Origin of the sequence: Leptolyngbya sp. NK1-12, assembly GCF_032598965.1 — a bacterium.
Lineage (GTDB): Bacteria > Cyanobacteriota > Cyanobacteriia > Elainellales > Elainellaceae > Elainella.
On record NZ_CP053586.1, the window covers coordinates 2922961 to 3153646 of the forward strand.

A 230686-nucleotide genomic window follows, 5' to 3' on the forward strand; every position below is an offset into this window, starting at 1 on the left:
GAGCTAAAGGTCTTTATAGCTATCGAACCACAAAAGCTCCAGTCCCGCTAGAGCAGTCCTACCCAATCAGGCTGGTCATGCCGAAAAAGCAGCTCCTACGAACTACACCACTAGGCCTCTAAACTGGTTTAACCGCGGAAACTGCAAAACCGTGCTTTGTCAACTCCTGATTGCGAGACAGGGTGTTCTCAACCCGATCCACGAACATGACGCCATTCAGGTGGTCAATCTCATGCTGAATCACCCGTGCCAGTAGGCCATCTGCTTTGATCTTCTGGGGTCGGCCTTGCTCATCTTTGAAGGAAACTTCGATTTCCTCAGGGCGGGTCACGTCCAAGAACACCTGTGGCACACTCAAGCAGCCTTCCTGGATCACACAAGTTTTCTGGCTGGTCTTTGTAACCACCGGATTGATCAAAACCAGAGCCGGGACTTCCGGCTTGTCCAGTTCACAGTCCACAACAATGATCTGCTTATTGACACCAACCTGGGGCGCAGCTAGGCCAATGCCATCTTCGCTGTACATGGTTTGCAGCATCTGACGAGCTAAACGTCGGATCTCGTCGTCGATTTTAGTGACTCGCTTAGCAGGCTGACGCAGCACTCGATCCCCTAGATAGTGCAGTTGTAAAGGGGGGTTGGCCAATTTCTTCTTTTCCACCAGAACTTGAGCAGTCATGACCTTAGTGACTCGCCGATAATTGTAGATTTCTGTTGAATTTTGTATCCTTCTCCATCATAGTGAATCATACCCGTTCCATCCAAAAAACTACTGAAACACCAAAAGGCAAGAGTTAGATTCAGCTGATCCAAGTCTTGCCTAAGCTAGTGTCTAGTGTTCAGATTTGTGGTTTGTCGCTTAGCGCCTAAGATTTATGATTGACTCAGGTTTCATGATTGCTTGAGGTTTACAGTTGCCTATAGTTCTCTGCGGTCTTTAAGCTTGGGTCGCTTGGCGGCGGCGGCTACTTGCAGCTAACAAACCAACTGTCACCAATCCCGCCATCAGCGACGGTTCGGGAACATCTTTTAATTCACCAGCCAGCACCATGCCATCATTGCCGCACTCTGCAAACAGACTGGCCATGAATTTGCCATTGGGCAACAGCTTTTTATCGACGCTAAACCCAAAGGTGTAGGTGCCCTTGACATTAAACTGGGCGAAATTTAACCCCAATTTGCTGAAATCAGCAATTTTCTCGATTGCGCCTAGGAAACTGCCCGATGCCATTGAGGTAAAGGCAGCCTTGCTGCTGTCAAAATACTGAGTGTCAGCGGCTAGATCACCATAGGACGCATGGCCTTTAAGCTGTTTGTTGACCGTGTTGGTGTGCTGCTGAAGGCTACTGTAGCCGACATTGCGAGTTGTGACACTGGTTGCAGTAACTGATTCATAGAGGCCCAGCTTTGGGTCTTCTACTTTTTTCTTTTTGCCACTGCCGCTGACAAAGCGGGTGTCGTTCGTCTGATCAAACCGGATGCCGTACAGCTTGCCGTTAGCTTTATCAAAACTGGTTGTATCAGCAAAATTTAAGAACAAATCGCCGTAGCTGATTTTGCCGTTCAACGCACTTTTGTACTGATAGCCATCGAGCGACAAGTTAGAGTTGAACGCGAAGTAAAGCTTATCGCGCGTCTGCTTGTAGGCCATGCCATAAAACTCAAACTGGCTCTTGTCTCCAATCACCGACGCTTCTGTTCCGTCCCTAAAAGAGTCGATGGAGTATTTCCAACTAGCGGCTTGAGCTTGTTGTCCAGTGGTTAACAAACAAAGGGTAGAAAAAGCAGTAGTGCTGAGGATCACTTTCCAGGTGAGACCGAGCTGCATAATCAAGAACTCCAGATTTGTAAAGTTAAATTTAAGTAGTTGGTTCGCTGCTACTTTCTATGCTGCTCAAGGTGGCTAAAAAACCTCCTCGGTGGTTCAACTCAAAAAATGATGAATTTTGTATGAGCTGGTCAGCCTAGATTGATAAAGGAATGATTGGAAAACGCTGAACGCTACCTAATCAGCCAATAGAAACGACTCAAATAGATCCGCAATTTACCGGGGCACCGAATAGGCTGAGGCTTTTCCGCTGGGTAAGACTTGGCAGCAATTGAGCCATTTGGTTGAGCCAGTTTTTCCAACGATTTGCCCGAACAAGATTATAATTCCAGGCAGATTGACTGCCGGCATTCTGGTTGAGTGTCGAATGTTTCGATTCGCGTGTCGCTAAGAGCTGAGGAGTTGCAGGCGTGCTGCAAGTTTTAACCAAATCGGACTATCTTCTCCGCGAAACCCTGATTGGGCTAAAACGAGGCGGATGGATGAACTGGGCGGCGGTAAGCACCGTAACGGTTTTACTGTTTTTGTTCGGCATTAGCCTGCAGGCATCTTGGCAATTGGAAGGTCTGCTGACGCAATTTGGCAGTCAATTAGAAGTGTCAGTTTACCTGGATACGGGCATTCAGGCCGCAGATTTGGGCTCTAGTGTAGAGGCCATGCCGGAAGTAGCCTCCGTCACAACTGTTACTAAAGAAGCCGCTTGGTCAGCCCTGTTACGAGACATGGGGCTAGCAGATATTCAAGGCGCTACCGAGCAGTTAAACGGAAATCCGCTTGTCGATGAATTAAAGGTAAAGGCCAAGGATGCAGAAGCCGTTCCATCTCTAGCGCAGAAACTCCAGGCAATACAGGGGGTTGACCAAGTACTGTATGTCGATGAGGCAGTGCAGCGGATCAGTCAACTGAATCAAGGCTTGAATTGGCTCAGTTTCGGAATGATTGTCGTTCTCTCGCTGACTGCGATTGCCGTGATTACTACCACGATTCGCCTGATTGTGATGGCTCGGCGGCACGAGATTGAGGTAATGCAGCTTGTGGGGGCTACGACAACCTGGATCTACCTGCCGTTTATTTTGCAGGGCTTGGTTTTGGGAATTGTCGGCGCATTTATTGCCTGGGGGCTGATCACTGGCGTGCAGCAGTTTATTGCTAGCCTGTTGGCTCAGCAGTCAGAATTCATCCAGTTTCTCAAAATCACTATGCGGCTCAGTTCTCAGCAGAGTTGGCTCCTGCCGCTGTCACTCCTGGGGTTAGGTTGTTCGGTGGGGCTGCTGGGCAGCTTGTTTGCTGTGCGTAAGTTTGCGGTTCGGTAGAAGATGGGCCGCTTTCTACAAAAACGAACAGTTGCATTGTAGAGCTTGCCGCAGCAATCGCTGATAGTCTCGTTGGGAGATGATGAAAGCGCCAAACCGCTCCAGGTGAGGGTTGGTCATTTGGGCATCAAACAAAATAAACTGACGCGCCCGCAGCCGTTCCACCAGTTTTACCATTGCCACCTTCGATCCATCTGGGATCCGATAAAACATAGATTCGCCAATAAACGCTCCGCCGATCACGATTCCCAAAATGCCGCCTGCCAATTCGTCGCCCTGCCAAACTTCAAAGCTATGTGCCCAACCTGCTTGATGCAGTTCCCAGTAGATTGCTTTGAGTTCATCAGAAATCCAGGTCGTTTCACGGTTGGCACAGCCTTCTACAACAGCACAAAAATCGCGGCTGATCGCAGTTGTAAACCGCTCTTGGTTCAGCACGCGCTGCAACGACCGGGGATAGCGAAACCGATTGTCCAGCGGAATAAGCGCTCGCTCTCGGCTGGAATACCAGGCTAGACCTGCACCCGGTTCATTCGCCATTAAGAAGTAGCCCTGGGCATAGCCGCGAATAATTTCCTCAATGTCGTATTGATTTCTAGTCACAAACTTCTAGTCACGAATGGCTGTGCTCTGTTTTATGCTGATTACCATAGCAATAACGGCTGACGCGATCTCGCTAAGTTGCTGTGATTTCACTTGTGGCAGGGCTGACCTGCATCTTCAGCCCTTTGAACTCGATTCTGATATTTTTCCGACGGAGTGTCGTCTATGGCAGAACCGATTCAATCAATTACTTTACCGGCGGCTCAAAATCCCCAACAGGAAGGAGAGTGGCTGCAGGCAGCTTTGCATCAGTGGCTAGACCAGGAATTTATTCCAGAAGCGATTAATCAAACCATTGCTGCTAGAGCTGCCCAAGTCTTCGTTCGGCAACGCATGGAGGGAGAAAATGACCTCGGATCCCTGGTGATTGCTATCGTCACTGAAATGCAGGCATTTGACTTTTCTAAAAGCTTTTTTAGCGAATTCGCCGTTGCCAATGCCGTCAGTGATTTATTGCTCAATAGCTTGGGTGTAGATCGCTGTTGTGGCCAGTAGTTACCACCAGTAGTTAGTAGTTACCACCAGTAGTTATCAGTTAGTTAGCGCACAATCAGCCAGTCAGTTCAGGTTTAGTCCAAACCAGCAGACTGCGCTAATAACTGAACGAATGGCGGAGTTAATTGTATAGACTAGTTGTATCGTTAACAACAGTTAAAAAAGCTGGCTTAATGTTCTTTTCAAGCAGCAGGTATTCCCTGTTCTGCTACTATGAGCTAGAAGCGCTGAAACACAGGAGCTGTATGCCACTTGCAATCACGCCAGAAGCAACTCGATTTCAACAGGAGGTTAAGCTAGGGCGAGTTTTAATTGTTGAGGATGAAGAGCTAATTCGAGAAACAATTGCGCTGGCACTAGCTGAAGAAGGCTACGAAGTGTTTACGGCTGAGGATGGCCGCAAAGGGCTGGAATTCATTTCAAAGATTGGTGAACCAAGCCAGGCAGAAGCTATCACGTTTGATCTAGTTATACTAGACTTGATGCTGCCCTATGTCAATGGGTTGGATCTGTGTCGCCTAGTCCGCCATGAAGGCAGCAATGTTCCCATCCTGATGCTAAGCGCCAAGGGAACTGAAACGGATCGGGTAGTGGGATTAGAGGTGGGGGCAGACGATTACTTGACCAAACCTTTTGGCATGCGAGAATTGATTGCTCGCTGTCGGGCGTTGCTACGGCGGCATCGGCGTTCTCAGCTTCAGGTTCAGGAGGCAGCATTGCGGTTTCACGAGATTGTGCTGTATCCGCAGGAGTGTCGTGTCACGATTCGCGGCGAAGAAGTCAACCTATCACCCAAAGAGTTTCGGATTCTAGAGCTGTTTATGTCCCATCCGCGTCGGGTTTGGTCGCGGGAACAGTTAATTGAGCGAATTTGGGGACCCGACTTTATGGGCGACAGCAAAACGGTCGATGTGCATATCCGCTGGCTGCGCGAAAAATTGGAACTCGACCCGAGTCGTCCAGAATATTTACTGACTGTAAGAGGCTTTGGCTACCGATTCGGTTAAGACATCCTAGGATTCAGCTAAGGTGGTAAGTGTACTGCTTCTCTTCAAGGGCTTTTGCTCACCTAGGCTAACCTTATCCGAGCGCAAATGACATTGTGGCAGTCCTAGACTTTCTCCTTGGATTACTGGTCGGACTACTGCTACTGGGGTGGCAGCAAATCCGTTCGAATGTCCGCCTCAAGAAAGTGTTGCGTAAGCTACAGTCCAGCGCTGACCATTCACCGTTTCCGCTGACATCTCAGCTGTCCCTCGCGGTTTCCCAGCACCGCAAAGAGCAACTCCAACTCCAGCAACAGCTCGAGGTGTTGCAGCAAATCCTTCAAGTTGCGCCCATCGGCTATCTCCAAGTCGATGATGAAAATCGCTTGCTCTGGTGTAACTTGCAGGCCCGCAACATTCTGGGAATTTCGCCAGAGGCCAGTTGGCCAAAGCCGCGTTTACTTCTGGAGCTGGTGCGCTCCTATGAGCTAGATGATTTGATCGAGCAAGCGCGGAATGCGGGCCAACCTTGCCATAGTAATTGGACGTTTTATCCAACCAGTGCCGATCCATCCGATCTATCGCGGCAACCTGCCATCACCCTGCAAGGTTACGGTCTGCCATTACCCGATAACCAGGTCGGTGTTTTTCTGGAAAACCGTCAGGAAGTGATGGCTTTGATGCGACAGCGGGACCAATGGACTTCGGACCTAGCCCATGAACTGAAAACTCCGCTAACTTCAATTCGTCTTGTGGCAGAGACGCTACAAATTCGCCTGGATCCGAGTCTGAGAACTTGGGTGGACCGGCTGATCAACGAAACGATCCGCCTCAGCAATCTCGTCCAAGACCTGCTGGACCTGAACCAGATGCAGCGCGCTTCCCTGCAACTGTCCCAACTTAAAACAATCGATCTGGTCAGTTTGATTCATGCGGTTTGGAGCAGCCTGGAGCCGCTGGCTCGGCGGAAGCAATTGCGGCTGGACTATTCTGGCCCTGAACGTCTGATGATGCAGCTGGATGAACCCCGCATCCACCGGTTGTTGATTAACCTGCTTGACAACAGCATCAAGTACAGCCCTGTCGAGCATTTGATTCAAGTCAAAGTCAGTGTTGACACTACTCAAACTACCACCTTTGCCGGAGTCCCCTTGGTTTGTTTGGAGGTGATTGATTCTGGCCCTGGGTTTCCTGAAAAAGCACTGCCTTATGTATTTGAACGGTTCTACCGCGCCGATCCATCTCGCTCACGGGTGTTGCCTGCGGATAGCTCCGAGCTGGATCGAGAGAGTTCACTCAGAACTGGCATGACCAACGGCACAGTCCAAATGCAATATGATGGACATCTACAAGGCGGCAGTGGACTGGGACTCGCCATCGTGCGGCAAATTGTGGAAGCCCATCAAGGATCGGTCAGCGCCAGCAATCATCCGGAAACCGGCGGGGCTTGGCTTCAGGTGCGGCTTCCATGGCACTCTCCGAATGGCTGATCCCATCAGCATTCCAATCAACGCCGTTTAATCAACCGCTCTAATCAAAAAAGCCAGATCCAACCTGGACCAGAAACTAAAGGCCCAGAAACTAAATCTGCACTCCAATTCAGTAGGCTAGAAAAGGGCATCCTGAAGACCACCATTGCTTGTAATATTTGTACATAAATCTTTTTTAGCCTCCTTACTTTGTCAGAGCTAGTCTCAATTTTTGGAGTTGTAACCGGGTGGTTTGTTGCAAGGGAGCATACGCCGAAAATTGTTGAGGAACCGCAACCTCTGTTTTTGCTTCTGGTCCAATATGACTGAACGATTGCAGAAAATTTTGTCGCAGTGGGGAATTGCTTCTCGCCGTCAGGCCGAGCAGATGATTCTGGATGGACGTGTACGCTTAAACGGAGCTGTAGGGCAGCTAGGTCAAAAAGCGGATCCGCAGGTTGACTCCATCGAAGTGGATGGGAAACTAATTCAGCTCAACGCTCGTCCCCAAACCACGTACCTACTGCTACATAAACCGGCAGGAGTTGTTTCCACCTGTCATGATCCCCAAGGTCGTCCCACAGTGCTGAATCTACTGCCTGCGGCAATGCGGCAATTAGGATTACACCCAGTTGGGCGATTGGATGCGGCTTCTACTGGAGCACTGCTTCTAACCAATGATGGAGAAGTAACGGCTTGCCTCACCCATCCTCGCCACTCTATTGCCAAAATCTATCGAGTTCGGGTCCAGGGCCATCCTTCAGAGGCGGTGTTACGACAGTGGCGGCAGGGAGTTCTCCTAGAAGGCCGTTTGACCCGACCAGCCGAGGTGCGAGTGTTGCAAACAAACCACCAGGCAACCCTGCTAGAAATTCGGCTAAAAGAAGGCAGAAATCGCCAAATTCGTCGGGTGGCAGAGCAACTTGGGTTTCCTGTGATGCAGCTCCATCGAGTGGCGATTGGTACGATCCAGCTTGGCAAGTTAGAAACTGGCCAATATCGGGCACTGTATCCAGATGAGGTAGCGTTTTTGCAAAGCGAAGTACAACAGGCTAAGCAGCAGGGCTTGTCCGCAAAAGAGGTTGCCAAACAAAACGAGGTTACCAAACAAAGGGTTGCACCGATGTAAGCTGTAGGTCAAAGTAAATCCTGATGCTATTCCAGTCAAAATCTAATTTCGTGTTCTGCGTTTTGGTCTGTTGTTGAATTGTCGGATGTTGAATTATTGGATTGTTTAATTTTTGCCCTTTAATGACTTGGTGAGTGAGTGATATGAAGACTATGGCCAGAGATGTTTCCCACCTCCAGCAAGAGCAGGTTGAGCGGCTGATGCAGATTGGTGCTTATCTCCGGCATGTCCGAGAAGAGGGTGGGCTATCTCTGGAAGATGTGGCAGCCCGCACGCTGATTCAGCCCCGGCTGCTAAAAGCTATTGAAGAGGGCAAATTGCACCAATTACCCGAACCGGTTTATGTGCAGGGCTTTATTCGCCGCTATGCCGAGGCTATGGGCCTAGATGGAGTAGAATTTGCTGAAGCTTTTCCAGCCGAAAAGAGTTTGCAGATTGCTTCATCTTCCTGGAAAGATTCCCCTGCGGCTCAGTTGCGGCCCTTGCATTTGTATATTGCCTACATTGTGCTGATCATGGCCTCCGTCAGCCTCTTGTCTTACATTGTGGGACGTTCGGCCCCTGCTCCCAGTTCAGTCAATGTCCGCCCGGGAAATAGCTCTTCCACCCAGGCCATTGTTCCCACCACGTCTCCAGCGACTAATTCATCGAATCCGCAAGGCGCTGCTACAGGAAGCCTCACGCCTCGCAGCATGGCAAATCGCACCCGGAATGCTGCTTCTGATAAACCCGTCCGCGTCGATGTCAAACTGACCGCGCAGTCATGGCTGGAAGTTGAGACCGATGGGGAGGTGAAACTGGCAGAGGTGCTACCTGAAGGCACCGAACGGACCTGGACCGCCGATAAACAAGTCCGCATCCGAGCGGGCAATGCAGGCGGTGTGACGATAGCCCACAATGGTGGCAAAGCTGAGCAGATGGGAGCACCCGGTGCAGTCGAGGAGAAAACATTTGCTTCGACGCAAACCAGCTCTAGTGCCTCCTCAACCGAAAGTACAGCAGAGAGCCAGTCAACTGAGCAAAATTAAGCAGAAAGAAGGCAGAAAGTCAAAAGGGGAAAGCCTTCCCCCCAACTGTTGTTATTGTTGTGCCTATTGCTAGCCCTTTGATCTGGACTCCTCTGGCGTAATGGTGACCTGAAGCTTCTCGGTGCCGCGAATCACGATTAGGGTTGAGCGTAGCCCCACTCGTTCTCCAGTCAGGCGGCGGTGCAGGTCATCAATGCTGGCAATCGGTTCGTCATCTAATCCGACAATTACATCTCCTTGGATCAAACCCGCTTGGTTAGCTGGGCTTCCCAGTTCCGTAGACAGAACCAACACGCCCGTTTCTACCGGCAGATCATGGTAGCGCACTAACCGACGATGAAGCGGTACATTTTGACCGCTGACGCCAATATACCCCCGCCGGATCCGGCCCTCCATAATCAGTGCTGCTGTGACAAACTTGGCTGTGTTGATCGCAGTTGCGAAGCAGATCCCTTGAGCCGGTAGGATAATTGCCGTGTTCACTCCAATTACTTCACCGTTGGATGCTACCAGCGGCCCACCAGAGTTACCGGGGTTCAGTGCCGCGTCGGTTTGAATCACGTCATTGAGCAGGCGACCTGAACGGGCACGCAAGGATCGGCCTAAGGCACTCACAACCCCCGCTGTCACAGTGGCCTGAAAGCCGTAGGGGTTACCGATTGCTACCACCAACTGCCCCACCCGGATCGCTTGAGAATCGCCGAGCTTAGCTGGAACCAAATTGGCAGCATGAATCCGAATCACCGCTAAATCGGTATCTGGATCGTCCCCAATTAACTCAGCCGTGCCTTTGCGCCCATCGGCCAGGGTCACTTCGATCCGGCTAGCACCATGCACGACATGGCTGTTAGTCAGGATGTAGCCATCGGGCGTAATGAGGAAGCCAGACCCATTCCCCTGCGCTTCTGAGGCGACTGCATGGCGACGGCGCTGAGGCTGGTACACCTCAATATTCACCACCGACGGACCCACCTGTTCCGCCACGCGAATCACAGCCTGAGAATAGGCATCTAGGAGCGCATCATCGCTAACGGAGTGAGGCACAGAAGCCGCTGTCGTTTCAAAGTTTTCATTTGAGATCAGTGTGAGGTGCGACATGGATGTGGCTCCCTGTTTGCGTTTATAGATTCATAGAGTTGTTCATCCATTTTCCAAGCTAGATTTGATTTTGTGGTCCAGCAGTACGGAGATCGCGGTGGTAGGGACGGCTATCACGACATCAGGCCATCTCAGACAGTTTAGGCAGTTCAGGCAAAAGGGCAGCAAAAAACAAGAGAGAATGGAAAGACTCTGTATCTACTGCTGCATTTGAAATCTATGCCAATTGTTCACGAGATTTTTGAGCTGAAAACAGAACCTGGCATCGGCATCTACAACGTCACACCTCGAATCCAAGATTTTCTCAGCCAAACCGGCATCCAAAATGGGCAAATCCTGGTGTTTTCGCGCCATACAACAACTGCATTGGCGATCAATGAATATGAACCCCGCCTGCTCGAAGACATAAAAGCCTATCTGAAGAAACTGGCTCCCACTTCAGAACCTTACTTACACAATGATCTGCACCTGCGAGAGAACATTCCTGAGGATGAGCCGATGAACGCGCATTCCCACTTAATGGCAATGACCCTGAGCACGAATGAAACTATTCCAGTTATCCAGGGTAAGCTGGCGCTAGGAACCTACCAGGCGGTACTGTTTTTTGAGCTAGATGGCCCGCGGCAACGCACGCTCTTGATCCAGGTTTCGGGCATGTAGGCTAGCCGTGTTGCAAATGATCGTTAGCTCTTTAGCAAATCATTTGCCTGTTTTACAAATGGCCGATTTGACTCATTAAAAAACCCGGTCCTAAACCGGGCCTTTGCTGGGTTCACCTTACAAAACTAGTCTTCCAGGACGCGATTAATGCGGCGTTCTAGTTGGTCTAGATCCAATCCACCCTCATCGCGACTGATCCGACGCACGGTCGAATTCACCTTCGATAGGTCTTCCAGTAAATCCTGCAAAATTTCTTGCTGCTGACGGGCTTGCGTTACTTCACGCGGCTCTTGCACCAGATCCCGAACGATTGTATCTTCAGCACGAGATGCCACTAAGGGATTAGCTTGCCCCTGCACATAGACAAACGTGCGTCGTCCTGGTCCTCGCTCCTCTTCCACCGGAATTAAGGCGGTCACTTGGTCAGAGCGAACATATTTGCCGAACCCCAAATGGACCAACATGGACGATTGAATTTTCATTGATATGGGTCTTGCTCTATACACTCAACTTCTAGTTTAAATTGAGCAAGAACCTCTGAACGCTATAAACAGAGCGGATCTCACGCCACTATCAGTACGGATATACCCTTCCTCATCTCCCCTCGTTCGGCGAGGCTCACGGGCCGCATCTCCCATCCCCTTGCACCTCCTTATAGACTAGATAAGGACGTTTAGTTTCTTTACAACCGTGTCTAACAGCCCCTCTTCTGGCGCCACCAATAGTGCAATTGATCGTGCAATCAATCATACAACCGATGCTGCTACCCTGCATGCGCTGCAACGCCTGATCAACGTGGTGGCGCAACTGCGTTCTCCAGAGGGCGGCTGTCCCTGGGATTTGGAGCAAACGCCACAGACGCTAATTCCCTATGTGCTGGAAGAAGCCTACGAAGTGGTGGACGCGATTCGGCAGGGCCATCCAGACGCGATTGCCGATGAATTGGGCGATCTGTTGCTGCAAGTAGTGCTACAGGCCCAAATTGCCAAAGAATATCAGCAGTTTGACCTAGCTGCAGTGGCTAACAATATTACCGAGAAGCTGATTCGCCGCCACCCCCATGTGTTTGGGGACGTACAGGTGCAAGACAGCGAAGAAGTGCACCGCAATTGGGAGCAAATTAAAGCCCAAGAAGAGCAGGCCAAAACCGATGCCCGACTGACACCCCGCCTCAGCCGCTACGCTCGCTCGCTGCCACCCTTGACTGCTGCCATGAAGATCTCCCGCAAAGCTGCTGGTGTCGGCTTCGAGTGGGATAACGTGGAGGGCGTTTGGGAAAAATTCCACGAAGAGTTGGGCGAATTTGAACAGGCGCTAAAGGCAGAGACCAAGGCTGAACAGGAAGCTGAACTCGGCGATTTGCTGTTTACCATCGTCAATTTGGCCCGCTGGTATGACCTTGACCCAGAAGCTGCCCTGCAGGGCACTAATCAGCGGTTCATCGACCGATTTGCTCAGGTAGAGCAAGCTTTGGGCGGACGTTCAATCACAGAATTCTCAATCGAAGAGTTGGAGCAATTCTGGCAACAGGCAAAGGCGAAATTGAAGCAAGACAGCTAACAATCGCGATTCTCCACTGTTTCATCCGGCATTCGGGTTTTGCAGAGTTTGGCAGAGCTGAGATCGATACCACTGAGGTTGGCTCCACTCAAGTCGGCGCGGCGCAGATTGACACCGCTAAAGTTGGCTCCACTTAAATCGGCATGACTTAGGTTGGCCTTAGCTAGATTGGTGCCAAACATGGTTGTGCCGCTGAGATTGGCGTGGCTGAGATTGGCTTCTCCCAGGTAGGCATTGCTCAGATTGGCGTTCGACAAATCTGCGTGGCTGAGGTCGGCATTACTGAGGTTGGCGTCCTGCAAATCGGTTTTCTGCAACTTGGCGCGATTCAGGTTAGCCCTGGGTAAATTGGCCCGAAACAGGTTGGCTTCGGTGAGGGTGACGCTATCCAAATCGGCTCCACCTAAGTGAGCGCGGCGCAGATCGGCCGAGGGGAGGTGAGCGCGGCTGAGATTGGTGTCTCCCAGGTCGGTATCCCGCAAATTGGCATCGCTGAGATCGGCTCTGGCCAGGTTGGTTTCACTCAAATCCGCGCCAATCAGGTTTGCCTGCCGCAAGCTAGAATCACCCAAATAGGCTCGACTCAAATCCGCGCCACTCAAGTTGGCTTCGTCCAGATTCACTTGATTCAAAATTGCTTCGTCTAGGTTGGCATCACTTAGGTTTGCTCGCTTGAGGTGGGCCTCGCTCAGAATAGCCCGCAGCAAATTAGCCGATTGCAGGTTCGCATTTTCCAAGCGGGTTCGGCGCAGAGTGACATCTTCTAGCTCCGCTTGCTCCAAATCCGCCTTGTCCAGGTCGGTTCCATCCAGGTCACAGTTCGAGCAGACTTTCGTTTCTAGTAAGCGATTGACGCGATCGGCTTTGGCCATGTGTCCTGAAACGATCCAGCCCGCAAAGCTGGCTAGAAAGCCAAAAAACAGCGCCAGAATGCTAAAGGCTCTGATATCTCGTCGGTCGAGTTTGTACCCGCTCAGGAACGCCATGATTGCCTTAGTGAAAGGATGAGGAAATGGTGAAATGACTGGGCTGCCACCACCCTTAGTTCAAAGTTCTAGTCTAGCGTTCCGTTAGCCGCCCCAAACCTTTTGCAACACCTGTTCTGGTGAAATATCGGCAAGTTTGCCGGTCGCGGATTGCAGGCCAAGAAATTTGTCGGCTTTAGGCAGTGCTTTTGCTGGATCGGTGGAGCCAAACAGCACCAGGGTATAAACTTGCAGCGCCACGGCCAGATGCATCGGTACGCCTTCGGTGCAAAGCATCAGGTTGGCTCCGGCAATCATCGCTGCCAATTTGCCCAGATCGCCCGGTTTGGTGACTTTTAGCCCAGGGCAGGTTTGAGACAAACCTATCACGACATCTTGATTCTCTTCAGTCTGAACCACCACAACCGGCAGTTCCGGCTGCTTTTGCTGAAAATCTTGAATAATTTGCCGCCAGTTTTCTAACGAGTATCCTGTCGGGCTATCAGGGCAAATCAACACATAACCATTGATGCCCAAACGTTTACGCTCGGCTTCGGCCCAGTCTTGATCAGCCTTGGGAATCCGCAATGACAGCTCCGGACAGGGGCCAGTAATTGCCAATCCTTGCAGCAGATCGTGATAGACATAGGGCAGATATTGATCCGCCTTGAAGGGCACCGCATTGGTCAAAAACAGTTTGCTCGTGCCGCTAGCATAGCCGACCCGCGTCGGAATACCCGTCAGCCATAGTAGAAGATTCGTACCGCTGCTGCGATCCGCCGAGAGAACAGCTTCATAGTCTCGGTCGCGCAATACCCCCAGCAGGTTGGCCCAATCCGCTGGACTATTACGATCCTGAAAGTCAAACAGCAACACGTCATTGACCGACTTGGAAACTCGATAGGCCGCCTTAGCTCGTGGCTCTACCACCACGTCAATCTCAGATTTGGGATAGCGCTGTTTCAGGTGATCCAACGTAGGAAAAAATAGGATTTGTTCACCAATTCCGCCAGGGACAAGAGCTACTACTTGCATAAGACTAGGCTGAAGGATCCAACAGGTGGTTAAGGGAAATGTTTCTTTTTATCAAAGGCCATTGCCTCGATTAACTTAGCAGGTCAGCGATTCTCATTCAACTATCCCGCGAACAGTATTGGGAAATGATAGGGGAGATGGAGGTGGGGGAGATGAAGGAGGTGGGGGAGATGAAGGAGGTGGGGGAGATGAAGGAGGTGGGGGAGATGAAGGAGGTGGGGGAGATGGAGAAGTAGTTTGCTCTTCCTTCATTGTTCAAGTCCCAGGGGCACGCTACATGTTGGCATCCGCGAACCAAGTGCAACCCACTTAGCCAATCCGTTGACGAAGTTAATCCAAAGGACTTAGCACTTACACCTTCCCCATCTCCCCCATCCCCCTCAGGCGGTATGATCAAAAGCTGAACCAACTGAGATCACCCCCATGCTGGAGAATACTGCCCGTCACGACTGGACGACTGCTGAAATTGTTGAAATTTTGCAACAGCCGCTGCTGGATTTGATCTATCGGGCACAGACGGTGCATCGGCAGCATAACCCTGGCAATGAGATTCAGTTGGCAACGCTGCTCAGTGTCAAAACAGGAGGGTGTGCGGAGGATTGTGCCTATTGCCCTCAGTCGGCTCATTACCAAACAAACGTACAGCCGCAGCCGGTGATGGATGTGGAAGCGGTGTTGACGTCGGCGCAGCGGGCGAAGGAGTTGGGCGCGACTCGATTTTGTATGGGCTGGGCTTGGCGGGAGATCCGCGAAGGCAAGGCATTTGAAGAGATGCTGGCAATGGTGCGGGGGGTGCGCTCTTTGGGGCTGGAAGCCTGTGTGACGGCAGGCATGCTGAACGATGCGCAGGCACAGCGCTTAGCCGAGGCAGGACTCACAGCCTATAACCATAATCTTGACACCAGCCCGGAATATTACGACCAGATTATTACCAGCCGCACCTATGGGGACCGCCTGAAGACGCTGGATTGTGTGCGCCGATCTGGAATTACCGTGTGCTGTGGCGGCATCATTGGTCTGGGCGAAACCGTCATTGACCGTGCCCGCATGCTGGAGATTTTGGCAACCATGCAGCCTCATCCCGAAAGTGTGCCAATTAACGCTCTGACCGCCGTTGAAGGAACGCCATTGCAAAACCAGCAGCCCGTTGATTCATTCGATTTGGTGCGGATGTGCGCCACCGCTCGGATTTTGATGCCCAGGGCCAAGATTCGCCTCAGCGCCGGACGTAGTCGCCTCAGTCGGGAAGCTCAGGTGCTTTGCTTCATGGCTGGAGTCAATTCGATTTTCTACGGCGAAATGCTGCTAACCACCAGTAACCCAGAGCGAGATGCAGACAATCAGCTATTAGAGACAATTGGAGCCGTTGCCCTCCAGCCGTTTGCTGAGGCACATTAGTGGTTGAGGCACATTAGCATTCCCAAGTTTCTTTCAATCGGCTGCCTGCACTAGGCTGCCTGCACTAGGCTGACTGCATCATCGGACTAGTGTGCCGGTGCACCAAGAACCAGTTGCCGTCTTCGTATTCAAAAATGTTGGTCACCATCGTCTGCACTTCCATCCGCCGCTCCGGCACCACCTGCACCAGGTTTTCCACTAGCACCACATAGGCGACATTGCCAATCACTTCAGTGGCGATCACATCTGCGGCTACTTCGAGCTGCTTGGTGTTTCTAAAGATTTGATCCCAGGAGAAGCGAATCTGCTCCCATCCGCGTAGAGCCGACCGTCCGGGGTGAATGCAGGTGACCTTAGGAGCCTTCGACCAAACTAGGCTCAAGGCATCGATGTCTAGTCGCTCAAAGGCTTGATAAAAGGCTTGATTGGTTGCCAATACATCTTGAGCAGTGGTCATAGAAAACCTCCGAGTTTAGCGGTCTAGATTGTAGCGCTTCAATTTAAGTTTTGAGGTTTAGGTTTTGAGGTTTAAGTTTTAAGCTGGAAGCCCAACTCAAAACTCAAACTTTCTACTTCGCCTCCATCCAGTTCTGCCCAGTTCGCACTTCTACCAACAGCGGCACTGTAAGCTCTACCGCAGATTCCATTGTGGTTTTGATCTGCGGCTGTAGTTCTTGCCATTCGTCGGGGTGGATTTCAAACACGAGTTCATCGTGGACTTGCAGCAATAGGTGAGCGCGGCGACCTTTAAGAATCTCGTGCAGCTTCACCATGGCAATCTTGATAATGTCAGCGCTGGAGCCTTGAATTGGGGCGTTGGCAGCGGCGCGCAAAAGCTGGGCGTCGTATTGGTCACGCAATTTCAGTTTGGTTAGCTCAATGTGGCTGGGATCGGTGCCGCGCAATCGCTTCAGGCTATCGCTGGCAAAGTTGAAGTAACGCCTGCGGCCCTTGATGGTGGTGACATAGCCACGGGCAATCGCTTCTTGCTGCATCTGCTGCAAATAGGCAAACACACGGGAATATTCGCGGTTGAATCGCTCGATGAAGACTTTGGCATCGGCGGTTTTGAACCCAGACTCGCGGGCAAAGCGCTGCGCTCCCATGCCGTAGATGACGCCAAAGTTGATCACCTTTGCTAACCGGCGTTCCTCGGGACTAATCTCGTCTTTTTGAAACAGCAAGCGAGCCGTCAGGGTGTGAATATCTTGGTTATTTTGGTAGGTTTCCAGCAGGACCGGCTCCTGACTCAGATGGGCCAGAATCCGCAGTTCAATTTGGGAATAATCGGCGGCCACCATCAGCCAGCCGGCTTCGGGGATAAAGGCAGCGCGGATTTGACGACTAAAAGCAGTCCGAATTGGAATATTTTGCAGATTGGGATTCGAGGACGATAAACGTCCGGTTGAGGTAATTGCTTGGTTGAAGTCAGTGTGAACTCGCTTAGTATCTGAACGGACTAGAGCAGGTAACGCATCCACATAGGTTGACTTTAATTTTGCTAGAGTGCGATATTCTACAATTGCATCTACAACAGGATGATCGCCTTGCAGTTTTTCCAGCGTGGCGGCGTCGGTAGAATAGCCGGTTTTGGTTTTGCGCGATTTTTTGCGGTCCAGGCCCAGCTTATTAAACAGCAATTCGCTGAGCTGTTTGGGAGAACCGAGGCTAAAGGTTTCACCTGCTGCGGCGTAAGCTCGCTGCTCGATGTTAACCAAATCTTGCTCTAGCTTCTGCGAGAACTGGCGTAGATACTCCTGGTCAATGCGAATACCGTGGTACTCCATTTCGGCTAGCACGGGTTCCAGCGGCTGCTCCACCTCTAACAGCAATCGATGCAGCTGAGGGAATTGCTCTAGCTCGGCTCGCAGTTTGGGCACGAGCTGAAACACTAGATAGGCATCCATGCCGCAGTATTCTGCAACTGAGGGGATATCTAAATCAGCGATACTTTTGCCCTTTGCCACTAAATCGGTGTAGCTCTGAGAGAGCAAATCCAGATAGCGCAAGCCCAAATCACTTAGGTTATGGCTGGTTTCAGGATTGAGCACATAGCTGGCTAGCATCGTATCAAACACGACGCCCTTCAGCTCAATGCCTTGCCGCCGCAGCACCAACCGGTCATATTTGGCGTTTTGCAGCGCCTTGGGATACTGGGCGCTTTCCCAAATGGGCCGCAGCGAGTCCAGCACTAGAGCTTTGTCAAGATTGCCGCCAGCCTGGTGCCCGACTGGAATATAGGCCATATCAGCCAAACCGGCTCCCCAACAGCAGCCAATTCCAACCAGCTCAGCGTCGAGCGGATCCAGCGAAGTGGTTTCGGTATCCCAGGCAACGGGAGTGGCAGCATCGGTATGGGCGAGGAGGCGATCCACCAGCTGTTGCAGCTTTGCTGCCGTGTCAATAATGTGGGGCTGAATCGCGGCCTGACTGACGCGCTGACTGGTTTCGGTTTCTTCGGCGCTAAAGAACCAGAGGTCGTCGGATTCGGCTAGGTCCTGCTTGGCTTGAGGTTTGCTGCCCGATTTGCCCTTGCTAGAAGCTGCAGATTCCGATTCGGGAACGGCTGGAACTTCTCCGCCTAGCGTGTGCTGAATTTGGTTGATTTTGCTTAAAAACGAGCGGAACTCTAGTTTTTCTAGCAGCGGCACCAGTTTCTCATCGTCAAATCCTTGCAGTTTGCATTGCTCTAAGCTGATATCCAGCGGTACATCTAGATGAATCTGGGCCATATATTGGGACCGACAGGCATCGGCTTTGCCAGCTTCCAGCTTTTGCCGCACGGCTCCTTTCATCTCGTCCAGCGAGGCATACACCTTTTCTAGCGAACCGTAGGTGTTGAGCAGGGTGACAGCCGTTTTGTCACCAATCCCCTTGACGCCAGGAATGTTATCGGACGAGTCGCCGCAGAGGGCTTTGTAGTCCACCACCTGGGAGGGCAAAATGCCCATTTTGTCTTTGACTTGCTCTACTCCGAACTCTTTGGGGGGCGGGGTGCCCCGGCCAAAGGTGGTACTGAGGTAGAGGACGGTTGTCTGCGCCTCTGGATCAATCAGCTGAAACAAATCCCGATCGCCGGAAAGAATCTTCACTCGCCAGCCCGCGCCATTGGCTCGTCGCGCCAGGGTACCAATAATGTCATCGGCTTCATAGCCCGCTGCCGTCACCACCGGCAGATTCATTGCTACCAACAGTTCCTGCAGGTTCTGGATATCGGGGATAAAGTCTTCTGGAGTTTCGGGCCTGCCCGCCTTGTAGGTTTCGTCGGCCTCATGGCGAAAGGTCGGTTCGCCCATGTCAAAGGCCACGACCAGATACTGAGGTTTCTCGGCCTCTAGGGTATCCAGCAGCGCTTTAAGAAACCCATAGGAGACACTCGTGGGAATGCCGGTGGAGGTTCGCAGGCCGCCATCTCGTCCTTTGGCGTAGGCAAAATAGGCCCGAAAGGCGAGCGAGTGACCGTCGATCAAGAGCAGTTTGGGTTGATCAGCAGGCATAGGCATGGCAGGCGCGAAACCATTCGAGTGAGTATACAGCAGTTTGAGCTGGCCGATTGAACAAGGACTCTATACTAGAACATCTGTCCTACTTCTGGTATAGCGGCAAATCTACTGCTTCAACAATCGTCAGTATAGTCCGGCCTCAGCAATTGATGGCCTGTACCTGCTGGTCGAATGATATGCTATGCCTCGATAATCACCCGCAGGTTGCCTCGCTTGCGCGTGACCCGACAGGCCGTTGTGCTACCCGAACGCTCAAAGTCCAGATCCAACACGGTTTCGCCGATCCGCAGGTTATGCAGCGACAACTGGCTGACCGATGGCGGTAGGGTTGGATCTACGACTCGCAGGCAGTTGCTGGGTGCATCTGGTTTCAGGTTGACCATGATTTGCAGAAACTGGAAGATGGCTCCCGTTGCCCAAGCCTGAGGCGAGCAGGCCACCGGATAGCGGACGGGGCTGCTGTCGGGCATACGCTCGAAGCCGCAGAACAGTTCGGGCGGACGCTGGTAGGGCTGCTGGAGAGTCATATCAATAATGCCCTGGGCGACTTCCAACGCCTGATCCACCAGGTCCAACGAGCGGAGTCCAGCCGCAATCATGGCGTTATCGTGGGGCCAGACCGAACCAATGTGGTAGCCCATTGGGTTGTAGGCGGGCGATAGGCTGCTCAAGGTGCGAATTCCCCAGCCGTTGAACATGTCGGGTGCCCGTAAGCGCTCAGCTACACTGCGGGCTTTTTCCGGATAGAGAATGCCCAGTTCCAAACAATGACCCGGATTGGAGCCAATCCCATCCACCGGTCTGCCATCGCCATCCAGTGCCATGGCGCAGTAGCCCTGATCTTCCACCCAAAAGTCGCGGTTAAAGCGAACCTGCAAATCTTTGGCTTCTTCTTGCCAGCGATCCGCTAAATCGAGCCGTTTCTTGAGGCGGGCGATTTCGCTGAGGCGCATCTTAGCGGCATAGACATAGCCCTGCACTTCGCTGAGGGCAATCGCTCCTTCAGCTAGTTCACCTTTGCGGTTGACAATACAGTCCTCTGAATCCTTCCAGCCCTGATTGCGCAGTCCTTTGCTGGATTTGCGGTAGTAGGTGAGGTAGCCAGTTTGGCGGCAGTTGCGATCGATCCAGTCCATCGCAGCCAAGGCATTGTCCCAGAGGTGCTCCAGGGTTTCGCGGTCGTGGGTCCAGGCATAGTAGTCGGCGTAAAGCATAATCCACAGCGCCGTGGCATCTACCGTGCCGTAGTAGGGGGTATGGGGGACCTCGCCGCAGCGAGCCATTTCGCCTAGGCGCAGCTCATGCAGAATTTTACCGGGTTGTTCTTCGCGCCATTCGTCATCGACTTTACCCTGGTAGTGAGCCAAACTCATCAGGGTTTGCCGAGCAATCCGCGGATCAAGAATCAGGGTTTGGGCTGCAGAAATAATTGAGTCACGTCCAAACAGGGTAGAAAACCAGGGAATGCCAGCTGCCAGGACTTTATCTTTACTGTCTCTGCCAAAGGTCTGCCGCAGCAGATAAATATCTTGCTCGGCCCGTTCGATCACTTCATTGAAGGCGCGGTTGTCAGAGCGGATTTGCGTTACTGAAGCGCACCAGTCCTGCTTCTCCATCGACTCAGCCGCAATGGCTTGCCGCAAGGTCATAGGGGCACTCACCATTGAGGCAGGGCGACTGTTGATCATCGGCTGTAAGCGATAGCCTAACTGCTGAGTTTCGTGGGACTCTAGCTCTAGCTCCCAAATGGCCGTAAACCCATCGAAGCGGTCGGGCTGCCGGTAGGAGAACTGAATCCGCGATTCGACCAGTGCTCCATCTAAACCTTGGTAGGCTAACGACAGCTCTCCGGTTTGCAGCATTAGTTCTTGCATCGAGCTGTTCATATCTTCACCGGGCTTGATCTGCCGCATCAAACGGCCTTGGTGTTCGCGGGTAAAGCCACGGATCTGAAACAAATCGGCAAAGTCTGCGGCAAACGATAGGCTGATTTCAAACTTGACCGGCTCGCGGCTGTAGTTGGTGATGGTCAGTTCCTCGAATAGACCGCCATTGAGGACAATTTCGCGCTGTATCCCAATCACCTCGGCCAACAGCCGATTTTCGATATAGGGATTGGCGCAAAGCACCGAAAGGGCAAATCCTTTTTGGGCTGTGCTGCTCAACAGAACCGGAGTGCGCTTTTCAATTTGCAAATCGAGCAAACTCAGGAAACGGGTGTCACGACAGAAAAGCCCCAAACTGCTGTTGCTGTCTTCCTCAAGACAGCCATTGATGTTCCCCAAGGTATCGGTGATCAAAAACAGATCATCATCCTTTAAAGTGAGGGTAGGTTGGAACCGTCCGGGAGTAGTACAGGCTTGTGGTAGGCTCAACTGCTCAGCCGGAACGAAGGTGCGTCCATCTAGTTCGACAATATCAGGCATAATTTAGAACCAGCACGTAAATAGGGCAACATAAACCTAAAACAGGGCAGGGGGAACGCAAAACTCCGTATTTGCAAGATTTACGAACGGTTCAGGAGATTTGCACAACGATTCCCCTACCCAAAAGCCTGGTAAGGCTAGATGATTGACAGAAATCGCTCTTTAAAATTTTACTTGCTCTATTTGGGCTGCTAAGTAATTCTCCAAATTAATCAAAATATTTTGAGCTACTTAAATTGTTTGTTAATTTAATCTACGCTCAATCAAAAAATTAGGTCAGGTTGCGGATCAACAGATGAAATTCCTAGGCGAAATTTCTAGACACTTCAAAGCGTGCAGAAGCTGTGCCACTGCAAACCAATCTCGCTTACGCAGATACGCATCCAACTGTATTCAAGCCAGAAGGGCGAACTGTTGCCCGCCCCTCCAGATCACGGTTAGATTACGGCTTGGTTTAGATTACGGGTTCAGAGGTTAGCTTCGAGCGTTGCAGTTTGCCGTTTTGGGCAAACCTTTTTTCCATCAATTGGTAATAAACCGCCTCGTAGCCTTCTACCATGCGGATGTGGCTAAAGTTTTGTTCCACATGCTCACGGCAGGCTTTCCGGTCGATGTCTCCAATTCGGTCTAGAGCGGCTATACATTCATCCATCGAGTGGCACAAAAAGCCGGTTTTGCCATGGGCAATTAGCTCAGGGGCAGAGCCGCGAGCCATAGCAATCACGGGCGTACCGCAAACCATTGACTCAGGCATGACCAGCCCAAACGGTTCCTCCCAGGTCAGCAAGCACAGGGTTGCTACAGCCCGCCCCATAATCTCGCTCTTTTGGGCATGGTTGGCTTCACCGACATAGACGATTTGCTTGCCGTCAATCAACGGCTTGACCTCGCTTTCATAGAAGGCTTGATCGGCTCGATCTACCTTGCCTGCCATGATTAAGCGCCAGCCGGTGCGTTTTGCCAGCTCAATCGCCAAATGGGGACCCTTTTCCGGCGAAATTCGCCCAAAGAAAGCCAGATAAGGAGGCTCATCTGGCTGCGGATGAAATTCATAAGTGGCTGGATCAATTCCGTTATAGACCGTAGCAACATAATTCAGTCCCAGATCGTTTCGTCGCTGCGAATCAGAGATACTCACAAAGTTTTGGTGTCGGTTCTGGGCAAACAGCTCTGCTGCTGTCGGGGTAAGGATTCCGTGGATGGTATGCACCACCGGGGTTTTGAGAAGATTGCCGTAGGGCAAAGCAGAAGCATCAACATGGAAGTGAATCACATCAAACTGATCAGCCTGCTGCACTACGCGCGTTAGCTGCATCAAATCATAGAGCTGATATTCAACCGGGGTGACACCTGCAAGACGCATCGGTTGGGGTGCGCCGGGTTCTAGTTTTGCTAGCGTTTTTGAATCGGCTGTAGCAAACAGGGTAACGTCATGACCACGCCGAGTTAATTCATTCGCTAAATGAGCGACCACGAGTTCAGTTCCTCCATAGGCCGGAGGAGGTACTCGCTCCCATAAGGGTGCAACTTGAGCAATTCGCATAACAAGTCTCCTAAATTGCTAATTGTTAAGCGTGCGTTCAATTAACCAATGGATTCTGCCAGCTAGAATGCTTGGCAATCGAGCGAATCCACACAGCTCAGCTCGCATGTCAAGTATTGACATGAAGTTTAACCAATTTTCACAATATGTCAATTCTGCTTGCATCCTTCCCAGGTACTGATTCCCCCACCTCTTGCAGTAGATGCTGAACTGAACTGAACTAATTGGAGCTGACACGCTTCATTTATTCTTTACGCTCCTCGTTGATTCTCCATTGCCGATAGCTAGGCGGTTTACTGGTCGGATCACCACAACGTCTGGTGAAATTCTTTCGATTGCGAGAAAATAGCAATATGGTGCCCAGGAGAATGCGATGAACGTGAAGTCTGGACGATTCAAGCTAAGCAGCGTGACGCCTTCTCTGAGCCTGTTGGTGGTCTCAGTATTGTTGCTACTGATGGCACCCCGCCTTAGCAGTTGGGTGATGCAACGGCTAGGGAAATCGGCTCAGCCTGCCGATCCCAAGTTTGAGTTGGCGTATGACACCATTCGCGAACTGGGAAACACGGCTCCAGGCTATGGGGGTTTGGGTGGGTTTAATAGCTATGGCATCACGCAACTGGAGTATGACCGCTGGCGGCAACTCAACGGTAAACCGATTCGGGATCTGGTTGAGATCGAAAACCAGGAAGTAAGGGCTATCTACCAAATGCACTGGCATGATGGGGATTGCGGTCGCCACCTATCGCCTTTGGATGTCACCTGTTTGGATAGTGCGGTTAGTTTCGGTGTACCTCAGACCAAGCAACTATTGGCGAATTTACCGACCGATCCTACAGAGGCAGCCCTAGAAGTAGTGAGCCGGCGAGAGCGATTGCGGCGTAGTCAGCTCCGGCCTCCGCTGACGCCTGGAAAACAGTTGGCGCTTCGAGACGGCTTGAGGCGGGACCGGATACTGGCTGATTTAGTGGCCGATCTGCCGACGCAGGTTATACCATCGCCTATGCCTGAGGCGGTCTCACCGCTTCCTGCAGCCGCCCTTTCGGCCGAGCAAATTTACAGCAAAATCAAACCCGTGACGGTCGAAGTGTGGAACAGCAGCCATCAGGGGATCGCTTCAACCGCAGCGGGGATCATCCTATCGCCAGATGGTTTGATTCTGACCAACCATCATGTAGTGGAGCGGAATCCGTCTCCAAGCGTCAAGTTAGCTGATGGACGTCAGTTTCGAGGCACTGTGACTTCATTTGATCCGGAACTGGATCTGGCCCTGATTCAACTCAAGCGAGTCAACGGCCTACCCATAACGCCGTTTGCAACCAGTACAGCTCAGGTCAAAGTGGGGGATCGGGTTTATGCGATTGGTTCGCCGCGGGGAGAGAGTTGGAAAATGAGCAGTTCCCAGGTGATTGAGTTAAACAGCACCTGTGCCAATGGTACGTCTCCGCTGCGCTGCATTCGCACACCAGACGGCTTTCTACAACCGGGCAATAGTGGCGGTCCGCTGATCGATGGATCGGGTCAAGTAATTGGTGTGAATCGAGCGGTGCAGCAATCAACCGGCGAAGGCGTTAGTATTCCAATTGAAACCATTCAAGATTTTCTAGCCCAGCGCATGGGACAGCCCCATTTGATTGACCCACTGCCAAGGCGGTCACGACGCTGGTTTTAAGAAACAACATTTGATCCTTTTGTATTTGATCCTTTTGTTGTCATCTTACGTTTCTGATGTCATACCAGGAATATCTCTAATTTTGCTATAGCAATCATTCTCTTCAGCTAAGTCGGATGATTGATCAATGCGGGTTTTTACCAAAATAAAGGCCCCCAGAGATTGGAGGCACTTGATCAACGTTATCTAGCTGCTCATTTGTCCAGTCAGCGACTGCTAGAGCTTGGTTCCGCACTCTGGGCAAAACTTGTTGTCAGGTTCATTCTCAGTACCGCAGTTGCTGCATAGAATCGGGCCAGCACTTTCCTCCCGCTCAGGTGGTTTGGGCAAACCTACCATTTGGGCATTGCTCTTACCAGGAGCGACCATCGGGTAACAGTTTTCATCGCGCTTCACCCGTACATCGAGGAGAAACGGACCGTCGTGAGCCAGCATCTCTGCGATCGCATCTTGTAACTGATTGCGGTGCTTAATGATCATTCCCTTCAAGCCAAACGCTTGGGCCAGTAGCTCAAAGTTGGGCATTCCGGGCTGCATATCTGAAGAGGAATACCGCTCTCCATAGAAAGCCTGCTGCCACTGCCGCACCATGCCCTGCCAGCCGTTGTTAATGATCACAGTTTTAACATTAATCCCGTACTGAGCCAGGGTTCCCAACTCCTGACAGTTCATTTGGAAACTAGCATCACCGCTGATACAAATTACCTCCTGATCGGGAAGGGCTACCTTCGCACCCATTGCGGCAGGCATTCCGTAGCCCATCGTACCCAGTCCCGCACTAGAGATCCAACGCCGCGGCCCCATCTTGAGGAACTGGGCGGCCCACATTTGGTGCTGGCCCACATCAGTGGTGTAGAAGGCATGGGGAGCTTGACGACCAATCTCCACAATCACTTCTTGAGGCGAAATTTCGTCAGCATAGGTCGGCACGGTCAGCGGATAATCATTCCGCCAGCGCTCGATCCGGTGCAGCCATTCCTGAGTTTGTTCCAAATTGGCGGGTTTGCCGTCTTCCGCATCGCGCTGCAGTAAGTCCAACAGCACCTGCCGCACATCGCCCACAATTGGCACTTCCGGTACCCGGTTTTTACCAACCTCAGCGGGATCGATATCAATGTGGATCACCTTGGCCCGTGAAGCAAATTCGTCCAGCTTGCCTGTTACCCGATCGTCAAACCGAGCGCCAACCGCAATCAGCAGATCGCACTCTGTCACGGCAAAGTTAGCATAGGCAGTGCCATGCATTCCCAGCATGCCAACCGAGAGGGGATGGTGTTCATCAAACACTCCTAATCCCATCAGCGTAGTCGTCACAGGAATGTTATACCGTTCGGCTAGCTCGTGAATTTCGGCATGAGCACCCGATGCAATTGCGCCGCCGCCGACGTAGAGCAAGGGACGCTGCGCTTCTCGAATCAGCTTCAGAGCCTGGATAATTTGGCGAGGGTTGCCCTTCACGGTGGGGCGATATCCGGGCAACTTAACACTGCCGGGTTCTATCGGAACATACTCAAACTCTTCCAGCCCCACATCCTTAGGAATATCGATCAGCACTGGGCCAGGACGTCCCGTGGCGGCAATGTGAAATGCTTCTGCCACAATTCGCGCCATATCGCGGGGATCACGCACAACATAGGAATGCTTCACAATCGGTAGAGTGATCCCGTAGATGTCGGTTTCCTGAAAGGCATCGCTGCCAATCGCGGCACGACCCACCTGCCCCGTGATCACCACGAGCGGAATCGAGTCCATCTGGGCAGTAGCGATCCCAGTCACCAAATTGGTGGCACCCGGACCGGATGTACCGAAGCAAACCCCGACCTTACCCGTGGCGCGAGCATAACCATCAGCAGCATGGGCAGCGCCTTGTTCATGCCGGACTAGAATATGCTGTAAGTGTCCGGCAGCTTCACTGCGGTAAAGTTCGTCATAGATCGGCAAAATAGCGCCGCCTGGGTAGCCAAAAATGTGCTTGACTCCGTGGCGTCTAAGGCTATCCATCAGAGCAAAGGCACCAGTGGCCCGCACAGGAACAGTAGCTTGGTGAGAAATCGCTTGAGTAATTGCGGAAATCTGGGGAGGCGCGGGGAGGACTTTACGCATATTTAATTCTGTATCTGCTGATGCACAAAGCTAGGAATAATGTCTTAGTCTAGTGCTGAAATGGTAAACCTGTCGAGGCTTTGATCGAAATCGCCACCCTATGACAAAGTGAGCTGAATCGACCACAGCAACGATTCTATCAGTCTGCCCGCTAGAAAATGGTAGCTCTTAAAAAAGCACTATAAAGTCAGCGTTTTTTGACGAAATCTTGTACTCAAATCGCGGCTTGGGCGGTTCGGGGTTTAAACTGCCAACTCTGCCACTCTTCCTAGGCTCCCTTCAGATTCCTCCAGATTGTCCTCAGCGAAACCGAAATTTTTCTGATTTCATGTGCATCTCGCCCATCTGAGCTTGTAGCATGAATATAAATTGTGCCGACATCGATGAGTGATCTCGATAGCTACTATAAAGTTCTTGGCCTGGAACCTGGCGCGTCTCTCGAAGAGGTGAACCAGGCCTATCGCGATTTAGCGTTTGTTTGGCACCCGGATCGCCTGCCAAAGGACAATCCACGCCTGCAAGAAATCGCCCATCAAAAATTGAAGGAACTGAACCAAGCCCGCGATCGGTTGCGTTCTCATCGGGCCAATCAGTCGTCCAAACCTACTCAAGGCAAGTCGCCTGCGGACCAGCCCCGTCCACCCCGTCCTGACCCACGAACGGCTCCTCCTCGTTACCATACTTACCAGACACCGCCACGCCACTACAGCTACTACCAGTCTGCTGCTGGCCAATCTGCCGGTAAGAGCAACACCGCCAATGGTAACCCAAACCACTCAAACGCTAAGGGCAGCCGCTCAGACAGCAGCAATAGTCGCTCAGACAGTAGCAATAGCAGTACTAGTAGCAGTACTGGTAACAGCAGTGGTACCAGTAGCCACAGCACTAGCAACCACAGCACTAGCAACCACAGCACTAGCAACCACAGCACTAGCAACCACAGCCATCATGGCTCACCTAAATGGCGCGACTGGTATCAACCGTCCTCATCGTCGCCGCCCCCGCCTCGTCCCCAACCACCCGACTTAAGTGGTACCGATTGGAGTGGCGCTGATCTGCGCGAGAAGGATCTGTCTGGCCGCAATCTCAGCCGGGCCAATCTACGCAATGCCAATCTTAGCGATGCCTTCCTGCACCGAATTAACTTCTCTGAAGCCGATCTTAGCGGAGCCAACCTGTTCCGAGCCAACTTGCTGGAAGCTAACTTGAGTAACGCAAACCTTCAAGGTGCAAACTTGATTGGGGCCGATTTGAGTGGCGCAGACCTACGGGGGGCCAACTTGACTGGAGCACGAATTGGCGTTTCGGATCGCCTGATGGTGAAACTGACCGGAGCCAAATTGACTGGAATGGTGATGCCAGATGGCTCAATTCATGCCTAGTCCTGCTTAGGTCCGTTGATCTGCTTACGTACTGAAATCAAGCCTAAAATCAATCAAATCTCTGCGGAAATTACCGGAAAACCAAAAATTGTTGTAAAAATTTTAACAATAGATACTTGCTTGTTACCCCCGTGATTCGCTAAGCTCAAGGGTAGTTTAGCCTTAGGCAAATCGCTCGACAGAGTGTCAATCCAGCATTTGAGCGAACGCCCGAAGGGGAACAGCTTGATTCTCTTCTAGCCCCATCTGCAAGCTGTTTCCGTATCACAAAGCTCTTTGTAGTATCAGTAACAGTTTTTTGCCTTTGATTTTTGTGATAGGGTAATGTATATTTTCACAATTACCTCATAAAACCTCATCGATTCTTTACGTGTTTCCCCGCACACCCTAGTTGGCTGAAGTGCCCTCAATGCTGCCAATCTCGGTTGCAATTCAGTATTGCTCCATCGAGTTTTCAGCAGTAATTCAGCAGGCAAAAGGTTTGAATCAGGGTATTTGAATCAGGGTATTTGAATCAGGGTAGAAGTCAGCAGGCAAATGAGCGTGGGTTTCCAGCAAATGGTGTCAAAGGCGGAGCACAGAGCCAATTCTGCATTCGGTGATCTAACGATGGAGCGTAATCTGTTAATCAGGCAATCTACCACATCTTCTTTGTTTCAGACGATTCCTCCTGAGCGGGTAGGGTTACAGGGTGAATATGACCATCATGGTCTAGCGAAACGGGTTTCGTTAGCGTTCAGGCAAAACTTCTCATCTGATGAGATCAGTAATTTGCGCGTCACTCAACGGGGAGCTGTTGTACTGTTGGTTGGCAAAATTCCCAATCAACGCCTGTTCATTCGTTTGGTGAATGTGGCGATGGCTACAGCTGGCACTGCAGATGTTGAAGTCAATGGAATCAGCGTTGGCTACAGCTTGAAAAACTACTTGGAGGTGAAGCCGTCCCAGGATACGCTAGCAAGGTTGCAAAAGCTAGTTAGTTCCTGACTTGTGCTTGACTATCTTCTCATGCGGTTAGACAATCTCAAACTCTAAGCCATAGGTTTCTGACAGACTGCATGTTTGATGGTCGGTAATATTGGTATCGGCCAGTTCTAGATTATAAAAATCCACTGATTCCTGTTCGAACAAAGGGCCTGCGTGCCAGGTACCCACTTCTAACTTGATGAAGCAGTTTCCCGGAATCCGGAAGGCCGCGATTGTCACCGGGTCAGGGCAACCTGCCTCGCCGGGGGGCGCAACTGCAATTAGCCACTCTTGTCCAGCAAGAGCGCCAAGGCATTGCGTGCAGCGTTGATGGCGTGTAATTCGCGAAAACGACCGACCTCGATAGTGGAGTCGCATGATATAGAAGCGGGGTGTTCCTTCGCTTAAATGAAGCTGGGCGTCTTCCTGATCAAAGCCCTTGCCATCGGGCGCGGCAAAGATCACCTGCCCATAGGGACGAAAGTTTTCGGGCGTGATGGCTTGAGCAGGCAACTGGTGAATCGTGACAGGTTGATGCATCGCAACTCCACGGGCTAGGCTTACAGTCCAAACCGTTTAACTGTTGTCTAACTGTTTAAGATCAAACAGCCATTTTTTGATTCTATCCCTGATTGCGAGTTGCTCAGTTTCTAACCCCACACTCTGACCCCACTCCGATCCCACTACCCTTTTGCCATTGCTGGTCGTCAGCCCGATAGGTGGATTGAGCGCTCACTCTGTTGCTGCCATGATTAACTCCGTTATCGTTAGTTAGCATTATCCAAGCGCAAGCTGGCTGTCTTGCTAGCAGAAGAACTAGAAAGTGCAGCCATCACAACTTTGAACTGAACTATTTGTCGGCCAAAATAGATCGTTTGGTTGAGGTTGAAAACCAACGAATAAATAGCTTTTCAAGCTCGATCCAAACAAAGATCAGAGAACTAAATCCAACGCAGATCAGCAGTTCTGTTCCTGTCAGATAGTGAGTATTGAAGAAAGCTCTTAATGGTTCGACATAAATCAGCAGAATTTGCAGAATGCTGGTCACAACTACGGCAATTAATACAAATGGATTAGAAAATGGATTGACCTCTATCATCAAACGATTGCTGGAACGGATGGCAAATGCATGACCCATCTGAGCAAGACAAAGTGTTGTAAACACCATTGTTTGCCATCGTTCTCGATCTAAGCCATTTCCTTGCACCTGTTCGGTATAGCTATAGGCCCACACCATCAAGATAATAGTCACAATGGCCAAGATCAAACCAATCCGCAGCATATAAGATCCTAAACCACGGGCAAAGATACTTTCCTGAGGGTCTTTGGGAGGTTGCTGCATCACGGAAGCTCGACCTGGTTCAACCGCCAAGGCTAGAGCTGGGAGGCCATCAGTGACAAGATTCATCCAAAGAATTTGGAGTGGCGAAAGGGGAACACCGCCTAAGCCCAACATGGGAGCCGCAGCGATGGTTAGGACTTCGCCAATGTTGCTGCCCAAAATGTATTTGATGAAACGGCGAATATTGGTGTATACAACGCGCCCTTCTTCAACCGCAGACACAATCGTGGCAAAGTTATCGTCCAGCAACACCATATCGCTGGCTTCTTTGCTAACATCGGTGCCGGTAATGCCCATTGCAACTCCAATATCTGCTTGCTTCAAGGCAGGTGCATCGTTCACACCATCTCCGGTCATAGCAACGATGTGGCCCTGATGTTGCAGCGCTCGCACAATTCGCAGCTTATGCTCGGGCGATACACGTGCATAAACGCTGATGTTTCGAACTGTTTCCTCTAAGTCTTGGTCTGATAAGCGTTCTAGCTGTTGTCCGGTAATGACAGAACTACCTGTGGCAATCCCCAAGTCTTCCGCAATTGCTTGAGCGGTAAGCTGGTGATCTCCCGTAATCATGATGGGACGAATGCCTGCCATCCGGCATTTGGCAACGGCTTCACGCACTTCTGAACGAGGCGCATCCAACATGCCCACCAAGCCCAACCAAACTAACCCGGCTTCTGACTGGTCTTCTGACCCTTCGGGCGGTAATTGCTCCAGAAATTTGTAAGCAAACCCTAACACCCGCAAACCTTTAGCCGCAAGCTGATTATTACAGTCCAAAATCGTGCGTTGCTGGTCTGATGTTAGAGGTTCCACTTGATTGTCAATCTGGATGTGCGTGCACCGCTCCAGGGTTAATTCTGGTGAGCCTTTTGTAAACATGGTGTAGGGCGGTAAATCACTGGCTGAGTGCTGCACCATGACGCTCATGCGTTTGCGTTCCGAGGAGAAAGGGAACTCTGCCACACGCGGACAAGCTTGCTCGGCTTGGTTTTGTTGCCAACCCGCTTTTCCAGCCAACACCAGCAGCGCGCCTTCGGTAGGATCGCCCAAAATTGCCCAGTCGCCGTTTTCTTTTTGCAGAATTGCGTCATTGCATAGCACACAAGCCCAAAGCAGTTTTTGTAGTTCTGGATCTCGACTGGCTGCAATCGCCTGACCATTGTGTTGAAACTCGCCGATTGGCGTATAGCCTTCGCCAGTAATTCTCAGGGTGTGACTAGCCGTTTCAACCGCTTGGACCACCATTTTGTTTTGGGTCAGTGTACCGGTTTTATCCGAGCAAATTGTGGTGACCGATCCCAGTGTTTCAACCGCCTGAAGTTTACGAATTAGGGCTTGGCGTCGCACCATTCGCTGAGTACCCAACGCCAGCGTGACGGTAATCACCGCTGGTAATCCCTCTGGCACTACCGCCACGGCCATGCTGAGAGATACTTCGACTAGCTCTGCAAATAGGTTAGGTCGATACAGTGTGCCGCCAATGACGATAATGCCAACCAAAATTAAAGAGCCGGTAACCAGCACGTTTCCCAACTGGCTCATGCGCTTTTGCAGCGGGGTAGGCTCGGCTTCCACGCCTTGCAGGGCAGTCGCAATCTTGCCCAGTTCGGTGTCCATGCCGGTATGCGTCACCAAAACCGTTGCCCGTCCTTGCACAACCTCGGTACCGGAAAACACTAGATTAATTCGGTCGCCTAGAGGCACATCTTCGGGTAGGCTCGCTTCAGCTTGTTTGCTGACGGCATGGGATTCTCCGGTGAGGGCAGACTCACGGACCTGCAAGTTGGCTGCTTCCAAGATCCGACCATCGGCTGGCACTTTCACTCCCGCTTCTAACAGGATTAAATCTCCAGGTACGAGATCCTTTGAGTCTAATTCCAGCGTTTTGCCAGCTCGAACTACGCGCACTTTAGAAGATGCAAGGTTCTTCAAGGCCGATAGTGCTTTCTCGGCTCCACTTTCCTGCACGTATCCCAAAATGCCGTTGAGCAATACAATCACCAAAATTGCTGTTGCATCTTTGGGAAAAACAAATGCATCCGAGGCCATTGATTCTCGAATATCTAAAATAGCCGATACAATTGCCACGCCGATTAGCATAATCAGCATGATGTTTTTGAACTGATCAACAAAGATAGTCAATGGCGATCGTCCGCCTATCTCTACCAATTCATTTGCACCATACTTGACTAAGCGATCTGCAACCTGCTGAGAACTCAAACCAGCAACCGCATCAGATTGCAGCAACTCGACAGTTCGTTCAGTAGACAGGGTATGCCAAATTGACGGTTGTGTTGATAAGGGAGCAGATGGAGTTGGAGATACCATAGATCAGGCTCTATAAAAACTGTAAGATAGGCAGCACTAGTTCGTAGTGTAGTCTAGGCTAGTTTAGCACTATTTGTTAGTGCTGTCCTGGTAATGTCATACTAGTGAGCAAGCTAACGTGTTCTTGTTTTAAGTTGGTTTTTAATCAGCTTTTAGTTCATGACAGATCAACTGTTTGTTTCTCAGCGCTTAATCGGTCGTGAGGCTGAACTTCTTCAAATTAGACAGATTTTGGCAAAGGATGAGGATTTTTTGCTGGTCGGTGTTCCTGGCATTGGTCGGCGAACCTTAATCCGGGTCGCGGCTCAGCAGGTTGGAGCCAAAGTATTAGAAATTGATTGCCTCAGAACTACCAGCGCAAGTCGGTTCTTGCGATTGTTGGCCGATAGTATTTTGGAGGGTTTTTCAACACCCGAAGAACTTGTGTTTATTCAACAATGGAGTACGCAACAGCCTCTGGTATTGGAACAATCACTATCACAACGTCCGCAGCTTGTATGGCATTTGTCAGCGGCAAAAGAATGGATGTTGTTTCAAAGTTTGCTCGCGCTGCCTCAATCAATGGCTGAATGGCTTGGCTGTCGTGTCGTAATTGTATTTCTCAATTTTCCTCACATTCGCTCATGGGATCGAACTGGCAAATGGGAAGAGTATTTGCGACAAGAGATTCAGCAGCAAAGCCGAGTCAGCTATGTACTAGTATCGACGGTCATAGAATCTTGGGTTCAACAGCATAATCTCCATACTATTGCTCTAGCGCCATTGTCTGATTCCACTATTCAGTCTTGGATTGTTGCTGAAATGGCTGATCAAGGGCTTGAGTTTGATGCTGATAGTCAGGCTCTCGATTTATTTATCAGTATTGTGCAAGGTCACACTGGAGATGCCATTCGCCTCGCTCGGCGCATTTGGTTTGATCGCCGTTTTTATGCCTGTTCCTTACCTGATTGGACAACTGCCTCTAAATCTGAGCTTAACTCGGTGATTAATCCATTGATTGAAGCTCATCATGTGCACCGCAGTGCCTTAGCGTTAGTTGAAGATCTTGCCACCACGTTCGAGTCTCTGATTCTGCTTTTGCCTCCTAGTCAGGTTCGCGTGCTTGAGAGTTTGGCACTGGATCCCACTGATAAACCACAATCACGAGACTACATTCAAAAGCATCAACTCACACGAGGTGGAGGACTTCAGGGCGCGCTGGCGGGTTTAGAGCAAAAAGGTCTGCTGTATGGACCACAGTACGGTTACCGTGTAGCCTTACCATTTCTGTCATTCTGGTTGAAACAGCGGTTGCTGTAGGTGATTCAAGCACCAGTTCAAACCTTCGAACCTATTTATCGTGCTACAACTTGATCGAGCATTGCGGCGGCTGCCGGTGGATCAAGGGGATGGGAGAAGAAAAAGCCCTGTCCTAACTCGCATTTCAGCAATTTTAACTGTGCCATCTGCCGATCGGTTTCAACGCCTTCAGCCACTACGTTCATGCCCAGATTCCAAGCCAGTGAGATCACCATCCGAGTAATTTCTAGTTTTTCTAGATCCTGATCGGCACTGTGGATGAAGGACTGATCGATCTTGAGTGTATCGATGGGAAACCGATGCAAATAGCTGAGACAGGAATAACCAGTACCAAAATCATCCATTGCTAACTGCACCCCGACTGCCTTTAACTCCTGCATCATGGCGGCGGCAGCATCCGCGTTTGTCATAATCACACTTTCGGTAATTTCCAACTTGAGCCGATTTGGTTCCAGCCCGGTCTCCTGCAAAATGGCTTTGACCTGTTCGACCAAGTTGGGCTGAGAAAACTGTTTGCCAGAAAGATTCACGCTCATTGTCACATCGCTTTCCAAACAGAACCGCTGTTGCCAACGACACATCTGCCGGCAGGCTTCCCGCAACACCCACCAGCCAATCGAGATGATCAGTCCAGTTTCCTCAGCCACCGAGAGAAACTCCATCGGCAGCAGCAGTCCCCGTTGCGGATGTTGCCAGCGCAGTAGAGCCTCAAAGCCCATGAGTCGCTGATTGTGCAAGGCCAAAATCGGCTGATAGAACAACCGTAGCTCCTGACGCTCGATCGCTCGGCGCAGATCGGCTTCTAGATGCAGTAGGGTGACGGCCTGTTCGTGCATATGGGGCGTAAAAATGGTGTAGCAACCCCGCCCCGCCGCCTTCGAGCGGTACATCGCCGTATCAGCATCGCGGAGTAGCTCTTCTTTCGTGCGATAGCGATCGGTGTCGAGCACAACTCCAATACTGCCGTTAACAAACACTTCTTGACCAGCCAACAGAAAGGGTGCTTTGAACTCTTCGCGAATCCGTTCCACCAGCGTGATGGCATCCTGGCTCTCCTGAATATCTTCCAGCAGAATTGCAAATTCATCACCACCGAGCCGAGCGCAAGTATCGCTGGCCCGCAAACAGCGCTTCAGACGCTCTGCCGCTGCTACCAAAAGCTGATCGCCCACCAAATGCCCCAGACTATCGTTGATGACCTTAAACCGATCCAGATCGAGAAACAGCACGGCAAACGAAGCACGACGGCAACGGCTCGCCCGCGCAATGGCGCGATCCAAGCGATCGGTAAACAGAGCGCGATTGGCTAAGCCAGTCAGCTCATCGTGGAGCGTGTTGTGGAGGAGCTGCTCTTCGGCCAGCTTGCGAGCCGTGACGTCAGTTTGGGAACCGGCGATGCGGTAGACATTTCCGGCACTATCGCGCACGGCTAAACCGCGACTGAGGATCCAGCAATAGGTGCCATTCTTCTGGCGCAGGCGAAATTCACTCTCAAAATGGGCGGTCAAGCCTTCGCGGTGATGGCGAATTTCCAACTGGACGCGCTCGTAGTCGTCAGGGTGAATGCGGTCAAACCATTCGTTGGGATTAGAACCAATCTCGGTATCGGCATAGCCCAGCATCGATTTCCAGCGGCTGGAAAAGTAAATTTCATTGGTGCGCAGATCCCAGTCCCACAGACCGTCATTGGCACCGCTAGCAGCCAGAGCATAGCGTTCCTCGCTTTCGCGCAGAGCCGCCTCAATCCGCTGCCGTTCCACAATTTCTTTTTCCAATACCTGTTTTGCCGTTTCGGCGGCTTCTGCTCGCGCCAAGGCAGCTTCAGCCTGGGCCATCACCGCTTCTACCCGGTGCCGATCAATCGCGGCGGTTAACAGACTGGCTACCGCCTTGAGAAATACCACATCATCGTTCGAGAAGGCTCGCTGAGTCTTACTGTGGGCACTAATCATGCCAAAGGGCTGCTCAAAGTTGGCCACCAAAACGCTGATGCTGCTGATTACGCCATGCTGTTGCAGAAAGTTTAAACCGCGAAAGCGCTGCTCAGTGGAGAGATTATGGATCACCACAGGCTCGTTGGTGCGTAAGGTATAGTCGATAGTCGAGTCGGTTGTGACGGGGGTGACTTTCTGAGGCAACGATTGCGGCTCCCAACCAGCGCTGGCCCGAACCTGGAAGCCACTACAGTCTGGTAATAGCTCTGAAATATCGACGTAATCTACTTGCAGCGTGCGGGCCACCAGTTGGGCAACTTTATCCAGCAGTTCGGCCAGGTCAATTTCCTCTAGAGCCTGCTGTCCCAATTCCGCCAAGGCTTCCTGCTGTTGGGAGCGGCGTTGGACTGCCTCTAGCATGCGGTTAAATTCCCGCGCCACACTGAGAATTTCATCTCGCCCAGGCTCCAGATTGGCTCTGGGTACGCGAACCGTGGTGTCTCCTTCAGCAACTTGCAAAGCGGCATGGCTCAAGTGTTTGATTCGGCGCAGCACTGCCCAATACAAAATCAGCATCAACGCGCCACTCTGAGCCGAAATTCCCAACGCGGACGTGAGTACAATCGTGCGAGTTGCGGCATTGATGGCATCGTCGCGGGGTTGTAACGAGCTGTAGATCACGATACTAGCCAGAACCTGGCCGTTGGCTCGTAGCGGCACAATCGTTTCTAGTTCGGCGTTAGCAGTTTCAGTCATTTGGGCCGAGCCGTCCGTTAGAAGCGGCAGAATCGCTTTAGTTTGAATCGACGAGTGACGGAGTTCTTGCAGATCGGAGGAGGCCCACAGCAGCGGCTGCTCGTCTACGATTCGGTAGATGTGAATGTCGAGAATGGTTGAATCTTGGCGCTTCAGCTCCTGCAGAAATTGGCTGGTGGTGGCTCGGTCCTCTAGATTGCGCCTGTAGCGGGCACTAAACTCGGCTTGAATCACATTGGCGAGCTGTCGAGCTTGGGTTCTGTAGCTGCGGTCAATTTGCTTGCGGCTGGAGGCAATCGTGTTAGCACTGAGTACTGTTGCTGTCAGTATGGTTATGGCAACTAATGGAATGCCAATTTTGTCTGCCAGCGGAAGTTGACGTTCCACCCAAGACAGTATCTGATTCAGTACACACAATCTTCTCATTCCGATATCTGTAAATCCCTGACGGCCACCTAGTCATCCCTGCCCCATGCCACCCAAACCATTGAGCGCGTGGCGGATTCAGCACGGTCAATGTGCTCAAACATTGTCAAGAGTTCCCAGATTTAGCTGCCAGCGTCGATTAATGGCCCTAGCAGCAGAAAAATAGCCTAGAGAATTTACGGTTGATCGGGTTTCTAGGTTTACTCGTATTCCACTGACACCACAAGTGACATCACTAGACTCCCTGAACCTTTTGTGAGCATTCGATGAAATCTGTTCCAATTGCCAAAGCTTGCGGTATACAGGTGAGCGTGCAGAAATTTTGTCGATAAAGTTTATTGATGTAAGGAGTATGAACTACGCTGAAATAGCCGCTTGGTCCAAACCCGCAGCCCAGCTAAGCGCCCACATTACTACAGCTCTAGCTGCAACCTTGACTACTTCCTTGATTCTGGCCCCAAACGTTGCCTTAGCCGTACCGTTAGCCAGCGAAGCCCAACTCAATGCCTGTACGAATGCTGTGATCTTTCGGTTGAACGGTGTACCGCGCTCGGCGATCACAACCACGGCTGGCTCTTTAGCCGCAGATGGCACTGGGCGTGTCAACTGGTCAACTACGAATGGCGGATCGGGAATCTGCTGGGTTGATTCAACCAATCAGGTGCTCGAGGTTGAAGTCGCAGTCCATGCCGGAATTACCCAAACGCCAAGACCAATCACGCGCCCCGTTATGACAAGCGTCACGGCTGGGACCCCCCTACAGGTGGCAACGAATGGCGGCAATCTGAATGTCCGCAGTGGTCCGGGTGGTGAGATTGTGGGCAGCGTAGCCGATGGGTCCACCGTCGTCTTAACCGGCAAAACGAGTGACGAATGGGTAGAAATCGAAGGTGGCGGCTGGGTTTCCCAACATCATTTGGCTAGCGCGAATGCTAGTGCGGCTACACCCTCCAATTTCGAAGCGGCTGCACCCACAGTCAGTCCTGGAACAGCAGCACGCAAAGCCGAAGTTATGGCTAGCGGTGGAGTCAATATTCGTAATAGTCCCAATGGTGAGATTATTGCCTCGCTTTCCCAAGGCACAACTGTATTTCTAACTGGACAGGTGGAAAATGGTTGGGCAGAACTGGAGGACGGAGGCTGGGTGGTGCAGGACTATCTTCAGTATCGGTAGTATCGGTAGAGCCTTCAGTATCGGTAGAGCGAAGCAAGAGCAGGAGTCAGAATGTTTCTTGGCTCAGGTGTGGTCAGAGTTCATCGGTTAATGCGCCGCCGACCATTTTCTTAGAGGATGTTTTAACAGTCGCTATTGCGACCCGAACCGCCCCCTACATCCCCCATTGATGGGGGACTTTGAACCAGAAATACGGGATCGGAAGTCCCCCACTAGTGGGGGATTCAGGGGGCGATGCAGTCCTTCTGATACTTTTCAAACACCCTCTTAAACCTACATAGAAGAACCTGCATAGAAAAAGGAGTGTAAGGACTCCGTCCCTACCAAGAGGCTGCGCCCCCTTAACCCCATTTATTTTATGCAGCCTCAGAAAGAATTGGCATCACCACCTGATCTCACTACTGTTGAGAACTGCCCGATAGTTTTCAACAGATTGAGCAGGAAACTTGAACTGAAAAACTGATAGTAAATCGGCTGATCTTTCAATCGGTTTCTAATAGTATCAATTCTGACTCATTCAAATATCAGAAAAACTCTATAGAGACTCTATACCAAACAAATTAAAGCAAACAGAAACATTGCCCAAGCCAAACAAGGCTTGAGTTGACCCTGCAATTTTTAGCCAAAACGGAATTCCCAAATCCAAAATTGGACTCAGGAAAATGGAGCTTCTTATACAAGCTGAGCAGACACTCTCGTAAATGTCAAGAAATGTAAACAAACATCTCTGATTTTTTATCAATTTGTGTCAGATAGACGGTTTCGTTCGCAGGTGATCCTGATTTTCTGGTAAAAACGCTTATGTAACGTTTTGCGTTCAGCCAGCAGCAAGACGGGGAGTGGAGCTACAAGACCCTGCGATTTTTGTGCTGAATTTGGCTGCTGGGAGCAACTTGGCTGCTGAAAGTAACTAAGACAATCAGCCTGAGCGCGACCGCTTTTGAGAAGGAGCCTAACCGCATGTTCACTCACGTCAAGCCCACGATCAGGCATATCGTGCCCGACGATCTCCGGGGCCGATCGCTGATCAAGGTGGTCTATGTCGTGCTAGAGCCGCAATATCAAAGTTCACTGTCGGCGGCAGTTCGTTCAATCAACCAAAATAATCCCAATTTAGCGATCGAAATTAGCGGCTATCTGCTAGAGGAGTTGCGCAGCCCTGAGAACTATGAAGCCTTTCAGCAGGATGTAGCCGAGGCCAATGTCTTCATTGCTTCGCTGATCTTTATCGAGGAGCTGGCCGAAAAGGTAGTTGCTGCCGTTGCCCCCCATCGCGAGCGGTTGGATGTGGCTGTGGTGTTCCCCTCGATGCCAGAGGTGATGCGCCTCAACAAAATGGGCAGCTTCTCGATGGCGCAGCTCGGCCAGTCCAAGAGTGCAATTGCCCAGTTCATGCGCAAACGCAAGGAGAAATCTGGATCTTCGTTCCAAGATGGCATGCTGAAGCTGCTGCAAACTCTGCCCAAGGTGCTGAAGTATCTGCCCATCGACAAGGCGCAAGATGCCCGCAACTTCATGCTCAGCTTCCAGTATTGGCTGGGAGGTTCGGCAGAAAACCTGGAAAACTTTTTGCTGATGCTGGCGGACAAGTATGTCTGCAAAGGCGACAAGGTCAAGAGCGATGCGCCGCTGCAATACCGCGATCCGGTCACATACCCTGATATCGGCATCTGGCACCCACTGGCCCCACAGATGTTTGAGGACCTGAAGGAGTATCTCAACTGGTTCAACTCACGCCAGGATGTGCCCAACGATGTCAAGGATATGCTGGCTCCCTGCGTTGGTCTGGTCCTACAGCGGACCCACCTAGTCACCGGCGACGATGCCCACTATGTGGCGATGGTGCAAGAGCTTGAGTCGATGGGAGCTAAGGTGATTCCGGTATTCGCCGGCGGGTTGGATTTCTCCAAGCCTGTAGATGCCTTCTTCTATGACCCGATTACAAAGCACGCGATTGTGGATGTAGTGGTTTCGCTGACCGGGTTTGCGCTGGTGGGCGGTCCGGCGCGGCAGGATCATCCCAAAGCCGTGGATGCCCTGAAGCGACTAAATCGGCCCTATATGGTGGCGCTGCCGCTGGTGTTCCAAACCACGGAAGAATGGCAAGACAGCGACCTGGGACTGCATCCGATCCAGGTGGCGCTGCAAATTGCCATCCCCGAACTAGACGGTGCGATTGAGCCAATTATTTTATCGGGACGGGACGGCACCACGGGTAAGGCCATCGCTCTGCAAGACCGGATCGAAGCGATTGCCCAGCGGGCCATGAAATGGGCCAACCTGCGCCGTAAGCCGAAGCTGCACAAGAAAGTGGCGATCACCGTATTCAGCTTCCCGCCGGATAAGGGCAATGTTGGGACGGCGGCTTATCTGGATGTGTTCGGCTCTATCTATGAAGTCGTCAAGGCGTTGCAGTATAACGGCTACGACGTTCAGGGCTTGCCGGATTCGCCCGAAGCGCTGATGCAGGAAGTGATCCACGACGCCCAGGCTCAGTACAGCAGCCCGGAGCTGAATATTGCCTACCGCATGTCGGTGCCGGAATACGAGCAGCTCACGCCCTATCACCATCGTCTAGAGGAATCCTGGGGTCCAGCTCCCGGCCACCTCAATACCGATGGCCAAAACCTGCTGGTGTTTGGCAAAGAGTTCGGCAATGTGTTTATTGGCGTGCAGCCTACCTTTGGTTACGAAGGCGACCCAATGCGGCTGCTGTTCTCCCGTTCGGCTAGTCCCCATCATGGTTTTGCTGCCTACTACACCTACCTGGAGCATATCTGGCAGGCCGATGCGGTATTGCACTTTGGCACCCACGGTTCGCTGGAGTTTATGCCCGGCAAGCAAATGGGCATGTCCGGCGATTGCTATCCCGATAGCTTGATTGGTACGATTCCCAACCTGTACTACTACGCCGCCAACAACCCATCCGAAGCGACGATTGCCAAGCGCCGCAGCTATGCCGAAACGATCAGCTATTTGACGCCTCCCGCCGAAAATGCTGGACTCTACAAGGGCTTGAAAGAGCTAAGCGAACTGATCGCCTCTTATCAAACCCTGAAGGACTCCGGACGAGCTGTGCCGATTGTCAACGCCATCATCGACAAGTGCCGCCTGGTCAACCTAGACAAGGACATTGCCCTACCCGAAGGCGACGATGCCTCCAACCTCACGGCTGAGGAGCGGGATATGCTGGTGGGCAAGGTTTACATCAAGCTGATGGAGATCGAATCGCGGCTGTTGCCCTGCGGGCTGCATGTGATCGGTAAGGCTCCCACCGCCGAAGAGGCGATCGCCACGCTGGTGAATATCGCCGGCATCGATCGGCCCGAAGACGAAATCCAAAGCTTGCCACGCATTATCGCCAATAGCCTGGGACGCGACATTGACGAGATCTACCGCAACAGTGACCGAGGTGTGCTGGCGGATGTGCAGTTGCTCTACGAGATCAACCAGGCATCTCGCGCAGCCATTACAGCGATGGTGAAAGAGCAAACCGATGCCGATGGTCGCGTCTCGAAAGTTACCAAGCTCAATTTCTTTAATCTGGGTCGCAAAGAACCCTGGATCGAAGCCTTGATCGAGGCGGGCTATCCCAAAGTCGATCCGGAGGCGATCAAGCCATTGTTCGAGTATCTGGAGTTCTGCCTCAAGCAGGTGACGGCCGACAACGAGCTGGGAGCCTTGGTAAAAGCCCTGGAAGGCGAATACATCCTGCCTGGACCCGGCGGTGACCCGATTCGCAACCCGGATGTACTGCCAACCGGGAAAAACATCCATGCCCTCGATCCGCAGTCAATCCCGACTAGCGCGGCGGTACAGGCGGCTCAGATTGTGGTGGATCGCTTGCTGGCCCGTGAGCGTAGCGAAAATGGTGGCCACTATCCAGAAACGATTTCCTTTGTGCTCTGGGGCACCGACAACATCAAAACCTACGGCGAGTCGCTGGCCCAGGTGATGCTGCTGGTGGGCGTGCGCCCAGTTCCGGATGCGCTAGGTCGGGTCAATAAACTGGAGCTGATTCCGCTGAACGAACTGGGTCGTCCTCGCATCGATGTAGTGGTCAACTGTTCCGGCGTGTTCCGCGATTTGTTTGTGAATCAGATGAACCTGCTCGACCGGGCGATCAAAATGGCTGCCGAAGCCGACGAACCGCTAGAGCTGAACTTTGTTCGCAAACATGCCCTCAAGCAGGCCGAGGAAATGGGGATCAATCTGCGGCAGGCGGCGACCCGCGTCTTCTCGAATGCGTCTGGCTCCTATGCGGCTAACGTCAACCTGGCGGTGGAAAACAGCACCTGGGAAAGCGAAACCGAGCTTCAGGAAATGTATCTGACGCGCAAATCCTTTGCCTTCAATTCAGACAATCCCGGCATGATGGATCAGGCGCGTGGCGTCTTTGAGGCTGCTCTGAAGACGGTCGATGTGACGTTCCAAAACCTGGATTCGTCGGAAATCTCGCTGACGGATGTGTCTCACTATTTTGATTCGGACCCGACCAAGGTGGTGGCTACCCTGCGCGGTGATGGCAAACAGCCTGCCTCCTACATTGCCGATACCACCACGGCCAATGCCCAGGTGCGTACCTTGTCGGAAACCGTGCGGCTGGATGCTCGCACCAAGCTGCTGAATCCCAAATGGTATGAGGGCATGCTGTCCCACGGCTACGAAGGCGTGCGGGAACTGTCCAAGCGGCTGGTCAATACAATGGGCTGGTCGGCCACCGCCGGTGCGGTAGACAACTGGATCTACGAAGACACCAATGCCACCTTCATCCAGGATGAAGCGATGCGCAATCGCCTGATGAACCTGAACCCCCACTCGTTCCGCAAGGTGGTGAGTACGCTGCTGGAAGTGAATGGCCGTGGCTATTGGGAAACTAGCGAAGAGAATCTGGAACTGCTGCGTCAGCTTTACCAGGAAGTTGAAGATCGCATCGAAGGGATTGAGTAGTCAACTTCGCTAAAAGTCTAGTTTCCAGAAGCAGCCAAGAGCCATTTGCTATTCTTGGCTGTTTTTGTGTAGGGGCGGGAGGTGTAATACGGTTTAGAGAGTTCAGTAACGTAGAGTTATATCAAATCCGGTTGATCCGCCAGCGTAGAGACGTTTCGCCGAAACGTCTGGACAATATAGCGTTTTGCCATTGGCGTAGCCTTTCCGCAGGAAATAACGCCTGTACAACGCGGCATTTAAATTAAATTTAGGGCGTTTAGTCGGATTTGATGTTAGGTCCAACCTGACGAATGCGAACAGGAGACAGTCATCGTGCGAAGTGAACGTGAGAAAATGCTGGCGGGGGAGTTGTACAACCCACTCGATTCGGAACTAGTTCGTGCCCGCAACCGAGCACGAGACCTATGCCAGGATCTAAACGCCACCCGTGAGCAACAACAGGAGGAGCGGCGGCACATTTTGCGGGAGCTTTTTGGTGCTGGAGGGGAGGACGTGTGGATGCAGCCACCGTTTTTCTGTGATTACGGAACCAATATCTTCCTTGGCAAGAGGTGCTTCTTTAACTTCAACTGTGTTGTGCTGGATGTCTGCCGAGTCACTATTGGGGACTACACGCTCTTCGGTCCGGCGGTGCAGATCTACACGGCCACCCACCCGTTTGAGGCAGAACTGCGTCGTAGTCAGGAGTTTGCAAAGCCGATCGAGATCGGGTCTGATGTCTGGGTCGGGGGTGGGGCTATTATTTGTCCGGGGGTGAGAATCGGCTCCCGCTCGGTGATTGGGGCCGGGAGCGTAGTGACGCGAGACATCCCCGCTGATGTGTTTGCGGCCGGCAACCCCTGTCGAGTAATCCGCCCTATCAGCGAGGAGGATCAGCCTCGAACAAGCACAGGAGGCACGGCATCAACTACCGCGTAGGTGAGTGTTAGTAGGTGAGTATTAGCAAGTGACTTTGACATCCTCTTCCCGCTCAACCACATACTGCACTCTGGAGAAAACGGTTGCTGGTGTTTTATGTTCACTATGTTGCGAAAATCACCTTCTTTAATTAGCAAACAAAAACAGCTTTTATAGCTAAATTCAGCATTTTTTCGGCTATGTTGCGGTGTTGGTGAATTCAATTTCTAAGTAGATTAAAGTAGAAAGAGTAGCAAAAGCAACAATCTTTCGAGCTTTGTCCTGCATCTACAGAACGAACTAGAACCATGAATTTAGTTGATTTCCACTGCGGTTGGTTAATTGAAATTGTGCCTATGGCGACAGGATATCAAGCAATTTGTTACTCGCCTTGCCGTCAGCGCTTCGTCTCAAACTCGCAAGCTTCTGAGCTTGATGCATTCTACGCCGCCAAGCAGGAAATTGACTATCAATTAGCTTGCCGTTCCCTCACTCAAGCCTTACAAACACTTTATGAAGCAAGTTGCCTTCATCCAGACGACTGGAAACGCCTGCAACAATCCCTCACCTGCACTGTTAAGACCGAATCAAGACCGAATAGACCAAGACCGAATAGAAAGGAAACTACTGAAGAATGGTTTTAGACACAATCCGCGTCTTTTTGCGGTCGGCCTCTGACAGCTCTTCGCCTTCTTGCAGGCGGGTGGCGTTGTCTTGTAAGACGGTGGCCGCATTGTAGTCTCCCATCTGGAGTGCCGTTTTTGCAGCGGATTGCAGCATTGTAGCTGCTCCACTCCGGTCGCCCTGAATTAGCTTCATTTCGGCGATTTGAGTTTGGCGGTATTTGGCAAGCGCTAAAACATGCTGCTGCACCTGCGGATTGGCGGCGGGCTGATACAGCGATAGCACATGGGCAAAGGCTTGAACTGACTCCGACAGCAGGTTTTCGCTACCAATCACCGGATCGTCATAGCGAACCTGTAGCGTGGCAATTGGCTGCTCTCCTTCGGGCAGTTGGCTGATATAGAGGTTGGCTAGCACCACCCGCGGCACTTCGGTCATCAGATCACCTAGGCGCACTACATACTGGTTTCCTTCCTCTACGGCGGCCAACTCCACAGTTTCCGGCACCACTTGGGCAATCGGCTTCAGTTCGGCCAAGCGTACTTGAGGCGAGAGGGTGAGCAGCAGATGGGCATTGGTCAGACCTACGGACTGAATGCGGTTGAACAAACGGCTGAACTCGCTCACTGCTTCTTCTGGATGCTGGATATAGGAGAGGGTGCCGCCTGCTGCATCGGCAATTTGCTCCAACACATCCTGATTCCAGTGGTTGCCAAAGCCGAGGGTGCTGAGGGTGAGGTTATAGCCAGCCGCCAACTGGGCCAGCTTCAGACAGCGCTCGTTGCTACCATGCTCGTTTTCGCCATCCGTGAGCAGAAACGCCTGCGAAATCGTGTCCTTCTTGCCTTTAGCTAATTCTTCAATCCCCAGCCGCATCCCTTCATCAATCGCGGTGCCGCCGCTGGCCTTCAGCTTATTGATTTCAACCTTGACCTCTGCCGGATTCTCGATCACCTGATTTGGCACTAACACTTTGGCTTTGTGGTCGAATACTACAATCGACAGGCGGTCTCCCGGCGATAAACTATCCACGATGCGGTGAGCGGCTTGCTTCACAGTTTCGAGCGGACGCCCGTTCATGGAGCCACTGTGATCCAAAATCAGGCATAAGTTTAGAGGAGCAGTGCGACCATTTGGCTCGGCCAAGGCCGAAAGCGAAATTGCCAACTGCCGCTGACTCATGGTTTGTGCAGCATCTAAATTGACATCACTGAGGGCAGCTTCTAGACCAACTTTCATGGCATCTTCTGGGGAAAAGGGTGGGAGGGAAGCGAGGTTTGAGTTTTGGTAGCGTAGTCTACGCAGAACGCAGGTTTTAAGTTCTGAGTTTTGAGTTTTAAAGGGCAGTGACGTAGCCTTTGTACAGCCCACCGGTTTGGATGTTAAGTCTGCAGACGGCGCTATCGACAGATCAACAACTTCAAACAGTCTTGTTCCGATTACGGAAGATTCGGATATCCCTACTTCTATCAGAACCAATCATAATTTGAGCGATTAAATCGCAAAACTGCGGAAATGTTTGACTTTCGTGGAGTAAAGCGCAGGTTTTTTCTGGTGATTCTGCCAGCCCAGCAACGGTGCAGCAGAAATGCCTTTTGGCTTAGTATGTAAGAAATATTGCCGTCCGGGCGCTGTACGTTATGGAAATTAAAGCGATGCAAAGTGCATACTATGGCGATGCTTACTATCGGACACCCCCTCCCGATTTGGCATCCTTGCTATTAAAAGAACGCATTGTTTACTTGGGAGGTCCGCTGCACTCCCTCGATGAATACCGCAGAGATCCAAGACAGGATTTTACGCGACTGATCATCGCTCAATTGTTGTATCTGCAATTTGATGACCCGGAGAAGCCAATCTATTTCTATATCAATTCCACGGGTACGTCCTGGGGCGGTCAAACGATTGGCTTTGAAACTGAGGCCTTTGCCGTTTGCGACACGCTGAGCTACATCAAGCCGCCGGTACATACGATTTGTATTGGTCAGGCGATTGGAGCTGCTGCCATGATTCTATCGGCAGGAACAAAGGGCTTCCGGGCCAGTTTGCCCCACGCCACGATCGTGTTGAATCAGCCGCGTTCCGGCGCAAGAGGCCAAGCCACCGATATCCAAATTCGTGCCAAAGAGGTGTTGGCAAACCGCACGGCGATCTTAGACATTCTCTCCAAAAATACCGGGCAACCAATCGACAAAATCGCTAAAGATACTGACCGCACCTTCTACATGACTCCGGAAGAAGCAAAAGAGTATGGACTAATCGACCGGATTTTGGAAAGCACCAAACAGCTTCCGAAACAAATCCCTGCCCTGACCTAACTCGTCTTGACAAACTTGTCTTGACCTCCGCTATTCGCTCTATCCCAAGCAGAATTTATGCAAGTTCCGTATCGCTTTCCTGGTAGTCAGTATGTGCAGTGGGTTGATATCTACACCCGCATGGCCTATGAGCGGATTATCTTCCTAGACGAAGCAATCGATGACAGTACTGCCAATTCGGTTGTTGCCCTATTGCTGTATCTCGATTCTGACGACCAAACCAAGCCCATCTACTTTTACATCAACTCGCCTGGTGAGTTTGTTTCGGAAGGGATGCAGTCCACCTCAATGGCGGCAACGATGGCGATCTATGACACGATGCAGCATATCAGGTCACCGGTCCACACCATCTGTTTAGGGCTAGCCTATGGCACGGCGGCCTTGTTGCTGTCGTCTGGTACTAAGGGATTTCGGGCTAGTTTGCCCAATGCGGAAATTGTGTTGGCTCCCCAATACGGTCGCACCGGCGGACAGGCCACCGATGTGCAAATCGACGCTCGCAAAATTGTCGCGGATCGCAAGCTATTGGTGGATACCTTAGCAGCCAATACGGGCCGCTCACCGGAGCAGATCACCACCGATATTGACCGTCGGTTTTATCTCACTGCCGAGCAAGCCAAAGGCTATGGCCTGATCGACCGGGTGCTGGAGGGGAGTAAATCCCTGCCCAAGCCAGTGGCTGCCTCCTAGCCCTTCAATGGGTTTTTTGATTGTTGACTTCAACGATTGGCTTTGGCCCTCGTGGCAAATGCCAAGTTTCTTAACCTTCATTTTTAGGATTGACCTATGCCTATTGGTGTTCCAAAAGTTCCCTATCGCCTCCCAGGCAGTTCCTATGAGCAGTGGATCGATATCTATCAGCGTCTGAGCCTGGAGCGCATTATTTTTCTGAGTCAAGAGGTGGATGACGGCATTGCTAACGCCATCGTGGCCTCAATGCTCTATCTGGACTCGGAAGATGCTACCAAACCTATCTATTTGTACATCAACTCTCCGGGTGGTTCCGTTACGGCAGGCATGGCAATTTATGACACCATGCAGCACATCAAGTCAGAAGTGGTAACGATTTGCGTTGGGCTAGCTGCTTCGATGGGCGCGTTCCTGCTCACGGCTGGCACCCCCGGTAAGCGATTGGCCCTACCCCATGCCCGCATCATGATTCACCAACCCCTGGGCGGCACCGGACGCCAACAGGCCACTGATATTGAGATTGAGGCCAGACAAATTCTGCGGGTGCGGCAAAAGCTGAATGAGCTGATGGCCTTCCACACTGGCAAAACGATTGAGCAAATTCAGAAAGATACCGACCGTGACTACTTTATGTCAGCGGAAGAAGCCAAGGAATATGGTCTAATTGACCGGGTAATTGTCGATCAAGGTAGTCAAAATTAGGGACAAAATTAGCGTTAAACCGGCTTTTTGTTGCTATTTTGCACCTGAGTCCTTTCAATTTATAGGAGCAAGTGGCAGAATTTGTGTAACTCTGCCATTTTTATTGCAATGGATCTTGCGGGTTATTATCGACTGTTGGGCTTGAGAACGGGGGCTTCCTATGAGGATATCAAAGCCGCTTATCGGCGTTTGGCGCGGCAGTATCATCCAGATTCCAATCCCACTAATCAACAGCAAGCCCAAGAAAAATTTATTCGGCTCACAGAAGCCTACAAAGCGCTGATTAGTGTGGTGCGCCCTGCGCCAGAAAGTGCGGCACCGGCCAAAGCCGAATCCAACCGCACTCAGCCAACCTACAGTCGCGACCGGGTATCCTCCAAATCCTCGCAAGTCCAACCCCCAGTTAAGCCACAAGTCAAAGTCACTAAGAAATCGCCCCCGATTCAAACTGAGAATTTGTCTCAGACCGATCAGAAGCTGAAGTCTCAGTCCTATGAACAACTTCAGCAGCTCTTGAAGCAACAGCGGTTTCCCCGCGCCATTGCTCTAATCGAAGGGTTGGCTCAGCGCCTACCGAACGATGTAGAGGTGCGCCAGTGGCAGGCTATTACCTATCAGCGATTTGGGCGTTATTTAGTGAATACACGCCAATCTGAGAAGGCTAGAGTTTATTTGAAAAAGGCACTCCGCACCGATCCGCATAATAAATCCCTCTGGTATGAGGTAGAGCGAGAGTTTCGTCGGATTGAGCAAATTGAGATTTATTGAAAGTGCAGAAGAAGAAATACGCAAGAAAAACCCCCAGCTTGCGACCGGGGGTATGAATCAGGGTGCATCTACCATTCACTTAATCTGGGGAAAAATTACGTTTCAGGAATTACTCGCAGTTTTCGTATCATCCTTTACTAATACTTCAGATAGAGGCGCTTTGCTTCACGAAATTGTTGCAAATGTTGCTAAAAGCCATCCAAATTTTAGTGGAAATTACTGATCCCCCTAGACTGATTGACTGGAAAGCAGCCAGTCAATGAAAGATGAACGTTGAAACAATAGATGATTGGAGTGCGGCGAATGCCCGCCTCAGATTTTGCCTTAGATTTTGCCTCAGATAAGAGGCGTGTACTACAGCTATGCTACTTAGAGCCTATCCGAAACCCCGGAGGGTTTTGAATTTCAAAAACTCGTCAGAGTTTACTGACTTGTAGTCAGAGAAATCGGATAGGTAGCTAAGGACTCCCCTCACTCACTGTTGAGGCACATAGCCCGACAGGGTTGGTGCATAGGTGCCAAGCTTAGCCCCATTCGAGTTGTACAGTTCAATCGGGACCTGAGTGGCATCGCTAATGTTCGCTAGAGCACGCAGCAGCCCGTTGACCTGATTCACGGTGGCGGGTGGAAATCCAGGGCTGCCCTGCTGCCGAGCGCTGTTGATCAAACCTTCTACCGTCCGATCGTAGGCTGAGGTAAACTGGATGCGCACAGCTTCGGGAGACAGGGTATAGGTGCAAATTTGAGGATTACCTGCACAGGCTTGGTCAAAATTGGGTTTAGCGGTTTGAATCACCGATGAACGCCGAGAGTTGCCTTGGGCTTGCTGCAAGGTTTGCGTATAGGTATCGATCAGGGGTTGTGCCTGACCATAGTACACCGAGTCAGACGGAACCTGGCGGGCATAATCGAGGGCATCCTGCCAGTAAGTTACCGCTTGAGACCACTGGTTTTGCTGCTCTAATCTCCGGGCCTGTTCTGCATAGCTAATTGCCTGTGTATAGGCATCGGCGGCTGTTTGTTCTTGAGCTTGGCGGGTCGTGGCTTCAGTGAGTCTGGGTTGATAAATGGCTAGCAGTTGGATAGCCTCATTGTAAGCATTGGTACCTTCAGGAATTTGTTTTAACTGGTCAATGGCAGTTGTCCAAGTTGCCACCGTTTCTTGCCAGTTCTCAGCAGATTTGGCTGCTTCGGCTCTGGCTGATGCCATTTCCCCAGCTTGACGAGCGGCAGCAATTCGATCTTGGGCCTGTTGTTCAATTCCAACCCGCTGGTTAACATTTGCCAGGTTGGCTCGATACTCCTCTAGCTTCCGTTGGACTAACGAATAGAGGGGATTATCTGGTGAAATTTCCTCCAATTGTTCAATTACCTCTCGCCACAGCCACTGAATTTCTCGCCACTCCTGTAAAGGATGGGGGGGATTTTGACTTCTTTGAGCCGCTGTATTGGCTTTTTCTAAAGCTTCCACCACTTGCCCCAACAAAACCGATTGCTCCTCATAACGCTTGAGTAACCCCTGCGCAGATTGGTAATGAGGCGACCACATAGGGATTGTGCCTAGTAGATAGCTGGCTTCATTTAGCTTCTTGTGGGCTTCTACCACCTCTAGGGCAGATTCGGTTGTTTGCGCCGTCTCTACGGCTTCTTGACTGAGTTGCTGTGCCCGTTGGAGCTGCTCACAACTGCCGACCACACAGGGCCGACTCAACCCGTATACACCGCCCACTAACAGAAATGAGCCGATCGCACTCCCCAGCACAATATTCGAGGCCGACCATTGAAACCGCTGTTTTTCTTCAGCACCATCGGCTGTAGTGGCGACCGAGGCACTGTAGGCATTGGTATCTGTAAGTGGGTCTGCAACCAGAGTTGGAGAGGCAGCCGCAGCACTCGTTGGGTTGATAGAGCTAATCGGGTCAATGGCGTAAGTGTCAGTAGCGTCAACAGTATTGACAGTATCAACAGTGTTAACAGGACTAGCAGCATCAACAGTCTGGACAGCGTCCACACTGTCAGCTGTGTCAACTGTGTCCACACTATTAACTGTGTCAATCGTATTAATGTCATCTAACTCAAAGTCATCATCAGGCAGCAGGTCTGATTCGGTTAAAATCGCATTGTCTGACAGCGCGTCAATGGCATCAATTTCAGCAGCATCGGTTTCGGCAGCATCAATTTCAGCAGTATCAATTTCAGCAGTACCAATTTCAGCAGCATCGACTTCAACGATGGTTTCTGCAACAGGTTCCGCAACAACACTTTCGCCAACCCTATTGTCGGGACTGAGCGCCAGATCGGGATCGGGTAATAGGGCAGGACCTGTTAAAGGCTGATCGGCTACAGGCGCAGCAATTGAATCTGCGATTGGAGATGCAACAGACTCTGGTGCTTCAACTGATTCAAGCACACTACGCAATGCGGCATCGGCTGAATCAGCGTCAAGATTTAGTGATTCAGCCTGCTCTAATGATTGTGTATCCTCAAATAGATTGGTGAACGCTGTCGCTGCTAACCCTTCATCTTTTTTTTTATCCCCTGTATCGGTTGAAGTATCCAATTCTGGAGCTAAATCTGCCACAGCAGACTCTTGCCAAGACAAATTACCAGCTTCGTTTGCTTCAGTTAGATCAGTTGCCGTGGAGGTTACACTAATTGATTCAGCAGATTCTACTGGGGTAATACCGATTTTCCGCAGAATTTCATCTAGCTCATCATCAGCTAATAGCGATTCAATGTTTGTTGGCGTATCTAAATCTGGTTCAGGTAAGTTTTCACCTATCTCAACAGGCTTATCTTCTGTGGAGACAGAGATATTACCAAGAATATTAATAATCCTATCTGAAAGTGATTTGACAACCAGATCAAGATCAGTTAACGGATTGCTGTCTTGCGGCTCGGCAACTAGTTCACTAGGTTCACTAGATCCACTAACTTCTGGATGCACTGGGTCAGGCTCTGAGTCTTCTCTGAGCAATGTTGCATCATTTGGAAAGTCTGACGATTCGGTTACTGTATCAAGCCCTGACTCTGGAGTAATGTTGGCTGGGATTGTATTGTCTATAGCAGCAGGTGAAGTAGTATCAGGCGAAACCGTCCTAGTCTCATCTTCTGGCTCTGTTCTCTCTAGCTCTATTGCTGGCTCGGCATTTGGTGGCTCGGCACTAGTGAGGACAACTGGTTCTGATAGGTCCATTGCTGAACTGAGCCAGGGATCGGGAATTGTAAATTCGGCAGTCGGAGCATCGATAGATACATCTGAATCTTCTAGCGGAGGCGTCAAGTCGATCGTAGTGATCGGTTCTGCAATATTCTCGATGCTTGCAGAACTTGGTAGATCAGGACTAGCCCTATCTAGCAACGCGGCGTCTGGAATTTCATCCAAGCCAGCCGTTTCGCCTTCTGATTCTTCTGATTCTGCAGCAAGGATTGGTGGCTCAGCTTGCGGCATTTCAATCGCGGCTGACTCAAGTTGGCTCAGTTCAATCGAAGGTTCGGTTTGGGGGTCGCTAATTAGCGTTGGTGCAACGTTTGGCTCATCGATTGGTGCCGGTTCAATTGGTGCCGGTTCAATTGGTGCTGCTTCAGCCTGTAGTTCGGTCTGTGGCTCAATCGGGGACACATCGACTGAAAGTGCATCCACCGTTGGCTCGATTAACGGCTCGATGATTTCAGGCGGCTCGACAGTGAATTCAGTGAATTCAGTGAATTCGTTTTGTGATGCTGCTGTGATCGAGTCATTAATTGCCGGAGCTTCAATGAACCGAGATTCAACAGATTGAGATTCGTTGGACGGAGCATCGACCGGCGGAAATTCGATGAAAGTCGATCGATTAAGGGGCGAGTCAGTCAGGTTTGGTTCAGTTAGGAACGGTTCAAAAATGGATGGCTCGCTACTGAGTGGTTCAATGACTAGTGGCTCATCGCTAGCAACCTGCTCAGGATTGACGGCCTCTATCGATACATCGATTGATTCGCCGCTTGGCTCGACACTTGGTTCAAGACTTGGCTCAAGACTGGGTTCAAGGCTTGGTTCAACACTCGGCTCGACTGGAACTGCGGCTACATTTATGGCATCGGCTGCGTCCACTGGCTCCGCATCCAGCAGCGCTGCGGATTCCTCTGCGGGAGTGGCTTCCAGATTCGCTGTATCGGCTGCATCCACAGCTAGCCTCTCGTGCTCTCCAGTCAATGAATCCGTCAGCAAAACCGGAGCAACTGCCTGAGAAACGGATTGAGAAACCGCTGTCTCTAAAACGGTCTCAGGAGGCTCTGCTGGGGTTTCCTCTGGGAGTTCTGCTGGGGTTTCTTCAGCGACTTCTTCAGCGACTGCCAGTTCAGCCTCAACTGTTTCGAGAACTGTTTCGAGCGGGTCTGCTTCGACCGAAGCTGGTTGATCAACTAGCCCATGGGCTGGTTCATTGATCGGATCCTCGGATGGATCAGGTGGGATGATAACTATTTCTGGAGGCGGCTGGATAGTCGGTTCCGTAGCTACAGGTTCAATGATTGGTTCTACGACGCTTTCCGTAGCCAACGACTCGCTGGAGAACAAAGTAGACGCTGGCTCAACCACTGGGTTGCTCGGTGCTTCAAACGTTCCTCTGATAATTCGCGGTGCTGCTGCCTCAGGTTCGCTCAGCTCAAAGCGGAATTTGCGCGATGCATACGGCTGCTGATAGCCAGCAATTCGTAGAAATAGTTGTACTGGTAACTGCTTAGAACCCTGCAAATCCGATTCAGTGCGCAGCAAATCTGGCAGCAGTGCCTTAACTGCTAGCTCCAAATCGCACAACGTCTGCTCTGGCTCTGGTTCAATATGGAGCAAATGTTCTGCCAGCACTAGCAAAGCTTTATCGCGTGTCGCACAGCGGATTTGTAGCGGTTGAGCTTGTAGTCGCTGCTGCAACGCCTGCTGCAAGTTCTGAGTCAAAGACGACCATTCCCGTTGCTGCGTAACAGATTTTCTTAACCCCATGCGCTGATTCCGATCTGAAGAACGCTGTTTAACCATACGGTCGTGATACAGGTCGATCCGGTCAGTCAAGCCCCTGAAGAACTGGATTGATTGGTTCCATACCAGTATGGCTCGCGGTCGTTGCTTTTTGGCAGAAGCTGATGAATTTTGGGTTAAGTTTTGATTTTGAGTTAGCGCATTTACCCAATTTTGCCTAGGCAAGATTTCACACCGTCAAGATTTCACAACAGCCCTTGCGATTCACCTACGGCAACTCGTTACAATGGGGAAGGTTCTACTGCGACGTTGGTGACTGCCAATAATGTTTTATGATCTATGCCTTTTAAGTAAGGGAACCTAATTATCCTGGTGGCAGTAGACCGGGCTTGTACCCGGAAACTTTAAACCAGTGGTTAAGGTACCCACCTGGAGTTTTCCAGGTCAAAAACTGAGGTAAGACGGCGTTGTGGGGAACCCTCATCATGTCATTGCGAGTGTTCTATTCCCTTGTCTAGGTCAGGCGAGGGAGTTTTTGTTTGAGAGTTTTAAGTTCTCAGGTTTGAGTTCTCAGGTTTGAGTTGAGGACAGCAAGGATAACGGAGTTGGCGGCTTGGTTCACTACTCAAGCCGTAGTGTTTATTTGCACTCCATTCACTGCTTAAAGGCAGCTCAACCAAAACCCTAACTCAAACTTAAAGCTTAAAACTCCCGAAGCTTCCTCTTTGCAAATCTCAACAATTTTAGATACAATTGACTGCAATAAGCGTAGTCGTTATGAGTTTACTTAGACCTATGACAAACCCAGCGGTAGAAAATCTGGTCATCATTGGTTCTGGTCCGGCGGGTTACACGGCTGCAATCTATGCGGCCAGAGCAAATTTGAAGCCTTTTGTGTTTGAAGGGTTCCAAGCAGGTGGCCTACCGGGTGGGCAGTTGATGACCACAACTGAGGTGGAAAATTTCCCCGGTTTTCCAGATGGAATTATGGGACCTGAGTTGATGGATCGAATGAAGGCTCAGGCGTTGCGCTGGGGGGCTGAACTTGTGACCGAAGATGTCACCTCGGTAGATTTCAGCCAGCGTCCGTTTGTGATTCGCTCTGAAGAACGGGAAGTGCGGGCGCATAGCGTAATCATTGCCACCGGCGCAACAGCAAAGCGGCTTGGTTTACCTTGCGAAAACCAGTTTTGGAGTCGCGGTATTTCGGCCTGTGCGATTTGTGATGGCGCTACGCCCATTTTCCGAGGCGCTGAGATTGTGGTGATTGGCGGCGGTGACTCGGCGGCTGAGGAAGCGGTGTATCTAACCAAATACGGCGATCATGTCCACCTGCTGGTGCGGGGTGACAGAATGCGAGCCAGTAAAGCCATGCAGGACCGGGTGTTGAAGAATCCTAGAATCACCGTGCACTGGGACACGGAAGCGCTGGATGTATACGGCGAAGAGGGCTGGATGCAGGGCGTCAAGGTCCGCAACAACAAAACTCAGGAAGAAAGCCAAATTCCGGCAAAGGGCTTGTTCTATGCAATTGGCCATACGCCAAATACAAGCCTATTTAAGGGCCAGATCGAGCTAGATGATGTGGGCTATATCGTTACCCGCAACGGTGTAGAAACTAATATCGAAGGGGTCTATGCCGCCGGGGATGTGCAGGATCACGAGTTTCGTCAGGGTATCACGGCAGCTGGATCGGGCTGTATGGCGGCAATGCTGGCTGAGCGGTGGTTGGCGATCAACGAACTCGCGCAAGAGTTTCATCAAACCAACTCTGAAAAACCAGCGGCTGAACCAACTCCCCACAAAACCGAAGCGGAAGAAGCGGCAGAGTTTGATATTGCCCGCACCCGTCATGTGGGCGGCTACGCGCTGCGCAAGCTCTACCACGAAAGCGATCGTCTGATCATGGTGAAGTATGCCTCGCCTACCTGCGGCCCTTGCCATACGCTGAAGCCAATTCTCAGCAAGATTGTGGATGAGTTTGATGGCCAAATCCACTATGTGGAAATCGACATTGAACAGGATCCCGATATCGCTGAATCGGCAGGCGTGGTTGGCACTCCCACGATACAGTTCTTTAAAGACAAAGGGCTGGTGGGCGAAATGAAGGGCGTTAAGCCGAAGAGCCAATACCGCGAAATGATCGAGAAGCATCTGACGGCTGTTGCGGTCTAGATTGAATGATTTAATTTCGCTATCAACTTTTCGCTGACTAATCAGAGACTGGGGGCATGGCAAACCATGTCCTTTTTTTTCAAGGCTTGTTCTATTGATTTGGTCTTCCATCCAACATCCCAAGCGCGGCAATGGTTTTGTGGTTGGGCACACTTGAATCAACATCTCAGTCGAGCAGAAGCGCAGTAACCATGCAACAGCCTATCAAGGCCATCATCGCGGTGCTATTTCTCTCATCCAACCCAACTGTATTGCTCCAAACTGTAAATCCTTGGCAGGTAGCTGCTGATCAAACCAGGTGGATCCAGGCACAAGCATCTATTTTGGCTGGAGAGCCGATTGAAGAAGAGTACACGACTCGTTTACTTGACCTATCGGGTCGGGAAGTCGCTCGGTTTGCGGGAAAGTTTGACCAATTTAGCCCAGATGGAGCGCGATTATTAACGGCAAGTTCTAAGATTCAGGTGGCTTACCTGTTTGATCGCTCTGGTAGAAAACTTTTGCAATTTAACCGCAACATAGCAGAATTTAGTCCAGACGGGCGGCTATTAGCCGTAGTGGATGGCGGCACCAACTATTTGTATGACGCATCGGGACGAGAACTTGCTCAGCTACCTGGCCGCTTTCTTGGAGCACCTATATTCAGTCCAGATAGTCAGCGGATCGTGAGTTTTGCTGAGGATAGCACCTATTTATTAAATGCTGCGGGCCAGCAAATTGCTCAGATTCAAGGACCGTTTCGCAAGGTTTTGTTGGGGAATGGCTTTAGTCCAGACTCTCAGCAGTTCGTGATGTGCCAGAGACTTGAGCCTTGCTTCTTGTTTAACGCATCAGGGCAACTGCTTACTCAGTTAGAAGGAGAATTTATCGGGTTTAGTCCAGATGGGCAGAAATTGATTACATCAGACGGCGATTCAAATAATCCAATTCTGAATCTATACAATCGCTCAGGTCAAAAGATTGCTCAACTACCAGGAGCTTATTCGATTTTTAGCCCAGTTTTTAGTCCAGATGGGCAACTGTTCTTGGTAAGCAATGAAATAGTTGGAGATACCAGCTACTTGTACAATTCATCCGGTGAAGCAGTTGCTCAACTGCGAGGAGCAGATGGGAAATTCAGCTCTAGTGGCAAGTTTTTAGTCACTGTGTCCAACAAAACTGTCTATTTGTACAACATTGCGGGAAATGAAATCGCTCAGGTACCAGGAGAACAGGCGGCCTTTCTTCCAGGTAGCGAAACGTTTGTGACATTTATTTGGAGAGTGGGTGGAATTCAATCATTTGTCTCATTGGGTGGGGAGAGCCGATTGTTTGAGTCGGCTACTGGGAGCCTGGTTCTACTGCAAGGAGAGCTGAATTCGCTTGAGGTGATGCTGTTTGGTACGGACATAATCCCTTCCACTTTATCCAACGGACCTTACAAAATCGAACTCTCCTTTGTCAGTTCAGATGGGCAGTGTTTAGTCACGACTGATTCTGAGGCCAGTTATCTTTATGATGCAGCGGGCAATCAGCTAGCTCAATTGCCAGGAGTTTTCCAGAAATTCAGTCCCAATGGGCAGTATTTTGTGACTACGATTGACGATACGATCTATTTGTTTGATCGCTCAGGCACTAAACGCTTGGAAATTGCAGGAGAATTCAGAAGTTTTAGTCCCGATGGTCAACATTTGGTGATTACGACCCAAAATTCTGTTCATTGAACGCGGTTGATTTGGGCATAGAGCGGGTCTTTTCGAGCAGAGCGCCAATGCAATACTCCGTCTTCATAAAGCAGCAACGATTTCAGCTCAGTTTGGTTGCAACGTTACTCAGCAGCCCTGTTCTCAGCAGCATGGCTCCAGTTTTGGCCTTGCCGCCGCCGCAGGATCAGCCTGAAGAGGTGTTGCGGACCGAAATTATTCTAGAAGCCCGCTCACCAATTGATGGGGAACCAATGACGGCTGCCGAATATGCTGAGCTACAGGCCCAGCTCGAAGCCGAAGCCCGCCAAGTGGGCGTGGTGCCGCCCCGGTTTCGGGAGATTGTTACCCTATTGCGGATTCGCAAAGTGCTGCGGACTATTCTGCCATTTCTGCCTTAGCCGACTCCAAGTCTGGTTTGGCCGACTCTAAGGAATGGGGCAGTAAGGGATCGGGCAGAGTGTCGGTTAAAAACTGATCGGAACGAGACGACATGCCAAATTCAGACAGTTGAATTTTCACAGACGGCATTCCATCCGGATACGGCAAAGACTCCAGCGCTGCCAACTGAGCCTCTGTGAGATGACGCTGCACCATGTCGCGGGTTCTGGCAATGCTCTCTGCCAAGGCAATGCCTTCTTGGGTCAAGAGTCCAATCACCTGCTGAGGCTGATCGCGCCGCACCACCGGCACCTGCTGCAAGCCACGAGTTGTCATGCGGTTGACGGCTTCACTCAATAGCTCATCCGGATAGGCATGAACTAGCTTGGTCGTGCAGAGGGTCTTAATTGGCTGCTGAAGCAGCGCCTGCGCTTCTGAATCAGACTTGGCTCGCCGGAGGGTTCGGTTCACATCTTGCAGGGTCAGAATCCCAATCAACTGCCCAGTTTCATCGAGGACTAAAGCGCCGTGAACGCGGTGCACCATCAGGTATTGACTCGCGGTCAGCAGCGCCAAGTTACCCACTAAAGTTAGCGGGACGGTCTGCATTGCTTCGGCTACGACCACGGTTGATGTCGGCACTTCCTCGGTGCTGATTGCTTCCACTTCCGGCTGGGGCGAATTGTCGATCACAATTTGCGGATGCAGGTATTCCACTAACCAGATGCTCAACCCCACCGCCGCCATCAGGGGCAAAACAATGCGGTAGTCGTGCGTCAGCTCAAACAGCAGCAAAATGGCCGTCAAGGGCGCACGCACACTTCCGGCTAGGACAGCGGCCATTCCTACCATCGCGTAGGCGGGCGGAGAGGCCATGTAGTTGTGCAGCATCGGCAGTGCCAGTGCCAGTACCTTGCCATAGACCGAACCCAGCGAAGCGCCCAGAAACAGGGCTGGAGCAAACACCCCGCCCACAAAGCCACTGCCAAAGCTAATTGCCGTCATGATCAGCTTGACCACCAGTAGCGCAATCACGAGCTGGAGCGGAAACTGCACATCTTGCAGCATTGACTCCACCGTTTCGTAGCCTACCCCCAAAATTTGAGGTAACTTCAGCGCCACCAGGCCCAGACAAACCCCACCAATCACCGGATGGAGCGGCTGCGGGATTTGGCCTAACCACTGCAAACCAGCTACCTTGCCCTGAAAGCAGAGCTGGGACAACCGCAAGGCTCGCACGTACAGCAGTGATACCAGACTAGCCAGCAGGCCCAAACCCACATATAGCGGCAGTTCCATCAGGCTCCGCACTTCATAAGCAGGCAGTGCAAACGCTGGTTGAGACCCCAAGCCAATTTGGGCAATCCAGGCCGATACCACAGCCGCCAACAGCACCACGCTTGCCGTAGAAGCCACGAAGGTAGTGCCCAAAATCACTTCCAGCGCAAAAAACACGCCCGCAATCGGAGCATTGAACCCCGCTGCCAAGCCTGCCGCCGCTCCTGCACTCAGCAATAGCTTGCGCCGCTCTTGCGATACCTTAAGCACCTGCCCCAGCAATAGACTAAAATAGGCGCCAATTTCCACACTTGGCCCCTCGGGGCCTAGCGACGCCCCACTGCCCAACGAGATCGATGCCGTCACCATTTTGGTTACCGGATTGAGCAGCAGCACGTCCCGACTGCCCTGCACCACTTCAATTAAAGTTGTTAATCCGGGGCCAAAGTCCTTGATCCACCACCGCAACAGTCCAATGACCAGTCCCCCCAGTAGCGGAATCAGCGCTAGCGTCCAATGGCCCCAAGTGGAAAAAAAGCTCGAAACCTCGCCAAACATTAACCCATGTATCAGGTGAATCAGCGAGCGAAACAGCACCACCCCCACCCCCGCGCCCACTCCCACCAGCACGGCCAGCAACAGCACTAGGGTTTCCGGTGTTGGCTGTACCTGGGTTAAAAACGCATTCAGACGGGTCGGTAAATTGTCCGACGTTACCCCTGACGGTGCCCCTGACATTGATGCTGCTGACGGTTCAGCGTAAGTACTTCCCTGATGGTGCGAGGGCGGTTGCATGGTGGATAGAAGGCAGTGGAATTAAGTTTTAAGCAGCAAGGGGAGAATGACGCTACAAGACAGGACACGCCCTCAAGCAACGGCTAACTATAGCCAAAGAACCATAGCCAAAGTGACAATGGCTAGATGACTGCCCTCAGCCCATCTTGTTGGAATCCTACCCAATTCTATTGTGCGGGATACAGCCCTGAATGAGCCGAGAAATTAAGAGGTTTGGCAGAAATTCTCTCAGCAGCAATCCCTGGGTTGCTCCTGTAGGCTAGGGCGTTTCTGTGTTACCCTAGGAGGGTTGTCAAAATCTCCGCACATCCAGGATTTCGGGTGCTTTTGAATAGTTTTGAATTTTGAGTGTTGAGTTTTGAATTAATACAGCCTGACTAATTCACTTCAAAACTCAAAACTGAGAACTCAAAACTAATAGCAAAGTACGCCTGGGTGGAGGATTAACCCGAAAGGAGCTTAAAAGCATATGCCAGTTGTTTCGTTGGCTCAATTGTTAGAGTCGGGCGTCCATTTTGGGCACCAGACGCGCCGTTGGAATCCCAAGATGGCCCCATACATTTATACGGCTCGCAACGGGGTTCACATTATTGACCTGGTGCAGACGGCCCAGCTGATGGAAGAAGCCTATGCCTATCTGCGCAATGCATCCGAGCAAGGCAAGCGCGTTTTGTTTGTGGGCACCAAGCGGCAGGCCGCAGGCATTATCGCTCAAGAGGCCCAGCGCTGCGGTTCGTTCTATGTCAACCAGCGTTGGCTAGGCGGCATGCTGACCAACTGGGCGACGATCAAAACTCGTGTGGACCGGTTGAAGGAGTTGGAGCGACGCCAGGAGACCGGAGCGCTGGATCTGCTGCCCAAGAAAGAAGCGGCGATGCTGCGACGGGAGTTAGAGAAGCTGCAAAAGTACCTGGGTGGTATTCGCGGCATGCGCAAGGTGCCTGACATTGTGATCATCGTCGATCAGCGGCGGGAGTACAACGCGGTGCAAGAATGCCAGAAGCTGAATATTCCGATCGTCTCTTTGCTGGACACTAACTGTGATCCTGATACGGTTGATATTCCAATTCCGGCCAACGATGATGCGATCCGCTCGATTAAACTAATTGTGGGACGGTTGGCAGATGCGATCTACGAAGGTCGCCACGGCCAGCTCGACGCGGAAGACGACTATGAAGAGTACGAAGAGGTCGCCGAAGAAGAATTCGAGTACGACGAAAGCGAATTTAGCGAAGATGACGAAGAGACGGAAGAATAGGCTTAATTAGTTTTGAGTTTTGAGTTTTAAGTTTTGAGTTGGTTGAAATGGGTTTCCTGATTCATCAACTCAACACTCGATACTCAGGACTCAAAAAGTGTCTTCCTCGTCCTCAAGTTTGAATCTTTCACCCTCCAACTCAACACTCAAAACTTAGAACTTAGAACTTGGAACTATGGCGGATATACCAGCGAAGCTAGTGAAGGAACTGCGGGACAAAACCAACGCAGGATTTGCCGATTGTAAGAAAGCGCTTGAAGCAACCGACGGAGACATTGAGAAAGCTGTTGAATGGCTACGCCAAAAGGGAATTACCTCCGCCGAGAAAAAAGCTGGAAAAATTACGGCTGAAGGCTTGGTGGGTAGCTATATCCACACGGGCGGACGGGTCGGTGTTCTGGTAGAAGTTAACTGCCAGACTGACTTTGTGGCACGCAACGAAGCTTTCCAAGCGCTCGTCAAAGACATCGCTATGCAGATTGCAGCCTGCCCGAATGTGGAATATGTCACAGTAGATGATATTCCACCCGATGTGGTTGAAAAAGAGAAAGCGATCGAAATGGGCCGGGATGACTTGGGCAACAAGCCCGACAATGTTCGGGAGAAAATTGTCGCAGGTCGGATCGAGAAGCGCCTGAAGGAGCTTTCGCTGCTAGAGCAACCCTACATCAAAGACCAAAGCATTACCGTTGCCGATCTGGTGAAGCAACGGATTGCCAGCCTGGGTGAAAACATCCGGGTACGCCGCTTTGTTCGCTTTGTCATGGGTGAGGGCATTGAGAAGGAAGAGAGCGATTTTGCTGCTGAGGTGACGGCCCAAATGGGTGTAGCGGAAGCGCCTGCCGCCGCTGCATCGACTGAAGCTGCTGCTCCAGCTGAAGCACCGGCATCAGAAGCTGAGCCGGCAGCTGAGTCGGCTCCAGTCGAAGATAAAGCTCCAGCCGCCCCGGCTCCGAAAGAAGCTACGGCCAAAGGTAAATCTGACAAGAAGAAGAAAAAGAAATAGAAATAGCCGCACTTCGCTCAACTAGGCTAATGGGTTAGTAATGGGTAATGGATGATTGGCAGGCAACCTCTGACCGATGATCTGTTACCCATTCTTACTATCGCCAGGTTCGTACAATAGATCCGAAGATAGGAAAAGGTTGATATGGTCCGAGCAGTAGAACAAATTGAGCGGGAACTTGCTGCTTTAGATCAAACAGTAGCGGCAATAGCCCAGGCGTTTCATACTACCTATCAGCAGTATCTGGCGGCCCTTGGCAAAGCCACGCGGCAACAGTTGGTTTTGGCTGGCTATCACATTTGCACCCATGCCTATCCAGACCAGTTCCTAGAACTTTCGCTTAATCAACGGCAGGAGTTACAGCAGACGCTGCAACAGCTAGCCAAGCAGGGGCAAACCGAATTGTTGGAGTGCTTGAAACCGATTACTGCAGGCCCAAACTCAGAAGGTATTTCAGAGGCATCAGATGTGGACAGTGCCCTTGTGGAAACTATTTTTGAGGAAAGCGAGGGCACTATTAGTCAGCTCAGTATAGGGTCTGATAGTTTGCAGCTAGAGATAACAGAAACCGCTGAATCAGAAACCGCTGAATCAGAAACCGTCGAATCGGAACCAACCGTGGCTCCATCGCCATCCTCAGAATCTCAGACTCAAGCTGACCATTGGCCTCAAAACGAAGCGAACTCCATTGTTTCAGCAGATGCTCCACCCGATGTTGAGATTGAAGAACCAATCGACAAACCAATTGAAAGACCAATTGAAGGACCAGTAGACGCACAAAGCGACGCCAGCCTGGTACACCCTGATGTTGGTATGGATCCAGATGCCAACAACGCTACTACGACGGACCAGGTCACTGATAGCGCAATCGATGGACCAATTGATGGACCAATTGATGATTCAAGCGACCGTTCAAGCGACCCTCCAACCCCAGACCAACGTGACCGCCCGCTGCATCCCAAAGATATTGCCCGTTGGCAGACGCGGATTGAAGCCCAAATTACTGAAATCTTGCAAAATCTATCCCACACGACTAATCGGGTGTTACAGCAGGCTGACATTCTGCCAAATCGCTTGCCAGAACCCGTTCTGGAAGTCGCAGCCAAGGCTGACTTATCGTCCGAAACGGCCAACAGCCCCCCCAATTTGCTCAATCTGCTAATTGAGGCCAGTAGTGAGGATGAAGACAAACCTGTAATGACACCAATTGTGGCGATTCGGCTGCGGCTGTCTGAAATTGAATTCAGCGATGCTGCAACGGCGGCTGTGCGCTCAAAGCTGCGTCAGCTAATGGGCCAACTGGTCAAACTAGAACGCGACTATCAGCGTAAGCAAAAGGAACGGGCCGTGGCTCAAGCCGAATCTGCTTGGCGAGCGAGCTGGTTTGAAGCGGCACCATAGCGGCACCATAGCGGCACTATACCGTTTTTGCCAATCTTCGTTAGGATCTTGCTTACCCTGAGGCGTGGCTCGCTGCCCTCTGGTGTTTCCAGATCTCTACTATGATCTCTCGTGATCTCTGATTTCTAGTCATGCTCGACTGGTTGCGACTTCAAAAAGCACTTTCCGTAGAGGCAGAACGTGGCTTCAATGATCTGATAGGCAGCCAGTACCGATTCAGTGAATTCCTCAACCTTAGCCTGAATCAGCCGCTGCCAACCCTACCGCGAACCGAGCGCCAACGCCTGAAGCAGATGGCCGACGAATTTTCTCGCTATGCCGACCTCAGCTTTGCCCAACGACAGCATCTGGTGGCTGAAACGCGCCGAGTCCTCTACAGCACACGTCGTTTGCTAGAAGAGCAGGCGGTTGGTCAGCAAGGGGGAGCAAAGGAGCAGGAGGATGGCAAAAACGAGGGCCAATCCTCTGCGCTGGAGAAGCGGCTGCGACCCAAAGTGACGCCTAAAACCACCGCTTTGATAGAAAAAAACAGCCGAGTCGCGGTCAAACTCGATCAGGCCGTCACCTATTTGCCGGGCATTGGAGCCAAAAATAGCGAAAAGCTGGCGAAGCTGGGCCTATACACCGTCCGGGATCTGCTCTACTACTATCCGCGCGACCATATCGATTATGCTCGTCAGGTGACGATTCGAGATCTGGTAGCTGGAGCCACCGTGACGATTGTGGCCAAGGTGAAACGCTGCACCTGCTTTCCCAGTTCCCGCAACAGCAAACTGACGATTTTTGAACTGTTAGTGCGAGACCACACCGGGCAAATTAAGCTGAGCCGGTTCTTTGCTGGCACTCGCTACCAAAATCGCGGTTGGCAAGAGCAACAGAAAAAGCTCTACCCAGTCGGAGCCGTGGTTGCCGCCTCTGGGTTAGTGAAGCAAGACAAGTATGGTGTCACCTTAGAAGAGGCGCAGATCGAAGTTATTGACCACTCGGATGCCTCGATTGATTCGCTGAAGGTGGGGCGAGTCGTGCCGGTGTACACCCTGACTGAAGGCGTAGGAGCCGATCTTGTCCGCAAGGCTGTGGTGGCGGCTCTACCAGCTGTGCAGCAAATCCAGGAGCCATTGCCAGAACCACTGCGGCAAAAATATACCCTTACCAACCTGCAAGACGCGATCGCCCATATCCACTTCCCGCCCGATTCAGCAGCGCTGGATGCGGCTCGGCGGCGGCTCGTGTTCGATGAGTTTTTCTACTTGCAGCTCGGTTTACTGAAGCGACGGATGGCCCAGCGGCAGGCCCAAACTAGCGCCACCTTAGCTCCTACCGGCGAGTTGATCGACCAGTTTTATCAAGTATTGCCCTTCCAGCTTACAGATGCCCAGCAGCGCGTAGTCAATGATATTCTGCACGACTTGCAGCAGCCAGTGCCGATGAATCGACTAGTGCAGGGTGATGTGGGGTCAGGTAAAACCGTGGTAGCAGTAATTGCAATTCTGGCTGCGATTCAGTCGGGTTATCAGGCGGCGCTGATGGCTCCTACAGAAGTGTTGGCCGAACAGCACTATCGCAAGCTGGTGAGCTGGTTTAATCTGCTGCATCTGCCGGTGGAGTTGCTGACTGGCTCGACTCGGATGGCCAAACGGCGGCAAATTTTGGGTCAGCTTCAAACCGGAGAACTGCCGCTGCTTGTGGGTACCCATGCCCTGATCGAAGATCCGGTTCAGTTCCAGAAGCTCGGTTTGGTGGTGATCGACGAACAGCATCGGTTTGGCGTGCAGCAGCGGGCGCGCTTACAGCAGAAAGGCGACTATCCCCATGTGCTGACCATGACCGCAACGCCAATTCCCCGCACGCTGGCCCTAACCCTGCATGGTGATTTGGATGTTAGCCAAATCGATGAACTGCCTCCCGGACGCCAGCCAATCCAAACCACGATGCTGACCGGACGCGACCGTTCCCATGCCTACGACCTGATCCGGCGCGAGGTCGCCCAAGGCCGGCAGGTGTATGTAGTGCTGCCGTTGGTGGAAGAATCGGAAAAACTAGACCTAAAATCAGCCATTGATGAATACCAGCATCTGCAAACGGATATTTTTCCTGACTTCCAAGTTGGATTACTGCATGGCCGCATGACCTCGGCGGAAAAAGATGACGCGATTACCCGATTTCGCGACAATGAAACCCAAATTCTGGTCTCTACTACCGTGGTGGAGGTGGGGGTGGATGTTCCCAACGCGACGGTGATGCTAATTGAGCATGCGGAACGGTTTGGCTTATCGCAGTTGCACCAGTTGCGGGGCCGAGTGGGGCGGGGTACTGCCCAATCATTCTGTTTGCTCATGAACCACTCAAAAGCTGAAACAGCCAAACAGCGACTGAAGGTACTCGAGCAATCGCAGGATGGTTTCTTTATTGCCGAAATGGATTTGCGCTTTCGTGGACCCGGTGAGGTGTTGGGCACGCGCCAGTCTGGTTTGCCCGATTTTGCCCTCGCCAGCCTCGTGGAGGATCAGGAGGTGCTGACCCTGGCTAGAGAAGCAGCCGAACGAGTCATCGAGCTGGATCCGACCCTCAGCAAATGGGTTCTAATGCAAAAAGAATTGGAGTACCGCTATCAAAAGCTAATGGGCGGCACCATTCTGACCTGACCCCAGTACTACCGATTACGAATCAATTCACGAACTAATCCAACGCCATACTATCGCCCAATCTGCCGCACCTTGCCATCAGTCTTGCCAGAGTGCAATTCCCCCCAGCAAGCCAGTGACGTTAGGCGTAATTTTGACGTTGGGGGGCAGCACAAAATCAATTCGCTTGGTGTTACCCCCGCCCAGGTAAAGATGGTCGTAGTTAAAAATGCGCTCTAATAGATCAATTGCCCTCTCCAAACGGCGATTCCAGCGCTTTTTGCCAACCGCATCCAGTGTGGCTCGCCCCAACTGCTGCTCGTAGGTTTCGCCTTTGCGGAAGGGGTGGTGGCCCAACTCCAGATTTGGAATCAGCTTTCCATTCAAGAACATGGCTGAGCCAATGCCTGTGCCCAGCGTCAAAACCAGCTCAACCCCATCGCCAGAAATTGCACCTAAACCCTGAATATCGGCATCATTGGCCACCCGCACCGGCTTTCCGAGCTGCTGTTCCAAAATCGCTCCCAAATCAAACCCCACCCAGTCGGGGTGAAGATTAACTGCCGTTTCGGTAATGCCTTTACGCACTACACCAGGGAATCCTACCGAAACTCGGTCAAAGGTCTTCCCGGCGGTTAAACCTTGAATCGCGTGGAGTACGGCATCTGGAGTTGGAATAGCTGGCGTCTCGACGCGGTCTCGTTCGGTGAGGGGATTGCCCTGGTCGTCAAGCACCATAACTTTGATGCCGCTCCCGCCAATGTCTACTGCTAACGTGTGCAACGGTTTGATTTCTCCCATGATCGAAGTGTGATTCAGATATAGACGGTCTATCCTGCGGGCATGCGGTCAGTCATCCTGGAGAACCAGTTTGAACCAGCATTTCAGCAAATGGATTCCAATCATATCGGATGCTGTTGGGAGAAGCGGCAAAATTTAAGCTGAATTAAGTAATCCTGCGCTAAAAATCTTTACGCAGGGTTTCTCCAGCTAAGCTCTGGTTTGCAGCCCTTCTTAGCAAACGCTGATAAATACTCACACCCCGCCAATTGAGGAAAACAACCGCTTGCTAGGAAGCAGTAGCACCAACTAGTGTGGGAGTTGACGCTGTGGGTTTGAGCTGCCCAATTGTCACTTGGTCAACATCTACATCCTTGACGCCTGCAACCTGCTTTACGACTTCAACCACCTGCTGCAGTTGAGCTGCACTGGTAACTTTGCCCAGCAGCGTGATCCGATTGCCATGCTGAATTATGCAAAGAGTTTTGATGTTTTGTACCTGCGGATGCTGATCAAGTGCCTGAGCCACCCGTTTGGCTAATCCCTGAGGATCATATTCTCCGTTCAACCCCACATACTCTAACGGATATGCCGGTTGAGATTCTTTGGGTTGTGGTAGCCAATCGGCTGGGTTGCTGACTGAATTTAGACTAAGGGCATAGCTGCTAACGGCGGCTTCGGGTTGGAAGCTGCTTTGATGCATTAAAGAAAAAACGCGCTGTAACCAACTCATGAAAGATTACCTCCTAATGCTCTCTCGATGAACGGTAGACAACTGAATTGTTAATCTTCGAGATTGTTAATTTGAGTGTTAATTTGAGGCAGATGCTAAATTCTTACTCTAATCCAAACATCGCCTCAGCCATACCGTGAGTCTTTTGCTCTAGACGTTAATTTGCTGTAAAAGTTTCAACAAATTTGATAGGGAACTGCTCCAAGAGCGAACAGATAAGTCTGGTGAATCAGAGACACTGAAGCAATTACTCATGTTAGTAGTCAAATCAGTGATTAAACTATGGCGAAAGTATTGATTATGGATCCAATCATAATTTGAACGATCAGATTTGAACTATGAGTCGAAGGGGATAAATTGCAATTCAAACAATTCGAACAATTCAAACTATGATGAATTGATAAGAGCTGTAGCATAAAAACTCTATAACATATCCATTAATCCCTTTTAATACCCTATTTTGCACCGAGAGTTGGTGATTATCGTTACGAAATTGTTACTAACCAGTAGATTTGGATGTGACAGTTTAACAAGACAGTTCAACAAGCTCAAAAAGGCTTAGTCGCTTGTATTTGGTCTATTACCAGGTAACGGTTTCAGCTAACTGCGGCTAATTGAACTATCCAATCTGACTGCTTTATTGTGGCGGCTTTGTTGAGAGCTAGCCTCCCACTAAAGCGAGAAATACCATACAGAAATACCATACAGAAAAACCGAAATAAAAAAAGAGGGAACGCCAAACAGCATCCCCCCGTATTGATCCCCTAAAGCTAAAGACTAATCTTTATAGATTCTGTTCAGCATTGTAACGACAAACCCACATGTTCACGGCTCCAACTCAAGGTAGATCTTCGCAGATTTAGTTGGTCAAGTCTGTTCCTGGGGTCATTGTAGACAAGCAGAACAGAGGGCAGAAATTTGAGGTTTAGCGAGCCTCGGTGCCCTGGTTTGGATCACCCTCAACGCGAGGATTATCGGTCCCAGGTGCATCGGGGGCTGACGATCTCACCTCTTCTGAAGCTCCCTGACCTGTGCGACGCAGAGCTGGCTCGAGGGGGGTTTGCTTGCCACCAGATGCCGTTGGAGTCGTTTTTCCAGCTTTGGCAGAGGGCGGCGCAACTTCTTCCAGTTCGCTCATCGCAAAGTTGTTGGTGTTGATGCCCGAATAGCTGACTTTGTTGAAGCGGACCACAACAGGATACTTGATGCCACTTTGGTCTACAGAAGCAACAACTCCCGTATCTTGGTACCAGTAGGACTCTTTCCGCAGGACTTTTACCGTAGAGCCGCGTTGAATCATAAATGCCTTCCTCTGTTTCTGGAAATGGTTTAGTGGAAATAATCTTATATTCTAGAACTACTCTGGTCCGGCACAGTATAAATCCTTCTTTAGGCGTATTTATATCTACAGACGTATTCTGAAAAACTTATCATAGCGAAATTCATTGTTGCATTGAGCGCTACAACATTGCTTAGTAGATTGAATCAAACGTTACAGATCTCTCACCTGAGCTAGAGGAACCAAAGGTCAGGAACCCGTTACTCTGAGGATGCATTCACAGCGCATTCTTTAACCGCTAGCGTTTTTGCGAAGAAATTCTTGATCGGGCCACAATTTTGGCGAGATTAACGTTGAAATAGATTTGATGGAGTATCTATATGAGCCATTCTGTTTTTGATCGAATCAGCAATTTGAAGCGTGTTCGATTGGGTCGCGTTGCTGTCGTTATTGCTGCTAGCTTCATCCTGATGTTGGGTACGGCATGTAATCCCAGTTCACCCAGTGTTTCTGGTACAGGTTCTTACCAGGAAGGCAGGCAGCCTCAGACTGAGCTTTATCGCACGATTCAACCCAATGAAGGTGGCATGAACACCTACAGCGATACAGACCCGAGATACAATACTAAAGGACTGAAATCCGAAATAAAGGCGCGAGTCGATCAGGCTGATCGCAATATTCAGAAAGTCAACAGCCCAGAAGAATTTGCTGAAGACTATCGCAAGGGTACGCCGCTAGGTGAGAGAGTTCGCAACATTACCGATAACGTTGGTCAAGCTGCTAAAGAAACCAGCGAAGATTTTGCTGAGGGAACTCAACGTGGAATGCGTAATTTGAAGCAAAACGTTAATAAGGCCGCTCAAGGTACCCAGGATACGATTGATGAGGCCCGCAGCAATGCCGCAGATTTTGGTAAGGACGCTTCCCGGACCACACAACGCACTGCTAATCAGCTCAAGGGCAACTTGGACAACGCTCGGCAAGATGTTGAGCAAAACGTAAATCAAATGAAGCGTGGCATGTCGTATGATGCTCGTCAAGCTGGCGATCGGATGAGCAGCAGTGTAGACGTTTCGGAAGGTAAACAGTCTACTCCTCGCCTCAACGCTGGTGATCTAATCGAGCGAGCTAAGGAAACCTTCAGCACTGCAACTCAAAATGTAGCTGACTAGTAAGTAGGTGGGGGCAATTATTGAGAAGATGCATTTCGACTCCGCTCAATGCGCAACGTTTCGGGAAGCAGAGGGTTGAGCGGAGTCGAGACCCGGCATTGTGGAGCGAAGATTAATTTAGCCTACCTACTTAGTCAACAGTTGAGTTAATTAACATGAATTGAATCTAGAAAAGGTGGGTTATGGACTGACCCGCCTTATTTGTTTAAGCCACATGCTTGAAGCTGGAGTCCTTGAGGTGGTACGAGGGCGACTACATGGGGAACAGGACGCGGCTCATAGCTCATTTGCGATTTACCTTGAAAAACCAGCGAAGCGCTAGCTCCAGAATCCAACATCACCGCCTCGCGCAATCCGGCTTGACTAAGCGCCATTCCCAGACTGACCGAATCCACATAATCGCCAGATACTCCTATAACCGGACGTCCTGCCTGATCAATGCCCCAGAAGGCGCGGTCGCGAGCGGCATCAAAATCAAATAAATTGCCGAAGCTTGCGGCTGACTGTGGTTCCCCATCTTTGACTAACCAGGCCGCTGCCACAAAGGCATCGGTCAATCCAGCCAGCTCGGCTTTTACGCCTGCTAGGGTATTATGCCGATTTGGGTCGAAGGGAATGTACTTTACCTGAGTTGGGTTAATCAGCACGAGAGGCCGGTTAGCAATGCGGCGAATTTCTTTGCTTTGTCCTGGTACAAACCGGCCTGTGTTTTGGCTGAAGACAGGACCCACCATCACGTTAGAATTGAGCGCTTCGAGCGAGAAAAAACCGCCATCAACGGCGGCCAGAGCGTTTGTCTTAGCGATAATTTCACCGACTTGGTAGCGACTGTCGGCATGAAGGGTCACAGGTCTACCTCCGGTTGCTAAAATCAGCGGCACCTGATCGATTGTGACTCGGTTCAGTTGAACAGCCGCATCAAAGCGGAAGGCATTTTCCGGCAGGGGCATCAGACCACCGTCTGCTTGCTCGATTACGGTTTCTAGCCTGCTCTGACCAATCCGTTCAATGCTCAGTAAAGAATCTGATGCGCCCGCAAACTGATCGATTTCGTCGTTCATCGTCAGAGCCGCTTCATAGCCGGCCAATCCGGCCCATTGCTGAACCCGTTTGTCGTATTTGCCTTCTGGATAGACAAAATAGTTGATCGGAATCCCCAACTCGGTTTCCAGAATTCGCTTGGACTCGACGATTTCCCAGCGCAGTTCCTGGTCTGATAGTTCCCGCAGGTCAGACGGATGGCTGACGCTGTGAGAGGCAATCGTCACCAGCGGATCTGCCGCCATTTGCCGTAGCTGCGACCAAGTCAAGCTAGAGCGTCCAATTTTTTTGCCGACTTTGTTGGTGTAGATACCAAACACAGCCGGATAATCATATTGTTTCAACAGTGTATAAACGTGAGTGTAGTGTCCCTCATAGCCATCGTCAAAACTCAGCAGAATCGGCTTAGGGGGAAGCGGCAGCCCGGTCCGTAGATGTGTGACTAACTGGTCGAGGCTGATCGGCGTTAAGCCATTTTTTTGAATCAACTGCAGGTCCGCTTCCAACTCTGGAGGCGTCACATCAAAGAACACCTGCTTAGTTGGCAAAATATCGTGATACATAATCACAGGAACTCTGGCTAATCTGGCCGCTGCATGAATACCAGGAAAGGCCGGAGCGGATGCCTGAACCGCAAGCACTGTTGCTAAGTCCGTTAGGGTCATGCCCGTTTGGTTCGTGGGTTGACTTGGGTGAGTTGAGCCATTCGAATTAGCCAGACTTGTCGGGTCGGAGGCAGTTGACGGGCGCGAATTGGGAATTGGGCCGGAATTGGAGCGAGTGGAGCGGTTGATTGAACGACTAGTTCTAGTATCGGGGCTACGACAAACGGCAGGCTTTGAATTGTTTGTATGATGGCCAGCGGTCGGCAGTGCTTGCTGTTCTGCCAGTTTTTCTACGGGCCTGACTGGCTTTTCGACTGACTTTTCTCTTTCGGCCTCCTCTCTTTCGACCTCCTCGATGGCTGATTCAGCAGCCAATGGCCTAGCTTCAGATGAGTTGAGTCGCAACTGCTGGGTTAGACTCCTGGCTAAGTCATGGCTCTGGAGCAAATTCTGCGATACCAGAGGAATAAGAGACTTCAACCAGGGCACAGCGGGTACCGCTAGAACCGTGACAAGCAAACTGAAACGAATCAAACGATAGGAGTTTGACCCAGGATAATCGAATTTTCCGAGCTTCCCACACCACGTCAACCGGAACCACTTCATGTTCGTTAGCTGGTTTAGCAGCAAAAACTTCCGCTGCTAGATTTAGCGGATTTTGAAGCACTTGTCAGGTGCTACAAACTACATTCCAGCTAATATTTTTGAAAATAGGCTAATTCAGCAAATTGGGGGCCAAGAACGCTCGCCCCCTGTATAAAAAAATTGGTTTGCTGATCTTATCCTACTCGTACCGATTTTGTAATACGTGGTCCTGTAACACGATGTGCTGATCGGAGTTACAGTCTACGCCTACTTACTCTTCATCGGGCTTGTTCACCTCTTTTGCCATTTCCCGGAAGGCGTTTGGATCGCCAGCTGAGGTGCTAGATTCCGACGAAACTTCTGCGGCAGCTTGGCTTCCTGCTTCAGTGCGGTCAATGTCAGCTACGTCGAACTGCTTTGAACGTTCATAGTCAGCAGAAACATCCACATTGGGTGCCTGTTCTTCCCCTTCCTTAATCTCTTCAACAAGCTGTTGAGCATCGTAGTTGGCGGTGGTTACATCACCGGTGGTATTTACGTCTGACATCATGGCCTCCTATCGCCTGTTGGCTACATCAATAAGTTGTAATCGACACAATCTTATGCGGCCTGTTCCGCTTCTTCTATCGCCCTCAAGAGAGATTCCCGCTCGATAAACAGTTGGAGTTTTTAGGTGTCAAACGCTAGAGAAACTCTGCCCCTGGAATGGTTTTCTGCAAAAAACAATTTGATTAACTGTGAAGGCAAACGGTGATTAGTCAGGAGAATTAGCGATGACTTTAGCAGATGATTCCACTTCAGAATTACTCACAGGCGATACTCAAAAGTTATTCGAATCTTACAACAAGCTAGGTACTGACGACAAACTAACGTTACTTTATCTGCTGTATGAGGCAATGGGAGACGAAATTACCCCTGCTGCACCCACTGCCGCCGATCCAAATTTGGCTCCCGTACTGCTAGGTGATTTCTATTCTCTTCCTCAGGATGAGCAGCTTGCCGTGATGCGTCAAATCGTAAATGGGGAAGACACCGAGTACTCCCGCGCTTATGGTGCCCTGACGCCCAATAACCAGCTTCTTGTCTGGTATGCCTGGGCACAGGGAATGGGGGATACGGTCGTAGATATGCCGTCTGATTATCAAACTCCGCAGGCTATTAATAATGTTCTGAATCAGATTGAGCAGCTAGAGTTTCAACAGCAAATTTCGATTCTGCGGGAAGTTGCTAATCAGATGGGTTATAGCGATGTCCAACCCATTCCATCCCAAGCCGAAACTGGTAAAACAGCTAGCTTGTAAATCCTGCTATCCAAATATAGCGATAGTCAGTTTGGTTAGGACATTTTTGTGGGGGCGCGGAGCGCCCCCACAAAAATGTCCGTGTCCTAACTTATGTGCTAAAGCTATAAAATTCACCAAACACTCTCAAAGACGTTCCACTACAGTAGCTGGACTATAGCGGTCGGCCTCTAATTGGAGCGTCTTTTGAATTGTGATCTTTAGTCTGATCTTTAGTCGCAAGTTGAAAGTGTGAATTGAATGATTAAACGATTGATTCACGCTGATTTCACAGTATCGTGCTCACGACTTAGCCTTGCAACAAGGACTGCCCACCATCGATCCAGATTTCTGTTCCGGTAATATGGCTGGCTGCATCTGACGCTAAAAATGCCACAAGCTGAGCCACCTGATCCGGGCTGCCCATTTGCCCTTCCGAAAGGGGAATCGCGCCTTCCGGAAACTCAACACGCGGGCGGATCTCGTCTAGATCATACTTGCGGGTTGTTTCAATAATGTTGGTGGCAATCGCGCCGGGACAAATCACATTGATACGGACATGATATTTCGCTAACTCTAGCGCTACCATTTTGGTAAAGGCAACTTGGGCTGCTTTGGAGCAGGCATAGGCAGTAGCCCCAGTGTTGCTAAACATGCGAGTGCCATTCACAGAAGATGTAACAATAATTGAACCACCTTGCTGCTTCAAATAGGGAACTGCATATTTTACAGTTAGAAAGGTACCCGTTAGATTAACATTCAGAACTGCATTCCAATCATCTAACTCTAGTTCGTCTACAGGTGCCCACACCCCATTAATTCCAGCATTTGCAAACACAATATCGAGCTTGCCCCATTTGTCTATCATATGCTCGACGGCTTGCTGCATGGCACCAGCTTGAGACACATCAGCCGCAATCGGAATTGCTCCACTCCACTGTTGTAGTTGGCTGGCAGCTTGTTCTAACCCTTCTGCATCAAGGTCGATGAGACCTACATTGGCTCCCTGCTGCGTGAACAGCTTGGCGGCTGCAAAACCAATCCCAGAGTTACCCCCTGTAATGAGTGCTACTTTTCCGGCTAGTTGCATAATGTCACTTTGCCTCCACCCACTTCGTTTCCATTTAAAGAGAAGCTCTAGCCAAGCAGAATCGCTCGCAGGAGAGAGGCCGCCAGTTTAGGAAGGCATTCTCTGGATAGAGATTGCAACTGCTAGCAGGACTGGTATGGTAAAGCCAGGATAACGCCAGATATCTCGTCTAGAGCTAGTAGAGGAAATCTCATGCCAGAGTTTTTGGGACAAATGCCGACCATTGCACCCGCGTGGACATCGATCAGCCGAATTCAGGATGTTGCGGTTGATCAGCAGGTGATTCATCTAACCGTTGTTAGCTCAGATACTAGCTTAGATGGAAAAACAGACACAATACCAGCTCGAATGCAGCTCAGTTTGTTAGCTCCTAACCTGATTCGCGTCCGATTTAGCCCCACCGGGACTTTCTTGCCGCGCCGCTCTTGGGCTGTCACGACTGACGATGCCCACTGGGCGACTTTCCCCTACGAGCTTCAGGACGGTTCTGAGAAGCTAGAAATTATCACCGAAAAGATGCGCCTCCGTCTGGACAAATCAACGGCAAAGCTCACCTGTTTTGACCAACAGCAGCGCCCGTTTGCCCAAGATGTTGATCTGGGGATTGCGTGGCGACAGGAAACGATTGCCTGTTGGAAGCAAATTGAATCCGATGAACATTTTTACGGCTTTGGGGAACGGACTGGCCTGCTGGATAAACTCGGCCAACGCCTGACCAATTGGACCACCGATTCGCTCGATTACCATGCCCTCACCGATGAAATGTATCAGGCGATTCCCTTTTTTATGGCGCTGCGGCCCCAGCTCGGCTACGGCATCTTTTTCAACACGACTTTCTGGAGCTGTTTTGATATGGGCGCAGAGCAACCGGGCATCTGGCGGATGGAAACCCACAGCAGCGAGCTTGATTACTACATTGTCTATGGCCCAGAACCTGCGGCAATTCTCGAAACCTACACGGTTCTGACCGGACGGATGCCGCTGCCGCCTCAATGGGCGATTGGCTATCATCAATGCCGTTGGAGCTATCGTTCCGAGCAAGAAGTTAGAGCATTAGCGGCTGAATTTCGTCAACGTTCTATTCCCTGTGATGTGATCCATCTCGATATCGATTACATGCATGGATTTCGTGTATTTACCTGGAATCCAGAGCGCTTTCCCGATCCAGCTCAGTTGCTCCAGGATCTCAAGCAAGAGGGATTTAAGGTTGTGACTATTATTGATCCGGGTGTCAAGTTTGAACCGGATACCAACTATGCCGTGTTAGAAACCGGGTTACAGCACAATTATTTTGTGCGGCATCGAGACGGCAAAATTTTTCATGGCTATGTCTGGCCGGATCGCGCTGTATTTCCCGACTTTATGCGGGCTGACGTGCGGCAGTGGTGGAGCGAATCCCATCGTGCCTTAACCGATGCGGGGGTCGCCGGAGTCTGGAACGATATGAACGAACCAGCCCTCAACGATCGGCCCTTTGGTGATCCGGGGGTGAAAATTCCGTTGCCGCTGGATGCGCCGCAAGGAACCGGAGCCGACCAAACCACCCATGCAGAAACACATAACTTATACGGCATGATGATGGCCCGTGCCGCTGCCGAAGCGCTAGAACAACAGCGGCCAAACCAACGCTCGTTTGTGTTGACCCGTTCGGGCTATGCTGGAATTCAACGCTGGTCAGCCGTGTGGACCGGAGACAATCACTCGCGCTGGGAATATCTGGAAATGTCGCTACCAATGCTGTGTAATTTGGGACTATCGGGTGTGGCCTTTGTGGGAGCTGATATTGGCGGGTTTGCTGGCAATGCTACCGCAGAGCTGTTTGCCCGCTGGATTCAGGTCGGGATGCTCTATCCGCTGATGCGTGCCCATTCGATTATCAACAGTATGCAGCATGAGCCGTGGGTGTTCGGCGCACAGGTCGAGCAGATTTGTCGCCAATATATCGAACTGCGTTACCAGCTTTTACCCTATTTCTATACCCTGTTCTGGCAAGCTGCATCTACAGGAGCGCCCATTTTGCGTCCCTTGCTCTATGAGTTTCCCAATGATTTACAAACCAGCCAAATGTATGACCAGGTGATGTTAGGCAGCTCGCTGATGGCAGCTCCAATTCTGCGTCCGGGCGTCACTCACCGAGCGGTTTACTTACCAGAAGGCACCTGGTTTGACTGGTGGACAGGCGAAGAATTGCCGGGGAGAACGTCCATTTTGGCTGAAGCTCCCTTAGAGAAAATGCCCCTTTATGTCAAAGCTGGAGCTATTATTCCGCTAGCGCCGGTACAGCAGCATGTCCAAGCTGCGCCAGTTAGTCAGTTGCGCATCAAGGTCTGGCCAGGAACGAGGGAGTGGACGCTATACGAAGACGATGGCGAAAGTTTTGACTATCGAACTGGTGCCTGGGCTACTACGACCTATAGAGTTCGGACTGAAAATGCCCAAACAATTGTTGAACTTGATCCGCGAATCGGACAGTGGCAACCAGGTGAACGCACCGTCACTGTAGAGGTGGTTGGTATGGGAGAACAGCGGTTTAAGGATAACGGTACAGCCCAGACACTAGTATTTGATATTTAAATGCCGCGTTGTACGGGCGTTTCGGCGAAACGCCTCTACGCGAACTCTGGCTGATCAACTGGATTTGATATTACCTCACTAACACAGTCATATATTTGCCTTCAAAAGGGGCAGGAATCAGAGGTGTAAATCGGGCACGGTCACTGGCAATCTGCTTGACGGTAAACTCGTTCATCTGGTGAATCACCTGGTCCCGTGTGCCGATAATCCAGATCTGCACTCGCTCGTCACAAGGGGTCTTCAACAGTGCGTTGAACTCCGTGGTCATCGTTTGTAACCTCGCTGATGAAGTTGGAAGAAATGGCTTAAGGCAGTTTGCCCTAACTACTGGGGGACATCAGCGAGGCTGCTCATTGATCTTGTACAATCAACACAGCCTCACCTCCTGCCTGTTACAGGAAGTTAGGTTAGCTGGTCCACGGGTGGTGCTAACACTCTGGATCAGCGCCCTGAGCCTTAAGCCAGGGGTCTGGTTGCCCTAGGGCGGAGCGAACCAGTATTGGACAGGATAGAACAAAAGATGGTCAAACACAAGCGTATGGCAGCATATTGTCATCAATTGTTGAACTTGACTCAAGGTAGGTCTGCTGGATGCAACAGGAAGCGTGTTTGAGCTGGATGATGTTGGGGACTTGCTGCAGAATTTCTTGACTTTGCTTTCGTCGTTCTCTTGTGCTACTTACCGTAATTGATACACTGCACACCGAGAGCGGAAATGGAAAAGATGTTGAAAGTTTCCGTATAATCGCCTGAATCAGGAGTACTATGCAGAGAAGTTTCCATCTCACCTGCTGTATAGCGAAATAGCCCGAAATGTTTCGGTATATCTGCCCTGACAGGGTGATTAGACGGAAACTTTCAGGCTAACTACTAGTTAGCATTCCACGTGCTGGCGCACCTTCAGGGTGAAAGAAATTAGATTCGTGGATGAGTATTTATGCTTACTGAAAATCTAATTTCTTAGGAGCGCCTCACTAGGGCAGGTTTGCCCTGTGCACGAATGGAAGAAACAAGTCTGTACTCGATTTATTGTAGAGACAATCCTGAGTTAGGAAACCGAGCGGTCAATAGTATCATCAAGGGTCTGATTAGGAGCGTGGTTGTGGGGCGTACTGGCAATGAGATTGGTGAAGGTGGCAAAGCCTATCCCGTTTGAGAGATTAGCTGTTCAGCCCGCCCCAACTTGGGAGGTTAATCGTAATGAGGAGCGTTATGAAAAATACCTCGTCCATCGCAAAGCGTAAGTTAGCTCAATCTCCAGCCTTGCCTGCCCAGCTGGCTCATCTTGAGCAACTCAATCTGCATGCAGCGGGAATTGATGTGGGTTCTGCTGAGCATTGGGTTTGTGTCCCTGCTGGAAGAGCCGAAGTCAATGTCCGTGCCTTTGGTTGCTTTACCCCAGACTTACAAGCGATGGCAGCATGGTTGCAGGGGTGTGGGGTGACAACAGTCGCAATGGAATCAACAGGAGTCTACTGGATTCCAGTCTTTCAGATTCTGGAGTCCAGCGGGTTGGAGGTCAAACTGGTGAATGCACACCATCTCAAAACGGTGCCTGGACGTAAGAGCGATGTGCTTGATTGTCAATGGCTCCAGAAATTGCACACCTATGGTCTGTTAGCTGGCTCATTCCGTCCTGAGGAGCAAGTATGTGTGCTGCGAAGCTATGTACGTCAACGAGAACGACTGATTCAAAGTGCGGCTGTGCATATTCAACGGATGCAACATGCCTTGATTCAGATGAATCTGCATCTGCACAAGGTGATTAGCGACATTACTGGCTTAACGGGGATGTCCATCATTCGAGCAATTGTTGCAGGAGAGCATGACCCTCAAACCTTAGCTGCCCTCAAGCACTCGCGTATCCGCAGTAGCCATGACGAAATTGCCAAAGCGCTCAGCGGTAATTATCGAGCAGAATTGGTGTTTGTTTTGCAACAGGAGTTAACGCTTTACGATCTGCATCAACAGCAGATTGCTGCTTGTGATGAGCAGATCGAGCAGTGCCTGTTGAAGTTTGATGCAAAAACTGAGCAAGCACCACCAGAGGCAAAGAACAAGCGGCGTAAGACCACTCAAAATGCTCCTGCCTTTGATTTGCGTGGGCAGCTATATCGAATCAGCGGCATCGATTTTACTCAGATTCCTGGGCGTGATGCGTTGAGCGTCCAGACGATTCTCTCTGAGGTGGGCTTAGAGTCCAATCGCTTTGCCAGTGTCAAACACTTTTGTTCCTGGTTGGGATTATGTCCTGGGACGCGCATTACTGGGGGAAAGTCGCTGAGTTCTCAGACACGAGTAGTGGTGAATCGAGCAGCGAATGCTTTTCGTTTAGCGGCTCAAGCTGTTAGCCATAGTCGCTCAGCCTTAGGGGCATTTTATCGACGCCTGCGGTCTCGTTTAGGCGCACCTAAGGCAATCACAGCAACGGCTCACAAGATTGCTCGTCTGTTCTACAAGCTATGGTCTGAGGGCGGAACCTATGCTGACCCTGGAGAAAACTATTATGAGCAGCAATACCGGGAACGCCTGGTTAAACACCTGAAGAAAACAGCTCAGTCTCTCGGTTTTGAAGTTGTGCCCCACTCCTCCACTGAAAGTGTTTCTTGAGAGCCTGCTTGTTCGGCGTTATCGTGAGAAACATATGCAACCAACCACCGCAGAGTTGCTGCTGGAAAAGAAAATTGAGCTTCTTAGTACCATCGCAAACACGTCAATGCTTTGGTGGGTGTCAGCAGTAGTTTTTTGTGCAAGTCTGCTAGGTACTATTTGGGCACGGAAGACTGAAGTAAAATCCTTACCTTTTAGAAAGTCTCTTGGCTTTCTACTATATTTTTTCTTTACTTCAATTGTTCTTTATGGTGCGCTTGTTACAGTTGTCACTGCTCTAGAATTTCGTAATGTCAAATTTTTTCTAAGAGAGCTTAATGCGCCATCTAACTTGTTTGATGCTGATTACATCTGGTCGCTTGTTGGAATGCCTATTGGTACAAGTAGCTTCATACTCTTCCTGTTAGTGTGGCACTTTCTTTGGCAGTCTGTTCAACGTAATAGAACCTAATGTGCCTCTGCGAACAGGTATAGCTTCAGTGTAGTTCTAAGCAGTGTAAGTCAGGGTTATTTAACAGCTCTTGAATTGCTTCTGCTCCAGCACGAATTAGAGCTTCGACGTGGTTAGTAGGTGCGTTTCCGCATCGAAGCCATACAATTTTAGGTGGGGAGCCATACAAACGACTTCTCTCGGCAAAGTCTGCATCCTGAGTCAGGATACAAAAGTCGTTCGTTCTAGCAAATTCCCATATTTCGGTATCAGTTTTTTCTGCCAATCCATGAAACTGAACGTGACTAGAATCAGGGAAAATATCTGCCAATCGAGTTACTAACTTTCGACTCAAATTCTGGTCAAAAAGCAACTTCAAGCAGCACCTACTGAAGCAACGAGACGATGTTCACGATCCGCAGCAAACTCCAAACAAGCCCTGATGTCGGCTTCTGTCAGTTCGGGAAAATCATCTAGAATTTCAGCATGGGACATACCAGTCGCCAGCCATCCTAAAACATCGTAAACAGTGATACGCATCCGGCGAATACAAGGTTTGCCGCCACGCTTATCTGGCTCAATGGTGATGATGTCACGATAACTCATTGTGGGTATAGACTCTTAGTACATCCTCAGTCTAGAGCAGGCTAACACTGCGCTGCAACGGACGGAACAAAGATTTTGGTAGTGTTGCAAAGGTTGTCTGCCGCCGTTAAGCTGTGTAGTTAGGCAGAGCAGCACGTAGGGCAAGACCAATGACACAAATTGACTACGACAGCATTGCTGAGCTTTATGATACCTATGTTTCTGCAAACTTTGACTTCGATTTCTTTATCCACTTGAAGGCAAGCGAACGCATTGCCGCCGGATGAGAATTGCCCTTGGCTCGCTGCATGCGATAATACGCCTGCGCCCAAGCACAATGATGCCGACTCTGGTTTGCCCATTCCACAAACGTCTGTTGCAAGAAAATTGGACAACTCCACCGCCAATGCACCCAGTTCTTCTTGCCACTACGCTCGGTCACTGGAGCAATGCCTGCATACTGCAACAAGCCTTGAGCAGTGGTAAAACGAGAACGCTCCTCGCCAAACGCCAACAGCAATCGAGGGGCAAGATGCTCCCCTGCTCCTGGTAGTGCTGCAAATAAATCAGCATCCGGCATCTGTGCAAACAACTGCTCAATCGTCTGATTAAGTTGTTCAATCCTCAGCAACAAGGTTCGTAACTGTAATGCTAATGCTTTGCCAATCATCTGCGATGGCTCAATGATACCTCAATCGTTCGTCAACGGTGTTGAAGATTTAATCTTTTCTATTTGTCTAGCATTCGTTTTTGTGTACCTGCAGCGATGCGTGGGGATAGTAGCCCTTGAGCACATCCGTGATGCGGTTAATTAAACGCGCTCCATCCTCAACAAACTTGCGCCGCCATTCGACCAGTTTGTGCAACTCTCTCATCTGAGGACTACCCGGTGTCCACGCTGTCAGTTTATCTCGATGTTTGAGCAGCAATCAGGGCAACTTTGTGAGCTTCAAATCGCTGCCCCAGTTGAGCAACCTAGGCATGGATAGTTTCTGGAGTATGAGCCACCACACTCAACTCAACTGCAGTGCTATCGGCTGCTTGCAGGGCAATGTCGTGTTTTTTGTCTGACCAATCAACCCCAATCAAGGCCGCGAAGGCATAGACATATCCCTCCTCTTCAAACGGTGCCAGAATCAGACTCTGTTCAACGTGAGGTGAAGCGAAGCCATTATGGAGGACATGAGCCGTCGCTCCCTGTTGGCGAAGCCTGTGCGAAGCACGTAGAGTTCGTCGATTGACTTCAAGCGGTTTAGGTGGGTGCGGCGTTGTGTTACTAGGCATCAAACTGCCACCCGTTGAAAAGTCGTCACCCACTTCTCCATCATCCCTGTCTTGAGTTCATCACTCATCTAACAGTTCTGTCACCCCATAAACACAGTGGAGCGGACGGTACAGAGTCTTCACGCTTCGTTCTAGTCCTCTTGCCGCCGCTCAACTTTGATGTTGTACAGCAGACAAAATTTAATACTGGATTTAGGTTAAACACTGTTCAGCAGGGTCTAGTTTTTATATTTTTCTTAAACCTCCCTTGAATTGAATTGTTAATTTTAAAGTAAAATTCTTCATGTTAAGATGACTTGAAACTATTATAGTCATTGAGGTCTATTGTCATTGGGTCGAGCAAGAACAATCAACAGTAAATGCCCTTTGCTTCAAACCAAAATACTAGATTATGTTAGGTAAGTTCTTCCCTCGCCAGTATGGTAGGTTTCTTTTCCGTATTTTAATTGTCTTATCCTTCATTAGCGCAGTTTTTCTTACTTCTGCCTTACCCGTCATTTCCCAATCCGCGGACACCGTGGAAATTGCTGCGGCTTTGTCTTTGACTGGTGATTCGTACACATTTGGACAGGGTAGTTTGGAGGGAATTCAACTGGCGATTGAAGAAGCAAATGCTAGTAGAATCAAACCGCGAATTAAGCTCACAACTTACGATGATAAGAGTAGTGAAATAGAAGCAAAGAACGTTGCCAATAAAATTGCAAATAGCCAAGCAGCCCTGGTTTTAGGTCCTGCAATTAGCACCATTTCCCTGGCAGAAGGTCCAATTTTCGCCCAGGCGGGTATTGCATCCTTAACAACAACAGCAACAGCAGATTCGATCACACAAAACCCCACAACTTTTCGCGTTATTTTTAAGAATAGTGACCAGGGAGAACTTCTAGCAACTTACCTCTACCGGGTTCTGGAGAAACGACAGGCATCGGTGCTAGTTGTCGATAGTAGCTATGGGCGATCGCTAGAAGAAGGATTTAAGCGAACGGCAACGAAACTGGGCATTAACGCTCAATACTATCAATTCAACCCAGATAGTGAAGTTGAGAAGATCGCCCAAAAGATTGCGGCTGAAAATCCCAATGTTCCTGTCGTTTTTCTAACATTGGATGGTGAAGGCTCACGGCTGCTCAAAACCTTACACAAGTTGGGTGTGAAAGGTCCGTTTCTGGGTGGTGATGCCTTTGGTGACGAGAGTTTTAGCCAGCGACTGAAGGATGAACCAGAGGAAAAACAGCAACCTGGTTATTTTACAGACGGGTTGTATGGGCTTTCCCCGATGATTTTGGACTCTGCTAACGCTGAAATTTTGACCTTTGCCGAACGCTTTCGGAAACGATTTAACCGTGACCCAGTGTGGTTTTCGGTGGCGGGTTACGATGCGGCGCGACTGGCGATTGCCACCCTACGAACTGTCACCGCTGAGCCAGGAACAGGGGGAGATCTTAAAGAAACACGGGCGGCAGTTCTTGACTACCTGCGATCCTTGAATTCCCCTGCAAAGGCAGTTCCCGGATTGCTAAATCCCTTCTGGTTTGATGCATCGCAAGGACGACAGCAAGCCATTCGAGTCGGGCAATTTTTCAAAAATCGGTTTGAATCTGCCTCCTTACAAATTGTTCCAGTCAACATTCCAGATACCACTGAAATTGCTTCTGGTGCAGTCTTTAATTTGAACGACAATCGCTATGCCCGACTACAACGGGTGGTTTACACAGGCGTATTTCTTAATGATGTTTCCTACGTTGATCCAGCAAAATCCAGCTTTCGTGCCGATTTCTATCTCTGGCTCCGGTTTGCGGAAGATGCTGGACCGGGCAGCGCTGACCCAACCGATCTGATTTTTCCAACCGTGGTTGATCAGAGTAAATTCAAGTTCAAGAATAACGAACCCGCAGAGCAACGAACGATGGTAGGTGGCAACCAATATCGGTTGTGGCGGGTTCAGGGTGAGTTTAGCAATGTTTATGATTTACACCTCTTTCCCTTCGACCGCCAAACGTTGTCACTCTCGTTTTCTAACGCCCGTGCCCCCATGGAGCAGATTGTCTATGTGTTAGACAAGCGCACAGCCAGCCAGGTTTTGCAAGCCTCGCCCCAGCAAATTGGAGCGACCCCCTCTCCGCCACCTGCCGCCAACCCCCTAGCGATCGCAGCACCGGAAGCGTTTCGCAATCTGTCGCAGTGGGAGCCGTTAAGTGCACGATCGCGGCGGGAAAACCTGGTCACGGCTTCTTCCCTGGGAGACCCAACCCGGCTCGGGGTGGAGAGCCAACGGGAGTTATCTGGCTTTTTAGTCACGATCGAACTACAGCGACGCACGATTGCCACCCTAACCAAATCGCTACTACCACTTGTGTTGATGACCTTGATTATGTACGCTTCGCTGCACTTTCCCATTGCACTGGTGAAAGAAAAGGTTACTGTTGCTGTTACCGCCGCCCTGTCTGGTGCCGTTCTGCTCACATCCATTAACAATCAACTCGGTAGTGTTGGTTATACCATAGCAGTGGAATACATCTTCTACATATTCTTCTGTCTAAGCTTGCTTTGTATTGTAGCGGTGCTGGCGGCGGAGCGTCTGAGGGCAATTGATCGCAAAGAAGCTGCTCACCGGGTAACAGTCTCGACAAGAATTCTGTTTTTGATTACCGTGTTCTTCTCCGTTATCGCTACCCTATTGCTGTATTTTCAGCGATAAATTCACATTGCTAGGAGAGGTTCTAATGTCAGGCATCATTGCTGAGACCAATGAGCATGAGAAGACGCTTTGGGTACGACAGGTAGGAACGCTGTGATGGGCAGAATGTTGTCCAACAATTCTGCTGCACCGGAACAGGTCTTAGTTACTAGTGGAATGCGTAAATTGTCTGCATCCGGTGCGTCGGAACGTTAGCTGGCTTAGGTTTCTGGTGCAGACCGCTCTTAAATGTTATCTTTGGGGGTCAATATCAAAAGCGCTTCAAAGTCTATCAAAATTAAGCTTTTTTCATCACAAGAATTCGTTCAAATTTAGTTGTACAAGTTTTTCGACGGGAACGTCGTTCGTCAGGGATAAGGTCATCATAAATAGTCTCTACTGCAAGTCTTTGGTTAGTTACATCACCTGCCAAGTTTGCCAGGATTTCAGCGGTACGCTTTGTTTGCCCCTCTCGCTCAACATCCCCTAAAACAAGCACACAGTAACAACCTGGTTTGAGAACGCGCTCCATTTCCTTCAGACAAACTGCCATCTGCGATAAATAAACCTTGCTACTGGATGTTAGAGACGCATCTAGCTCTTTCCAGTTTTCAAAACCTAGAAACCAAAGCCTTAATCTATTGTCACGGGCATAGTCCAATGCGCCAAAATATGGTGGACTACGTCTGGCGCGGTTTCAAAGGAAATTGTGCTTTCGCGTTCTGGATATTTTGGGCAAGGGCGCGTAGCAGTTCCACAAAGGATATCTTTGAAGAAAACCACATCTACCAACTTTTGACGCCTTACTAGTTCATTAGTCACACGATTGATAATTGAGTGAGAACCATTTGCTGGTTGATTGACAATTGCTCCATCTAGATGGCACCAAATTCCAAACTCTCTAGCCCACAGAGGGCGTTCAGAAATATTAATGCTGTTACCTTCACCACCTTTGACCTCAATGGCAGCAAAGTAATCAGGATTGCGTTCTAATGCAACTGTAAAGTCATATCGACCTACATTACTACTTTGGTTATAGTCGGCTATCCAATGTTGCTGGAGTAAGCTATCCAAAACTCCATTGACTAAACCCTCACGGCTTGCAGTTGAGGAAGCAATAAATGTACCTCGAATACTTTCGATTGCTGACCGGAACACCAAACCGCTCTTGTAGTCAGCAGGCTGTATTTGATGCTGTAGGAGAACATCAGGGTGCAGCACGTCCAGATTTGTCAGCAGGTTGATTGTGGGTTGCACCTGCCTTGGGTTGCACCTGCCTGGTTATTCGCTCCTCATGCCTACAAGGAAGTGCCAATCAGTTTTTCTCCATCGAACAAGAGTATCACGATTATAGTACTCTACTGGATATGTGGTGTAGTTTGTGCATGTTGGTACCACGGGTAGCGGAATTGCTGCCACCTAACATATTCCTTGAGGCGGACAATCGATCACCCAAGCTTAAATAGAGGGGACAAACATTGAGAAGGTGGTTGGGATCATCCTCAACACTCGTGCCGCATCTCGGATGTCGCTGCCGTTGACTGCCATGTCACTAATTTGTTGTTTCACCTGACTCAAGTAACCTCGGTAGGAATAGTCCACGATAAACAGGCGAGTCGAAATCCTTTATTCTGTCCTCCACCGCTTCCACAGGTTTAGAACCCTACCTGATTCACAACTACCCAGTGAGCGTTAGCGGGGCAGCGCCGGAGGTGCCGAAGGCAGAGGGGTCGTTCCTGTAAATCAACCAGAGTTGGATAAGCTGATTGTCCAACTCGGTCAATTGAAATGGCAGCCCAACTGACCTGGCAGCAAGAGCACCTCAATAAAACAACAAAATGTCGCTGGCTTACGGCACAATCAGCACCGGACAGGGCGACAGGTTGATCACCCGATTCGTGACGCTTTCTGCCACACCTTCATCGGTGAGGCCCAGACCCCGGCAGCCCATGATGATCAGGTCGGCGTTCAGTTCGTCGGCCACATCGCAGATGATAAAGGCGGGTTTGCCTTCCCGTTCCACAATTTCGGCCTCAATCCCTTGCTCGCGGAAGAGAGCTTTGGCATCGGCCAGCAGTTCGGCAATGGCGTCCGGCGAAGTCATCGTGCGCTCGGCGGCGGAGGTGGGTGGCGTTTCCTGCGGCGATTCCACCACCGATAGAATGATCAATTTGCTCTGATAGGTTTTGACCACATTGGCAACCGTATCAACCGCCTCACGCGATTCTCGGCTCTGGTCGATTGGAAACAGCACAGTCTTAAACATGGCATGCCTCACCAACAAACAAGGCTAGAAACATCGAGTTTTACCCACAAATGAAGCTGAACAAATCAGTCCTGTTAATACCTTATCGTTGATTTTTGCCCCTCATGCCTGATCCTTCATGCTTTCTTAGCGTGCTGAGCTACAGATTTTTCTGAAAATCTCTGTAAGGAATAGCCGCAGCCGATTCCAAGAATGATCCCTCTTCCCATACAATAACCAATAGGTAAAAAGACTCATCCAGGGGGTTCTTGTGGCAAAAAAATCTGTAGCAAATTTGTCGGCAGCCGATCTATCCGGTAAGCGAGTCCTCGTGCGCGTAGACTTCAACGTACCGCTAGACGAGCAGGGCAACATTACGGATGACACGCGCATCCGGGCTGCCTTACCGACGATTCAGGATCTCACCTCTAAGGGCGCTAAGGTGATTTTGACCAGTCACTTTGGTCGTCCCAAAGGCAAGGTGGTAGACAGCATGCGGCTGACGCCCGTCGCAAACCGTTTGTCGGAACTGCTGGGCCAGCCGGTAATCAAAACCGATGACTGCATTGGCGATCAGGTCGCGAGTGCAGTGGCGGGAATGCAAAACGGTCAGGTAGCGCTGCTGGAAAACGTGCGCTTCTATGCCGAAGAAGAAGCCAATGACCCTGAATTTGCTAAAAAGCTGGCGTCCGTGGCCGATCTCTATGTCAACGATGCGTTTGGTACGGCTCACCGCGCCCATGCTTCTACAGAAGGCGTCACCCACTACCTGAAGCCCTCCGTAGCGGGCTACCTGATTGAAAAAGAACTGCAGTATTTGCAGAGTGCGATTGAAAATCCCCAGCGTCCGTTGGCGGCGATTATTGGCGGCTCGAAAGTCTCCAGCAAAATTACTGTGATCGAAACGCTGCTGGAGAAAGTAGACAAGCTGCTGATCGGTGGCGGCATGATCTTTACCTTCTACAAGGCACGGGGTCTGAGCGTCGGCAACTCGCTGGTGGAAGATGAATTTCTCGATCTGGCCAAATCGCTGGAAATTAAGGCGAAGGAAAAGGGCGTGGAACTGCTGCTGCCTACCGATGTGGTGCTGGCCGATAAGTTCGACAAAGACGCCAATACCCAAACCGTCAGCGTGGAGGCGATTCCCGATGGCTGGATGGGCTTGGATATCGGTCCCGATTCGGTGAAGGTGTTCCAAAACGCGCTGGCCAACTGCAAAACCGTAATCTGGAACGGTCCGATGGGCGTGTTCGAGTTTGACAAATTCGCCAAAGGCACCGAAGCCATTGCCCGCACCCTGGCTGACCTGACCAAGACCGGCACAACTACGATCATCGGTGGCGGTGATTCGGTGGCAGCTGTAGAGAAGGTGGGCGTTGCCGACCAGATGAGCCACATCTCGACCGGCGGTGGAGCTAGCCTGGAACTGCTAGAAGGCAAAGTGCTGCCCGGTATTGCGGCTTTGGACGAGGCTTAGGGTGGTTCTGTAGGAGTACAATTGATGCTGCCGGTGTTCTAGTCCTTGCTGCCCCCTAAATCCCCCACGAGTGGGGGACTTTGAATCCGCTTGTTCTCTCCTTCCATTAGCATTGCCTCCGGTTTGTAGAACGACTCGCTCGTTTGATGGGGAAAGTCGGAAGTCCCCCACTCGTGGGGATTTAGAGGGCTGAGAGGACTTGTGTGTACACCGTAGGTTGCTAAGGGGGAACCGAACCGAAAGTGCTTGAAGACCCTCTTTAAATCATTTAAAAGTCCCCCTTTTTAAGGGGGATTTAGGGGGATCAGCCCTGCCATCCTGATAACGAATGCTTTATCCTAGTCAGAATCTGGGAGTTTAAGAGAAGTTTGCCTCATGGTATTTATCCGACTCAATGAACACCTCACAGTGAACACGGAATATATTGTCAAGGTGAAGTGGAAAGTCAGCGGCGATGATGATGAACTGTCGGCGTCGGTATTCCTGACGGGCAACGACAAAAACGAAGTGGTCGCGGTCAAAGGAGAGCCGGCCTACAAGCTGTGGGACATCTTCCATGCCAACGAGGAATATCCCCACGGTCAGCTCCACGATAAGCGCGATGTGCTGCCTTCATCGGTAACGCGACGGCTGCGACGAGAATGGTAGCTTGTTTCTGAGGCCAATCTAGATAAAACAACAATCTAGATAAAGCAAAAGGACTGAGCCGCGTTGCCCAGTCCGCTTTTTTGTTTAGCTCCTTATCTCTGTATAAGTATAAAAAGCTCGTAGAGGCGAAATGCCTGACCTTATGCCACCGGAGCTGGTGTAGGCAATTCCGACAGCGTGCTGACATTTACCAACGCTAGCGTCGGGCAGGTGCGCTTAATAATGCCAGTCAATACCTTGCCGGGTCCAACTTCAACGACTCGCTCGATGCCCGCTTCAGGCATTTGCAAGCTAATCTCGCGCCAGCGAACCGAACCTGTCATTTGGCGATTGAGGCGGTCCTTCAGCACTTCGGCATCAGTGGCTGGCGTTGGATCTACATTCGAGAGCACGGGCACGCGGGCTGCACGAAACTCGACCTGATCCAGCACTTCCTGAAATTCGGCGGCAGCTCCGGCCATCAGAGGCGAATGAAACGCACCGCTGACATTGAGCTTTACGGCTCGCTTGGCTTTGACATTGGCGAGAATCGCATCCACGGCTTCGATAGAGCCAGAGATCACTACCTGACCGGCGTTGTTGTCGTTAGCTAGCACCACATCCGGGGTTTGGGCAATTTGCTGCTCCAACTGCTCGCGGTCGAATCCTAGCAAAGCAGCCATGACGCCTTCCGAAGCGGCATCCATCAGCTCGGCCCGTCGCTTGACGAGTCGCAGTCCCGACTCGAAGTCAAACACGCCCGCCACGTAAAGGGCTACATATTCGCCCAGGCTATGGCCTGCCACCAAATCCGGCTGCTCGCCGCGGTCCCGCATCAAGTCGGCCAAAATGCTTTCGATCACATAGAGGCAGGGCTGGGTGTAAAGCGTTCTCGATACTTTATCGTCCAGGTTTTGACAGATTTCCGGCACCGACCAGCCCAAAATTTGCTCGGCTTGCTGGAACTTGGCTTGCGCAGCGGCAAGACTATACAAATCCGCTCCCATCCCAATCGCCTGCGAACCTTGTCCTGGAAAAACCCATGCTGTTTTTGTCATGAATCCATTCACTCCTAACGTTTCACCCTGTGTGTTGATCTTGCGTCTGTGTTGATTTTGCGTCTGTTATCGGTGGAAGGCATCGGCCTTTCGGTCCTATCTAGAACACTCGTCAAAGCTTTGGAGTTCCAAAACCAAGCGGTTTCCGCATAGATAACTAGCGCCTAGCCCCACTTAAAAATGGCTGCGCCCCAGGTCAAACCCGCACCGAAACCGGCTGCCGCAATCACATCACCGGGTTTTACGTGACCTGCACGCACCACCTCATCCAGCGCCAAGGGAATCGACGCCGCTGAGGTATTTCCATATTTTCCCATGTTACTGATCACTTTATGAGCAGGAATACCTAGTCTTTCTGCCACCGCATCCAAAATTCGTTGATTCGCCTGATGCAGCAGCAGCCAGTCTATCTGCTCAACCGTAAGCTGGGAGCGAAATAGCGCCTTTTCAATCACCTCTGGGACTTTCTTCACGGCAAACCGATACACTTCCTGCCCGTTCATCTGGATTGGTTGGAAGCTACCTTGACCGACGCGGATGTCATTCACCAGTTCCCGTGGCTGAGGCTGAAAGGCGAGTGTCAGACATTCATTACGGCTGCCGTCGCTGCGAATCTCAAATCCCAAAAACCGATCCGACTCAGCCGCCTGCATCACCATCGCGCCAGCCCCATCGCCAAACAGCACGCAGGTGCGCCGGTCGCTCCAATCCACCCAGCGAGACAGCACATCTGCGCCAACCAAGAGAATGGTTTGGTAGGTGCCGGTCCGGATAAACTGGGAGGCCGTCACCATGGCAAAGATGAAGCCAGAACAGGCGGCGGTCAGGTCAAAGGCGGCGGCTTTCGTGGCACCCAGGTCGGCTTGGATCTGGCTGGCGCTGCCAAACAAATCATCGGCAGTTGAGGTCGCCAGGATGATCAAATCCAGCTCGGTGGCGACCAGTCCGGCCATATCGAGGGCATTTTGGGCAGCCTGGGTGGCGAGGGTGCGGAGTGATTCGGTGGGGGCAGCCAAGCGCCGCTGACGGATGCCGGTACGGGAGGCGATCCACTCATCCGAGGTTTCAACGAGTTGGCTCATGCCGGTGTTGTCTAACCAAGCAGCGGGAACAGCAGAGCCGCACCCGGTCATGGCGATGCCGATTCCTGATTCCTGTAACATTATTCTCCGTCGCTGGCGGTGGCTTCGATTTTTTGGTATTGGGCTTGAATTCGATCGGACACGCGATTGTCAACCGCATCTTTCGCCAGCCGCACCGCATTGAAGATGGTGGGAGCCTGCGAACTGCCATGTCCAACAATGCAAATGCCATTCACGCCCAGCAGCAGCCCGCCGCCATGCTCGGCATGATCCACCCGTTGCTTGATCCGTCTCAGGTTGGGTTTCAACAGCAGCGTGCCCAGGCGACCACGCCAGCCTTGCGGCAACTCTTCCCGCAGAATGTTGAGCAGCACCTCGCCCACGGCTTCGGCAAACTTGAGCAGCACATTCCCGGCAAAGCCGTCACAGACCACGACATCAAACTTACCCGACAGCACATCTCGCCCTTCGGCATTGCCAATAAACGAGATGCGCGGATTCTCTTCTAAAAGCTGGTAGGTGCGTAGCGCCAGCTCATTTCCCTTCGAGGATTCTTCACCGATGTTGAGCAGCCCGACTTTGGGATTTTCGGTACCCAGCACATACTGGGAGTAGATCGCGCCCATCACCGCAAACTGGTCTAAAAACTTGGGACGGCAATCGACATTCGCGCCCACATCCAGAATCAGCACGGGCTTCGCCATGATGGTGGGCAACACGGCTCCAATCGCCGGACGGTCAATTCCAGGAATCCGCCCTAGCCGTAACAGTGCTGCCGCCATTGCCGCGCCTGAATGCCCTGCCGACACCACCGCATCGGCCCGACCCTGCTTAACCAAATCCATCGCGACGTTAATCGAAGCTTTTGGCTTACGACGCAAGGCACTCAACGGCTCCTCATGCATTTCCACCAAGCCTTCGGCGGGCACAATTTCCAGCCGGTGCAGCGCATTATGCTGTTTCAGAATGGCTTCGATGGGCTGGGGGTCGCCGACCAGAAGGACCTGTACCCCAAGTTCTGCCTGTGCTCTTATCGCGCCAACAACAATTTCAGCGGGAGCGTAATCTCCCCCCATTGCATCAATTGCAATCCGTGCCTGAGTCGATCCCATTGATCAAAGTGATAGAAACCTCACAAATTTTATCAGATGGATTCTACCCATAGACGGAGAGAATGACCGGAAAACCGAATTATTCCGTTTCGCCGGGAGGCACAATCCGCTGAAACAGATAGCCAGTGCCGCGTGCCGTCAAGATCAGCTCTGGATTGCTGGGATCATCTTCGAGTTTGGCCCGCAGGCGAGAAATATGGACATCCACCACCCGCGTATCCACATGACGCTCAGGCGTGTAGCCCCACACCTCTTGCAAAATTTCGGAGCGCGAGAAGGGTTCACCGGACCGACCCACCAGCAGCTCTAGCAGGCTAAACTCCATGCCGGTCAACCGAATCCGCTCGTCGCCCTTGTAGACTTGGCGTTTGTTAGTATCAATGCGGATGTTGTTGATGTGGATGACGCCCGAACTGGGGATGCCAGAGGTGCCCACCTTCTCCACTCGACGCAATACTGAACGAATCCGCGCTTCCAGTTCCTTGGGCGAAAACGGCTTCACCACATAGTCATCCGCGCCCAGCTCTAAACCCGTAATCCGGTCGGCCACATCGCCCAGTGCCGTCAGCATAATAATCGGCACATCGGATTCTTTGCGGAGTTCCTGGCAGACCCCATAGCCGTCCAACTTCGGCATCATTACATCCAGCACCACCAGATCGGGGTTGGCATTGCGGAAGGTTTCCAGGGCCTCTTCCCCATCGGCAGCTGTGACGACATCGTACCCAATCATGGAAAGGCGGGTTTCCAAAATGCGGCGAATACTGGCTTCATCGTCAACTACCAGAATCTTTTCTTTGTGATTTTCCAATTTAGTTTACACTCCTTAAACTTGATATTTCTTAGTTAATTTTCGTCACTTTATCATTAAAGATATTAGCTCACCTGAATCAAATTAGAACGCTGAACTCCCTATTATAGCTACATTTCAATGTTTCTTAAGATTCCTCCGACCGAATGGATTTCACATAAATCTAAACCAATCTCTTAATCTAGCGGAACCAATTGTCACATGCCCAAACAACGCTCGCTCTATGTTTGCAATCAATGCGGAGCAGAATCGCCGCAGTTTTTTGGCAAATGCCCATCCTGTGGCGCTTGGAATTCGATGGTGGAACAGATCGTCACGGCAACCCCTGCCGGTCGGGTCACTCCCCTAGCCGCCGCTCGGTCTGCCAGTTCGTCCCGCACCCCCAAACCCGCCCCCCAGCCCATTGCTGCCCTCACCCTCAACCAAATCTCCGACCATCCCCAAACCCGCCTCACCTCTGGCTACACCGAACTCGACCGCGTCCTTGGCGGTGGCATCGTCCCCGGTTCCTTGGTCCTGATCGGCGGCGATCCAGGCATCGGTAAATCCACCCTGCTGCTCCAAGTCGCCAACCAACTCGCCACCCGCTATCGCATCCTCTATGTTTGCGCCGAAGAGTCGGGCCAGCAGGTGAAGTTGCGCTCGCAGCGGCTGGGGATTGGTGGAGGAGATAGGGGAGATAGGGGAGGTGGGGAAGATGAGGGAGATGGGGGAGATAGGGACGGTAAGCCGAGCAAGGTGAATCGGAGGAACAAAAATGTTCAACCATCCGACTCGCTTTCCACTTCCCCACCTTCCCCATCTTCCCCATCTTCCCCACCTCCCTCACCCGACCCCACCCTCTACCTCCTGCCCGAAACCGACTTAGAAACCATCCTGCGCGAGTTAGAGGCGCTGCGTCCGCAGGTGGCGGTAATCGATAGTATTCAGGCGCTTTATTTCGCGGCGTTGAATTCGGCTCCGGGGTCGGTGGCGCAGGTGCGGGAATGTACGTCGGCGCTGATGCAGGTAGCCAAGCGGGAGCACATTACCTTATTCATCGTCGGGCATGTGACCAAAGAGGGGGCGATTGCGGGACCGAAGGTGCTAGAGCATTTGGTGGATACGGTGCTCTACTTTGAGGGTGATCGGTTTGCCAGCCACCGACTGCTGCGGTCGGTGAAGAATCGGTTTGGGGCGACGCATGAGTTGGGCGTGTTTGAGATGGCGGATGGCGGCCTAGAGGAGGTGCGCAATCCCTCGGAGCTATTTTTGGGCAATCGGGATGAGGAAACTCCGGGTACGGCAACGATTGTGGCCTGTGAGGGGACGCGCCCGCTGGTGGTGGAACTGCAAGCTTTGGTCAGCCCCACGAGTTATCCGTCGCCACGACGGTCTACAACTGGGATCGAATACAACCGGCTGCTGCAAATTTTGGCGGTGCTGGAGAAGCGGGTTGGGATTCCGCTATCGAAGCTGGATGCCTATGTGGCGGCGTCGGGCGGTTTGAATGTGGCGGAACCGGCGGCAGATTTGGGTGTGGCCTTAGCAGTGGCGGCGAGTTTCCGCGATCGGGTGGTGGACCCCTCGATGGTGTTGATCGGCGAAGTGGGGTTGGGGGGACAGGTGCGTCCGGTGTCGCAAATGGAACTGCGGTTAAAGGAAGCGGCAAAACTCGGCTTTAAACGAGCGATTGTCCCTGCCAGCCAGGCGATTACCAGTTCTGACTTGGAGATTATTCCAGTGGCACGGGTGATGGATGCAATTGCGATTGGATTGGTGGGTGGACGCACGAACGATCACGAATCCTAAGGAGAATCTGCCAGGAACTATCACCAACTATCACCAATGGTTAGTTGACAGTTAGCTTCTGCACAAATGCTGCATAGTCTGAGGATTGAATACCCTGCTGTAGAACTGCCAATACTGCTCGCATATCGCCTTCTAGTAATTTTTGAACCGCCAAGCAAAGTCCTGGAAATACACGACTCCGCATGATGCCATCCGCATCAACCGGCAGATCAAAATATTCACCGTTTTCCAAATAGAACCAGCTTAGTGTTTGGTCAAGTACTTGCCAGACAATATACTCCTGCACATTATTGCGTCGATAGGCTTGTTTCTTAGCATGGAGGTCAATAGCGGCGCTACTAGCTGCAATTTCGACAATTAGTTCGGGTGCTCCTTCGAGATAGTCATCATCACTTAGTCGCGACTGACCACCTGCTGCTTCGCTGATCAAGAGAATTGCATCGGGCTGAGGGGCGTTATCGTGATCCAATCGTATAGTTGGTTCAATTGCTAAATCTACATGGGGAGTCATCGCTTCATAAGTGCCTAACCAGGTCATAATCCAACCATGAGGTTGACCATGGCTTTTAAAACGCAGAGCAGCGGGCATGTAGACAATTCCTTCAATCAATTCAGCTTTCTTCAAATTGGGCATGGCATTGTAGCGCCGCTCAAATTCATGACGACTCAAGCGATCGCCATTTTCTAGAGGAGGAATTGCTAACACTTGTGATGGTGTCTTAACCATGGCAGTTGAATACAGGTTTCCTACAGATAGGATCAGAAATGCCCTAGATGACTTAATAGCTATCGTAACGTTAAAGCCAAAGCAGGTAAATCTAAAAATGACTTCGGTGTGGGACCACAATTCAAGGCTAACCAAGGCTAAATTTGAGATCGACTAAACTTGCTTCCAAACCGATCACACTCATCCAGCAGTTGATTCAGTTCCGCTGCAACCGTCCAGGGATTGCGGCCTTTAAACGCGGCAGCAATCACAGCTTCATAGGGATTTCTACCAGTTCGTTTAACGGCGGCAATTGCATCTTGTTTGGAGAAGCCCCGTCCAGCCACCAACCAAGCAGCTAAAACATGTCCCGTGCGTCCAATGCCGCCAGAGCAGTGAACTACAACCTTCTCGTGCTTCTGATTGGCAGCGAATAGAAACGGTAAGATTTGCTGAATCAGAATGTTTGAGTTTGCAAGCTGGAAATCTTCGATTGGCGTCCAACAAACTTGGTCGCAGCCAAAGGTCTGTCGGTAAACGTCCAGCAGATTGGCATAGGGAGCCAGTTGCGATTCAGGCAGTAAACAGCAAATTCGCTTGATGCCTTGATGCTGCATAAATTCAACCCATTCGTTAACTTGCTCGTTGCGATATCCCGGTCGAGCTGCGCCAAACACAATCGGTTCGTTCTCTGAAGCTGGAGCAAATTTGTACATAGCACATCGAGTTTAGATTGCATTGGTTTTATCCGGCATTTTCTTCATTTATTCCACCGCTTGCGAAGCAGGTTCCTAGAAACTTACCAGTCCATGATTTTAGAAGAGCCACAAAGTTCAGTAAGTCAGCCTGTCAAAGAAGCTTTTTTAGCTATGCGACGAGCAGCAGAAGCGGAAATGGAGGCTGATTGAGCACAAGGTAGCAAGGCAAATCAGTATGTAACAACCGCTTGACTCGGATTGCCCGATTTGGGCATTGTGATTGACTAAGGTTGCAAATTTTGCCTAGCAGCCCGGATTCCCAAAAATCTAGCGTCGCCCATTGCTGTTTGCCCCAGCGAATAGGCGACTGACCCCCTCGACTGTATACCGCAGTCTGGGAGGCTAACGGAGTATTTTAACACTCTCTCCGGCCCCCCTGCTTGGCGCTGCATTTTAAGGGGGTGGCTAGGTTTTTGGGTTTTCTTCCCAGCTACATACTAAGGAGTGTTGATTATGGCAGACGAGTTTCTGTCCGATTTCGGCTTCGATCCCAATTATCCTGAGTCTCCACCAAGCTATGCATCTGGAGACCGGGAACGACTGAAGCTGATTCTGATTGGTTCGGCTGAAGGCATTCGCGAAATGATTCACAAAATGCATCAGCGCGGTCTGCCGGAGGCGGGTTCCTGGAGTCGGTTGTTGCCGGTGCCCAATTCAGACGAAGTGATGAGTGTGTTGATGCTCTACCGTAGGCGCGGTGAATAGCAGTCAGCATGATTGGGATGTGAATAGGGGAATGGTGCGATCGTTCCTCTATCTTTGATACCAATCGTCTGCTATAGCGGGTCGCTTTGTGTCCACAGTAACCACATAGCAGAGATAACTATTTGTAACAAGAATGACAATTCACTACTGATCTTCATCGAATCTGATATAAGATTATGGATGCAAAATATGGATTGATGGCAATTCTAAGCTTCATTCTCCGTTCACCTCAAAAGAGAGGGAAGTATGGCCATAGCTTCCATAAAAGTTCGTAGAACGATTGTCTGACAATTTTTTGAATAGTTAGTCAACAAATATCTCAAGATTCTGCGAGATGATCTCTCTAACGTAGGAAATACGTAGGGGCTATCGACGTTGCTTCTATGACTAGATGACAGGTGTGAATATAGGGGTTGAATCGAGATTACCAAGACTATAAAAGCTCTGATGCTTTCAATTTGGATGTTCTAATGCTTTTTGGAGGTGTTTATGAAACGGTTGATTTTGATTACTCTGGCGATGATTGCCTTGTCTACGCTGATACCAAGCTTGACTCCATCGGCTGATGCGCTTAACAAGCGGTTTAGGGAGGCTCACGAACGGGTGATGAATCGCTAAGCAGAAGGCATTGCTGAATCACGAAGTAGTTGAGTTTTGGCTCTAGCCTTGATTTTGCACGAAACTTCAGCTCTTCAAGCTCCGATTCAGCAATGTCTTCCTGGTTTGTAAAAGCAGCCGTGAAAGCAGCCTCAGATCAAAGAAAAAGCGAGACTTGCGGTGGAGTTTGCTGTAGGCTGGTAGAATCATTGGGCGCGAATTCGGGCGTGCACCGCGGAGGACATTAGCGGAGGACATTGGATGAGACGACAGCAACTGACTCCCAAGCAACAATCCAGCGTCGCTCGCCAGCCCCAACGCGCTACTGCTCCCGCTAAATTGGCTACGCATCTCCAGCTTCAAGCTGAGCTGGGCCACCAGCCTGTCAACCAATCGCTGCACCCCCAGCAATCGTCTGACTTGCCAAAACCGCTGTTTCGCGGACTGTCTCAGGCGTTGGGGGCGGAGCTATCCTCGTCGGGCAGTCTGGTTCAGGCCAAGCTGACCGTCGGTCAAGCAGATGATCGGTATGAGCAGGAGGCGGATCAGGTTGCCAAGCAAGTCATGCGCCAAGTTCATGCACCTGTTGGCTCATCCACTGAGGCAGGCCAATCACCGCAGGCCCAGGCAGAAAATCACTCGGTGCAGCGCCAGTCAGATATGAGTGGGACCACCCTTGCTCCTAACGTAGAAGCTTCGATTCAGCAAGCGCGAGGCGGAGGGCAATCGTTACCGCACTCGTTGCGAGACAAGTTTGAGCCAGCGATGGGGGCCGATTTTAGCCAGGTGAGAGTGCATACGGATGGTGATTCTGATCAACTGAATAGGATGGTGCAGGCACGGGCATTTACCACTGGGCAAGATGTATTTTTTCGGCAGGGCGCGTATGATCCGGGTAGCCATCGTGGACAAGAATTGATCGCCCATGAATTGACCCATGTGATACAGCAAAATCGGGAGGTAACGCAGCATCAGGCGGCCAGCAATCGTCCCATCTCAACCGGCATGGGGCAGAAAAATTCGATTCAACGGGTAATTGGCGGTGTAGGAGCATCACTTCAGTTTGATCCGGTTTTGTACATTCAGAAACTGATGAAAGATGATAAAAAGCCGATAAAAGATAGGTATGAGCAAGCGTTGGATACTGCTAATGAACATTATGAAAATACTGGGAATGTAAAGTTTGCTCGTCTTGCGGCAGAGTGTGCAGTTCAGCTAAAACAATATAGTTTGGCTGCAAAATTCTACAAGGCGGCGTACAAACAGGAACGGCAGCCGGATGATGCGCTAAAAGCAGCTAGAAATTATAAAGAAGCAAAAGACCTGCGTAAAGCTGATATCTGGTATCGGGTCGTTCGTCGGGGGCATTGGGAAAACCGAGGCGAGGGGAAATATGGTGCCCTTCCTACCGCAGAGGGAATCAAACGCGTTGATCACGCGATCCCGGCAACTCCGGCGATGGTTGAGGAGGCCAATAGACATCTAGGGCGTTTGGGATATGGCGAAACGTTCAAGTATCAAGAGTTTTTGAAGCTAGAAGGCAGGATGCATCAGGGACAATCGCTCTATGAAGGCGATCAGAAATACAAAAAGGAAGAAAAATCAGCACCCGATGGAAAGACCATCGCAGCCGGACTAGTTGCTGCCTGGGACGACGATATTACTCAAGGACGGCTTACTAATGCAGGGTTGCAACAGAAATTACGGGATTTAGATATAGACAGAAACCAAATGGGGAGCTACATTGTTCGTTACAACAGAAGCAATCCTGAACGAGCTGCACTCGAACTCAAACCTGGAAATGGTGGAATCACCCAGGGTACTCCACCGACACTTTTCTCAACTAACAATATGCACAGTGTGGCATCGGGCGCTAAATACGCCATCTTCGCTATGAGCCGTAGCGGTAGAATTTATGCAACCAACCATCGCATCTCGCGGGTGCATCACACCAGTCCACTGGCGGGAGGCGATGTGGCTGCTGCCGGAGAAATGGTGGTGCAAAATGGGGTGTTGCTCTGCATCACAAACAAGAGCGGACATTATGCACCGAATGAAAGACACTTAGTACAGGTGCTGCAAGAAGTTCAAAGTCGATTCAAAGTGAATCTTGCCACTGTGCAGTTAAAGTTCTTCGATGCCAGTAAATCAGTGTTTTGGCCGGGGGGAGCTGCTCAATTTCTGCAAGATGTGCAAAGGGGCACCTTTGCAAACCAGCTCCAGCAACTTCAACAGGCAAAGGCTACGAATAATAATGTAGATCCCAATCGTTGGAGTCCTCCTTAGGACTGGTCAAGAAATAAGTGTTATACTTCGAGCATCGTTGCTACAGAGCCGTTTGCCGGTCTCGATCCCCTGCTTCTCGATCAGGTCGATCAGGGCGCGATTGATAGTGAACTCCCATCGTGACCGGATAGCCATAGGCTTCTGGGTTGAGCAGTTGCCCTTTCTCAAAATTGCCGTTGCCTTTTTCGGTTTCGATGGGTTGGCGTAATTGTTGCATTACTGGATCGTCTCGATCGGCCATGACCAGATAGCTCACTTCTGCATTCGCTGCTCCATACACGGTAAAGGCGGTGCAGGTGTCGTTCCATTCGTAGCTGGTGAGGAACGGGGTGCTGCCAATTGAGGTGAGGCTGACGGTGGCGGCTTGTTCGTGGGTGAGGGCGGCAAAGTAGGACGGTAGTTGGACGATCGCCCTGCCTTCTCCATCCAGTTTGACCTGGCCGCGATAGAGACAGAGCGCCTCTGGCGATTCGACAAAACTGTGGCGCAGGGTTTTGTTTAGCGGATCAAGCGGATGGTCGATCAGGAAACTGCCGCCTGCTTTCGTCAGGGTTCCCTCGATATGGACATTGCCTTGAAAATAGCCAGCGTAAGAGTTACTGCCCGGAGCACCGAAAGCTACCGCGTAAATTCCATAACAGTTTTGTGTACCGTTGGTTGCCTCTGCATAAATGCCATAGACATCTGTCGTTCTGGGCGAACCTTCTGCCGCCGTATATACACCATAGGAACGCAGTGACTGAGCATAGGGGCGCAGTGACTGCTCGTTTCCTGTGACTTCAAAGCGTCCTCCAGTGGCACTGGTGGTTGCTGTTCCTCCACTTGCCACTCCAACCACCCCGTAGGTGTCATCCCCATCAATTGCCAGTCCACAAACACCATATTGTCTTCCAATTCCCCCCTTGCCACTGATTATCCCTACCATTCCGCAGGGAGCACTCCCAATCTGCCTGCGGATATCAACTTCATTGCCTGTTGCACCGACCACACCGTAGGATTGAGGGAGCAAACTACTTGTCTGGAAGAAACCGCCATATCGTCTATCTCCTCCATCCGCTCGACTCCATATCCCAAAGCGATCCCCTGTGCCACCTGCTTGTGCGAACGCTAAAACGCCAGCTCGCATACCGTTGCCATTACTGCCTGATACTCGGCCTACTACCCCAACGCGATCCCCTGTGCCACCCGCCTCTGCAAACGCTTCAATGCCAGTTCGTGTGCCGTTGCCATCACCGGTTGCTACAGTATAAATGCCATAGTATTCGCTATTTGCGGCATCCGAAGCTTTTGCATGAGCGATGAAGTAGCCTCCGGCATTAAAGCTTCCATCTTCAGCGATTCCCTGCACGCCATAGTGACTCCCTGCTGTTCCGCCGCTGACCCGACCGGACACTCCAAATTTTTTGTCAGCGTTGCTACTGTCATTGACTATTCCCAGCACGCCAAACGGAATCGTTGCCGGGTTGTTTGGATCAGGTGAAGCAAAGGGCGCAAAGGAAATCCGAGTTGGATCAAATTCGCCTACGGTGCCCACAACCCCACAGGATAACTGGCGTTCGACCTTGGCGATTTGGAATAGTCCGCCCAAGCGGTTGGCCCCGTCGCTGGCTGTACTAACGATGCCATAGCGGGTGCCGTCACTGCCGCCTTTTACATTGGCAGAAAGGGCGGTGGGACTGTTGTGAACAGTATGGGTCAGGTCAAGGTCGAGGCTAAGCGCCTCCTGAAGCAAGGCTCCGGCAGAGCGGCTGCGAACGCTGTAGTCGATACTGGCCTCTGGATTGGTTTCACTCAGGTTAATCCGAGCCAGAACAATCACCGAACCATCATCTGGCGGTAGAGCAGCAGTATCTGCGATGGTTGGCCGTTCGGTGGTGCGAGTAAACTTATCGCCGATGACGCCCTGTCCACTGTAACGATCGATGTCCTCATAGACTTGATTAAAGGCGAGGGTGAGATAAACCGCAGTGGCCTGCGATTGGGTCAAGGTGTAAGGTGTGTTCTCTGCTAGCACCAGTTCGTGACCGTCGTTGTCCAGCGCGACTCCGGCACTGACCGTGACCTGATTGCCAGCACGACTCACTTGTAAGCCGTTTCCCGCAATTCCCCAGGAATGCAGCTCGCGGTTGTGTAAGTACCGCATCTGGCGGTGATACTGCTGCTCATCCTGAAAGTCTTGCTCAACTAGAAACTGATTGGTGAAGTAGTTAGGGCGTTTAATATCCGTCATTGACTTAACTCCTGGCACGGCAGTTATACGGGAAGAAGAATATGTGAAGAATAATCAACATAAAAACTTGAATTTTAATCAAATCATTGCTGAACTAGCCAGAGGATTGCGGTACAAAACCCAGCAGCGTATCGACACCAACCGTAGAATAAACGCCGATTTGCATACTCGGAAAAATAATATCTAGACTGTAATCAGTATGGGCCGGTTTTTCCAGATCGATAATATTCTTAGCAATGTCGCGTTGACGCGCCAACTGTCGTCCTTGAGAATCGACCTGTTCTCGCGATAGGGCAATTGTGACGCGAAAATGGTGCGGTGTGCCGCCGCGCAACTGCATCTCTCTGCTGCCAATCACCGAATTGACGCCAATCTGGAGAATTGGTGGTTCAAACTCAACAATTGTAGGTGCGCCAATCGTAAAGGTTTGCAGCAGGCTCTGAAGGTTGGCTTTGGTGCCGCGAAACTGATAGCGCGAGATCGCATTGGCAATAAACTGGCGCTGTTGTTCTAGCTTCAAGTCGGCGCGCAGGCTGAGGGCAACCCAATCGGCTAACCAGGGCAGAAATTCTGGGGGCGTGGTTTCGGCATCAAACAGGTGATGGAGTCGGGCAATCGACTCTTCCAAGCCTTGGTTGGTTCGCTCAGGTAGTGGGTTAGTCTCGGCGTTGGGGTTGGGAAAGGGAACACCATCCGGTCGCCCCAGCAAAATCTTTTCAAACGCCAGCAGAAACTGGCCCACCAGCGGATCGGTGCGGTAAAGTGTGGGCAAATAGTCAAGCAGTTGGTTTGGCAGATTCGGCAGACTCGGCAAATTAGGTGGCATGGCTAACCCTGGGGAAACAATGGTTGAATTGGCGATTGCACAGTAATTGTGTGCAGATCAATGTTGGGGGCGTTGATCAATTCTTCGGGAAAGAGGGTGACGGCAATGAGCTGGCGGGGCGTGGTAGAGGAATAAACTAGGCGCTGCGTATCTGCAACGATTAACTCATCCTGACCGTTGGTTGGAGTAACATAATCCACACCGAGTACTTGATCCAGCAATGCATAAATCTCAGAGATATAAACGCTACGTCCGAACGGCCAGCCGGTTTTCTGGGAGCCGCCAGTAAGAGGGTCGAAGAAAGCTTGCAATGCCTGCTCAGCCCGTTGGCGCGTCTCGTCTTCCTGGGCATCCCGTTGCAGCACCAGGGTCAGCCGGACTCCGACATCCAGATAGTAGGGATTCACCACATGAACTTGCGTCGTCAGTAAGCGCCGGGATTCTAGCGTCTGCCAAACCGTCTGATTCAGATCAGAATTGGGCTGATAGGGAGTATGACGGGGAACCACAATCACACTGACATGACCGGGTTGATCGACGGCACGAGTAGCCGGATTGGCGAGTTCTAAATTGCGGCGCGGTAAACAATGGGCGCGGGCAATCGCGTCTGGTGCAGCGGCAATCGCTAGGGCTTCAAAGTCCTGGTTTGTCACGACTCGATAGGGCGAGCGTAATCTCTGTACCGCTTGTTGCACTGCTTGCTGAAGTATGTCTGGTTGTTTCACCCAGTCAATACCATACTGTGTTACCTGTGTTGTTTCCCATTCCGGTCCGTTGATTAGCTTCAAAAATGTCCCCATCAGTTCTGGGGTAATTTGATTTTGTCGATACAGCAGCATTTCTGTGAGGTAGGCAAATAATTCGATCAGCGTGATGCCCGGATCGGAGGGATTGCGATCGGTCCAGTTTGGGGCATAGGTCGGAATCTGGCTGAAGGCTTCTGCCACCAGATCGTCGTAGGTGCGATCGTCGAGGTTGGGGAGTTGGAGGGGCATGGGTGGGGGGTAGGGGTGGGGGGTAGGGGGTGAGGGGTAGGGGGTGAGGGGTGAGGGGGTGAAGGAGTAGGGGGTGGGGTGGGGAGATGGAGGGGTGATTGTTGGGTGGGTTTGGGTTGAATTAAGAGCTGAATATTACTAACCCGAGCGCTTTATAGTCAACACCCTCACCGCTCGGCTGATTTTTCTGGCCCCATGGGGGCAGTGCGCTTGCATCGAAGCCCCTCACCCCCTACCCCCTCACCCCTCACCCCCCACCCCTCACCGAAACACTATTCACCATTTACTGCTCTCCTTAGTAAGTTGAGGGTGTGGTGGCCGGAGTAGACGAGGAAGCGATCGGTTTGTTTGGCTCCGGGGGAATCGTCTAGGAGGGTCATTTGCAGGGAGCGGATATGATCGACGCCGGGGATGGATGCGAGTAGGGCGTACAGGTCAGAGGGGTGGGGTTTGCGGCCAAAGTTCCAGCCTTGGCCGTCGCTGCCGCCGATGAGCGGATGCAGAAATTGCGTCAGAGCCTGATCGAGGGCTTGTTCGACGGTGCTGGCTTGGTCCAGGGACATTAAACTAATATCGGCTGTCACATTCACTCCAACGTAGAGCGGTCCGACGACAATAACCTCTGCGGTGGCGATGGCATGGTTCTGGAGATAGGTTTGCACCCGATTAATTAGTTCTAGACTGGGAATCGGTTTAGCCTCAGTTGATCGGGGCACAATAATTACGCTGACGGTTCCGGGGAGGACAGTACCGCGCCCTAGCGGGTCGAGCGCCAAATTGTGCAGAGGGACACAGCGGCTGCGGGCAACGGCAGGAGAAGCCAATCTAGCCAGATCTTCGTAATCTTCTAGCGTGACGGCTCGGTTGCGGTGACGCAGCGTGCAGGGCAGCCGCTCTAGGAGGGACTCTAGGGATTCGGCGTCGGCTCCGCCGGTAGCGGGAACCGGATTCACGGCTTTGTCTACGGAAGGGATGCTGGTTTGCAGTTGCGTAATCACGCCGGCAGGCTGATTTCCTGCCTTGCCGCCACCAGTTTGGTAGCGGGCCATGCGCAGATTGCCAACCCCAATCGGCGGAATCAAGCCATTTATGCCATTGCCAAAGCGGATTTCGCCAGTTAGGTGGTCGAGTACATAATGCCGGTCGCGGGGACCAGAGCCGTAAAAGTCGGGCACTTCATGCCAGTGCACCCAAATGGGTTCTGGGGTGACGGGAATCGTTGGGGCAGGGGGAATGGCATCGTCGCCTTCTGCGGCGATTAGTTGCTCTCGTTCTAGGACCGACGGCCATTCTGGTTCTTGTACCTCTAGTTGTTGTCCCAGCAAGACGGGCGTTTGAGTAGTGCGAAAAATTTGATTCTCGCTGCCGTCACTGGAGCCAAGAATTTCCTGCCGAATTGTGACGGTTTGCGTTGCTATGGTGGTGTTGAGCAACAGACGCTGCAAACGCGGTTCAAACAAATAGTCGCCGCTGTCCCAAATCACGCGCAATCGATATTCTGCCGAAATACCTTGGGCAGCTATATCGGACGGAGGCAGGAATTCCACTAGGCCAGAGCGAGTGAATGCCTGAGTGTCGTCTTGAACGATTAGTTTAGTCCACTCGCTGCGATTGCTCCAGTACTGCCACATTAACTGCGGCGGAGATGACCAGGAAGAATGATCTGGTGATTGTCCGTATTGAACTTCAGTTAGTTGAAAATATAAACTAATGGGTTGATTCGGGAACCGCTCAACAGAACTCCCGAAGCCCAAATAAAATACAGGTTTGGCAATACTGTGAACCTGAAATGGCGCAAACGAGGTAATGGATTGATTCGCTTCAGTGGTGACGGTTTGATAGGTCAAGTCTGCGTAGGTGATGATGGCTTCTGGCTGGGCAGTATGGGTGACTTGATAGCTGACCCGGATAGAGCGGATCAGCGGCGGAGCATAGGTTGCGGGTGTGAAGATCAATCTATCGCCTGATTGCTCAAAGCTGATGTCCTCGCCATAGTTGCCAGAAGCAATTCGGACGCGAATCCAGAAGTTTAAAACTCCATTCACGGTCGTAGCTGTAATCGTCAATGGCAGTGTCAATATTACTTTGCCGGCTGTGTTATCCGCTACCCGATCGGTGAATGCCTGGGTTGTGTCGCTGAAGTCCTGACTGAGAGATTCCCAATTCTTTCCATTCCAGCATTCCCACACTAGTCTCAATGCTGGATCGGTGGAAGCGGTGGTGCGAGAGCGAAGCGATGAACTAAAGCTGGCAGTATGGGGGTTGCTAATATCAATCTCTAGTGTAATCGTGGCTCCGGGCTGGGAAAATGCTGTCTGGCTAGCCAGGTAAAGTGTATCGCCCAACTGCGGTCGTTCACCAAAGGGGAAAAAATCCTGACTCAGATCGAGCGGGATTTGATTGGTGAAAGCTGCATCGAGCGGGAGATTCGTTTCTGCTAATTCCACCTGCATGGTCACGGCTTGAATCACCGGCAGTTGACGATCGCGGACCCGATCCGATCGCGCTTGGGATGCAGTAGTAATCGGGGTGAGCAAGCGACAGCGCAACCAGCGATTTTCGATGGCATTGACTGAAGTAAGGGGTACAGCGGTTAGATTGGTGAATTGCAGCACATGGCTGCCGGTTTCGGTCAAACTGCGGGTTTCGTCCTTGCTCGCAGACAGGCTAATCCCATTCGCGCCATCCCAAATTTGCCAGTCTAACTGAGGCTGACGGTGTAGTCGCTCTGAAGTATCGCCAAAACCCTGCTCCAAGTTCAGCGTCAAGGTCAGGGTTTTAATAGCCGGAAAGCTCAATAACTGACGATGCCCAAGATAAAAACTGCGTTCGATCGGCTGATTGCCTTGAAACAGCGGCACATTGGTGGCTAACTGCAATTCTGCTTGTGATGCTGGCAACTGCTGATAGTATCCCTGCTCCAAATTAAACACTAGGATCGAGCGCAACTGAACTGGAGACAGGATTAAATTGCGCTCGGTTTCAAAGATAACCGGCTCCGCTTGTGCGGCTGTCGGCGGTGCTGCTACCTGAGTTCCCGCCGGAACGATTGCAGTCACGGTTGTACCAGTTGCTAACGAAAAGGTAATCGGAACACGGGCCGGTTGGGGAGGTAGACGCGATGCGCCCAGCAAATCCCAAAAGGCGAGAAGGGCGCGATCGGGCACCTGATTCAGCCGCTGGATAATCAGTTCGGCGAATCGGGCGAAAATCTGCACCAGCGCGGCATTGATACTGGAAGCTGGAACATTTGTCTGAGTAATTGCGATTGAATCAAGGATTTGACTAGAAACAGAATCAGGAACATATTCGGCCATCAGTAACTGAATCTGTTGTACAATGACCTGTGCATTCCGGGGATCAATCTTGGCGGCAGGTTTGATCATCAGAGGGCACTCCGTTCTAGATAGAAGGGATAGACTAGGTTGAAGACATTATTAGTGGCTCGCACCTGATAATCAATCCGAATCAACAGCAATCCGGTGGAGGGATCGGAGCCTGAATCGATCTGGACATCCAGCACATCAATTCGGGGTTCAAATTGTAGTAATGCTTCTTGTACCGCGAGAGAAACTTGGCCTAGCGTTAAGTCTGCATAGGGTTCAAACACTAGATCGTAAATGCCACAGCCAAACTCTGGCCGCATGACGCGCTCGCCTTTGGCAGTGCTGAGAATCACCCAAATCGACTGATGCACGCTCTCTTCATAGTAGGCTTGCTGAAAATTTCCTGCTTCGTCCCATTGCAGAGGAAACTTCAACCCAACGCCTAAAAACGGCTTCGCCATATCGCGCTCCTGTTGTCTAAGAGGGTGTTTTAAAAGTCGCCGATGCAACCCGAACCGCCCCCTACATCCCCCATTCTGTTCGTTGCCGCACTCGAAGCCCCCGTTCGGCTGAGCTCACGTCGAAGCCTAAATCCCCCATCAATGGGGGACTTTGAACCGAAATACGGGATCGGAAGTCCCCCACTCGTGGGGGGTTGGGGGGCAATGCAACACGTTTGATCCGTTTCAAACATCCTCTAAAACTCCTTGTCTAAAAATGTTCATTGAGCTTTTACCCTGAGTTGGGTGATCAACACATTCAAGGGTGTTCCTGTAGGCAAACAAATGGCTTGACTCGTTTGCAACAATACCGGCTGTCCCATCACCTTGACGCGGACCGCTCCGGTCAGCCAGTTAGCGGTAACGCACGGTCCTAGATTGGTGGGAGGATTACTACAGCCTGCGATTGTGTAGGGAATGGGCTGGGTCACAACCGGCTGCCCCATGACTTTAACGCGGGGATTGGGAGCGGCGGGTTGCCCCTGTCCGCCATGTACGCAAGCCACCGTTGCTCCTAAGTGCAAAACATATGCCGGCATCAGGTCACCTCCAGCGCACCATCATTGATTTTGACGCCAGCCAAACACTTGATGCCCAGCCCAGCATTCGCTTCGAGATTCAGGTTGGTGGCGGCTTTAATCTGACATCTTTGCTGCGCTTCAACTGAGAAGTTTTGGCAGGTAATTGCAACATCACCCTTGCTTGTTGCAATTTCAATCTTTCCTTTAGCTTCGATTTTTATACCCTGATCGACTTGAATGGTCATTGTATTCTTGGCGGAATCAATCACAATCTGGTTCTTCTTCGTCTTATCGCAAATTGTAATTTTCTCCTGGTCAGGAGTGTCATCTAGAGTAATCGTATGGCCGCTACGTGATTTAATCATGCGAATGTTATTTTTCCCATCTTCATTTGTGACAGGTGGACGGTCGGTTTTGCTCCATAGCGCGCCCAAGATATACGGATCGTGGACATTCCCTTGATTAAACGCAACTAACACCTCATCACCCACCTCTGGCAGAAAATACAATCCCCGCTCTTTACCGGCCATTGGCGTAGCAATGCGTGCCCAAGCGCTTTCATCCTTGTCACTAAGCCAGGGAAACCTGACCTTGACGCGGCCCAATCCACCCGAAACTTGATCCGAATCTTTGTTGTTCGTTACGACTCCGATGACGACGCCATAGATGCGGCCAACTATCGCCTCACGGACCTCTGAATCGCTGACCAAATCAAAAAAATTCATAGGGCATTCCTCTGTGCGGTGAAACGGGTCTGGTATCCTGCCTGGGCATGATAACGATGCGTGGTGGCTGTCACGTAGTACAAACCGCTAAAGTGTTCGCCGACTCCTGCAATCTCGATCACAGCTCCGGCGCGGACAGCGGGATTGCCTTGACAAACACCTTCGGCTTCGATCAGCGTCAGGGCGAGGCGGTTGTAGGTGGCGGCAGCAACTTGAGCAGCAGCGGCACTAGTGGTAACGGCTCGGTCGGTTTGGCATTCAACCGCCGTTGCAAACCGATTCCCCAAGTCTTTGCCGGTTTTTGTGCCTCCCATCTTGGTGCCACTGCTTGTCGCTTGCCCGACCACGGGTGCTTTTTGTTGGATGTCCCAACCTTTCACCAAAACTTGATCGACCTGTCGCATTACAGAGAGCCGAGGGTAAAACTCGGATAAATGACTTGGCCAGACTAATTTCACGGTCGTGGGCGCGGCATTGGCAACCGGACGAAAAATCAGGGTTTTATGCTCCACCAACATTTCATAGTGAATTTGTTTGGCGCGTTCCTGCAAAAATTCCAGATCCGTTTGATTGGCTTGCAAAACGTACTCATGTTCAACTTCAGTATCTGTTACGTTAGCGGCTAATCCGGCTTCGGTGGCAATCTGGGTGACAATGGCGCTGTCTTTCTGGTTCAGGAAGGTGCGGGTTTGTTTGCCTCGTTGCAGCCGATGGCGACGGTCATAGCCGCGAATCATTAGACTGGGGGTGCGATTCCAAACAAACTCTGGCTCGAATCCGGTGATTTCTGCCTGAATCAACGTACTGAATGAAGTATCTGGATACCTTAGTTGAATTTCAACTTCATCTGCAATCGCAAACGGGGAATTGCGCTCTAACCAGGGCAGAAAGCTGCCATCTTCTCCCATCCCAGCCAACTCTAGGGTAAACATACTCGGAATTTGAATTGTTTGATCCACGCTGATGCTGATCAGGTCAAGCTCATCTTGTTCAGAGATGATTCTGCTGTTGATTTTGATTTGAACCATTGGAGGGTAGATTGTCTGAAGTCGGGGCATAGGCTATCTCCTCAATTATCTCCTCAACGCAATTTTGGAATGGTTAGTCGCTGTCCTATCTCTAGCTGGCGTGGATTGATGATTTGATTGGCAGCGGCAATTACGCGCCACTGTTTTGGATCTCGATAAAATTCAGCAGCAATGCTGCTGAGGCTATCCTTTTGCTTGATCTGATAGGTGGTGAGTTCGGGGTCGGTTTTGCGTTTATCTTGCTCTGGCTCGATAAATTCTAAAAACGACACCGTTAGCGTGGCCCGAACTGGCTTGCCGTTGGATTTGAATAGCGTGAAGGTTTGCGTCAGGCTAGTGACCACGCCCAGAAATGGAAAATCCGAGTTGGTCGGGGCTTGGCCCCAGGAAACCTGGCAAACCGGCGGCTGTCCCTGATCCCGCTCGATCCGAGTCAGGGCAACGACTTTGTCGGTCTCTTGTCGCACATCGGCCAGCCGCGAATTCTGAGTGACATCAAAGAACAGTTCTAACGTGAGCTGACGGCTGCCGCCTCCCCCAAACGTTAACGGCGGGGCATTGAGCTGGCGATCGGTGGCGACTTTGCCGCTGGTAGACGTGATCGGCGGACTCCAGGTGACAGACTTAGAAATCGAGTAGGAATCCGGGTTAAATAGCACCGTGATCTCTGCCAATTTGGAGGGCGGTCGGGGCTTAATTCGCAGTTTTTCTAAGCTCATCGCCCGATCCCCCGACGTTCACGTTCAACGGCAAGCTGACGGGCTAAAATGCGGCTCACCTGTTCTGCTAGTTCAGCGATATTGATCACCGGCGCATTGCTCTCTAATGGGTCGAATATGGACACTCCATGAGGCACAGCTCGATTAGCAGACCGGGCTGAACTGAGAGGAGCCTGGATCTCATCCTCATCCAAACGAGCAATTTGTCCGGGATGGGACTGGGGCGTAATCGCCAGCGGCAGAGGTAGGGGGGCAGCAGGGGATGCCATTGACTGTGATTGAGGGAAATCGCTCGAATCTAACGCATCCCAAAGGTGGATGTGATTCCGATGCGCGGGCAATGGGGCTGCCTCTTCTGGCTGAGTTTGAATCCATTCGATTGAAGAGGGGACTGACGGAATAATCTGCGGCGGAACAGTCTGCAACGGAATAATCTGCGACGGAATAATCTGCGATTGAACCATTTGCAGTGGCGGGGAAGGATGAACCGCTTGTCGCTGTATCTTCGCAGCCTCCAGCGTAGCCCGATGATTAATCCGCAACACTGGAGGAGTGTTTGTTGCTAGTTTTGTGGCATCTGGAACAGTGATGGAATCAGAAAAAGAACTCATTATGGAATCAGATTCGGGACGAGATCTCGAACCAGTTTGGGAAGAAGTTACAGTTCTCCCAGATCCAGGCGAAAGCATTACATTTCCGATTGAACTGGAAGGTGATACTCTAAGCGGTGTATGCAACATCGATGGCAATCGAGTAGGCGAAGATGACGACGGAGAGACTTGAGTGTATGCAGGAGACAAAGAGGATAGAGTAGAGGTTTGAATCTGAGCATCAGCGTCAGCCGATCGCTGTACTCTAGCGCTGCCAATGCTATTACCTTTAACATTACCCTCGATAGGGGAAGTAACAGTAAAATTACCTCTGGCATTATCTTTGGCGTCGCTTTTAATTGAACGAGCGACGTTGTCAGGAGCGACGCTGTCAGGAGCAGCGATTGAGCGAACGCTTTGAATGTTAGAGTGGCTCCTTTGTAGCTGATGGGATGAAGAATGACTCAGAGCTGGTGATGTGGCAGGAGCAGCAGGAAGAGTCCTATCGTTTCGTTTATGCTTAAATTCTGTCGTTTCTATTTGGTTTTCTATTTGATTTTCTACTTGGTTTTCTGTTACAGGTCGCAAATGGTAATGCTTGTTATTCGTTTGGCTGACAATTCTTGCATCTTCATGACTTGCATATCTCATCACCAGATCAGACGCAGATTCGGTGCGTTGGCGTTGAAATCGAGCAGTCCTGGCGGGCACCATTCCAGAACTATAGCGCGATCCTATTTGTCCAGGTAATTCCAATCGCTGTATCAACCGGGATACGGTGGCCTGGGTAGCAGGATAGTGGGAATGGGGCAAGTCAGTACGAATTACCCCAGGTGAGCTATGCAATCGGCGCTGTAATCGTCTGACCAAAGCAGTTGGAGGCGGCTCCGGAGTGGGAGAGTCTGCGGATGGGGCAGCGGATGGGGCAATTGGGGATTCCATGAATAGTTTTCACTTCAGTGCTGTTCAGCTTGTTTGAGTGTTCAATCGCTGATTGATTTTGGCGATCTCTTCAACCCAGCGGCGGCGTTCCCGATGTTCCATCTGCAAAATGGATTCATAGCTCCAATGCAAGTGATATCCAAGATAGGCTACCTCCTCATGCAGACGATCAAGGGGGTAGCCTAAAATTCCCCCGCCAGATCCAGCTCCACGGCAAAGCTTTGTTGACAGTGGGGACAGGTAACGGGTAACGAGCGAATGCCACTGCCGTTGATGCGATTGTAGAGGTCTTGCAAATAAGCCAGATCTGAGGCAAACAAGCCTTCAATCACTTTGGGATTGATCGCTTCTACTGTTCCCAATCGCACAATCACCCGCGATAGTAGAATCACAATCAAATAGGCAGAATTGGACTGTACGCGCGGATCTTTTAACGGCAGAATTTCATCGGCGGTGGTGGCTAACCGCATTGTACCTTCTCGATGTAAGGTGCCGGTCGCATCGATATAGCCGGTGGGTAAGGTGAATTCGTACTCGGTTTGGATCAGGGTGTTCATCATGGCTTACACTCGCTCAATCCGCTCACAGCTCACCGTGAGACTATCAATGGACACATCATTGCCTTTAGCACTCAAGTCAGGCGCATCATACTTGCTGGGCCAAGCGTTGAAAAAATTCCAGCGCACTTTTTCCTGTCCCAAATCATCGAGCAAAATGATGGAACCATTTTTACGTTGAATTTGTCCGTTGACGGCAGCGAGATGCCAGTCGTACAGTTCTCGCGAATCCGTTACGCCCCATTTCAGCATGATATCGGGATAGCTGACTTTACCCGGCAGTTTGCGTACCGTGGTCGGGTCGCCGCCTTCCCGATATTCCACCACCTCAATGCTGGAACCAAACCCACTGCATTCCGAAAAACCCGCCTGCACAATTCCATCAATTTCTACCAGAAACCGATGATTGCGATAGGGATCAACCCGTTTTCCTGTTGCCATAGCGATCTCCCTGCATTAAGTTTTGAAATACTTGTCGAAAGTTGCACCCCAACCGTCATTCTTACGCTCATTCTTGAACACTCATTCTTGAACGCTGGGGCCACCTGGCTGTTGAATAATGCGGAATACGATGAATTCGGCTGGTGTGACCGGATAAACAACCACTTCGATCACGAGCTGCCCTAGAGCACGCAGATCGGGTGGATTGAGTTCTTCATCGACTCGTACCTGAAACGCTTGCTTCGCCGTTGCCCCAAATAAGGCCCCATCGGTCCAAACTCGTGTCAAAAACTCTGTCACCTGACGTTTCACCTTTTGCCACAGCTCCAGTCCGTTTGGCTCAAATACAGCAAACTGCGTGCCTTCTTGAATCGATTCCTCGATGAACAGCATTAGCCGTCGGACATTGATATAGCGCCACTGCGGCTTTTGGGAAAGCGTGCGGGCACCCCAGACAACGACTCCTCGTCCGGCCACTGATTTCAGAACATTAATTCCCTGTTCATTCAACGGACCTTGTTCATCGTCAGTGAGGCGCTGTTCTAGGGCAAGCGCACCCCGAATCGTTTCATTAGCAGGCGCTTTGAACACACCCCGACTGCCGTCTGTGCGGGCATATACTCCAGCCAGATGACCGGAAGGTGGAACCGTGAGCCGTCCTGCCCCCAGCGGATTCGTAATCTCAATCCAGGGGTAGTAAAGTGCCGCATAGCCTCCATCCGAACCGATGCCGCTGCGCTGTTTGCCAATGCCAGACGATGCCGTTGCATCAGGAATCAAACCATAGCCTGGATCGAGAATCGCGAATCGATCCTGCATTTTTTCGCAATGGGCAATCATCGCTTTTTGCACATCCTGATCGGTACGGTCAGGAATACAGAGGATATTCACATCATCAATCCGTTCCAGCGTGCGGATCGCGGCGATGTAGTCGGCTGAAGTGAGCTGGCTCAGATCATCGGATTGACCGGCGGGTGCATTCAGCTTGGTTTTGGCTTGGACCGCAGGGCGATTCTGCGGCGGCGCAGTGGCGTTTGGTGGATCGGCCAGAGTGACATCGACCAGCTTCGACTGAACCAGATTGGCAAAATAGCGAGAGTGATTGCTATCCATTGAGAGGTTCTCAAAGGCGGTCTCAGTTCCATCCACAGCCGTTACCACTAGCGTAAACCCCAAGGTTCTCACATGCACCGGGTTTTCTGCTGGAGAAGTGTAATCTTGCTGTAGCCCGGTGGTCAGGGTAATTGATTTCTCGGTTGCATTTACAGACTGTACTTTTCGCGTTTCGGAATTATTTCCCTGGCTAATCTGCACGGTTGTATTAGCTTCAATCCCCGTTACGCTTTGAACTGGAATCGCTGTTGTTCTTGCGGTCAAGGAATTTCCGGTCACGGTTGTATCCGAGAGGACAGCATCTTTGACTTCAACTTGAATATCCGTTGCCTGCGCCCCCTCCTGTTTTGCTATCACAACTAATATAGGTTTGGCACTGGTGGCTCGGTCATTGAGAGTGAGAGAAGCTCTGACCGCTTTGCTGACTCGAACAAAGTAGAAGCTAGCCCCGCCGTTGTCTAAAAAGCCGCGAATCGCGTGGGTGACATAGACGGGTGGAGCCGTGATGTAGCCGCCGAACATAGTCTGAAATTGGGTCCAATTTGTTAGGAACACCGGAGTGTTAATCGGCCCTTGCTCGGCTGGTCCAATAAAGGCGGCGGTACTGGTGCCAACCCCCGCAATTGGTCCCGGAACATCAATTTCCTGGATATACACACCGGGCGCTTTGTTGATTGCGTCAAAGGGGGCCATAACAGTTTGCTCCTTATTTGAGGAAGATAGCTAGTGAACTGAGTCTTTTACATGAGATACATGAGACCGAATTTAGTTAGAATTTTGCTTGCTTAACGTGATTTGATACAGTTGCGATCGTCCAGGAATATCAATTGTTTCAGTTTTTGGCTCAAACCCAACGGCAACAATACGCAGCGTATGTGATCCGGGCGGAACGCGCAAAAACGAATAGTATCCTTCCGAGTTAGTATAGGTCCGCAGCCCAGCATCAACCAAGTCTACCACAGCATTCTCAATACCGTTATCTGCTGTATCTACTATTTGTCCACCGATCTGGACTAAAGTGTCTGTTTCTGCTGCGCTGTTCATACTAAATCTAGTCGAACGAGTAGTGACCACTGGAGCCGTGATCTGACTAAACACAGGCGGAATGCTGATCGTTGCCATGACTGTAATCGAGGGACGCAATTTGTTTCCCAATGCAGTCCAAAATTCGGCCGGATTTTGCATTCCTTCTAATTGAGCGGAGATTAGAGGCAGAGGCGGAACCTGATCCTCTAGCGGTGTATCTTTCAGAAAAGCGGCTGGAATCGTAGAATATCCGCTCAGAACTTGTAAGACCTGACTGAGTAGCTGCTGTTCAATTAAAGCCGCTTCATCGCCGGTATCGCTGCCAGCCCAGGCCGTGATCAGATAGGAACAATTGACGCGCAGGGCAGGACGACGAATAATGGCTTGTCCATTCTGACGGGCGATTGTTGGTTCGTTGCTGCGTAGCTCTACATTTTCATTAACCGCATAGAGGAACAAATTGACCATCTTTTGACCTGGTGTGAAGCTTTCACTAGGGCGAACAAAAGAAAAATGAGCCTCCATCAACTCGCTAGGGGGATACGCTGCTGGAAATTCTGTAGACCAATGCTGTGAATCTTCCAGAATTCTCCTAAGAACTTCGCTGAGGGCACGAATCATAACTTAGTCTTGGTAATTTAGATCCCGTATCTAGTGATTTCCATGACAATCTTTATCCCCTACATAGCTACTGTGTACACACAAGTCCTCTCAACCCCTTAACTCCCGCATAAATGGGAGCTTTCGCACCTAATTTGGTCCGAATCATGGAAAAAATTGGTCAATGTTACTCAGATCCCCCAGAATAGGGGTTATAGCCCTGCGGGCATCCCAGAAAAGAGGGCTGAACCGATTCAACTTGGTGTATACCGTAACCTATATAGGGGGTATCATCATCGATTTGTTTGATTTAGCGAATACAGATACAGCCCAAAATCAGATCAATCCAAACTTGAGCATAAGAATAAACCTTTGAGCAGGATGGACAACGGAATATCGATGACATACTAATACATAGACACTCACACAGAGAATGATTCTTATTCCCTGTGTTTAACTCAAGCTAAGGCAAAAGGAATATTTCCTTTCATCGCATTATCGCTTTGAATATACATAGTGAAAATAGCTTTAACATAAAAATCAACCAAATGTTGTAAATCGTCTTGATCTAGATTCAGTAGATCGAAAATGAATTCGTTTGGATCACTACACTTGGGTTTGTTCGCGCAGCCTGTGCATAGTAGACCAATTTTTCCCATGCTTTAGACTAAATCAGGTTTGGAAGTCCCCCATTTATGGGGATTAGGAGGCTAAAACTCCTCGAATCCTAACCAATTCGATTTGTGTGTACACCGTAGCCTTCATAAGGGGTTAGGGGGGATCTCAACATGATTTGCAATCTACTGAGATTAAGTAATTCACCCTGATTAAACAACAAATAGAGTGTAGGTATCTTGCCCTAAGCGAGACGTTTGTATGCATTATAGGCTTTGAAAATAATTGAGTTGATTTACTAAATTCGATTCTGAAACTTAAGTCATCTTCCATTCCGTCTCCGACAAACTCTTACCCATTTTTTGGTACTCTCGACGAGCCGCATGGAAGAGGTGATGCATTGTGACAGCACTGTCGGTCTCGGCGGCTAAAAACGCGGCGGCTAGCGCGATATTTTTGATGTTGCCTCCGTTTAATTTAAGCTGACGAGCTAGAAAGTCCAAATCTACCTCTGGAGCGAGCGGCACTTGAGCGGCCCAAACCGTTTGCCAAATGCAACGACGGCTACTCTCATCGGGAGCCGGGAAATGCACAATAAACGATAGGCGGCGGGTAAACGCCTCATCTAAATTCTGCCGTAGATTGGTGGTTAAAATCGCAATTCCTTCATATGCTTCCATTTTTTGCAGTAGATAGCTGACTTCAATGTTGGCAAAGCGATCGTGGGCATCCCGAATTTCGGACCGTTTTCCAAATAAAGCATCGGCTTCGTCAAACAATAAGATCGCATTGGCCGCTTCCGCTGCTCGAAAGATGCGATCCAGGTTCTTCTCAGTTTCACCAATGTATTTACTTACCACCTGCGACAGATCAATTCTGTAAAGCTCCAACTGTAATTCGTTGGCGATCACGCCTGCGGCCATGGTTTTACCCGTTCCGGGCGGGCCAGAAAATAACACGTTAATTCCCTGGCCTGCGAATGATTTCTGGTCAAATCCCCAGTCTCGATAAACTCGATAGCGATACTTGAATTGATTACAGATCTCTCGCAATTGGCTGAGAGAATCAATTGGCAAAACAATCTCGGTCCAGTTGGCCCGTGCTCCTACGGTCTGTGCCAAAGCCGACAGGTGGTGATGCAACTGTGAATGCACTGCGGTTAACACATCCTGAAGCGTCGGCTGTGCATGAATCGATGAATCGGAATTCAATGCAGCATTCCATTCCACCTGATGGCAGGCGGTAGTCACGGCATCGGCAATTTGGGTGGGGCCAAGCTGAAACCGATTGCTCAAAAGCTGCACATCCGCATCGTTCAGATTCACTCCAACTGCTGTCAGTGCTGCCTGCCAGTAAACTCGGCGCTCCAATGGCTCAGGGCAAGCAAATGATACAGGCAAAACGCCCCTAGCCGTTTCCTGTAGGCTGCCCCAGGGTTTGGTACCCGATAGAATCACAATGCCTTTTGCCTCCGTAAGCGCTGCTAAAAAGCGGTGATAGCTGAACTCTAAGTCAGGGCTTTGCAGTCCATCTATTTCGATATAAAGCAAGGCATCTTGCAGCCAAACTGCTTGCAGCAGAATCGATAAACGAGATTCAAAACGGTCTCTTGGCTCCAGCATTCCTGCAATATGGGCGAGGATTAAGGGTTGCTTCAGGTTCTGAGCGATGGCAATTGCTGCCTGTTGTTTTTCTGGCTCCTGCGTGCCTTCAAAGTAGAAACAGAGGTATTGATTCGTTTGCCGTGCAGCAATTTGTCTCAAGCAAGACTCTACGATAGTTCTCCTAACCAGCGGCATTTCTTTAGCTGGGTTTGGCTCAATCCACTCACAGAACGAGCCGAGCCGCGAGTCTAATCCAGTTTGGCCCAACAGAAACCGAACGATTTGATCATCGAGCTTGAGAAAATGTGATAACAGCGAAGGTTCAACTTGGTAGGGATCGGGCAATACTCGTACTATACCCGCTCGCACTAATGGCGCATTCGCTGCAAAATACTGCCGGCGTTCTAATTTCAAGGTAGCTGAGGCACAGAGTAGATTCAGTGCTAGATCGACACAAGGCCGGCGATATCGTCCATCGTTTTGTAAATAGGCATAAATTTGCTCATAGCGACGATCCAGTTCAGGAGCCAGCGCCAGCACGATCACATCTAGCTCGAACCCAGTTAAGCCTAGTTGCTGTTGCAGCCAGTGCCAGCGGGGGCATTGTTGAGCGATCTGAAGGGCGGCCTCAGGTTGTTCTTGATCAATTGCCAGCAGAGGTCTTCCTGATTCATGCTGTAACCATTGCTCTACCTGTTCAATAGGTAATTCTTGATAAAAATCAGCTGCTGTATTAGTTACTGTATTAGTTGCTGTATTAGTTGCTGTGTTGGATGAAGCGATCGTTTCGGCTGTGGCTATAGCCTGTTCAAGCAATCGATCTAAACGCTGTAGCATTGGCAATAGGCTATTGAGCCATGAATCACTGATCTTTACTGGCATGGGTTAACCTCATTGTTCATGGCTATTGCCCTAAAGTTAAATGTAAATTTCAATTAATTGATCAATTACTGATCAATTATTGTCCAATATTTGTTCGTTATCAATCAGATTTGTGACTAAAGCTCTTTCCCAAATTATTTCAATAAGCAACTTAAACCTGCTGCAACTGCTGTTGCCGTTCTCGCAATAACTGCATCACTTCACCATCAACTCAATCAAGCCTTACAAACCTAGCAGTAAACTTATCAATGATTCGGCAAGACTGCTGCCTATGCTTCGGTCGATTAGCGATCAATTCAGATTCAACTAAATGCGATTAGAGAATTTATAGCGGCGAAATATAGCAAATTTTGGCCCAAAATATCAATTGTAAAGAAATACAAATTCAGGCGATTGATCGCCCTATTTTCAGTTGGAATGGGCAACCTTTCTCGATATGATGAATAACCGCAGGGCACATTCACGTAGCCACATTAATGATGACAAGTGCATAGCGAATGTGAACTGCAAATGGGTATAGAGCCAACAAAAATCAATCCGTCAATAATTCAGTCAACAGCAAACCGCGTTTTAAGAAAATGGTACAGAATCAGGAACAGAATCAGAAAACCGTCGTAATTACGGGTGCTTCATCGGGAGTAGGTTTATACGCCGCGAAAGCGCTCACGAAGCGGGGCTGGCATGTGGTCATGGCCTGCCGAAATTTGGAAAAGGCAGAAAAGGCCGCTCAGTCAGTGGGAATGCCTGCGGGCAGCTATACGATCATGCACATCGATTTGGGTTCCCTGGCTAGTGTGCGGCAGTTTGTCAATTCCTTTCGGGCTAGCGGTAAATCGCTCGATGCATTAGTTTGCAATGCCGCCGTGTATATGCCGTTACTGAAAGAGCCGTTGCGCAGTCCAGAAGGTTATGAGCTGAGCGTGGCTACCAATCACTTCGGCCATTTTCTGCTGTGCAACCTGCTGCTGGAAGATTTGCAAAAATCCCCTGCACCGGACAAACGACTGGTAATTTTAGGCACGGTAACGGCCAATTCTAAAGAACTGGGCGGCAAGATTCCAATTCCGGCTCCAGCCGATCTGGGTGATTTGAAAGGGCTAGAGGCTGGATTCAAAGCGCCGATTTCGATGATCGATGGCAAAAAGTTTAAGCCTGGTAAAGCCTATAAAGACAGCAAGCTCTGCAATATGATTACGGTGCGGGAACTGCATCGCCGCTATCACGATTCCACTGGGATTGTGTTTAGCTCGATCTATCCGGGATGCGTGGCCGATACGCCTCTATTCCGCAACAGCTATCCCCTGTTCCAGAAAGTCTTTCCCTGGTTCCAAAAGAATATTACCGGCGGCTATGTTTCGCAGGAGTTGGCCGGTGAGCGAGTGGCTCAGGTAGTGGCCGATCCGCAATTTAAAAAGTCGGGCGTGCACTGGAGCTGGGGCAACCGGCAGAAGCAGGGACGGCAATCCTTTGTGCAGGAGCTATCGGAAAAAGCCACCGACGACAAAAAAGCCGAGCGCATGTGGGAACTGAGCGCCAAGCTGGTGGGGATTGCCTAAACGAAATTGCCTAAGCCAGCATCTACCGCATATTTTGCTTGCGTTCAGCTTTCGGATCTCGACTACCGGCGGCGGCCAGTTCAGCATCGAGCAGGGTTTGCCCGGTCGCCGCTAGATACACGTCATCTAAACTAGGACGGGATTGGGAGATGCCGAAGGTGGGCAGTCCGGCGGCCTTGAGGGCTTCCTGAATCGAAATCAGCGCTTCACTTTGGGGCGTCACGACTAAATTCAGCGAATTGCCCTGGGCTGAGTTGATAATCACTTCCTGCACAAACGGCATTGCTTGCAGCATTGCTTTGGCGCTTTCGGCTTCCTCGACGGGCGTAAACTCGCGAATCCGCAGCGTCACCCGATCGCCACCCACCCGGTCCTTCAGTTCCGAAGGAGTGCCGCATGCAATTACCACACCTTTGTCAATAATCGCGACTCGATCCGCCAGGGCGTCGATTTCTTCTAGGTAATGGCTGGTGAGTAGTACGGTTGTGCCGCTCGCTCGCAACTGCCGCAGAAAGTCCCAGACGATCCGACGGCTTTCGATGTCGAGTCCCACGGTGGGTTCATCGAGCACGAGCACGTCAGGTTGATGTAACAAACCCGCTGCCAAATCCAGCCGCTTCCTGAGACCGCCCGAATAGGTGCCCGTGCGTTTGTCGGCCCAGTCTTGCAGTCCTAACAGAGCAATCGTGCGTTCGATTTCGGCTTTGGCCGTGGCAGCCGGTAGGTGATAAATCGCCGCTTGTAGTTGTAGCAACTCGCGTCCGGTCAGAACTTTGTCCGGCGCTACCTCCTGCGCTACATAACCCAGCTTTTGCCGCACCAGTTTGGGATAGTCGAGCACTGAAATGCCTGATACTTCGATGCGACCGGCATCAGGAGTAGCTAGCGTACAAAGGCAGCGGAGCGTGGTGGTTTTACCGGCTCCATTGGGTCCCAGTAGACCAAAAATCTCGCCCGGTTCCACCTGAAGCGAAACATCCTTGACTGCTTCTACCGCACCGTAGCGTTTTTGGAGCTTTTCAATCAAAACCGCAGGAGTCATAGCTGCACTCACCTTGACCGTTCCAGAATCAATCGTTACATTCCTCAACTTTCATTGTAAGTTTGACTGGCCGGTTTGAGCGCTGCCTGAGTGCTAAGTAGAGCCAACTTCTGAATCAAAATCGTTAGAAATCAGGGAGCCAACAAAAGCCGCCGCCAGACTACCTTTAGGGCTTCTTGTTCGGCGGTACTCAAGGGTGGCAAGTTATTCTGCCACTCCAAGAAAAAGTTTTCGTCCGCGGTTCGTCGCAGCCCTAGCCTAGTTTCAGCCTCAGTAAGGCTTTGTATCGCATCTGTGGCTGCAACTATTTTGGCCATTATTTCGCTTTTGGCTTAACCCACGGCTTGCTTGATATTTGAATTCATTATAGGAGGTCGCTCTTTGACAAAAACCGCCGTGCCGCTCATGGTCTGGCAAATGATCGTCTAGTGCAGGTTCAGATGATCGGTATCCAGTCTGTAGTCAGCCATTTTGGCGAACTCTGCTACCAAGTCGGAGTGCTGATCGCCAAATCTAAGCCAAATTGGGGCAAACGACAATCGAAAGACAGCCGAGATCGGCTGAACCTGCTCTAGCTGATTAACTAATCGCTTAACTGATCGGCAAATGACTCAGCACGACGGTCAAATTATCGCTGAGGCTGGCAATCAGTTGTCGCGTCGCGGGTAGGCTGTCAATCACCATCCCTGCCGATAGCAGCATCATATACAGGATGGAATACTTGAACAGCGAGCGGGCCACCTGTTGATCCGACGGGGTTTGCAGCAGTGCCCAGGCTTTTGCAATAAATACGGCTCCCAGTCCCAAAGCAATCACCGCATAAACGGCTCCCAGCTCGTGCAGCGGGTATACCATCAGCAGCGTCACCGGAATCAGCAGCAGCGTATAGAGCCAAATCTGCTTCGCGGTCGGTTCATCGCCAGCAATCACCGGCAGCATCGGCACCCCAACCTTGGCGTAGTCCTGTTGGATCATCATTGCCAGTGCCCAAAAGTGGGGCGGCGTCCAGAGAAAGATAATCAAGAAATACAGCCAAGCGGCCCAGTTGAGTTCGCCCGTCACGGCGGCCCAGCCCACAAGGGGAGGAATCGCGCCTGCCGCACCACCAATCACGATATTTTGGGTGCTGTGGCGTTTCAGCCAGTGGGTGTAGACCAGCACATAGGTGACAATCCCCGACATGGCTAGCACCGCACTGAGCAGATTGGCAAACACCGTCAGCAGCGTAAAGGAAAGCACCGCCAGGGCAATGGCAAAGAGCAGTGCGTCGCGGGGTTGAATCCGACCAGAGGGCAGAGGACGATGGCGCGTCCGCTCCATTTCGTAATCGATATCGCGGTCATAGAGGCAGTTAATGGTATTGGCTGATGCGGCGGCCAGCGCACCGCTAATCAAGGTGATTAATAAAAGCAGCGGATCGACCTGGCCTTTGCCGGCAATCCACATGCTGCCTGCCGTCGTCACCAGCAGCAGAATAATAATCCGCGGCTTGGTGAGCTGCCAGTAGCTTTGGATCACCTGCCAAACGGTTTGGTGGTGGCGGGGGGCGTCAGTCCAAATTGTTTCGTGCATTCGAGTCTCTTCCTAATTTGTTGCTAGAGAGGCGCAGTTGGGCGCTAGACGAGAAAACGGAAATCAGGTATTTCTTTGGCTTTAGAGCTTTGGCTTTAGGGCTTTGGCCTCAAGGAGCGGTGGCCTGTGGCGCAGGATCTGCGACTGGAGTGTGGCTGCTCATCCAGCGTTCGCGCTAGCGACATGATCGCGCAGAGACAGAACCGTAAAGCAAACGAGCGTTCCCAACAGGGCGGCTCCGATGGCTTGGTGACTCACGGTCAGCAGTTCAACCTGTAGATGAAGTCGGAATGTTGCCAAACCTAGCAGCACTTGCAGCAGCAGCAGGCCACCAATCAGGTGAGCGAGTTGACGCAGTTGCGGTTGCAGGGCTGGGGTCCGCCGTGCCAGAATCACTACTGCCAGGGTGGCAATGCTAGCCGGAACCACGCCGATCAGGTGGGTATTCATGACGCTACAGAGTTGGGAAACCAGCAGACATTGGTGTAGCGCCCACCGCGAGCCAACCAAGCCGCCGGAAAGACTTTGCAGGTAGATCAAGCTAGCCGCAGTGAGGCTAACCCAGGGCAAGCGGCCTGCGGTACCCGTCGGACGGTAGGGCAGCAGCAGTGTGCCCATCACCAACAGGGTGGCAAAAAAGAGCAGAGCTGTACCCAAGTGAGCGGTGACGATGTCAAACCGCAGCAGTTCAGTAACGGTGAGGCCGCCCAGCACGCCTTGAAACAGGATGAGTCCCAATGCCAATAGCGCCATCCAGGGAGTCCAAGCCGGTAAGACGCGACGATGCCACCAGGTCAAACCCACTAGCCCAATGGTGGTGATGCCAATCAGGGCCGCATCGAGGCGATGGAACCACTCCAGGAATACCTGTAGGTTCATCTGCTGTCCTGGAAACAGGGTGCCATAGCAGAGCGGCCAGTCGGGGCAAGCCAAGCCAGCATTCATCACTCGCGTGGCGCTGCCAATCGCCATCAATAGAAACGTAGCAATGGCAATTTTCCAGATTAGCCGCCGGACCTGCGTTTGGGGCGGTGTTTTGGATTCAATATTGGTATTGGACTCAATATCAGATCGATCATCCAACTGTTGCTGAATTGGTAAATCTAAATTCAAACCTACGTCTGAATGCACACTCGAATTCGTCATTCCTGTCTCCTCATCGCATCCGGATCAGTAGCACATGATGCAAAACGCTGTTCAAATTTGTTTGAATCAGAGCAGTTAATCTGCCCTAGGCAGAGGAGATGATTTCAGTCACTAAGTAATTCAACTTAATTAAAACTAAGATCAGGGTGTTGTCGCCGCCCGAAGGGCGACAACACCCCCTTTGGGTTTCATGTTTAATTATGTTGTTCTACTTAATGATGATTGTTCTAATCAGCCGAAATGATCTCTTGCCACTACTCTAGTGACGCTCTTCCAAAAATCGAAAAGCTTTTGGGATTTCTTTGGATTGTTCGTGTTTCAGCGAGTACTCTCGATCTCAATGAACGTAAAATCTCTATCTTTTTGCTTATGCTCTGTAGCGATAGCTACATAAGCTTTTTGCGATCCCAAAGAAAACCTTAAAGATGTTTGTAGTTGCCTAACTTTTCCCGTCCAACTGTTCTAGTCTAACGCTGTAACTCAAAAGGGTGATCTAACGTAGTGATAGACCACTGCTACCAGACTATGGAGTTTATAGATTGCTGCCGGTATAAATCGGTCCTTACCCTTAACGTCCCCTCGCCCACGGAGAGAACTCAATCCTGATGAAGTTCGGTTCAAAGCTCGCCCTAACCTGTAAGAAGCGGTTTGCAAAGGATTTTGTCTTCTGAATCCGCCCTCCCTTTCGGGGATGCCCGCAGGGCTATAATCTCCCACCAGTAGGGGACTTTGAACAGCGATGGTTTGGGGAAGTCTCCCAGAATAGGAATTTGGGGGCTTGTCAAACGGATTCTAAAAATCAAGCTGTAAGGATAAAACTTCTTACATCTTTGTGAAGTTTGGGTTTGCTTGCCGAATTATTCCTTCACCATAAGGGAGATAGTGAACTTGCAAAAATTTGCTCTTCCCAACTGCTCTCCCAGTTTTCCGTTCTTCTGAGTCAACCTTCTGAGTCAATCAAGAGTCAATCCACTAGTAGCCGTATTAGCCGTGAATATTCCAAATAGTATTTTGACGATGCTGGCAGGAATTGCCCTCACCCTAGTCAGCCTTTGGTACGGGCAAAATCATGGTTTAGCTCCCGTACAGGCGTCCGCCGATGCTGTCTTGGTCGATGATTTGTTCAACACCATGATGACCGTCGGCATGGGCATCTTTTTGCTGGTAGAAGGCGTGCTGATTATTTGCATGTTCAAATTTCGGCGTAAACCGGGCGACGATACCGATGGTCCTCCAATTGCTGGCAACATCCCGCTCGAAATTTTGTGGACTGCGATCCCAGTCGTGATTGTGCTGGTGATCGGAGTGTACAGCTTTGAAATTTACCGCATTGAGGGCGGCTTTGACCCAGAAGCGGCTGAACAGTCGCCGGTCCAAGTGTCGCCAGTCCAAGTGGCCATGCTGCCGGATGCTGAAATGAGTGCCCCCCTTCTACCGCCAGCCGGCCAGCCAGTCAGCCACAAACCGATGCACAATCACATGGCGCTTGGGGTAGGCGGTATGCCGGATCAGATGAAAGACCCCGATCTGACCGTGAATGTGATGGGCCTGCAATACGCTTGGATTTTTACCTATCAGGATACGGGCGTTACCGCTGGCGAACTGCACTTACCTGCCGATAAGGATGTGAAGCTGGTGATTAAGGCGCAGGATGTGCTGCACGCCTTCTGGCTGCCCCAGTTTCGGCTGAAGCAGGATGCGATTCCTGGTCAAGATGCCGAGCTTCGCTTTACCCCCACCCGCGTCGGTGAGTACCCAATTATCTGCGCCGAACTCTGCGGTCCCTATCACGGCGCAATGGCCAGCAAGCTCTATGTGCAGCCAGCCGATGAATTTGATCAGTGGTTGCAGCAGCAAATCGCCAGCCAGCCCAATTCGGATCAAACCGTTGCTGCCAAGCCAGCCGCAGACCGCACGGATGCTGACTATTTGGCTACCTTTGCTGCTCACAATCCAGTGGATGCGGCAGCCTTAGAGCAACTGCATCCCCATTCCATGCAGCACTCAATGTCTGAGCAAGCGGCCCAATCCCTCCAGCCAGCGGCTTGATGCTCCGTTCCTCGAACCCTGACGATGCTGCCCTATCTGGTAGCGGAACCATTCCACCGTCTGTTGCAATTCGTTATGACTCAAACAGAAGCACCCACAACCAAGCTACCCTCTGGCCACCATCCTGCGCAGGAACGCAAGTGGCAGGACTATTTCACCTTCAACACCGATCACAAAGTGATTGGGATTCAGTACCTCGTTACCTCCTTTGTCTTCTTTGCAATTGGGGGCCTGATGGCGGACGTGATCCGCACCGAGCTGCGAACCCCCGCCTCGGATGTGGTCAGCCCCGAACTGTATAACCAACTGCTCACCCTGCACGGCACGATCATGATCTTTCTCTGGATCATTCCGGCAGGGGCAGGGCTGGCCAATTACCTGATTCCCCTGATGATTGGGGCACGGGACATGGCCTTTCCCAAAATGAATGCCTTGGCCTTTTGGATGCTGCCACCAGCCGGGGTGTTACTCGCTCTCAGCATTCTGGTCGATGCGCCCCAAGCTGGTTGGACCTCCTATCCACCCCTCAGCCTGATGACGGGCAAAGTCGGTGAAGGCATCTGGATTTTTTCGTTGCTGGTGCTCGGAACTTCCTCGATTCTGGGGGCAATCAATTTCTTTACCACCATCATCAAGATGCGCGTCCCCAGCATGGACCTCAACAGCATGCCGTTGTTTTGCTGGTCGATGCTAGCCACCTCGGCTCTGATTTTGATTGGGACGCCGGTATTGGCCGGTGCGCTAATTCTGCTGGCCTTTGATTTGCTGGTGGGAACGGCCTTTTTCAACCCCACGGGAGGCGGCGATCCGGTGGTGTATCAGCATATGTTCTGGTTCTATTCCCATCCGGCGGTATACATCATGATTCTGCCGCTGTTTGGGGCAATTTCCGAAATTATTCCGGTGCATGCGCGCAAACCAATCTTTGGCTATTTGGCAATTGCCTACTCCAGTCTGGCGATTTCGTTCCTGGGTCTAATCGTCTGGGCGCACCACATGTTTACCAGCGGCACCCCAGCTTGGCTGCGGATGTTCTTTATGATTACCACGATGGTGATTGCCGTACCGACGGGGATCAAGGTATTTAGCTGGTTGGCGACTATGTGGGGTGGCAAAATTGCCCTCAATAGCGCTATGCTGTTTGCCATGGGTTTTGTCGGTGAATTTGTGATCGGCGGCATTAGCGGCGTCATGGTAGCGTCTGTACCGTTTGATATTCACGTTCATGACACCTACTTTATTGTGGCACACCTACACTATGTCTTGTTTGGTGGCAGTGTGTTTGGCATCTACGCCGCCATATACCACTGGTTCCCCAAAATGACCGGACGAATGATGAATGAGCCGTTGGGTATCGTTCACTTTATCCTTACCCTGATTGGCATGAACCTCACCTTTATGCCGATGCACGCGCTGGGAATGCAGGGCATGAATCGTCGCGTCGCCCTCTACGATCCGCAGTTTCAGCCGCTGAACGAACTCTGCACAATCGGAGCCTATATCCTGGCCGTTTCGACGGTGCCTTTCTTGATCAATGCCGTTTGGAGCTGGATCAAGGGAGCCAAAGCCGGTGACAATCCCTGGAATGCCCTCACCCTAGAATGGCAGACTACTTCCCCGCCGGAGATCGAAAACTTCGAGACCCTGCCGGTTCTGGCCTGGGGGCCTTACGACTACGGCCTCGAGCGCATTCCTGAGGACATCGAGCCGCCGCTGACCTCGCCCGAACTTCAGCCCGATACCTCAGCCCTTTCCTGAGGGGAGTTTTGAGTTTTAAGTGTTGAGTTTTGAGTTTTAAGTTATCAAGTTCTCAGTTGCCCTGCTGTCCTATGAACTGCCAGCCCAATCCACTCAAAACTCAAAACTCAAAACTCAAAACTCAAAACTCAAAACTTGCCGTTACTACTATTTTTTGAAGGCTTATGCAAGGTTCCACTGTCGATTCTGCCAAGGCTGCGTTGAACTATCACGGTACGGTTGCAGGTGCAGAGCACGAAGCCCATCCCGACCATCGCATTTTCGGTGTGATTGTGTTCCTGGCCGCGGAGAGCATGATTTTTCTGGGGCTGTTCATGGCCTACCTGACGTTTCGCGCCGTCTACCCGACTTGGCCGCCTGAAGGCACCCCCGAACGCGAACTGCTGCTGCCCGGAATTAACACCCTGATTCTGATCGGCAGTAGTTTTGTCATCCACCAGGCCGATACGGCAATCAAGCAGAACGATGTGGGTGGCTTGCGCAAGTGGTTTGGGATCACCGCCGCCATGGGAGCCATCTTCCTGGTCGGTCAGATCTATGAGTATCACAATCTAGAATTTGGCCTCACCACCAACCTCTATGCCAGCACCTTCTACGTCCTGACGGGCTTCCACGGTCTGCACGTGTTTTTGGGACTATGCCTGATTCTGGCGGTGTTGTGGCGAGCACGTCGCAAAGACCACTACTCCAGCGAGCACCATTTTGGCGTCGAAGCGGCCGAACTCTACTGGCACTTTGTCGATGTGGTGTGGATCATCCTGTTTATTCTGCTGTATCTGCTCTGAGATAATTATCTGACCTAAAGCGGCTGGGGCAAAGGCTCTGGCCCTTTGGAGTCAGATCACAGCAATTCGATTTGCCTTTAATTCAGTCTTTAAGCATTAATTCTTAAAAACAATTAGCAGCCTAGTGGGAGCCGCTCAAATGGGAACTTCAGTCGATGTCAACAGCGAAAACTTTATGGCCGAGGTGGCAGAAAAATCGTTTGAGAAGCCGGTTTTGGTGGATTTCTTTGCCCAGTGGTGCGGCCCCTGTCAGCTCTTGAAGCCAATGTTAGAAAAGCTGGTACAGGAACATGATGTGGTGCTAGCCAAGGTTGACATCGACCGCAGCCCCGATCTAGCCAACACCTATCGAGTGGAAGGTGTGCCGGATGTGCGGGTGGTGATGCAGGGCAAGATGTACAGCGGCTTCGTCGGCGTTTTACCCGAACCGCAACTCAAGGATTTTGTCACCCAGCTCAGCGCTTTCTATGCCCAGTTGGGTAGCAAGTCGGAACTTGAACTTAGTCTCGAATCCGTACAGCAGCAGATTGCCGAGGGCAACATTCCCGCCGCCAAGGAGCAACTGGCCCAACTGCGCCAGCAGTATCCTGACAATGCGGCTATCGCCGTTTTTAGCGCCAGTTTTTTGATCAGCCTGGATGAACTGGGTGAGGCAGAACGAGTGCTGGCTCCCATCTCGGAAGGCATGGAGGGGTTTCCTCAGGCAGAAGCCCTGCGCAACCTGATCTACCTGAAGCTGGACAGTGCCAAGCCCTACACTCATGAACTAGACGAGCCGTTCTTTCAGGCGGTACAAGCCACGCTAGCCGCCAATTATGAAACCGCTCTGCAAGGCTTTCTGCAAATTCTCAACCAAGACCGCAAGTATCGCGAGGATGGTGCCCGCAAGGCGATGCTAATGATTTTTGACCTGCTGGGCGATGAGCATCCGCTCACTAAGGAGTACCGCAGAAAGCTGACCTCTGCTTTGTACTAAGGCTTTAACTAAGGTTCTAACAGATCAATCTAATCAATCAGAAATCAGTCAGAAACTCTGTAACATCAATGTTGTTAGCCTACAATCTTAGTTTCTGAGTTGGCCTGAGAATGCAGCTCGCAGTAAGTTAGCAATATGAGTTTTGATTTCTCTACTGCCTCAGATGCAATCGCGAACCCGTTAAGCTACTTTTCTGATCGAGGCGAAGATTACGAAAAGTATCGCCCGATTTATCCATCTGCCGCGATCGACACAATTTTGTTGGGTTTAGGTTCTCCAATTCAGGTTGTGGCTGCTGATGTTGGAGCCGGAACAGGGATTGGAGCAAGGTTGTTGGCAGATCGAGGTGTTCAGGTTGTGGCGATCGAACCCAACGAAGAAATGAGAACGGCAGCGACTCCCCATGAAAGAGTAGAGTTTGTGGCTGGAACTGCTGAGCAGATTCCGCTGAAGAATGCATCGGTCGATTTAGTCACCTCGTTTCAAGCCTTCCATCCAATATGGTCAGTCGAGATGCAAAGGATCTGCATCCGGTAAGCGCGACCGTTAGCAGCGGGCAAAATGTCTGCACTTTTGTCTACTTTGGGTGAATACCTCACCTCGGACTTAGGTACCCCGACCCTAGGAAAGCACCCGCAACACGCTGGGAATACTGGCAATCGTTTCAAAGGTGCGAATTTCGTCAAGCGCCTGCCGGAAATTGCCTTCTCGCACATCATGGGTAATCACCACGATTTCTGCCAGCTCATCCCGCATGCCGATCTGCACCACCGACTCGATGCTGACGTTGTAGTTGCCAAAGCAGGTGCCCAACTTGCCAATCACGCCCGGACTGTCTTTGGCCAGAAACCGCACATAGAAGCGCGTCACCAGTTCGGCCATCGGCGCAATCGCACAATAGTCTTGATGGGAACAGGCCAACAGCGGATCCAGCAATGGTGTGCCATCGGCTCGCATCACCGCTTCTCGCCCCACTTTCAAGATCGCCGCAATATTGAGAATGTCTGCCACCACCGCACTAGCCGTTGGACCCGAACCCGCTCCCGGCCCGAAGAACATCACCTGCCCAACCGGGTCACCCTCGATCAGAATTGCGTTAAACACGCCATTGACGCTGGCCAGCGGGTGGGTTTTGGGGACGAACGTTGGGTGAACCCGCACCTGAAGCGCATCGGAATCGGGTCCCTCGTCGCGTTTAGCAGTGGCTAACAGCTTGATCACAAATCCTAGCCGGTCGGCGTAGGTGATATCGGCAGCGCTGATTTTGCGAATCCCTTCGCAGTGCACTTCCGGCAGCTTGATGCGTCCCCCAAACGCCAGCGACGCCAAGATGGCAATTTTATCCGCCGCATCGAGGCCATCGACATCAGCAGTCGGGTCGGCTTCGGCATAGCCCAGGCGCTGGGCATCGGCCAGAACGGCGTCGAAATCGCTGCCCTCGGTCTGCATCCGGGTGAGGATGTAGTTGGTTGTGCCGTTAACGATGCCGGTCAGGGCACGAATTCGGTTAGCGCAAAGCGATTGTTTTAACGGCTCGATTACCGGAATCCCGCCCGCGACAGCAGCTTCCAGCAGCACATACACTCCGGCCTGATTCGCGGCAGTAAAAATCTCGTCGCCATAGCGGGCGATCGCAGCCTTGTTGGCCGTAACCACATGTTTGCCATGCTCAATTGCCTTCAGCATCAGCGAGCGAGCTGGTTCCAACCCACCGATTACCTCAACCACGATATCGACCGCTGGATCCGTGACAATCGATTCCAGATCCGTTGTGATCAGTCCAGGCGGCAGGGTGACGCTGCGGGGTTTATCGAGCGAGCGCACGCCAACCCGATGGATCTCAATCTCCTGCAGCAAGGGGTGGCGTTGGGTTGGATTCAGAAGAATTTCTACCGTTCCGGTGCCAACTGTACCTAGTCCCAGCAGACCAATCTTAAAAGCCACAGTTCCAACTCACTCTTCGATGGTTCTTCCCAATTGTAGGTGGGCAGGGCAGCTTGGTGAACCTCCGGCTGGATTTGATGGCTAACTAGGGGCAAACGATGCTTCAGCAAATCCTCTGAACCAGAACAGGACTTTACAAATTGTTTATGAAGGTGCTTGAAAATGAAGTAATCTTTACCTGTACTTCAAAATCTCTTGATGGTTCTACGGGCCGAGTATCGGCTTAATGCCATAGAATGTGACTATCACTGTGACAGCACCTAGACTGCTAACTACGCAGTTTCTCCTTTAATTTCTCTACCAAGCCCCCACTCATCCCCTCAAACATAGGCTTTTTAATCGAAGCTTTAATGGGGTAGGCAGTCGCCAACAAGTCTGAGTTGATACCTGCGAGTTAACACTGAGTGTCTATATTGTATTTTCACTGTGTATGCCTGGAGTACTCCCTGCAAGACTTGAGTTAGTTGCCCTGAAGACCACCAGGCAGTCCAGGAGTTAAGTTGAGATGGATAGCGAAAAGCAGCAGTGCTACCAGGTTGCCCTCCCTGAAGCTTCTCACCCCATCGACTCGGTCAAGGTAACGGCTGCCCAGACGGAGCCGCTGCACTCGCTGATGTCATCCACAGAATCGATAAATACTGCCTCTGGGGATGCTGAAGCCAATTTACCAGCCGTGATTGAGAGTGGGGAACCCGAAGACCTTCTAGAGTACATCCGCGGCGGCCAAGTTTGGCTGGTCAACAGCCGGCAGCGGAACGGCGTCATTCTTTGTAAACCATTTCATACCGAGTTTGCTGGCCCTGGAGCTGCGGTGGGTGGCTACCTCGACCTCGACTGTCAGCGGGTGATTCCAATGGGCAGACTGTCGTTGGTGCGTCCCACCTCCCATCAGGAGCGCCAAAACGCCTATCTGATTCGCCGCCAGTGGATTAAGCTAACCCAGCAAGTCACGGACAAGTCAGCTCCCCTACAGCGGGCACAGATGATTTTGAACCAGTTTGAAACCTACTTCGACAAAGAGACGATTGCCCGCATTCCCGATGAAGCCTTTGCCTTGATGGTCGGTGTGCTGCCCTACACGATTCGTATGGCCCGTCGCCCACCCGGTAAACTCACAGTCCGAGTCAGGGGCTGATTTTAGGTTTTGAGTTTTGAGTTTTGAGTTTTGAGTTTTGAGTTACTAGCCAGCGCGCCCCAGTAACCAATACTTTGCGTCCACCCTCTACCCTTACTAAAAATCCAGATCTGCTCGCTTAGGCAACTATCTCTTCTAGACTGATAAGGGAGTCTGCTTTGCTAACTTTGCTCCTTTCAGGAAAATTTTGTCATGACCAATAGTAGCTTTCCGATTGACCTTGGTGCCTATCAACCGCTCAAGCTCGATCCCACCAATCCCACCCTCAGCGATCAGCAGCGGGCAGCCTTAAAAGCCAATATCCAGCTTTGCCGGGATGCCATTGTGTTCTTTACGGCAACCGGGGCAGCTAGGGGTGTGGGTGGTCACACCGGCGGCCCCTACGACACGGTTCCCGAAGTGGTAATTCTGGATGCCTTGTTCCGCAACGCGCCGGATCAGTTTGTGCCAATCTTTTTTGATGAAGCCGGACACCGAGTCGGAACGCAATACCTGATGGCAGCTTTAGCGGGCGATTTGCCTGCCGAACAGTTGATGCACTATCGCATGGCCGACTCAAAACTGCCCGGACACCCGGAACTGGGACTCACTCCCGGCGTCAAGTTCAGCTCCGGTCGATTGGGACATATGTGGCCCTATGTCAACGGAGTCGCGATGGCCAATCCTGGCAAAACTGTGTTCTGTCTAGGCTCAGATGGCTCGCAGCAAGAAGGCAACGACGCCGAAGCGGCTCGCCTCGCGGTGGCCCAGCACCTGAATGTTAAGCTGATCATCGATGACAATGATGTGACGATTGCTGGTCATCCCTCCAAATACCTGCCTGGTTTTAGCGTCGCCAAGACGTTGGAAGGTCACGGCCTCAAGGTGCTCACCGGCGATGGGGAAGATATTGACGGCCTTTATGCCCGCATCTGCGAAGCTGTGACTACGCCCGGACCAATTGCGGTGATCAACAAGCGTCCCATGTGCCCCGGCATCGAAGGGCTGGAAGGCTCGAACCACGGTCATGACGTGATTTCGGTGAAGCTGGCGCTGCAATATCTGGAGAAACGCGGCCACACGGCAGCCGTCGAGTATCTCAACCAGATCGAAAAGCCCAAGCAGACTTACACTTTCATTGGCTCTGGCGATAAGTGGGACTCCAACCGCAACGTATTCGGGGATGCCGTTGTCGCCATCCTTGGCAGAATGAGCGAGGCAGAGCGCAAAGCCAACGTCATGGTGATCGACAGTGATTTAGAAGGTTCCTGTGGCCTGAAGAAAATTCATGACGCCCATCCCGAAGTGTTCATTCCCTCTGGAATTATGGAGCGGGGCAATTTGTCGGCAGCCGCAGGTTTTGGCATGGAGCAAGGCAAACAAGGCATTTTCGCTACCTTCGCCGCCTTTTTGGAGATGTGTATCTCTGAAATTACAATGGCGCGGTTGAACTACTCCAACCTGCTCTGCCACTTCTCCCACTCCGGCATCGATGACATGGCTGACAACACCTGTCACTTTGGCCTCAACAACTTCTTTGCCGACAATGGCCTCGATGATGGTTACGAAACCCGCCTCTACTTCCCGGCTGATGCTGGCCAAATGAAAGCCTGCGTCGAAGCGGTATTTAACGATCCGGGGCTGCGGTTTATTTTCTCGACCCGTTCCAAAACGCCAAATATCCTGGACGCGAATGGCAACAGTCTCTACGGCGAAGGCTACACCTTCACACCGGGCAAAGACGAGGTGATCCGGGAAGGCAATGCAGGCTATATTGTTGCTTTTGGCGATGCCCTCTATCGTGCCCTCGACGCAGTAGAACGCCTGAAGCAACAAGGCATGGATGTTGGCCTGATCAACAAACCGACCTTGAATGTGGTGGACGAAGAAATGATGGCCAAGATTGGCAAGTCGTCCTTTGTCCTGACCGTAGAAGCCTTTAACCGCAAGACGGGTCTGGGTAGCCGCTTTGGATCCTGGTTGCTGGAGCGGGGCTATACGCCCAAGTTTGCTTATCTGGGAACCCACGAAGAAGGTTGCGGCGGTCTGTGGGAGCAGTACCCACATCAGGGACTGGATCCAGATGGCATCATTGCTCAAGTGAAACAGCTAGCAGGCTAAGTTTCGCTGAGATGGACCGTTGAGATTGGTTTAGAGGCTCTGCTTACGGGTAGGGCCTTTTGTTTGATTCGGCTATTCATCTTCTACAATTGCTGTGCATCATCTAAAATCGCATAAAATCGCAGCCAATATCGATGAAATGGAATGGATAGGACAACTTTGAGATTGCTGAACTGTGCAAGAACTTGGGATTTGGATAGTTCCAAACCATTTGGCGTATCATTTGGCGTACCGCCATATAAGTAGAACAACATAATTAAACATGAACCCCAAAGGAGGTGTTGTCGCCGATCTTGGTTTTAATTAAGTTGAATTACTTAATACAATTGAACTACAATCAGCCAATTAAACTACAATCAACTGCAACAACTTCAAACTGAGGTGTGACATGGACTTTGAGGCAACAGTTTTCGGGACTGGATTGGGACTCGGTCTGCTGGTGGCTTTAGGCATCTGGCTCAACAAGTGGCGAGTGAATTCTTCACTGCGCAAAGAATTAGACAATATGAAAAAGCATCTCCAGACCCAGCTCAGCATCAATGCCAAGGGCTACGAAGAGATGCAGCAAGAGCTGAAGCGACTGAAGCAAGAAAACGAGAATTTGCGCATCACAGTGGCTACCCTCTCCAACAAGCCAGGCAGAACCGAACTTAGAACCCTGCAAACCTGGGATAAGGCGGTGCGGATCATGACCGTCAACTCACCCGGATTTGCGCCTGCCTGGGAGATGGCGCTTGCCGAAGCCAGTAAGGAAGTCCAGGAAATTGACACGGGCGTTAAAGCTCTGGTACGGCGAGTTTTTCCAATGTTGCCTCAAGAGTTGAGCAGTGCCCATTCCGATGAAGTCAACAGCAATAATTAAGCAAAATCCCAGCCTTCGTTGCTCAACCCTTCTCGCTCAGCAGGGCTTCTATCTCGCAGCTAAATGGCCAGCTGTCAGGAAACTCGACGGCTGGATAGTCTTGTCGAGCGTCAGTTAGATGTTGGATTTTTTGCAGTCGTGGTCTGCGTCATGGCCGATCCTCAATGACCCTCCAAAGACTGCCAAAATTCCCGACTCAGCAGGGCTTCTACTTTACGGCTAAACGGCCAGTGATCGGGAAACTGGACTTGGGGGTAATTGGCCCGAACATCAATCAGGGCATCTTGCCAGCACTGATCAAACACCTCTGCCAAATAGTTTTTGAGGCTGGGAGATTGCTTTAGCAAAGAGCGCAACTGCCGGCGCTGTTCCCGAATCGTATTCTCCCAACCTCGGTAATTGTGGGGCTTGCGGACGTAGATTCGCTTCAACAGATGAGCCATTAAAACCACCAGGCGATTTTCCAGTTCGCGTCGATCGCGTCCAGCCAAACCCTCAATCTCCTCGATCAGATGCTCCAGGTCCAATTCCGCCAATTGCTGCGCCTTGAGTTGGGCAACAGTTGCTTCGCACCAAGCGACAAAATCCTGATCGTATAAGCTGAGGTCAGGCATCGTTTGAGCCATTTTCAGTTCTGCCAGAGCTACTTCCCACGCTATCACACCCGGTTAGAGGCATTAGAGACTGTTTGTAAATGAATTTTAAGAGGCTAGAATCGACTTCACATCTGATCCTCTCTAACCCTCCTTAAATAAGGAGCCGAGTCAAATCTCTGAAGTCCCCCTTAAAAAGGGGGATTTAGGGGGATCTCAAGCTTTGTTTACAAACAAGCTCTTAAAATTGCAATCAATGAAGAAAATCATTGCTCTAGTTTTAGGACTGGTTCTGGCCTTCATCCTGCCCTCACCTGCTACAGCCGCCTTGTGCCGCACTGTTGAAAGACAGACTATCTGCATTCTGGAAATTAAGCGCAGTGCTAAAAACTATTGGGAATACCGGGCTGCCGTGAAAGTGAACGATGAGGAGCGCCCAATCGAAATCTACAACTGCCGCGATCGGATCCGCGTCAGACAGGACGGTATAACCGTACCGTTTCAGTCCAATGGAGCTGGCGAGCTGATTTGTCGGATGCTCAATCGTGCCCGCCAGTCATAAACGGATGGCTTTATTGCTTCGCAAGCTGGCTGAGTAGTGCTAGCGCCTCTTGTGTTTGCTGCTGGTTTTGCTCTTCCTGCTGACGAGCTTCAGCCTCGGCTCTTTGAGCTGCTTCTTCTAGCAATTCCTTCACCAGATCCACAGGCGGCAACATGGTTGAGTAGTGTTCGCGCAGCCAATAGTGAGCGGCAGATAGCACCGTGGTCAGCTTATCACCGCGTTCTAACCGGACTCGTTTCTTTTTCACCACCTGACACAGTTCCAGGTACAAATGCTTGATCAACCCCGGTTCGGTTCTCAGCTCTCGGCTGTTGGGGATATCTGAGCTAGCGAGCATCGCCTCCAAACGAGCATTGGCACTGCGGGTCCATTGCTTGAGGATTTCGATTTCCAGCTCGGTTTCGTCAATCATCTTGCGCTTGGCCTTGAACATGCGGCTGCGGTGGGGCAATTCCCTCATTTCTTGCTTCAGGCGTGCCCGCACCAGATATAAGTCATGAATTCTGCGGTTTGCTTCTTTCAGGGATTTTGGCAAAACCACGTCGATTTCGACGCCACGAATGTTGAATAGCATAGGTTTGATTGAGGTTTGTAGAGATTAAACGAATCCCAAAACCTAGCCTCTCTTTGGTCGAAGCAAAAACAGGGGGCTATGCAGTGATGTAAAATCCACCTTAGCCTCCCATGCTGCTGAACTCAGCCGAGGGGGTCAGCCGCCTTGGAGCTGCCGGATACAGCCTGGGGCGGCGCTAGATTTTGGACGAACTAGACCAAATGAATCAGATCAATGAATCAGATCAACAACTGAACGAACTGAATTTACTGAACTTAATAAAGGTTGCTTCGGATTTTTGAAACAACTTAAACAGAGAGATTACTCGCATCGTGTCTCTTTAGTCAACTATTTTGCAGAAACTGTAGCGTTTCAACAAATTTGTGGAGCAGGAGTCAGGCTTCCCAGAGCGTCAGCCGGCGGGAGTCAGGAGCATGAATGACCAGTGCATGGAATTTGTGGCTAGACCAACAAAGTCCGCCTACGCAGACTCGTGAAGATCGGGACTGTCGGTCTGCGAAGACACGCTTTGTCTAGTTGTCTATGGAGCTGCGAATTCCATTCACCAAATGGTCTGGGAAAACACCCATTGGCTCATGCCCGTACAGGAATTAAAAAACTATTCTGCCTCCTGCCTCCTGTCTCCTACCTTCCTACCCCAACTGCGACGGCAAAACGAAATATTTCTGCCAAGCCTCCACTGTTTCATCGGGCAGCCTGGAGTAGGACCATTCGATATGGGCACAGAGTCCTTCTAGGTCGGGGAATAGTGTCGAGGCGTTGATGCCCAATCGGTCGAGTTCAAACCGGATCTGGGCGAAGCAGGCAGGAGGGATTGTTATCTTGGTCAAACGAGGCAGGTGAGCTGGAGAGCTATTTAGACCTAAAAATTGTGCTTGGGCCGGATCAAATGGATGAATTGTGAACCAACCGAGCTGTGCTCCAATTCGAGCACTGACGATCTTCGGCTTAATCAACAAAATTCGATCAACCTGAAACGGACTAGTTTGCTGGGAAACCGTGGCATAATCCTCACGATCGGGTTGGTAAAGCCAAATCACACCGGCTTGATCTGAGGCAGGTCTGTTGACGGCAAACCACAGAGCCGCCAGTGGGTTGACGCTCCAGTCGAGCAAACGAGTTGCTAAGCCATGATGCTGCATCACCGCCAGCCATTCCCAGTCGTTTTCGGGTAGTTGTTCTAGACAGGGAATGCTCCGCAGTTTGAAGTCCTCCAGCATCGCCTGCTCGGCTTCTAGAATCGGCAAGTAGGTCAGCAGCCGCGCGATTTTGGGCAGCAGTGGCAAGTCTCTTCTTTGGCCGCGATATAGAGACCGTTTTCCCCGGTTGATTGCTCCAATCGTGGTGATCAATTCGGCAGTCGTGTTGACAGTAACTTCTTGCATAGATGGGCTGGCATAGACTTGAAAGGGGGCAAGACAAGGGGTAGCTCAGCTCATTATTTCTAGTGGTCAGAGCCTACAAGCCCAAGGAAACGGTGGCGGCAAGATGCCCGCACTCTATTAATTAAGTTGAATTCCTTCTATAGATGAACGACTGATTACGACCGAGATTCTCGTCTAAAGCTCCGCTATTAGTGAGACTATTAATGGGACTATAGATCATTGTTGCCTTAGGTTATAAACTAAAAAAAGGGCAATAGGTATAGTTACTTACTTTTTTGCTCGGTAAGTTATTGTACGACGCTCAATCTTCTGTCCATCCAAGCGTTAGCCGTTGTTGAGTAGAGAAAGTCATGGCTGTTGCGACAACCCAATCCCTCGAAGAACTTTGTATTAATTCCATCCGATTCCTGGCGATCGATGCCGTTGAGAAAGCCAAGTCCGGACATCCAGGACTGCCGATGGGTGCTGCTCCAATGGCGTTTGTGCTCTGGGATCAATTCATGCGGTTTAATCCCAAAAATCCCTATTGGTTCAACCGCGATCGGTTTGTGCTGTCGGCAGGTCACGGCTGTATGTTGCAGTATGCCCTGATGTATTTGACGGGTTACGACAGTGTGACGATCGACGAAATCAAGAACTTCCGTCAGTGGGGGTCCAAAACGCCCGGACATCCGGAAAACTTTGAAACGCCCGGTGTGGAAGTCACGACTGGGCCGCTGGGTCAGGGCATTGCCAATGCAGTCGGCTTAGCGATTGCAGAAGCTCATTTGGCTGCTAAGTTCAATAAGCCAGACCTCACCCTGGTCGATCACTACACCTATGTGATTGTGGGCGATGGCTGCAACATGGAAGGCATTTCCGGCGAAGCCTGCTCGCTGGCCGGTCACCTGGGATTGGGTAAGCTGATTGCCCTCTACGACGACAACCATATTTCGATCGACGGTTCTACCGATATCGCCTTCACCGAAGATGTCTCCAAGCGATTCGAGGCTTACGGCTGGCATGTGCTGCATGTGGAAAACGGCAACACCGATCTGGCTGCCATTGCTAAGGCGATCGCAGAAGCCAAGTCCGTCACCGACAAGCCAACCATGATCAAGGTGACAACCACGATTGGCTACGGTTCGCCGAACAAGCAAAACACGGCAGGCGTCCATGGTGCGGCCCTCGGTGGCGATGAAGTTAAACTCACCCGCGAAAACCTGGGCTGGAATTATGAGCCGTTTGTGGTGCCCGATGATGCCCTTAGCCACATGCGGCAAGCAATTGAGCGGGGTGCCAGTGCCGAAGCCGAATGGAACGAAATCTGGGCGCAGTACAAGACCAAATATGCCGAAGATGCCACCTTGTTCGAGCGGATGATCAGCGGCAAGCTGCCCGACGGCTGGGATAAGGTGCTGCCTACCTACAAGCCTGAAGACAAAGCGCTGGCAAGCCGTAAGCATTCGGAAATCTGCCTCAACAAGATTGCGGAAGTATTGCCGGAACTGATTGGCGGTTCGGCTGACCTGACCCATTCCAACCTGACTGAATTGGAATGCTCTGGCAGCTTCCAAAAAGGCGGCTACGAAAACCGTAATCTTCACTTTGGCGTGCGCGAACATGGCATGGGTGCGATCTGTAACGGCATTGCCCTGCATAGCTCTGGGCTGATTCCCTACGGCGCGACCTTCCTGATCTTTACCGACTACATGCGGAACGCGATTCGCTTGTCGGCCCTGTCCCATGCGGGCGTGATCTGGGTGATGACCCACGACTCGGTGGCGCTTGGCGAAGATGGTCCCACCCACCAGCCGGTAGAAACAATTGCGTCGCTGCGAGCGATTCCTCAGCTAACCGTGATTCGTCCGGCAGACGGAACCGAAACTTCTGGCGCCTACAAAGTGGCGATCGAAAACGCGAAGCGAAACCGTCCGACGCTGCTGGCCCTCTCGCGGCAGAACCTGCCCAACTTGGCCGGTAGCTCGATTGCTGGCGTCGAAAAGGGAGCCTATACGGTGGTGGATTGCGACGGCACGCCGGAGCTGATTCTGATCGGCACGGGTTCTGAGGTGAATCTCTGCGTCCAGACGGCTGAAAAACTGACGGCAGAAGGTCGCAAGGTGCGGGTAGTCTCCATGCCCTCTTGGGAACTGTTTGAGGCGCAAGATGCGGCTTACAAAGAGTCGGTGTTGCCCAAAGCAGTGAAAAAGCGGCTGTCGGTCGAGGCTGGCATCAGCATGGGCTGGTGCAAGTATGTCGGCAGCGAAGGCGACTCGGTCAGCATTGATCGGTTTGGCGCGTCGGCTCCGGGCGGTACCTGCATGGAGAAGTTTGGCTTTACGGTTGATAACGTATTGAGCAAAGCCAAGGCACTTCTTGGGTAAGGGCGGCCAACGCCTTCTCAGTTGACTCAGTTTTACTGAATCTTAATCTTTAGCTCTCCAATCGGAGGGCTTTTTTACTGCTTTTTGTTCAAGGATTGTGCTTGCTTGTGCTATAAATCACACGAATTGCAGCCAATTATCACCTTCTGCCCGGCTCGAATCAGCGATATTATCTGACATAAGCCACCCTCGTGAACTCTGTACATGTCAATTCAGATCTGCCTGCTAGACTCTGCCCTTTCAGAACTGTTTGCCCAAGCAACAGAATCCGGGCATCTGACATTGGCAGACCGCTATGGGCTATTGGCCGCCCTGCTTCAGGCCGAGTCCCTGACCGACGAGGAACGCTCGGTGATTGATCGGATGCTTTATGCCATTGTGCGGGGACGACTGCGAGCTGTGGATGATATTTCAGTCGTGCAGCCCCAACCTTCGCTATCAACAAAAAATTAGCAAACTCACAGAAGTGCTCATAGAGGGAATGTAAAAGCAACTCATAAAATAGAGTTACAAATTACCAAAGTTCTATGACTGAACTTGTTACGCTGGAGCTTCCAGAGGCATTAGCACAGCAGGCTAAGGATATTGCAGCGCTGACCCACCGAAGCTTAGAAGATGTTCTAATCGAGTGGATCGACCGCGCTGTTGCAGAGCTGCCGGTCGAATCTTTACCGGACGAACAGGTGCTTAGCCTATGCGATCTTCAAATGCCAGCCGATCAGGAAGCAAGCCTCAGCGATCTCTTAGCTCGGCATCGGGAAGGGCAACTGTCTCAAGCTGAAACTCAGCAGCTAGACGAGCTAATGCGAATTTATCGCTGTGGGTTAGTTCGCAAAGCTCGTGCTCTACAAGTTGCTGTAAATCGAGGCTTGCGGCCTCCCTTAGCCTCATAGCGATGGCGAAAACTTACATTTCTGTTGAGGTTGAACGTCGTATTCGGGCCTCTGCTCAAAATCGGTGTGGCTATTGCCTGAGTCCTCAGCACCTCGTCATGGCAAGGCTTGGTCAGAGATTTTCGATAGTCTGAAGATGGTTTGCGAATTATTGGGAAAACGGCAATTGGACGAGCAACAGTTGTCGCGCTTCATTTGAGTGATGATCCAGATGCTTTGGAGGTGCGAAGTTATTGGGTCATGGCGGGTTGGCATCCGCCGGAAATCTCGTAACCTTGTTAGGGAGAGTTAGGGAGAAGATTTTTGGGCTTTTACCACTAATCACCCGCAATATGGACAAATAACTCCCGTAAATGACTGTGATCGCGGTGCTCCCAAACATAGATGCCTTGCCAAGTCCCCAACACTAACCGTCCGTTGGCGATGGGGATTTGCTCAGAAGTATGGGTTAATACTGTGCGGATATGAGCGGGCATATCGTCTGGTCCCTCGGTGCTGTGGATGTAGTGATAGCCATCGGGAACCAGCTTTGCCAAGAAATTGCTCAGATCAGCCAATACATCCGGGTCGGCGTTTTCTTGGATGATCAAACTAGCCGAGGTGTGGCGCAAAAACAGGTGACACAGCCCGGTTTGGATACCCGACTCTGCTACCACTGCCGCCACTTTAGACGTGACCTTGTGCAATTTTTTGCCTTGAGTTTGGACTTTGATAATTTGCTGGTATTGAGCCATTGATTAATCGTCAGTCGGTTCTTCAGCCGGAGTCTGGTCTTCAACCAGTTTATCGTCTGACTCCAGCCAAGGAGAGTCGTAATGATTCCACGGCAGAATTGGGATGTTGGGCAGCTTGCGCGTCAGGACCGTGATATTCCGCAAGTCCGGCTTGGGAAGTTTGATCCGCAGATTAGTTTCAGAAAAACGAGCTGAGCTAAGACTCATAGATTAAACCTAGAAATTGGATTGAGAGCCAACTCAAAACTAAACACTCAAAACTCAAAACTCTTTAAAAACTCCTGCCAAAAGGCTGCTCAGAATGTGTAGCAACACAATCACAACCACCGTCCAAAGCGCGTAGCTAGCCAACAGTAAGGCTTGGGTAATATCATCTAACCGTTGCTTATTAGCATTATAGACCTCGATTAAATTGGTCAACATTTGCAGCCGGTATTGATCAGGCGGTAGAGCCAGATAGCGCTCCAGCGTTTCCCGGTCGTCTAGGTTGGGTGTAATCAAGGTCTGGCGCGGCAACAGGGCATAGATCAGCAAGCTAAAGCTGAGCAAAAAACCACTTAGCTCGATCAGGCTGAACCAACTCCAGGTGAAAATTAGGCGTGAAATTGCCAAGATGGTCAAGAGGGCCGTGTTGACCACAAACAAAATATTGAGCTGAGTCAAAGAAAATTGCCGCAACTGCTGCTGTTGCTCCAGGACGGCACGGGCATCCCGAATCGCTAGATCCAATGTGGCTATATCCGGGAATTTTGCTTCATTATTGGCCATTGCGCCATCGAGAGATGCAACAGTTCGGTCCCAACTTCCTTAACCTATTTAACTCTGACTAAAGGAATGGGATACAAGCCCTGTCCTTCAGGACGACTTTTGAATAAACTGGACAGCGTTTATCCAAAGTTCGATAATAGGAGTATGCTAAACCTCACTCATGCTTCGTTTCAAAGGATGTAAGCAAGATAGTTGGGGCATTTTGTAAATAGTTCGCTCTTTTTCTTCTGGTTCATTTCGTGGGAAATGGCAGAAATATTACGGGTGTAGATGTTGCTCAATTCCCTGTTGGAAACCTAAAAATTAGTGTTCTTAAAACTCTTCTAGACGTTTTTACTCTCTTGATACAGGACTACCAAAAGAATATATTAGAGTTCGGCAGGATTGGGAGTTCTAGGAATTTTGACAAAACTTATCAAAATCAATCATGGATAAAATTGATCGTCTTCTTGCTAATTACTAGGGTTTTACAGAAGAAGAGCTTGATTTCATCATCAACTATGACATTAAAGTACCGCATGGGACGCGATACTGATAACGAGAAGTAAACTACCTAGACGTAAAGGTTAAAATGATTGCCGGTGTTACCTCTAAAGTAGGTGTCCCGACACTATCTTAAGCAGAGAGATGAAGATGTTTGAGATATGAGAATTAATTGGACCACGGTTTTGTCTGTGGGCTTGATGACATTGATGTCAGTTCGTGTTAGTGCGTTTCCTTCGCTTATTCCAGGACAAAGTCCTCAGGAGGCAATGGAATTGTGGCAGAGCAACATTGTTTACGATTCTTCTACGAAAACCTATTACGTTAAACAAGGAGAGGGACTTTGTTCTTTGCGGCAAGTTAATTTTGAGCTACCAACCGCTCAAGCATCTCCGCCAGGATTTGTCACTTCCATTGAAACGTTGGAAGGCTCATGCAATTTTCCTCCTACTAGAGTCTTAAATTTTATCCATCCTGAATCAACGGTCACAGCGCGTGCAACGGTAAGAACAACAACCGAAAAATATTCTGAGCGGTCGTCTTCTGATACTGCATACCTTGAGCAATTGTTTGAAATGGTTTTACCAGATAGACCTAGAGCAGTTGCAAATTGCGCAGTGTCCTTGAGTGTTCAGTTGCCTACCGGCAGGAGGCTTAGCGTGACCGACAGTTTCTACGGTTCAATCAGCACTTCTGGAGAAAGATCCTCGTGTGAGGGACGATTTGATCACATCATCATTCCAAGACGGTCTTAATGAATCACGATTCCAAGACGGTCTTAATGAATCACGCAAGACGCTGCACGCACACGGACAAAAAGGAACTATCCGATCGGGTTTATAAGTGTCCTGAATGCGGGTATGAGACAAATCGAGATATTGCTGCGGCGCAAGTCGTCAGGCAACGTCGCTATAGAGCGGTGGGGCACATCGCAGTGAATTTTGGGGAGGGCAAGTAGCATGAGCTATCCCAATGAACCAAGACTTCCTGCCCTTCAGAGCGGCGGAGTTGTCAATCAACTGTGAAAATAGTCAACCACAGCACGGGCGATCGCTTCATTGCCGTCTTTGGCAACGGGTTTATCGGTGCGAGGTGGTTGGACTGGCTCATGCAGAAACTGCCAGTCGCCGTGAAAGAATTCGTCTGGGGTGAGAATCTGGTGTGGATTGTGATCTTGCATCCCATTCAGCAGAATCGGCGCTTCGGCAAAACCATCGCGAGTCACGGAAACGATTGGCACATCCAAGCGACAGGCTTCGGCAAAGGTACTAAATCCCGGCTTCGACATCACCCGGCCACAGAGCGGCATAAAGTCTACCGGACGATAAGCATGGTCCTGAATTTTGCACAGATTGGCCAGATCCGGCGCGTTGCGGTCGAAGGTAATAAACTGCCAATCCGGGAATTTGGCCAGATTGTGATAGGGAATTTGGTCTAGACCCAAGCCCCCAAAGGTCATTAAAACGGTCCGCTCTGGTGGTGCTGTCAGGTTGAACTGAGTGCGTAGATCTGTTAGCGAAAAATGGGGTGAGCCGCCAGTCAAGCCCACATCGGTGATTGTAGGAAAGGCGCTCATCGGTTCGTGGAAGGGCAGCCGGAAGAGCTGATCGCACTGGCCAAAGCGGGCCGCAATCCAGTCCGCGATCTCGATAAACTCACCGCCCCAAGCTCGATAGATAAAATCCCAGCCAAAATTGCTGATCATCCAGCAGGGCACTCCGGCCGCGTGGGCAATTGCCGTGGCAATTGGAGGAATATCGGCCAGCACCAAACTCATCCGATTCTGGCGAATGAAATTTGCTTCCCCAGCCACGAGCTGCCTTTCTTGGGCTTGCAGTTGCTTCAGCTTATCCAGCGTAGCGGCTCGGTCCATTGCCAAACTGTCGCTCTGAATCACTCCAATGTCTAACACCGCGTGGCGATGAATAAAATCTGTGCGCAAATAGGACTCTAGCAGCCAACGGGGGGACGTAGTCACTAGCGCAATTAATACATCGGGACAGAGGCGCTTCACGTCTGCCACAACCGAGGCCATCCGGGTAGCATGACCGAAACCATGATTGGTAATTGCAACGTACAGAAAAGGTTGAGGCATAGAAGCATGAAAGGAGATCCAATACTAAAAAACCCCAGGCATAATGCTGGGGGCAAAATAATCAGGGTGCATCTACCCCTCCTTTATACCAAGTTTTACTGAGCAAAATTAGGGCATCTTGGTACTCCTCACCGGAACTTGATGCGAGCGTTAAAAGTTATTATGGTCTTGCGGATCGCCACTTGCGGGAAACGACCAGTTGATCAACTCCTTATCGGGACACTCGACGCCCTCTTCCACCCCATAGGGATGCATGGCGCAAACCAGGAAATTCCCACCATACTGCTGACCGTGATAATTGCGACAGCCGATACAAGCCGGATGCTGGTTCAGCCAAGGCTCAACTGTGTGGGTTACAGGTTCCACGGCCCGGTCAATCGTTGCCTCGATGCCCCAAATCGCCTGCACGACTGGATCAAGCCACTGTCCGATCTGCTCATCGAGCTGCTCTAGCTTCGGGGCCAATACTTCATCAATTTGATTAAGGGTGTCCTCTACGTCGTCTGCGACCTCTTCCGACAGGTCAAGCAGCGCATCGGTAGCTTCTGCCAAGTCGCGCCCTACTGCTTCAAACAGCTGACCCACTTCCGCCGCAATGGTTTCAAAGGCTTTAAACCAGTCTTGTTGCCAGTTTTCCATAGTTCATATTAAGTGTTAAGTTTTGAGTTTTGAGTTTTGAGTTTTGAGTTGACTTGTTACCGGTCTTCCCAATGGTTGTAAGGTTTGGGGTTGTAAGGGTTGGTGGCGTAGCACGTAATTTAAGCAGGTTGTCTAGGTTTGGGGGGAAAGGCAATAAACGCAGAACGAGAACCAGCGTAGCTCTCAGCGTTAAGTCTGTACACAAACTCAACTCAAGACTTAAAACACTGCTATGCAGAAGTAAGCTACAAAACTTAAAACTACTTTTTTAGTCCTGCTTCAGCCGTCGCAGTTCTTCTTGTAAATTGGCAACTTGCTGCCGCAGATCATCTACCTGCGATTGAGGAGCTTCAGATCGAGGAGTGGAGGCCGACTCGTCCTCGACATCTTCTACCAAAATTTCGATTCTACGAGGTTCAGAAGGCCGGTCGGCTTCAGATGAGGGCGGCACCTGCTGTGCTCGGCTTACCATCTCATCCACCATGCGTTTTGCTTCTTCGGTGGTCATTTCGCCGCGAGCCACCATTTCATCAGCGATCTTCTGGGCTTGCACCTTTAGTTCTGACAAGGTGACGCCTGCCTTCTCTGCTGCATAGGAGGCAGCCCCTACACCTAAATAAAATGCCTTTTGTACGATATCTCCAAAACCAGGCATCGCGTTTTTCACTCCTTTATGCCATCAGACCCTTTTAATATGGAGCCATGTCTCTAGGATAGGAGGAAACTTATTAATAGTGTTGAGTGTTGAGGTTTGAGTTTTGAGTTGTAGCTAGGTTTGCTTAGCCATGTTGAAGGGTGACTTAGCCTGTATGAAGCTGGTGATAGTTTTGAGTTTTGAGTTTTGAGTTTTGAGTTTTGAGTTGTAGAAGCTTGGTTTACTCAGCCGCGTGACACAGCCTGTATGAAGCAGGGAGCAGGATTTGAATCTCAGAAGGCATTCAAAACTGAACACTCAAAACTCAAAACTTAGCACTTAAAATCCTGTCACCAACCAACTCAAAACTCAAAACTCAAAACTCAACATTTAAAAAAAGTGACCCGGAGATCACGCCTGTCACAAGCATCCCGTATTGCTGCTACCTTCCGGTCCTGACAAGGTTTGGGCGTTGTGACCGCATGAGTCCGAGTCTTTTTAAGCATAACATCATTCGTTGTCATTCATAGAAGGCCGAAGGCGGAACTAGAGGCTGGGCAGGTGAACAATTGAACGTTGGTGCTTTACATGCCGGCTGTTTGATATCGACTCGTTGCATACCAGTAAATTCCTGTAAGTGCTAGCTCTCACGCAATGGCTGTGCTTTCGCTTCTCTTGCTTCTCTGGGGAAGTAGAGTTCTAGACGACGAACTATCAAATATTAAAAAAAATGAAAATTTCTCACCCGTGGGGTAGAGCCTAGGATCAATAAAAAACCGCCATTTTGTTCCTCAGGATGCATTCGTTAATCAGATTCAACCAGTATTCTAGAGCTACATTTGGGAAATCAACGAACCCACGGTAGGCTTCAAAACATGTGACAGCTTCATGAACAAATGTTACAATTTTGAGAAAATCATCAATCCGCGGGGGATGAAAACTGAGTTTCAGCTTAACGAAAGTTTGGCTGGTGGCAGCCGAGCAATGCACTAATTAACTGTAAAGTCTCGCTGTCGCTGTTGGCTTAGCAGTATAAAGTGTGACATTTTAGTCAGTAATACTTTTTGTTGGAGTGGGGTTTACACACCATAGGCGGAGCTGAGGGAGTCTCAGTCTACAGAACTAGTTACAGAACTAGGAAGTCCAGTGATTAGGTTTAAACGCTTGTTGTATTTATTACTAGGTCCAATAACGTTTTTAGGGTTCTGACTTGATTTTGATTCCTGGACTTGGTGCCTGGAAACATGGGTTGCCACTTCTCAAAATAGTACAAATGTTCTAAACTTCTCTTCTATACTTTGGATTTGGCGCTATGAATACGACTTCAACTTCCCCTGATATGGTGCGCGCTTATCTAAGAGAAATCGGACGAGTGCCGTTACTGAGCCATGAGCAGGAAATTCTCTTTGGTAAGCAGGTGCAGCGCCTTGCAGCCCTCAATGAGCTTAAGGAAGAGTTCATTGCCAAGGTTGGGCGGGAACCAGATTTAGAGGAATGGTCTCAACAAGCCAAGATTTCGGTAGCAGAATTGCAGCAGATTGTGGCTGAAGGTGAATTCGCTAAGCGCAAGATGGTTGAAGCCAATTTGCGTTTGGTAGTTTCGGTGGCGAAAAAGTATATCAAGCGCAATGTTGATCTGTTGGATCTGATCCAAGAAGGCACGATTGGCATGCAGAGAGGCGTCGAGAAATTTGATCCAACCAAGGGTTATCGGTTTTCGACCTACGCCTACTGGTGGATTCGACAAGCCATTACCCGTGCCATTGCTGAGAAAGGACGCACGATTCGTCTACCGATCCACATCACCGAGAAGTTGAACAAGATTAAGAAAGCGCAGCGGCAGTTAGCACAAAAGTTAGGACGGGCGGCTACGGCATCTGAGCTGGCAGCAGAATTAGATCTAACAACTAAACAGGTGCGGGAATACTTGGAGCGAGCACGCCAGCCTCTGTCCCTGGATCTGCGAGTAGGAGATAATCAAGACACCGAACTGGGCGAGCTACTGGAGGATACAGGTCCTTCTCCAGAAGACTTTGCTTCTCAGTCAGCCCTTAGAGGTGAGTTGGAGCAACTCTTAGCCGATTTAACTCCTCAGCAGCGGGAAGTGTTGTCGCTTCGGTTTGGATTAGAAGACGGTCAGTCGTTGACCTTGGCTAAGATTGGTGATCGGCTCAATATCAGCCGGGAGCGTGTACGCCAAATTGAGCGGGAGGCGCTGACTAAACTGCGCAAGCGACGAGCTGATATTCGGGAGTATCTAGCAAGCTGAATTCGACCGTTGGGCCTGAACTCAACGACCAAATCACATAGCTATCGTTTCTTAGCCGCCTTCCAAGTGCCCCCATAGACATAATGGGGGTTATTTTCTTTTAAGACAGGCAAACAGGCGGAGCAGAGAAAAATCCATTGATTCGATGCATCAACTCGGGCGCGAAACAGCTGAGCTGCCGCTACCTGACAGTGGGCACAGAGTTTGGTGCGAGTAGGTCGCATTGGTGCTGAAAGCTCAAATCAAGCTACACGATCAAGCTACAACTGAGGCTTCGGGACGGGCGAAAATCATGCGCCCAGCCGAAGTTTGCAGCGCGCCAGTCACCACAACCGAAACTTCGTCACCGATATACTGCCCGCCTTCTTCAACAACTACCATCGTGCCGTCATCCAGATAGCCCACACCTTGGGCGGGTTCCTTGCCCTGCTTCAGAATTTTGAGATCAATTAAGTCACCTGGCAAATAGGCTGGTCGTAGCGCTTGGGCTAAATCATTCACATTGAGCACGATGACCTTTTGCAGGCTGGCGACCTTATTCAGGTTGTAGTCATTGGTCAGCAGCGTGGCGTTGATCTCTTGGGCCAACTTCACCAGCTTGGCATCGACAGTGGCGATGTCGTCATAATCAGCCGGGTGAATGGTGATTCGTTCGGGAAATGCCTCTTGGATTTGATTCAAAATATCTAAACCGCGCCGCCCGCGAGCACGCTTTTGGTCGTTTGAGGCGTCAGCAATGCGCTGGAGTTCTTGCAACACAAACTGGGGCACGAGAATTTGGCCTTCCAGAAACCCGGTGCGCAGCAGGTCTTCGATCCGCCCATCAATAATACAGCTGGTATCGAGAATTTTAGTGGCTGCGGGTTTGAGCATTCCTTCAGCCAACAGCATGGTTTCCACGCTGTTTGGGTTGATCAGCCGCAGTAGTGCCCGCCCGTGTGTATCGGCTAAATTGACGCCCGAAAAGGCAAACATGACACTGCCCAACACCGCCGCCAAGGGCTTAATAAAAGCAAACTCTCGCGGAATCGGCAGCAAAAAGATGGGGGCCAGCATCAGGTTGGCAACCAGCAAACCCAGGACTAGACCTACAGAGCGGCTCAGCAGCACATCGACCGGCATTTCTCGCACGCGCCGTTCAAGCCGATGGTAGGCGGTTTGGGCAACCAACCCCAGCACCAAGCCAATCAACGCGCCGAAGCCACCCGTGACGGAACTCAATCCCTCAAGGTTGGTGACTTGGTCCAGCACATCAGCAGGCAGTAAATCCACGCTGTAAAAGCCAATTCCTGCCCCTGCTATGATGAATGAAAAGATAATAATGGCATCAAGCATGATTCGAACCCACGTTGGAAGGGGCAATTAATTCTGGCTCAAGTTCTCTAGTGAGAGTTAAACCAGCTAATCGAGGTGAGACATTCAATTGAGTGCCGAGCCAGACTCTACCCCGTGGGAATAAGGCAATGGGAATAAGGCAATCAGTAGCCTATAGATCAAAGCTTATAGATAAGGATAAAAACGGTATAACCGAGGCGTAAAGCCTAACTCAGCAGCTTGATCAGCTCAGCCTCATTATATCGCTCCCTTACCGGATGCGGTTTGTCTGATTTGGTTCGGCAAACCGGGCGGGAGATAGGGCAATCTTTCCTATGGTTTCTACACAGATTAATTCAGCGACGGTTTCCAGCCCCATGCCTACGGCAGCCTACCTTCATATTCCTTTTTGTCGGCGGCGCTGCTACTACTGTGACTTTCCAATTTCGGTGGTAGGTGATCGTCCACCCTTGGCAAAGCAATCAAGCTCAGCCGATGGTTTTGGCACAATCGCCGAATATGTAGAGATTCTTTGTCAGGAAATTCGCGCCACGGCTGCTCTGGGACCACCGCTGCAAACAATATTTTTGGGAGGCGGCACTCCGTCTCTGCTCACCGTACCTCAGCTAGAGCAGGTGCTAGATACCTTACAGCAGCAGTTTGGCATCGCCACGCATGCCGAAATTTCGATGGAAATCGATCCAGACACCGTGGATCAACCTCGATTGCGGGGGTATCAAGCGGCAGGGATCAATCGGATCAGCTTAGGGGTGCAGGCGTTTCAGTCAGAGTTGCTGGCGGCTTGCGGGCGGACCCATACCCCGACTGATATTGAGGCAGCTGTTGAGCTAATTGATCAGATAGGTCTGATCAATTTCAGCTTCGATCTGATCTCTGGATTACCGCACCAAACCCTGGAGCATTGGCAGCAGTCCCTAGAGGCCGCCATCGCCCTACAGCCCCAGCACATCTCGGTTTATGACTTAACCGTTGAAGCGGGTACAGCCTTTGATCGCTGGTATCAACCGGGAGTCCAGCCCCTACCAACCGAGAAAATGACCGCTCAGATGTATCGCATAGCGCAGCAGACGTTGACCAAAGCTGGCTATCAGCACTACGAAGTATCGAACTATGCCAAACCAGGCTTTCAGTGCTGCCACAATCGCGTTTATTGGGAGAACCGGCCCTACTACGGCTTTGGGATGGGAGCAGCTAGCTATACCCAGGGTCAGCGCTTTACCCGTCCCCGCAAACGCCGCGAGTACTACCAATGGGTGCAGGGCTACAAGACTCAGGGCAGGATTGACGCCCTAGTGACTCCGCCTCAGGAAGCCCTCCTTGATACGCTAATGTTGGGGTTGCGCTTAGCAGAAGGCTTGAGTTTGAAAACCTTGGCGCTCCAATTCGGTGAGCAGGTCGTAGAGCAGATTTTAATGACCGTAGTGCCCTACATCCAATCGGGTTGGGTTGAACTGGTAGATGCACAAGGCTTATCCAGTTCGGATTTATCAATAGCCACCACTCGAGTTGGGGATTTGCGCATGCGGCTCACCGATCCAGAAGGATTTCTATTCTCCAATCGAGTACTGGCCGAGTTATTTAACCGCCTAGCTGAACCTGTGAGTAGTAAGTAACTTTGGATACAGAAAGTTAACGGTATCCTCACATCTTTTTTCAGTTCTCAAAACACTTCTGACGCAGATTTGGTAGTCTAACTTTAATAAGTCTTAAGAAATAGGGTAAAGCAGCGTGGACATTCAAATTGGCAGGGGTAAGTCTGCTCGTAGAGCATATGGAATCGACGAAATTGCGCTGGTTCCAGGACCACGCACGTTAGATCCAAGTTTGGCCGATACTCGCTGGCAAATTGGCAACATTGAGCGAGAAATTCCAATTATTGCCAGTGCAATGGATGGGGTAGTTGATGTCAAGATGGCAGTTGCCCTTGCTCAGTTGGGCGCTCTCGGCGTCCTCAACCTGGAGGGTATTCAAACTCGCTACGAAGACCCCAATCCAATTCTGGATCGGATCGCGGCAGTAGACAAAACCGAATTTGTGCCGCTGATGCAGGAACTCTATGCCACTCCGATCAAACCGGAACTAGTTGAGCGGCGGATTCAAGAAATCAAACAGCAAGGCGGTATTGCAGCCGTCAGTGCTACCCCAGCCGGAGCGGCCAAATATGGTGCAGCGGTTGCCAAGGCCGGAGCTGACCTGTTCTTTATTCAGGCCACGGTGGTTTCTACCGCCCACCTTTCGCCCGATTCTGTCACGCCGCTTGACCTGGCCGAATTTTGTCAGGAAATGCCGATGCCGGTTGTGTTGGGGAATTGTGTGACCTATGAAGTAGCGCTCAACCTGATGAAAGCTGGAGCGGCGGCTGTGCTGGTGGGCATTGGTCCGGGAGCTGCCTGTACGTCGCGTGGTGTGCTGGGTGTCGGAGTGCCTCAGGCGACTGCCGTAGCCGATTGTGCTGCTGCTAGAGAAGATTTTTATCGCGAGACTGGAAAGTATGTGCCCGTAATCGCCGACGGCGGGCTGATTACGGGCGGCGATATCTGTAAATGTATTGCCTGCGGTGCCGATGGCGTGATGATTGGTTCGCCCTTTGCTAGAGCTGCTGAAGCGCCAGGACGGGGTTTCCACTGGGGCATGGCGACGCCGAGTCCAGTCCTGCCACGCGGCACCCGAATTCGAGTCGGTACGACCGGTTCGCTCGAGCAGATTTTGCGCGGCCCAGCTCAGCTTGATGATGGCACCCACAACCTGTTAGGTGCGCTCAAGACCAGTATGGGGACGCTAGGCGCAAAGAATATCCAAGAGATGCAGCAAGTCGAGGTGGTAATTGCTCCGTCTCTGTTGACCGAAGGCAAGGTGTACCAAAAGGCTCAGCAGCTCGGTATGGGTAAGTAGATGGGCAAGAGGGACTCTCTGTCAAGTTGCGTCATAGAAGTTTATCTAGCCAGGATCCTGAAGACCTCCTAAAAAACCAGATCTGTCGCTTACAATGGAAGTAGCGGAGACGCATGTTTCCGTTCACTCCTCACACCACACTCCGCCTGGACTTAATTTGTTCAGGCGGTTCCTCTTTTGGGGCTGGTTTTAGAAATTTCTAAGGCCCAATGCTCTCGTTCACGTTCTTTTGTTCACGGCTTGAACCCAGATCACAAAAAACTGTTTCCACAAAATATGTCCGATTGTATAGAACTGCTAGCCGGGACAGCCTCTTTTCGCTATGGTAAGATTTTGAAACATAACATAGGCTTTAAGGGTTTTGAGGCATGTCAGCAGCCGCAGTTACAGATGAAACCTTTGAACAAGAGGTGATTGAAAGCTCTGTTCCAGTTCTAGTTGATTTTTGGGCACCCTGGTGTGGCCCTTGCCGGATGGTCGCTCCTGTAGTCGATGAGATTGCTGAGCAGTACGCCGGAAAAGTCAAAGTGGTGAAGGTTAATACCGACGATAATCCGAGTGTGGCCAGCAAATATGGCATTCGCAGCATTCCGACGCTGATGATCTTTAAGGGAGGGCAGCGCGTCGATATGGTAGTTGGTGCAGTCCCTAAGACCACACTAGCAAGCACGTTAGAGAAGTACATCTAGCTTTTGCTCCACAGCTTGAACCTCCTGATAAGAGCGTTTGAAACTGGCTTCTGCAGCTTCGAACCTCTTACAGGAGGTTTTTGCTGACGATTTGCTGATTGGCGGAGGTTGACTTGTCAGGCTGACTTCAGGCTCTCTCAACTGGCCCCAAATCTCGATAGAATATACTACTGCCCATCGATAGAAAATTCATGACCCTATTCCCTTCCTCCTCTTCCTTGTCATCTCTTCAGGCAGAGATTAGCGAGTTGTTGAGTCAGTTGCCCACGATGAAACATGGAGCGCTGATCCAACAGGCGTTAACAACTCTGGTTCGTATGGCCGAGGTAGAGGGGGATCGACTTGACTGGAAGATTCTAGCCTCTTCCTTGCAGGATATGGAGCGGGCCTTTCGGGTTTTCTATCCCTACCGGCACGTCCGCAAAATTGCGATTTTTGGCTCAGCCCGAATTCGGCGCGACACAGCGGAATATCAGATGGCTGTGGACTTTGCCAAATGTGTCACCGCCCAAGGGTTTATGGTGATTACGGGGGGTGGTCCTGGCATTATGCAGGCCGGAAATGAAGGAGCTGGAATCGAAAAATCCTTTGGCTTAAACATTCGGTTACCGTTTGAGCAAGGCTCCAACCCATTCATTGAAGGTGATCCCAAGCTGATCAATTTCAAATATTTCTTTACCCGCAAGCTGTTTTTCTTGCGAGAGAGCGATGCGCTGGCTCTATTTCCCGGTGGCTTTGGCACCCAGGATGAGGCGTTTGAGTGCTTGACGCTGATGCAAACCGGCAAATCCGACCTGCTGCCCCTAGTATTAATCGATCCGCCCGGTACCAGCTACTGGCAAGGCTGGGAATCCCATGTGCGGGAACATTTGCTCAAGCCCGGCCTGATCAGCGCTGATGATCTGCACCTCTATACGATTACTGACCGGGTGGATGTTGCCTGTGAAGCCATCGCTGGCTTCTATCGTGTGTTTCACTCTAGTCGCTATGTCGGCAATCGCTTGGTGATTCGCCTCAACTTAGAACTGTCCGATGCCGATGTCGAGTATTTAAATCAAAACTTTAGCGACATTTTGATCCAGGGCCGGATTGAAAAAACCACTGCTCTGCCCCAGGAAGTTGGTAGCGAAACCGAACACCTGCCCCGTCTTGTTATGTATTTTAACCAGCGCGACCTAGGCCGACTCTATCAAATGCTGCGCGTGATCAATCAATTCGGTTTGGATGCCCCCGAAAGCAAGCATCCGGAACAGAAGTAACCCTAAGTAAGAGGTTAAAGACACAACAAGTGAGATATGTAGGGTGTGTGTTGATATTGAGTCCGGTTGGTCAGCCATCGCTTTGTAGGGGCGATTTGCAAACCGCCTATGTAGTCTGAATGATTTTAATGCAAGGCATTTAGTTGGGTTTGATATTTCCCCATGTCTATCATCACGGTCGAAAACCTCAGCAAAATCTATCCTGTGGCGGTGAAAGAGCCAGGTTTAGCAGGAACTCTGCTGCATTTTTTTAAGCGTACTTACCGTGCGGTGCCGGCAGTGCAGTCGGTTTCGTTTCAAATTGAAGCGGGAGAAGTGGTCGGCTTCCTAGGACCGAATGGGGCAGGCAAAACTACAACGCTGAAAATGCTGACGGGATTGATCCATCCCTCAACGGGACAGGTGAAGGTGGCGGGGCATGTACCCTTTCGACGAGAGGCAGCCTTTCTGCGTAAGATTACGCTGGTGATGGGGCAAAAGCAGCAGTTGCTCTGGGATTTGCCGGCACTCGATTCTCTGCGGATCAATGCCGCTGTGTATGACATTTCCGACAGCGAGTTTCGCCAGCGGGTTGGGGAGTTGAGTGACATGCTGACCCTCAGCGATAAATTAAATCAGCCGGTGCGCAAGCTGTCGTTGGGAGAACGGATGAAGGCGGAGCTGCTGGCGGCGCTGATTCACCGTCCTAGCGTGCTGTTTTTGGACGAGCCGACGCTGGGGTTGGATGTCAACGCTCAGGTAAGCGTGCGGGAATTTCTGAGGCAGTATAACCAACTCTATGGCGCTACAGTTTTGTTGACGAGTCACTACATGGCAGACATTACGGCTCTGTGTAAGCGGGTTTTGGTCATCTATGCCGGTCAACTGATCTACGATGGCAGCCTGGACGGGCTGTTAGAGCGCTTTGCTCCCTGCCGCGAAATCACCGTTGAGCTAGCCGAAGACCAACCCACGGCCGATCTGCAAATCTTTGGAGAAGTGAAAGAAGCCGCTGGGCGGATGGTGCGTTTTATTGTCCCTCAGGAGGACTTGACCCAGACCATTGCGCGGCTGTTGGCAAAGTTAGAAATTGTTGACCTGACGGTGACTGATCCACCAATCGAAGAGGTGATTGGTCAGGTGTTCCGGTCTGGTACAGCCCTAAATACCTCTGAATTCGGTGGAGCTACACATTGAGACAGAGGATTTTCGGAAAAAACATCTATCTTAAGATGGTGTTCATAATCTTTTTAAAGTTTTCCGGTTAGAGGCCGATCCAGCGTGTAAAGTTGAAAGACAGTTGGCCATGTCACTAACTGATCAAACCGATAGCAAAAATCGACGGCAAAGGACTTGAGCAATGCAAACGAATTTCGTTTCTTTCTATTTGCTGACAGCCGGGCTGTTCTTCGGAATTCTGCTCGCCGCCTTTTGGCTAGATGGTTCGACATCAAAGCGACACAAACTGTCGTGGATGATTGTTTTAGTGGGTGCCCTTTTCTGGGGAGTTGTTGTACCGTTAGCTGTGCTTGAGCGTTCCCGCAAGCTGTTTAGACATCGAGTCGTAGCGGCAAGACCAAGCCAGTTGGGTCGCCTCAGTTAAAAGCTTCTAAAGTTCTCACAATAAAAAATAGCAGGAAAAATAGCAGACGGAAGGGGGTGTGAACAGGCAGCCCCTTTCTTGTTGAAAGCTATGGCGATAACCAGAAAGCACGAATCCGCGAAACTACGGCAGGGTTTCTACCTATCTTCATCGGAACTTTATATCGCTCCCAGAAGTCCCTTGATATAGTTTCCAGTAATCTAAAGCTAGGAGAAATACCCAATTAAGGAGGCTTCGATGAAATCCCAGCTTACTGACGCTCTAGCACCCCAGCCCTACTCGGATGAAATGCCCGCTTGGGTGAGCGAAATGGGTTTGGAGTGGCTGTACGAACTGCTGTCTTCCTTCAGCCGCAACAAAACGGCCCGTCTGATTTAGCTGGCTCTACGTAGGAATGGCAGTGGAATGGCCGTGATGGAGCCGTGCTCTACTGATTTCAGTCATGTTTGCAGCCATGCTTTGTAGCCAGTCCGTATTTTGCTTGTATAAAGTTATTTTTGCGATTATCCTTCTAATCTCCTAACTATGCTGCGCTTGACTATTGCATTCAAGTGCCTGCCTATTAAAGACTATGTGCTTAGATCCTACCTAATTGATTGACTGGTTGATTAATTGCTGAATCTGGTTTAAATCAAGCTGCTCTACATTATTCAGGACTATTTTTGCTTCTACTCGCTTTAGGTTCGCGGCATAGGTCTGGGCATAGTCTTCTGACTGCTGAGCATGGGGAGGGAGAACACCAACGCCAATCCAAGTCCGCTCTGGCTGTAGGTCCCTAGCTCGCTGTACCGTTTGTAAATCCGCAACCGTGTCTCCGGCATAGATCACTGGAACTGCTGCTTCAAGCTGGCTTTGCTTTTCTATTTGTTCCACGGTCATAAAAAGCCCGGTTGGATCCGGCTTGCCGGGTGCATCTTCCATTGCTACTAGAATCGGCTCCTGTAGGCCCAAACGACGCTGCAAGATGTAGGCAGCTGATCCCTTTGTTGCGCCGCTGAAGAAACCCCAGCGAATATTGGCCTGAGTCAATTGCTCTAGGTAAGAGGACTGGATCAGCAGCGGCTCATGGCAAATATAGCCAGTCCAGTGGTCTGGATTATCGGGGTCAGGGCCACGGTAGCGGCTTTGAAAAAATGCCACAATTGCGTTGTAGTCGAGGGCGAGTTGGGAGCGGGGTTGGCCTTGCGCTTCAAAGTAGCGATAGATTAGCTCTTGAGAGGCTTCCCAATCGTTGTTCCACACTCCTTCTGTTTTGAGGGCATCGATCTCGGTTTGAGAGGGGCGATAGGCTCCGCCAGTAAAGCGTTCTACCGTATCTGCTAAAGCTAGACGGTAGGAGTTGCTCACATCCCGAATGACGCCATCGATATCAAAAATTACAATTGCTAGGGCGGTTGAGGCAGTTTTCTGAGCCATCCTGAGGTTCTGTAGACTAACATAGAGGATTGTACAAGTAAAAAGATTGGGAACAGCTTGACTGTTCGGGAGGTGTTTTTGTCCAAGTTCATTTTGAAGGTTCTCTGGCTAGAACAAAACGTTGCCCTGGCGGTTGACCAGGTTGTAGGAAAAGGGACGAGTCCTCTAACGTCCTACTTTTTCTGGCCCCGCAATGACGCCTGGGAGCAGTTAAAAGCTGAGCTGGAAGCAAAGCACTGGATTTCTGAAGCCGATCGAATTGAGTTGCTCAATAAAGCAACCGAAGTGATTAACTACTGGCAAGAAGAAGGCAAGCGGCAACCTATGGCGGAAGCGCAAGCTAAGTTTCCAGAGGTGACGTTCACCGGTAGCGCCTGAGTCTCTGCTAATAGAGCGCTAACAGTAATCATGGGGTTAGAGGGGAGGCATAGCGCTTGCCCCTATTTTTGTCTGCCCCTGTTTTTGGTTGCTCGTAGTTCTGAACTACGAACTGCGAATCACCAACTCCGCTCGGATTGCTACAAATCTTCTACCGCTTTTTGGGACTCTACAACTTCCCGCACGCGGTAGATGGGTCGATTCTGGGATTCGTGGTAGGTGCGCATCGACAGCTCAGCCAGTAAACCAAAGCTGAATAGATGTACTCCAGTCAGAAACAGCACCACGGCTAAAATCAACAGCGGTCGGTCGCCAATGGCTTCACCCAGGCCAAATTTGAGGATGGTCAGATAAACGCCGAGCAAAATTCCCAACAGCATAGCTACCAGGCCAAACAGACCAAATACATGCATCGGGCGGGTGAGGAATTTTTTCATGAAGAAAATAGTGGCGAGATCCATCAGCACCCGGAAGGTTCTGCCCAAGCCGTACTTGCTTTGCCCATAGCGCCGAGCATGATGGCGGACCGGCATCTCAGCAATTCTCGCGCCTTCAATAAAGGCTAGGGCTGGCAAAAAGCGATGCAGCTCGCCGTAAAGGTTCATATCGCGCACCAGTTCAGAACGGTAGGCTTTGAGGGAGCAGCCGTAGTCATGGATTTGTACCTCGGTAACCTTGCGAATCAGCCAGTTGGCAATCCGAGATGGGATCAGGCGAGTCACCATGGCATCCTGTCGGTCTTTACGCCAGCCGCTTACTAGGTCATAGCCTTCGTCTAGCTTGGCCAGCAGCAACGGAATGTCGGCTGGGTCGTTCTGCAAATCCCCATCTAGCGTGATGATTACCTGCCCTCTAGCATGGTTGAAGCCAGCAGCCATCGCGGCAGTTTGACCATAATTGCGGCGCAGCAGTACAGCCCTGAGGTCGGAGCGGGTGTGGGCTAGTTGGCGCAGCAGGTCGGTAGAACCGTCTTTCGAGCCATCATCGACGCAAATAATTTCGTAGGAAATCTGGTTTTCCTGAAACACTCGGGCAATGGTTTCAACCAAAATGGGAATGCTCTCTACCTCGTTGTAGATCGGCACAACGGCTGAAACCCTGACTGGAACTGAAGCGATTGCTAAGGCAGACGATTCAGACAAATTGGATAATTCATTCGATAAACCAGACAGAATCGATCGGTTCATAGCTCGGCTCAACTCACTCCTCACCTGACATTACCAGAGATTAATCCGGACATTAGTAAAGTATGAAGATGATTGTCACGGGTATTGACGCTGGGAGCAAGCATCTAATCCAAAAACTTGCGAATCTATCAGTTTGGGTTGAAATTTCTGGAGTTGGAATTTCTGGAGTTGGAATTTCTGGAGTTGGAATTTTTAGAATTGCAACTTTAGCTCACTGCTAGGCTTCGGCCCGGTCAATCCAGTAGGCCAACCCAGCTCCAATCAATTCGGCCAGGGTGCTGATTAGGCGATAGAGGGCGACGCTGCCCAGAATCACGCTGGTTGGTAAGTGGGAATTCAATAGGGCAATGGTAGTGGCCTCAAAGACGCCAATGCCGCCGGGTGCGCCCGGAATCACCAACCCCAGCAGCCAAGCAATACTGAAGGCACTGAATACAATCGGAAATTGCACCAGTGGAATCGGTTGCAGTGCCTGTAGCGTGAGTAAAAACCCAATTCCCCGCAGGGTAACAAATCCAATTTCGCCCAACAGGGGCAGCCAAGGATAACGACTGATTTGGGTTGGCACCTGGGAGCGATCTTCAGCCTTACCTTTGAGGCGACTGGCTAGTTGCACCAAGCCATTCAACACGCTGGGATGCACAGCCATCAGCACAACCGCCAGACAAAGCAACTGCAGTCCCCAATTTTGGCTGACGTTGAGCAGGGCGATAATCAGAGCTGCCGCCGCCATCAGCAAAGGCTCTAACAGCACACTCAGGGTTGCAGCACTCGTTGGCATACCAGCCTGTTTAGCAGCCAGAACCCGGCCATAGAAATGCCAGATGTTGCCAGGTAAGTATTTGGTGATGTTGGTCTTTAAGTAGACTAAAACACTCCAGCGAGCGGAAGCAGGCTGCCCCAATGCCCGCAAAATCCAACCCCAGACCCAGCCGGTCCAAATGTGGGCCAGCAGCGTTACACCCAGAGACATGCCCAACCACTGCCAGTTGTCAATCCGCAGCGTTTTTACTTCATCCCAATGCCGATGCAGCACTGTGGCAATGAAGAACAGCGTTGCGCCCAGAATCAGCCAGCGGAAGTAGGGCTTGAATCGAGCTAAACCCTGCTTGATACCAGAAATCAACTGCTGTGGAGATGAATGCATGAAATTGCCTTAGTAGCTAGCAGCCAGCAGATGCTGAAACGCTTTGGTGGAGCGCAGACCATCAAAGTCTGGATCGGTTCTGGCGCTTTCTCGTAGGTCTGGGCGTCGGGCAATTGCGGCTTGCAGAGCGGTGACTGCTTCGTCTATCTGACCTTGAGCAGCATAGCCGTAAGCCTTCCAGTAGAGAGCACTGGGAGACTGGGGCTTAATGTAGAGTGCCTTGTCGAAACAGTCCATTGCTTCTGGGTAGCGGTGCAGCTTTGTTAGGACATAGCCTTTGTTTTTCCAGAAGGTGCTGCGGTTGGGTTCTAACTGAGTAGCCTTGTCGTAGGCGTTGAGGGCGGCTTCGTACTGCTGCATATCAGACAAACTGTAGCCTTTGCCAAACCACCCCCAGGGGTTATGGGGCTGGCGCTGAATAATTTCGTCGTTGGCGGCTACGGCGTCTGCATAGCGCCCCATCCGGCGGAGGGTTTTGGCTAGGCCGAGCCAAGCGTCAATCAGGTCCGGATTAATCGCGAGGGCCGCTTGATAGGACGCAACAGCATCGTCATAGCTGCGGCCCAAATAAAAGGCCTCGCCTTCCTTCAGATAATCAGTCGCGGAGAATTCAACATGGTGGCTGCCCGCTTTAATCGATTCCAATTGGTCGGTGAGTTGGCGCAGGCGGCGTTCAATCGGTGGGGGAGCGGTATCTTCCTGACCCACCGAGGCAAGGAGTTGTTCTAGCTCCAGCACAATCTGAGTCTTGTTGGCTTCGGCATCGCGGTAGAGGTGATCGAGGCGCTGTTCAAACTCGGCCCTGAGCTGCTTTAGTTCCAATTCCGAGGCTTCAATTTGCTGTTGTAGCCTTGCCGTCACCTCTTGCTCTAGCTGCTGTTTGATCAACTGCTCGGCTTCCTGCTGAAACTGCTTGCGGATATCGCTGACCAGCCGGTCAATTACGCTCTGGCGCAGCCACCAGAGGACAAAGCCGGTACCAATGGGAATGGCAATCAGTACAGCAATCAAGAGATTGAGCAAATCGATCGTCCAACCAAATGTGTCATGTACCTTTTCATCGATGCGGTTGGAAATGGCTTGGCTGCTGTCAATTTCTTTGTCTACCAACTGCCGGATCGTTTCTTCCTGAGCGGGAAGCAGGGGCGGTGGTTCGGGCGAGGGCAGGGGCGTAGCCTGAATTTCAGGTGGGGGCAGCGGCTCGGTCTGGGCAGAAACTACTTCTGGCTCAAGCAGGAACACAGCCAGGATCGGAAAGATATAGAGCAGACCATAGGGCGTTGTTCTCATAACTCCTGCTGGCAATTTTATTAAAGTTTATAACGCCATGCTGCTTCTATTGTGTTTTTGGGCCGATGCTAAACCTCGCGTTCGACTAGAATCACGTTTTCCGTGACCTGTTCAAAGGTGTCATCGTGGCTGATCACAAACAACTGCCGGAAGGTTTTGATATTGGCAATTGCTTCGGCCAGGCTTTGGCGGCGGGGCCGATCCATGTTGGTGGTGGGTTCATCAAAAAAGGCAATATCTACATCGGCCAACACTCGCAACAGAGCCAGCCGTACCGCCAGGGCTGCACACATTTGCTCACCGCCTGACAGGTTGACGAGGCGGCGTGTATGAGCACCTTCCTGCACCAGAATATCGTACTCGCGGGTCCACTCCAGCGCCAGATTAGGCCGATTGAGCAATTCCCGAAACAGCCGATCTGCCTCTCGTGAAATGGTTTGCACATAGCGTTCGGTGATACGCGGCCCTGCTTCTTTGTAAACCTTGCGGGCAAAGGTGATGAATCGACGCACTTTCTCGGACTGTTTCAGTTCCAGCTGCGCCCGGTCGCGCTTTTGAGCCGTGGTTTGCAGCATCTCAAGCTGACTGTCTAGCTCTAGGAGCAGTTTGCGCTGCTGCGGCAATCCGCCAGCAATCTGATCGGCTTGACTGCAAGTTTCTCGATAAACGGCCTCAATTTGCTGCGCCCGATCGAGATCGTAGGTTTGGCTGCACTGCTCATACTCAGTTTGAACGGCAAGGCGTTGAGCTTCGAGTTGGCGCAGTTGGGTGGTGGCGGTTTGTAGTTCGGCTTCTACCCCAGCCAGCTGATTCGCATCGTTTTGGTGCTGCACGTAGGTGAGATAACCCGACTGGTGGGTTTGGCGCAGCTGCTGTTGCTGCTCAAGCGCAGTTTCTACTTCGGCAAACTGGGTTAACTGAGCATCGAGGTCGGTGATTTGCTGCTGGAGCGCCGTGTATTCTGCCAAGCGGGAATTGTATTGAGCGTGCAGGGCACTGTGCTGTTGCAGATTGCGTTCCAAAAGTTGGCTGCGGCCCTTGGGGTTATCCAGCTGGTTGAGTTTGCTGATCAAATCGGCTCGCTGCTGCTGCCAGGTTGGTTCAGCGGCTAGAGCTTGCTGCACTTGGGCCAAACGGGTTTGCAACTGGTGCATCTCTGCCTGCACATAGACCGACTGTGTTTGGCGGCTGTCTAGTGTGACTAGCTCGGCGCGATACTGGTAGGTCTGCTCTAGCTGCTGCTTCACGTGCAGAAGCTGGTGGTGCAGTTTGGTTGGAGAGGTTTGTTCAGACAGGTCTGCCAAAATTCGCCAGAGGGCATTCAGCAGATCGGTATTCAACTGAACTCCGGCTTGCAGGGCGTGCAGTGTGGCTTCAAACGAGGAGTTGGCCATCAGCGGCAAACTTTGCTGCATCTGGTGCAAAACTGCCAACACCTGTTCCGTCTGGCTCTGGTGCTGATCGCGGCGAGATTCGCCTAGCGTCACCAACTGCCGCAATTCGGCCTCAAACTGTTTGGCGGCTTCGACGCGGCTGAGCTGCTCCTGTAGCCGCTCGCGCTTTTGCTCCCAGGCAGGAATCTGGTCAACTTCGGCCTGGTGAGCTTGAATTTGACCGATTTCCTGCTCCAGCCTGGTCTGATCGCTTTGCAGTTTGTTGAGCTGTCGCGTCAGGTTCTGCTGCTCTAGTTTGAATGCCTGAAGCTGATTGAGCTGGTCCACAATGGTGCTCTGCTGCTGCTCCCACTCAATTTGTTGAGCGACTAGGGGTTGGAGGGCTTCGAGTTGGCTGGCGGCTTCGGTCAACGCTTCGAGTTGGAGGCCAAGCCGGGTGAGCTGATTGTGCTGTTCGACTAACTGCTGCTGTCGTGCTTCCCGCTGTTTCCAGAGGATTTGGCGCTGTTTGAGCTGCTGTTCGAGCTGTTGGAGCGTGGCTTCGATTTGGCGATAGGCTTGGTAGCTGGCCCGATGAGTCGTGCAGATCTCAACCGCCTGCTGCGAGCGCTGGACTGCCTGCTGCAACAGGTTAACTGTCTGCTGGCGACCTTCGACCTGAGCCGTGAGCTGCTGGAGTTGGGCGGTAAGCTGCTGCATCTGTTGAGCTTGCTGGGCGAGTTTATCCTTTTCGGCTTGCAGAACCGTCAATTCGGCTTGCAGTTTGAGTAGGGTGGCCTCGTTGTTGGCAATTTCATCGCTCAAGATTTGCCGACGCGCTTGCAGCAGTTCCCAGTCCTTGAGTAATTCTTCGCATTGCGCTATGGCCTGTTCGCAGGTTGCGACTTCTGCTCTACCGTACTTCTCAACCGCTAGCAGGTCTTGATTGGTCTGGCGATATTCTTCAACTTTCAAAATCGAGTCAAAGATTTGTTTGCGGCGGTCGGGAGGCTGCAAAAAATCGGCGGTAAAGGTGCCCTGCGGCACACCAATCGTGTTGGCAAACAGACGAGCCAGATCCGTTCCAGGTGCCACGCCCAGATGCTGCCGTAACCAGGGAATGATCTCATCTTCGATATGGCGGTAATCCAGCTTGACGCCGAGCTGCGGGTCAAAAATGGTATAGCCTTTGCTGGTGCAGCGCTGCACCTCGTAGGTGCGTCCATCTCGGTTGGAGATAAACGACACCGTCACCTGGGCGCTGCCCGACCCGTTGCGGATCAAGTCCTCGTTTTTATAAATGCCACGATGGTTGAATAGCACCCAGGCAATTGCTTCTAGAATACTGGTCTTACCGGCACCATTTTCTCCACAGATGGCGTTGGTTCCGGGTTGGAAACTAAAGCGACGATCGCCATGCGATTTAAAGTTTTTTAGCGTAACCGCGAGGATCTCCATATACCTGCCTTATCCAACCCTCAACTAGACCTGGGTACCCAACCGCTAAGGATGGGAATTTTGCTTCAGCCACTTTAACGAGTTTTTCGTTTGCCGCTTAGAACGGTTGTACCACATTGGCTGACCAATAGTGTACTCTTTCGGACTAAAAGCCGATCATCCAACTAGATGTAGAGGCAACTGGATATGGAGGCAACTAGACAGTCAACTCTAGACGCCAACTTTCACAAGTAAGTAATGAACAGGATCTATGGCGTTTCCACCTATAGGCTCCACATTCCTATCCCGTTCATATATCTCTTGTTCATAATCCTGTAAAGGACGGCGATCGTGCAGGCCGTTATTTGCTGAATCGCTGCAGTTCTTCTCCGTTGGAGGTAATAAGCATTAGCGCTCCTGCCAAGTTGCTCAGCGCTCGCATCAAAAATTGACTGATGTATTAAGTGCTACTCAGATGCATGGTTTATCAATACAAAACAAATATAGGTAGTGCTAAACAAGTGAGGATGTGCCGCGCGGAGTGCGGCACATCCTCATCCCAAAACCATTACTTCTTGAGCACTACCCAAATATATTTCTGTCATTGGGGTTGTGCTTAGTTTTGACTTAGACGAGAGTTTACTGCAATGGCAAATGACAAATCACTACCTCTGGTGACTAGAGTCAGCACGTGGATAGTCGGGGGTCTGCTTGGAGGGTTGGTTGGCTCCCTGACTGCGGTGATGCTGACTCAGGCGATTAAGCAAATCCTTGATTTCGTCTCTGGACTGGGTCCCCTCTGGTTGTTGCTGCTGCCCCTGCTCGGCGTCACGTTAGCGGTGCTGGTACTGTTTGGACTGGGTAAGGGCACACCCGTACAAACCTTAGTTCCCCAAAATGGCAGTGGTGGACAGCGGCTTAAGCAGACCTGGTACTCTTTCCCGCATGACGTTGCTCGAGCCGATCTGACGGGTGACGTGGTGAACACCGCCGGAGCAGAGGAGCAGTTCCCCTGGAAGCGGGCACCGTTACGTGCTCTTGCGATCCTGTCTACGGTTGGGTTGGGCGCACCCATGGGAACCGAATCCCCAGCGGCCCATATCGGCGTTGCGACAGGAGTCTGGTTGAGTAGCAGAAATCCAGTCCTGCACCGACTGGTGCGTCCCGCCGCGATCGGGGGGGGTGCTGCAGGGGTGTCAGCCTTGATGGGGATCCCGCTGGTGGGTAGCTTCTTCATGTTCGAGTTGAGTCAGCGCCGCCAAATTCCACTGACCCCGGAACGGGCGGCAGCTATGTTAGCAGGGGGAGTGGTAGGTTGGGGGGTCAACTGCATCTTCAAGCTCAGTCTGATCCGGCTGGTCGTGCCCACGGTTTCCCCTGCTGATTTGTGGGACGGTGCTGCCGCGGCATTGTTCATCGGAGCGATCGCGGGTGTGATTACCTCGCTGTCATCCGAGGCAATTTACTGGGCTAGAGGCTTACAGACCCGTCCAGCTACACGGCTGCTGTTTGGGAGTCTGGCCATGCTGGTGCTGGCGATCGTGACATCACAAGTCGCATCTCCAGCAGCAGCGTTAGGTCCAGGTGGAGGAGCTATCGTCTGGGCTGAATCCGTCGAAACGACCCCTTACCATCTGCTGGCCGTATCCTTGCTCCGAGCCGCATCCACCACGGCTGCGGTGGTGGCAGGGGGGTGTGGTGGAGTGTTTGTGCCGTTTCTGGCGATCGGTGACCTGGGTGGTCGGGTGTTTGCAGCCGCCTTCGGGGTGCCAGCGGATCTGGCGGGGGCGGCGGGGGCGGCGGCTGGTATTGCGGGTGGCTATCGGCTACCGCTGACGGCCATGGCGATGGTGCTGGGGGTTGGTGGCCCAGCCGCCGCCATGCTAACTTGCCTCGCCACCGTTGGAGTCGCCGCCCTTTCTGGATTGATTACCGCGCGGGTCGCCTATCAACTTTCCAGCTCTGTACGCAGGAGGTTGGGTCAGAGAACATCATCATCAGACTGAGATTCGGACAATTTCCTTTGCTGCGCTTCGTTGAGTGCGAACGCCAAGAGACTAACGCTCGAATAGCGCTATTGATGATGATTCTGCTCACGAACTTGAACTGAAACTAATGGGAAGGAATATCTCTATAGCATCTCCACACTGCCAGAGGGGTATGCCTATCCTCGCAGTCAGGTTTACTATCAGCCGAAAGCAAAAATGCACTCGCCATTCAGAGGCAGAGTGCAAAAAGTGATCTGAAATTATCTACCCAATAATTTAGTAACTACTAAGTAGGTGGCTGCAATGATTGAGAAACCGAAATTCGGCTCTGCTCAATGGGCAACGTTCCGGGCAACAGAGGGGTGAGCGGAGCCGTTCCGGCAGTTTGGAGTGCAGGTTAATTTAGCTTGCCTACTCGTACCCTACTCGTACCCTACTCGTAGCCTACTGGCACAGCTCTCCGGTCCACTCTTGGGAACCGCGATTGGCCTGACATTTGTTTTGCTCGGTAACTTGGACTAGCTGCCATTGTTTGGTGCCCTCGGTCGCGCTATCAGAGGGGGTAAATTCGTAGCGCGTGCGGGTGGCTGCTATTGAATCGTCCTGCAATCCGGTTTTCGTGACGGTCACAACAGCTTTATCGGGACTGGGATAATTGACTTTGATTTGCTCGGAGCCTACAGGCTCAGGGCTAGGCTGGCGGGTTGCCAAGACTATCGTCATCGGATCGGCCCCTGGCTGGAGCTGGACATTTTCTACCACGCGGAAAGGTTCGCCACCCTCACCTGACTTGGTGCTGGTTTCTGCGGGTTGAGATGCGGTTTGAGCAGTTTCTTCAGACGAAGTTTCAGCCGCAGAGTTAGACGGGCTGGGGCTGCTGCATCCGGCCAACGCGGAGAAAACGGCAGCCGTTAAACCAATTGTGAGCCACTGTGCTGTTCTAGCCATAAGTTTTGCTAAACCTCCTCACTGCAAATATAGAAAGTTTTTAGTTTACACGGAATCGATCCAATCTGCGGTGAAATGCTGCTGTCTACACTTTTGTCAACACTTCGGTCAACTTGTCAGCCTCGCTCAAGCTTCGAATCGAGCTTTGGTCAAGCTCTGGCTAAGCTCTGGTCAAGCTCTGGTCAACATTGCTCATGCCGTTGGTCCATGACTGTTGATCCATGTCATTGATCCATACTGCCTGTCGGCTCATGCTGACGTGATTGACTCTAGCGTTTTGACACTGTTTGACATTAGATTTTAGACAACAAATAAGCTCCTCGGGTTCCCTACCCGATTTCAGATTTTGACATCGTCCTCGCAACGAATGGCAAAAAAAGCCCGCCTGAGTAGACGGGCCGTTCCGCCTTAGAAGCATTCCCCTATACCAGCCCTAAGCCTGGATATAGGTGGTTTACTGCTGGCCGGCAGACTCTTCAACCAGCTTGACCTTCTGGGCCAGCCCCAGACGCTGCAATAGCTGAATCATCATCCAGGTCATATCGATTTCCCACCATTTCATGCCGTGACGGGCTGAGTATTGATGGGCATGGTGATTGTTGTGCCAGCCTTCGCCATAGGCCAGTAGAGCTACCCACCAGCAATTAGTTGAGCGATCGTTTGATTCGAACGTGCGATAGCCAAATTTATGCGTGGCGCTGTTGACTAGCCAAGTGGTGTGATAAACCAAAACCAGCCGGACAAATACGCCCCAAAACAAAAAGGGTAATCCACCAATCAAAAACAATAGGGCTGCAAAGGCAACCTGAATTTGTAGGAAGTATTTATCAAGGAACTGATAAACCGGATCACCTGCAATGTCTTTGGTAAAACGAGGGATTTCCTGCTCAGCCGGTACGTCGTACAGCATCCATCCCATGTGGCTCCACCAGAAGCCTTTGCAGGAATCATGATGATCCACGTCTTGGTCAGAATAGAGGTGATGATGGCGATGCAAACCAACCCACCAAATGGGGCCTCCCTGCATCGCCAGCGTGCCACAAAAGACCAACACATACTCTAACCATTTGGGGGTTTGAAAGCTGCGGTGACTGACCAAACGGTGCCAGCCCAGTGTGATTCCAATCCCGCCAGTTAGCCAGTGCAGAAAAATAGCCAACCCAACCGCAGTCCAGCTAAAGTTGCTTGGCAAAAAGGCCAAAATTGCCGCAATGTGGATAATGGCCATGAAGATAATCACAGCCCAATCACGGGGGAGTTGATTCGATGTTGCGATAGTCATGCAAAAGTCTCAATGTGAACAGTGCAGCCCGATCTGCGCGACAATAGATCCCGCAAAACAGCCAATTTCAGATTTTAGTTCGTAATCTTGATAGCGACTTAGCTAAGAGTGTGACTGAAATTAAATTGATGGTCAGCTTTCCTCAGAGATAGGTCTTTAGGAGGCCAAGACGCTGAAATCTAATATTCGAATTGGCTTGAAATTGCGGTAGTTTCTCCCCAAATTCAGGAGATCAGGTGAAAATTAGCAGCGTTGAGCAGCTTCAGCGGGCAGAACAGGCACTATTTCAAATTTTTTCTGGTATTGACGCTCAGGTCAAGCGAAATCTCCAGCGAGTGCTAGCCGCCTTTCGGCAACATCAAGTCGGAGTCCACCATTTTGCTGGCGTTACAGGCTATGGGCATAACGATCTGGGGCGGGAAGTGTTGGATCGGGTGTTTGCCCAGATTGTGGGAGCCGAAGCGGCAGCAGTGCGAGTGCAATTTGTTTCGGGAACTCATGCAATTGCCAGTGCCCTCTATGGCGTGCTGCGTCCGGGGGACGAGATGCTGGCGGTGGCGGGTGCTCCCTACGACACGCTGGAAGAAGTGATTGGGTTACGCGGAGAGGGACAAGGCTCATTGCGGGAATTTGGCGTCTCCTATCGCCAGCTTGAACTAACGGAGACTGGAGAAATAGATTGGCAAACTCTATCGCAGGCAGTGCGTCCCGAAACTAAACTGGCCCTGATCCAGCGCTCCTGTGGCTACTCCTGGCGCTCTAGCCTCTCGATGGCCGATATCGAGAAAATTGTTTACCTGGTGAAACAGCAAAATCCCGATACGGTTTGCTTTGTCGATAACTGCTATGGCGAGTTCGTGGCCGATCAGGAACCTCCTGCGGTGGGAGCCGATCTGATCGCCGGTTCGCTGATCAAAAATCCGGGCGGCACGATTGTTGCAGCCGGTGGCTATGTTGCCGGACGGGCTGATTTGGTCGAAGCTGCCACCTGTCGGTTAACCGCTCCTGGGATTGGCAGTGCCGGCGGAGCCACGTTTGACCAAAATCGGCTGCTGTTTCAGGGGCTGTTTCTGGCGCCGCAGATGGTGGGGGAAGCGATGAAAGGCAATCATCTGACGGCCTATGTGTTTGACCAATTGGGCTACCCGGTGAACCCGCTGCCGCTAACACCACGTCGAGATGTGATTCAGGCGATTAAGCTTGGCTCTGCCGAAAAAGTGATCGCTTTTTGCCATGCAATTCAGCAGCATTCGCCGATTGGCTCCTACCTCAGCCCCGTTCCTGCCGAAATGCCAGGATACGAGAGCGAACTGGTCATGGCGGGCGGTACCTTTATTGATGGCAGTACGTCTGAGTTCTCGGCAGATGGTCCGCTGCGAGAACCCTACGTCGTGTTTTGTCAAGGCGGCACCCACTGGACTCATGCGGCGATTGCCCTAGAGGCTGCCATTGAAGCCATTGGGCCAGCAAAGCTAAGAGCGTGAAGCCGCAACTTGTGGAAGCCGTAAAGCAAAGTGCTCCAATTCCAGCAAACCTTTAAAGATACGTTGAAGCCCCGTCTTTGCAACCGCTTTCTACCGCAACTTTTCAAATTTTACGAGTAAGATTTCATTAAAGCGGCTGGGCCGGGTGGAAGCTGGGAACACTGGAGATGAATCAGCTCTGCTCCTACCAGTGCGCCGTTGTGATAGAAGCCAAATCTTGCTCCTCAGCGCGTTTGATATCCATCCCCAGCTTGAACTTCTTGCTTCGACGGGGACTTCCTGATCTTGCTGGCTTTTGGCCAGTGCATCCAATCCTGTATATGGGAATCGACTCCAGGCTCAAGCTGACTATGAGTCAAAATCAAGAATTAAGAACCTGGTACGACCAAGGCAACGCTTTGTTTAAACTAGGCCGCTACGAAGGGGCAGTTGCTCGATTTGACAAGCTTTTGGACCAGCAGCCAGATCACTACGAAGCCTGGGGCCAGCGCGGCTGTGCCCTCTATGAACTTGGCTCCCACGAAGAGGCGATTGCTAGTTTTGAGAAGGCACTCCGAATCAAACCCAAATTTACGCTGGCATGGCATGGTAAAGGGATTGCGCTAGCCAAGCTGGGTCGCTATGACGAAGCAATTGTCAGCTTTGCCAAAGCCCTTAAGTTTGACCCGGAAAATGCCAAAGTTTGGTACAACCAAGGCCACACCTTTGCCTGTCTTTACCGCTACAAAGAAGCGATTGCCAGCTTTGATAAAGCGATCGAGTACAAGCCCGACAACTATCGGGCCTGGTACAGTCGAGCCGTGTCGTTGGCGGCGCTGCGGCGCTACGAGGATGCTTTGACCAGCCTAGATACGGCCTTAGCCCTCAAACGGAGCTGCTACTACGCCTGGAACTATCGCGGCCTGGTGTTGACCAAGCTGGACCGTCACGATGAGGCAATTGTGAGCTTCGATAAGTCGTTGCGTTATAAAAACGATAATCCTAATGCCTGGTATGGCAAAGCCTGCTCCTATGCACTGCGTGAAGATGTGGAGATGGCTGTCAAAAATCTACACCGGGCCATTGTGCTGAGTCCCAATCTGTATCGAGTGATGGCCCAGACAGACGTGAATTTCGACGCTATCCGCAACACAGAGGCATTCCGAGATTTGATACAGCGGCGCTAATGTCTGACTGTGTTTGCCCCGCTAGTCCTTTTGTGTCGTCATCCGAATCACATAGGGATGAAAGCCAGTTTCGTCGTAGGAGCCGACCCAGATCTCGTAGGTGCCAGACAGCCACTGCCCCGCCAGTCCAGGATTTTTGCCGGAGTAGTCATCGTTGCACCAGGTGCCGCCCGGTCCACGAATCACTAGCGTTGTGTCTTCTGAGCTTTGCACTTGCAACCTCAGATAGTTAAAGAACTGCGTCAAGGTGAGGGTGTGGTCAGGTTGGGCATCCACAAAGCCATTGCAAGGTCCGGTGACGGTTTCGGCCCGCCCTGCTATCTCACTTGCTGCTTGGGGACCGCCACTGATGCCCCGTACCGTGGTTGGATCCGGACTAAAGCCAGGAGCCAGGGTGACGTTTTCAAAAATCGTGGGAGAGGCAGGGGGGGGAGAAGCGGGAGCTGGCGAGGCAGGGGATGGCGAGGCAGGGGATGGCGAGACAGGTTCAGGACTCTGCCCTAGACCCGGTTGAGCAATCGCGACAAATGCACCAACCCCAATCAAAATCGCAGCAGCAGATTTTGCAATCGAGCAGTCACCCAGATTTCCGATACAAGTTTTCATTAGATTCAATTGTCGTTGGTTGTCACGGCTTGATCATCACAGCTTGATTATCACGGCTTGATTGTCGTGGCTACGAACTGGATTCTGCCACAGCTAAGGCTTGACGCAAACGCGGCTGATCGATTTGGTGCTGATTCAACAGCAACCAGGATGGCACCAGTTCCGGTCCTTGCAGATCGCCCGTCAAGGCCGCCCGCAGCGATTTCATGACTACACCCTTCTTCACCTTGGCGGCTTCAACGCCTTGCTGGATCAAGCTCTGGGCCGTATCTGGGGTCAGTTCCGTCGTTTTGAGGCCCGTAAGGATGCTTTGCAGGGCTGTGCCTACTCCCGGCAGTTTGAGCTGATTGGCAGCAGCATCAGTAAAGCCAACATCGGCTACAAACAAATAGCGCGTCATGGCGACAGCATCCTCCAACCGCACCAGGCTGGGAGCAATCAGAGCAGATAACTGCTCTAACCAGGCCCGGTCGCCCACTGGATCGAGTTCATAGCCAGCAGACTGCCAGTAGGGAATCAGCAGATCGGTGAGTTGCTCGACCGGCAGGTGGTGCAGGTATTGACTGTTGATCCAGTTGAGCTTATCCCAGTCGAACTTGGCTCCAGCTTTATTGACGCGCTCAAAGCTGAAGTGTTGCGCTGCTTCCTCTAGACTAAAAATTTCATTCATCCCTTCCGGAGGCGACCAGCCCAGCAGCGTCATGTAGTTAGCAAGCGCCTCAGCCGTGTAGCCCATCTTCTGAAAGTCGGAAATCGAGGTGACGCCATCTCGCTTTGAGAGTTTGGCTCCGGCCTGGTTGAGAATCAGCGGCGTGTGGCCGAACTGGGGAACGGTTGCGCCCAGAGCTTCGTAGAGCAAGATCTGTTTGGGCGTGTTGCCGATGTGGTCTTCGCCGCGAATTACATGGCTGATCTGCATATCAATGTCATCCACCACCACGACAAAGTTGTAGAGGGGCTGACCGATGTCGTCGGCATCTGCCGCGCGGGCAATCACCATATCGCCACCCAAGTCGCGGCCTTTCCAGGTAACGGTACCGCGCACCAAGTCTTGCCAAGCAATTTCTCGCTCATCGTCGATCTTGAACCGAATCACCGGCTTGCGTCCTTCTGCGATGTAGGCGGCTTCCTGCTCTGGGGTTAAATCGCGATGGCGATTGTCGTACCGGGGAGCCTGCCCCTGGGCTTTTTGAGCTTCCCGGATCGCGTTTAGTTCTTCGGGTGTGTCGTAGGCGCGGTAAGCCAAACCCTGATCCAGCAATTGCTGCACCTTCTGGCGATACAGATCCATCCGCTTGGTCTGGAACGTGGGTCCTTCATCCCAAGTGAGGCCGAGCCAGGTTAGCCCATCCAGAATGTTTTGGGTATATTCAGGCCGCGACCGCTCCAGATCGGTGTCTTCGATCCGTAGGACAAAGGTGCCGCCTTGATGCCGAGCAAACAGCCAGTTAAAAACTGCCGTGCGAGCGGTACCAATGTGCAGGTTTCCGGTTGGGCTGGGAGCAATACGAACGCGAACAGACATAGAGATTAAGCTTAGGACGACGCATTCCCCATTCTAACGGCAGATGGACTGCCGGGATTTGCATTTGGCGTTTGCGCTTCGACTTGGCTGCGGTGTCACTACTCTCCCCAAAACCGATCGATCCGTTCTACGTAGTCCAAATCGGCAAGTTGGTGCAGAATTTCGCGCCAGCGGGGCTGATGAGTATGGCCAATACAGAGAATCTGGTCGTCACCACAGCCAATCCGACCTCTGGAATGGGGGAAATATTGTACAGACGGATCAATCGCCTGGACTTCAATGCGGTGAGTTTCGCTGGCTGGAATGCAAAATTCGTAGCTGACGGACTGTAGGCTGGTTGCCCCGCCAATCAAACCAGCCGGTGAGATAGCAGTCAGGTCGAACGTAATTTTTTCTACGTCGCTCTGTGAGAAGGATTCAGCTCTGCCGGATAGCGGTAGCACCAGCAGAGGAGCAATCAGCAGCGACAGCAAGCAGAATCTGAGCATGACTAGAAATTGAAGCAGAGCTATGGAAATTGTTCGCCTCCGCAGGGACAGCTAAGTTTTGGCAAGCTGGCAAAACGCCTGAGTCGCCTGCCAGAGTGTGTCCTCCACATCCACTAAGGCATGATCGCTTTCCAGTTCTAGGAGTTGGACATGGGCACGATCGGCAGCAAAATCGCGGCTGGCCTGAATGGGAATCACATCATCTTGTGTTCCGTGCAAAATCAGTGTCGGGACCGAGCGGTGCAGTGTGGTTTCATCGTATTGGGCTAGGTCGGTGATGAACGAATAGCGGAGAGGGAGCTGTTGTTGAGCACCATAATGGTAGACCAGCAGCGAGCCGGTTTGTTGCCATTGCTGCATCGACTCTGCGCCCAGTCTGGGTTGCCAGTGGGCTAGGAACTGAAATGCCGGAGCCAGCAAAACCAAGCGCTCGATCTGCAGGAACCGTTCTCCCAGCCAAGCTGCCGTCAGCGCCCCAAAGCTGGAGCCAATCAGGACTACCGGATCGTTGACGGGCAAGAGCGTCTCGATTTGCTGCAATTGGCGAGTCAGGGTGAGGGAGGAAAAGTCAGGCTGATTCAGATCGGGAATCTGCAGTGGGATACCCAGCGAAGCAAACTGGTTGCGAAAGTACTGGGCCTTGGCGGATTGCGGGCTGGAGGCAAAACCGTGGAGGTAGATGAAGGTAGTCAAGGGTGGGGTTTTGAGTTTTGAGTTTTGAGTTTTGAGTTTTGAGTTTTGGGTTTTGGGTTTTGGGTTTTGGGTTTTGGGTTTTGGGTTTTGGGTTTTAAAAATATTAAGCCGGTTGCTGAGCTAGGGATCCTGTGAGGACGGTTTCGTGGGAGTAGGCTTTCCGTGTGCATCAGGCAGGTTCCATACCCCTGCTTTGCAGAAGCAATCTACAAGACTCAAAACTTAAAACTCACAATTCACAACTCACAGACTAAGGCTGCCAAAGTTGATGCTGAAGGCAACATTGAGATTTTCTAGCGAATCGATCAGCCAGGTGACGCTGTCGCGGGTGCAGGTTTCGTAGTGCTTAAACAGAATCGCGAACTGCTTTTCGAGATAGGGTTTGACCTTACGGCAGATCAGGACGATTTTTAGCAGCAGGCCAATCGTGGCGGTGATGCCCAAATTGCCGGTGAGGTCAACAAAAATAGCGTGATTCGGGCACTGCGAGTTTTCGACCACCAGGAAATTGAGCAGCTTACGGCAGGTACCAATTAGCAGCACATCGTTGAGTTGGTGCTCGTCGTGCTCTGGCAGAATGGTTTGCAGGTGGCTATAGAGGCGCTGGTTGAATTGCCGGTTGCCGTACTTAGCATCTACCGAATCGGTCAGGTATTCGTAGAGATCGGTTTTGAAACCCTGATAGGAACGGGCGTGGCTACTGTAGGTGAGGAAGCGCTGCGCCAAGTCGTGGTAGGTATTGGAGCCGTCAATTTTGCCGCCAAATTGCTGTAAGGCTCGATCGAGACGGCGATCGCTGAGGAGGGTTGGATTTTTGGATGAGCGCAGATCTTTGGGTTGCTCAGCTGGGATGTCGCCTTGCAACAGTTTGAAGGTGGCATATTGGGCCAGATCTCGCTCGAACTGGCGCTGCACATGGCGTTTGATTTGGCGAACGCGGCGGCGCTGCTCATCGGTACTGTCGGTCGTGAGCAGATTGTAGTTGTAGAGGCAGGGGTAGCGGCGAATCAGGGTGCCCAGCGTGCTGCCTCCGTTGGCGGTCCCCTCAGGAGTTTGGCTCACTACTTGGGCCATGCGCTTCAGCGCCATGTACTGGTCGGTCGTGCGAAACTGCCGCACTAGGTCTCGCAGACGTTGGGTGGTGCGAGAGCGGCCTAGACCAGATGGGTTGGCGTCAAACAGGGCCACGAGTTCGGGGATAGCGCTGTGCAATCGCGGCTGCATCAGCCAGTGGTTAATAAAAATGTAGGAGCTGCGGTTGAGGATAAACTTAAAGTCTTTCTCAACAAAGGGCGAGTCCACAATTTTCTTCAAGGCTTGCCAAACCGCGTGATCGGCATAGCCGCCGGCCTCGATAAACAGCATGCGAAACCGGGCCAGCAGTTCCTCCGGGGCTTCAGTTCGGACACAGTCCAACAGATGGCCATAGAGCTGCTCTTCCTCCAGATAGGTAGTCTGGTGGTGCGTGATACGGCGGTTGTAGTAATCTGACCATGAATCCATGAGGATCGTATCTTATGCTACTATCGCTCGCTCGCTTACCGAACAGATTTCAATGCAGATCTCAGTGCAAATCTCAGTACAGATAATAATTCAATTGCCAGTAGGGCGCAATTGTTTAATTCGCCGTTTCAAATCCTGAAAATCGAGCGTTATTTCCGTACCCCTATCTGATTAAACGTGATTTAAGCTACATCAAGCCAAGCTGTATCAAGCACCGAGCAGCGATTCTAGCCTAGCTCGACCTCATCGGCGAAACTGACGCGCCGCAGAAAATGGAACGGTCCGGCAACCGACCCCCAAGCTAGCTCATCGGTTTCTGGATCTTTGCCCCGATCCAGGCTGAGCAACTGGTGTTCGTCGATCTCAAATTCGTTGTCGAGGTAAGTCTTTTTACCATTTCGGATGACGACACAATTCTTGCCGGGTTCCACTCGGCCTTTGAAGCTTTTGCCGGTCCATTCCACCAGCATGTCGCAGCCTGGTAATTTTTCGATCCGTTCGGAAGTTAGCGTGTGCAGCAAATCGAGATTGCGGGACGCGCCATAGAACGCTGCTTCGTCCTGGACCAGATAGTTTTCCAGCAAAATGTGATCGGTTTGGGGCGTGAATTTGAGGATGCGCAGGCGGTAGGGGTAATTCAGCATGTAGTCGTAGGCCTGCTCGAGAAACAAACTTACTCCTGAGAGCAACTTGTAGGGCAAGGGTCGCATACAAACGCGGATATGGGCATAGAAGGGCGGATTTTCGATCGCCTGGGCCTGATTGCTAAAATCGGCAGCCATCCAGCGCACCAAGGTGGCAACATCGGTAGGGTGGGTCATGATTCGAACCGTAACGTCTGCAACAAAATCATCCCCCTTATTTTAGAGGGCGGACGGGCTGAAGCTGAATGGAATGCCTTAAATTGGCGCAGTTTCCGGTAGCTGGGGCGGCTCGGTGGCAAACCACTTTTTGTAGATTTGGGCGTAGGTGCCGTTGTTAAATAGGGTGGTTAGCGCCGCGTTGATTTTTTCTAGATTCGGCGAATCCTTGGGCGTGGCAATGCCATAATACTCTTCGGTCAGGGGTGGAGCAATCAGCTTCAAACCGGGCACTGCGCCGCTGTTGATCAGGTAGGTAGTCACTGGCGCATCGTTGATCACCGCATCGACTTCGCCTTTAGCGAGGGCTTGCAGCGCTTCTGGAGCCGAGGCTGTTTGGCGCACTTTGGCGTTGGGAATTGCTTGGGACTGTGCTTCGCTGGTGGTGCCGCGCTGGACGCCGATCCGTTTGCCCTGAAGCGACTGCACCGAGGTGATATCGGTATTATTGGCTGCCACAGCGATAGCTAAACCAGATTTGAAATAGGGGCGTGAAAAGGAGACCCGCTCCGCCCGATCGCGGTTGATCGTAATGGCACTAATGGCCACATCGGTCTGGTTGCCGTAGATGCTGCGAATTAGATCGTCAAAGACCATTTCGTCGAAGTCGATAATAAACCCAGCGGTGCCGCCAATTGCATTGATCAGGTCAATGTCAAACCCCGTCAGAGAGCCATCGGCGGCCTTCATCTCGAACGGTGGAAATGCTGGATTGATCGCAACCCTGAGCACTGAGGGCTGGGCCGGATCGGTCGGACTGGCCGGGGTTGGGCTGGTGGCCTGATCTGGACTGCAAGCCGCAAACAATAGCACCCCGACAAAACCCACCAGCGCCAATCCGAACCGCTGTCGTAGACGAATGCACCTGATCCCACCTTGAAACCAACCCTTAAACCAACCCTGTTTTTCCATCGGATTTGTACTCCTTCTAACATTTAGCTGCCAGCCTGAGAGGTTTGAATGGGTCTGCCCTTGGCCCGCTCTAGAGGGTTCATCCATCGTTCTAACTGCCCGAACACCTGGGAAGACAGCAGCGTCAAAATTAAATAAACCAGCGCGACGGAGAAATAGATCTCAAATGCCCGATAGTTTTGGGCCACAATTAACTGCCCTCGTCGAAACAATTCCTCGAACCCGATCACGGCTACCAAACTTGTGTCCTTCAACAGGCTGATAAACTCATTGCCCAAGGGCGGAATCATGCGGCGGAATGCCTGGGGAAAAATCACGTAACGCCTGGTCTGAACGGGTCCCAAGCCCAGAGATTCTGAGGCTTCTCGCTGTCCTAATTCAATGGACTGAATCGCTCCTCGGACAATCTCTGCAATATAAGCGGCACTATTCAACGTCAATCCAATCACGGCGGCGGTCCATTGGTTCAGCGAAAAGGCCACACCAATTTCTTTGAATAAGGCTGGTAGGCCAAAATAAATCATAAATAATTGCACGAGCAATGGTGTGCCTCGAAAGAAATCAACATAAATGCGGGCAGCTACACTCAAGGCTCGTGAGGCCGACAGGCAGGCAATGCCAATCAGCGACCCCAGAATCATACCTAGAAATACGGTGACAATCAACGGTGGCCGGCTGATTGTGAGCAACATTAATCTGTTTAATCTGTCGCAGCCCAATTTAAGCTCGCAACAGCTACGGCAACTCCGAGCCGAGGTGGGCATGGTGTTCCAACAGTTCAACCTGTTTCCTCACATGTCCATAAATGGGGGACTTTCGAACCTAATTAGGTCTGAATCTTTGGAAAAATTGGCCTAACTTTTACTCAGAGCTTGTTTGTAAACAAAGATTGAGATCCCCCTAAATCCCCCTTAAAAAGGGGGACTTCAGAGATTTAACTCGGTTCCCTCCTTATTTAACTCGGTTCCCTCCTTATTTAAGGAGGGTTAGGGAGGATCAGATGGGAAGTCGATTCTAGCCTCTTAAAATTCATTTACAAACAGTCTCTCAAAGTCCCCCATTTATGAGGGATTATAGCCCTGCGGGCATCCTAGAAAAGGGGGCTGAGAGGACTTGTGTGTACACCGTAGTCTTGGTGAGGGGAGGATGGATGGGAGCGGTCTCACTCCCGGCGGCGATACAGCATCAGGATACTCATCACCTCATCGGAGTTGGGCACCGGCAATAAGCGACTCCAGGCACCGGCATCGGCAATACCAGCTTGATGTTGACGGTGAATCATTTCGCGCACGCCTTCGGTAGAGCCAATTAGAATCAAACGTAAACGCTCGCGGTTATCAAAGGTGGAACCGGAGGCAGGATTGGGTGAATTGAGCGGGAACGGTAAATCGGACAGAAACTCGTCTGCCATCAGAATACTCCTTGGAATGTTTGGGGTTGGAAGAAACCCCAAAAATTTAGCCACCCCGCCAAGCACAGCGCAGGATGGCTAAGGAGTGTTAAAATACTCCACTAGCCTCCCAGACTGCTGGAACCAGTCGAAGGGGTTAGTCGCCCTGGTGCTGCTCTCAACAGCTAGGGGCGACGGCTAAATTTTTGGGTAGCCGGATTGTGCCCACAGAAGCAACAATCTTAATCTGATACATTACCGAGATTGCGCCGCAAATGCAACCGCATTAAGGAAAATAATTGGGGAAATAGAAGATGTTGCCGCCTCAGGTTTCTATTTACGGTTGCTTTTGGTTCTGAGGCTTGTTGTTAGTCTGAGTTTTATTGCTGCTCTGGGATGATGGCGATGCAGCAGGGGGCTGGACCTGATAGCTATTGACGATGGCTTCTGCGTCGGTGTTGTAGTTTTGGTAGGGCTTGTTGATGCCAAACAAATTCAGCACAAAAATGTAATTGCCCCGCTGTTCTACAATGCTGACCGCATCGAGGGCATTGCCGCTCTTGTCTTTGCCAGTCCAGTCGATACGCAGACTACCATCGGGCTGCACCTGAGAAGTTTGCCAGTTGACTTCTTCGAGGCGGTTGGTAAATTCGGTTTTCAACGATGCTTCTAGCTGTTGGGTATTGAGCTGCTTGCCTTCAGCCGAGCCAAAATCGACCGCTCCGGCAAAATTCTGATCTGCCGAAACAAAGGCGACACCGCTGCCGGTGGTTTTGTGGGAGTAGCCCTTGGGGAACGAGATTTGAAACAGACCGCTCTTTTCGCGGTAGGTTTGCTGCTGAGGCGTGGGGCTGGCAGAGGGAGTGGGTGAGACCGTGGGCGAAGGAGCAGGCAGAACCACCGTGGGTGAAGGCGCAACCTCGGCAGTGGGTTCTGGTTTTTGGGTGCAGCCAATCAGCAGCAGCAGCGCTCCCGCTAGCGGCAGCAATCTTCGCCTGGGTTGGTTCGTGGTTCTCAGAGGCTTCAACGTGCTACTCTCCCGATGACACTTCTGGTTTTAAGAGCGGGAAGGCGATCACATCGCGAATGCTGGCACAATCGCATAGCAACATCACTAACCGATCGATTCCCATACCCATTCCTACCGTAGGGGGCAGGCCATATTCCAGAGCGGTAACAAAATCTTCATCAATATCATGCGCTTCTAAATCTCCGGCGGCCTTACGAGCGGCCTGGGCTTCGAACCGCTGACGTTGGTCGATCGGATCGGTCAGCTCCGAAAAGCCGTTGGCCGTTTCGCGTCCGACAATGAACAGCTCAAACCGCTCCACCAAACCAGGCTTACTGCGGTGCGGCTTGGCGAGCGGTGAAATTTCCACCGGATAGTCAGTAATGAACGTGGGTTGAATCAAGGTCGCTTCCACCGTTTGTTCAAACGCTTCATTTAGCAATCGACCGATCGAGTCGCAGTCCTCAATCTCTTTGAGACCAGCCGCTTTGGCAGCCTGTTTTGCCTCCGCTAGCGATGTGAACTGACCGAAATCAATCCCGGTTTGTTCCTGGACCGCCTCATGCATGGTAATTCTGCGCCAGGGCGGGGACAGATCAACCGTCTGGCCCTGGTAGTTGACCTGAAGCGTTCCCAGCACGGTTTGGGCCACGGTGGTGATCAACTCTTCCACGGTCGTCATCATGTCGTGATAGTCGCCGTAGGCTTGATAGACCTCAATCGAGGTAAATTCTGGATTGTGGCGAGTCGAAATTCCTTCGTTGCGGAAAATCCGCCCCATCTCATACACCCGCTCAAACCCGCCCACAACTAAGCGCTTTAGATGCAGCTCGGTGGCAATCCGCAGATACAGATCCATCTCCAGCGTGTTGTGGTGGGTAATAAACGGACGGGCATCGGCTCCACCGGCCTCGGTTTGCAAAACAGGCGTTTCGATTTCCAAAAAGCCGCGCTCGTCAAAGAAGCGACGGATGGCGGCAGTAATCAGAGCACGCTGGCGAAAGGTATGTCGCACTTCTGGATTGACAATCAAATCCACATAGCGCTGGCGGTAGCGTTTTTCCACATCCGTCAGGCCATGCCACTTGTCCGGCAACGGCAACAGCGATTTGGTCAGAATTTCAAAATAGCGGACATACACCGACAGCTCGCCCTTCTCGGTTCGCTTGATTGTGCCGCGTGCCCCTAAAATATCGCCCACATCGGTGAGTTGCTTCAACCGCTCGAAGGCTGTCGCATCGTCGCTCATCGAGGCTTCGATCGTCTTTTTATCTAGATAGAGCTGAATTGGCCCGGTTTCGTCCTGCAAGGTGAAGAAAGCCAGCTTGCCAAACACGCGCCGCGCCATAACCCGCCCTGCTACCGACACGTCCACCTCCACCTCTTCTCCGGCAGGCAGATCGGCGTATTTGGTCTGCAAATCTGCGGTGTGATGGCTGACTTCCCAGCGGTAAGCATAGGGCGTCAACCCCTGCTGGCGGAGCTGATTGGCTTTTTCGAGGCGAGTGGCACGGAGATCGTCAGAAGACATGGAAGGATTAATCCTGCTGGTGGGCAAATTGATAGGCTCCGATCGCGGCCAAAATTATGGCGATGATCAGGAGAACTGGGATACTGTACCAAGGAAATTCGCTGATCGGCAAGTAGGCAGCGGCGCGCAGGCCCGTACTGGTGTAGGTGAGGGGCAGCAGATAGACAATCACTTTCATCACCAGTGGCAAACTGCGGGGGTCAAAAAAGGTAGCCCCCAGAAACGACATCGGCACAATCAAAAAGTTATTTAGCAAGCCGACGCCTTCCAGCGATTTGACATTCAAACCCACAATCACGCCCAGCCCTGCAAAAACGGCGCAGTTGAGCACAAGCAGCAGCAGAAACAGCGGGCTAAGGAAGGTGAGTTTGCCGGTAAATAGCACCGCAATCAGAATCACCGAAGCGGATGTCATTAGCCCCCGCACCACACCCGCCAGCATTTTGCCCAGGAACAGTGCCATCGGATGCACCGGCAACAGCAGGATTTCCTCAAAGGTTTTGGAATAGAGCCGCTCGCCGCAGATCGAGAAGGTGGTCCCACCAAAGCTGATCGTCATCGACGAGAGGGCCACCATCCCCGGCAAAATAAATTGCAGATAGCTATCCCCCACCGGAGGCTGGAGCGCCATCGCATTCCCCAAGCCCAAACCAAACGCCAGAATGTAAATCAAAGGCGAAACTAAGCCAGAGGCCACCACTTGCGTGATCCGTACCCTGAGGTCGAGCCAGTCACCCCAGAAGACGGTGAGACTATCGGCAAAAATGTCTCTCCACAAGGAGCCTTTGAGCCAATGGCGAAGGGAAAACGAGGGCTGAGCAATCACAGGTTTTGCACCGTTAAGAAAAATGAATTTTGTCTTCCTTTTATTCTGTCACTGATTGCTGCATTTAGTTCTGGGTTGGGTGGAACTGGACAGGTTGCTAGAGGAAACTTGGTTAACCCAACAGTCAGGCTAGCGATTGTCTATGATAATTTGGGCAGTAAGCGTCAACAACTACTCAGATTTCCATACACCATCCCAGGGGCCACCTCCCGTCTCTAAGCCACAAAGGTCGCTGGTCGCAGTCAGAATTAGCTTAGAAGTAGCCCGCTGCCGCAGCTGTAGATGAATTTGGCCCCGCATGGTATCGCGACAGCAAAACACCAACCCCTGCTGGGTCGGTGCACGTAAGGGAGTTCCCGGTAAATTGGTAGTAGCCGTTAGCTCGACTTCATACTGGGAATTTTGTGCTCGCATTCGCCAATCACCCCAGGGCTGAATTTCCCAGGTGACTTGGCTATTCCAGGGCACGAACTCGTAGAATTTGCCCTTGTAGTGAATGCCTACCATCGCTACCGATTCCATCCACCACAGCACACCTCGTCTACCGCCGCCTGCCGTTAGGGCTAGATCTGGTTCGTTGGCAAAACAATTGCAGTTGATCCAAAACCACTTCTGCGGAAATGCTCCACCCCAGTTCTTTTCACCGTAAGCAGGAGCATTCACAAACTCATAGCGTTTATGATTCCATTCAATCCAACCAGTTGCCAACCCATGTGCCATCAAAATCTGCCAACCTGGTTCAAAAATCTGCCACTGGGATAACCATCCTGCCGTAGATTGCTGTGATTCATTTACATCACCCCAACCGTAAACAGGTTCAATTGCATACTGCCAGCGAGCAGTAAATCCGGACCCCGGATCGCGCAAAATGCCCTGATGCCAAGTGGCGGTAGCCTGGTAGCCTTCGTGGATCTGGTGATCGAATTGGGCGGGGGGGAGGAGGTGGGGAGATGCGGCTCGTGAGCCTCGCCGAACGAGGGGAGATGATTCTGTTATTTTGCTGCTTTCATTGGTTGCGTTAAGTCGTCGCCAGTGTCCTAAACCGAGGGCATGACGCCAGGCCCAGAAGGATTGAACGTCGGGGAAGGTGCGGCAGAGGTATTCGTCGTTGGGTCCGAGGATTTGGGCTGCTCCGCCACTGTGGGCTTGGCCGCCGGTCGGATCTTCAATTGAATACATGAAGGCAAAGGTTTGACGAGCTTCGGGCAGGGTGACTCGGTAATACCATCCTTCAAAGAAGCGGCGATCTGAGCCGTCCCAGTGATAGCCACTGTGGGGGGTTTGCAGGGGGGGCATAGGCGAAGCAGCTTGAGGTGAGCTTTGGAGGTGAGGGCGTAGACGCCTGCTGCGAGAATTGGCACTACGAGTTGGGCAGGGCCGACATCAGCGTCTGCCAACTGCTGAAACCAATCCCCAGAGCTAAGCGCCCCATCCAGATTGTAACGACGCTGCCTAGCAGGAGTGCCGTTGCCTTCAGATCTTGCTTAAAGCAGCCCATGCCTTCTCGATGCAGCCCAAAATTGACGCAGGCGTAGTACATCAAATCGTTCAGCGCTACGGCCACCACCGCCCCAACTGGACCTGCCAAGTTGAAGCCCAGCAAAATCCCACCTACAGTTGATAGCAGTCTAAAAAAGTTGCCGATCGCCGTGTAATGAACTTCACCCAGCGCAATCAAGGAAGAATCAATCGTAGAGCAGAGCAAGCGCGGCCAAATCCCCAGCGCTAGGATCGGCAGCATCCAGGCTGCATCGGCGTACCGCTCATCGTAGAGGGTCAGGATCAGCAGATCGCCCGCACTGATCAATAGCGCCATGCCCGCGATCGTAACCAGCAGCAACCGCTTGCGGTAGGGCAGGATTTTGGCTCGCAGTTCAGGCCGAGGCAGATCCGTTAGCTTGGAGGTTGCTGGCAACACAACCCGGATACTCAAGGCCCCAACAACCTGGCGCGGCACATCACTAAGCATCAGGGCAATGCCGTAGACGCCCAGTAGCTCTAGCGAAAACAGCTTGCCTAGCAGCAACCGATCGGCTTGCTCGGCTAGAAAGGTGAGGGCGGTAGAGACAAAAATCCAGCGACCGAGGTTGAAAATCTCTCGTACTGCGCTACTTTCCCACTGAAAGCGGTTACTGTATCCCGGTATCAATCGATAGCTCCAGATCAGCTTAACGCTGCTGTAGGTTAGACCCCCAACTACCATAGCCCAGAGCGTTGGACTGATCGCCGCCCAAACCGTCATAACAGTAATTTGAACCGCTTGGGCTGCTAGCTCTAGTAGCGTCAGCTTTTTGATCGCCATGTGGCGCTCTAGCGTATAAACAGCGGTAGAGGTAAAACCGTCGATAATCGAAGTCAACCCCACCACGGGAATTAACCACTGCAACTGTGGCTCTTCGTACAGAGAAGCTAGGGGAGTGGCTAGTAACAAACAGGCAATCCAGATACCCAATCCACGGATGATTTTCAGAGTCCAGGCTGTGTTGAGGAATGCGGGTTCATCGCCTCGGCGGTTTTGAATAATACTCAAACCAATTCCCACATCCGAGAACAAGTTCAGCCCAATGATGAAAATATTCACCAGGGCCATCAGCCCGAAAAACTCTGGAAATAAGAGTCGGGTGAGTAGCAAATTGCCACCAAAGCGGAGGATCTGACTCGCTCCATATCCCGCAACCGTCCAAAAAGCGCCGCGGATTACTACTTTTTTCAATGCATTCATGCTTTCGTCAACGGTAGCGCGTTTCCTAAACCAGGTTCTCTAACCAGTTATGCCAAGCCAGCTGTTGTCAACTATAACGTATGCCCGTCTATGTATAACCTTCTCGTAATGGTTACTTATGATACATTTAGTGTTATACGCAAGTGATGCACAAACTTATATTTTGAGCATCTACTTTGAGCATTTACTTTGAACGTTTATTGTTCAACAAATTTGATATGAGGAATTGTATAAGATTCTACATGATCTTGCTGATATGACAATAGCGCGAAGAAACAGAATTGTAAGTTTTTCATGGATTGTCCGCCCTCTGCCTCAGGTTGTAGGAAAGCAGTTGACCAAATTAGCCTCTAGGTAGAAGCAGTGAGAAACAAAGACAAGTTATCTCTATAACATCGACTACTGCGGATCGCAAAGCTGTAATTGAACTGTGATCGATTGAACCACTGGCAAACCTTCGATGGCAGCAGGATGACAGCAAGTAGTCTGATTAATTTGCAAACTTAAGTGAATTTCTGGAGGATAAGGTAATGAGCATTGAAAATAGAATTGAAGCAACTGCTAAGAACGTCGAAGGAAAGCTTCAAGAAGCTGTTGGTGATATTACTGGTGATCCAAAAGCCAAAGCTGAGGGGCAAGCCAAACAGGCTGAGGCTCGGGTGCGTCACTCGGTTGAAAATGTGAAAGATGAAGTAAAGAAGGCCATTGATTAATTGATTAAAAGCCGATCAGCGTGACAACTAAATGCTGATAAATGCTGAATAAAGTAGTATTTTGGAGGTAGTTGATACCTCCCTTTTTATTGGGAAATTTACTTCGATGCTATCTGCGCTTTTCTAGGTCCGCTTTATGTTTCAGGCAACTCGTCGGCGATTGGCGCTTTGGTATACCGGGGTCACTGCTGTACTGCTGTTGCTTTTTGCCACCGGATTTTATCTATATGTCCGCAGTACCTTGGTCGAGCGCATCGACGATACCCTGAACCATGTGGTGGAAGTTATACAGCGCTCGCTTGTAGTTGAACCGATAGTTGAGCCAGTAGTTGAGCCAGTAGTTGAGCCAGTAGAGCTACGTTCCCAGTCTGGTGGCCAGCCTAGTGGTCAGTTTGATGGTCAGTCTGGCAGGCAGTCTGCTTGGCGGGTGAACCTAGATGCCAGCTTTCCTAGCAATGCTGCCGCCGTCGAAGATGACCACATCGACCTGGAATGGTTCAATGCTGCTGGAAATTTACTCTGGTCTACCTTTTCTGCCCCGCTCAATATTCCGCTGCACCCCAACAGCGATGGGGAAACGGTCTATGGGCGCTTCACCCCCACGGGAGATGAACCAGATCCACTACTGCTTCCCTATCCATCGACCTTTGCCCTACGACAGGTGACTCAACAGGTGCAAATTGGCGACCAAGTGTTGGGCTATTTGCGGGTCAGCCATCCCTGGTTTGAAGTCACCAAACCCAGCCGTCAGTTAATTCGTGACTTGAGTTTGGGTGTGCTGTTGGTGATTGGGGCAGTGGCGGCGATTGGTTGGTTGCTATCGGGCTTGGCGATTGCGCCGGTGCGAGACTCCTATCAGCGATTGAAGCAATTCACCGCCGATGCCTCCCATGAACTGCGTAACCCGATAGCCGTGATTCAAACCAATGTGCAGGTGGCGCTGGCTGACCCGGATCCGTCCCTGCAACAGGATCAATTGCGGGTCATAGAGCGATTGACTCGCCGGTTGGGTCGGTTAGTGGATGATCTGCTGTTCTTAGCCCGACAGGACAGCGGCATTACCGGCCTACAGGTCAATGGGATTGCCTTGGATCGGCTGTTGCAAGATGTAGTAGAAGAGCAGCAAGCCCTAGCAGCGGACAAAGGTGTGACCCTACTATTTCAGCCTGCGGATGCGAGGCTAGATGGTTCTGACAAAGCTCTTGACACGCTTCTCCCTTCTCCCTACACCATCGCTGCCGATGCCGATCAGTTAATGCGCCTGTTCACCAACTTAATCAGCAACGGCATTCAGTACACGGCCAGCTCTGGCAAGGTTGTTGTGAGTCTCCAGCGCACCAAATTGGCCGGCGGCTCCTATCTGCAGGTGCAGGTACAAGATACGGGCGTGGGAATTGCAGCAGAGGCATTGCCCCACATTTTTGATCGGTTCTATCGGGCTGATCCGGCTCGCACTTCTCCGGCTACCCAACATTCTGAACGTCCGGTAGGATCTGGCTTGGGGTTAGCAATTGCCAAAGTGATTGTGGAGAACCACCACGGCCAGATTCAGGTGGCTAGTACGCTGAACCAAGGAACGACCTTTACGGTGTGGCTGCCTTGCCAGAAAAATGTTGCTTTAGCACATCCCAACGGGAGCAGTGCCAGTAATCTACATGGGAAATGATCTGCTCCTCATGATCGAGCTGTAGCTCGCTCCAACCGGAAATCACGATCCGAGGCCGCCAAGGCAATGGCGTTGTCCAGCTCAGGGTCCAGTCGGTGCGAATCTGGTTGTCCGTCCGCTGAATCTGGTGCAACTCCAGATTGGGATCGAGAAACCAGGTGTTGATGAACTGGATCATCTGCTGATAGCGCCCTCGCCCCCTAAATTCGTTCAGGGGGTCTTTGAAATAGACATCCTCAGCATAGATACGGTAAGTCTGATTTCGCGGAAAATTGCGGTAATCTGCTTCCAGAATCTCCAAAATCCCCATTGTGACCTCTATTTCTAACCAACTGCGCCGGTAGTTGATGAAATTCGCCAATTTACCCTTGGCGGAATTGCAAACTTTCGTTACATTCGTTTCATAAAGTTCTATAGTATCTCTAAGTTGTTGGCATCAAGTCCTTGGCATCAAGTTGTTGGGACCAAGTTGTTGGGACCAAGTTACAGAGGTCACTCAGGCCATCACTTGAGTCAGCCCTTGGGTCATCACTAGGTCAAAGATTGGCTAAGGTTTTGAATACAACCCGCTCTATGCTCCAGCTCTGTCCCTTTTCGATTTAGGTTGCCCAGCATGGTTACTCGTTCTAGTTCACAGATTAGCTTGGCTTCTAGCTCGTCGCAATCGCCCACCTCGCCTATGGAACCTACGCCGATCTTTTCGCAAAAATTGGTGGATCGCTGTCACATCCTGCTGCCCGATACCCCCAAACCCACCAGCGCCATTTACTATGAGGGGCAGTACTATGCCTACGTCAAGTTCTTCCCGACGGTAGAGACCGCTCGGCAAAAGGCAGCTCTCCTAACTCAGCGGGGCAACTCGGTGCTGCTAACGCGGGTTCCCAAGGGGCTAGTGCTATGGGTGTATGAGCCAGATGCTCAGCCTGTTTCCGGTTCGGTCTCTAAGTAGCGTCTTTGAAGTAACGGACTCTAGGTAAACCACCGTCATAAGCTCAGCCTGCGGAGAGTAGGCAAGGCCAAACACCGCCCGAAATAATTCTTATTTAGTATGGATTCTCGGTTGACTGGATCTGAGGTTTAGTCTGAGAGAAGTGGCTAAGTGGCTCGAGCTAGATAGCTTTAGTGCTCTATGCCCGTCCATCTAGCCAATTCACCTGGCGAACTGTAACTGTTACCTTCAAAGCTGCTTATGAGCAAGCGTCTGCCTCAAACCACAGCCTATGTCCGCATCACGCACCAGTCTTGGCAACAAGGCAAGATTGAAGGAGAAGTGCGTGCCAGCGAGTTTGAGTGGCAGTTTCAGTGGCGGTTTAGGCGCGGCGAACTGTCGGTTGAACCATCTTTAGGCCGTGCCCTGATCAAAGAGCCGCTGACGCGCTTTCTCGAAAAGTGCGACTACCAGCTAGAGCCGGGTGGCGATTATTCTTTTACGATCCGAGCCGACCTCTAGCTCCTCTAGATCAGCTTTAGGTTGCTCTCTCCACCTCGCGGGCTTCAAATCCTAGCCCCTCACAGCCGAAAATATCCCACTAAAAAGCGCCAGAATTTACCTAATTCCAGCGCCTAATTGGTTATTTTAAGGAGTTGATTCGATCAAGAGGACAGCAGCCGGTAGCTTACCAGAGGCCGCGCACAGGTTGAGCTGCACCGGTGTCGTCATCATCGTCATCTACAGCAGCCGGAGCCGGAGCGGGTGCAGGTCGGGTCTGCTGCACCGTAGTTTCTCGACGAATCACCGTTGAGGATGAAGAGCTAGAAGATTCACTAGAACCAGCGGCTCCAGAAGTGGCGCTGTCAGAGGTTGTGGTTTCAGAGGCAGGTCTAATCGCTATAACTGAATCATCTCTCACGGTCAACACAACTTCTGAACCCACTTCGAGGCGATTGCGCTGCTGTTCAGCCTGGGAGATGGTGTAGGTGCGCGTTTCGCCGCTGGAAAGTCGCATTTCGACCTGATCACCGTTGATGCGCGTAACTTGTCCCTGCACTTCGTTTTCCAACAGTTGCGGCACGCCTTCCCTAACGGGACGGTTGGACTGGCTAAGCAGATCAGCGGTTGATGGGCTGACCGGACGAGCCATACCAGGAAGTGCAGCTGCTAAAGCAGCCACGATTATTGCTGCACCCGTTACTACTTGAAGATTTCGAAAAGCCATTGTTGATTGCTCCTTGCTTTGAATTCGTGCTGTCAAAATTCTCAGAGGTTCGAAACAGAACCGGTTAAAATCAGGTTCAAATCGCTAGCTTTGAACAACCTTGAACCTCTAGCAATGGGCGGAAAAATTTAGAACCTTCTGTTTGTATTCGTCACATCAACAAGGTACACCTTTAGAAGCCTTTCAAAACATATATCCAAAGCAGTAAATTGGTGCAAGATTTATAAGGAAACCAAATTATTTGCTCGACAAACTTATTTATCCAATTAGGTATCGCGCCATCACAAATTTTCAGCAAACGATAGCGAATTTCCATAAGAAAAAGCAGAGCATGCTCTAGGAGTTAGCGCACCAAATTCCCAAAGAAACGACTTCTCAGAAGCTGTTTGAAACGGATCTCGCTGTCTGGAGCCGCTCCCTTTCCGGGATGCCTACAGGACTATAATCCCTCACCAGTAGGGGATTTTGAACAGCGACGGTTCGGGAAAGCCTCCCAGAATAGGTAGGGGGATGAGGGGCTTTGCAAACGACTTCTCAGCCTATACAGATTCACTATAACCTGCTGAACAAATAGAGCTTATTAATAATTTCAGCTAACAATTAGTTTCTTTAATACTTCAAGCAAGCATCAGCCAATCTCGAACTACGATTTGGATTTCAAATAGCTTTAATATGCCTCAGTCTGAGTATCTGGAGCTAATGGCGCACTGAGAGCATTCTATGGACTAGAGGTTTACCCTAAGAATGCTTCCTAAAATCGCCCTAACCGCTGTTAATCTCAATTGTTTCAATTCGATATGTTCAGGAAAAATTGGGGCAAATCATTTGAATAAATTACCCCTCTTCATTGACGTTTACTGAATGACAGATCGAGCCAATTAAAGTCGTTTTTGCTTTTCGTTTGACTTACAGCGTTTTTCACTCATGTGAGGTACAGGGGGTATGGGGGCTTCGCCCCCACGCAGGGGCAGTGCCCCTACACCCCGTTTTTCGTACTTCACTAACCTGAAAAAGGCTGTAGTTCGACTCGGCAATTTACTGGCCGATACTGTTTACTGGCCGATACTGTTTACTGGCCGATACTGACTGATATAGAATCAGCAGCCCTTTTCTATGGACAATTAAAGACGATTAAACAGGAATCCAGCTTGCACATATGACTGATACGACTGAAAATTCCTGTCCAAGGTTCCGCAAAAACTACCATTCCAAACGCAGCCCCTGTCGGCGCAGGTGGTTTTGGAGCTGGGGAACCAGTTGCTGTTGGCTAATATCTACCGGCAAACGTCCGGGTTGCTGCGCCACAAGCCAGCCTGCTGTTGCTCCGGCTGCTCCGCCAATCACCCATTCGCCATAGTGGACACGAGTAGAGCCATTGACGATATGGCTAGCTGCAATACTTTTACCGCCAATTAGCAAATTGTCCACCCCTTGAGGAATCAACGCTTCCAGCGGAATGTAGATCGGTTTAATCAAACTTTCATCTCGTACTGGCGCACTGCTGGCTTCCCAAGATTCTTCCCAGTTGCGGTAGCGGCAACCATGCATGTCGATGCTGTAGTGGGTTAAGGCGACAACGGTAGGGGTAAAGTCACGACTGCCCCGCATATCACGCCGCAAATCGGCTTCCCGCATCATGAACTCGTGCTGTCCGTAGGCAGTACGTCCGATGATTCGCCGCCCCTCCCGAATGTAGGGCATCATGCTCAGACCAGAGGTGGTCGCCATGGGCATGTGGTCGCCCGATAGGTAAGCTAGGGGCAACTGCGGGCTGGATTGCGTTTCCATTAGCCATTCAGCAAACAGCAGAGCATGTTCTTCGGCATGGCGGAGCGCACTCAGAGACAAGCCACCCATCCAGTTAGCATGCTGACCAGAGGCAGTGATTTGCTTTTCGTTCAGAACCAGAGGCGGGTTCATTATCGTCCAGTCGTTGCCGCGATTCCAGTTAATCATAGTAATGTCGCCAAAGGCTGGAGTATCTTCGCGGGGATCGCTAGATTTAGTGCTAACAATGCGACGGTAATTGAAAACACTAGCGCCCTTAAACATCGGGAATCCTTGCAGGTCGTAATCCTGGCGATGCTCAGCGCGGGAGTAGTCTGGCTGGAGTTGTTTTAAGTCGGCCAAGCTGCTGCCCTGGTCATCCAGAATGGCCATCGCAAATGGGTAGGTGAAAGCCTGCGTACAGTCTGGATTATCTTGTTTGGAGGCAAATGATTCGCTGGTGGTGGTGCGCGCTTCGGAACCAAGCCGGTAGGGAATCCCAGCCCAACCAATCAACTCGCCGGTATCGGTGGCATCAATCACTAGCATGGATTTGCCCGGCGGCGCTTGCAGTCGAATCGGCACTTTCTCGAACTGATCATCGCTAGACCAGGAATACCAGCTCGGAAACTCCTGGGAAGGTCGCCCCAGGGGCACATAGTCGGCTTGCCGGGGAATGCGCTGCACGGCATAAACAGCGGTGATCTGCCGTCCAGTTGGGTCAAATTCGGCTCCCTTAAAGGCCGTAGAAGCCTGCCATCGGCTGTTGGGGGAATGCTGGGCAGACATTTCTAGAAGCTGCTCTGATGCGGTTGCACCCGCTTCTGGCAAAAAACAGAGCGCACCCACCCAGCAGCTATTCAGGCTACTTACCGATTGCGAACTCTGAATGCCGGTCCAAGCGGGTAGGGTGACCTTCTGATCTCGAATTAGTTGTTTAAAGTCTTTCCAACTCTGGCCGAAGTTTTGTGCTGCCTGCATCGCTGCAGATTCATCAATCGCGGACACGCCTTGGGAGCTGATCTGCCCCCCCAACCAAGGAGCGAGTTCAATCAGACAAGTTTGCGCTCCAGCCTGCATCGCTTGCGAAGCCGCCGAAATACCGCCCAGGGTACCTCCGACCACCACTACTTCGCACTGCCAATCTTCCTTGGGTTGAGGTAAAGGCGAAAGCTGGGGTCTGCCGCTCATCCGGTTTACCAGGCTGTCAATAGCCTGCATATCTAGCGTCTTTGCACCCTCGCTCAACAGGGTGGCCGACATGGGCGTCACGGCACCACCCCAGGAGTAGTACTGCAAGGCTCCCAAAAGACCAGTGGCGCTGACAGGTAAGAGGAGGCTGAGAATGGCTAACTGAATAGACTGACGCTCGGATGAAGGTTGGCTCACAGCAGGAAACTGAATCCAGTGAAAGGACAAGGAATAGCGTCTACCGAACTTGTGTTCGCAGACTCACCGCTATATTTAGGGGCTATTACGATATATATCGTAATTTGTGAATTTTGAACGAAATTTGCGGTGGGCTTATATAAATTTTTACCAGTAAATGAAAATTGGGAGTTTCTGCTATTGGGTGGGGAGTGGGGAGATGCGGCTCGTGAGCCTCGCCGAACGAGGGGAGTGGGGAGTGGGGAGTCACGCAACTACCAATGACCATAGCTTGCTGTTGCAAAGCAGTTAACAGCCGACCCTGTTAGTCAGCCGGCTGAATGGAAATTGTTAGATTCTGTTTAGATAGAAGGAGCAGAGGGAATAGCCCTTTTCTGCTCCTCTTTTGCTTGTTAACGGTCTGCCAGCGGTCTCCTATCGCTCTAGCACGGCCATGAATTTGCCTTTGGCGAAGGGAGCCGGAATGATTGGTGTAAACCGGACTCGGTCGGTGGCAATCCGCTTGACGTAGAACTCGTTGATCTGATGCAGCACTTGATCTCGAGTGCCGATAATCCAGATTTGCGATTTCTCATCATCGAAGATATTCAGCTCTTCGTTAAACTCGGTAGTCATTGTAATGTAGCCTCGTTTGTTTGATTTCGGTCAAGAAATCGCTCAAGGCACCATGCCTGACTACAGGACGCATCAAACGAGGCTGCCTAGACGGTACCGCTGCACAGTACAATCAACACAGCCTTGCTCTCTGCTAGTACCAGAGAGTCAGGTGAGCTGATCCTTGCGTGTTGGTAGCACCTTGGATCAGCGCCCGAATCGCCTGCCTTGAGCGGCCCACTAGCCCTCTTCGGGTCCGAGAAAAACTAGTATCGCAAAGCATAAACTAAAGCGTAGTAAAACACAAGTGTGTGGCCGTAATTGTTCACAATGCATGAACGTTGCTTGCAGTAAAACCACTCGCTCAGCTCAACCCACTGCTGCACCGCTGCCATCTACCAACTCAAAACTCAAAACTCAAAACTCAAAACTCAAAACTCAAAACTCAAAACTCAAAATTACATGCTCTGTGCCCCAGCAATTCCTGCACCGTGCGGATGTCATAGCCATCTTCGAGCAGGTGCGTCGCAAAACTGTGACGGAAGGTGTGGCAACTAACTCGCTTGGATATTTTTGCCGCTCGAACTGCTTGCTTCACAGCTTTTTGGACACTACTCTCATGCAGATGGTGGCGACACATCAAGTCACTACGGGGGTCTTTAGCAATCTGACTGGAAGGAAACACAAATTGCCATATCCACTCTCGATTCGCATTCGGGTACTTTCGCTCCAGCGCAAATGGAAGATGAACTGCCCCAAATCCTCGTCCTAAATCCAGTTGATATCGTCGCCTCACTCCCACCAAATGGTCATGCAGTTCATCTGTTACGCTTGAGGGCAACATTGTGACACGACTTTTACTGCCCTTTCCGTCTCTAACAATAATCTGCTGCTGTGAGAAGTCGATGTCTTTAACCCGCACCCGCAATCCCTCAGTCAACCTCAACCCGCACCCGTAAAGCAGCTTAACAACGAGCTGAGGGATGCCATCGATATTTTGGATAACGCTCAATGCCTCTTCCTTGGTAAGTACAGTTGGTAAATAGCGGGAGGGCTTTGCTCGTATGGCATTGACCTGAGCGACTTCCAACTTGAGTACTTCTCGGTACAGAAACAGCAGTGCGTTCAGTGCCTGGTTTTGAGTTGAAGCTGCCACCTGTTCTTGCACGGCAAGATGAGTCAGGAAGGCTTCAATTTCAGCACTTCCCATGTCTTTGGGATGTCGCTTTTGGTGGAACAGAATGTAGCGGCGAATCCATTGCACATAAGTTTCTTCAGTCCGGTACGAATAGTGTTTCAGCCGGGTAGCATCTCGTACTTGATCCAACAGCTTCTTTGGAGGTTGCTGCATAAGGGTAGGTAGCGGGGAAGGCATGATGTGTAAGAAATAATACACGCCAGTTCATCAGTACTGCATATGAAGATATACGGAAAAATTCAGCCGATCCACCTTAAAAAGCCTATTATGCGGAAAAGCTCCGTCGATCCACCTAATTTGGAGTGATCAGCAGAATTTTTCAGCCGATCCACCCAAAACTGGGTGGATCGGCTGAAAAATTCTCTCTAATATATAGTTATACGGCTGAGTTCCTGGTGGAGACAATGCTAGTTTGGAGTTGCCTTGAAGCGGTAAGCTTAAAAACCTTCTGCATTGTTTGTGTAGTTGAGTTATGTTGTTACCAAGCAATTCATAAGTGATCAAAGAGACATGACAACTCTGCTCGTTCTCGGCAACATCAATCAGTTTACATTTGCAAACTCTGTAATCGCAGCCAATGCCAAGGCTGAGGAAATATTTGGGCAGGGCCTAACTAATATATTTGTTGTACATTCAAGAGACTCCTATGCCAAGCTAAAGAGTAATGAAGATTGGGTAAGTCATACGGAGGAAAATGGTGTAAGCCGAGAATTGTTTGTCGATAAAATCATTGAGATTACATCAGAAGATGGCTCGATTAAAAGATTTGTTGATTATATTGAGTTTATTTTGAAAGGTATTCCAAATGGATCAAGCCTTATTGTTGACATTACAAATGGAACTTCATTACAGAAAAATCTACTCTCAATAGCTTCATACATTCTTGACGTAAGAAATCAATATACGATCGATGTCTCTAAGTTGTTTGAACTAACCGAAGAGAGAGGCTTTCTTCCAACTGATATTTTGCTATCCTGCTATTCTCCAGTCCCTGATAGTACTAGGCTGGATAGCATCGCGTATCTAAATCTGTCAGAAATGGTACGCTACAGGAAGATTATAGAATCACATACTAATAGATATGTAGCCATAGATCCAAGTTCCTCTGATAGAGAGTTTTTCAAGGATAACTTGGGTCATTCTATTCAATTAAAGTTACAAGGCGATCAAAGTAAAGATAACGCTATTTATCGAATAGCAGCTTCATCAATTTCGGCTAGTGTGGAGGATCTAATTCGCCTTCTAGTGAGCAAATTTGTCCTCACTGATACTCCTGATGGAGTAGATCGTAAAACTTTTGGGCAAAAGCTGAAAATCATTCAAGCCAAAATTGAAAAAGACGCACCATCTGATTTTGATGTAGAGTTTTTTAGCAAGTTCAATGATTTCATTCTGTACTTGAGAAATAGTTCCACACATAAAGGTAAGCTTTTAACTGACTTGGAGAAGTTTAAGGCGGAACTTTCCGTCAAAATGGCGTTTCCCTTTATTGAATTTTATACAGACATCGTGCATCCTTTGCTATCAAGTGGTGAGCTTTCTAGAGAGCCGAAGCATATGAAAAAATTAACGTATGCTGATATAGCACCAGAAGACGCTTTGTATTATGGATTGGATGGAGATGATACAGGAAAGATATTGGAAGAACTTTTTCTTGCCTGTAGCGATGAATCCAGCTTTCGGAAATTAAGCAAAGATGTAGCGAATGCAATTTCAAAAATCTCTAAATTTGTTTCTGATAAACTTGGCAAAAATGCGATCGTATTTGAGGCAGGCGACGACCTTCTGTTCAAGGGAAATCTTCAAGAAGATACACTTTTGGAAATGCAAGCTATGTACTCACAATTAACGCCTGGGTTAACGTGTTCAATTGGTTATGGGAGATCATTTCAAGAAGTATATTTAGCATTAAAACTCGCGAAGACTCAGCCAGGTAAAAATGCTATTGTTGGAATTGAGCTTTGCTGAGTTTGTCGCCGCATAATTAAACTCAACGAGGCTGGCGACAGCCTCGCTGGTCTTCAAAACCGGACATGAACTGTTTCAATTCATCCGGCTCCTCAATAGCTTGGTAGTTGTCATCTACACCTCATCTGCCATCGTTGGCAGATTTGACATCATGGCAATGACGATGGAGAAGTTGGAAGTTGTTCAATTCATCTTTACCGCCTTTTAAGCGAGGGATGATGTGGTCGATTTCCAGTAAATCTCTATCTTTGAAAAACAGTCGGCAGAGTGGACAGCTTCCTTTTTGTCGCTTGAGTAGCAAAGCTACCCGCCCATTGACTTGAGGATGTCGCCCCATGCGGATACTCCAGTAGAGCCAATCGGCATCAAACGGAGAGCGAGTACTTTGGACTTTGATATGCCGCTTTATCGCGGTGTGATTGTGTACTGCTAAGCGTTGAATGCCATCTGGGGAAACCGTTGCAAACGTCCATCCTTCTCCTCGGTCAATGTGCCAGTATTTGTTGGCAATCCAACGCTGGCTTTTACGAGGATGACGATGCGTTGCCCAGTCTTTTAACTGAAGATACAGCCAATGATCCAACCGTTGGTAGGCTTGAGAGCTGACCACTGTGGAGAAATAATTTGACCATCCGATAATCACCGGATTGAGCGCAGCAATCAATTGCGACTGGGTTGCCGCTTGATGCCGCTCGATGATCTGTTTCAATTTCCCTTGGTGTCGTTTGATGCTCGTTGCGCTGGGTTGGATCAAGGTCTTGAACCCCAAGGGTGTTCCATAGGCATCATGAGCCGTGCGATATTTTCCTGCCGGAAATTGTCGCACGGTGAAGCCGAGGAAGTCGAATCCAAGATTCCCTTCATGCGGGTGGAGGGTATGAGTGATTCGAGTTTTGCTGGGGTGCAGCGTTAACCCCATCTGCGTGAGCCATTCCGAGAGCATCTGTTGGCATTGTTGCACAATAGTCAGGTCTGCATGAAGCACCACCAGGTCATCGGCGTAACGAATCAGATGAGGCACTTGACAATGCCCCCCTCGCTGGCTGTCCCATCGGGGGAATGCCTGCTTGATTCGTTCTTCCATGCCATGTAAGGCAATGTTTGCCAATAGCGGAGAAACTACTCCGCCTTGGGGTGTTCCGGCAGATGTCGCAAACCACTGTCCTTGATCCATCACACCTGACTTCAGCCATGCCTTAAGCTGGCGATGTAATGTCGGGAACGTGTTGATCTTGGCTAACAGAGCTTCTTGATTGATGCGGTCGAAGCATTGGGAAATGTCCGCATCCAGCACATATTTGGCTTTCAGGAAAATCCCATTGTAAATGGCTTCAATCGCATCATGGCATCCGCGTCCGGGGCGGAACCCGTAGGAGTTTGGCTCGAATCGAGCCTCCCATTCCGGTTCCAGCGCCAATTTCACCAGGGCTTGTAGGGCGCGGTCGGCAATGGTCGGAATTCCAAGTGGGCGTTTTTCTCCTTCACCTCCCGGTTTGGCAATCCAAACCCGGCGTGTTGGTTTTGCCCGCCTGGAAAGCCTCAGTTGATTCACCAGCGCTAGCCGTTGATCAGGCGTGAGGGATTTGATGCCATCTACCCCTGCCGTTTGCTTGCCCTGATTATCTTGACTCACCCGCCTCACTGCCAGACACTTGCCTGACCATGACCGCATCAGTGTCTTCTGAAGTCGCCGAACTGCTTTCATATCACCACGACGTGAGGCTTTGAATATGCGCGTTTGCAGCTTAAAGACTCGTCGCTCCAGCTTTCGCCAGGGGATAAATCTCCATTCCATCATCAGTTTCATCAACTGTGCTTTAGACTTATCAACTGCTAGTTGTACCTATTCATTCCAAACTATCGGGTCTACGTCTGCATATCCCAGATATTACTCTGGACATTGGCTTCTTAGACCATCTCTCCATCTCATGGCTTGCGGTTGGCACCTACTTTGAGCATCGACCTGCTTAAAGAGCCAATGAGCGGTTACTTCGTTCCAAATCACCGTAATCGAATCCTTAGAACGCTACTTTCTGCCGGGTTTAGTGGGAGTGCATACGGGTCGCAACCGTAAACGCCCGCCCCATATCCTTTGCCTTTTGGCTCCAGCCTGTCAGCCTGATTTGGCTGGGTTCAACTCACGACAGTTCAGACATAGCTTCGCTTGCGCTATCCATAGATTCATGCTCGGCGGCTACCAGATGAGGCTTCCAGTTTATCGCCTTTTCTCCCCGCTTTACGGATTGATGACCAGTCGCTACCGTAGGGGTGATGCTGTTACTACTTGCACCTGTAGAGAGGGACTTTCACCCTCACGGTGATTCAGTTGTCGAGGTTCTACAGCCATCCTAGATAGGAGATGAACAGTAGCCGTACATAAACGCCTTGGCGAAAGCAAAGGTTTGACAATGCGTGACCAATTGAAACAGAAACTTGACCGACCCAAATCTTCTACACATTCGTGCATACTTGCGAATAAACTGCTTCGCTTGTAACCAAACATCCTCAACTGGATTCTGCTCAGGTGCATTAGGGGCTAAGCGAATACAGGTAATCTTCCACGCCTCAGTCGGTAAGCCTCCATTGGTCTGCTCCAGAAATTCCTGCACCACCTTTGAGCGGTGGTAGCTCACCCCATCCCAGACAATCACCAGGCGCGTGTTCTCAACATACAAAGACTGGAGATACTGTAGGAAGGCAACCGTATTCTCTTCGTTGCCTGCGCTGTACTCTTTGACAACAAACTGCTTGGTGAGATAATCCAATGCCCCATAGTAGGTCTGTCGTTGCTTGGTAGACTTGACTTCCACATCCACCCGTTGCTTGCGGCGGCTCCACCCATAGCCACTGATATCGCCCCACAACAGGTGGCATTCGTCGAGAAATAAAACTCTTAATTGTCCATCGGCGATCTCAGATTGATGCGTTGCCAGTAGCGCTTCAAGTTCTCTTTTTTTTCCTGAACCAGAGTATCAACCTTGTCAGGGTGAACCGGTTGTGCCTTCTTCCAACTGAAGCCAGCGTCTCTGAGCAGGGCATAGTAGCTCTGGAGTGATTGGTAGACCACCCCATACTCATCCTCAATGTGGTCAATTACCTCCTGGAGTGTCCAAGCATCCTGCCCGTCGAGCCACCGAAACAACGCTTGCTTCTGCTCACAATCGAGATAGCCTTGGGTGCCCCAATAGTTGGAGCGCAGTCCCTCCACACCTGAGCATTCGTAGCGTTGATGGCTAGCTGTGATGAAGCCAACCGACACTTGCAGAATGTCACGGATCTCCCGATAGCTGTGACCGCCTTGACTCATCTGCACAGCGAGTGCACGCTTGAGTTCCAACGGAGGTGGGTTACTTTGAATGAACTGTTCGAGCGTTTCCATCGGCTGAGGGGGTAAAGTTTGGGGCACGTCCTCAGCCTACCATTTGTTCACATCCTATTTAGGATGCCTATATCCTCGCCATCCGTCCCTGAGTATCTCTACCCATTTAGGATGAACGAATCGCACACCAACCCGGTTGGAGCGGCAGCAGAGCGACTTGAATAACAAACGAGAAAACTCTCAACTGTCCGCTCCAACCGGGTTGTTATGCCGCCTAATTTATCGGTTGTGGCGGTAGTTGAGAACTAGTCTGTCGTAGTTTGAGGTTAAGTTTAGTTTGAGATTCTGGGCGAGGATATGAGGTCAAGGTAGAGTTGGTTGCAAGGTCTTGCAAGAGCAGTATGCAATTGGTGATGTTCGACATTGATGGCACTCTTACCCAGTCGAATGACTTGGATAATGCAGCATTTCTAAAAGCATTATTCGAGATATTCGATTTTTCGGAAGTCTCAGACGATTGGACATCTTACAGCCATGTTACTGATGCCTGTATTTTGAAGGAAATCTGTCAGCATAAACTTGGTCGGATTCCTTCTAGAGATGAAGTTACAAGATTCCAAAAGCGATTGCTTGAATTGTTAGCAGAGGGGGCAGCAAACATCGGAAGGATTCAGCCTGTACTAGGAGCATCTAGTATCCTATCTAAACTACTTACATCTTCTAACTATCGCGTGGCTTATGCAGGTGGGGCTTGGACAGCCTCAGCCATTTTCAAACTTCAGTCTGCTAATCTCCCGATTCAAAATATTCCGTATGCTTTTTCTGATGACGACGAATCCCGTGAGGGAATTACTGCGATCGCGCTAAGTAGAGCCGAGCAACAATACGGGTGTTCATTTTCCAGTATTGTCTATGTCGGTGATGGGGTTTGGGATATTCGTTCAGCTAGAAAGTCGGGGTATGCGTTCATTGGAATTGCCTCTGGTGATGAAGCCGAAATATTGCGTAATGAGGGAGCAACTTACATCTTTCCAGACTATAACAATACCGAAAACTTCTTTGCAGCGTTGACATCGGCGGCATAACACTCCCGTTGCACGCCGACCGCACCAAGTCTCTGTGTCAAGTCCAAGCGGTTGTTCGCGGCGGGTGAACGGGGTCGTTATGCCGCAAGGCGATCGGGTACGGGAACAGCATTTGAAAATTATCTGTTAGTGTTCAGTATTAAGTTTTTGCGGGAGTTTTTGGGAAGTGCTTCTAGATTGTTAATATGGCAATTCGCAGCGTTGTGCAATCGTAATTGTTATGTCCAAGCAACAAAAATAATGAACTGAGTTTGCATAGTGAACAATGTCGAACAACCAAGAGCAAGCCTATTTGTATCTCCTTTGTGGATTACCTTGTTCAGGAAAAACTACATTTGCAAGTAGGTTGGCAAAAGAACAAGGAGCCGTTGTGTTTTCTCTTGACAGGCTTGTTTTAGGACTTTTTCCTGAGGAGGATAATTTTGACACTCACCGTAAGTATGTTCAGCGAGTGAACAATGTTTTTTTCCCTATTGTGCATGACTTACTTTGTCGGGGATGTAGCGTTGTCATGGATTTTCCCGCTCATACAAAATCTGAACGCAACAGTCTACGACAAGTAGCTATTCAAGCTGGAGCCAAGGTTCAATTGTATCATCTGCAAGCAGATTTAGAAGTGATTACTGAACGTATTCAACAACGTAATGCTAATTTAAGGGATGGGGAATATTACATTCCCAACTGGTTACTCAACATGATTATCACGAAATTTGAATCGCCAGATAGCTCTGAGAATCCGATTGAGATTTGGTTAGAGTGGTAGGAGGTTCTTATAGACCGGCTGTCCAAAGAATAGAAACGTCATACTGACTGAACATTGAGTCGGCGCTTACAAGTGTCATCTCCTCGATTTGAGCCTGTGCAATCAACATTCTGTCAAAGGGATCTCGATGATGTAAAGGTAGCGCAGTCGCTTGGAGAGCATGAGTTGCTGTGATTTCTAGGGATCTCACACCTAACTGTCTCATTCGGCTAGCAATGTAGCGATCTGGTGGTTCTGGCAATGGCAACCTTCCGAGCGCAACTTTGATACCAATTTCCCATACACTAGCGACCGAGAACCATAATTCGTTTGTTTCATCGGCAATGCTTGCAATTGCCTCCTCGCTCAACCGCTCTGGCTGGGCAAACCACCATAACCAGCTTTGGGTATCCAACAAGAGCTTCACACTTCATCACCCTCAAATGCAGCCAAGATCTCTTCTGGTAGAGGAGCATCAAAGTCATTTGGCATGATAAACCGCCCTCGATCCATCCCTAAACTAGCTCGTCGATTGGATGAAGCATAAAAGGGAACCAACTTTGCAATTGGGATACCTCGATTTGAAATAACAATCTCTTCCCCAAGTTCTACCCGGGACAACAGGCGTGAGAGATTGGTTTTAGCTTGATGGATATTTACAGTTTCCATACTCCCATAAAACTAAGTCTATAAACTTAGTTTACTTCAATCGAGCTTTGTAATGCAAGTGTCAGTTGAGTACTGCTCACAGGCGAATAAGGCGGCGCGGCATAACATAAGCCCTGAGGCTGACAGCAGTCAAGAAACTGTCTAGAGGGCTAATTGTGCAACCAATGGTGACCTCTTCTTTTTGAGCGCCAGCAAGTATTTTGCCTCATCGTAGGGTTTCCTGTCCTGCCAGCAACGCCAGATAATAGACTTGTTGCGGAATAAGGGATAATCGAAAGGACTTCATCGAGTTTGAGCTTGCATGATCGACCTCCATCGTGCGTTGAGTAACGACCGTCTGCTGCGCGCTCCGACCGGTCTAAATCGGAAAGCCTTTGATGAGTTATTGCCTGTCTTTAATGATGCATGGCAAGCGCAGGTGCGACAACCTGCCCCTGGTGGAGGTCAAGCGGACAAAGCTCGATTGTCGAGTATGTCAGAGAAACTGTTCTACATCCTGTTTTACTTCAAATGCTATCCCACCTTTGATGTGGCAGGATTTCTGTTTGACTTTGACCGTAGCCAAGCTAATCGCTGGATGCACCGACTGCAACCGATACTCGAAGCAGCCCTGGGTCAAAAGATGGTGTTGCCGGAACGAAACCTCGAAAGTATTGAGCAGTTCTTGGAACGCTACCCGGAAGTAAAAGAAGTGATGATTGATGGGACGGAGCGACCGATTGCTCGTCCTCAAGACCAAGAGCGGCAAAAGGAGCATTATTCGGGAAAAAAGCGGCGACACACTCGCAAACATCTAGCAGCGGTGGATGAAGGCAAACGGGGATTGGTGCTGACTCAGGCACGAGAGGGAAAAGTGCATGATAAGCGGTTGCTGGAGGAGGAGGAGGAGGTCCAGGGAATTCCTGATGAGATTCCGATTGCAGTCGATTTAGGCTTTTTGGGTTTACAGAAGGAGTATGACAATATTGAGATTCCTCACAAGAAACCCCGAGGAGGCAACCTCAGTGAAGAGCAGAAACAGGAGAATCATGAGAAAAGTAAACGGCGTGTGCGATGCGAGAATGCATTTGCGGGAGTGAAACGATACAGAATTGTGAGCGATATTTACAGAAATCGTGTGACCGATTTTGATGACCGTTCGATGTTGAGCGCAACGGGGTTATGGAACTTCTATTTGATGGCTGCTTAACTCAAATGGAAGTGACAAGGGAAGATTATTTCCCCTAACAATCCTTATTCCGCAACAAGTCTAATTAGTTGCTCGCAGGCAGAACAAACAGATGCCGTTCGGTGCGGGGGATTGCTAAACGCTTGGCGGGGAAGGAGGGATAGTTTTGCAAAAAGGCGTTCCATTCGGGATCGGTGGCAAAGCGAATATCCTGTTGCAGTTCTTGATCTAGCACAATTAAATTCACCTGGTTTTGCTGAATAAACTGGAGAAAGCCGACGGCCTTACGGGTTGGGTCAACTCGTTCGTAGTAATCGCCTAGATAAATCGGGTATTCAATGTCGAAGGCTAGCAGTTTTATTGGTGGGTCGAGGCTGAGCGACCGAATCAACTGAATTGTTTCTAGGTTGGGTCTAGCGGGTAGTGACTGTCTGGCGAATAGGCAGGCATTGCCAACACACCAACCTTTGGCCAGTGATGGAGTCAGCAGCACAATCAATAAACCAACTAGGCCCGCTTGCCGCCAGTTCAGATTCCAGCATGAATCTCGCATGGTATGGGAGTAGAGATAGGCGAGTAAAATACACAGCAGAACTGCGTGAATAATCAGGTAATGATATCTGGGAAAGATAATAAATGTAGCAGGAATTACTGCCAGTTCGACAAAGCAAAGAAGAATCAATAAGCGCCGCAGAGTTCTAAAATCGATTTGGCGGATCCAAACCTGACGGTTACGGATGATTTGTACTATTGCCAGGATTAGCAGCCCCAACTGAAGGAGGCGCAATATGGAATTCGCAGTTGGATTCAGATCTCGCAGAGCCGGACTGTAATCCTTTAAGGAACCGGCCAGAATCGATACTGTATTCTCAAAATATCCCTTAATGTTCTCAAATGTGTTGTAAAAAAATGCGCCTGGATTGGCTTGGAGTGCCGCAGAGATTGTGTTTACGTCTCCGAATACAGAATTGGTAATCTGCTGGTAATCACTCCAGGGATCAAGATTAGTTGGGTGCTGCCAAGACCAGCGCAGGGCATAATGGGAGGCAAAGGCCCACCAACTGCGGTTGCCGGAAGAGGTCGGAATCCCCAGTGATGCGAGCAACAATAGCGCCAATCCGCCATAGAGTAGGAGCCGTAACCCAATCGGTCGCCGCTGGCCAGATCGGATCAACTTCCTCAGGGTCAGCAAAATAAACAAACTAGAAAATACCACAAACGCCAGAAAATACTCTGGTCGCACGAACGAGAGCACCAGCAGCGTCATGCCCAACACCCAGTAGAAATCTAATTCTCCCAGGTATTTCTGAATCGCAATCAATATCAAAACAATCAGCAGTGCAAAATGGCTCGGCCTCGGCCAGATGACCGGAATGCCGGAAATTAGATACATAAAGGCGACAATAGCTGCAATGACACGATTGCAATTTAAGGATCGGAGTGCAATATACAGGAAAGCTGTCGTCAAACTAATCAGAAGTTTATGGTTGAAATAATATAGATTGACATAATCTCGGCTTGGTTCCAGCCATGCAATCAACCAATACCAAATAGCATAAAAGGGTGCCCATTCTGCGGTGGGAAAGCCGGATTTGAGCAACTCAACGCCATTGTGCAGATAATAACTCTCATCCGACAGCACCACATCGGTGATGGTTGCAATACTGTCCGTTAGTCTCAACGCTGCCAGGAATAAGCAAACAATCAAAATCAAATCGGGAATCGTGTTTGCTAAAAATTCAAACAGCGCTCGGAATGTTGATCTAGATTGAAGAGTATCCATTGCAGTTGGGGGCTTTGAGCCGTTGATGGTTTTGGATCTAATCCATCCTACTCCCACTCACCCCTGTCGTCATTGATTCAGAAAACTATTCTAGAAAGGTGTTGGGCTATAAAGCTGAATGAGTTGCCTCGACTGAGGATGGTAGACGTGCAGTTCCCTGGCGTGTAGGTGCAATCGATCAGCCGGTAATGGGTGAGCCGGTAATGCGCAGCCATACAGCCGATCGCCCCAGATGGGAAACCCCAAACCTTCAGTGGCATGCACGCGCAATTGATGCGTTCGTCCGGTGATCGGGATAAACTCAACGCGGGTGAGATTTTCGTGGCTAGCCAAAACTCGAAACTGCGTCTGGCTGGGTTTGCCGTGCTGCCAGTTCACCTGTTGCCGAGGCCGATTGGCTGGATCGCCCCAGAGCGGTAGATCAATCACGCCCGCCTGAGTAGTTACCCTCCCGGCCAACAGCGCTTCATACACCTTATGAACACGCCGCTGCTGAAACTGCTGACTGAGCTGCCGCTGGGTTTGGGTGTCCCGCGCCAACAGCAAAATTCCAGAGGTCTCCTGATCAAGGCGATGTACGGCTTGAATCGCTGCACCGTTTGATTGGTGTTGTATTGATTGTTGTATTGATTGTTGTATTGATTGTTGTAACCGGCTCCAAACACTATCCTGCCGATCGCCGTATCGCCCCGGCACTGATAGGAGTCCAGCGGGTTTATCCACGGCAATCAGCCACTCGTCTTGATACAGAATGGGAAGCGCTTGAGAGAATTGTGGACTATTGGGGTCTGGCGACAGGCCAGATAGCAAAAAGCCCATCAGCGGCTGACAGCGTTCGGCACAGGCGGGATAAAATTCGCCGGCCACTTTATCTTGGCTTGCCGGTCCCCACCAAAATTCTGCCATCGCCAGTGGTTTCAGTTGATGGGTTGCAGCATAGTGCAGCAGTTTAGGGGCGCAGCATTCCCCGGTTCCAGTTGGCAGACCCTGCTGGAATGCCTCTAAGGCAAGTGTTTCTCCAGCGAAGTTGGTGAGTCGATAGGCGGTGTGCAGTTGGTGCTGCAACTGGCGAGATAGGGCGCGACGGCGGTGTTTCAGATAGCGAATTCGAGTCTCTGTCTGTTCAATTACCTGTTTAAGGGGCTGTAGCCTGCTGTCTCGCTGCTGCTTGAAGCGTCGTCGCTCTATGCCATCTCGACGGCTCTGGTCATTGAGTGCTTCTAAGGCTATTGCTAATTCATCTCCGACTAATGTTTCTAGGAAAAATTGGCGTTTTTGCTGACGTTCCTGTTTACGTTGTTGATGAACTAAATTAAGCTGTTGTCGCTGATCTTCAAACTCTTGGGCTAAATCATCGTACTGCTTTCGTTCAGGTATGCCTTGCAGCGTGATCAGCTCTTGTTTAATCTGATTCAGTGTTGCTAAAGTTTGAGCTTCCACTAGCGCCACCTGATCACGTCCAGTAATGGGAGGCACCCAACCGGATACTAGCGCTTTCCCGTTGAGCAATCCTGAGAAGGCTTGTAGTACATAGTACTGATTCAACGAATCGACAACCAGCAGCACGCCATACATTTTGCCTTCGCTGCAATGGTTCTGAGCGGCTAATCGTTGCATCAACCTGCGGGCAACTGATTCAGCGAAGGTTGTGCGGGGCAATCGCAATAGAGTACCCGTGCGGGGACAATCCCCTTCATAATAGTAGGTTGGCTCAGCCTGTATGGCTTGGGCGATGTCAGTCGAGTTGGGCCATTCCCTGCCCCATGCTGTATCTGTCAAGAAGTTTGTCAGGGGATGCAGACAAGCCAGCTCCGGTTCAGGCATGATCTTCAATCAAATTATCCAGGCAAGCGACGCTAGCGGCAAGGCTGAAGAGCTGGAATCGAACAAGGTTGCAGTTGCTCAACTAGGCGAACTGGCACCGTATCCTTTTGCTGCGCCGACTGAGTTTCGCTACGCCACAAAGCCCAAGCTAAGCCGCTGCCCAACGTGACCGTCACGCCAATCAGCAATGTGGTCAATAATCGCACCCGCGAATGCAGCAACCGCACTTCCTGACGATAAAGGTCCAGTTCGGTCACTGCCGGTGTGGGCTGGATTTGAGCCGCCTCCGCCACTTCCACCGCTTCTACCGCTTTAGTAATTTGCCGGGGTTCAAACTTCACCTGGTTATAGAGCCAATCCGCAATCAGCTGAGGACAGTTGCGCCTAAACCAGCGCAGGAAAAAAAACCGAAAGGCTGGCTTGGAGAAGCGTGCAATCCATCTGGCGCAGAGTTTGAGGTGGCGGCTCGGCACCCGCTGGTTGATTAGATTGATCGAGCCGATGTCATAGAGACAATCTACAATCTGCTTGACGGTTGCTTCTTCTCGTACAAACATCAAATCGAGTAGAAACAGCACATCGAGCATGCGTTCTTGTTCAAACTGCTGTTTAGTCTTTGGCTGACCCGGTTGAGGATCTGGCGGCTGGAGTTGCTTTACCATAGATTGGCGGTCAAAATTAGCGATCAGGCTGCGGATAAACCAGGTTTTTTAAAGATAGAAAAAAAGCGGCCAAACCTACTCTCTCGGCGGCATGAGATTGATCTGGGTTGGAGCAATTGTAGAGGAAAACTGGGAGGGACGCGACCAAAAATAGGTTAAGTTAACGAAGTATCACTTGCCTTTGCCCTTGCTTTCGCCATGTCTGCCTTGCCGAAACCGACCAGAGCAGAAATCGAGGCTGCCATCAACCAAACGGTTCCTGACATCATTGCGCCCAATTTGCAGGTGTTGTTTTGCGGCATCAACCCCAGTTTGTATAGCGCCGCCGTGGGCCACCACTTTGCTCGTCCGGGCAATCGCTTCTGGAAAACCCTTCATGCCGCTGGGTTTACTGAACGGCTGTTTAGTCCGGCTGAAGATCAGAAGTTGCTCCACTTGGGCTATGGTGTCACCAATATTGTGGATCGGGCCACGGCCAGAGCTGACGAACTAGCACCATCCGAACTCATCACCGGTCACCACATGCTGGCAGCAAAAGTGGACCGTTACCAGCCGCGAGTATTAGCCGTTCTGGGAGTTTCGGCCTATCGCACCGCCTTCAATCGCCCCAAGGCCGCCGTAGGTCAGCAGCCAGAATCATTTCAGGGTGCCCTGCTGTGGGTGTTGCCCAATCCCAGCGGCCTAAACGCCCACTACCAGCTCGCGGACCTAACTCAGGTGTACCAGACCCTCCGGCTAGCGCTGCTGTAGTATTCTTCACACATCAAAGCGATAGCGCACCGCGCCCGTTTGGGGATCATTACAAACCTCGGCATAGCCATACCGTTGCGCCTCTTGCAGCAAACTCTGCACGGCCTCTGGTTCCAACCCGGTGTAGAGAGCCACTTGCGCCGCCGAGAGGGTGCCGCCCTGCTCCTGAGCAATCCGCAGTAGCCTATGCAGGGGACTCACCGCAGGCAGTTCGACTAGAGGTTGGGGCTGGGGCTGAGATAATTGGCCCAAATTCAGCGTCACCGCAGGCTGAACGTTTGATAGATCTAAATTTCTGGCGTACAGCCCTCGCAAGTAAATGTTGCGCTTCTCTACCATGCCTGGAATCAGCAGCAAATCGATCAACTGCCCAAAGCCGAACAAACCAAAAGTAAAAAGATAAAGCAAACCGCTGGCAATTTTGCCGCTATAAAACCGCTGCCCGCCGCAGATGCCCAGTATGCAAAGAAACCAAAGAATATAGGCCGTGTTGGTTTGAACCTGCGGAATCTGACTGGCCGTAGTGGACTGTGCCACTGGCTGCTGGGGGTGATTTTGAGGCTTGTAATGCTGGTGAAATAAAGACTGACTTTCCATGGCAACTCCTTCCCTGGCCGCTTCTCTCAGTATAGTTGTCGCATCATTGTTAAAGCCGATTGGCCACTTCAGCGTCGAGGCTTCTGATTCGTAAATACTCTGCTCCAAAAGCGTCTGAGCACCGTTAACACAATAAAAACGTGAATCGAGGACCGAATCAAAACTCGATTGCTGAGCTGCTTGATATTGCAGAATCCCCAGCCGGTTAGAACTCCAAGGCTGCTGCCAACCGAGCCAAAAATCGTAATACTGCCGTCTACAATCTTCTCAATGCCCTGGTTGTTGTGCCAGTTAATGTTAAAGCCCGGTGTCACTAAAAGCGCTAGAAACAATAAAAAAATGCTGAACAATGCCCCCAGCGAGGACCCCGTTACACCACCCACACAGCCCCAGATTGTGCCTTTGAGCAAACGCATCAACCCATTCCTGGAACGCTTTGGAGTTGCCGATACGTTAATCCGACCATAGGGCATTCGCAAAACTCGTATGACCCCAAAACAGACAAACAGCAGGCTATACAGAGCCGGAGCCAAGATGCCACCCACGAGTGCCGTCTGAGCCGGATCCTTGGTCACAGTGCCAGCAATCAAATTGGTAAACCCAGAGAGCAGATAAATAGTAATCGCCACGTACCATTTGGCATGGAGCCAATGCCCAAAGCTGAATAAGAAGCAGCCCACGATCAAGGCGGGGCCGAGATAGGTGATCAGGGGGGCAGGGAGGTGTTGTAGGTGGTCGAGCAGAGACATGGGGGAGGTGGGGAAGGTGGGGAAGGTGGGGAAGGTGGGGGAGATGCGGCTCGTGAGCCTCGCCGAACGAGGGAGATGCGGCTCGTGAGCCTCGCCGAACGAGGGAGATGGGGGAGGGGGATATTTTTATAGTGCAATATGTTTGGGGCAGGGAGGTTAGGGGTTGGGGTCAGAATTGGGTTAGGGGCAGTGCCGGCAGAAGGATTAGGGGCGTGAAGCGAGGAATTCTTGCAGGCGTTGCCAGACGCGATCGGTGAGGTTGGGGTCGTCGGCATTGAACCACTCAATGGTGGGATCGGCGCGGAACCAGGTGCGCTGCTGCTTGGCAAATTGGCGGGTGTGGAGCACAATCTCAGCCTCAGCGGCTTTGAGCGACAGCTCTCCGGTCAAGTGCCGCTTCATCTCTTGATAGCCCAAGGTGTTTAGTAACGGCAAGTCTGGGCCGTACTTTTGGCAAAGGGCTTCCACCTCAGCAACAAATCCCGCTTCGATCATCTCAGCAGTGCGGCGCCAGATTCGTTGTTCCAAGGCATCCATTTCGGCATCTAAGCCAATCTGCAAAATCGGGTAGGTGGGCGGGCGTTCTCCCTGTTGCTGAGAAATTGGTTTGCCGCTGACATAAAACACTTCGAGTGCTCGTTGGGTCCGCACCTGATCGTTGGGATGAATTTTGGCGGCAGCTACCGGGTCCACCTGTTGCAGCAATCCATAGCAAACTGCCTGCCCCATCGCAGTAAACTGTTTACGCAAATCCGGCTGAGGCGCAATCCTCGGAATCTGCATACCCCGGACAATCGATTTGATGTAGAGTCCCGTGCCGCCGACGAGGAGGGGAGTGGGCGGAGGGGATGGGGAAGATGGGGAAGATGGAGAAGATGGGGAAGAATTGATCACCCCCACCTCCCCTATCTCCCCTATCACCCCCACCTCCCCTATCACCCCTATCACCCCTATCTCCCCTATCACCCCCATCTCCCCCATCTCCCCCATCACCCGCTGTGCCTCTGCCTGATAATCCGCTAGTGTCAGCGTCTCAGTGGGGTCGCAAATATCAATCAAATAGTGGGGAACTTGCTGCTGCTGTTGGCGGGTGGGCTTGGCGGTGCCGATATCAAATTCGCGGTAAACCTGACGAGAATCGGCACTGATGATGACGCTGGGGAAACGGCGGGCCAGTTCAAGCGCCAATCCAGATTTGCCGGTAGCTGTCGCGCCGCAGATAACGATCAACGCTGACTCCATTTGTTTAGAGTAAAATGAGAGGAGAAGAATTTTGGTACAAATGTATTAGTCCTAAATGGCAATAAAATTAACTTTGTTTAAAATTGACCGATTTCCAGGCTTTACTATATGAAGGATTGCTAACAAATTATTCTGATCGATCTCCTTCGGAAAATTCGCCTCAGACTGGCTTAAAATCGTCCTTAACCCTTTTGTGCTAGAATTTTGGTGTATTTTAATATTCTGAGGTCTTGGACGGCTTCACACCACTCACGGGAGCGCTTCATACATGACAACAAATTATGGTGCTGAACAAATTCAGGTCCTTGAAGGTTTGGAGCCTGTGCGGAAACGACCAGGCATGTACATTGGCAGCACCGGCCCGCGTGGACTCCATCACTTAGTTTATGAGGTTGTTGACAACTCCGTCGATGAAGCTCTGGCGGGCTATTGCAAGCATATTGGCATCACGCTGAACCCAGATGGTTCCGTCAGCGTTACCGACGACGGGCGGGGAATTCCGACTGGGATTCATCCCAGCACCGGCAGATCGGCCCTGGAGACGGTGATGACGGTGTTGCACGCGGGCGGCAAGTTTGGCGGCGGTGGCTACAAGGTTTCCGGTGGACTGCACGGGGTGGGGATTTCGGTCGTGAATGCCCTCTCGGAATGGGTAGAAGTCACCGTTTGGCGCGAACAAAAGGTACACAAGCAGCGCTACGAACGCGGCGTACCCCAGACCGATCTGATTATTGAACCTGCTAAGGGCAATCGCACGGGCACCTCGGTCTCCTTCAAGCCCGATATCGAAATTTTTACCACCGGCATCGAGTTTGATTACGCCACTCTGGCTGGACGGCTGCGCGAGCTGGCCTACTTGAATGCGGGTGTAGAAATCACCTTTACCGACAATCGCCTGGAACTGCTGAAGAGCGATGAACCCAAAGTCGAAACCTACCACTACGCGGGTGGAATTCGGGAATATGTTGGGTATATGAATAAGGACAAGCAGCCGCTGCACGAGGAGATTATCTTTGTGCAAGGTGAGCGCAATAATGTCCAGGTTGAGGTGGCGCTGCAATGGTGTGTCGATGCCTATACCGATAACTTGCTCGGCTTTGCCAACAACATTCGCACCATCGATGGCGGTACGCACTTAGAAGGGCTAAAGGCGGTGTTGACTCGGACGATGAATGCCATCGCCCGCAAGCGCAACAAGCTCAAGGAGAACGACGCGAATCTGGCTGGCGAGAATGTCCGCGAAGGCTTGACGGGTGTAATTTCGGTCAAGGTACCCGATCCTGAGTTTGAAGGCCAAACCAAAACCAAGCTGGGTAACACCGAGGTGCGTGGCATCGTCGATACGCTCGTGGGTGAGGCACTGACCGAATATCTGGAATTCCGTCCCGGTGTGGCGGATGCGATTTTAGAGAAAGCAATCCAAGCCTTTAATGCTGCCGAAGCGGCTCGGCGGGCGCGGGAATTGGTGCGCCGCAAGTCGGTGTTGGAGTCTTCGACGCTGCCCGGTAAGCTGGCCGACTGTAGCTCGCGCGATCCCAGCGAATCGGAGATCTTCATTGTAGAAGGGGACTCAGCCGGTGGTTCTGCTAAGCAAGGCCGCGATCGCCGCTTCCAGGCAATTCTGCCGCTGCGGGGTAAGATTCTCAACATTGAAAAGACCGACGACGCCAAGATCTACAAGAATACTGAGATCCAAGCCCTGATTACGGCCTTGGGTTTGGGTATCAAAGGCGAAGAGTTCAATCCGTCCCAGCTCCGCTACCACCGGATTATCATCATGACCGATGCCGACGTAGACGGTGCCCATATTCGTACCTTACTGCTGACGTTCTTTTACCGCTATCAGCGCGAAATTGTTGATCAGGGCTTTGTCTATATCGCCTGCCCGCCGCTCTATAAGATTGAACGGGGTCGCACGGCTCAATACTGCTACAGCGATCGGGAGCGGGAGCAGATCATTGCCACCTTCCCTGAAAACGCCAAGTACGAAATTCAGCGCTTTAAGGGTCTGGGTGAAATGATGCCGCAGCAGTTGTGGGATACGACGATGAATCCAGAAACCCGTTCGCTCAAACGAGTCGAGATCGAAGATGCGGCTGAAGCGGACCGAATCTTTACGGTGCTGATGGGTGATCGAGTTGCGCCTAGACGCGAATTCATCGAAACCTATGGACCAAAGCTCAACCTGACGGATTTGGATATTTAGGAAGAACGGTTGGCACATATTCTCGCCTTCCCGAGTAGGTTTCTAACGGCTCGGCGGTAAAGGCGTATTACTCAGCCCCGATGCCATTCAGTCACCCCACCGGGTTTGTCTACTAGCACAATTCCTTGCGCTTTCAGTTCTTCGCGGATGCGGTCGGCAGTGGCAAAGTCTTTGGCTGTTTTGGCATTGCGGCGTTGGGCAATCAGGTTGGCAATCACATCATCGCTGAGGCCATCGTTGGATTCGGCTTCTGGTTCCGCTTCCAGTCCTAGTACTTGCGCCAGCACTACCAAGGTTTGCCATTGCTGCCGTAAAGCTTGAGCATCGGTTGTGGTTTTGCCTTCGTGGGTGATGATGTTACCTTCGCGGCGTAGGTCTTTGGCTAACTCAAACAGAACGGCTAGTGCTCCCGGTGAGTTAATGTCCTCATCCATTGCCTCCTGAAACCGTTGAACGGCTCCTGACCGTTGGTCAGAGCAATCGCTATCAGCCGGGATGCGCATCGACTCGGCTTTGCCAAACGCACTATCGGTTGTATCCGTCCAACCCAGCAACTCGCCAAACCGATAACCAAACAGCAAGCCTTCCTTCAGCGTCTCCCAGCTATTTTGGGCCGAGGCAATCGACTCAGCGGTGAAGTCAATTGGTTTACGGTAATGGGCTTGCAGCACAAACAGGCGGAGAGCCATCGGGTCAGGGCCATTGGGCGCATCCAAAAGCTGCCGAATTGTGGTGAAGTTCCCCAGCGATTTCGACATTTTTTCGCCGCCCACATTCACCATGCCGTTGTGCAGCCAGTAGTTGGCCAGCGACTTGTGTGTCACCGCTTCCGACTGGGCAATTTCGTTCTCGTGATGGGGAAACACCAGATCGCCCCCGCCGGTATGGATATCAATGGTTTCGCCTAGATTGGCTCGAATCATGGCCGAGCACTCGATATGCCAGCCCGGTCTGCCTGCGCCCCAAGGCGAATCCCACGAGGGTTCACCCGGTTTGGCGGCTTTCCAGAGGGCAAAGTCAAACGGATACTGCTTGCGGTTGCCTTCCGGATCTTCCGGATCGACCCGTCCACTGGCTCCGGCCTGCATTTGGTCGAGCTGCCGCCCGGAGAGTTTACCGTAGGAGGGAAAGCGCTGCACCCGGTAGTAGACATCGCCGCCGGCTGGATAGGCATAGTCCGCCTCGATCAGGGTGTTGATCAGCTTCAGGATGGCGTCGATATGCTCGGTGGCGCGGGGATATTCGACTGCATCCAGTACATTCAAACGACGCAGATCCTCAAAATAGGCGTCAATAAAGCGGTTGGACACCTCCTCCATCGTGCTATTTTCCTGCTTAGCGCGGTTGAGAATTTTGTCGTCAATATCGGTAAAGTTTTGCACATAGTGCACGTCGTAGCCTCGCCACATCAAGTAGCGCCGCACCGTATCCCAAACAATATAGGAGCGGGCATGGCCCAGATGGCAATAGTCATACACCGTGACGCCGCAGCAGTACATTTTGACTTGATCTGGCTGAAGCGGAGTAAACGGTTCGCGACGGCGCGTTAAGGTGTTATAGAACTCTAGGGCCATAATCTTCGGGTAATGTCAGGGCAATTCAGCTAAAAACTGCAGAAATCGGCATCGGAGGAACTGCTTTGAGCCAGGGCCAAAGCCTCCTATCTACATCGGTGCTGCCAGTTGATTCTGTAGTAAATTAGCATGATGTTCTGCCAATACCCTCAAGGGCAGTACAAGATTTGATGATTAGCAGTCTGGGTCTTCGGGTGTCAGCCTAGCTTTCTAGCTTTGTGAAGTCCTGCCCGCGAGGTAGCGGCAGACGAGTTGAGAAAGCTGCCCTGTAGACTAGACGAGATTAGCCAAGATGACTGCGTCCACTTCTAGTGTACTCAAGCCAGTAGTCCGCAATTGATTCGCGGGACCAAAAGCAGCTCTATTTCCAGCTTACTTGATCCAACCCAAGTTAGGTAGAATGATTCTCATTCTCGTAAACCGAAAGCAGGCGAATAGGTGATAATAGAGAACTACAGAAAAGAAATCGTATCTTCGGAAACGTTTGTCCGGATCATTTAGCCATTTCCTTTGATTGTTTCCCCCTTATTCAATCGTTCTTTGAGGCGGCCATGACATCAGCACCCTCTTCCACTACAGTTACTACTCCAGCGTCTAAGATGGACGATGCCAAGCACGGGCTTCCGGTGACAATTATTACTGGATTTTTGGGCAGCGGTAAAACTACTCTGCTCAACCATATTCTCACCAACCAGGAAGGTCTAAGGACGGCAGTTTTGGTGAATGAATTCGGCGAGATCGGCATCGATAACGAACTGTTAGTCTCGCTGGATGGAGCCGATGACAATATGGTTGAGCTAAGCAACGGCTGCATCTGCTGTACAATCAACAACGATCTAGTCGAGGCGGTCTATCGAGTTCTAGAGCGGCAAGATCAGATCGATTATCTGGTCGTAGAAACGACCGGACTGGCCGATCCACTGCCAATTGCCCTCACCTTTTTGGGCACCGAACTGCGCGACATGACCCGCCTCGACTCGATTGTCACCCTAGTGGATGCCGAAAACTACAGTCTAGATTTATTCAACAGCCAAGCGGCGTACAATCAAATCCTTTACGGCGACATTATTTTACTCAACAAAACCGATCTGGTAGATGCAGCCCGCATCGATTCGTTGGAAGCCAAAATCCGCGAAGTTAAAGAAGGAGCGAGAATTCTCCGCACCAGCCAGTCGAAGGTATCGCTGCCGCTGATTCTGAGCGTCGGTTTGTTCCAATCAGATCAGTACTTTGCTCCAGATAGTGAAGCACATGGTCACGACCATGATCACGACCATCATGATCACCATGACCATGATCACGACCATCATGATCACTCCAACTGCGATCACGATCACGGGCATTGTGTTCACGATCATGACCATGAGCATCACCACCACCATTCCAATCATCTGGAAATGGATGGCTTTACCTCTGTATCATTCCAGAGCGATCGCCCCTTCGCGATTCGCAAATTCCAGCAATTTCTAGATCATTCGCTACCAGAATCGGTGTTCCGCGCCAAGGGTATCCTCTGGTTTCAAGAAAGCCCGAAACGGCACATTTTCCACCTCAGCGGCAAACGCTTCTCGCTCGATGACGAAGAGTGGAAAGGTCAGCCCAAAGTGCAATTGGTGCTGATCGGGCAAAACCTAAACCATGAAGAGCTGAAACAGCAGTTGCAGGATTGTTTGGCGGAAGGGTAGCGGGGTGGATGAGCCGTTCGGCGACGCTCACGAGCCGTGGATGAATGGATGAGTAGCGAAGTAGTCAAGCTCTTTACCAATCAATATTTCTCCACTTCCCTATCACCCCTCACCCCCTACCCCTTACCCCTCCTCACCCCTTCCCATTCGCCGCTTCTCCCACAATCGCCCGAATATTCTCCACCGTGGCGGCAATATTGCGCGGATCCATGAACATGACTTTGCTGCTGTCGCTGGTGCCGATCTTGGTGCCCATCTCGATGTAGTGCTGTGCCATTAGAAATTGCAGCGCTTCGCGGGCATTGGGGTCGGTTTGCAGCGTTTTAGCGATCACTTGTAGGGCTTCGGCGGTGGCTTGGGCTTTCAGCACTTGCTCTTGCCGCACCGCTTGAGCACGCAACACAATCGCCTTTTGTTCGGCTTCGGCTTGTAGAATCACGGCTTTTTGTTCAGCTTCGGCTTGCAGGACCTGAGCGTCGGCTCGACCTCTGGCGCTGTTGACGGCGGCATCTCGTTCACCTTCGGAGGTGAGGATGGCGGCTCGCTTACGGCGTTCGGCTGACATTTGCAGCTCCATCGATTCCTGCACGGCCTTGGAAGGGACAATGTCGCGCAGCTCCACGCGAGTGACTTTCACGCCCCAGGGGTCGGTTGAAATATCCAGTTCCCGCAGCAGCACTTCGTTAATTTCCGAACGCGCCGTAAAGGTTTCATCCAGCTCCAGCTTGCCCATCTCGGCCCGGATCTGGGTCAACACCAGATTAATCATGGCAGCCTGGAGGTTTTGCACCTTGTAATAGGCTTTTTCCATGTCCACAATCCGCCAGTAGACAACGGCATCGACCGTAATCGCCACGTTGTCGCGGGTGATGCACTGCTGGGGCGGAATATCTAGCACCTTTTCCCGCACGGTTTCCCGGTAGGCTACCCGCTCGATAAACGGAATCGTGAAATTCAATCCCGGAGAGAGCTTGCGGTCGTAGCTGCCCAGTCGTTCGATCAGCGCCTCGTCGCCCTGGTTGATGATGCGTACCGAACCTGCTATCCCTGCGCCGCCTAAAATCAATGCGACTAAAACCGAAAATAGTTCTCCCATATCAAACCTCTCTGTAACTCAAAACAATGCCTGATCCCAACACCAACCCAAATTCTGCTTTTCAATAGAACCAGCGGTTCAAACCGCGACTACCCAAACCAGGCTGGGACTGCGCGCCCTTCTGAGAAAAACGAAACACTGTGTCAGCACAGACTGCGCCACTACAACTCAAAACTCAAAACTCAAAACTCAAAACTCAAAACTTAGAACTCAACACTTTTCACAGCTGCACCAGCGATTCGGGAATCACAATCAGGGTGGTGCCGCGCCGACCCACCACATAGACGCGCTGATCCGGGGCAATAGTCATGCGGTCATCTTCACAGCGAGCCTGCCAGGAGTTGCCTTCGTAAAGCACCCGTCCGGTTTCGCCAGGGGCAATTTCTGTCAAGGTTTTGGCTTCTTTGGCATCTTCAATAATGGTGCGAGAACGTTTGGGCAAAAGGCGGCGCAGCAGCACGGTCAGGAAAATTGACAACAGCAGCCACAGCACGACCTGTACCGTCAGAGAAGGCACAAACCAGGCGATCACCCCCACAATCAGGGCACTGACTCCCATCGTCAGCTCCACAAATGCAGTAGGCAGGACCAACTCCATCAAGCAAAGAATTAAACCGGCGGTCAGCCAGAGAATTGGAGCACTCGGCATAGAACTTAACAGTTAATAAAGCGTCAGAATGCGGCAATCCGCCCTCAACATTCCCAGTTTCTAAATTTCAGCATCAGCGTGAGTCGCATTTGGAGAAACGCGATATAACAGGGGATTGCAAGCGCGGGAAACAGCATCCATGTCCCCAATCTAGCTCACAGTCCAGGCTGTCATCCCAGGATTGCAATGTTTTAGTAATGTTTTGGCTAGGCCCATGAGTCGTTTTGCTGTTAAACTCCAATGCCCAAATCCAGACTGCCTTTATGCCGAGAATCAGGTGGGGCAAGTCACCTGCGATCGCTGCCAGAGTCCGTTGACCTATCGCTATCTTTGGGCCGTGGGTAGAAAAGCGGCTCAGCTGGCGGTGGGTACGCTGGTGGACTGTCGCTATGCCGTGGTTAGTCCGCAAGTTTGGCTCGACACCCAGCCCGGACTGTTACCGGAAGCGCCCGTCCAAATCCTGGACTCAGCGTTGCCCTATCTGCGGCTGCATTCCCAGCGGCTGCATCTGCCCGGCCTGTTTAGTATTCATCCAGTTGGCGAGTCGCCCATTTTTTTGCTGGAAAATGCCCCCATCGATGCGACTGGGAATCTGCTACCGCTGCTAGAAAGCGCTTGGCCGGCTGCGCCAGCGGTGCGTCAGCTCAATTGGGTTTGGCAGATGTTCCAGCTCTGGCAGGCGTTGAAGCCTCAAGGAGTGAGTAGCAGTTTGCTGGTGGCCGAAAATCTACATGTCGAAGGATGGCGCTTGCGCTTGCGGGAGATTGTGGTCGATGCGAGTGACCCAGTTGATTCAATTCAAAGCGAGGCATTAGCGCATACCAATCCAGCAAAAGCCAGGAATCCGCTCGTGGCAATGGTGATGGGAACCCATGCCGACCATGCGCCTCAAGCGGCTGTGCTGGAGCCACCAGAATCGGTGGCAACCTTGCCGCTCACCTCGTCTTTCTTGGCGGCTCGCACGGCTCCTCCCTGCTTGGCAGACCTAGCCAATCTTTGGCAACTCTGGGCTGCCGATGCCCATCCCGCAATTCAAGACTCCCTGCATCAGCTCTGTGGGCTAATGCGGGAAACGCCAGAAACCGAGACCAGCATGCGAGAGATTGCGGCCCGTCTGAATCACCTATTGCTAAGCGAAGCGGCCCGTCTTCCCTTACAGATCGATCTGGCTGGAGCCACCACCACCGGCACGCAGCGTTCCCACAACGAAGATGCCTGCTATCCGCTAGTTGACGGTACCAAGTCTCTGGTGCCTGATATTCCTGGCGTTGGGATCATCTGCGACGGTATTGGCGGCCATGAAGGAGGCGAGGTTGCCAGTCAAATCGCGCTGCGGTCGCTTCAGCTCCAGCTCCACACTTGGCGGTCGGAACTCTTGGCCCAACCCGAACCCTTACCGCCCACCGTGATTGCCGAACAGCTTGCTGGCATTGTCCGAGTCGTGAATAACCTGATCGCAGCGCAAAATGATCTTCAAGGCCGGGAACAGCGCCAGCGCATGGGCACCACTTTAGTTATGGCCGTGCAGCCGCCCCAGACCATTAGTACCGCTCCGAAAGGCAACACCCACGAACTCTATCTGGTGCATGTGGGCGATAGCCGTGCCTACTGGCTCACTGCCGATCGCTGCCAATTGCTCACTGTTGATGATGATGTAGCCTCACGGGAAGTGCGGGCTGGACGCTGCCTTTACTCGCAGGTTTACGCTCAGCCCAATGCCGCAGCCCTAACTCAGGCCCTAGGCACCCGCGAAGCTGATCAGATCAGCATCACCGTACAGCGGTTCGTTCTCGACGAAGACGGGATTCTGCTGCTCTGCTCAGACGGCTTGAGCGACAACAATTTGGTCGAACAGTTTTGGGCCTCGGCCACTCGACCAGTATTACAAGACCAACTCACGCTCAAAACCGCCCTACAGGAATGGATCGCCCTGGCCAATCGCCAGAACGGTCATGACAATGCTTCTATAGTCCTGATGCACTGCCGTCTCAGCGATGCACCCCATTTGTTTGATCCCAATGGCAAAGCCAGCCTCACCAAGCGCTCCGATGCTGCAACTGCCGATGCAGATTTAACCGAATCCGCCAAAGCCCTACTCTATGACGACGAAACGGGAACGACTCAACCTCCCAAAGCTGCCGTACTGCCCAAGCAAAACCCAGCACCCCAGAAATCCTTTGACGGGTGGCTAGTCGGGTTAGGCACAGCAGCCCTCATGTTTTTACTCGGTGCGCTTGGTTATGCCATCTGGCGCGAACTAGCCCCCACCAGATTCCAGCCCAATCCAACCGAACCAGCAGAAGTGCAGGAAGAATAAATCTCATCCCTCTGCCTCATCAAATAACCCACAGCAACATTTGACTCGATTCAACCACACTCCTCCCGCATCTCCCCTCGTTCGGCGAGGCTCACGAGCCGCATCTCCCCCTCCCGCCCGAAATCCCCCCAATCACCAACAGGGGATCAGGATATGCAAAGATAATTAATGCTGTCTTTATCTGTATAGGGCTAGGGCAACGGCTTGCCTATTCAGCGTGGTTTGCCGCTTGCCGCGTTTGCTATTTGAAAAATTGCCATGGAAAGCATCTTGAGTAGAACACTAGATACTGTTATGAAAGTTGGTGATCGCGTCCGCGTTAAAGAATCTGTTGTGGTTTATCACAATCCCAATCATCGCAATCAGCCCTTTGACCTACAAGGCATGACTGGTGAGATCGTGGAAATCATCCGGGAGTGGAACGGCAAGCCAATCAGCGCCAATTTTCCGGTGGTTGTGAAATTTGATAACACTCGCTTTCGTGCCCATCTGCGAGAGGTCGAATTGGAAGTGGTGGAATGATTTAAGCAAGGTGACTCAATCCAACCATCCTCTTTGGATCCAGCCAAACAAGTTAATATCGCCTCGCATGGCTTCTAGTTCGCGTTGGTGTTGCTCGGCCACTTGCTGATACCACTGGCAATAGCCCTCAAAGGCTTCGCGGAAGCGCACTTCTTCATAGAATTCAAAGCTGATCTGGTGAGCGACCAAAATTTCCTCTGCTTCGACTTGGGGCAGGGGAATGATGTGTTGGGGGAACGGATCGGACATAGCAATAGGCAGTGTGGGGAGGCTGCCGCTGAAGGACATACCAGGACTATAGCAAGGACATACCCAAATTATGGCATTACAGCCAGCCTCGCAGTCGGTAGATAAAGATACCAATGTATTCCTTTAAGGCGCGGGTGAGTTGCGCCAGATTCTCGGCCTCTGGGATTATGGAAAGAATCCGCCATTGGGTGGTGGCCTGAGCCGCCTGCTGTTCGGCCTGGGAAGTCAGAAAATCGGTAGGAGCAGCAATAGCATTGATGCCCTGCTTGCTAAAAATCTGCATCGCTCGCGGCATGTGGGTGGCCGAAGTCACCAGCAGCACCTGCTTGATGCCCCGCTCAGTGAGAATTTTTTTAACATTGACGGCGTTTTCGTAGGTATTGAGCGAGATGGGGTCTTGCAGAATCGCTGAGACCGGAACCCCCATTGCTTCGACCAGTTGGGCCATATCTGCCGATTCTGGTGGCCCGCTGCCCTGCCACTCGATGCGTCCGCCGCTCAAAATCACCAGAGGGGCCTTGCCCTGCCGATAGAGTCGAGCCGCATAAATGGGCCGATCTCCCGCTTCCGTCACTTCGACCCAGGGGCGAGGCGGCAATTGGGGGCGAATCCCACCACCCAGCACCACAATTGCTTCGGCCTTTGGCAAATCACCTTCTGGAACATACTGGTTCTCTAACGAACGCACGACTCCCGTCGCTATCCAACCATTGCCGCCCAGCAGCAGCAATACCAGCGCCAGCCCGACGCACACAGCCGTGAATCGCGGTCGCTTCCAAACGGTGAATAGGGCCACCACCAGCAAGATACAGGCCAACCCTAGTGGGTAGACAAACAGAGGCAGCAGTTTAGAGAAAAACAGAAACATAACTGGACTAAAGTGAACTAGCCAGCATCTTAGCAGGGAATTGCTAGGCAGCTAGGAAGGATGAAGCCATTCCAAAGAGTACCCACGCGGGGAATTCATTCCTCTGGGCAGGTGCTGTAGATATTGAATAGTGAGCGTTACGGTGATTTCGCTTGACTCGCGCTTCTATTCATTCAATCTGCAACAAAAATCATGCCAGCAAACAATAGCAGTACAAACCCTCAGTGCCCTGCTGGAATCAGACGACTGCCTTGCCCTAAAGGTGGAACTCACCAGCCTCAGTATATTAAGGAAAGAAAGAAGTGTATTTGCCAGAAATGCCAGAGATCCTATGATCCGGCATAGCCAATCTGATCCGGCATAGCCAATCTGATCCGGCATAGCCAATCGCTCCAAGCCAGCACTTCTTTGCCAAGGATATTGCTTCATGACACAGCTTTACTTATTTTATTTGCTGCTAATTTTGGCAGTAGCTTTATTTCTGGTAGCGCGCCTACAGCCCCAACAGTTTTTCACGCGGGCAAGGCGGCCGTGTCGTCAGTTACCTAACTCCAGATGCCCAGGCAGGCAAAACGAACCTCAACCTAAACCCCACGTACTGACTAGGCAGGGAAACCGATGCAAGTGCCTTTACTGCCCCACTCGCTTTGATCCAGCTCAACAATAGTGTCCCTAAGGCACTAGTTTCCAAGGAGAATCAAATTATGGCAGGAATCATCGCAGAAACAACATTGCCATCCCCCTCTGTGGTTCAATCCACAGACAAAATCACCCGGATTACAGGTGGTACTCAGGTTGGTGGCAATTTGTTTCATAGCCTGCGAGAATTTTCGGTGTCTTTTAACGGCACGATTCTAGAGGTTGCTCCATCGGTAATCAATGTCTTTTTGCGTGTTACGGGGTTAGAGGTCTCCACGATTGAGGGACAGATTGCGCTTCGCCAACCGGATGGCAGTATTAGCCCAGCAAATTTCTTCTTGATTAATGCAAATGAAGTGATTTTTGCTTCTAGGGCATCGTTTTTACTAAATGGCTCGTTGATTACCACCACGGCTGCCAGTATCTATTTTGAAGATGGATTTCAGTTTGGTCCAAGTACCCCAGACGTTGCTGAATTGACCGACAGTAGCCCTGTTGCGTTGCAGTTTGAGAATAACCCCAGAAAAATTATCAATCTAGCGTTTCAGCAGGTGCAAGATGACGGAAAGCCAGTTTTAGATGCATTAGGTGACCCCATTTATGGCCTCAACGGTGCAGCAGGTCAAACGCTGGCTTTAGTTGGCGGAGATATTGTTATAGCTGCGGAAACACCCGAAGCCCCCGGCGGCCGACTGACCGCAGTTGCTGGACGGATTGAAGTGGGAAGTGTGGTTAGTGCTGATTGGGTTAGCTTAACGCCGACCAAAACCGGCTGGGTCTTAGGCTACGAGAAAGTGCAGCAGTTTGGCACTATCCAGCTTGCCGATGGAGCGGTGATTAATTCTAGCGGAGGGGGTGCTGTGCAGGTGCAAGGGCGAGAGGTTGCTCTCACTGATCTAGCGCAGATTTACTCGACTGCTGGTGAAGGGCAACTCGGAGAAACCTTGCAGGTGATTGCATCTGCCTCGATTACAGTAAGCGGTGGCTTCAGCAGCATCAGAACTGAAACTGAAGGTCCAAACCCAGCAGGCCATGTGGAAATTTCGGCTGGGCGAGTAGCCATTTTAGACGGCGGACGAATCGGGTCTGTGACGCTTGCTCAAGGCTCTGGTGGCGATGTGCGAGTCAAAGCGAATTCGGTCACGGTGAGTGGAACTGCCATCATTGAAGGACAGCGATTTTCTAGCTTGCTTTATGTCCTCAGCCTTGGCACAGGTGCTCCTGGAAAATTGATCATTGAAACCACCACTCCGCCGGATGTATCCGAAGGAGGAGAAATTATAACTGGAGAGAACTTTCAAAATTTCTGATTAAGCCCATGAGCAAACAATGAACTGGCCTGCTCGACTACTGATCTGCTATCGACCGCTGCTTGGTTTGGGCAGCGTCCTGTTTGGGTTGGCAGGAGGGTTCGCTGTTTCAGCTCCAGCTCGAATTGTTCCAGATCAAAGTTTGCCTCGCCCATCGGTAACGACTCCTAGAGAACGGACAACGGTGATTACTGGCGGAACACAGCGAGGTAGAAACCTGTTTCACAGCTTCCGAGAATTTTCTGTTCCTAACGGTGGTGCCGCTTCCTTTCAGCAGGTCGATCCAGCCGTGACCAACATTTTTTCTCGCGTCACGGGTTCGGCTCGCTCGCGCATCAACGGTTTGATTGAAGTGCGAGAAATCGGCGGCAGCATCAGTCGGGCCAACTTTTTCTTGATCAACCCTAACGGCATTGTGTTTGGCCCTAACGCCACACTCAATATGGGCGGCTCCTTTATGGCCACCACTGCCGACCGCATCAACTTTGCTGACGGCACTCAGTTTAGTGCCATTGCACCTCAAACCACGCCCTTGCTGACGGTGAGTGTTCCAGTTGGTTTACAGTTTGGCAATCGTCTGGGCAGCATCGCTAGCTATTCCTATGCACAGGCAATCGATGAAACTGGCAACCCCCGCCTCACTGCCTCTGGTGAAACAGTTTTTGGTCTCAATGTTCCGGCAGGGCAAACGCTAGCATTAGTTGGCGGAGATCTCGTCATAGCTGCAGAATCTCCTGACGCTCCGGCAGGCATATTATCGACTGAAGGAGGCCGAATTGAGTTAGGCAGCGTTGCCAGTGCTGGAGAAGTTCGTCTATCACCTAATGACTTAGGCTGGGCTTTGGGATATAACGATATCCGCAGCTTTGGCAGCATTCGCTTGGGTAAGGACGCAGTGGTTGATGCCAGCGGGCTTCGGGGTGGTGCGATTCGGGTGCAAGGCGGACAAGTGAGTTTGAGTGGGGAGTCCTCTCAAATTTATTCTGTGACTTATGGGGCACAGCAAGGAAGACCCATCCGAATTACAGCATCCGATTCACTCACCATGAGCGGTGGCCTCAGCAGCATCAGAACTGAAACCGAAGGGCGGGGAACTGCCGGAGATATAGAGATTTCGACTCGGCACTTGGTCATTCGCAACGGAGGACGGATCGGATCAATCACTCTGGCGGAAGGACGGGGCGGAAATGTTCGAGTCAATGCTTCCGAATCAGTGCTATTGGCGGGTGTTTCCGACATCTACCTCAGCTTGCTCTATGTGCTTTCACGCGGAGAAGGACCATCTGGCAATCTGATGATCAATACCAATCGGCTGCAAGTGTTAGAAGGCGGCAACATCACTTCCACAACCATCAACACGGGCGATGCGGGCGATATGACAATTCGGGCCGAAGATGTTGACCTGGCCGGAATTGCGTTAGACAAAGCCGGAAATCCAATTCAGTTGCAGTTTGACGAGGGACGTGTACCCTATTCCAGCGGCATCTTTGTCGGCACGGCTCCCGGTTCTCAAGGCCGAGGCGGCAGCCTAGCAATGCGAACGCAGCGACTGCGATTACGAGACGGTACTCTACTGCAAGCGAACACCTACGGCAGCCGCAGAGCCGGAGATCTCGATATTCGCGCCACCGAATCCGTAGAGGTGACAGGTCGTTCTGAAAATGGCCGCTTTCGTACCAGTATTGCGGCTAGCTCTGGTGGCTTACCTAACGTGGGGTCGGGTGTGGTGGCTTCAGCACTAGGACTAGGTGGCGATGTGGAGATCCGAACAGGAGACTTAACGGTGCGCGATGGAGCCGTGGTAGCCGTAAATAGTCGCAATCCTGCCGCCGCCGGAGCTGGAAGACTGAGTATTCGGGCCAATCGCATCATGTTGGACAATCAAGCCGACCTGAATGCTCAAACCGAGTCAGGCCGGAATGCCAGAATCGATCTGCGGGGAGTGGATTTGCTGGTATTGCGGCGCGGCAGTCGGATTTCGACCGAAGCTGGGTCCAGCACAGGCGGAGGCAACGCTGGCCGAATCGATATTGATGCCAACTTTATTCTGAATGCCCCTGCCGAGAATAGCGACATTGTGGCCGATGCCGATCGAGAAGATGCAGGCCGGATTGAGATCGAGGCACAAGGCATTCTAGGCATTGCCCAACGCGACCAGCGCACACCCCAAAGCGACATTACGGCCAACTCTAGAGCGGGTGTAGACGGCGAAATCAGCATCAGTACGCCAACGGTCGATCCGACGCGGGGCTTGGTTGAGTTGCCAAGCACAGTTGTGGATGCGTCTCGATTAATTGCCCGTGGCTGCCGTGCTGAAGATCATCCGGTGGCTGAGCAGAGCGGCGAGTTTGTGATTACCGGACGGGGTGGCGTGCCGCCTAGCCCCACGGACCTGCGCAGCAGTGAGGCGATTATTACAGGTTGGGTCTCCTTCGATTCGGAAGCAGCATCAGTTCGATCTGGCACTCCGCACGTAGAGGCGGACTCCGCTCCTTCTGCCCCAATTGCCGAAGCTCAAACCTGGATTCTCGGAACCGATGGTCGAGTAAAGCTGGTTGCTCCAACGGCGGCGGCTTCTCCTTCTCCTCCCATGTCTGTCGCTTGTGGAAGGGGGAACTAAGTGCGCCGGTTCCTACGTCCCCTACCTGCGTCTTCTACAATAAATCTGCATTGTTTAACGTGGTGATAGGAGTAAGAACAGACGCATGAAAGGCGGATTGAAAGGCGCAATCGAAAAAGTAGAAAAATTTTCTCCCGACCAGGGCACGATTGGCAAAGTCGTGAACTATCTAGAAAGCCTGGTGCCCAAGTACTCGCTGGTAGGCGATTCGGTGTTTTTTGGCAACGATCAGTTTCCCTGGTCCTATGAACTGGAAGCCAACTGGCAGGTGATTCGCCAAGAGCTGGATCAGGTTTTGCCCTACGCTGATGCTTTGCCCAACTTTCAGGACATTTCGCCCCGTCAGGGCAACATTGCCGATGACGACCGCTGGAAGACTTTCTTCTTCTGCGCCTTTGGCTACAAATCTGAGAAAAACTGCCAACGCTGCCCCGAAACTGCCAAGCTGTTGGGAAAAATCCCCGGCCTCAAGGTGGCTTTCTTTTCGATTCTGGCTCCCGGCAAACACATTCCCGAACATCGCGGCAAACACAAAGGGATTATTCGCTATCACTTGGGCTTAAAAGTGCCGCAGCCGAGAGAAAATTGCCGCATTCGCGTAGCTGACCAAATCGCCTACTGGGAGGAAGGCAAAAGCCTGATTTTTGACGATACTTTTCCTCATGAAGTTTGGAATGACACCGACGACTATCGAGTGGTGCTGTTTCTCGACATCGAACGCCCGCTGCGGTTTCCGCTATCCACCGTCAATCGGACGATCAATACGCTGGTTGGTCTATCGCCGATTGTCCAACTAGCAAAAGGCAACCACGAAAGCTGGGAACAACAGTTTGAGGCCATGCTGAAATAGCAGGCCGCAATTTCTACTGGTTTTGTGCAATCCATGCAAACGCAATCTGATCTCAACCCAACTGTGACTCATTTAGAG

At 51.1% G+C, this 230686-nt stretch carries 201 protein-coding genes, 2 other RNA genes and 1 pseudogene (1 of these 204 cut by a window edge); 88 read left to right on the forward strand and 116 right to left on the reverse strand.

Going from position 1 to position 230686, the window contains the following annotated elements; all coding sequences use genetic code 11:
* Nucleotides 1-118 precede the first annotated feature (118 nt).
* Nucleotides 119-679, reverse strand: coding sequence for a peptide deformylase (def, locus tag HJG54_RS12270; RefSeq protein WP_316435245.1), 561 nt, complete (start codon nt 677-679; stop codon nt 119-121).
* A 258-nt stretch (nt 680-937) separates the two neighbouring features.
* The gene (locus HJG54_RS12275; protein ID WP_316435246.1) at nt 938-1828 is read right to left on the reverse strand and encodes a PEP-CTERM sorting domain-containing protein; all 891 of its coding nucleotides are present in this window, start codon (nt 1826-1828) and stop codon (nt 938-940) included.
* Nucleotides 1829-2238: 410 nt separating this feature from the next.
* Here HJG54_RS12275 and HJG54_RS12280 point away from each other — a divergent pair, with 410 nt between their 5' ends.
* A complete protein-coding gene (locus HJG54_RS12280) occupies nt 2239-3141 on the forward strand; it encodes a cell division protein FtsX (protein WP_316435247.1) in 903 nt (300 codons plus the stop codon).
* A 15-nt stretch (nt 3142-3156) separates the two neighbouring features.
* On the opposite strand, the gene aat is transcribed toward HJG54_RS12280, so the two are convergent.
* Nucleotides 3157-3744, reverse strand: coding sequence for a leucyl/phenylalanyl-tRNA--protein transferase (gene aat / locus HJG54_RS12285; protein WP_316435248.1), 588 nt, complete (start codon nt 3742-3744; stop codon nt 3157-3159).
* Between the two features lie 165 nt (nt 3745-3909).
* Between aat and HJG54_RS12290 the strand changes: the two genes are divergently transcribed.
* From HJG54_RS12290 to HJG54_RS12310, 5 genes are all read left to right on the forward strand, one after another.
* Complete coding sequence (locus HJG54_RS12290) at nt 3910-4239, forward strand: hypothetical protein (protein ID WP_036005243.1); 330 nt, start codon at nt 3910-3912, stop codon at nt 4237-4239.
* A gap of 245 nt (nt 4240-4484) precedes the next feature.
* Complete coding sequence (locus HJG54_RS12295; protein ID WP_316435249.1) at nt 4485-5246, forward strand: response regulator transcription factor; 762 nt, start codon at nt 4485-4487, stop codon at nt 5244-5246.
* Nucleotides 5247-5341: 95 nt separating this feature from the next.
* A complete protein-coding gene (locus HJG54_RS12300) occupies nt 5342-6715 on the forward strand; it encodes a sensor histidine kinase (RefSeq protein ID WP_316435250.1) in 1374 nt (457 codons plus the stop codon).
* 301 nt (nt 6716-7016) lie between these two features.
* Nucleotides 7017-7823, forward strand: coding sequence for a pseudouridine synthase (locus tag HJG54_RS12305; protein WP_316435252.1), 807 nt, complete (start codon nt 7017-7019; stop codon nt 7821-7823).
* A gap of 143 nt (nt 7824-7966) precedes the next feature.
* Nucleotides 7967-8851: a RodZ family helix-turn-helix domain-containing protein gene (locus HJG54_RS12310; protein WP_316435253.1), complete on the forward strand. Its 885-nt coding sequence runs from the start codon at nt 7967-7969 to the stop codon at nt 8849-8851.
* A 69-nt stretch (nt 8852-8920) separates the two neighbouring features.
* Here HJG54_RS12310 and HJG54_RS12315 read toward each other — a convergent pair whose 3' ends face one another.
* Nucleotides 8921-9949, reverse strand: a complete 1029-nt coding sequence (locus tag HJG54_RS12315; protein WP_316435254.1) for a S1C family serine protease — start codon at nt 9947-9949, stop codon at nt 8921-8923.
* Nucleotides 9950-10168: 219 nt separating this feature from the next.
* Here HJG54_RS12315 and HJG54_RS12320 point away from each other — a divergent pair, with 219 nt between their 5' ends.
* Complete coding sequence (locus HJG54_RS12320; protein WP_316435255.1) at nt 10169-10609, forward strand: secondary thiamine-phosphate synthase enzyme YjbQ; 441 nt, start codon at nt 10169-10171, stop codon at nt 10607-10609.
* A gap of 125 nt (nt 10610-10734) precedes the next feature.
* Here HJG54_RS12320 and HJG54_RS12325 read toward each other — a convergent pair whose 3' ends face one another.
* Entirely contained in the window at nt 10735-11091 is a 357-nt protein-coding gene (locus tag HJG54_RS12325) for a hypothetical protein (protein WP_316435257.1), read from the reverse strand.
* Nucleotides 11092-11299: 208 nt separating this feature from the next.
* Between HJG54_RS12325 and mazG the strand changes: the two genes are divergently transcribed.
* The gene (mazG, locus tag HJG54_RS12330) at nt 11300-12169 is read left to right on the forward strand and encodes a nucleoside triphosphate pyrophosphohydrolase (protein ID WP_316435258.1); all 870 of its coding nucleotides are present in this window, start codon (nt 11300-11302) and stop codon (nt 12167-12169) included.
* Here mazG and HJG54_RS12335 read toward each other — a convergent pair.
* Complete coding sequence (locus HJG54_RS12335; protein ID WP_316435260.1) at nt 12166-13155, reverse strand: pentapeptide repeat-containing protein; 990 nt, start codon at nt 13153-13155, stop codon at nt 12166-12168. The genes mazG and HJG54_RS12335 overlap by 4 nt on opposite strands.
* A gap of 84 nt (nt 13156-13239) precedes the next feature.
* A complete protein-coding gene (locus HJG54_RS12340; protein ID WP_316435261.1) occupies nt 13240-14169 on the reverse strand; it encodes a glycosyltransferase family 9 protein in 930 nt (309 codons plus the stop codon).
* A gap of 423 nt (nt 14170-14592) precedes the next feature.
* On the opposite strand from HJG54_RS12340, the gene bioB reads away from it, so the two are divergent.
* The gene (gene bioB, locus HJG54_RS12345; RefSeq protein WP_316435263.1) at nt 14593-15567 is read left to right on the forward strand and encodes a biotin synthase BioB; all 975 of its coding nucleotides are present in this window, start codon (nt 14593-14595) and stop codon (nt 15565-15567) included.
* Between the two features lie 64 nt (nt 15568-15631).
* On the opposite strand, the gene HJG54_RS12350 is transcribed toward bioB, so the two are convergent.
* From HJG54_RS12350 to HJG54_RS12365, 4 genes are all read right to left on the reverse strand, one after another.
* A complete protein-coding gene (locus HJG54_RS12350; protein ID WP_316435264.1) occupies nt 15632-16024 on the reverse strand; it encodes a nuclear transport factor 2 family protein in 393 nt (130 codons plus the stop codon).
* Between the two features lie 112 nt (nt 16025-16136).
* Nucleotides 16137-19064, reverse strand: a complete 2928-nt coding sequence (polA, locus tag HJG54_RS12355) for a DNA polymerase I (RefSeq protein ID WP_316435265.1) — start codon at nt 19062-19064, stop codon at nt 16137-16139.
* Nucleotides 19065-19249: 185 nt separating this feature from the next.
* On the reverse strand, nt 19250-21496 hold the full coding sequence (locus HJG54_RS12360; protein ID WP_316435266.1) for an amylo-alpha-1,6-glucosidase: 2247 nt from the start codon (nt 21494-21496) through the stop codon (nt 19250-19252).
* A 454-nt stretch (nt 21497-21950) separates the two neighbouring features.
* Nucleotides 21951-23039 (reverse strand): glycosyltransferase family 4 protein, encoded by a 1089-nt coding sequence (locus HJG54_RS12365; protein WP_316435267.1) that lies wholly within the window; start codon nt 23037-23039, stop codon nt 21951-21953.
* Between the two features lie 373 nt (nt 23040-23412).
* Between HJG54_RS12365 and HJG54_RS12370 the strand changes: the two genes are divergently transcribed.
* The gene (locus HJG54_RS12370; protein ID WP_316435268.1) at nt 23413-24711 is read left to right on the forward strand and encodes a trypsin-like peptidase domain-containing protein; all 1299 of its coding nucleotides are present in this window, start codon (nt 23413-23415) and stop codon (nt 24709-24711) included.
* A gap of 216 nt (nt 24712-24927) precedes the next feature.
* Here the strand turns inward: HJG54_RS12370 and ilvB are convergent, their stop codons facing one another.
* Complete coding sequence (gene ilvB / locus HJG54_RS12375) at nt 24928-26712, reverse strand: biosynthetic-type acetolactate synthase large subunit (protein ID WP_420717389.1); 1785 nt, start codon at nt 26710-26712, stop codon at nt 24928-24930.
* 485 nt (nt 26713-27197) lie between these two features.
* On the opposite strand from ilvB, the gene HJG54_RS12380 reads away from it, so the two are divergent.
* Nucleotides 27198-28196, forward strand: a complete 999-nt coding sequence (locus tag HJG54_RS12380; protein ID WP_316435271.1) for a pentapeptide repeat-containing protein — start codon at nt 27198-27200, stop codon at nt 28194-28196.
* A gap of 609 nt (nt 28197-28805) precedes the next feature.
* On the forward strand, nt 28806-29183 hold the full coding sequence (locus HJG54_RS12385; RefSeq protein ID WP_316435272.1) for a phospholipid-binding protein: 378 nt from the start codon (nt 28806-28808) through the stop codon (nt 29181-29183).
* A 27-nt stretch (nt 29184-29210) separates the two neighbouring features.
* Here HJG54_RS12385 and HJG54_RS12390 read toward each other — a convergent pair whose 3' ends face one another.
* Nucleotides 29211-29702, reverse strand: a complete 492-nt coding sequence (locus HJG54_RS12390; RefSeq protein ID WP_316435273.1) for an ureidoglycolate lyase — start codon at nt 29700-29702, stop codon at nt 29211-29213.
* Between the two features lie 310 nt (nt 29703-30012).
* Nucleotides 30013-32835, reverse strand: coding sequence for a cation-translocating P-type ATPase (locus tag HJG54_RS12395; RefSeq protein ID WP_316435275.1), 2823 nt, complete (start codon nt 32833-32835; stop codon nt 30013-30015).
* A gap of 159 nt (nt 32836-32994) precedes the next feature.
* Between HJG54_RS12395 and HJG54_RS12400 the strand changes: the two genes are divergently transcribed.
* Nucleotides 32995-34134 (forward strand): ATP-binding protein, encoded by a 1140-nt coding sequence (locus HJG54_RS12400; protein WP_316435276.1) that lies wholly within the window; start codon nt 32995-32997, stop codon nt 34132-34134.
* 35 nt (nt 34135-34169) lie between these two features.
* On the opposite strand, the gene HJG54_RS12405 is transcribed toward HJG54_RS12400, so the two are convergent.
* Nucleotides 34170-37211 carry an EAL domain-containing protein gene (locus HJG54_RS12405; protein ID WP_316435277.1) on the reverse strand — a complete coding sequence of 1014 codons (3042 nt, stop codon included), beginning with the start codon at nt 37209-37211 and terminating at the stop codon, nt 34170-34172.
* 391 nt (nt 37212-37602) lie between these two features.
* Between HJG54_RS12405 and HJG54_RS12410 the strand changes: the two genes are divergently transcribed.
* The 4 genes from HJG54_RS12410 (at nt 37603) to HJG54_RS12425 (ending at nt 44915) form a co-directional block, all read left to right on the forward strand.
* Nucleotides 37603-38424 carry an SH3 domain-containing protein gene (locus HJG54_RS12410; RefSeq protein WP_316435278.1) on the forward strand — a complete coding sequence of 274 codons (822 nt, stop codon included), beginning with the start codon at nt 37603-37605 and terminating at the stop codon, nt 38422-38424.
* 960 nt (nt 38425-39384) lie between these two features.
* The gene (locus HJG54_RS12415; protein WP_316435279.1) at nt 39385-43374 is read left to right on the forward strand and encodes a magnesium chelatase subunit H; all 3990 of its coding nucleotides are present in this window, start codon (nt 39385-39387) and stop codon (nt 43372-43374) included.
* A gap of 312 nt (nt 43375-43686) precedes the next feature.
* A complete protein-coding gene (locus tag HJG54_RS12420; RefSeq protein WP_316435281.1) occupies nt 43687-44292 on the forward strand; it encodes a sugar O-acetyltransferase in 606 nt (201 codons plus the stop codon).
* Nucleotides 44293-44579: 287 nt separating this feature from the next.
* Complete coding sequence (locus HJG54_RS12425) at nt 44580-44915, forward strand: hypothetical protein (protein WP_316435283.1); 336 nt, start codon at nt 44580-44582, stop codon at nt 44913-44915.
* Here HJG54_RS12425 and HJG54_RS12430 read toward each other — a convergent pair.
* Entirely contained in the window at nt 44896-46134 is a 1239-nt protein-coding gene (locus HJG54_RS12430) for a vWA domain-containing protein (protein WP_316435284.1), read from the reverse strand. The genes HJG54_RS12425 and HJG54_RS12430 overlap by 20 nt on opposite strands.
* A gap of 416 nt (nt 46135-46550) precedes the next feature.
* Here HJG54_RS12430 and HJG54_RS12435 point away from each other — a divergent pair, with 416 nt between their 5' ends.
* From HJG54_RS12435 to HJG54_RS12455, 5 genes are all read left to right on the forward strand, one after another.
* The gene (locus HJG54_RS12435) at nt 46551-47213 is read left to right on the forward strand and encodes an ATP-dependent Clp protease proteolytic subunit (protein ID WP_316435285.1); all 663 of its coding nucleotides are present in this window, start codon (nt 46551-46553) and stop codon (nt 47211-47213) included.
* 57 nt (nt 47214-47270) lie between these two features.
* Nucleotides 47271-47903: an ATP-dependent Clp protease proteolytic subunit gene (locus tag HJG54_RS12440; RefSeq protein ID WP_316435286.1), complete on the forward strand. Its 633-nt coding sequence runs from the start codon at nt 47271-47273 to the stop codon at nt 47901-47903.
* 96 nt (nt 47904-47999) lie between these two features.
* On the forward strand, nt 48000-48605 hold the full coding sequence (locus HJG54_RS12445; RefSeq protein ID WP_316435287.1) for an ATP-dependent Clp protease proteolytic subunit: 606 nt from the start codon (nt 48000-48002) through the stop codon (nt 48603-48605).
* 108 nt (nt 48606-48713) lie between these two features.
* Complete coding sequence (locus HJG54_RS12450; protein WP_316435288.1) at nt 48714-49373, forward strand: J domain-containing protein; 660 nt, start codon at nt 48714-48716, stop codon at nt 49371-49373.
* Nucleotides 49360-49596 (forward strand): hypothetical protein, encoded by a 237-nt coding sequence (locus HJG54_RS12455; protein ID WP_316435290.1) that lies wholly within the window; start codon nt 49360-49362, stop codon nt 49594-49596. Before HJG54_RS12450 ends, HJG54_RS12455 begins: the two co-directional genes overlap by 14 nt.
* Before the next feature lie 252 nt (nt 49597-49848).
* Here HJG54_RS12455 and HJG54_RS12460 read toward each other — a convergent pair whose 3' ends face one another.
* Nucleotides 49849-54387, reverse strand: coding sequence for a hypothetical protein (locus HJG54_RS12460; protein ID WP_316435291.1), 4539 nt, complete (start codon nt 54385-54387; stop codon nt 49849-49851).
* A 235-nt stretch (nt 54388-54622) separates the two neighbouring features.
* Here HJG54_RS12460 and ssrS point away from each other — a divergent pair.
* The 4 genes from ssrS to HJG54_RS12480 all read left to right on the forward strand — a co-directional run bounded on the left by ssrS (nt 54623) and on the right by HJG54_RS12480 (nt 58585).
* A non-coding RNA gene (ssrS, locus tag HJG54_RS12465) (6S RNA) lies at nt 54623-54807 on the forward strand.
* 315 nt (nt 54808-55122) lie between these two features.
* Nucleotides 55123-56502 (forward strand): thioredoxin-disulfide reductase, encoded by a 1380-nt coding sequence (gene trxB / locus HJG54_RS12470; protein ID WP_316435292.1) that lies wholly within the window; start codon nt 55123-55125, stop codon nt 56500-56502.
* A gap of 191 nt (nt 56503-56693) precedes the next feature.
* Entirely contained in the window at nt 56694-58205 is a 1512-nt protein-coding gene (locus tag HJG54_RS12475) for a WD40 repeat domain-containing protein (protein WP_316435293.1), read from the forward strand.
* A gap of 47 nt (nt 58206-58252) precedes the next feature.
* Nucleotides 58253-58585: a hypothetical protein gene (locus HJG54_RS12480; RefSeq protein WP_316435294.1), complete on the forward strand. Its 333-nt coding sequence runs from the start codon at nt 58253-58255 to the stop codon at nt 58583-58585.
* On the opposite strand, the gene HJG54_RS12485 is transcribed toward HJG54_RS12480, so the two are convergent.
* Entirely contained in the window at nt 58563-60581 is a 2019-nt protein-coding gene (locus HJG54_RS12485) for a chloride channel protein (protein ID WP_316435295.1), read from the reverse strand. The two genes, HJG54_RS12480 and HJG54_RS12485, sit on opposite strands and share 23 nt — an antisense overlap.
* A 526-nt stretch (nt 60582-61107) precedes the next feature.
* On the opposite strand from HJG54_RS12485, the gene rpsB reads away from it, so the two are divergent.
* From rpsB to recG, 4 genes are all read left to right on the forward strand, one after another.
* Complete coding sequence (rpsB, locus tag HJG54_RS12490; RefSeq protein ID WP_316435296.1) at nt 61108-61896, forward strand: 30S ribosomal protein S2; 789 nt, start codon at nt 61108-61110, stop codon at nt 61894-61896.
* A 175-nt stretch (nt 61897-62071) separates the two neighbouring features.
* Nucleotides 62072-62902 (forward strand): translation elongation factor Ts, encoded by an 831-nt coding sequence (tsf, locus tag HJG54_RS12495; RefSeq protein ID WP_420717373.1) that lies wholly within the window; start codon nt 62072-62074, stop codon nt 62900-62902.
* A gap of 144 nt (nt 62903-63046) precedes the next feature.
* The gene (locus tag HJG54_RS12500; protein WP_316435297.1) at nt 63047-64303 is read left to right on the forward strand and encodes a hypothetical protein; all 1257 of its coding nucleotides are present in this window, start codon (nt 63047-63049) and stop codon (nt 64301-64303) included.
* Nucleotides 64304-64434: 131 nt separating this feature from the next.
* On the forward strand, nt 64435-66948 hold the full coding sequence (recG, locus tag HJG54_RS12505) for an ATP-dependent DNA helicase RecG (RefSeq protein ID WP_316435298.1): 2514 nt from the start codon (nt 64435-64437) through the stop codon (nt 66946-66948).
* A gap of 78 nt (nt 66949-67026) precedes the next feature.
* Here recG and HJG54_RS12510 read toward each other — a convergent pair whose 3' ends face one another.
* The 3 genes from HJG54_RS12510 to HJG54_RS12520 all read right to left on the reverse strand — a co-directional run bounded on the left by HJG54_RS12510 (nt 67027) and on the right by HJG54_RS12520 (nt 69740).
* Entirely contained in the window at nt 67027-67728 is a 702-nt protein-coding gene (locus HJG54_RS12510; RefSeq protein WP_316435299.1) for an ROK family protein, read from the reverse strand.
* 268 nt (nt 67729-67996) lie between these two features.
* Nucleotides 67997-68440, reverse strand: a complete 444-nt coding sequence (locus tag HJG54_RS12515) for a BON domain-containing protein (protein ID WP_316435300.1) — start codon at nt 68438-68440, stop codon at nt 67997-67999.
* Between the two features lie 925 nt (nt 68441-69365).
* Nucleotides 69366-69740, reverse strand: a complete 375-nt coding sequence (locus HJG54_RS12520) for a photosystem I reaction center subunit IV (protein WP_316435301.1) — start codon at nt 69738-69740, stop codon at nt 69366-69368.
* Nucleotides 69741-70099: 359 nt separating this feature from the next.
* Between HJG54_RS12520 and HJG54_RS12525 the strand changes: the two genes are divergently transcribed.
* Nucleotides 70100-70891 (forward strand): hypothetical protein, encoded by a 792-nt coding sequence (locus HJG54_RS12525; protein ID WP_316435302.1) that lies wholly within the window; start codon nt 70100-70102, stop codon nt 70889-70891.
* A gap of 197 nt (nt 70892-71088) precedes the next feature.
* Here HJG54_RS12525 and HJG54_RS12530 read toward each other — a convergent pair whose 3' ends face one another.
* From HJG54_RS12530 to HJG54_RS12540, 3 genes are all read right to left on the reverse strand, one after another.
* Nucleotides 71089-72912 carry a polysaccharide deacetylase family protein gene (locus HJG54_RS12530; RefSeq protein ID WP_316435303.1) on the reverse strand — a complete coding sequence of 608 codons (1824 nt, stop codon included), beginning with the start codon at nt 72910-72912 and terminating at the stop codon, nt 71089-71091.
* 55 nt (nt 72913-72967) lie between these two features.
* Nucleotides 72968-73204 carry a hypothetical protein gene (locus HJG54_RS12535; RefSeq protein WP_316435304.1) on the reverse strand — a complete coding sequence of 79 codons (237 nt, stop codon included), beginning with the start codon at nt 73202-73204 and terminating at the stop codon, nt 72968-72970.
* 189 nt (nt 73205-73393) lie between these two features.
* Nucleotides 73394-73672, reverse strand: a complete 279-nt coding sequence (locus HJG54_RS12540) for a hypothetical protein (protein WP_158673079.1) — start codon at nt 73670-73672, stop codon at nt 73394-73396.
* A gap of 223 nt (nt 73673-73895) precedes the next feature.
* On the opposite strand from HJG54_RS12540, the gene HJG54_RS12545 reads away from it, so the two are divergent.
* On the forward strand, nt 73896-74423 hold the full coding sequence (locus HJG54_RS12545) for an orange carotenoid protein N-terminal domain-containing protein (protein ID WP_316435306.1): 528 nt from the start codon (nt 73896-73898) through the stop codon (nt 74421-74423).
* A gap of 289 nt (nt 74424-74712) precedes the next feature.
* Here HJG54_RS12545 and HJG54_RS12550 read toward each other — a convergent pair whose 3' ends face one another.
* Complete coding sequence (locus tag HJG54_RS12550; RefSeq protein WP_316435308.1) at nt 74713-75492, reverse strand: SDR family oxidoreductase; 780 nt, start codon at nt 75490-75492, stop codon at nt 74713-74715.
* Between the two features lie 192 nt (nt 75493-75684).
* Here HJG54_RS12550 and HJG54_RS12555 point away from each other — a divergent pair, with 192 nt between their 5' ends.
* Nucleotides 75685-78066 carry a glycoside hydrolase family 31 protein gene (locus tag HJG54_RS12555; RefSeq protein ID WP_316435309.1) on the forward strand — a complete coding sequence of 794 codons (2382 nt, stop codon included), beginning with the start codon at nt 75685-75687 and terminating at the stop codon, nt 78064-78066.
* A gap of 70 nt (nt 78067-78136) precedes the next feature.
* Here the strand turns inward: HJG54_RS12555 and HJG54_RS12560 are convergent, their stop codons facing one another.
* Entirely contained in the window at nt 78137-78334 is a 198-nt protein-coding gene (locus tag HJG54_RS12560) for a hypothetical protein (RefSeq protein WP_316435311.1), read from the reverse strand.
* A gap of 944 nt (nt 78335-79278) precedes the next feature.
* Between HJG54_RS12560 and HJG54_RS12565 the strand changes: the two genes are divergently transcribed.
* Both HJG54_RS12565 and HJG54_RS12570 read left to right on the forward strand, forming a co-directional pair.
* On the forward strand, nt 79279-80676 hold the full coding sequence (locus HJG54_RS12565) for an IS110 family transposase (protein WP_316435312.1): 1398 nt from the start codon (nt 79279-79281) through the stop codon (nt 80674-80676).
* A 34-nt stretch (nt 80677-80710) separates the two neighbouring features.
* Nucleotides 80711-81127 (forward strand): hypothetical protein, encoded by a 417-nt coding sequence (locus tag HJG54_RS12570; RefSeq protein WP_316435313.1) that lies wholly within the window; start codon nt 80711-80713, stop codon nt 81125-81127.
* Between the two features lie 25 nt (nt 81128-81152).
* On the opposite strand, the gene HJG54_RS12575 is transcribed toward HJG54_RS12570, so the two are convergent.
* The 5 genes from HJG54_RS12575 to HJG54_RS12595 all read right to left on the reverse strand — a co-directional run bounded on the left by HJG54_RS12575 (nt 81153) and on the right by HJG54_RS12595 (nt 83008).
* Complete coding sequence (locus HJG54_RS12575; protein ID WP_316435314.1) at nt 81153-81485, reverse strand: DUF5615 family PIN-like protein; 333 nt, start codon at nt 81483-81485, stop codon at nt 81153-81155.
* Nucleotides 81482-81712 carry a DUF433 domain-containing protein gene (locus HJG54_RS12580; protein ID WP_316435315.1) on the reverse strand — a complete coding sequence of 77 codons (231 nt, stop codon included), beginning with the start codon at nt 81710-81712 and terminating at the stop codon, nt 81482-81484. The genes HJG54_RS12575 and HJG54_RS12580 overlap by 4 nt, the downstream gene beginning before the upstream one ends.
* A gap of 193 nt (nt 81713-81905) precedes the next feature.
* Nucleotides 81906-82361: an IS110 family transposase gene (locus tag HJG54_RS12585; protein WP_316435317.1), complete on the reverse strand. Its 456-nt coding sequence runs from the start codon at nt 82359-82361 to the stop codon at nt 81906-81908.
* A 67-nt stretch (nt 82362-82428) separates the two neighbouring features.
* Nucleotides 82429-82620 (reverse strand): IS110 family transposase, encoded by a 192-nt coding sequence (locus HJG54_RS12590; RefSeq protein ID WP_420717374.1) that lies wholly within the window; start codon nt 82618-82620, stop codon nt 82429-82431.
* 46 nt (nt 82621-82666) lie between these two features.
* Nucleotides 82667-83008 carry a hypothetical protein gene (locus tag HJG54_RS12595; protein WP_316435319.1) on the reverse strand — a complete coding sequence of 114 codons (342 nt, stop codon included), beginning with the start codon at nt 83006-83008 and terminating at the stop codon, nt 82667-82669.
* A 484-nt stretch (nt 83009-83492) separates the two neighbouring features.
* Here HJG54_RS12595 and HJG54_RS12600 point away from each other — a divergent pair, with 484 nt between their 5' ends.
* Nucleotides 83493-85670, forward strand: coding sequence for an ABC transporter substrate-binding protein (locus tag HJG54_RS12600; RefSeq protein ID WP_316435320.1), 2178 nt, complete (start codon nt 83493-83495; stop codon nt 85668-85670).
* 277 nt (nt 85671-85947) lie between these two features.
* Here HJG54_RS12600 and HJG54_RS12605 read toward each other — a convergent pair whose 3' ends face one another.
* The 4 genes and pseudogenes from HJG54_RS12605 to HJG54_RS12620 form a co-directional block, all read right to left on the reverse strand.
* Nucleotides 85948-86310: a hypothetical protein gene (locus HJG54_RS12605; RefSeq protein WP_316435321.1), complete on the reverse strand. Its 363-nt coding sequence runs from the start codon at nt 86308-86310 to the stop codon at nt 85948-85950.
* The gene (locus HJG54_RS12610) at nt 86283-86906 is read right to left on the reverse strand and encodes a hypothetical protein (protein WP_316435323.1); all 624 of its coding nucleotides are present in this window, start codon (nt 86904-86906) and stop codon (nt 86283-86285) included. The genes HJG54_RS12605 and HJG54_RS12610 overlap by 28 nt, the downstream gene beginning before the upstream one ends.
* 228 nt (nt 86907-87134) lie before the next feature.
* A pseudogene (locus HJG54_RS12615) lies at nt 87135-87269 on the reverse strand (IS1-like element transposase); the annotation flags it as partial.
* A 229-nt stretch (nt 87270-87498) separates the two neighbouring features.
* Nucleotides 87499-87915, reverse strand: a complete 417-nt coding sequence (locus HJG54_RS12620; RefSeq protein WP_036005346.1) for a universal stress protein — start codon at nt 87913-87915, stop codon at nt 87499-87501.
* A gap of 250 nt (nt 87916-88165) precedes the next feature.
* Between HJG54_RS12620 and HJG54_RS12625 the strand changes: the two genes are divergently transcribed.
* Complete coding sequence (locus HJG54_RS12625; protein ID WP_316435325.1) at nt 88166-89371, forward strand: phosphoglycerate kinase; 1206 nt, start codon at nt 88166-88168, stop codon at nt 89369-89371.
* A 375-nt stretch (nt 89372-89746) separates the two neighbouring features.
* Nucleotides 89747-90019: a hypothetical protein gene (locus HJG54_RS12630; protein WP_316435326.1), complete on the forward strand. Its 273-nt coding sequence runs from the start codon at nt 89747-89749 to the stop codon at nt 90017-90019.
* Between the two features lie 140 nt (nt 90020-90159).
* Here the strand turns inward: HJG54_RS12630 and fabD are convergent, their stop codons facing one another.
* From fabD to rpaB, 4 genes are all read right to left on the reverse strand, one after another.
* On the reverse strand, nt 90160-91056 hold the full coding sequence (gene fabD, locus HJG54_RS12635; RefSeq protein WP_316435327.1) for an ACP S-malonyltransferase: 897 nt from the start codon (nt 91054-91056) through the stop codon (nt 90160-90162).
* A gap of 164 nt (nt 91057-91220) precedes the next feature.
* The gene (locus HJG54_RS12640) at nt 91221-92219 is read right to left on the reverse strand and encodes a beta-ketoacyl-ACP synthase III (protein ID WP_316435328.1); all 999 of its coding nucleotides are present in this window, start codon (nt 92217-92219) and stop codon (nt 91221-91223) included.
* On the reverse strand, nt 92219-93250 hold the full coding sequence (gene plsX, locus HJG54_RS12645) for a phosphate acyltransferase PlsX (protein ID WP_036005361.1): 1032 nt from the start codon (nt 93248-93250) through the stop codon (nt 92219-92221). The genes HJG54_RS12640 and plsX overlap by 1 nt, the downstream gene beginning before the upstream one ends.
* Before the next feature lie 79 nt (nt 93251-93329).
* Nucleotides 93330-94061: a response regulator transcription factor RpaB gene (rpaB, locus tag HJG54_RS12650; RefSeq protein ID WP_036005363.1), complete on the reverse strand. Its 732-nt coding sequence runs from the start codon at nt 94059-94061 to the stop codon at nt 93330-93332.
* Between the two features lie 201 nt (nt 94062-94262).
* On the opposite strand from rpaB, the gene radA reads away from it, so the two are divergent.
* The gene (gene radA, locus HJG54_RS12655; RefSeq protein WP_316435330.1) at nt 94263-95852 is read left to right on the forward strand and encodes a DNA repair protein RadA; all 1590 of its coding nucleotides are present in this window, start codon (nt 94263-94265) and stop codon (nt 95850-95852) included.
* 40 nt (nt 95853-95892) lie between these two features.
* Here radA and HJG54_RS12660 read toward each other — a convergent pair whose 3' ends face one another.
* Nucleotides 95893-96579, reverse strand: a complete 687-nt coding sequence (locus tag HJG54_RS12660) for a Uma2 family endonuclease (RefSeq protein WP_316435332.1) — start codon at nt 96577-96579, stop codon at nt 95893-95895.
* A 137-nt stretch (nt 96580-96716) separates the two neighbouring features.
* Entirely contained in the window at nt 96717-97274 is a 558-nt protein-coding gene (locus HJG54_RS12665) for a protein-tyrosine phosphatase family protein (RefSeq protein WP_316435333.1), read from the reverse strand.
* A gap of 495 nt (nt 97275-97769) precedes the next feature.
* Here HJG54_RS12665 and HJG54_RS12670 point away from each other — a divergent pair, with 495 nt between their 5' ends.
* The 3 genes from HJG54_RS12670 (at nt 97770) to HJG54_RS12680 (ending at nt 100904) form a co-directional block, all read left to right on the forward strand.
* Nucleotides 97770-98021: a hypothetical protein gene (locus HJG54_RS12670; protein WP_316435334.1), complete on the forward strand. Its 252-nt coding sequence runs from the start codon at nt 97770-97772 to the stop codon at nt 98019-98021.
* Nucleotides 98022-98510: 489 nt separating this feature from the next.
* Nucleotides 98511-98639 carry a hypothetical protein gene (locus HJG54_RS12675; protein WP_316435335.1) on the forward strand — a complete coding sequence of 43 codons (129 nt, stop codon included), beginning with the start codon at nt 98511-98513 and terminating at the stop codon, nt 98637-98639.
* Between the two features lie 240 nt (nt 98640-98879).
* On the forward strand, nt 98880-100904 hold the full coding sequence (locus HJG54_RS12680) for a DUF4157 domain-containing protein (RefSeq protein WP_316435336.1): 2025 nt from the start codon (nt 98880-98882) through the stop codon (nt 100902-100904).
* A 40-nt stretch (nt 100905-100944) separates the two neighbouring features.
* Here HJG54_RS12680 and HJG54_RS12685 read toward each other — a convergent pair whose 3' ends face one another.
* The 10 genes from HJG54_RS12685 to HJG54_RS12730 all read right to left on the reverse strand — a co-directional run bounded on the left by HJG54_RS12685 (nt 100945) and on the right by HJG54_RS12730 (nt 112385).
* The gene (locus HJG54_RS12685) at nt 100945-103134 is read right to left on the reverse strand and encodes a hypothetical protein (protein ID WP_316435338.1); all 2190 of its coding nucleotides are present in this window, start codon (nt 103132-103134) and stop codon (nt 100945-100947) included.
* Between the two features lie 94 nt (nt 103135-103228).
* A complete protein-coding gene (locus HJG54_RS12690) occupies nt 103229-103960 on the reverse strand; it encodes a phage tail protein (RefSeq protein WP_316435339.1) in 732 nt (243 codons plus the stop codon).
* 2 nt (nt 103961-103962) lie between these two features.
* Nucleotides 103963-104955: a baseplate J/gp47 family protein gene (locus tag HJG54_RS12695; RefSeq protein ID WP_316435341.1), complete on the reverse strand. Its 993-nt coding sequence runs from the start codon at nt 104953-104955 to the stop codon at nt 103963-103965.
* A 272-nt stretch (nt 104956-105227) separates the two neighbouring features.
* Nucleotides 105228-108341 carry a putative baseplate assembly protein gene (locus HJG54_RS12700; RefSeq protein WP_316435342.1) on the reverse strand — a complete coding sequence of 1038 codons (3114 nt, stop codon included), beginning with the start codon at nt 108339-108341 and terminating at the stop codon, nt 105228-105230.
* A complete protein-coding gene (locus tag HJG54_RS12705) occupies nt 108341-108742 on the reverse strand; it encodes a GPW/gp25 family protein (protein ID WP_316435343.1) in 402 nt (133 codons plus the stop codon). Before HJG54_RS12705 ends, HJG54_RS12700 begins: the two co-directional genes overlap by 1 nt.
* Nucleotides 108743-109002: 260 nt before the next feature.
* Nucleotides 109003-109320: a hypothetical protein gene (locus HJG54_RS12710; RefSeq protein WP_316435344.1), complete on the reverse strand. Its 318-nt coding sequence runs from the start codon at nt 109318-109320 to the stop codon at nt 109003-109005.
* Nucleotides 109320-110027: a phage baseplate assembly protein V gene (locus HJG54_RS12715; protein WP_316435345.1), complete on the reverse strand. Its 708-nt coding sequence runs from the start codon at nt 110025-110027 to the stop codon at nt 109320-109322. The genes HJG54_RS12710 and HJG54_RS12715 overlap by 1 nt, the downstream gene beginning before the upstream one ends.
* Nucleotides 110024-111085, reverse strand: coding sequence for a phage late control D family protein (locus HJG54_RS12720; protein ID WP_316435346.1), 1062 nt, complete (start codon nt 111083-111085; stop codon nt 110024-110026). Before HJG54_RS12720 ends, HJG54_RS12715 begins: the two co-directional genes overlap by 4 nt.
* 23 nt (nt 111086-111108) lie before the next feature.
* Complete coding sequence (locus HJG54_RS12725) at nt 111109-111774, reverse strand: LysM peptidoglycan-binding domain-containing protein (RefSeq protein ID WP_316435347.1); 666 nt, start codon at nt 111772-111774, stop codon at nt 111109-111111.
* Entirely contained in the window at nt 111771-112385 is a 615-nt protein-coding gene (locus tag HJG54_RS12730) for a hypothetical protein (protein WP_316435349.1), read from the reverse strand. Before HJG54_RS12730 ends, HJG54_RS12725 begins: the two co-directional genes overlap by 4 nt.
* Nucleotide 112386: 1 nt before the next feature.
* On the opposite strand from HJG54_RS12730, the gene HJG54_RS12735 reads away from it, so the two are divergent.
* A complete protein-coding gene (locus HJG54_RS12735; protein ID WP_316435350.1) occupies nt 112387-112557 on the forward strand; it encodes a hypothetical protein in 171 nt (56 codons plus the stop codon).
* A 773-nt stretch (nt 112558-113330) separates the two neighbouring features.
* On the opposite strand, the gene HJG54_RS12740 is transcribed toward HJG54_RS12735, so the two are convergent.
* The 6 genes from HJG54_RS12740 to HJG54_RS12765 form a co-directional block, all read right to left on the reverse strand.
* Nucleotides 113331-113546, reverse strand: a complete 216-nt coding sequence (locus HJG54_RS12740; RefSeq protein ID WP_316435635.1) for a DUF6760 family protein — start codon at nt 113544-113546, stop codon at nt 113331-113333.
* Nucleotides 113489-113866 carry a phage tail assembly protein gene (locus HJG54_RS12745; RefSeq protein WP_316435351.1) on the reverse strand — a complete coding sequence of 126 codons (378 nt, stop codon included), beginning with the start codon at nt 113864-113866 and terminating at the stop codon, nt 113489-113491. The genes HJG54_RS12740 and HJG54_RS12745 overlap by 58 nt, the downstream gene beginning before the upstream one ends.
* Before the next feature lie 3 nt (nt 113867-113869).
* Nucleotides 113870-114304, reverse strand: a complete 435-nt coding sequence (locus HJG54_RS12750; RefSeq protein ID WP_036005403.1) for a phage tail protein — start codon at nt 114302-114304, stop codon at nt 113870-113872.
* Between the two features lie 81 nt (nt 114305-114385).
* Complete coding sequence (locus HJG54_RS12755; protein ID WP_316435352.1) at nt 114386-116110, reverse strand: phage tail sheath subtilisin-like domain-containing protein; 1725 nt, start codon at nt 116108-116110, stop codon at nt 114386-114388.
* Between the two features lie 72 nt (nt 116111-116182).
* Nucleotides 116183-117064 (reverse strand): Pvc16 family protein, encoded by an 882-nt coding sequence (locus HJG54_RS12760; RefSeq protein ID WP_316435353.1) that lies wholly within the window; start codon nt 117062-117064, stop codon nt 116183-116185.
* 911 nt (nt 117065-117975) lie between these two features.
* A complete protein-coding gene (locus HJG54_RS12765) occupies nt 117976-120144 on the reverse strand; it encodes an ATP-binding protein (RefSeq protein WP_316435355.1) in 2169 nt (722 codons plus the stop codon).
* A 578-nt stretch (nt 120145-120722) separates the two neighbouring features.
* Between HJG54_RS12765 and HJG54_RS12770 the strand changes: the two genes are divergently transcribed.
* On the forward strand, nt 120723-121700 hold the full coding sequence (locus HJG54_RS12770) for a protochlorophyllide reductase (RefSeq protein ID WP_316435356.1): 978 nt from the start codon (nt 120723-120725) through the stop codon (nt 121698-121700).
* 22 nt (nt 121701-121722) lie between these two features.
* Here the strand turns inward: HJG54_RS12770 and HJG54_RS12775 are convergent, their stop codons facing one another.
* Together HJG54_RS12775 and HJG54_RS12780 are read right to left on the reverse strand one after the other, a co-directional pair.
* Complete coding sequence (locus tag HJG54_RS12775; RefSeq protein WP_316435357.1) at nt 121723-122742, reverse strand: ABC transporter ATP-binding protein; 1020 nt, start codon at nt 122740-122742, stop codon at nt 121723-121725.
* A gap of 131 nt (nt 122743-122873) precedes the next feature.
* A complete protein-coding gene (locus HJG54_RS12780; RefSeq protein ID WP_316435358.1) occupies nt 122874-123059 on the reverse strand; it encodes a hypothetical protein in 186 nt (61 codons plus the stop codon).
* Nucleotides 123060-123182: 123 nt separating this feature from the next.
* On the opposite strand from HJG54_RS12780, the gene HJG54_RS12785 reads away from it, so the two are divergent.
* Complete coding sequence (locus HJG54_RS12785; RefSeq protein WP_316435360.1) at nt 123183-123317, forward strand: hypothetical protein; 135 nt, start codon at nt 123183-123185, stop codon at nt 123315-123317.
* 16 nt (nt 123318-123333) lie between these two features.
* Here HJG54_RS12785 and HJG54_RS12790 read toward each other — a convergent pair whose 3' ends face one another.
* Entirely contained in the window at nt 123334-124314 is a 981-nt protein-coding gene (locus HJG54_RS12790; protein WP_316435361.1) for a heme o synthase, read from the reverse strand.
* A 159-nt stretch (nt 124315-124473) separates the two neighbouring features.
* Nucleotides 124474-125460, reverse strand: coding sequence for a COX15/CtaA family protein (locus HJG54_RS12795; RefSeq protein WP_316435362.1), 987 nt, complete (start codon nt 125458-125460; stop codon nt 124474-124476).
* 990 nt (nt 125461-126450) lie between these two features.
* Between HJG54_RS12795 and HJG54_RS12800 the strand changes: the two genes are divergently transcribed.
* The 5 genes from HJG54_RS12800 (at nt 126451) to HJG54_RS12820 (ending at nt 131565) form a co-directional block, all read left to right on the forward strand.
* Nucleotides 126451-127509, forward strand: coding sequence for a cytochrome c oxidase subunit II (locus HJG54_RS12800; RefSeq protein ID WP_316435364.1), 1059 nt, complete (start codon nt 126451-126453; stop codon nt 127507-127509).
* A 75-nt stretch (nt 127510-127584) separates the two neighbouring features.
* Nucleotides 127585-129267: a cytochrome c oxidase subunit I gene (ctaD, locus tag HJG54_RS12805; RefSeq protein WP_316435365.1), complete on the forward strand. Its 1683-nt coding sequence runs from the start codon at nt 127585-127587 to the stop codon at nt 129265-129267.
* A 164-nt stretch (nt 129268-129431) separates the two neighbouring features.
* Nucleotides 129432-130052 carry a cytochrome c oxidase subunit 3 gene (locus tag HJG54_RS12810; protein ID WP_036005430.1) on the forward strand — a complete coding sequence of 207 codons (621 nt, stop codon included), beginning with the start codon at nt 129432-129434 and terminating at the stop codon, nt 130050-130052.
* A 139-nt stretch (nt 130053-130191) separates the two neighbouring features.
* Nucleotides 130192-131028 carry a tetratricopeptide repeat protein gene (locus HJG54_RS12815; RefSeq protein WP_316435366.1) on the forward strand — a complete coding sequence of 279 codons (837 nt, stop codon included), beginning with the start codon at nt 130192-130194 and terminating at the stop codon, nt 131026-131028.
* A gap of 135 nt (nt 131029-131163) precedes the next feature.
* Nucleotides 131164-131565: a class I SAM-dependent methyltransferase gene (locus HJG54_RS12820; RefSeq protein WP_316435367.1), complete on the forward strand. Its 402-nt coding sequence runs from the start codon at nt 131164-131166 to the stop codon at nt 131563-131565.
* Between the two features lie 84 nt (nt 131566-131649).
* On the opposite strand, the gene HJG54_RS12825 is transcribed toward HJG54_RS12820, so the two are convergent.
* Entirely contained in the window at nt 131650-132972 is a 1323-nt protein-coding gene (locus HJG54_RS12825; protein ID WP_316435368.1) for a homoserine dehydrogenase, read from the reverse strand.
* Nucleotides 132973-133477: 505 nt separating this feature from the next.
* Here HJG54_RS12825 and HJG54_RS12830 point away from each other — a divergent pair.
* From HJG54_RS12830 to HJG54_RS12840, 3 genes are all read left to right on the forward strand, one after another.
* Entirely contained in the window at nt 133478-134107 is a 630-nt protein-coding gene (locus tag HJG54_RS12830) for a hypothetical protein (protein WP_316435369.1), read from the forward strand.
* Between the two features lie 192 nt (nt 134108-134299).
* Nucleotides 134300-136207 (forward strand): transketolase C-terminal domain-containing protein, encoded by a 1908-nt coding sequence (locus HJG54_RS12835; protein ID WP_316435370.1) that lies wholly within the window; start codon nt 134300-134302, stop codon nt 136205-136207.
* A gap of 388 nt (nt 136208-136595) precedes the next feature.
* Nucleotides 136596-137069: a hypothetical protein gene (locus HJG54_RS12840; RefSeq protein WP_036005444.1), complete on the forward strand. Its 474-nt coding sequence runs from the start codon at nt 136596-136598 to the stop codon at nt 137067-137069.
* A gap of 161 nt (nt 137070-137230) precedes the next feature.
* Here the strand turns inward: HJG54_RS12840 and HJG54_RS12845 are convergent, their stop codons facing one another.
* Complete coding sequence (locus HJG54_RS12845; RefSeq protein WP_316435371.1) at nt 137231-137695, reverse strand: DUF29 domain-containing protein; 465 nt, start codon at nt 137693-137695, stop codon at nt 137231-137233.
* A gap of 223 nt (nt 137696-137918) precedes the next feature.
* Between HJG54_RS12845 and HJG54_RS12850 the strand changes: the two genes are divergently transcribed.
* Complete coding sequence (locus HJG54_RS12850) at nt 137919-138224, forward strand: hypothetical protein (RefSeq protein ID WP_316435373.1); 306 nt, start codon at nt 137919-137921, stop codon at nt 138222-138224.
* Between the two features lie 10 nt (nt 138225-138234).
* On the opposite strand, the gene HJG54_RS12855 is transcribed toward HJG54_RS12850, so the two are convergent.
* Together HJG54_RS12855 and HJG54_RS12860 are read right to left on the reverse strand one after the other, a co-directional pair.
* Nucleotides 138235-138798, reverse strand: coding sequence for a hypothetical protein (locus tag HJG54_RS12855; RefSeq protein WP_316435374.1), 564 nt, complete (start codon nt 138796-138798; stop codon nt 138235-138237).
* A 632-nt stretch (nt 138799-139430) separates the two neighbouring features.
* The gene (locus HJG54_RS12860; RefSeq protein ID WP_316435375.1) at nt 139431-140183 is read right to left on the reverse strand and encodes an FRG domain-containing protein; all 753 of its coding nucleotides are present in this window, start codon (nt 140181-140183) and stop codon (nt 139431-139433) included.
* Nucleotides 140184-140533: 350 nt separating this feature from the next.
* Here HJG54_RS12860 and tkt point away from each other — a divergent pair, with 350 nt between their 5' ends.
* The 3 genes from tkt (at nt 140534) to HJG54_RS12875 (ending at nt 143442) form a co-directional block, all read left to right on the forward strand.
* Nucleotides 140534-142549: a transketolase gene (gene tkt, locus HJG54_RS12865; protein ID WP_316435376.1), complete on the forward strand. Its 2016-nt coding sequence runs from the start codon at nt 140534-140536 to the stop codon at nt 142547-142549.
* 204 nt (nt 142550-142753) lie between these two features.
* Complete coding sequence (locus HJG54_RS12870; RefSeq protein ID WP_316435377.1) at nt 142754-143002, forward strand: hypothetical protein; 249 nt, start codon at nt 142754-142756, stop codon at nt 143000-143002.
* Between the two features lie 74 nt (nt 143003-143076).
* A complete protein-coding gene (locus HJG54_RS12875) occupies nt 143077-143442 on the forward strand; it encodes a hypothetical protein (RefSeq protein ID WP_316435378.1) in 366 nt (121 codons plus the stop codon).
* Nucleotides 143443-143759: 317 nt separating this feature from the next.
* Here the strand turns inward: HJG54_RS12875 and HJG54_RS12880 are convergent, their stop codons facing one another.
* Genes HJG54_RS12880 through HJG54_RS12890 form a run of 3 tightly spaced genes read right to left on the reverse strand, consistent with a single transcriptional unit; the run spans nt 143760 to nt 144944 of the window.
* Nucleotides 143760-144176, reverse strand: coding sequence for a secondary thiamine-phosphate synthase enzyme YjbQ (locus tag HJG54_RS12880; RefSeq protein WP_036005459.1), 417 nt, complete (start codon nt 144174-144176; stop codon nt 143760-143762).
* A gap of 3 nt (nt 144177-144179) precedes the next feature.
* Nucleotides 144180-144383, reverse strand: coding sequence for a hypothetical protein (locus tag HJG54_RS12885; RefSeq protein WP_036005462.1), 204 nt, complete (start codon nt 144381-144383; stop codon nt 144180-144182).
* A gap of 54 nt (nt 144384-144437) precedes the next feature.
* On the reverse strand, nt 144438-144944 hold the full coding sequence (locus HJG54_RS12890; RefSeq protein ID WP_316435379.1) for a hypothetical protein: 507 nt from the start codon (nt 144942-144944) through the stop codon (nt 144438-144440).
* Nucleotides 144945-145588: 644 nt separating this feature from the next.
* On the opposite strand from HJG54_RS12890, the gene HJG54_RS12895 reads away from it, so the two are divergent.
* Nucleotides 145589-146182, forward strand: coding sequence for a hypothetical protein (locus HJG54_RS12895; RefSeq protein ID WP_316435381.1), 594 nt, complete (start codon nt 145589-145591; stop codon nt 146180-146182).
* Nucleotides 146183-146208: 26 nt separating this feature from the next.
* Nucleotides 146209-146385 (forward strand): zinc ribbon domain-containing protein, encoded by a 177-nt coding sequence (locus tag HJG54_RS12900; protein WP_316435383.1) that lies wholly within the window; start codon nt 146209-146211, stop codon nt 146383-146385.
* A gap of 57 nt (nt 146386-146442) precedes the next feature.
* Here the strand turns inward: HJG54_RS12900 and HJG54_RS12905 are convergent, their stop codons facing one another.
* From HJG54_RS12905 to ffs, 4 genes are all read right to left on the reverse strand, one after another.
* Nucleotides 146443-147522 (reverse strand): glycosyl transferase, encoded by a 1080-nt coding sequence (locus HJG54_RS12905; protein WP_316435385.1) that lies wholly within the window; start codon nt 147520-147522, stop codon nt 146443-146445.
* Between the two features lie 150 nt (nt 147523-147672).
* Complete coding sequence (locus tag HJG54_RS12910) at nt 147673-148161, reverse strand: hypothetical protein (protein WP_051925711.1); 489 nt, start codon at nt 148159-148161, stop codon at nt 147673-147675.
* 268 nt (nt 148162-148429) lie between these two features.
* Entirely contained in the window at nt 148430-148816 is a 387-nt protein-coding gene (locus HJG54_RS12915; protein ID WP_316435386.1) for a phasin family protein, read from the reverse strand.
* Between the two features lie 377 nt (nt 148817-149193).
* Nucleotides 149194-149290, reverse strand: an RNA gene (ffs, locus tag HJG54_RS12920) — signal recognition particle sRNA small type.
* Nucleotides 149291-150107: 817 nt separating this feature from the next.
* Between ffs and HJG54_RS12925 the strand changes: the two genes are divergently transcribed.
* Nucleotides 150108-151064, forward strand: a complete 957-nt coding sequence (locus tag HJG54_RS12925; protein WP_036005471.1) for an RNA polymerase sigma factor, RpoD/SigA family — start codon at nt 150108-150110, stop codon at nt 151062-151064.
* Nucleotides 151065-151105: 41 nt separating this feature from the next.
* Here the strand turns inward: HJG54_RS12925 and HJG54_RS12930 are convergent, their stop codons facing one another.
* Both HJG54_RS12930 and HJG54_RS12935 read right to left on the reverse strand, forming a co-directional pair.
* Nucleotides 151106-151288 (reverse strand): hypothetical protein, encoded by a 183-nt coding sequence (locus HJG54_RS12930; RefSeq protein ID WP_316435387.1) that lies wholly within the window; start codon nt 151286-151288, stop codon nt 151106-151108.
* Between the two features lie 31 nt (nt 151289-151319).
* Nucleotides 151320-152399, reverse strand: a complete 1080-nt coding sequence (locus HJG54_RS12935; RefSeq protein WP_316435388.1) for a PIN/TRAM domain-containing protein — start codon at nt 152397-152399, stop codon at nt 151320-151322.
* Between the two features lie 314 nt (nt 152400-152713).
* On the opposite strand from HJG54_RS12935, the gene hemW reads away from it, so the two are divergent.
* The 7 genes from hemW (at nt 152714) to HJG54_RS12970 (ending at nt 159199) form a co-directional block, all read left to right on the forward strand.
* Nucleotides 152714-154012, forward strand: a complete 1299-nt coding sequence (hemW, locus tag HJG54_RS12940; RefSeq protein WP_316435389.1) for a radical SAM family heme chaperone HemW — start codon at nt 152714-152716, stop codon at nt 154010-154012.
* Between the two features lie 115 nt (nt 154013-154127).
* On the forward strand, nt 154128-155291 hold the full coding sequence (locus HJG54_RS12945; RefSeq protein WP_036005476.1) for a GuaB3 family IMP dehydrogenase-related protein: 1164 nt from the start codon (nt 154128-154130) through the stop codon (nt 155289-155291).
* A gap of 368 nt (nt 155292-155659) precedes the next feature.
* Nucleotides 155660-155980 (forward strand): thioredoxin, encoded by a 321-nt coding sequence (trxA, locus tag HJG54_RS12950; protein WP_036005477.1) that lies wholly within the window; start codon nt 155660-155662, stop codon nt 155978-155980.
* Nucleotides 155981-156171: 191 nt separating this feature from the next.
* Nucleotides 156172-157239: an LOG family protein gene (locus HJG54_RS12955; RefSeq protein WP_036005478.1), complete on the forward strand. Its 1068-nt coding sequence runs from the start codon at nt 156172-156174 to the stop codon at nt 157237-157239.
* A gap of 162 nt (nt 157240-157401) precedes the next feature.
* Nucleotides 157402-158415, forward strand: coding sequence for an ABC transporter ATP-binding protein (locus tag HJG54_RS12960; RefSeq protein WP_316435391.1), 1014 nt, complete (start codon nt 157402-157404; stop codon nt 158413-158415).
* 163 nt (nt 158416-158578) lie between these two features.
* Nucleotides 158579-158821: a hypothetical protein gene (locus HJG54_RS12965; RefSeq protein ID WP_316435392.1), complete on the forward strand. Its 243-nt coding sequence runs from the start codon at nt 158579-158581 to the stop codon at nt 158819-158821.
* A gap of 237 nt (nt 158822-159058) precedes the next feature.
* Nucleotides 159059-159199, forward strand: a complete 141-nt coding sequence (locus HJG54_RS12970) for a hypothetical protein (protein WP_158673080.1) — start codon at nt 159059-159061, stop codon at nt 159197-159199.
* A 210-nt stretch (nt 159200-159409) separates the two neighbouring features.
* On the opposite strand, the gene HJG54_RS12975 is transcribed toward HJG54_RS12970, so the two are convergent.
* A complete protein-coding gene (locus tag HJG54_RS12975) occupies nt 159410-160237 on the reverse strand; it encodes a TIGR01548 family HAD-type hydrolase (RefSeq protein ID WP_316435393.1) in 828 nt (275 codons plus the stop codon).
* A 72-nt stretch (nt 160238-160309) separates the two neighbouring features.
* On the opposite strand from HJG54_RS12975, the gene HJG54_RS12980 reads away from it, so the two are divergent.
* Nucleotides 160310-160615 carry a 30S ribosomal protein PSRP-3 gene (locus tag HJG54_RS12980; protein WP_063834759.1) on the forward strand — a complete coding sequence of 102 codons (306 nt, stop codon included), beginning with the start codon at nt 160310-160312 and terminating at the stop codon, nt 160613-160615.
* A gap of 140 nt (nt 160616-160755) precedes the next feature.
* On the opposite strand, the gene HJG54_RS12985 is transcribed toward HJG54_RS12980, so the two are convergent.
* The 4 genes from HJG54_RS12985 to HJG54_RS13000 all read right to left on the reverse strand — a co-directional run bounded on the left by HJG54_RS12985 (nt 160756) and on the right by HJG54_RS13000 (nt 167070).
* Nucleotides 160756-161802 carry a glycosyltransferase family 2 protein gene (locus HJG54_RS12985; RefSeq protein WP_316435394.1) on the reverse strand — a complete coding sequence of 349 codons (1047 nt, stop codon included), beginning with the start codon at nt 161800-161802 and terminating at the stop codon, nt 160756-160758.
* A gap of 217 nt (nt 161803-162019) precedes the next feature.
* Complete coding sequence (locus HJG54_RS12990) at nt 162020-162949, reverse strand: lysylphosphatidylglycerol synthase transmembrane domain-containing protein (RefSeq protein WP_316435395.1); 930 nt, start codon at nt 162947-162949, stop codon at nt 162020-162022.
* 9 nt (nt 162950-162958) lie between these two features.
* Nucleotides 162959-164239, reverse strand: coding sequence for a tetratricopeptide repeat protein (locus HJG54_RS12995; RefSeq protein ID WP_316435396.1), 1281 nt, complete (start codon nt 164237-164239; stop codon nt 162959-162961).
* Between the two features lie 68 nt (nt 164240-164307).
* Nucleotides 164308-167070: an SMC family ATPase gene (locus tag HJG54_RS13000; RefSeq protein WP_316435397.1), complete on the reverse strand. Its 2763-nt coding sequence runs from the start codon at nt 167068-167070 to the stop codon at nt 164308-164310.
* Nucleotides 167071-167696: 626 nt separating this feature from the next.
* Here HJG54_RS13000 and HJG54_RS13005 point away from each other — a divergent pair.
* Nucleotides 167697-169055 carry a chloride channel protein gene (locus tag HJG54_RS13005; protein ID WP_316435399.1) on the forward strand — a complete coding sequence of 453 codons (1359 nt, stop codon included), beginning with the start codon at nt 167697-167699 and terminating at the stop codon, nt 169053-169055.
* Nucleotides 169056-169481: 426 nt separating this feature from the next.
* Here the strand turns inward: HJG54_RS13005 and HJG54_RS13010 are convergent, their stop codons facing one another.
* A complete protein-coding gene (locus HJG54_RS13010; protein WP_316435400.1) occupies nt 169482-169985 on the reverse strand; it encodes a hypothetical protein in 504 nt (167 codons plus the stop codon).
* Nucleotides 169986-170439: 454 nt separating this feature from the next.
* On the reverse strand, nt 170440-171267 hold the full coding sequence (locus HJG54_RS13015; RefSeq protein WP_316435401.1) for an acyl-CoA desaturase: 828 nt from the start codon (nt 171265-171267) through the stop codon (nt 170440-170442).
* 236 nt (nt 171268-171503) lie between these two features.
* Between HJG54_RS13015 and HJG54_RS13020 the strand changes: the two genes are divergently transcribed.
* Entirely contained in the window at nt 171504-172751 is a 1248-nt protein-coding gene (locus HJG54_RS13020; protein WP_316435402.1) for a methionine gamma-lyase family protein, read from the forward strand.
* A gap of 350 nt (nt 172752-173101) precedes the next feature.
* Nucleotides 173102-173917 (forward strand): tetratricopeptide repeat protein, encoded by an 816-nt coding sequence (locus HJG54_RS13025; RefSeq protein ID WP_036005495.1) that lies wholly within the window; start codon nt 173102-173104, stop codon nt 173915-173917.
* A gap of 21 nt (nt 173918-173938) precedes the next feature.
* Here the strand turns inward: HJG54_RS13025 and HJG54_RS13030 are convergent, their stop codons facing one another.
* The 14 genes from HJG54_RS13030 to HJG54_RS13095 all read right to left on the reverse strand — a co-directional run bounded on the left by HJG54_RS13030 (nt 173939) and on the right by HJG54_RS13095 (nt 187982).
* Entirely contained in the window at nt 173939-174523 is a 585-nt protein-coding gene (locus HJG54_RS13030; protein WP_316435403.1) for a hypothetical protein, read from the reverse strand.
* 70 nt (nt 174524-174593) lie between these two features.
* Entirely contained in the window at nt 174594-176048 is a 1455-nt protein-coding gene (gltX, locus tag HJG54_RS13035) for a glutamate--tRNA ligase (protein WP_316435405.1), read from the reverse strand.
* A gap of 98 nt (nt 176049-176146) precedes the next feature.
* Nucleotides 176147-176536 (reverse strand): hypothetical protein, encoded by a 390-nt coding sequence (locus tag HJG54_RS13040; RefSeq protein ID WP_316435407.1) that lies wholly within the window; start codon nt 176534-176536, stop codon nt 176147-176149.
* A 51-nt stretch (nt 176537-176587) separates the two neighbouring features.
* Complete coding sequence (locus tag HJG54_RS13045) at nt 176588-177229, reverse strand: YqiA/YcfP family alpha/beta fold hydrolase (protein WP_316435408.1); 642 nt, start codon at nt 177227-177229, stop codon at nt 176588-176590.
* A gap of 243 nt (nt 177230-177472) precedes the next feature.
* Nucleotides 177473-178732 (reverse strand): hypothetical protein, encoded by a 1260-nt coding sequence (locus HJG54_RS13050; RefSeq protein WP_316435409.1) that lies wholly within the window; start codon nt 178730-178732, stop codon nt 177473-177475.
* Between the two features lie 227 nt (nt 178733-178959).
* On the reverse strand, nt 178960-179553 hold the full coding sequence (locus tag HJG54_RS13055; RefSeq protein WP_316435411.1) for a chromophore lyase CpcT/CpeT: 594 nt from the start codon (nt 179551-179553) through the stop codon (nt 178960-178962).
* A 78-nt stretch (nt 179554-179631) separates the two neighbouring features.
* Entirely contained in the window at nt 179632-180504 is an 873-nt protein-coding gene (locus HJG54_RS13060) for a basic amino acid ABC transporter substrate-binding protein (RefSeq protein WP_316435412.1), read from the reverse strand.
* A gap of 23 nt (nt 180505-180527) precedes the next feature.
* Complete coding sequence (locus HJG54_RS13065) at nt 180528-181196, reverse strand: amino acid ABC transporter permease (protein ID WP_316435414.1); 669 nt, start codon at nt 181194-181196, stop codon at nt 180528-180530.
* Nucleotides 181197-181666: 470 nt separating this feature from the next.
* Entirely contained in the window at nt 181667-181915 is a 249-nt protein-coding gene (locus HJG54_RS13070; RefSeq protein WP_316435416.1) for a hypothetical protein, read from the reverse strand.
* A gap of 316 nt (nt 181916-182231) precedes the next feature.
* Nucleotides 182232-182921 carry a hypothetical protein gene (locus HJG54_RS13075; protein WP_316435418.1) on the reverse strand — a complete coding sequence of 230 codons (690 nt, stop codon included), beginning with the start codon at nt 182919-182921 and terminating at the stop codon, nt 182232-182234.
* Nucleotides 182922-182925: 4 nt separating this feature from the next.
* Nucleotides 182926-184434, reverse strand: coding sequence for a lysine--tRNA ligase (lysS, locus tag HJG54_RS13080; protein WP_316435419.1), 1509 nt, complete (start codon nt 184432-184434; stop codon nt 182926-182928).
* Between the two features lie 7 nt (nt 184435-184441).
* Nucleotides 184442-185260 carry an ABC transporter permease gene (locus tag HJG54_RS13085; protein ID WP_036005524.1) on the reverse strand — a complete coding sequence of 273 codons (819 nt, stop codon included), beginning with the start codon at nt 185258-185260 and terminating at the stop codon, nt 184442-184444.
* Nucleotides 185261-185431: 171 nt separating this feature from the next.
* On the reverse strand, nt 185432-186556 hold the full coding sequence (locus HJG54_RS13090) for a tocopherol cyclase family protein (RefSeq protein ID WP_316435420.1): 1125 nt from the start codon (nt 186554-186556) through the stop codon (nt 185432-185434).
* A 64-nt stretch (nt 186557-186620) separates the two neighbouring features.
* Nucleotides 186621-187982, reverse strand: a complete 1362-nt coding sequence (locus HJG54_RS13095; RefSeq protein WP_316435422.1) for an oligosaccharide flippase family protein — start codon at nt 187980-187982, stop codon at nt 186621-186623.
* Between the two features lie 530 nt (nt 187983-188512).
* On the opposite strand from HJG54_RS13095, the gene HJG54_RS13100 reads away from it, so the two are divergent.
* Both HJG54_RS13100 and HJG54_RS13105 read left to right on the forward strand, forming a co-directional pair.
* Nucleotides 188513-188695: a CsbD family protein gene (locus HJG54_RS13100; RefSeq protein WP_316435423.1), complete on the forward strand. Its 183-nt coding sequence runs from the start codon at nt 188513-188515 to the stop codon at nt 188693-188695.
* A gap of 136 nt (nt 188696-188831) precedes the next feature.
* Nucleotides 188832-190361, forward strand: a complete 1530-nt coding sequence (locus tag HJG54_RS13105) for a sensor histidine kinase (protein WP_316435424.1) — start codon at nt 188832-188834, stop codon at nt 190359-190361.
* On the opposite strand, the gene HJG54_RS13110 is transcribed toward HJG54_RS13105, so the two are convergent.
* Nucleotides 190279-190671: a DUF2358 domain-containing protein gene (locus tag HJG54_RS13110; RefSeq protein ID WP_316435425.1), complete on the reverse strand. Its 393-nt coding sequence runs from the start codon at nt 190669-190671 to the stop codon at nt 190279-190281. The genes HJG54_RS13105 and HJG54_RS13110 overlap by 83 nt on opposite strands.
* A gap of 303 nt (nt 190672-190974) precedes the next feature.
* Between HJG54_RS13110 and HJG54_RS13115 the strand changes: the two genes are divergently transcribed.
* Nucleotides 190975-191310, forward strand: a complete 336-nt coding sequence (locus HJG54_RS13115) for a hypothetical protein (RefSeq protein ID WP_316435427.1) — start codon at nt 190975-190977, stop codon at nt 191308-191310.
* A gap of 240 nt (nt 191311-191550) precedes the next feature.
* Nucleotides 191551-191811 carry a DUF3146 family protein gene (locus HJG54_RS13120; protein WP_036005539.1) on the forward strand — a complete coding sequence of 87 codons (261 nt, stop codon included), beginning with the start codon at nt 191551-191553 and terminating at the stop codon, nt 191809-191811.
* Nucleotides 191812-191977: 166 nt separating this feature from the next.
* Here the strand turns inward: HJG54_RS13120 and HJG54_RS13125 are convergent, their stop codons facing one another.
* The 4 genes from HJG54_RS13125 to HJG54_RS13140 form a co-directional block, all read right to left on the reverse strand.
* Entirely contained in the window at nt 191978-192517 is a 540-nt protein-coding gene (locus HJG54_RS13125) for a hypothetical protein (RefSeq protein WP_316435429.1), read from the reverse strand.
* A gap of 1200 nt (nt 192518-193717) precedes the next feature.
* Nucleotides 193718-195673, reverse strand: a complete 1956-nt coding sequence (locus tag HJG54_RS13130; RefSeq protein ID WP_316435431.1) for an FAD-dependent oxidoreductase — start codon at nt 195671-195673, stop codon at nt 193718-193720.
* A gap of 414 nt (nt 195674-196087) precedes the next feature.
* Complete coding sequence (locus HJG54_RS13135) at nt 196088-196288, reverse strand: hypothetical protein (protein WP_316435433.1); 201 nt, start codon at nt 196286-196288, stop codon at nt 196088-196090.
* Between the two features lie 424 nt (nt 196289-196712).
* Entirely contained in the window at nt 196713-197618 is a 906-nt protein-coding gene (locus HJG54_RS13140) for an integron integrase (RefSeq protein WP_316435435.1), read from the reverse strand.
* A 357-nt stretch (nt 197619-197975) separates the two neighbouring features.
* On the opposite strand from HJG54_RS13140, the gene HJG54_RS13145 reads away from it, so the two are divergent.
* On the forward strand, nt 197976-199433 hold the full coding sequence (locus tag HJG54_RS13145) for a mCpol domain-containing protein (RefSeq protein ID WP_316435436.1): 1458 nt from the start codon (nt 197976-197978) through the stop codon (nt 199431-199433).
* A 121-nt stretch (nt 199434-199554) separates the two neighbouring features.
* Here the strand turns inward: HJG54_RS13145 and ltrA are convergent, their stop codons facing one another.
* The 3 genes from ltrA to HJG54_RS13160 all read right to left on the reverse strand — a co-directional run bounded on the left by ltrA (nt 199555) and on the right by HJG54_RS13160 (nt 202812).
* Nucleotides 199555-201240 (reverse strand): group II intron reverse transcriptase/maturase, encoded by a 1686-nt coding sequence (gene ltrA, locus HJG54_RS13150; RefSeq protein ID WP_316434700.1) that lies wholly within the window; start codon nt 201238-201240, stop codon nt 199555-199557.
* 541 nt (nt 201241-201781) lie between these two features.
* Nucleotides 201782-202366, reverse strand: a complete 585-nt coding sequence (locus HJG54_RS13155; protein ID WP_316435597.1) for an IS630 family transposase — start codon at nt 202364-202366, stop codon at nt 201782-201784.
* A complete protein-coding gene (locus HJG54_RS13160) occupies nt 202327-202812 on the reverse strand; it encodes a helix-turn-helix domain-containing protein (protein WP_316435437.1) in 486 nt (161 codons plus the stop codon). Before HJG54_RS13160 ends, HJG54_RS13155 begins: the two co-directional genes overlap by 40 nt.
* Nucleotides 202813-203153: 341 nt before the next feature.
* On the opposite strand from HJG54_RS13160, the gene HJG54_RS13165 reads away from it, so the two are divergent.
* Both HJG54_RS13165 and HJG54_RS13170 read left to right on the forward strand, forming a co-directional pair.
* Nucleotides 203154-203837, forward strand: coding sequence for an HAD family hydrolase (locus HJG54_RS13165; RefSeq protein WP_316435438.1), 684 nt, complete (start codon nt 203154-203156; stop codon nt 203835-203837).
* Between the two features lie 265 nt (nt 203838-204102).
* Nucleotides 204103-204600, forward strand: a complete 498-nt coding sequence (locus tag HJG54_RS13170) for an AAA family ATPase (RefSeq protein ID WP_316435439.1) — start codon at nt 204103-204105, stop codon at nt 204598-204600.
* 7 nt (nt 204601-204607) lie between these two features.
* On the opposite strand, the gene HJG54_RS13175 is transcribed toward HJG54_RS13170, so the two are convergent.
* Nucleotides 204608-205006, reverse strand: coding sequence for a type II toxin-antitoxin system VapC family toxin (locus HJG54_RS13175; RefSeq protein ID WP_316435441.1), 399 nt, complete (start codon nt 205004-205006; stop codon nt 204608-204610).
* Nucleotides 205003-205248: a type II toxin-antitoxin system Phd/YefM family antitoxin gene (locus tag HJG54_RS13180; protein WP_316435443.1), complete on the reverse strand. Its 246-nt coding sequence runs from the start codon at nt 205246-205248 to the stop codon at nt 205003-205005. Before HJG54_RS13180 ends, HJG54_RS13175 begins: the two co-directional genes overlap by 4 nt.
* A gap of 301 nt (nt 205249-205549) precedes the next feature.
* Between HJG54_RS13180 and HJG54_RS13185 the strand changes: the two genes are divergently transcribed.
* Complete coding sequence (locus tag HJG54_RS13185) at nt 205550-206437, forward strand: transposase family protein (RefSeq protein WP_316435444.1); 888 nt, start codon at nt 205550-205552, stop codon at nt 206435-206437.
* A 64-nt stretch (nt 206438-206501) separates the two neighbouring features.
* On the opposite strand, the gene HJG54_RS13190 is transcribed toward HJG54_RS13185, so the two are convergent.
* The 3 genes from HJG54_RS13190 to HJG54_RS13200 all read right to left on the reverse strand — a co-directional run bounded on the left by HJG54_RS13190 (nt 206502) and on the right by HJG54_RS13200 (nt 210685).
* Nucleotides 206502-208199 carry a hypothetical protein gene (locus HJG54_RS13190; protein ID WP_316435445.1) on the reverse strand — a complete coding sequence of 566 codons (1698 nt, stop codon included), beginning with the start codon at nt 208197-208199 and terminating at the stop codon, nt 206502-206504.
* Nucleotides 208200-208289: 90 nt separating this feature from the next.
* Nucleotides 208290-210023, reverse strand: a complete 1734-nt coding sequence (locus HJG54_RS13195; RefSeq protein WP_316435446.1) for an RluA family pseudouridine synthase — start codon at nt 210021-210023, stop codon at nt 208290-208292.
* Nucleotides 210024-210055: 32 nt separating this feature from the next.
* Entirely contained in the window at nt 210056-210685 is a 630-nt protein-coding gene (locus HJG54_RS13200) for a hypothetical protein (protein ID WP_316435447.1), read from the reverse strand.
* Between the two features lie 198 nt (nt 210686-210883).
* On the opposite strand from HJG54_RS13200, the gene mug reads away from it, so the two are divergent.
* Nucleotides 210884-211435 (forward strand): G/U mismatch-specific DNA glycosylase, encoded by a 552-nt coding sequence (mug, locus tag HJG54_RS13205; RefSeq protein ID WP_316435449.1) that lies wholly within the window; start codon nt 210884-210886, stop codon nt 211433-211435.
* A gap of 6 nt (nt 211436-211441) precedes the next feature.
* Here the strand turns inward: mug and HJG54_RS13210 are convergent, their stop codons facing one another.
* The 3 genes from HJG54_RS13210 to miaA form a co-directional block, all read right to left on the reverse strand.
* The gene (locus tag HJG54_RS13210; RefSeq protein ID WP_316435451.1) at nt 211442-212032 is read right to left on the reverse strand and encodes a TM2 domain-containing protein; all 591 of its coding nucleotides are present in this window, start codon (nt 212030-212032) and stop codon (nt 211442-211444) included.
* A gap of 68 nt (nt 212033-212100) precedes the next feature.
* The gene (locus tag HJG54_RS13215; RefSeq protein WP_316435453.1) at nt 212101-212781 is read right to left on the reverse strand and encodes a hypothetical protein; all 681 of its coding nucleotides are present in this window, start codon (nt 212779-212781) and stop codon (nt 212101-212103) included.
* 204 nt (nt 212782-212985) lie between these two features.
* Nucleotides 212986-214023, reverse strand: a complete 1038-nt coding sequence (gene miaA / locus HJG54_RS13220) for a tRNA (adenosine(37)-N6)-dimethylallyltransferase MiaA (protein WP_316435454.1) — start codon at nt 214021-214023, stop codon at nt 212986-212988.
* A 268-nt stretch (nt 214024-214291) separates the two neighbouring features.
* On the opposite strand from miaA, the gene gyrB reads away from it, so the two are divergent.
* Complete coding sequence (gene gyrB, locus HJG54_RS13225) at nt 214292-216229, forward strand: DNA topoisomerase (ATP-hydrolyzing) subunit B (RefSeq protein ID WP_316435455.1); 1938 nt, start codon at nt 214292-214294, stop codon at nt 216227-216229.
* Nucleotides 216230-216300: 71 nt separating this feature from the next.
* Here gyrB and cysS read toward each other — a convergent pair whose 3' ends face one another.
* Complete coding sequence (gene cysS, locus HJG54_RS13230) at nt 216301-217803, reverse strand: cysteine--tRNA ligase (RefSeq protein ID WP_316435457.1); 1503 nt, start codon at nt 217801-217803, stop codon at nt 216301-216303.
* A 551-nt stretch (nt 217804-218354) separates the two neighbouring features.
* On the opposite strand from cysS, the gene HJG54_RS13235 reads away from it, so the two are divergent.
* Nucleotides 218355-219488 carry a CobW family GTP-binding protein gene (locus HJG54_RS13235; RefSeq protein WP_420717375.1) on the forward strand — a complete coding sequence of 378 codons (1134 nt, stop codon included), beginning with the start codon at nt 218355-218357 and terminating at the stop codon, nt 219486-219488.
* Nucleotides 219489-219621: 133 nt separating this feature from the next.
* On the opposite strand, the gene HJG54_RS13240 is transcribed toward HJG54_RS13235, so the two are convergent.
* The gene (locus HJG54_RS13240; RefSeq protein ID WP_036005979.1) at nt 219622-220584 is read right to left on the reverse strand and encodes an SPFH domain-containing protein; all 963 of its coding nucleotides are present in this window, start codon (nt 220582-220584) and stop codon (nt 219622-219624) included.
* 220 nt (nt 220585-220804) lie between these two features.
* Nucleotides 220805-221233, reverse strand: a complete 429-nt coding sequence (locus HJG54_RS13245; RefSeq protein ID WP_316435459.1) for an NfeD family protein — start codon at nt 221231-221233, stop codon at nt 220805-220807.
* Between the two features lie 214 nt (nt 221234-221447).
* On the opposite strand from HJG54_RS13245, the gene HJG54_RS13250 reads away from it, so the two are divergent.
* Nucleotides 221448-223550 (forward strand): PP2C family protein-serine/threonine phosphatase, encoded by a 2103-nt coding sequence (locus HJG54_RS13250; RefSeq protein ID WP_316435460.1) that lies wholly within the window; start codon nt 221448-221450, stop codon nt 223548-223550.
* A 294-nt stretch (nt 223551-223844) separates the two neighbouring features.
* Entirely contained in the window at nt 223845-224072 is a 228-nt protein-coding gene (locus tag HJG54_RS13255; RefSeq protein WP_316435462.1) for a ferredoxin-thioredoxin reductase variable chain, read from the forward strand.
* A 15-nt stretch (nt 224073-224087) separates the two neighbouring features.
* Here the strand turns inward: HJG54_RS13255 and HJG54_RS13260 are convergent, their stop codons facing one another.
* Together HJG54_RS13260 and HJG54_RS13265 are read right to left on the reverse strand one after the other, a co-directional pair.
* Complete coding sequence (locus tag HJG54_RS13260; protein WP_316435463.1) at nt 224088-224321, reverse strand: hypothetical protein; 234 nt, start codon at nt 224319-224321, stop codon at nt 224088-224090.
* 76 nt (nt 224322-224397) lie between these two features.
* On the reverse strand, nt 224398-225189 hold the full coding sequence (locus tag HJG54_RS13265) for a YdcF family protein (RefSeq protein ID WP_316435464.1): 792 nt from the start codon (nt 225187-225189) through the stop codon (nt 224398-224400).
* Between the two features lie 704 nt (nt 225190-225893).
* Between HJG54_RS13265 and HJG54_RS13270 the strand changes: the two genes are divergently transcribed.
* The 4 genes from HJG54_RS13270 to HJG54_RS13285 all read left to right on the forward strand — a co-directional run.
* A complete protein-coding gene (locus tag HJG54_RS13270; RefSeq protein ID WP_316435465.1) occupies nt 225894-227138 on the forward strand; it encodes a hypothetical protein in 1245 nt (414 codons plus the stop codon).
* Between the two features lie 19 nt (nt 227139-227157).
* Nucleotides 227158-229758, forward strand: coding sequence for a filamentous hemagglutinin N-terminal domain-containing protein (locus tag HJG54_RS13275; protein ID WP_316435466.1), 2601 nt, complete (start codon nt 227158-227160; stop codon nt 229756-229758).
* An 85-nt stretch (nt 229759-229843) separates the two neighbouring features.
* A complete protein-coding gene (locus HJG54_RS13280; protein ID WP_316435467.1) occupies nt 229844-230608 on the forward strand; it encodes an aspartyl/asparaginyl beta-hydroxylase domain-containing protein in 765 nt (254 codons plus the stop codon).
* A gap of 33 nt (nt 230609-230641) precedes the next feature.
* Nucleotides 230642-230686 carry the start of a cupin-like domain-containing protein gene (locus HJG54_RS13285; protein WP_316435468.1) on the forward strand. 954 nt of this gene lie beyond the right edge of the window, so only the first 45 of its 999 coding nucleotides appear in the window; it begins with the start codon at nt 230642-230644; its stop codon lies off the right edge, out of view.

Excerpts from the sequence above, each read along its gene's own strand:
- def (WP_316435245.1), bottom strand. The coding sequence starts at position 679 with ATGACTGCTCAAGTTCTGGTGGAAAAGAAGAAATTGGCCAACCCCCCT.
- HJG54_RS12275 (WP_316435246.1), bottom strand. The coding sequence starts at position 1,828 with ATGCAGCTCGGTCTCACCTGGAAAGTGATCCTCAGCACTACTGCTTTT.
- HJG54_RS12290 (WP_036005243.1), top strand. The coding sequence starts at position 3,910 with ATGGCAGAACCGATTCAATCAATTACTTTACCGGCGGCTCAAAATCCC.
- HJG54_RS12295 (WP_316435249.1), top strand. The coding sequence starts at position 4,485 with ATGCCACTTGCAATCACGCCAGAAGCAACTCGATTTCAACAGGAGGTT.
- HJG54_RS12305 (WP_316435252.1), top strand. The coding sequence starts at position 7,017 with ATGACTGAACGATTGCAGAAAATTTTGTCGCAGTGGGGAATTGCTTCT.
- HJG54_RS12310 (WP_316435253.1), top strand. The coding sequence starts at position 7,967 with ATGAAGACTATGGCCAGAGATGTTTCCCACCTCCAGCAAGAGCAGGTT.
- HJG54_RS12315 (WP_316435254.1), bottom strand. The coding sequence starts at position 9,949 with ATGTCGCACCTCACACTGATCTCAAATGAAAACTTTGAAACGACAGCG.
- HJG54_RS12320 (WP_316435255.1), top strand. The coding sequence starts at position 10,169 with ATGCCAATTGTTCACGAGATTTTTGAGCTGAAAACAGAACCTGGCATC.
- HJG54_RS12325 (WP_316435257.1), bottom strand. The coding sequence starts at position 11,091 with ATGAAAATTCAATCGTCCATGTTGGTCCATTTGGGGTTCGGCAAATAT.
- HJG54_RS12335 (WP_316435260.1), bottom strand. The coding sequence starts at position 13,155 with ATGGCGTTCCTGAGCGGGTACAAACTCGACCGACGAGATATCAGAGCC.
- HJG54_RS12340 (WP_316435261.1), bottom strand. The coding sequence starts at position 14,169 with ATGCAAGTAGTAGCTCTTGTCCCTGGCGGAATTGGTGAACAAATCCTA.
- bioB (WP_316435263.1), top strand. The coding sequence starts at position 14,593 with ATGCTGGAGAATACTGCCCGTCACGACTGGACGACTGCTGAAATTGTT.
- HJG54_RS12350 (WP_316435264.1), bottom strand. The coding sequence starts at position 16,024 with ATGACCACTGCTCAAGATGTATTGGCAACCAATCAAGCCTTTTATCAA.
- polA (WP_316435265.1), bottom strand. The coding sequence starts at position 19,064 with ATGCCTGCTGATCAACCCAAACTGCTCTTGATCGACGGTCACTCGCTC.
- HJG54_RS12360 (WP_316435266.1), bottom strand. The coding sequence starts at position 21,496 with ATGCCTGATATTGTCGAACTAGATGGACGCACCTTCGTTCCGGCTGAG.
- HJG54_RS12365 (WP_316435267.1), bottom strand. The coding sequence starts at position 23,039 with ATGCGAATTGCTCAAGTTGCACCCTTATGGGAGCGAGTACCTCCTCCG.
- HJG54_RS12370 (WP_316435268.1), top strand. The coding sequence starts at position 23,413 with ATGAACGTGAAGTCTGGACGATTCAAGCTAAGCAGCGTGACGCCTTCT.
- ilvB (WP_420717389.1), bottom strand. The coding sequence starts at position 26,712 with ATGGATAGCCTTAGACGCCACGGAGTCAAGCACATTTTTGGCTACCCA.
- HJG54_RS12380 (WP_316435271.1), top strand. The coding sequence starts at position 27,198 with ATGAGTGATCTCGATAGCTACTATAAAGTTCTTGGCCTGGAACCTGGC.
- HJG54_RS12385 (WP_316435272.1), top strand. The coding sequence starts at position 28,806 with ATGGAGCGTAATCTGTTAATCAGGCAATCTACCACATCTTCTTTGTTT.
- HJG54_RS12390 (WP_316435273.1), bottom strand. The coding sequence starts at position 29,702 with ATGCATCAACCTGTCACGATTCACCAGTTGCCTGCTCAAGCCATCACG.
- HJG54_RS12395 (WP_316435275.1), bottom strand. The coding sequence starts at position 32,835 with ATGGTATCTCCAACTCCATCTGCTCCCTTATCAACACAACCGTCAATT.
- HJG54_RS12400 (WP_316435276.1), top strand. The coding sequence starts at position 32,995 with ATGACAGATCAACTGTTTGTTTCTCAGCGCTTAATCGGTCGTGAGGCT.
- HJG54_RS12410 (WP_316435278.1), top strand. The coding sequence starts at position 37,603 with ATGAACTACGCTGAAATAGCCGCTTGGTCCAAACCCGCAGCCCAGCTA.
- HJG54_RS12415 (WP_316435279.1), top strand. The coding sequence starts at position 39,385 with ATGTTCACTCACGTCAAGCCCACGATCAGGCATATCGTGCCCGACGAT.
- HJG54_RS12425 (WP_316435283.1), top strand. The coding sequence starts at position 44,580 with ATGAATTTAGTTGATTTCCACTGCGGTTGGTTAATTGAAATTGTGCCT.
- HJG54_RS12430 (WP_316435284.1), bottom strand. The coding sequence starts at position 46,134 with ATGAAAGTTGGTCTAGAAGCTGCCCTCAGTGATGTCAATTTAGATGCT.
- HJG54_RS12435 (WP_316435285.1), top strand. The coding sequence starts at position 46,551 with ATGCAAAGTGCATACTATGGCGATGCTTACTATCGGACACCCCCTCCC.
- HJG54_RS12440 (WP_316435286.1), top strand. The coding sequence starts at position 47,271 with ATGCAAGTTCCGTATCGCTTTCCTGGTAGTCAGTATGTGCAGTGGGTT.
- HJG54_RS12445 (WP_316435287.1), top strand. The coding sequence starts at position 48,000 with ATGCCTATTGGTGTTCCAAAAGTTCCCTATCGCCTCCCAGGCAGTTCC.
- HJG54_RS12450 (WP_316435288.1), top strand. The coding sequence starts at position 48,714 with ATGGATCTTGCGGGTTATTATCGACTGTTGGGCTTGAGAACGGGGGCT.
- HJG54_RS12460 (WP_316435291.1), bottom strand. The coding sequence starts at position 54,387 with ATGGTTAAACAGCGTTCTTCAGATCGGAATCAGCGCATGGGGTTAAGA.
- trxB (WP_316435292.1), top strand. The coding sequence starts at position 55,123 with ATGACAAACCCAGCGGTAGAAAATCTGGTCATCATTGGTTCTGGTCCG.
- HJG54_RS12475 (WP_316435293.1), top strand. The coding sequence starts at position 56,694 with ATGCAACAGCCTATCAAGGCCATCATCGCGGTGCTATTTCTCTCATCC.
- HJG54_RS12480 (WP_316435294.1), top strand. The coding sequence starts at position 58,253 with ATGCAATACTCCGTCTTCATAAAGCAGCAACGATTTCAGCTCAGTTTG.
- HJG54_RS12485 (WP_316435295.1), bottom strand. The coding sequence starts at position 60,581 with ATGTCAGGGGCACCGTCAGGGGTAACGTCGGACAATTTACCGACCCGT.
- rpsB (WP_316435296.1), top strand. The coding sequence starts at position 61,108 with ATGCCAGTTGTTTCGTTGGCTCAATTGTTAGAGTCGGGCGTCCATTTT.
- tsf (WP_420717373.1), top strand. The coding sequence starts at position 62,072 with ATGGCGGATATACCAGCGAAGCTAGTGAAGGAACTGCGGGACAAAACC.
- HJG54_RS12500 (WP_316435297.1), top strand. The coding sequence starts at position 63,047 with ATGGTCCGAGCAGTAGAACAAATTGAGCGGGAACTTGCTGCTTTAGAT.
- recG (WP_316435298.1), top strand. The coding sequence starts at position 64,435 with ATGCTCGACTGGTTGCGACTTCAAAAAGCACTTTCCGTAGAGGCAGAA.
- HJG54_RS12510 (WP_316435299.1), bottom strand. The coding sequence starts at position 67,728 with ATGGGAGAAATCAAACCGTTGCACACGTTAGCAGTAGACATTGGCGGG.
- HJG54_RS12515 (WP_316435300.1), bottom strand. The coding sequence starts at position 68,440 with ATGAGTTGGTTACAGCGCGTTTTTTCTTTAATGCATCAAAGCAGCTTC.
- HJG54_RS12520 (WP_316435301.1), bottom strand. The coding sequence starts at position 69,740 with ATGATTCAACGCGGCTCTACGGTAAAAGTCCTGCGGAAAGAGTCCTAC.
- HJG54_RS12525 (WP_316435302.1), top strand. The coding sequence starts at position 70,100 with ATGAGCCATTCTGTTTTTGATCGAATCAGCAATTTGAAGCGTGTTCGA.
- HJG54_RS12540 (WP_158673079.1), bottom strand. The coding sequence starts at position 73,672 with ATGATGTCAGACGTAAATACCACCGGTGATGTAACCACCGCCAACTAC.
- HJG54_RS12545 (WP_316435306.1), top strand. The coding sequence starts at position 73,896 with ATGACTTTAGCAGATGATTCCACTTCAGAATTACTCACAGGCGATACT.
- HJG54_RS12550 (WP_316435308.1), bottom strand. The coding sequence starts at position 75,492 with ATGCAACTAGCCGGAAAAGTAGCACTCATTACAGGGGGTAACTCTGGG.
- HJG54_RS12555 (WP_316435309.1), top strand. The coding sequence starts at position 75,685 with ATGCCAGAGTTTTTGGGACAAATGCCGACCATTGCACCCGCGTGGACA.
- HJG54_RS12560 (WP_316435311.1), bottom strand. The coding sequence starts at position 78,334 with ATGACCACGGAGTTCAACGCACTGTTGAAGACCCCTTGTGACGAGCGA.
- HJG54_RS12565 (WP_316435312.1), top strand. The coding sequence starts at position 79,279 with ATGAAAAATACCTCGTCCATCGCAAAGCGTAAGTTAGCTCAATCTCCA.
- HJG54_RS12570 (WP_316435313.1), top strand. The coding sequence starts at position 80,711 with ATGCAACCAACCACCGCAGAGTTGCTGCTGGAAAAGAAAATTGAGCTT.
- HJG54_RS12580 (WP_316435315.1), bottom strand. The coding sequence starts at position 81,712 with ATGAGTTATCGTGACATCATCACCATTGAGCCAGATAAGCGTGGCGGC.
- HJG54_RS12585 (WP_316435317.1), bottom strand. The coding sequence starts at position 82,361 with ATGATTGGCAAAGCATTAGCATTACAGTTACGAACCTTGTTGCTGAGG.
- HJG54_RS12620 (WP_036005346.1), bottom strand. The coding sequence starts at position 87,915 with ATGTTTAAGACTGTGCTGTTTCCAATCGACCAGAGCCGAGAATCGCGT.
- HJG54_RS12630 (WP_316435326.1), top strand. The coding sequence starts at position 89,747 with ATGGTATTTATCCGACTCAATGAACACCTCACAGTGAACACGGAATAT.
- fabD (WP_316435327.1), bottom strand. The coding sequence starts at position 91,056 with ATGACAAAAACAGCATGGGTTTTTCCAGGACAAGGTTCGCAGGCGATT.
- HJG54_RS12640 (WP_316435328.1), bottom strand. The coding sequence starts at position 92,219 with ATGTTACAGGAATCAGGAATCGGCATCGCCATGACCGGGTGCGGCTCT.
- plsX (WP_036005361.1), bottom strand. The coding sequence starts at position 93,250 with ATGGGATCGACTCAGGCACGGATTGCAATTGATGCAATGGGGGGAGAT.
- radA (WP_316435330.1), top strand. The coding sequence starts at position 94,263 with ATGCCCAAACAACGCTCGCTCTATGTTTGCAATCAATGCGGAGCAGAA.
- HJG54_RS12660 (WP_316435332.1), bottom strand. The coding sequence starts at position 96,579 with ATGGTTAAGACACCATCACAAGTGTTAGCAATTCCTCCTCTAGAAAAT.
- HJG54_RS12665 (WP_316435333.1), bottom strand. The coding sequence starts at position 97,274 with ATGTACAAATTTGCTCCAGCTTCAGAGAACGAACCGATTGTGTTTGGC.
- HJG54_RS12670 (WP_316435334.1), top strand. The coding sequence starts at position 97,770 with ATGGCAGACGAGTTTCTGTCCGATTTCGGCTTCGATCCCAATTATCCT.
- HJG54_RS12675 (WP_316435335.1), top strand. The coding sequence starts at position 98,511 with ATGAAACGGTTGATTTTGATTACTCTGGCGATGATTGCCTTGTCTACG.
- HJG54_RS12680 (WP_316435336.1), top strand. The coding sequence starts at position 98,880 with ATGAGACGACAGCAACTGACTCCCAAGCAACAATCCAGCGTCGCTCGC.
- HJG54_RS12685 (WP_316435338.1), bottom strand. The coding sequence starts at position 103,134 with ATGACGGATATTAAACGCCCTAACTACTTCACCAATCAGTTTCTAGTT.
- HJG54_RS12690 (WP_316435339.1), bottom strand. The coding sequence starts at position 103,960 with ATGCCACCTAATTTGCCGAGTCTGCCGAATCTGCCAAACCAACTGCTT.
- HJG54_RS12695 (WP_316435341.1), bottom strand. The coding sequence starts at position 104,955 with ATGCCCCTCCAACTCCCCAACCTCGACGATCGCACCTACGACGATCTG.
- HJG54_RS12700 (WP_316435342.1), bottom strand. The coding sequence starts at position 108,341 with ATGATCAAACCTGCCGCCAAGATTGATCCCCGGAATGCACAGGTCATT.
- HJG54_RS12705 (WP_316435343.1), bottom strand. The coding sequence starts at position 108,742 with ATGGCGAAGCCGTTTTTAGGCGTTGGGTTGAAGTTTCCTCTGCAATGG.
- HJG54_RS12710 (WP_316435344.1), bottom strand. The coding sequence starts at position 109,320 with ATGCCGGCATATGTTTTGCACTTAGGAGCAACGGTGGCTTGCGTACAT.
- HJG54_RS12715 (WP_316435345.1), bottom strand. The coding sequence starts at position 110,027 with ATGAATTTTTTTGATTTGGTCAGCGATTCAGAGGTCCGTGAGGCGATA.
- HJG54_RS12720 (WP_316435346.1), bottom strand. The coding sequence starts at position 111,085 with ATGCCCCGACTTCAGACAATCTACCCTCCAATGGTTCAAATCAAAATC.
- HJG54_RS12725 (WP_316435347.1), bottom strand. The coding sequence starts at position 111,774 with ATGAGCTTAGAAAAACTGCGAATTAAGCCCCGACCGCCCTCCAAATTG.
- HJG54_RS12730 (WP_316435349.1), bottom strand. The coding sequence starts at position 112,385 with ATGAGTTCTTTTTCTGATTCCATCACTGTTCCAGATGCCACAAAACTA.
- HJG54_RS12735 (WP_316435350.1), top strand. The coding sequence starts at position 112,387 with ATGGAATCAGATTCGGGACGAGATCTCGAACCAGTTTGGGAAGAAGTT.
- HJG54_RS12745 (WP_316435351.1), bottom strand. The coding sequence starts at position 113,866 with ATGATGAACACCCTGATCCAAACCGAGTACGAATTCACCTTACCCACC.
- HJG54_RS12750 (WP_036005403.1), bottom strand. The coding sequence starts at position 114,304 with ATGGCAACAGGAAAACGGGTTGATCCCTATCGCAATCATCGGTTTCTG.
- HJG54_RS12755 (WP_316435352.1), bottom strand. The coding sequence starts at position 116,110 with ATGGCCCCCTTTGACGCAATCAACAAAGCGCCCGGTGTGTATATCCAG.
- HJG54_RS12760 (WP_316435353.1), bottom strand. The coding sequence starts at position 117,064 with ATGATTCGTGCCCTCAGCGAAGTTCTTAGGAGAATTCTGGAAGATTCA.
- HJG54_RS12765 (WP_316435355.1), bottom strand. The coding sequence starts at position 120,144 with ATGCCAGTAAAGATCAGTGATTCATGGCTCAATAGCCTATTGCCAATG.
- HJG54_RS12770 (WP_316435356.1), top strand. The coding sequence starts at position 120,723 with ATGGTACAGAATCAGGAACAGAATCAGAAAACCGTCGTAATTACGGGT.
- HJG54_RS12775 (WP_316435357.1), bottom strand. The coding sequence starts at position 122,742 with ATGACTCCTGCGGTTTTGATTGAAAAGCTCCAAAAACGCTACGGTGCG.
- HJG54_RS12780 (WP_316435358.1), bottom strand. The coding sequence starts at position 123,059 with ATGGCCAAAATAGTTGCAGCCACAGATGCGATACAAAGCCTTACTGAG.
- HJG54_RS12785 (WP_316435360.1), top strand. The coding sequence starts at position 123,183 with ATGATCGGTATCCAGTCTGTAGTCAGCCATTTTGGCGAACTCTGCTAC.
- HJG54_RS12790 (WP_316435361.1), bottom strand. The coding sequence starts at position 124,314 with ATGCACGAAACAATTTGGACTGACGCCCCCCGCCACCACCAAACCGTT.
- HJG54_RS12795 (WP_316435362.1), bottom strand. The coding sequence starts at position 125,460 with ATGACGAATTCGAGTGTGCATTCAGACGTAGGTTTGAATTTAGATTTA.
- ctaD (WP_316435365.1), top strand. The coding sequence starts at position 127,585 with ATGACTCAAACAGAAGCACCCACAACCAAGCTACCCTCTGGCCACCAT.
- HJG54_RS12810 (WP_036005430.1), top strand. The coding sequence starts at position 129,432 with ATGCAAGGTTCCACTGTCGATTCTGCCAAGGCTGCGTTGAACTATCAC.
- HJG54_RS12815 (WP_316435366.1), top strand. The coding sequence starts at position 130,192 with ATGGGAACTTCAGTCGATGTCAACAGCGAAAACTTTATGGCCGAGGTG.
- HJG54_RS12820 (WP_316435367.1), top strand. The coding sequence starts at position 131,164 with ATGAGTTTTGATTTCTCTACTGCCTCAGATGCAATCGCGAACCCGTTA.
- HJG54_RS12830 (WP_316435369.1), top strand. The coding sequence starts at position 133,478 with ATGGATAGCGAAAAGCAGCAGTGCTACCAGGTTGCCCTCCCTGAAGCT.
- HJG54_RS12835 (WP_316435370.1), top strand. The coding sequence starts at position 134,300 with ATGACCAATAGTAGCTTTCCGATTGACCTTGGTGCCTATCAACCGCTC.
- HJG54_RS12840 (WP_036005444.1), top strand. The coding sequence starts at position 136,596 with ATGGACTTTGAGGCAACAGTTTTCGGGACTGGATTGGGACTCGGTCTG.
- HJG54_RS12845 (WP_316435371.1), bottom strand. The coding sequence starts at position 137,695 with ATGGCTCAAACGATGCCTGACCTCAGCTTATACGATCAGGATTTTGTC.
- HJG54_RS12850 (WP_316435373.1), top strand. The coding sequence starts at position 137,919 with ATGAAGAAAATCATTGCTCTAGTTTTAGGACTGGTTCTGGCCTTCATC.
- HJG54_RS12855 (WP_316435374.1), bottom strand. The coding sequence starts at position 138,798 with ATGCTATTCAACATTCGTGGCGTCGAAATCGACGTGGTTTTGCCAAAA.
- HJG54_RS12860 (WP_316435375.1), bottom strand. The coding sequence starts at position 140,183 with ATGCAAGAAGTTACTGTCAACACGACTGCCGAATTGATCACCACGATT.
- tkt (WP_316435376.1), top strand. The coding sequence starts at position 140,534 with ATGGCTGTTGCGACAACCCAATCCCTCGAAGAACTTTGTATTAATTCC.
- HJG54_RS12870 (WP_316435377.1), top strand. The coding sequence starts at position 142,754 with ATGTCAATTCAGATCTGCCTGCTAGACTCTGCCCTTTCAGAACTGTTT.
- HJG54_RS12875 (WP_316435378.1), top strand. The coding sequence starts at position 143,077 with ATGACTGAACTTGTTACGCTGGAGCTTCCAGAGGCATTAGCACAGCAG.
- HJG54_RS12880 (WP_036005459.1), bottom strand. The coding sequence starts at position 144,176 with ATGGCTCAATACCAGCAAATTATCAAAGTCCAAACTCAAGGCAAAAAA.
- HJG54_RS12885 (WP_036005462.1), bottom strand. The coding sequence starts at position 144,383 with ATGAGTCTTAGCTCAGCTCGTTTTTCTGAAACTAATCTGCGGATCAAA.
- HJG54_RS12890 (WP_316435379.1), bottom strand. The coding sequence starts at position 144,944 with ATGGCCAATAATGAAGCAAAATTCCCGGATATAGCCACATTGGATCTA.
- HJG54_RS12895 (WP_316435381.1), top strand. The coding sequence starts at position 145,589 with ATGAGAATTAATTGGACCACGGTTTTGTCTGTGGGCTTGATGACATTG.
- HJG54_RS12900 (WP_316435383.1), top strand. The coding sequence starts at position 146,209 with ATGAATCACGCAAGACGCTGCACGCACACGGACAAAAAGGAACTATCC.
- HJG54_RS12905 (WP_316435385.1), bottom strand. The coding sequence starts at position 147,522 with ATGCCTCAACCTTTTCTGTACGTTGCAATTACCAATCATGGTTTCGGT.
- HJG54_RS12910 (WP_051925711.1), bottom strand. The coding sequence starts at position 148,161 with ATGGAAAACTGGCAACAAGACTGGTTTAAAGCCTTTGAAACCATTGCG.
- HJG54_RS12915 (WP_316435386.1), bottom strand. The coding sequence starts at position 148,816 with ATGCCTGGTTTTGGAGATATCGTACAAAAGGCATTTTATTTAGGTGTA.
- HJG54_RS12925 (WP_036005471.1), top strand. The coding sequence starts at position 150,108 with ATGAATACGACTTCAACTTCCCCTGATATGGTGCGCGCTTATCTAAGA.
- HJG54_RS12930 (WP_316435387.1), bottom strand. The coding sequence starts at position 151,288 with ATGCGACCTACTCGCACCAAACTCTGTGCCCACTGTCAGGTAGCGGCA.
- HJG54_RS12935 (WP_316435388.1), bottom strand. The coding sequence starts at position 152,399 with ATGCTTGATGCCATTATTATCTTTTCATTCATCATAGCAGGGGCAGGA.
- hemW (WP_316435389.1), top strand. The coding sequence starts at position 152,714 with ATGGTTTCTACACAGATTAATTCAGCGACGGTTTCCAGCCCCATGCCT.
- trxA (WP_036005477.1), top strand. The coding sequence starts at position 155,660 with ATGTCAGCAGCCGCAGTTACAGATGAAACCTTTGAACAAGAGGTGATT.
- HJG54_RS12955 (WP_036005478.1), top strand. The coding sequence starts at position 156,172 with ATGACCCTATTCCCTTCCTCCTCTTCCTTGTCATCTCTTCAGGCAGAG.
- HJG54_RS12960 (WP_316435391.1), top strand. The coding sequence starts at position 157,402 with ATGTCTATCATCACGGTCGAAAACCTCAGCAAAATCTATCCTGTGGCG.
- HJG54_RS12965 (WP_316435392.1), top strand. The coding sequence starts at position 158,579 with ATGCAAACGAATTTCGTTTCTTTCTATTTGCTGACAGCCGGGCTGTTC.
- HJG54_RS12970 (WP_158673080.1), top strand. The coding sequence starts at position 159,059 with ATGAAATCCCAGCTTACTGACGCTCTAGCACCCCAGCCCTACTCGGAT.
- HJG54_RS12975 (WP_316435393.1), bottom strand. The coding sequence starts at position 160,237 with ATGGCTCAGAAAACTGCCTCAACCGCCCTAGCAATTGTAATTTTTGAT.
- HJG54_RS12985 (WP_316435394.1), bottom strand. The coding sequence starts at position 161,802 with ATGAACCGATCGATTCTGTCTGGTTTATCGAATGAATTATCCAATTTG.
- HJG54_RS12990 (WP_316435395.1), bottom strand. The coding sequence starts at position 162,949 with ATGCATTCATCTCCACAGCAGTTGATTTCTGGTATCAAGCAGGGTTTA.
- HJG54_RS12995 (WP_316435396.1), bottom strand. The coding sequence starts at position 164,239 with ATGAGAACAACGCCCTATGGTCTGCTCTATATCTTTCCGATCCTGGCT.
- HJG54_RS13000 (WP_316435397.1), bottom strand. The coding sequence starts at position 167,070 with ATGGAGATCCTCGCGGTTACGCTAAAAAACTTTAAATCGCATGGCGAT.
- HJG54_RS13005 (WP_316435399.1), top strand. The coding sequence starts at position 167,697 with ATGGCAAATGACAAATCACTACCTCTGGTGACTAGAGTCAGCACGTGG.
- HJG54_RS13010 (WP_316435400.1), bottom strand. The coding sequence starts at position 169,985 with ATGGCTAGAACAGCACAGTGGCTCACAATTGGTTTAACGGCTGCCGTT.
- HJG54_RS13015 (WP_316435401.1), bottom strand. The coding sequence starts at position 171,267 with ATGACTATCGCAACATCGAATCAACTCCCCCGTGATTGGGCTGTGATT.
- HJG54_RS13025 (WP_036005495.1), top strand. The coding sequence starts at position 173,102 with ATGAGTCAAAATCAAGAATTAAGAACCTGGTACGACCAAGGCAACGCT.
- HJG54_RS13030 (WP_316435403.1), bottom strand. The coding sequence starts at position 174,523 with ATGAAAACTTGTATCGGAAATCTGGGTGACTGCTCGATTGCAAAATCT.
- gltX (WP_316435405.1), bottom strand. The coding sequence starts at position 176,048 with ATGTCTGTTCGCGTTCGTATTGCTCCCAGCCCAACCGGAAACCTGCAC.
- HJG54_RS13040 (WP_316435407.1), bottom strand. The coding sequence starts at position 176,536 with ATGCTCAGATTCTGCTTGCTGTCGCTGCTGATTGCTCCTCTGCTGGTG.
- HJG54_RS13050 (WP_316435409.1), bottom strand. The coding sequence starts at position 178,732 with ATGGATTCATGGTCAGATTACTACAACCGCCGTATCACGCACCACCAG.
- HJG54_RS13055 (WP_316435411.1), bottom strand. The coding sequence starts at position 179,553 with ATGACCCACCCTACCGATGTTGCCACCTTGGTGCGCTGGATGGCTGCC.
- HJG54_RS13060 (WP_316435412.1), bottom strand. The coding sequence starts at position 180,504 with ATGGAAAAACAGGGTTGGTTTAAGGGTTGGTTTCAAGGTGGGATCAGG.
- HJG54_RS13065 (WP_316435414.1), bottom strand. The coding sequence starts at position 181,196 with ATGTTGCTCACAATCAGCCGGCCACCGTTGATTGTCACCGTATTTCTA.
- HJG54_RS13070 (WP_316435416.1), bottom strand. The coding sequence starts at position 181,915 with ATGGCAGACGAGTTTCTGTCCGATTTACCGTTCCCGCTCAATTCACCC.
- lysS (WP_316435419.1), bottom strand. The coding sequence starts at position 184,434 with ATGTCTTCTGACGATCTCCGTGCCACTCGCCTCGAAAAAGCCAATCAG.
- HJG54_RS13090 (WP_316435420.1), bottom strand. The coding sequence starts at position 186,556 with ATGCCCCCCCTGCAAACCCCCCACAGTGGCTATCACTGGGACGGCTCA.
- HJG54_RS13095 (WP_316435422.1), bottom strand. The coding sequence starts at position 187,982 with ATGAATGCATTGAAAAAAGTAGTAATCCGCGGCGCTTTTTGGACGGTT.
- HJG54_RS13100 (WP_316435423.1), top strand. The coding sequence starts at position 188,513 with ATGAGCATTGAAAATAGAATTGAAGCAACTGCTAAGAACGTCGAAGGA.
- HJG54_RS13105 (WP_316435424.1), top strand. The coding sequence starts at position 188,832 with ATGTTTCAGGCAACTCGTCGGCGATTGGCGCTTTGGTATACCGGGGTC.
- HJG54_RS13110 (WP_316435425.1), bottom strand. The coding sequence starts at position 190,671 with ATGGGGATTTTGGAGATTCTGGAAGCAGATTACCGCAATTTTCCGCGA.
- HJG54_RS13115 (WP_316435427.1), top strand. The coding sequence starts at position 190,975 with ATGGTTACTCGTTCTAGTTCACAGATTAGCTTGGCTTCTAGCTCGTCG.
- HJG54_RS13120 (WP_036005539.1), top strand. The coding sequence starts at position 191,551 with ATGAGCAAGCGTCTGCCTCAAACCACAGCCTATGTCCGCATCACGCAC.
- HJG54_RS13125 (WP_316435429.1), bottom strand. The coding sequence starts at position 192,517 with ATGGCTTTTCGAAATCTTCAAGTAGTAACGGGTGCAGCAATAATCGTG.
- HJG54_RS13135 (WP_316435433.1), bottom strand. The coding sequence starts at position 196,288 with ATGACTACCGAGTTTAACGAAGAGCTGAATATCTTCGATGATGAGAAA.
- HJG54_RS13140 (WP_316435435.1), bottom strand. The coding sequence starts at position 197,618 with ATGCAGCAACCTCCAAAGAAGCTGTTGGATCAAGTACGAGATGCTACC.
- HJG54_RS13145 (WP_316435436.1), top strand. The coding sequence starts at position 197,976 with ATGACAACTCTGCTCGTTCTCGGCAACATCAATCAGTTTACATTTGCA.
- ltrA (WP_316434700.1), bottom strand. The coding sequence starts at position 201,240 with ATGAAACTGATGATGGAATGGAGATTTATCCCCTGGCGAAAGCTGGAG.
- HJG54_RS13160 (WP_316435437.1), bottom strand. The coding sequence starts at position 202,812 with ATGGAAACGCTCGAACAGTTCATTCAAAGTAACCCACCTCCGTTGGAA.
- HJG54_RS13165 (WP_316435438.1), top strand. The coding sequence starts at position 203,154 with ATGCAATTGGTGATGTTCGACATTGATGGCACTCTTACCCAGTCGAAT.
- HJG54_RS13170 (WP_316435439.1), top strand. The coding sequence starts at position 204,103 with ATGTCGAACAACCAAGAGCAAGCCTATTTGTATCTCCTTTGTGGATTA.
- HJG54_RS13180 (WP_316435443.1), bottom strand. The coding sequence starts at position 205,248 with ATGGAAACTGTAAATATCCATCAAGCTAAAACCAATCTCTCACGCCTG.
- HJG54_RS13185 (WP_316435444.1), top strand. The coding sequence starts at position 205,550 with ATGATCGACCTCCATCGTGCGTTGAGTAACGACCGTCTGCTGCGCGCT.
- HJG54_RS13190 (WP_316435445.1), bottom strand. The coding sequence starts at position 208,199 with ATGGATACTCTTCAATCTAGATCAACATTCCGAGCGCTGTTTGAATTT.
- HJG54_RS13195 (WP_316435446.1), bottom strand. The coding sequence starts at position 210,023 with ATGCCTGAACCGGAGCTGGCTTGTCTGCATCCCCTGACAAACTTCTTG.
- HJG54_RS13200 (WP_316435447.1), bottom strand. The coding sequence starts at position 210,685 with ATGGTAAAGCAACTCCAGCCGCCAGATCCTCAACCGGGTCAGCCAAAG.
- mug (WP_316435449.1), top strand. The coding sequence starts at position 210,884 with ATGTCTGCCTTGCCGAAACCGACCAGAGCAGAAATCGAGGCTGCCATC.
- HJG54_RS13210 (WP_316435451.1), bottom strand. The coding sequence starts at position 212,032 with ATGGAAAGTCAGTCTTTATTTCACCAGCATTACAAGCCTCAAAATCAC.
- HJG54_RS13215 (WP_316435453.1), bottom strand. The coding sequence starts at position 212,781 with ATGTCTCTGCTCGACCACCTACAACACCTCCCTGCCCCCCTGATCACC.
- miaA (WP_316435454.1), bottom strand. The coding sequence starts at position 214,023 with ATGGAGTCAGCGTTGATCGTTATCTGCGGCGCGACAGCTACCGGCAAA.
- gyrB (WP_316435455.1), top strand. The coding sequence starts at position 214,292 with ATGACAACAAATTATGGTGCTGAACAAATTCAGGTCCTTGAAGGTTTG.
- cysS (WP_316435457.1), bottom strand. The coding sequence starts at position 217,803 with ATGGCCCTAGAGTTCTATAACACCTTAACGCGCCGTCGCGAACCGTTT.
- HJG54_RS13235 (WP_420717375.1), top strand. The coding sequence starts at position 218,355 with ATGACATCAGCACCCTCTTCCACTACAGTTACTACTCCAGCGTCTAAG.
- HJG54_RS13240 (WP_036005979.1), bottom strand. The coding sequence starts at position 220,584 with ATGGGAGAACTATTTTCGGTTTTAGTCGCATTGATTTTAGGCGGCGCA.
- HJG54_RS13245 (WP_316435459.1), bottom strand. The coding sequence starts at position 221,233 with ATGCCGAGTGCTCCAATTCTCTGGCTGACCGCCGGTTTAATTCTTTGC.
- HJG54_RS13250 (WP_316435460.1), top strand. The coding sequence starts at position 221,448 with ATGAGTCGTTTTGCTGTTAAACTCCAATGCCCAAATCCAGACTGCCTT.
- HJG54_RS13255 (WP_316435462.1), top strand. The coding sequence starts at position 223,845 with ATGAAAGTTGGTGATCGCGTCCGCGTTAAAGAATCTGTTGTGGTTTAT.
- HJG54_RS13260 (WP_316435463.1), bottom strand. The coding sequence starts at position 224,321 with ATGTCCGATCCGTTCCCCCAACACATCATTCCCCTGCCCCAAGTCGAA.
- HJG54_RS13265 (WP_316435464.1), bottom strand. The coding sequence starts at position 225,189 with ATGTTTCTGTTTTTCTCTAAACTGCTGCCTCTGTTTGTCTACCCACTA.
- HJG54_RS13270 (WP_316435465.1), top strand. The coding sequence starts at position 225,894 with ATGGCAGGAATCATCGCAGAAACAACATTGCCATCCCCCTCTGTGGTT.
- HJG54_RS13275 (WP_316435466.1), top strand. The coding sequence starts at position 227,158 with ATGAACTGGCCTGCTCGACTACTGATCTGCTATCGACCGCTGCTTGGT.
- HJG54_RS13280 (WP_316435467.1), top strand. The coding sequence starts at position 229,844 with ATGAAAGGCGGATTGAAAGGCGCAATCGAAAAAGTAGAAAAATTTTCT.